The sequence below is a fragment of the Actinoallomurus rhizosphaericola genome (assembly GCF_024055675.1).
Taxonomy (GTDB): Bacteria; Actinomycetota; Actinomycetes; order Streptosporangiales; family Streptosporangiaceae; genus Actinoallomurus; species Actinoallomurus soli.
In genome coordinates this window covers 1-175,801 of the sequence record NZ_JAMXMW010000022.1, presented here as the reverse complement: position 1 = coordinate 175,801, position 175,801 = coordinate 1, and the positions used below count along the sequence as shown (strand labels likewise).

Here is a 175,801-nt window from a genome sequence, read left to right as displayed (position 1 = left end):
CCGGTCCAGCGGCAGCAAGCACCGCCCCGGTGTGGCGGCCGACAGATCAAACTCAAGGCACCATGGCCAGTCGTAACGCGGGTCAGACCACCACCCGAGGCGGCACCCGAACATCCTCACAGTCGTACCTGGTCGCGACGGCGCGGTTGCGCTTGAGCCGGTTGATGCCGCACTCGACCGCGTGACGCTGCCGGTACAAGACCGCGTCGAAGGCGGGCGGCCGGCCACCGTTGGAGCCTTTGCGGCGCCGGGCGGCGTCCTGGTCGGCCTTGCTGGGGATCGTGGCCTTGATCCCGCGGCGGCGCAGGTGAGCGCGGTTGGCGCGGGAGGTGTAGGCCTTGTCGGCCAAGACCCGGTCCGGGCGGGTCCGGGGCCGGCCGCTTCCCAGCCGGGGCACGCAGATGGCGGCCAGGACTCCGATGAACTGCGGGCTGTCCCCGCGTTGCCCGCCGGTCACCACGATCGACATCGGCTTTTGACCTTGCTCGCAGCTCAGGTGCAGCTTGGTGGTCAACCCGCCGCGTGAGCGGCCCAGCGCGTGATCTGCCGGCTCTTCGGCCAGGCCGCCGCCTGGAAGCTCGTTCTGCTGATCAGGGCGGGTGCGGGCCCCGGCGGCGTGCTGGTGGGCCCGGGCGACCGTGCAGTCCACGCTGACATCCCAGGTGATCAGACCGGCCGCGTCGGCTCGTGCTTGGAGCCCGGTGATGATCCGTTGCCAGACACCGGCTCGCTGCCAGCGGCGGAACAATCCATAGACCGCTTGCCAGGAGCCGTAACACTCCGGCACGTCCCGCCAGGGCGCCCCGACACGGACCCGCCAGGGCGCCCCGACACGGACCCGCCAGGGCGCCCCGACACGGACCCGCCAGCGGATCCCGTCGATGAGCTGGCGTTTCGTCCACTTCGACGGCCGGCCTGGCCGGGAGGGCACGGGCAGCAGGGGTTCCAGCCTCGCCCATTGCGCATCAGTCAGGTCGAACCGCCTCGTCACCGCTAGGGTGGCCACGAGGCCTCCGGTTACAGGTTCTGCTTGGTCGCTGAACCAACCACCGGAGGCCTCACTCCTTAACGATCACGACACGCCGCCATCCCGGACACAAGCCGCACTTCGAGACAGGCCCTAGATGTACTGACCACGGACGTTGGTAACGGCGACACGGCTGGATGATCTTGAAATAGGGAGGACCTCCTGGCGAGGTGTGTGTCACCACAACATGCACATCTCGTCCTGGAGGTCCTTGATGGTCCACGCTAACGCCAAACTCACGCCCCGGGGCCGGTTGGAGCTGGCGCGTTGCGTCGTGGAGGACAAGTGGCCGCTGGCACGGGCGGCCGAGCGGTTCCAGGTCTCGGCCACGACGGCCAAGCGGTGGGCGGACCGGTACCGGCAGCAGGGCGCCGCCGGGATGACCGACCGCTCCAGCCGTCCGCACCACAACCCGTCCCGGACCCCGCGCAAAACCGAGCAGCGGATCATCAAACTCCGCCTGACCCACCGGCTGGGACCGGCCCGGATCGCCGGCCGGCTGGGCCTGAACCCCAGCACGGTGCACCGGGTCCTGACCCGCTACCACTGCCCGCGCCTGACCTGCCTGGACCGAGGAACCGGCCGCCGGATCCGCCGCTACGAACACGACCGGCCCGGCGACCTGATCCACATCGACGTCAAGAAACTGGGCAACATCCCCGACGGCGGCGGCTGGCGCGTCACCGGCCGCGGCCCCGGCAAACGCAACCGGGCCACCACCCCCGGCGCCACCCGCGACCGGCACGGCGGAGCACACCTGGGCTATGGCTACCTGCACACCGCCCTCGATGACCACTCCCGCCTGGCCTACACCGAGATCTTGGACGACGAACGCAAAGAGACCGCCGTCGCGTTCTTCCAACGCGCTCACGCCTACTTCACCGGCTGCGGGATCACCGTGCGGCGGATCCTGACCGACAACGGCGGCTGCTACAAATCCTTCGCCTGGCGCGACGCCCTCACCGCCGCCGGCATCACCCACAAGCGCACCCGCCCCTACCGGCCCCAGACCAACGGCAAGGTCGAACGCTTCCACCGCACCCTGGCCGACGAATGGGCCTACGCCCGCCCCTACACCTCAGAAGCCGAACGCCGCGCCGCCCTTGCACCCTGGCTGCACATGTACAACCATCACCGCAGCCACACCGCACTCGGAGGCCTTCCACCCGCCAGCCGCGTCACCAACCTCATGGGTCAGTACACCTAGACGACATCGTCCGGCTCTGCATCGACGTCTTGGTGGCCGGCCTGCGGAGCCTTGAGGGGCACCACCCCGCCATCACTGCAATGCTCGGCGAACTGGGCCGGGCGGACGAGGCCGACGGCCTTGGTGTCCTCAGGCGCAGTCGTTAGGTGCAGCTCGAATGCCGGCTCAGCCGTAGGGTGCCGAGCGGTCTGGAGCGTGACGATGCTCAGCTCCAGCCCGTGAGCAGGGCAAGCGTTGTTCGCTCAGCGCTTCAGCGACGGCCGGCTGCTGCGCTGCCCTCATCGGGCCATCGCACACGGCGAGGACGTCGACATCGCTACGACGTGCGTCGAATCCGCCGAGCACGGCAGAGCCATGCAGGTAGACGCCCACCAGTTGGGAGGCGAACATCGCCTGCATCGCTGATGCGACATTGAACGCGTAGCGCTCCGACATCGTGTCCACGATGGAGACCTAACGGAACCCGCCCATCGGTTCATGGTCCTTCTCCGGCGTGAGGGTGGGCCATGGGCGGCTGAGGGCGTCGCGCAGCGCGGCGGTGAGGTCGGGCCCGAGGTGTCCGGCGAGCTCGCTCTCCAGGTCGGTGAGGATGCGGGAGGCGATCCGGCGGCGGCTGAGGCCGGCCTCGGTGATGCGGATGAGCGTGGTGCGGGGGAAGCCCGCGCCATCGTCGGCCGTGACGAGACCCTCTGTGGTGAGCTGCCGGACCGCGCGGTGCATGGTCTGGCGGGTCACTCCCGCCAGACGGGCCAGTTCGGCGATGCTGAGGGTGGTGTCGCGGTCGCTCAGATGCGCCAGCACCAACGTGTGCGCTGCGGTGATGGGGCCGACACCGGCCTGGTCCAGGCGGGTCACGAGCGCCTCCTGGAACCAGCGGGTGCGCCGCTGGAGGAGGGCGACCAGCGGTGCGCCCATTGTCTGATCGGGTTGGGACATCTCTTCCCCCTTCGCGACCGTACGGTAGTACCGTTGCCAGTGTCAGCATAGGTGACACTGAGGAGAATCCCGATGTCGTCGGACTACGACGTGGACGTGTTGATCGCTGGAGCCGGACCGGTGGGACTGACCGCGGCCCTGCAGTTGGCGCGGTGGGGCGTGGACGTACGAGTGGTGGACATCAAGGAAGGTCCGGCCACCACCAGCAGGGCACTCAACACTCACTCCCGGACCTTGGAGGTGTACGACCAGATGGGGATCCTGGGCGACATCGCGCCGTTCGGGATCCGGGTGAACGCCTTCGTGCGGCACCTGGAGGACGGGCCGTTCCGGCTGGAGTACGACTACGACGGGCTGGCTACCCGCTTCCCGTACATGTTCATGGTGGATCAGGTCATCACCGAGCGGGTGCTGCGCGGTCACGCGGCGGTGGCGGGGGTGACGGTCGAGTGGGACACCGGACTGAGCTCCTTCACTCAGGACGACGAGGGCGTGCGTGCGGTGCTGAACCACGCCGGGGGAGCAGAGGAGATCGTACGAGCGAAGTACCTGTGGGGTTGTGACGGCGGGCACTCGCTCGTGCGCAAAACCCTGAAGCTGCCGCTGCAGGGAGAGTCCACCTATACGTGGCTGATCGCCGACGCGATCGTCGACACCCCGGTGGCGCGAGACGGACTGCACTGGATGTTCCCGCCCGAGGGCCTGGTGATGCTGTTCCCATTCCCCGACCCGCACAAGTGGCGGTTGCTGGACACCACCGGGGAGGGCGATCCGGACCGGCCCGAGGAGGTCGCCGCGCGTTTCAGCGCCAAGTTCTCGCAGGCGCTCGGCCGGGAGACCCGTGTGGAGACGCCCACATGGGTGTCGACGTTCACCATCCAACAGCGGGCCGTGCCCGCCATGCACGTCGGGCGGTGCTTCGTCTCCGGGGACGCCGCCCACGTCCACTCGCCGGCGTCCGGGCAGGGCATGAACACCAGCATCCAGGACGCCTACAACCTGGCCTGGAAGCTCGCCATGGTGCTGCACGGCCAGGCGGACCCCGATCTGCTGGAGACCTACGACGCCGAACGCGTCCCGGTCGGCCAGGCCCTTCTCGCCTCCACCGGTGAGGTGATGGAGGTCGCCATGACCACCGAGGAGGACGGCCGCGACTCCGACTATGCCTTCCTGCGCCAGCTCATTCGCGGCATGTCCGGCCTGGCCCTGAACTATGCCGACAGCCCGCTCACCGTCGGGGGCGACACGGTCCCCGACGCCACCGGCCCGCGACCGGGCGAGCGACTGACCCAGGTCGACGCGGCCGACGCCGACACTCCCGGCTGGACCGCGCTGCGCGGGGCGATCCGCCAACCGTCCTGGCACCTGCTGGTCTTCGCCCCCGCCGAGCCCCCGCACGACGCTCCGGCCTGGCTGCGGACGCACCTGATCAGCCCACACCGGCCCGAGAACGACCGCGCGCCGGGCTCCGCCGCGACGATCCACGATCCCGACCAGCGGCTGCACCAGACCCTGGGAGCCGGCGCCGGCGACTGGATCCTGGTGCGCCCGGACGGCTACCTGGCCGCCCGCGGCGGGGACTTCACCCCCGAGACATTCGGTCGCGTCCTGGCATGTATCCCGCACCTGCGCCTCGACATCGGTGATGGCTCAGGCCGCTGAGCAGGGCGAACAGAGAGGAGGACCGCGATGCGGAGGAAGCTGGTACTCGGCGGCGGCGGCCCGGCCGGCGCTGCCTGGCTCGGTGCGCTGACCGAGGGACTGTTGGAACGGCAGGTCGAGTTGCGGGCCGCCGACGAGCTCCTGGGGACCTCCGCCGGCGCGGTGCTGGGAGCCTGGCTGTCGGCGGGCGAACCGCTCGCGCGGTTCGCCGTGGCCATGCGGGACCGGGCCGCGTGGCACGCCTCCCAGCCCTGGCACATGGACCGGTCGTTGCTGGGCCGGATGGGTCACTCCACCGGGGCGGGACACCCAACGGAGCAGGAGATACGGCACATCGCGGCGCAGGCCGCGCGGAGCGCGGAGCCCAGGTCCGTCGCCGAGGCGGCCGCCGTGTGGTCGCGATGGCTGCCGGACGCCCCATGGCCGGCACCGTTGCGAATGGTCTGCGCCGACGCAGCGACCGGCCGCCCGCACGTGTGGGGGCGGTCGGACGGGCTCGCCCTGACGGAGGGGATCGCCGCCACCACCGCCGCGCCCGGGGCGGCGGCGCCCGTGCTGATGCGCGGCCGGACGTGGGTGGACGGCGGCGTACGGTCGAGCACCAACGCCGACCTCATCACCCCGCCGGCGCCGGGAGCGTACGAGCGGGTGCTCATCCTGGCCCCGCTGCCCAATGCCACGCTCGACATCGAGGTCGCCGGGCTCCGCCGGTCGGGTGCCGACGTGACCGTGGTGACGCCCGACGAGCGCACCAACGCGGTGCTGACGGGCGGCGGGGACCGCATCCTCGACCCCGAGATCACGGAGGAGGCGGCGCGAGCCGCGAAGGCCCAGGCGGAGGCCGCCGCCTGGCTGCGCGACTGGTGGAACGCCGATCGTCGAGGAGACGCCCCGCCGGACACCGAGAGCGGCTCTCCCGAAGGCGCCTGAGGGATCAGGGCGCGACGCACGTTTTGTCGATGACACGGACGAACACGGATGAGGATTTCGGTACGGCCCCGCCACGTGGCGGAGGCTCGGCGGTGCGGCCGGGAAAAGTCGCATCGGCGTGATCGGCGGTGTCGGCGTGACGTAATCTACCGTGCGGAAGTTTCATAACGCTGCCGGAGGTCGGTCATGTCGGCCGCGTCGTCGGAGAGGGAGAACGCCTTGCCGCATGACCACAGAGCGGGAGTGTGTCCAGTGTGCGGCGGTGAACTGCGGTCGGGCGGGCCGGGCCGGCCGTCCCGGTACTGCTCGGCCGCATGCCGGCAGCGCGCCTACCGCGCCCGCCAGGCCGGCGTGACGGAGCCCCAGAACGACGCGACCGCCGCCGATCCGGGGAGCCGCGCCGATCCGGATCGGGAGCGGAGCGTGCCGCATCTGACGGCGCGGGAGCTGCTGGCCTGGCGGGGCATGCTAGAGGTGCAGAGCCGACTGCTGCCGATGCTCGACGAGGACCTGCGGCGTCAGGCCCGGCTGAACGTCAACGAGTTCGACGTGCTCTACCAGTTGTGGATCGCGCCGGGGCGGCGGCGGCGGATGAAGGACCTGGCGAGCGCGGTCCTGGTCACCCCCAGCGGGATCACCCGCATGGTCGACCGGCTCGAGGATCGCGGGCTGGTGCGACGGGTCAACAGCCGAGGGCGGCAGGCGGTCGAGGCCGTGCTCACGGACGGCGGCGACCGCCTGCTGCGGCGCGCGATGGACGTTCATTTCGCCGGGGTGCGGCGGCTGTTCATCGCCCACCTGTCGGAGACGGAGGTCGACCGGCTCGTGTCGCTGTGGAGCCGGCTGGGGCACGCCGGGCATCCGGCGGCGTCGCGTTGACGAAACGAGAAATCCGCCGGATATCGTAACGCATTCATTGATGTAGCAATGAGATGGTCGTAGCGTGCAACACATCGAGATACACCTCTCGGCGTCCCGCATCCTTCGGGCGCACGCAAAGGAGGCCCCATGGGAGTCCGTACGACCGGCTGCCATCACATGGCGTTCGTCACCAACGACATGGAGGAGACCGTCAAGTTCTACAACGGGCTGCTCGGTTTCCCCGTCGTCGTGACGCTCCAGCTCCCCGACCCCGACCCGTTCCCGGGCGCGGTCCCTGGCAATCTGGGCGGTAGCCGCCACTACTTCTTCCGCATCAGCGCACAGGACACCATCGCCTTCTTCGAGTTCAAGGACACCGACGTCCCGGCCGACAACTCTCTGCTGGGCGCGGGCAACCACCTCGCCATCACGGTGCCATCCGAGGCGGAGCTGCAGAAGGCCAAGGAACTGCTGGAGTCCAACGGCATCAAGATCAAGAGCGAGCTGGACCACGGCTTCTGCCACTCGATCTACTTCGACGACCCGGTCAACGGCATCGCGCTGGAGTTCGCCACCTGGACGCACCCCTGCGACGAGGAGGAGCCCTTCCTCCAGGACGCCGACCCGGTGCCCGCGGCGCTGAGCGCGGTCGGCGCGGACCGATACGAGCGATACCAGCTCAAGTACACGCCCGACGGCCACGGCGCCGAGCGCTGACGGTGTCCGTGACGACCGAACAGCGGCAGGCCGTCCGATGATCGAGTCCGTCACCGCGTCGGACGCCACTCCGCTGGTCGTCTCCTGCCGGGGAGCCTTCGAGGAACTCCCCGGCAGGTGCGACGAGATGAACGTGCGCCGGGCGATCGTGGTCGCCGGCGGGGCCGTCGACGCGCTGGCCGACGAGGCGAGAGGGCTGCTGGGACACCGCTGGGCCGGGCGGTTCTCGCATCCGGTGCCGCACGTACCCGCCAAGGAGGCGAACCTGGCGGTCGCCTCCGCACAGGAGATCCACGCCGACGGGGTGATCAGCATCGGCGGCGGGTCCGCCATCGGCTACGGAAAGGTCATCGCCTTCGCGCTGCGGCTTCCGCTGATCGCGGTGCCCACGACGTACGCGGGCGCGGAGATGACCGACCGTTTCCTGGTCACGACCGAAAAGGGCAAGGAGAGCCAGCGTAACGAGCGCGCCCTGCCCCGTCTCGTCCTCCGCGACCCGGCCGTCACCGTCCGGACGCCGGCGGCTCTGACCGCGTCCAGCGGGATGACCGCCGTCGTCCACTGCCTGGAGGCGCTCTGCAAACCCCGAGGCGATCACGCGTCGGTGCGCTCGGCCCTGCGCGCGCTGTGGTCGGCCCTGCCGCCGCTCCTGGACCGGCCCGACGATCTGTCGCTGCGGGAACAGGCGCTGCGTGCCGCCGGGGTGGCGGGGACCGCGCAACGCGAACACGGAGCGGGACCGCTCACGGTGCTGGCCGAACGACTGGGCGGTCGGTACCTGGTGGACCACGGAGCCGTGCTGGGGTACGTGGCGGCCGGGGCGCTGGGGTCGCCCGGCCCGGCGGCGGAGGCGGCGCGGCAAGCCCTGACCGAGGTGTCCGGCGCCGACACGCCGGCGGATCGGGTGCTCACCGGCTTCGCCGATCGACTCGGCCTGCCCACCGACCCGGCCGCCATCGGCGTCGCCGGGGATCCGGCCGCCGTGGCCGCATCGGTGGGTGAACTCTTCGACGACCGGCGCGAATGACGCGGATGGGGGTGCCGAGGTGGAAAACGAGGCGTTCGTCTACGAATCGTGGCAGGCGCGGGTGGTGTTCGGCCCCGGCCGTGTCGATTCGGTGGGTGATGAGACGGCGTTGCTCGGCGCGAAGCGGATCTTCCTCATCGCGGACCGCAACGCACCGGGCGCGGAGACGGCACGGCGCTCGCTGGGCACCCGGCTGGTCGGCCGGTGGGACGAGATCGCGCAGCACGTGCCGGTGGAGTTGGCCGAGCGTGCGGGCAAGGCGGTGGAGAGTGCGGCAGCCGACTGCGTCGTGTGTCTCGGCGGCGGGTCGGCGACCGGCCTCGGCAAGGCGGTCGTCCGGAAGAGACCGGTGCCGCTGGTGGCCGTACCGACGACCTACGCCGGGTCGGAGATGACCACGGTGTACGGCCTGACCGACGGGGACCGGAAGGTGACCGGCCGGGATCCGAACGTACGCCCCAAGGTCGTGGTGTACGACCCGGAGCTGACGACCGGGCTGCCCCTCGCCGTCACCGGGCCGAGTGCCTTCAACTCGCTGGCGCACTGCGTCGCCGCCCTGACCGCACCCGACGCCGACCCGGTGACCTCCGCGCTGGCGCTGGAGGCGGTGCGCCACATCCACGCCGGCCTGCCGCTCGTCATGGCCCACCCGTCCGACGTCGAAGGGCGCGGCCGCCTGCAGTTCGGAGCCTTCCTCGCCGGCACCGCGCTGGCGGGGACCGGAACCGGACTGAACCACCGGATCTGTCACGTGCTCGGAGGCCTACTCGGCCTGCCCCACGCCGACACCCACTCGGTCGTACTGCCGCACGTCGTCGCGCTGAACGCCACGGCGCTACCGCGGGAGACCGCTCGCCTGGCCGAGGCGCTCGGCGCACCGGGCGGCGATCCCGCCGCGCTGCTCTGGGACCTGGCCGACCGCAATGGGATCGCCACCGACCTGGCCTCCCTCGGCGTACGACCAGAACACCTCCCTGTGGTCGCCGGGCGCGTCGAGCCCCGGCCGAACCCCCGCCCCGTCACCGCCGACGACATCGAGCGCCTGCTCGAACACGCACTCGCCGGCCGTCGTCCAGACACGGCGTGAGAGGGACGGGGCGCGAAGCCGGCCATGAGCCCACGGAAGCACGGCAGACCCATGCGAGGAGGTACGGGATGACGCAGGTCCAGCACTCCGGCTCGGAACACCGCGTGCACGTCGCGATCATAGGAGCCGGGATCGGAGGACTTGCGACGGCCGTGGCGCTGTCGAAGGCGGGCCTGCACGTGGAGGTCTTCGAGCAGGTACGCCGCTTCAAGCGGGTCGGGGCCGGGCTGCAGTTGGCCCCGAACGCCACTGCGGCGCTGCACGGCCTCGGCCTGCTCACGGCCGTACGCGCGACGGCGAGCAGGCCGACCGCCTGGCGCAGCTATGACGCCCACACCGGTACCGTCACCAGGGAGGAATCGCTCGGCGACGACATCGCCCGGCGGTATGGCACTCCGTACCTGCACATCCACCGCGGCGACCTACACGATGTCCTCGCCGACGCGGCACGGGCCGTCTGCACGGTGCACCGTGGCCGCCGGTTGACCGGCCTGACCATGGCAGGGGAGCAGGTGCACCTGAGCTTCGAGGACGGTGGCCGGGCGCACGCGGACGCCGTGATCGGGGCCGACGGCATCCACTCCACGGTGCGGGGAGTCATCTTCGGCGGGACACGGCCCCGCTTCTCGGGAATGGTGGCCTACCGTGGCCTGATCCCACGAGAACGGATCGACCGGCTGGGCGTAGGACCCGAGGCCGCCAAATGGTGGGGCGAGGACCGGCATCTGGTGCATTACTGGGTCTCGGGCGGTGCGGAACTCAACTACGTCGCCCCGATCCCCGCCACGGAATGGACCGAGGAGTCCTGGACCGCAGCGGGGTCGATCGCCGACCTGGTCGCGGCCCTCGACGACTTCGTGCCCCAGGTGGGCTGGTTGGTGGCGCAGACCGGTGCCCTCATGCGCTCGGCCCTGTATGACAGGGACCCGCTGCTCCGCTGGACCGCGGACCGCGTGACGCTGCTCGGCGACGCCGCGCATCCCATGCTGCCCTTCATGGCCCAGGGGTCGGCGATGGCCCTTGAGGACGCGGCGGTGCTGTCCCGCTGCCTTCAAGGGGTGGCGGCCGACGAGCTGCCCGCGGCGCTCACCCGGTACGAGCGGGCGCGGATCGCCCGTACCGGAGCGATCCAGGCGGGTTCGCGCGCGAACACGTTCCTGCGCTCGGCACGGGCCGGAACCAAGTCCCTCACGGTTCAGGAGGTCTACGCCTACGACCCCTGGCGTGTGCCGCTATCCGGCGCGACGTCCTGAACCGCATTTCCCAACTCGTCCAAGGAACGGAGCCGCCATGGCAACCCCCCATGTGCTGCCGCTCGCCGAAGCGGTGGCGACCCTGATCCATGACGGGGACACGGTCGCCCTCGAAGGCTTCACCCACCTGATCCCCTACGCCGCCGGACACGAGATCATCAGACAGCGCCGCACCGGGCTGACGCTGGTACGAATGACGCCCGACGTCCTGTACGACCAGATGATCGGCATGGGCGTGGCGAGTCGCCTGATCTTCTCCTGGGGCGGCAACCCCGGCGTCGGATCGCTGCACCGCTTCCGCGACGCCGTCGAACACGCCTGGCCCAACCGACTGTCGATCGAGGAGCACACCCACGCCGGGATGGCGGCGCGCTACGTCGCCGCCGCCTCCGGTCTACCCTTCGGCGTCCTGCGCGGCTACCTCGGCACCGACCTGCCGACGCACACCGACACGGTCACCCCGATCACCTGCCCGTTCACCGGGCAACGCCTCACCGCGGTACGCGCCTTGGCCCTGGACATCGCCGTGGTGCACGCCCAGCAGGTCGACCGGCACGGCAACGTCGGCATCAGGGGCATCCCCGGCGTGCAGAAAGAGGCCGTGCTCGCCGCCAGACGCGCACTGGTCACCGTCGAAGAACGGGTCGAGACGCTCGATCCGCGCTGCACCCTCGTCCTGCCCTCGTTCGCCGTGACCGCCGTGTCGGTCGAACCACGCGGAGCACACCCCTCGTACGCCATGGGCTACTACGACCGCGACAACGACTTCTACACCGCGTGGGATCCCATCAGCCGCGACCGCACCCGCTTCCTCGACTGGATGCGCGCCCACGTACTGGAGACCCGGACCTTCGCCGAGCACCTCGCCCTGCTCGACGCCGACCACGCCGTAAGGACGGCTCAGAGATGAAACCTCTGTCCCTAACCTCCGATCTCCCCGAGACGCCACGCGGCGCGAGTCGTGACGAGATCATGACGGTCACCGCGGCCCGCGAACTCAGCGACGACACAGTGTGCTTCGTCGGGATCGGATTGCCCAGCCTGGCCGCCAACCTCGCCCGTCACACCCACGCCCCCAGCCTGGTCCTGATCTATGAGTCGGGCACGATCGGCGCCAAGCCGACGGCACCGCCCCTGTCGATCGGCGACGGAGAACTCGCCTCCACCGCCGACGCGGTGGTCCCGGTACCCGAGATCTTCGCGTACTGGCTCCAGGGCGGACGCATCGACGTGGGCTTCCTCGGCGCCGCCCAGCTCGACCGCCACGGCAACATCAATACCACCGTCATCGGTCCCTACGACGCCCCCGCGGTCCGCCTGCCCGGCGCAGGCGGAGCGCCCGAGATCGCCTCCGGTGCCCGAGAGGTCGTCGTGGTCATCCGCCACAGCAGACGGGCGTTCGTTGAATCGCTCGACTTCGTCACGAGCATCGGCCTCAGCGAGCCGGACTCCCGCCACCGACTCGGCATCACCGGCAAGGGACCCCGCGCGGTCATCACCGACCTAGGGGTGCTCCGCCCCGACCCCGACGGCCGGGAACTCATCCTCACCCACCTGCATCCGGGCGTCGACGTGGACACCGTACGGGAGCACACCGGCTGGCCCCTGCGCGTGTCCCGTAACCTGCGCACCACCGAACCGCCCACACGGCTTGAACTCACGACCCTCCGCGAGTTGACCGGCACCGCCTCGTCCTCCTGACCCCACAGCCACAGCACACGAGCCCGCTGAACGTTCGTGGTTCGCGCCGCGCGCTATCCGGCGCCGTCGAAGAAGTCGCGCAGGTGGGTGCCGATGAGCGCCGGGGACGTCGCGTGGCAGTAGTGCCCCTGGCCGGGGAGCTCGACGGTGCGTGCACCGGGGAGAACGGCGGCGAGCTCGGGGTCGGCGTCGCGCACCATGCCGCCGAGGCGGCGTCCGGCGTCGATTTACCAAGATCACGGCACGCGAGCACATATGGAGCACACGTGGTCGCCAAACCGCCCCTAAAACAGACACTGGGCGCTCCCGGTGGAACCGAGAACGCCCAGGTCAGGACGGGTGCGCCGCCAGGGACTTGAACCCCGAACCCGCGGATTAAGAGTCCGCTGCTCTGCCAATTGAGCTAGCGGCGCTTGCGACGTCCGTAACTCTAGCAGCCTCCTTGCCCTAGTTGCGAATCGAATGATCCGCTGCCGTCGGCCCAGGTCAGCGGGGTCGGGGGCGGGCCCGCCAGAGGGTGATTGCGGCCGCTCGTGAGCCGACCCTGAGCTTGGCGTAGATGCGGTTCACGTGGTTCTTGACCGTCTTCTCGCTGAGGAACAGTTCCCGGGCGATCTCGCCATTGGAGTGGCCGCCGGCGATCAGGTCCATGACCTCGGCCTCGCGGGCGGACAGGTCGAGGTCGGCGCGATCGGCGTCGCGGAAGACCTGGAGGAGTTCGCGGGCGGTGAACCGATCGGGGGTGAGGTGCGCGCTCGCGCCCTCGCGGAGGGCCGCCGACGCGGCGGTGGGCTCGTTGCAGACCACGAAGACGCGCACTCTGCGACTCAGAGGAGCCGCGTGAGCCGCGAACTCCGGCCCGACGATCACGAGGTCCGGTCTCAGGCGTTCCGCCGCCTCCAGGGCCTCTCCGGGCGCTGTGGGCTCACCGGGCTCGTTCACCACGTCGAGCTCGTCGCTGTCCTGCAGCAGCGAGATCAGGGCCGGGTCGCCGTCGACGACCATGACACGGAGCGGCAGCGGACCGTCGGAACTCATCCTGCCTCCGGGGGACGCGGTCACGGGGGGACGTGAGCCGGGCGGGGTCGGAAGGGAGACGAAGGCCGTGGGGCACCGGAAAAGGCCGACGGCCCCGGCGCGAACGCGCCGGGGCCGTCATCTTGGGGTGAGTGAGGGGACTTGAACCCCCGACACCCAGGACCACAACCTGGTGCTCTGCCAACTGAGCTACACCCACCATGTCCGCACGAGGCGGCGTGATGAAGTGTAGCGGCTTTCGGGACCTCATCGGTCACCGATATTCGCCGCGATGGCGCGGGCCGTCTCGGAGTCCGGTCCCGGCTGGGGAACGAACACGGCCTCGCGGTAGTAGCGGAGCTCGGTGATGCTTTCGGTGATGTCGGCGAGGGCGCGGTGGCCGCCCTTCTTCTCGGGACTGGCGAAGTACGCCCGGGGGTACCAGCGGCGGGCCAGCTCCTTGATCGACGACACGTCGATCATGCGGTAGTGCAGGTGGGCGTCCAGGGCGGGCATGTCGCGAGCGAGGAAGGACCGGTCGGTCGCGATGGAGTTGCCGCACAAGGGGGCCTTCTTGACCCCGGGGACGTGGGAGCGGACGTACTCCAGGACGCGGTTCTCCGCCTCCGCCAGGGTGATGCCGCCGGGCAGCACGTCGAGCAGCCCGGAGGCCGTGTGCATGTCGCGCACGACCTTCGACATCTGCTCCACGGCGTCCTGGGGAGGCTTGATCACCAAGTCGATGCCCACGTCGAGGATGTTGAGCTCACTGTCGGTCACCAGGGCGGCGATCTCGATCAGCGCATCGCGCCGCAGGTCGAGCCCGGTCATTTCACAGTCGATCCAGACCAGCCGGTCGTTCATGACCTTCACCATAAGTCCTGTCAGGACACTTTGAGTGAGGTCAGGAGCAGATCGAGGTCGCCCTGGCGCTTGTGACTGTCCGGAATCGAGACGTAGAACTCCGCCGGCGCCTGGCCGTTCCCGCGGTCGACGAGCACGAGCGCGGCCGTCTCCGTACGGAAGTTCCAGTGCTGTGACCCGGCCTGGGGGAAGGCCAGCCGGACCTTGAGGAGCCAGCCGTCGTGTCCGCCGACGGGGTGGGACTCGGAGGCCAGGTCCTGGCGGGTGTGGGCGGGGTAGGCCGCCGGCTCCAGGGCCGCGAAAACGGTCTTGGCCTTGGTCTGCAGAGGGTCGGTGGAGATGTCGGTGCTGACGCCGCTGTAGACGCTGGCGAGGTACGGCTGGCCGTTCTGGAAGTCGGCCATGACGGTGGCGGTCTCGCCCTGGTCGAAGCCGAGCTTGCCCAGGGTGCCGCTCGGAGTGACGGTCTCGGTCCGCCACGTTCCGCCGAGGCGGGGGTAGGAGATGCCGGCCTGGGCGTCGGTGATGGTCGCGACGACCGGTGACCGGCCGGTCTTGTCGTCGCTCCCGCCGAAGACGTTCGTGGCGAGGAGGACCGCGACGACCGTGATGATGATCATAACGGCGGCGCCGCCGCCGATCAGGAGGGGGAGCCGGCCGCGGCTTCGGCCGGCCTCCGGTCCCGGGTGGGCCCACGGCGGCGGGGCCGCCTGGCCCGGACCCGCTCCCGGCCAGCCCGCCTGCCCCGGACCCGCCTGTCCCGGACCCGCTTCGGGCCAAGCCGCCTGCCCCGGGGCCGCTCCCGGCCAGCCCGCCTGTCCCGGACCTGATCCCGGCCAGGAGGGCTGTCCCGGGCCCGCTCCCGGCCAGGCCGGAGCGCCTCCCGGGCTCACCGGTCCCCAGGCGGGTGGGGCGGCCGCCGTGCCCGGGCCGCCCCACGTCTGCGTCGCCGGCCCACTCCCGCCGGGGCCTTGCCATGCCTGCGCGCCCCCGCCGGGGCCCTCCCAGGCCTGCGTCGCCGGTCCGGCCGCGCCAGGGACTCCCTCTTCGGCCCTCGGAGCGGGACCACTCGCGTCCGAGCTCCCCTCGGCCCGCGCGGCGGATGCGCTCGCGTCCGGACCGTCCTCGGTGCGCGCCGTGGATCCGCTCGGGTCCGGAGCTCCCTCGTCCCCCGCGGCGGGTTCACTCCCGTCCGGGCCTCCGTCGGCCTGCGCCGCGGGATCGCTCGCGTCCGGGCTCTCCTCCGCCCGCGCCGGAGGTCCGGCCGCCTCCGGGTTCCCTTCCGCTCGCGCGGCGGGCTCGCCCGGGCCGGAGGCCGCCCCCTCCTGGGGTGGCGGTCCGCCGCCGGGCGGGGCCCACGCCGGCGCGCCGTCCCAGGGCGCCTGGGGGCCTCCGCCGAACGGTTGCGTCGTCTGGGTCCACTGGTGGCCGTCCCACCAGCGCAGAAGTGCCGGATCACCGTACGGATCGCGGTACCAGCCCGCAGGAGTCATGGGGTCAGGGTATGTGGGTCATATCACTCTTCGGAATACCTGATCCCCGGCCGCAGCCGAGGGTCGGGAACCGGCTCGCCGAGGACCTCCCGGACCGGCAGCACGCCCGCCCAGACGTCCAGCGCGTAGTCCTCCTCCTCGTCCCCGGGCGGGCCCTGGCGGAGCTTCACCGACGCCTCATCGAGCGGCAGGGCGAGGACGGCGGTCGCGGCGAGTTCCTTGCGGGTGGGGAGGCGGGCGACGTCCCAGCGGCCGGGGGTGAGGTTCTCCACCACGGCGCGGAGCCCGGCGAGCTTCTCGTCCGGGTCGGTGACGGGCCGGGGCCGTCCGTAGATCACGGCGCTGCGGTAGTTGAGCGAGTGGTGGAAGAGCGAGCGCGCCAGGACGAGCCCGTCGAGGTGGGTGACCGTGACGCAGATCTCACCCTCCGTCCGCAGGCTGGCGGCGCCCGTCGAACCATGCAGGTAGAGAGTGTCCCCGGCGCGGCCGTACCCCGTCGGCAGGACCCGCGGCGAGCCGTCGACGATCACACCGAGGTGGCAGATGCGCCCGGCGTCGAGGACGTCGTACAGCGCCTGCCGGTCGGTGGCGGCGCGCTCGGAGAGGCGGCGCACCCGGGTGCGCTCGGTGCCGGAGATCGCGGGAGCGGCAGGGGGCGCCTCGGACGGCGGCGGAGTGGTCATGGCCACGACGGTAGGGTCGAAGTGGTCTGACAGGTATGGCCACTTCCGCACCGAAAAAAGGAACCACTTTGTCGCGGGACCACTTCGACCTGCCCCTCGTCGTCGATCGCGAGGCCGGGATGCCGCTCAGCGTCCAGCTCGGCGGGCAGTTGCGCTCGGCGATGGCCGACGGGCGCCTGAAGGCCGGCGAACGGCTCCCCTCGAGCCGGGCTCTGGCGTCCGCCCTGGGCGTCAGCCGCACCGTGGTCACCGAGGCGTACGAGCAACTGTACGCCGAGGGCTGGATCGAGGGCCGGCACGGATCGGGCACGTACGTCGCCGACATCGCGCCGCCGAGCGGCGGGTTCCTCCGCGCGGCCCGGCCGGTGCCCGCCGACCCGTCGCCGGCCGAGGGGGCCGTCATCGACCTGCGACCCGGCATCCCCTGGATCCACGGGCTGGACACGCCCGCGTGGCGGCGCGCCTGGCGGCTGGCGGCGACCGTCACCCCGGCCGGGCGGCCGGACCCGCGCGGCCTGCCCGGGCTGCGCGCCGCGCTCGTCGACTACCTGCGGCGCAGCCGCGGCGTCTCGTGCCCGGTGGACCGGGTCCTGGTCACGCGGGGCGCCACGAACGGCCTGGATCTCCTCGGAGCCGTGGTCCTGCGGCCCGGCGACCGGGTCGGTGTCGAGGAACCGGGCTACACCAAGGCGCGGGCGACGCTGGCGACGCGGGGCGCGGAGGTGGTGCCGTGCCCGGTGGACGAGTCCGGGCTGATCGTCGACGCGCTGCCCGACGGGCTCCGCATCGTCTACACGACGCCGTCGCACCAGTACCCGCTCGGCGGCCGGCTGCCCGTGCCGCGCCGTCAGGCGCTGCTGGCGTGGGCGCGGCGCAACGGCGCGCTGATCGCCGAGGACGACTACGACAGCGAGTTCCGGTACGACGTGGCGCCGCTGCCCGCGCTGTACGGGCTGGATCCGGAGGTGACGGTCTACCTCGGCACCACCTCGAAGACGCTGGCGCCCGACGTCGGCGTCGGCTGGCTGGTGGCGCGCCCGGATCTCGTCGCGGCGATCACGGCCCTGCGGGAGCGCGTCAACGACCGTACGGCGGCGGTCCCCCAGGAGGCCGTGCGCATCCTGATCGAGCGCGGCGACCTGGACCGGCACGTGCGCCGGATGCGGGCGGAGTACGCGCGGCGCCGGGCGGCCGTGGTCGACGCGCTCGGCGACCTTCCGCTCCGGGGGGAGACCGCCGGGCTGCACATCGTCCTCGAACTGCCGCCGGACGCCGCGACCCTGGTCGTCGAGCGCGCGGCGGAGCGCGGTGTCCTGCTCGACACGATGGAACGCCGGTTCGGCGGGCCGCCGGCCGTGCACGGCATCGAGATCGGCTATGGCGCCGCCACGCTCGCGCAGGTCAAGAGCGGCTGTTCGCTGATACGTGCGCTGGTCCGGGAGGCTCTCTCCGGTCCGGCGCGTGCTGCCGCCGGCTGAGCAGCGCGTCGGGGTCGGCCGCGGCGGTCTCCTCACCGGGCGCCACCCGGGGCCGGGGAATCCCCACGGGCGCCTCCGGACCGGTGATCTTCGAGGTGTCGATCCGGCCGGGATCGGAGGAGGACGCCCCGGGCACCTGGGAGGCGCCGAAGTGTCCGCCGCGCGCCCAGGGCCGGCGCCCGCGGACGGCGTCGTACGCCTCCGGCCGGGGCAGCGGCGGGCCGGCGGGCCAGCGGCGCGGCACGTGCCATCCGTCGAGCCACCCGACGATCCTGTCCAGGCCGCTCAGGGGCCCCGCCGTGAACGGCTCGTGGGAGAGCCCGACGACGAGGATCTGGACACAGACGCGGCCCTCGCGGCCCACCTCCCCGGGAAGGAACCTCGCGGCCCGCGTGGCGGGCACCATCTGCACGATCTCGCCGCTGCAGGGGTTCCACACGAGGTGGGCGCTCTGTCCCTGCTGCTCGAGGCGCTGGGCCACCGAGCGGGCGGAGATCCGGCGCGGGTCGTTCTCGCTGGTATGCCAGACCGCACGAGGCGCGCCGCCCTTGAGCGATCCACCGTCATGCGCGGTATGCAGGCGTCCGGCGCCAGGCAGCCATGCGTCGGCCACGGTCTGTTCCCCTCCATCGGGTCGGATCCTTGCCCGGATGGTGTTGCAGCTGATCGGGAAATTCGCCCCACTTAAGGCGCATTTGAGGGTGACGGTCACCTTTCTAGTTCCTGATACCCCAACGGGTCGAATGCCTACCCCTGGTGACTCTTCGTTGCCCCCTCCGGCCGGATCCGGTCGGAGCCGGGCCGGTTGGCGTCCCCGACCCGAGTCGCGTTCTAATAGGCGCTGAGCAGCGCACGACCTGGTGGGCGCTGAGCGGCGCGCGACCGGCCGGCCGTGCGCCGCGGACCGAAGGGGAGGGGCTCATGGACGAAGGAGGTCTCATGGCCGAGCAGGTGGCCGGAGTACCGGGGATCGACGTCCCGCGCCTGTCGTCCTGGCTGGCGGACAACCTGCCCGGCGGCGACGCCCCCGTCACGGGCATCGAGATGCTCGCCGGAGGCCGGTCCAACCTGACCTACCTCCTCCGGCTCGGCGACCGGCGCGTCGTGCTGCGCCGCCCGCCGCTCGGCCACGTGCTGCCCACCGCGCACGACATGCGCCGGGAGCACACCGTGCTGTCCGCGCTGACCGGCAGCGACGTGCCGGTGCCCACCCCGCTGGCGCTGTGCCTGGACGAGGACGTCATCGGCGCGCCCTTCTACGTGATGGAGCACGTCGAGGGCAGGGTGCTGCGCACCGTCGAGGACGCCGCCGACGTCACCCCCGAGCAGGCCCGCGCCCTCAGCGAGCGCCTGGCGGACGCCTTCGCCGCCATCCACCTGCTCGACGTCGACAAGGCCGGGCTCTCCGGCTTCGGCCGCCCGCAGGGGTACATGACCCGTCAGCTCGCGCGCTGGCGCAAGCAGTGGGACGCCTCCTTCCCCGCCGACCCCACCGCCGGCGACGACGTGCGCGCGTCGTACGAGCGGCTCGTCGAGCGGCTCGCCGCCCGCCTGCCGGGCGACGGGATCAGCGGCCTCGTGCACGGCGACTTCCGCCTCGACAACGCGCTCGTGCGCCTGACGCCCGAACCCGAGATCGCCGCGGTCGTCGACTGGGAGATGTCCACGCTGGGCGACCCGCTGTCCGACCTCGGGCTGACGCTGGTCTACTGGACCGATCCCGGCGACGACGAGCGCGGCGCGATCCCCGTCGGCTCCACCGTCACGACCGCGCCCGGCTTCCTGTCGAGCGGGGAGTTCGCCGACCGCTACGCCTCGGCCACCGGGTACGACCTGGCCGACCTGGACTTCTATGTGGCGTTCGGCTGCTTCAAACTGGCCGTGGTGCTGGAGGGCATCCACGTCCGGTACCTCCAGAAGGCGACGGTGGGCGAGGGCTTCGACCAGATCGGCGCGTCCGTGCCGATCCTCCTCGACCGCGCCCACCGCACCCTCGACGAGGGCTGAGTCACCGATCCGCACGGCGGATCGGGGCCGCCGTCACAGGTCAGGGGTCTCGCCGGCGTGGAGCCGCCCGGCGAGGCCGGCCAGCAGGGTGAGCGTCGCGCGCTGCAGGCCGGGCCCGAACGTCACCCGGCGCACCCCCAGCTCGCCGAGCCGGGCGAGGGAGGGCATGCCGGGCCGGTACAGCACGTTGAGCGGCGCGGGGATCCGGTCGGCGAGCTCGGCGATGGCCTTCTCGTCGGAGACCGCGATGACGAAGACGCCGTCGGCTCCGGCGTCGACGTAGGCCCGGGCGCGGCCGGCGGCCTCCTCCAGACGCTCGGCGTCCGACGCGTCGGGCAGCGCCGCCGTGGCGTACACGTCGACCCTGGCGTTGATGAACAGTTCGCCGTCGGCGTCCCGCAGCGCGGCGATCCGCTCGGCCTGCGCGGCCACGTCGGCGAGGACGCGGCCCGCGCCCGGCGCGCCGTGCGCGGTGTCCTCGAGGTTGCAGCCCGCGGCGCCCGCCTCGCGCAGCCGGTCGGCGAGCTCGGCCGGCGGCAGGCCGTACCCCGCCTCGGCGTCGACCGACACCGGCACGTCCACGGCGCGGGTCACGCGGCCCGCCGCGGCGAACATCTCCGCGTACGGCGCCGCCTCCCCGTCGCCGTAGCCCAGGCTCGCGGACACCGCGGCGCTGGCGGTCGCGATCGCGGCGAACCCGGCGTCCACGAGCACGCGGGCGCTGACGGCGTCCCAGGCGTTCGGCAGGATCAGGGGGAGTCCCCGGTCGTCCGGGTGCTTCTCGTGCAGGGCGCGCAGCAGCGCCTTCTTGCCAGGCAGGTCCATGGACCGACCGTACGGTCCCGGCACCGCCACCGGTATGGCCACTCGGCGGCGATGGCCGGGGACCACCCGGCGGCGCCGGCCGGGCACCCGGCGGGTCAGTACCCGCAGCGCCAGCTGATGTAGGCGACGGCGCCCGAGGAGAAGGTGACCGAGCCCTGTCCCCGGCCGCACCGGTCGCCGCGGCTGACGGAGAGAGAGGTGCTCGTGCCCGCGGCGAGGTTCCCGCTGCCGCCGGTGCTGACGCGGTAGGTGTCCACCACCGCCCAGGTCACGGGGCCGCCGTCCGCGTACAGGGTGATCTGGCACGTGTAGCCGTAGCCCATGTTGCACCCCGAGACGACGAGCCTGCCCGGCTGCGATTGCGAGGGGGGTTTCGGGTGCGTCGGCGGGGGACCGGCGGGCGGCCTGGTGTGGTGGGTCGGGGCGGTGGTCCTGGCGTGCTTGGACTTCGTCGGCGTCGGTGTCGGTGTCGCCGAGCTCGGCGTGGCGGAGGGCGTGGGCGTCGGCGTCTCCGACTTGGTGGGCGTGGCGCTCGCCGCGTGCGAGGTCATCGAGCCGTCGTCGGTCGGGGATCCGCCCGGGGTGGAGGCGGCGGCGGCGCTGCCGGCGGGCCGCTCGCCGTTCGAGCCGCCCGACCCGGAGGACACGAGCAGGAACCCGCACAGGAGCAGGACGGCGCAGGCGGCCGCTCCGCCGACGAGCCACACGGGCGTGGCCGTGCGGCGCCGCTTCTCGGGCGCCGGCTCGGCGGGCGGCGGCGGGGGCTCGAAGCGCATCGCGATCGTCGCCCGGGTCGGAGCGTGCTCGGGGGAGAACGCCGTGGCCAGGACGCGCCCGCGCAGGTCCGCGGGGGCGGCGGCGGCCGGCATGGCCCGCAGCAGCCGGTCGGTGGCGACCGCGCCGTTCACGTGCAGGGCGCAGATCGGACAGCCGGCGACGTGTTTGGCCAGCTCACCGCACCGCTCCGCGTCGAGCCGCTCGCCCGGCGGGCCCGCCAGCGCGGGAACGGTCGGGCAGTTGTCGCGGCCGGTCGTCGCGACGACGACCGCGGCGAACGCGGCATCGAGGTCGCCCCGCGCCTGCTCGACGAGCACGGAGGTCTCTTGCGGCGTCGTTCCCAGCACCTCGGACAGCTCGTGCGGGTCCAGCTCATGCCGTATCGCCAGGTCGAGCGCCTCGCGCTGGGCGGGTTCCAGCACCGCGAGCGCGGCGCGGAGGAACTCGAGGGTCGCCGGGTCCAGGCCGTCCGCGCCGCTCTCCGGCGCCCGCCGGCGCTCCGCCGGGAGCTCGCCGTGCGACAGGCGGCGCAGGCAGTCGGCGCGCGTCGTCGCGTACAGCCAGCCCCGGAACAACCGGGGGTCGGGAAGCGCGGCGATACGCTCCCGCACCGCGATCAGCGAGTCGTGTACGGCCTGCGCGGCGCTGTCCTGGTCGCGCAGCAGGACGTGGCAGTAGTCGAACAGCCGTTCCGCGTACGCGGCGTAGAGCTGCGCGATGGCGTTGGTGTCCCCGGCGTCGAGTGCCCGCGCCAGCCGCTGGTCCTCGGCCCTGTCGATACTCGGCCACCCGGCCACGTCACCCTCCCCACTGCTCGATTCATCCCGCAGAGCCCAGATGTCCCAGGCGCACCGTCAGTTCCCGAATACTGCCACTAACACCCGCCTTATGGCTGGCTTCCGCCACGAATGTGTTCACGCCGGCTACGCTTCGCCGCCGGTTGTGGAGCGTGGAGATTCTCGCCGGGTGTGGCCGAAATCCGGTGCGTCGGGGTGCGGAGCCGGCCGGTGTCAGCAGTCCCAGTGCACGTCGGCCGACGAGCCCGGCGAGAAGGACACCGACCCGGTGTTCTCGGTGAAGCACCAGTCCTTGTAGGTGCGCGAGACCGTGACGTACGCGGAGTCTCCGGCGCCCAGGTCGCCGTCGCCGCTGGCCTGGACCGCACCATTGGTGCCGCTCACCGCCCAGTGCACCGGACCGCCCTTGGCGGTCACCCGGACCTTGCAGCGGCCGGAATACCGCATGTCGCATCCGGCCACGGTCAGCGTCCCGGTGGTGGACGACGGCTGTGGGGCGGAGGACGCCGGGGCCGGAGCGGTGGTCCTGGGCCTGCCGAGAGTGTGCATCGGCTTCGGAGTCCTGCTCTTCTTCGGCGTGGGGGTGGGTGTCGGGGTCGGCGTGTGCGGCTTCTCGGACCTGCTCGGTGACGGGCCGGTGGGGGAGGACTCGGACGGATCACCGCTCGGCGAGCCGCTGGACGGTGCGGCGGCGGCCTGGTTGCCTGAGTCGGCCTTACCGCCCGAGCCGGGTAGCACGAGGAAGACCCCGGTGAGGGCCAGCACGGCGCAGGCGGCCGCTCCCAGGGCGACCCACATCCCGGCCCTGCGACGGGTCTCGTCATCGTCGAACTCGTCGGCGTGCGGCGCCGGCCGCGGCGGGTCGAAGCGCCCCGCGACCGCCGCCCGCAGGCCGGCGTGCTCGGGCGTCACGGTGCCGAGCACGCGCGCGCGCAGGCCGGCCGGCACGGCCGCGATCGGCATGGCGTGCAGCAGCCGGGCGGTCGCCACCTTGCGATTCGCGCGCAGGCCGCAGATCGGGCAGTTCCCGATGTGGCGGGCCAGCCGGCCACAGGCCTCGGCGTCCAGCGGCCGATCCGCCGGGCCCGCCAGCGCGGGGACGCTCGGGCAGTCGTCGCGCCCGGTCGCCGCGACGACCACGGCGGCGAAGGCGTCGTCCAGGTCGTTGCGAGCCTGCTCGACGAGCAACGTCACGTCCTGCGGCGTCGTGTTCAGCACCTCGGCGAGCTCGTGCGGGTCGAGCTCGTGACGGAGCGCCAGATCGAGCAACTCGCGCTGGGCGCTGCTCAGCACCATCAGCGCCGCGTGCACCAGCCGGCGGGTCGACTCGTCGATCTCCACGAGACCTTCGGCCTCGCGCGCCTTCCGCCGGTCCTCGGGAATTCCGGTCTCGGCGCGGCGTCGCAGGCACTCGGCGCGCGTCACGGCGTACAGCCAGCCTCGGAACAGCCGGGGATCCGGTAGCACCGAGCCCCGCTCCTGCACGATGATCAGCGAGTCGTGCAGGCCCTGGGCGGCCAGCTCCTGATCGCGGAGCAGTACGTGGCAATAGTCGTACAGCCGTTGCGCGTACGCCTCATAGATCTCGGCCATGGCGGTCGGGTGGCCCGCCCGGAGTGCCTGCGCCAGCCGCTGGTCCTCGGCCCTGTCGATGGTCGGCCACCCGGCCACATGTCCTCCCGTTGCTCACCTGCCACAAGCGACACAGACGCCCCAGGGGCGTCTTCGGTTTACGCATCCTGCCATCGATCAAGGGGTGATAGGTCAGTTTTGGTGGCGAATGCGGCATAGTGGGCAACGCTCTGTGATCACTTTTCGCGTCGTGCAGGAAAACCTGACGCTGAGTGACCGAAACCGTCAGGACCTCAGGTCCGGAAAGTCCTCCTCGCGGTACTCGCCGGCGCGCCGGTCCGCATCCTCCAGCCCGCGCAGCTCGACCCGCCGGATCTTCCCGGAGATCGTCTTCGGCAGCTCGCCGAACTCCAGGCGGCGCACTCGCTTGTACGCGGCCAGCCGCTGCCGGGAGTGGGCCAGGATCGAGCGCGCGGTCTCGGCCGTCGGCTCGTGACCGGCGGCCAGCGAGACGTACGCCTTCGGCACCGCCAGGCGCACCGGGTCGGCGGCGGGCACGACGGCGGCCTCCGCGACCGCCTCGTGCTCCAGCAGCACGCTCTCCAGCTCGAACGGCGAGATCTTGTAGTCCGAGGCCTTGAAGACGTCGTCGGTGCGCCCCACGAACGTGACGTAGCCGTCCGCGTCCACGGAGGCCACGTCACCGGTGTGGTAGTACCCGCCGTCCATCGCCTCGTCCGTCCGCCCGGACGCGTCGCGGTACCCCGCCATCAGCGCGACCGGGCGCTCGGACAGGTCGATGCACACCTCGCCCTCGTCGGCGGGCTCCCCGCTCACCGGGTCGATGAGCGCGATCCGGTACCCCGGCAGCGGACGGCCCATCGACCCGGGCTTCAGCGGCTGCCCCGGGGAGTTGCCGATCTGCGCCGTGGTCTCGGTCTGGCCGTAGCCGTCCCGCACCGTGAGCCCCCACTGCTCGCGGACCTGGTCGATGATCTCCGGGTTGAGCGGCTCGCCCGCCGCGACGGTGATGCGCAGGTTCAGATTCCAGGACCGCAGGTCCTCCTGGATCAGCATCCGCCACACCGTCGGCGGCGCGCAGAACGTCGTCACCTCGCACCGCCGCATGACCTCCAGCAGCGCGGGGGCGCTGAACCGCGCGTAGTTGAGGACCAGCACGCACGCGCCGGCGTTCCACGGCGCGAAGACGTTGCTCCACGCGTGCTTGGCCCAGCCGGGGGAGGAGACGTTCAGGTGGACGTCGCCGGGGCGCAGGCCGATCCAGTACATCGTCGACAGGTGCCCGACCGGGTACGACGCGTACGTGTGCTCGACCAGCTTCGGCCGGGCGGTCGTCCCGGACGTGAAGTACAGCAGGAGCGTGTCGCCGGCGTTCGTCGTCGTCCCGGCCGCGTCGTACGGCTCGTGCCCGTAGGCGTCGCCGTACGCGAGCCAGCCGTCCGCCGTGCCCACGCAGATCCTCGTCCACTCGCCCGTCAGGTCCGCGAACTTCGCCGTGTCGGCCGCCCCGGTCACGACGTGCGAGACGCCGCCGCGGGCGATCCGGTCGCGCAGGTCGTCGGGGGTCAGCAGGGTGGTCGCCGGGACGACGACGGCGCCGAGCTTCATCGCCGCCAGCATCGTCTCCCACAGCTCGACCTGGTTCCCGAGCATCAGCAGGATCCGCTCGCCCCGCCGTACGCCCTGAGCCCGCAGCCAGCCGGCCACCCGGCTCGACCGGTCGGCGAGCTCGGCGAACGTCAGCTTCAGCTCCGAACCGTCCTCCTCGACGATCCACAGCGCGAGACGGTCGGGGGTCTCGGCGGCGAGCACGCCGTCGAACCACTCCAGCGCCCAGTTGAACTCGGCGACCTCGGGCCAGCGGAAGTCACGGTAGGCGGTCTCGTAGTCCTCGGCGTTCGCCAGCAGGAAGTCACGGGCGGATCGGAATGCGGCCACGTCAGGAGTCATGGGCCGCATCCTGACACTCCGGCCGCCCGTTGCGTAAGGACCCGATCACTCCCAGATCGGATTTTCCGTCCGACCTGGGCGTTCAGCAGGTCCAGGACAGCGCGACCGCGCCGCTCGGCGTGAAGCTGACGCTCGCCTGCTCGACCGGCGTCTCCTGCGCGCAGGCGGTGGCCTTGTCGGCCGTGACGCCGAGCGTGACCGACCGTCCCGGCGGGAGCTTGCCGCCGGTGGGACCGTCGATCCTGGCGTACGGTCCGGCGCTCGCCGTCCAGTGGACGACGCCGTTGCGGGCGGTCAGCGTGACGGTCTTCGCGTCGCCTGAGCCCTCGGCGGCCACCACGAGCGTGCCGGGCACGGGCCTCGGCGACCTGCGCCTCCGGGTGTGCGTCGGTGTGGGCGCCGGCCTCCGCGTGGTCGCCGTCGGCGTCGGGGTGGGCGTCCTGCTCGTACGCGTCGGGGTCGGGGTGGGCGTCGTTTCGCTCGGCGTGGGGTCCGGTGAGCCGGAGTCGCCGGTGTCGTCGGCCGGCGGGCTGTCGGAGGGGGAGGCGCCCGTGCCGGCGGCGACCGGACGGCGGGCGCCGCCCGACGGGTGCTGGGCGGACGAGCCGCCCGTGACCAGGAAGACGGCCCCGGCGACGAGGAGGACGCACGCGGCCGCGCACACGGCCGGCCACAGGCGGGGAACGCCGCGCCGGTCGTCGTCGCGGGCCGGCCGTACGTGGTCGAGGCTGGTCGGCCAGCCCCAGGCGTCGAACGGCTCCGCGCGCCGGGCGACGCGCGCACGGGCCTCGGACAGGTCCGGCGCCGCCGACGCCAGGACCACGCCGCGCAGCTCCACGGGGAGCGCGGCCACGGGCATCACCTGCATGAGCCGGTTCGTCGAGACCTTGCGCTTGCGGCGGTCCCGGCAGGTCGGGCACGAGGTGATGTGGCGGACGAGCTTGCGGGACACCTCCGGCGGCAGCGGCCACTCGTGCTCGTCCACCAGCGCGGCGACGCTCGGGCAGTCGCCCCGGCCCGTACGGGCGATGATCGCGGCGGCGAGGGCGTTGTCGAGCTCGTCGCGCGACTCGGCCACCAGCTCCAGGGCCTCCTGGGAGGAGATCCCCAGAACGCCGGCCAGCTCCTCGGCGGCCAGCTCGTGGCGGACGGCGAGGTCCACGGCCTCGCGGTGGCGGCCCGGCAGGCCGGCCAGCGCGCTGTGCACGAGCTTGCGGGTCTCGAGGCGGCGGTTGCGCTCCTCGGCGTCGAGGAACGCGTCGTCGGCCTCCTCGGCGGCGGGGTGCCGCTCCTCGGGCGTCTGCGGGTCGCGCAGCCGCCGCACGCACTCGTTGCGCACGAGGGCGTAGAGCCAGCTGCGGAACCGCTCCGGCTCCCGCAGCCCGTCGATGTGCGCGAGCGCCACGATCAGCGAGTCGCGCAGCGCCTCCGCCGCCAGATTCTCGTCCCGCAGCAGCGCGTGACAGTAGTCGAACAGGCGTGGCGCATAGATGTCGTAGATCTGGGCGAGCGCGGTGGCGTCGCCGGCGCGCAGCTCCTGCGCCAACCGGCGGTCATCGACGCGACCGAGACTGGGCCAACCGGCCACAGCGACCTCCCGGAGGTGTGGTGTCGGACGCGCCCCCGGAGAAAAAAGAAGGAGGCCCGACGCCCCGCTCCCGTCGGGCCTCCGTAAGAGAGACGCAGCGGCGGCCACGGAGGTTCACCGGATTTCAAAGAGATTCCGGATTTTTTTCGGCGGGCTCGGCGCTCCGGGGCGCCGAGCCGGATTCCCGCAGGTCAGTGACACTCGGGCGTGCAGATGCGGCGCGCCACCGTGTCCAGGAAGATGGTCTGGATCTCCTGCGGCTTCATCGCCTGGTACGCCGCGCCGTCGGTCTCCGCGGCGATCTTCTGCATGGCGGCCATGTCGACGTCCGGGCCGTAGCCGATGAAGATGACCTGGACCGGCGCGGCCGGGTCGTTCTCCTTCTTCAGCGTCCGGAGGAGGGCGTTCAGCGAGATGCCGTTCACCTTGTCGTTCTTGCCGTCGGTGAACACGAGGACGGAGTTGTAGTACCCCGGCTTGTAGGTCTTCTTCATCGACCGGAACGCCGCCAGCACCGAGTCGTACAGCCCGGTGTTGCCGTCGGGCTTCGGCCGGAGCCGGCCCAGCGCGCTGAGGATGGCCTGGCGGCGCGTCCCCGACCCGAGCCGGGTGGACAGCGGGCCGATCGGCACCTCGGTCCGGTAGTCCTGGTTCCCCCTGAGGTTCGTGGAGAACGTCCACAGCCCCAGGTCGGTGTCGTCGGGCAGCATCGCGAGACCGCCCTGGGCCACCTGGGCGGTCGCCTCCATCCGCGTGACGCCCTTGCCGACCGGCTGCGCCATCGACCCGGACACGTCGAGCAGCGTCAGCATCCGCGTGCGCAGCGACAGCTTCGTCCAGGCCTGCATGACCCCGGTCACGTCGCTCGACCCCGGCGTCGGAAGCGCGCGGGGGATCCGCGGGCTCACCCCGCTCGCCGCGCCGAACCCGGTGCCGGCCCGTCCGTCCGGAGTGCGGAACCCGAGGGCGCGCACCGCGGCCTGCGCCTGCTCGGTGCTCATCGACTTCTCCAGCAGCTGCGCCGCGCGGACCTTCGTGTCGTCGTCGGTCGTCAGCGTGTACGGGTGGTCGAGGCTGAGCATGCCCTCGCTCGGATAGATGGCGCTGGCCGGCGCGCTCGGCCTCCCCCGGTTGTACTTCCAGACGGCCTGCTCCGGGGCGATGACGACGGGCGCCCGGCCGTGCAGATTGCGGTGGAAGCTGGCGAACAGCGCCTGGGTGTTCGGGGAGAGGCTGTTCTGCACCTTCCGCGCGATCTGAGTGAAGATCGCGTCGGCGTGCGGGTCGCCCTGCAGCAGCATCCGGGTCATGACGACCGCGCCGAGCCCGCCGGCGTTCCGGGTCGGGTCGAGGATCTGCAGGTGGACCGAGTTCGCCGGGAGCATGTCGTTCTTGCTGACCGCGCCGGCGGCGAGGGCGTCGGTGGCCTTGAGCAGCATGTCCCAGGTCGGCCGGATGCCCTGGCCATTGATCTTGTTGGCGAAGGACTTGGTGGTCGCCACGACGAGCGGCGTCTCGGCCACGCTCGTCGGCGTGGTGTCCACGCTCGACGCGCCCTTGGGCGAACTGCGCACGAGGGTGACCCACAGCGAGGAGTCCGGGATCCACACGTCCGGGGTCACGTCACCGGGCACGGTCCCCTGACCGGACAGGATCGTGGTCGTGCCCGCCGGGTCGGCGGCCTTCACCGTCGCCTTCACGCACTTGCCGTCGACGGAGTGCCGCTCGCCGTTGAACGAGTTGGTGATGTCGCTGACCGCCGGCGCGATGTCGGGCGCCGCGACCACCTTCAGGCTGATCGGGGTGCCGCCGCACTTGCTGCCGTCGGCGAGCGCGTAGACCCCCGCGCCGAGCAGGATCGCCAGGCCGATCGCGCCCGCGAGCGGGCCGACCAGCGCGCCGATCGTACGGCGGCGCTGGGCGCGGCGGCGTCCCGTGCCGGGAGCGGAGGACCGTGGGCGGTCGTCGTCGGACCCGCCCGCACCCGCGTCGCCCCGGCCCGATCCTCCGTAGCCCGATCCTCCGTAGCCCGAGCCTCCGGACCCCGTACCCCCGTAGCCCGATCCGCCCGGACCACCGGATCCGGTCCCGCCCGGACCGCGATCCCGGCCGCCCGCGCCCTGGCCCGACCCGTAGCCGGATCCCGCGCCGCCATAGCCGGACCCCGCCCCGCCGTAGCCGGGGCCGGTGCCGTAGCCGGAGCCGCCGCCCGGGCCGGGGAGGCCGCCGCCCTGCCTGCCGAAGAACCCGCCGCCCTGGATGTAGGAGGAGGAGTCGTACGAGCCGGTGCCGTAACGGTCCTCGCCGGCGCCGGATCGGGGACCCGCGCCGGTTCCGCGGCGATCCTGTCCGCCGGGTTCGCCGTAGGAGCCGGTGCCCGTGCCGTAGCGGTCCTGCTCACCGGGGGCGGTGTAAGAGCCGTATCCGCCCGGCCCGCGGGTGCCGTAGCCCGCCGGGCCGCCGCCGTACCCGCTCGGGCCGCCGCCGTCGCCGGGGACGTCCTGCGGGGAACCGCTCGACTCGGGGCGGCGCGGCGCGAAGGGACTCCGGTCGTCGCTCGGCGCCTGGTTCCCCGGGGAGCCGCCGTCTCGGGGCGCTCGATAGGGCTGGCCGTCGCCGGGCATGTCACCCGGGGGCATGTCGTTGCGACGACGTCGGCTCACAGCTGTCCCATCTCGCGGCGTCAGGGATGAGTGTTAGAGCGGAACTGTAGCGGTCTTCGCAATTGGTAACAAAGATGATCATTTACCACGATGCCGCAGGTCACCCGAGTAAAGATCATTTGAATACCCGCCAGTATCGTCCTCCGGTGGCCGGGTCCGGCCCCGCCGACGCCGGTTCTCCGTCCCGCTCACCCAGGTGAACGCGGCCGTCGGCGAACGCCTCCGACCGCCTGGAACGCCGGTCCCCCGGCACCGGAACGCCGACCACTTCACAGCGTGGTCCGCCCGCCGTGGACCCGTGCTGTCAGCACGCCCGTCAATGTTCCGGCCATGCCGCGGGGCACTTTCGGTCCGGCCTTCCACGCGCCTTCGCCTCCCGTCGGTACATGCTCCCCGGCGCCCGCCTCACCGGGCGTCGGCGGCATGCCCGCCGGTGCCCGTGCCGCGCGTCGCCGCCACGCCACCTGGGAGATCGGGCAGAGTGGGGGAGAACGGCATGAGCACGGGGGAGGCGCGCGGATGACGGACTCGCTCACGGCCGCGGTGACCGACCCGCCACGGGCGCGCCGCCGGGGACGGGCGATCGTCGCGCGGTCCCTCGTCGCCTGCTTCGCGCTGTGGGCGCTCGCCCGCCTGTTCGGCGCCGACCGGATCGGCTCTCTCGCGCCGGTCCTCATCCCGGCGATGGCCGCCGTCCCGTACGCCTTCGCGGCGATGGTGGTCCCGCTCACCGTGTCCGCCCTGGTACGGGACCGGCCGGCGTTCGTCGCGGCCGTGATGGTCACCGTGGTGTTCGCGGGGATCGTGCTGCCGCGCGCGGTCGCCGGGGGCACCCCGCGGGCGAGCGGGCCCGAGTTCCGCGTCCTCACCGCGAACCTGCGGTTCGGCCGGGCGGGCGACGCGACCCTCGTCGACCTGGCCCGGCGCACCCGCGCCGACGTCCTCGGCGTCGAGGAGTTCACCCCCGAGGCGGCCGGCCGCCTCGACGCGGCGGGGATCGGGCGTCTCTTCCCGTACCGGATCCTCGACCCGAAGCCCGGCGCGGCGGGCATCGGGCTGTACTCGCGGTACCCGCTCACCCCGTCGCCCGTCCGGCGGCCGACGATCTCCGGCATGCCGAGCGCCACCGTCGCCGTGCCCGGCACCGCACCCGTACGAGTGACGGCCGTACACCCGCCCGCCCCGGTCGGCCCGGACCTCGACGCGTGGCAGCACGACTTCCCCCGGCTGCCCCGCGCCACGCCCGCCGGCCAGGTCGGGATCCTCGCCGGCGACTTCAACGCCACGCTCGACCACGCGCGGCTCCGGCGGCTCATCCACAGCGGGTACGTCGACGCCGCGGACGCGAGAGGGCAGGGCCTGGTGCCGACGTTCCGGCCGTTGCCGCCCATCACCATCGACCACGTGCTGGCCGACCGGCGCTGCGCGGTGCTGCGGGTGAAGATCTACGGGCAGGCGCGCAGCGACCACCGGGCGCTGTTCACCGTCCTGCGCCTGCCCTGACCGGCCCGGGTGCCCGCCCAGCGCCGACGCCGCGGAGGACGCCCGCGATACTGAGGCCATGGCCCGCCTGATCCCCGTCACCGATCCCACCGACCCGAGGCTCGCCGACTACACGCGGCTGCGCGACGTCAACCTGCGCAAGAGCCTGGAGGCCGAGCACGGCCTGTTCGTGGCCGAGGGAGAGAAGGTCATCCGGCGGGCCGTCACCACCGGCTACCCGGTGCGGTCCCTGCTGATGGCGCGGCGGTGGGTGGAGCCGCTGGCCGACGTCCTCGGCGACGCCCCCGTGTACGTGGCCGACGACGACGTGGTCGAGGGGATCACCGGGTTCGCGGTGCACCGCGGGGCCCTGGCCTCGATGGAACGCCTGCCCCTGCCCTCGGTCGCCGCCGTGCTGGCCGGTGCCCGCCCCGCCGGAGACGTCCCGGAAGACGACACCGACCGGGCGCGGCCGCGCCGGATTCTCGTGCTGGAAGACCTGGTCGACCACGGGAACGTCGGGGCCATCTTCCGCTGCGCGGCGGCGCTCGGCGTCGAGGCCGTCATCCTGTCCCCGCGCTGCGCCGATCCGCTGTACCGGCGTTCGGTGAAGGTGTCGATGGGCGCGGTCTTCGCCATCCCGTACGCCCGGATGACCGACTGGCATGACGGCCTCGCCGACCTGCGCGCCGCGGGCTTCACGCTGCTCGCCCTCACGCCGGACCAGTCGGCCGTCCCGCTGCAGAAGGCGCCGATGGGGGAGCGGGTCGCCCTGCTGCTGGGCACGGAGGGCGACGGGCTGTCCTCGCGCTGGCTGCGGGAGGCCGACCACCCCGTCTGCATCCCGATGAGCGCCGGCGCCATGGATCTGGGCGTCGACTCCCTGAACGTGGTGGCCGCCACCGCGATCGCCTGCCACGAGCTGATGCGCCCTCTCTGATCCGGGACGCGGCGCTCGGATCGGCGCGGAGTCGTCAGCCCTGGTCTTCGCGGCGGTCCTCCGGCGTGCGGATCCGGTCGAGCTCCCGCTCGGCCCACGCGGCCCAGTCGCGCTGGACGGCCGCGAAGCGGAGCCCCCACTCGAGGGCCATGAGGCCGTAGACGGACAGCGGGTCGTCGCCCTTCGCGACGACCTCCCGTAGCTCGGCGAGCCCCCGGTGCCGCCGGTCCGCGGCCTCGGCCCGGCCGCGGAGGTAGGCCCGGGCCTCCTCGGCGTCGAGCTCGCCGAGGAAGAAGACGCGCAGGAGCATGTCGCTCCGGTTGAACGGCGTCGGCTCGACCTCGGTCATCCAGTGACGCAGCTCGGCCCGGCCGGCGTCGGTGATCGCGTACTCCTTGCGGCCGCGCGGGCCCTCGGCGGCGACGGTGACGAACCCGGCGTCGGCGAGCCGGCCGAGCTCGGCGTAGAGCTGGCTCTGGGTGGCCGGCCAGACGTTCGCGAGCGAGAGTTCGAAGATCTTCAGCAGGTCATAGCCACTGGCGGGGCCTGAGGACAGCAGTCCGAGTACGGCGTGACGGAGACTCATACTCACGGAGCTTACCTTCCACTATTGACATGTCGCCACTGGAGGTTCTACTTTCGACATGTCACAACAGGAACGTCACTCAAGGAGCCCCCGGTGCTCGGCTACCTCCGCACCTTCCTCCCCTGGATCGCCTTCGCCGTGATCAGCACGCCGCACGACTCGCGGTACGGCGCGCTCGTCGGGGCGGTCCTGGCCGCGCTCCTCATGACGGCCGAACGCCGGCGCGGCAGGCCCTGGGACGCGCTGATCATCGAGGCCACCTCGGTCGTGTTCTTCGGCGCGCTGGCCATCGCGGCGTTCACCGCCGCCAAGGCCCCGCTGGGCGCGTACGGATCGGCCGTGTCCGACGAGTGGCTCGCCCTGATCGCGTGGGGTTCCCTCGCCGTACGCCACCCCTTCACGCTGGGCATCGCCCGTACGATGACGCCCCCGGAGATGCACGACAATCCGCTGTTCTACCGGGTCAACGCCGTGATCACCGCCGTGTGGGCGACGGCGTTCACCGTGACGGGCGCCGTGCTGGCGCTGCTGGCCCACACCGCGCCGCACGCCACGGCCGCGGTCATCATCGTCAAGGTCGCGGCCTTCGCCCTGCCCGCGCTGTTCACCCTCCGCTACCCGAAGGCCGTCGCCGCCCGCCACCAGGCCCTCGCCCGGTGAACGAGCCGACCGCCACCGCCCACCCCTCAGCGAGCGCACCGGCCGGCGAGCCGGCGGACCTGGAGACGACGATGACCCTTCCGGACCACCTCAGCGGGCTCAGGGCCCCGGTCGCCGACGAGACCGACGCCGTCGACCTGCCGGTGACCGGCACGCTGCCCGCCGACCTGACCGGCCGGTACTTCCGCAACGGCCCGAACCCGCTGCCCGGCCGCGACCCGGGGCACTGGTTCACCGGCGACGGCATGCTGCACGGCGTGCGCCTGCGCGACGGCCGCGCCGAGTGGTACCGCAACCGCTGGGTCCGCACCCGCAGACTCGACGGAGCGCCGTTCGCCGGACGGGAGGGGGTCGACCTGACCGCCACGCCGGCCAACACGAGCGTCATCCGGCACGCGGGCCGCATCCTGGCGCTCGTCGAGGTCGGCCTGCCGTACGAGATGACACCCGAGCTGGAGACGGTCGGGCCCTGCGACTTCGGCGGCAGACTGACGACCGCGATGACCGCCCACCCCAAGGAGGACCCGGTCACCGGGGAGCTGCACTTCTTCGGCTACGGATTCACGCCGCCGTACCTCACCTACCACCGGCTCTCCGCGCGCGGCGAACTGGTGGAGAGCCGGGTCGTGGACGTCCCCGGGCCCACGATGATCCACGACTTCGCCGTCACCGAGCGGCACGTGCTCTGGCTCGACCTGCCCGTCGTGTTCGACCTGGAGCTCCTCGGCGCCGGCATGCCGTACCGCTGGGACGAGGCGTACGGCGCGCGGCTCGGCGTGATGCCCCGGGACGGCGGCACCACACGCTGGTACGACATCGACCCGTGTTACGTCTTCCACGTCGGCAACGCCTGCGAGGACGAGCACGGCCGGATCGTCCTGGACGCCGTCCGGTACCCGCGTGCCCGCTTCGCCGCCCTCTGGTCGGGCATCGGCGGCAGCCCCGACCCGGCCGCCTCGGCGGCCGCGAGCGGCGGCGCGCACCTGCACCGCTGGACGCTGGACCCGGCCGTCGGCGCGCTCAAGGAAGAGCCGCTGGACGACCGCGACGTGGAGTTCCCGACCTTCAACGAGAGCCGGCTGGGCCGGTCCAGCCGCTTCCTCTACACGGTGACGAACGACGCCGTCGTCAAGTACGACACCCGCACCGGCGCGTCCCAGGTCCGCGACGTGGGCGGCGCCCCCGGCGAGGCGGTGTACGTTCCCGCGCCCGGCGCGAGCGCCGAGGACGACGGCCGGCTGCTGTCCATCGTCACCGACCACTCCGGCGACGGCTCCGAGCTGCTCGTGCTCGACGCCGCCGACCTCGAGTTCGTCGCCTCCGTACGGCTGCCGCGCCGCGTGCCGATGGGCTTCCACGGCCGCTGGATCGAGGACTGACCCCGCGCGGCGCGGTCGCGCACGGTCACCCGGACGACCGAACGGCTCCGGTCCCGACGTTGGTCGGAACCGGAGCCGTTCGCGTGCTGAGAGCCGTGGGTCAGCCGGCGCGGCGCGTGCCACCGCGAATCTTGCGGTGCGCGCCCTTCGGCTTGGAAACGGCCTTCACGTTGCGGTTGTGCGCCTTGCCGAGCCGCACCTGGGTGAGCAGGAGACCGAACGCCACCAGCAGTGCGGCGAGCCACGCCGCCTGCGTGCTGGCCAGCTTGTCGAACGTCAGCTCGCTCTCCCCGTCGGCGGCGTTCTGCATCGACTGCGAGTTGCCGGCGTTCTCGAGGAGCGGCGCGGTCGTCGGTGCCTGGTTCGTCTGGTTCTGCGCCTGGTTCTGCTGATCGATGTTCGGCAGGCTCGCCCCGGCCTGCGGGGCCGTCTGCGGCGCGGTGTTCGTCCCCGTAGTCCCGGTCCCGGTGTTGGTGCCGGTGCTGTTGTTCACGCTCCCGGACGGAGTCGTCGTCGAACTCGACCCCCCGGTATTCGAACTCGACCCGGACCCGCCGGTGCCACCGGACCCCGACCCGGACCCGTTGGAGTGCGACGACGTCGTCTTCGGCTTCTTCACCGAGAAGGAGAGCTTGGTCTCGGCGGCGTCGGCGTTGTCGGCGTCGGCGTACGCGTGGATGGTGGCCGTACCGTCCTTGGCGTTCGAGAGCACGGTGACGGTGACGGCGACTCGCCGCTTGAGGGTGAGATCGCCGACGTCGTATACGCGCTTGCCGGAGCTGTCGCTCACCACCTTCGAGCGACTGTCTCCGCTGAGGGTGAGGATGACGTTCTTCGCGGTGGCGACAGACGCCGTGACGTAGACATCCATGGAGAAGGTCGAACCAGGACGTCCGGGATTCGGGTACGTTCCCGCGAACCTCACGTCCAGCTTCGCCAGCGGGTCCTTGGTCGTACTAGGCGTCGGGGATGGAGTAGGTGTCGTGCCGGCGGTCTTCGTCGGGGTCGACGATGCCGAGGGCGAGGAGTCCCCGGAGGCCGGGGACGGCGTGCCGTCGGCGGCGAGGGCCGGTGGGGCGTTGCCGACGATCAGGACGATCCCTGCGCCGAGGACCATGACCAGCGGGTTTCGTGCCGATCGTGCGAGCACAGCTCACAACCTCCCAATCGCACCGCAAAGACGCCCACCCCTGCCTACCCAGGGGCGGTGGGTACGAATCATGCGATCACGTCAAAGCCGATCAATCAACCGCGCTAATGAGGTTATATCGCAGCAACCGTTAGATGAGCTCTTGGTGAAGCCCGGTGATCTCGTCCCGAGCGACCCATGCCTGGTAGACGCCGATGTCCACTCGTTCGAGTCCCAGGGCGGATGCAACGGGGGCGCGGCCGCCGCTGTACTCGACGCGGACCCAGCCCTCGTGTTCGCCGATGACGACGAACGGCTCTCCGCGCCAGGTGCAGCGGGTGCGCAGATAGCGCAGGTCATCGACCTCGTCCTCGCGGACGACCCGCAGGAACCGGCCGGGCCCTATCTCGGTGAAGCCCTCCGCCGGGACGGCGGAGTACAGCCGGACCTCACCGTCGACACCGGGCACGGCGTCGTAATCGCCGCCCTGCCAGCGAGCGACGTAGCCGTCTCTGATCACTTCTCGTTCTCCCACACGAGCCGATCCGCGTCGTACCTCGCGACGAAGCGCTCGGACCCGTCACTGCTGATGGCGTACATCTCCGAACCGTGCGGCAGCCTGAAACTTTCAACCTTGAACTCGGGGATGCTGCCCGCGCTGCCGGAGGCGAAGCCGTCTCCGGTGAACGGCGGCGCCTCGACGACCCAGCCGTCCTCGCCCCACTCCTTGAGCGCGTCTTCGGACGTGCCGCCGAACGGCGTGCGGTAGAGACCCGCGCGGTACGCCGGCCACCGGATGATGTGCACCTCGGAGTCCTCGGGGCTGAACGGCGACCCGTCACGGACCAGGCCCAGGCATTCGTACAGCCGGCGGGGCGTGTTGAGGTCGATGACGTCCGGGACGCGGTGCACGAAGCCGGCGACCCGGTCGTACGCCTTCTCCAGATACCAGGCGACCTGGTCGTGGGCCACGACCTTCTGCATGATCGTGAAGCCGCCGTCAGAGGAGGACTGCGCGGTCTCCTGCGCGGCGGGCTGCGCTGGCGGTTGCGGGAGCGGCGCCGGCTCGGCCGATGGCACTTCGGCCGGGGCGGTGGGCGCCTCCACGACCGCCGCGGGCTCCGGCTGCGGCGCGATGGGCGCCTCCGGCCCGACAGGCGCTCCCGGCGTTCCCGGCGCGGCGGGTGCCGGTGGCACGACCGATGCCTGCGGCGCGGCGGGTGCTTCCGGCGCGGCGGGCGCCTGCGGCGCGGCGGGTGTCTGCGGTGCGGCGGGTGCTTCCGGCGTGGTGGGTGTCTGTGGCGTGGTGGGTGTCTGTGGTGACTCGGCCGTCGGGTCCTGGGGAACACCGCCGGGCGCCGCCTCGGGAGGCCGGGTCGCGGGCCGGCCGGCGATCACGCCGATCTCCTCCGCGGACAGCGCGATCTCGATCGGGGTGCCGGGGTTGACCGAGACGTCCCAGCTCGGCTCCGGCCAGGTGGCGATGAGGTCGGCGAACTTCGGCATGACGAAGCCCGTCGTGCCGACCGCCTCCTTCATCCAGTCGAAGGAGGTGAACACGAGCACCGACGTACGGCCACGGACCGGGACCGCCGACCACGGGAACGCCGGGTCGGTCGGCGGGGTCTGCACCGTCGGCGGCGTACGGCTCCACACGGGCAGGAACACGGACGCCTCGAGCAGCACGGTCAGGCGCATGGCCGGGTCGTTCCGGGCCTCGAACAGCCGCCGCTCGGCGTCGTTCTGCGCCGGGAAGTCACCGGTCAGCCGTTGCGCGGCCGCGTCGTCGACCCGCCGCGACAGGGCGGTGATGCGCTCGCCGGGGATCGTCGCGCCGATCGGGGAGCCGTCGTTGAGGACGAGGTCCCACGCCGAGTCGGGCCAGAAGCGCAGGACCTTGGTCAGGTCGGACAGGACGAACGGGTGGCCGCCCATCGCCTCGCGCATCCGGCTCGGCCCGGTGAACAACGGGACGACGGTCCGGCCGTCGGACTCACGGGTGTACCACTCGAAGCCCGGTCGCCCGGGACCCAGCATCAGGTCGCCGCCCTCGACCATGGGCACCCAGATCTGCCGTACGCCCAGCAGCGTCCGGAGGAACTCCTCACGGTCGTCCCGCGCGGCGGCCTCGTACAGCAGGCGCTCTTCCTCGTCGAGCGGAACGAACTCGGCGCCCGCCGTGAAGTGCGGGATCAAGAACACGTCGGAGGACGGCGCGTGAGGGGCCGGCCGGGCGTCCGCGTCCGGGGACGGCGCCGGGCCGAGGTCCGGGGCCGGTGCGGCCTCGGGGGAGGGCGCGGCGGCGGCCTCGCCGGGGCCGGCGGGCATCGGCTCGTCGCCGGAGATGATGGGCTGTGGTGCGGTCTCGGCCAGGTACGGGGTGCCGGGTGCGGGCGGCACCGCGCTCGCCGTGGTGAACGAGGGGTACGCCACCGGCGTACCGCCCCCGGACGGCGGCGCGGTGTCCGGACCGGGCGCCGGCGCGTGACCGGCGGGCGGCGCGGCGGGAGGTCCGGGCTCGGGCGCCTGCGGCGCGGGCGGCGTTCCGCCGTCGGATACCGGCTGCTGATGCACGTCCGGCCAGGAGACCGTCGGAACGTCCCCGGCCGGTACCCGGGCGGGGGGCGGCTCCGTGCCCTGCGGCGCGGCCGGTGGTGCGGGTGCCGGGGCGGGCCCGGCGACGGGAGCGGCCGGCGTCGGGTCGGGCGCCGGCGGGCCGGCGTAGTGGCCGCCCGGCGCGGGCTGCGAGCCGGACACGGGCTGTGAGCCGAGCGCGTCGTACGCGTCGGAGACGGTGTGCACGTCGACGAGCGTCGTCGGCCAGGTCGTCGTCGGCCGGGAACCCGCGTCGTCGCCGCCCGGGGCGCTCTGTGCGCCGGTGGCCGCATCGTTGCCGAACGGAACCGGTTGCGGCCCCGTGCCGCTGTCGTGGCCGCCCGGTGCGGGATGGCCACCGGTGGACGGATCGTTGCCGAACGGAACCGGTTGCGGCCCCGTGCCGCTGTCGTGCCCGCCGGGTGCGGGGTGGCCGCCCGTGAGCGGGTCGTTCCCCGCCGGTGCGGGGAACGGGTGCGGCCCGGTGCCGGTGTCGTGGCCGCCGGGGGTGACGTGGGAAAGCCCGTCGCCGCCCTGCTCGGCCGGAGGCGTGCCCGGCTCAGGGACGGAGGGCGGCTGGGCCGCCGGGGCGGGACCCGCCTCCTGCGCGAGGGGCCGCTGCTCGGCCCTCGCCTGGTCGGCGGTGATCTGGCCGATGAACCAGGCGGGCAGGTAACCCTCGATCGGCAGCCCGGAGTTGACCGCGAGCCACCAGTCGGCGTCCGGCCACGACTGCGCCATCTCCGCCAGCGACATCCGTACGAACTGCTCGTAGGCGGGGCCGAGGTGGCGGTGCGCCGCCTCGACGGACGTGTAGGCGAGCACGTGGGTGCGCCCCTCGTGGACGCTGGTCGGCCACGTGAACGCGGGCTGTCCGGAGGCGACGGGCTCCGTCTGCGTCACCGGGACGAGGAGCTCGGCCACGGCGAGCAGCCTGAAGTAGGCGTTCTGGTCCCCGGCGCGCAGCACCTCGCCAAGCTGCTGCTCGAGTTGGTTAGCGGGCTCCCATGTGTCGGTCATCGGCCACCCCCCGGAAGCTCTTTGCACAAGGTGTCCACCGTACCGGGAGCAAACCGGCGGTGCGCACGAGTACCAGCAGTCCATCGGACCAACCCGGACTAACCGGTCTCATCCGTCACATTTCACCATCGCGAGCATCCGGGCTCGGCGGTCGCCCCCGGGTGTTCGCGGCCCGCCCACCTGCGGCGCGCCGCCGTCGCCGCGCCGCCTCCGGTTCGTCGCGCTTAACGGGACAGATGGCGCAAAGCGGTCAGCAGCCGGTCGATGTGCTCGTCCGTCGTGCCGATGCCGAAGCTCGCCCGCAGCGCGGTGCCGTCGCCGTCGCCGCAGCCGCCCTCTCCCGTGCCGACGAGCCGCCGGACGAACGGGTGCGCGCAGAACTTCCCGTCGCGGACGCCGATCCCGTACTCCTCGGACAGCGCCGTGGCGACGGCGCGGGACCCGCGACCCTCCACGACGAACGACACGATGCCGACGCGCGGGTGCCGGTCGCCCCACAGCGACAGCTCCCGTACGCCGGGGATCGCCGCCAGCCCGGTCCGCAGCCGCCGCAGGAGCCGCTCCTCCTCGGCGACGAGGCCGTCCCAGTCCGTCAGCGCCTCGCAGGCGGCGGCGAGCGCGACGACGCCGAGGACGTTCGGCGTGCCGGCCTCGTGGCGCTGCTGCGGGTCGGCGGACCACGTCACGCGCTCGCCGACGCTCGCGGTGGCGCCGCCGCCCAGCAGGTACGGCTCGGCGGCGCGCAGCCAGTCGGCGCGGCCCACGAGGCACCCGGCCCCGAACGGCGCGTACAGCTTGTGGCCGGAGAAGGCGACGTAGTCCACGTCGAGCGCGCCCATGTCGAACGGCCGGTGCGGGACGAGCTGCGCGGCGTCCACCGCGATGCGGGCGCCGTGCGCGCGGGCGACGGCGGCGAGCTCGGCGACGGGCCACAGCTCCCCGGTGACGTTCGACGCGGCGGTGACGACGAGCAGGCGCGGCCCGGCCGGCGCCGCCGCGAGGGCCTCCCCGGCGGCCGCGACCGCCGCCGTGGGGGAGCCGGGGGCGGGCAGCCGTACGACCCTGCTGCCGCGTCCCCAGGGCAGCAGGCTGGCGTGGTGCTCGGACTCGAAGACGACGACCGTGGTCCCGCGCGGCAGGGCGTGCGCGAGGAGGTTCATCGCGTCAGTGGTGTTCCGCGTGAACACCACCGCGTCCCGGCGCCACGCGCCGACGAACGCGCGCACGACCTCGCGGGCGTGCTCGTACCGGTCCGTCGTCACCTGCGACGCGTAACCCGCCCCGCGGTGCACGCTGCTGTAGTAGGGGAGGGCCGCGTCGAGCGCGTCGCGCACCGCCTCCAGACAGGGCGCGCTCGCCGCGTAGTCGAGGTTCGCGTACGGGACGGTGCCGCCACCGGCGACGGGAACGGGAACGCCCGCGCCGACGACGCGCAGAACAGGACGGGCGACGGCGGGCAGATCGAGCACAGCGGACAACACGCACCTCCAGCGGGGTTGGGACCCCGAGAGGGGTCCGCGCTTGTCCGGCACGGTCGTGCCGGACCTTGTCATCACCCGGGGCACCCCGCCACGGACGGAGGGTTGCCGGCCAGCAAGCCGGGGCTTAGCGCTGGCACTCGTGACCTGATCGCGATTATAAGGCACCGTCCGGCTGCTGCCTATTCGCGATCATGTGACCGGTTCTGTGCGTCTAATACCGGCAGGGAACCATCGAGAGGAGCGGGGCTGATGCGGAGTGGATGGCGGCTGCCGGTCGGGGTCGCGCTGGTGGCGGTGTGCGCGGCCGGCTGCGCCGTCGGGACGAACAAGGGCCGGGTCTGCAAGGACGCCGTCAAGGCGGTCGGGAACTACAACGCGACGCTGAACCGGATCTCACCGGACGACATCACCCAGTGGAAGCAGGCGGCGGCGACCCTCGCCACCCGGTTCGACGCGCTCGGCCGCGAGTCCGACGACCACAAGCTGGGCCGCACGCTGCAGGGCATGGCGACCGAGTGGCGCGGCATCAGCACGAACATGAGCCCGCGCGACATCTCCGCCATGCAGACCGCCGTTCAGCGGCAGCCCGCCGCCCTGGCCAAGGCCTGTCACTGAAGAACCGGTCCGAGCGCCTCAGGAGGCGCTCGGACCGGTTCGGCGAGGACGGTGTCCGGCGAGGACGGGCCGCGGGCGTCCCGTACGGCCGGGCCTACATCGAGTTCGGGTCGCCGCCCTCGTACGCGCGGCCCGTGGGCTGGCCGGTCGGCGGCCCGCCGGTGGGCGGGCCACCCGTCGGCGGGCGCGTCGGGCGGCTCGGCGGCGTCGGGACGGACGGCTGCGACGGCGCGGTCGTCCGGGGCCGCGAGTAGGTGGGCTGCGGCAGCCGCGGCTGGACGGGCGCGTACGTCGGCCACTGCGGCTGGTCGAGGTTCACCGACGGGTCGCCGAACGACTTCACCGGCATGTTCTCGTCGGCCTGGACGAGGTAGTCGTGCCAGATCTTGGCCGGCAGGTCGCCGCCGTACACGGAGTAGCCGGGCAGGCTCAGCGCCTTGTTGTCGGTACGGAAGACGGCGACCGAGGCCGCCAGCTGCGGGATGAACCCGTTGAACCAGACCTGGTGGCCGCTGGAGGTGGTGCCGGTCTTGCCGGCGGCGTTCCGGTCGGGCAGCGCGGCGTTCGTGCCGGTGCCGTTGTCGACGACCTTCTGCATGGCGTACGTCGCGTCGCGGGCGACCTGCTTGGAGAAGACCCGCGTGCCGTCGGTCGGCTCGACGCGCTTCTTGCCGTCCCGGTCGGTCACCCAGCGGATGACGTGCGGGGCGTGGTAGACGCCCTCGGACGCGAACGCGGCGTACGCGGCGGCCTGCTGCTCGACGCTGACGTCGATGACGCCCAGCGGGAACGTGACGGCGGTGTTCGCGCCGTTGGCGGTCAGCTGCGACTCGGGAATGCCGAGCTTCTCCGCCATCTTCGTCACCTTGTCGTTCCCGATCTTCTGGGCGATGTTGATGTAGGCGGTGTTGATGGAGTTCTCGGTCGCGGTGACGAGGTTCACCATGCCGAAGTCCTCGTCGTTGTCGTTATGGATCGTGGTGCCGTCGAAGGTCTGGCCGTTGCTGCCGTCGACGTAGTCGTCCAGCGACATCCCGTCGTTCAGCGCCGCCGCCAGGACGTACGGCTTGAACCCCGACCCCGGCTGCACCTTGGCGTCGAAGGCGGAGTTGAACGCCTGGTCGAGGTAGTTCTTGCCGCCGTAGAACGCGTTGATCTCACCGGTCGACGGGTCGACCGACACCAGGCCCGCCATGACCTTCTTGGAGACGCCCGAGGGCATGGCGTTCTCGACGGCCTTCTTGGCGTCGGCCATCAGGCTCTTGTCGAACGTCGTGCGGACCTTCAGGCCGCCCTTGGCGATCTGGTCGTCGGTGTAGCCCATGCGCTTCAGCTCGGCCTTGACGAGCTCGTACACGTACCCCTTCTGGCCGCCGTAGGTGTCCTTCACCTTCGACTTGACCGGCGTGGGGAAGCGCAACGCGGCCGCCTGCTGCGGCGTGATGCTCTTCATCTGCACCATGCCGTCGACGACGTACTTCCAGCGCGCCTGCATGTACTGCTGGGCGCCGGGCACCGACAGGTCACCGGCGTAGGTCGGCACCTGGATGGCCGCCGCGAGGTACGCGCCCTCGGCCGGCGTGAGGTTCTGGACGTCCTTGCCGAAGTACGCCTGCGCGGCCGACTCGATGCTGTACGCGCCGCGGCCGAAGTAGATGGTGTTGAGGTACTGCTGGAGGATCCAGCTCTTGTCCTTCTCGCGCCCGACCTTGAGCGCGATCATGATCTCTTTCAGCTTCCGCGACGCGGTGCGCTGCTGGCTGAGGCCGCTGTAGTAGTTGCGGACCATCTGCTGGGTGATGGTGGACCCGCCCTGCAGCGACCCGCCGGTCGCGGTGGCCCAGAACGCCCGCGCCGTGCCCTTGAAGGACACGCCGGGGTCGCTGTAGAAGCTGCGGTTCTCCGCCGAGATCACGGCGTCGCGCACCTGCTTCGGCACCTGCGACAGCGGCACCGGCTGCCGGTTGGTGCCCGTACGGAGGAGGACGCTGCCGTCGCTGTAGTAGAAGACGGACGCCTCCTTCACGGCCTGCGGCTGCGCGGAGCTCGGGACGGGCGTCAACAGGTAGGCGACGATGAAGGCGGCGACGGGCAGCAGGATCAGCACGCCGAGGACGTACGTGGCGCGCCGCACCCACTTCGCCCGCCGGCTCCGCTGCTTCTTCGGCTTCTTCTGTTTCTTCGGCGGCTCGGACTTCTCGCCCTCGGGAAGGGCGTGCACGGCGGTCACGGTCGACGGGCTCTCGTCGAACACGACCGGCGGCAGGCTCTCCGTCGTTGGTCGCGCGGGCGGTGGGATGGCGGGTCGAGTGGCGTCATGGCGATCAGCGGCTCCCGACTCGGCGGCTTGCGCCGGTACGGCGGCGCCGTGCGGATCGGCCGCGTCTTCCGGTCCTGCCGTGGCCTCGGGCCCGCCGGCGCCTCCATTGTTGGACGCGCCGGACGGCTCCGAAGTTGGCGCCGACCCTGGCTGCATCGCGAATTCGCCGGCTTCGACACCGGCGTCCTTCTCACTCACTAGTCCCCCGTGACCTGCGTGAACCCTCGAACTTACCGTAGGGTCGCAGCTGCATCGATCGGCATGCCCGGCGTCCGAGGGCTTGACGATCCTAAGCCACGGAGGATAAAGAGCCCGTCAGCCCCTGGTGAGCACCGTGCCGATCAACCGCGCCACCTCACGCGCCACGGCGTCACGCCCTGGCGCCAGATATTTCCGGGTGTCCACAACCGTCGGATGGTCGGCCAGATATGCCCGCATCGCGTCGGTGAAAACCTTGTTGAGGTGTGTGGCGATGTTCACCTTGACGATGCCCGCCCGGACGGCACGTGTCAGGTCGGCGTCGGGCACGCCGGAGGACCCGTGCAGGACGAGCGGCACGGGCACGGCGTCGCGCAGCCGCGCGATGAGGTCGAGGTCCACCGTCGCCGTACGGTCCGTCATCGCGTGGGAGGTGCCGACCGCGACCGCGAGCGCGTCCACGCCGGTCGCCGCGACGAAGCGGGCCGCCTCCTCCGGGTCGGTGCGCGCGCCGGGCGCGTGCACGCCGTCCTTGCCGCCGACCTCGCCGAGCTCGGCCTCGACCCACACGCCGTGGTCGTGGCAGTAGGCGGTCGTCTCGGCGGTCGCGGCGACGTTCGCGTCGTAGTCGAGCGCGGACGCGTCGAACATCACCGAGCCCAGGCCCAGCCCGACCGCCTCCCGTACGAGCTCGGGGGAGGTCGCGTGGTCCAGGTGCACCGCGACGGGGACCTTGGCGGCGCGCGCGGCGGCGAGGCAGGCGACCGCGATCGGCTCGAGCGCCGCGTGGTAGCGCACGGCGTTCTCACTGATCTGCAGGATGACCGGGCGGTTCGCCGCCTCGGCCCCGGCGATCAGCGCCTCGGCGTGTTCGAGCTGGATGACGTTGAACGCGCCGACGCCCTCTCCGGCGACGACGAACTCTCCTGCGGAGACGAGAGGCATCTGCGGAATCCTTCGTAGGCGGCGGGATCGTAGGACCCCGCGACGGGGGAGAGCACGGCCGCGGCCGACAGGGCGGCGGCGTCCTTGAGCAGGTCGGGCCACGGAGCTCCGACGCCGGCGGCGAGCGCGGCGACGACCGAGTCGCCCGCGCCGGTCGGATTGCCGCTGACCACCCGCGGCGGGGGCACGCGGTGGACCTCGTCGCCGGTGACGGCCATGAGACCCTCGGCGCCGAGCGAGACGACGACGGCGCGGGCCCCCAGCGCGCGGGCCCCGGCCACGGGGTCGTCCGTGCCGGTGAGCTCGGCGAGTTCGGCGGCGTTCGGCTTGACGGCCCAGGCGTACGGCGCGGCGTGCCGCAGCGCCTCCCCGGACGTGTCGACGATGACGGGCACGTCGCGGCGGGCGAGCCGGGCGACGGCGTCCGCCGGCACGCCCGGCGGCAGGCTGCCGGAGATGACGACGACGTCAGCGTCGGGGATCCGCGCCTCCAGGGCCGCCCACTCCTCCGGCGCGACGACCGGACCGGGCTCGTTGAGGAGGGTCGCGTCGCCGCCGGCCACGACCGTGACCGTACGGCGGGTCTCCCCGGCGATGGGGACCAGGTCGTGCGCCAGCCCGGCGGCGTCGAGGTCGGCGCGGACGGCGTCGCCCGTCGCCCCGCCGGCCAGGCCGAGGACGAGGACGTCGTGGCCGAGCGACCGCAGCACGCGGGCGACGTTCACGCCCTTGCCGCCCGCGCGGGCGTGCACGGCCTGGACCCGGTGGGCGCCTCCCGGCCGCAGCTCCGGCACCTCGTACGTGACGTCGAGCGCGAGGTTGGGCGTGACCGTGACGATCACGCGGACATCACGTCCTGCACGCGCAGGTCCTCGTCCAGCAGCACCAGGTCGGCGCGGAGCCCGGGGGCGATCGCGCCACGGTCGGTGAGGCCGAGCAGCGCGGCCGGGGTCGTCGCGGAGAGGCGCACGGCCTCCTCCAGCGCGACGCCGGACGCCAGCACCGTCTGGCGGAAGACCGCCGCCGTCGTCGCCGTGCTGCCGGCGATCGAACCGCCCTCGGCCAGGCGGGCCACGCCGTCGCGTACCTCGACGTCGAGCCCGCCGAGGGTGTACTCCCCGTCGGACATGCCCGCCGCCGCGAGGGAGTCGGTGACCAGCGCGGTCCGCGCGCCGCCCGCGACCCGCGCGACGTGCGCCACGATCGCGGGGTGCAGGTGCACGCCGTCGCCGATGACCTCGACGACGATTTCCGGCGCCTCCAGCAGCGCGAGGATCGGCCCCGGCTCGCGGTGGTGCAGCGGGCGCATCCCGTTGAACAGGTGGGTGGCGACCCGCGCGCCCGCCCGCGTCGCCTCGACCGCCACCTCGTACGTCGCGTCGGTGTGCCCCACGGCGGGCAGGGCCCCCGCGTCGCGGACCCGGCGCACCGCGTCCAGACCGCCGTCGAGTTCGGGCGCGAGCGTCATCATGCGGACGTTCGGCACCTTGAGCAGCCGCTCCACGGTCGCGGGGTCGGGGTCGCGCAGCAGCGTCGGATTGTGCGCGCCCTTGCGGGCGGCGGACAGGAACGGCCCCTCGTAGTGGATCCCCGCCACGACGCCGTCGTCGGCGAGCTCCGCCAGTACGGACGCCCGGCGCTCCAGGTCGGCGGGCGACGCGGTCACGAGGCTCGCGACCAGCGTCGTCGTGCCGTGCTCCCGGTGGAACGCCGCCGCCCGTACGCACTCCTCCGGGTCGGCCGAGTCGAACGACGCCCCGCCGCCCCCGTGGCAGTGGATGTCCACGAAGCCGGGGACGATCACGTGGGCGTGCCGGTCGGCGCGCTCCGGGAGACCCTGTTCGACGTGCGTGATCCGGCCGCCCTCGACGCCGACCCATCCGGGTTCGAGGACTCCGCCGGGGGTGACGACCTTGTCCGCGCTCAGCACCGTCATCGTCGCTCCAATAGGTCGCGTGCCCAGAGTCCGGCGCCCACACACCCGGCCTCGTCGCCGAATGACGCGATCGTCAGGCGCGGCTTGCGGTGGAAGGTGAGCCGCCCGGCGAGGTCGTCGGCGAGCGGGCCGAGCAGGAGGTCGCCCGCCCGCGACAGGCCACCGCCGATGACGATCACCTCGGGCGCCAGCAGCGCGGTCGCGGCGGCCAGGGCGGTGCCGAGGAACACGATCGTCTCGTCCCAGATCGCCGCCGCGTCGGCGTCGCCCTCGCTCACCAGCGCCGCGACCTCGCCGGCGGTCGCCTCCCGGCCCGTACGGCGGGCGTAGCGGCGGGCGACCCCCGCGGCGGAGGCGACGGCCTCCAGGCAGCCGGTGCCGCCGCAGACGCACGGCTCGTCCACGCCGACGGACATGTGCCCGATCTCCCCGGCGTAGCCGTTGCCGACGCACAGGTGCCCGTCGATCACCATCGCCGCCGCGATGCCGGTGCCGATCGGGATGATCAGCGAGTTGCGGGTGCCCTGAGCGGCGCCGAGCCGTATCTCGGCGGTGCCCCCGGCGCGTACGTCGTGGCCGACCGCGACCGGCAGGCCGGTGCGCTCGGCGATCAGGTCGCGGAACGGGACGTCGTTCCAGCCGATGTTCTCCGACCAGACGGCGACGCCGCGTTCGTCGTCGACGATGCCCGGCACGGCGAGGCCGACGGCCTGCGCGGTGCCCGCCCGCTCGACCAGCTCGTCGACGGTCTCGAGCACGGCGTCCACCGCGGCCTCGCCCTGCGGCGTGGGCCGGCGGGCGGCGGCGACCCGGTCGAGCCCGGGGGAGAGGACCGCTCCCTTCATCGACGTGCCGCCGACGTCGAGAGCGACGATCACTTCAGCACGACCGAACGGGTCAGCGACCGCGGGCGGTCGGCGTCGAGTCCCTTCGCCTCGGACTGCGCGACCGCCACCCGCTGCGCCACGATCAGGTGCGCGAGCGGATCGAGGTCGCTGGTAACGAACGTCGCGCCGGTCGCGGCGACGTCCTCGGCGAGACCTTCGGGAGCGGTGCCGAACATCCAGGTCAGACGGCCCGGCTGGGCGATGCTGATCGGGCCGTGGCGGTACTCCATCGCCGGGTACGACTCGGTCCACAGCTGCGCGGCCTCGCGGGCCTTCAGCGCCGCCTCGTCCGCCAGGCCGTTCGTCCAGCCGCGGCCGAGGAAGGTGATCTGCTCGGCGGCCAGCCAGGCGGGGTCCAGCGGCTCGGCCAGCGCCCGCTCGGCGTCGTCCGCGGGCACCGCGTCGCCGATGGAGGCGCGCAGCAGCGCCAGCGCGGTCGTGGCGAAGCGCGTCTGCACCACCGACTTCTCGTCGGCGAAGTCGAGCACGATCTGCCGGGTGCCGGCGGCGAACGGAGCGTCATTGATCGCGGTGATCGCCGTGACGTTCGGCAGGCGCTCCACCGCCTCCAGGACCTCGGTGGTCGTGCCGGACCGGCTGATGGCGATATACCGGTCGTAGTCGCGGCCGAAGGGGAGCTCCGAGGCGGGGAAGGCGTCCGTGACGCCCAGGCCCCGGCTCTCGCGCAGCCCCGCGTACGCCCTGGCCATGTACAGGGACGTGCCGCAACCGAACACCGCGACCCGCTCGCCGTCACGGGGTAGGACATCCCGTACGTCGGCCAGCCGGTCGGCCGCCCGCCGCCAGCAGGAAGGCTGACTCTCGATCTCGGCCAGTACGTGTTGCTGCGCCAATCCCGCCTCCGCGTTTGCTCGTTCTTGAGCGTTTCGTGCTTGCATCATGCACTAATGAACACGGAGTCGCCAACAGTCCTGAGCAGATGGAGTTCACGGAAGCGGGGCGCCGGGCCCGGAACCGGCGGCGCGAACGGCCCGACCGCGGGCTCGTGGTGGGCGGCGACGGGGCCGGTCATGGGCTGGCGGATGGGGCGAGCGGATGAGCCGTGGGCCGCAGGGGGCGAGGGGACCGGGCGTCAGCCGCGGGTGGGGGAGCGAAGGGCCGGTCGTGGGCTCGTGGGCGGAGGCGAAGGGGTCAGCCGTGGGCTCGTGGGCGGAGGCGAAGGGGTCAGCCGTGGGCTCGTGGGTGGTGCCGGCTGAGGTTGCGCTCCAGGAGGGCGAGGCAGTCGGCGACGCCGACCGTGCCGTCCGCGACCTGCGGCAACCGGCCGTCCTCCTCCTTCAGGCGGGCCAGCGCCCGGTCCATCGCCGCCTGCGCGGCGAACAGGCACGGCGTGCTGTAGATGGCGACGCCGACGCCCAGGGCCGCCAGGTCGGACAGCGAGAACCGCGGGGACCTGCCCCCGGCGATCTGGTTGAACAGCAGCGGCTTGCCACCGGTCACGGCGTGGACCTTGCGGATCCACGCGGCGCTGCGCACGCCGTCCACGAGGATGACGTCGGCGTCCGTGGCGGCCAGGGCCTCGGCGCGCCGCACGATCTCGCGTTCGTCGGTCGCGTCGGTCCGGGCGACCACGACGAGGTCCCGCCGGGTCCGCAGGACCAGCCGCAGCTTCTCCAGGTACTCCTCGAGCGGCAGGATCCGCTTGCCGTCGACGTGGCCGCAGCGCCGCGGGCGCTCCTGGTCCTCGATGACCACCCCTGAGGCACCGATGGCCTCCAGGTGCTCGACGACGTGGCAGGCCACCTCCGGGTCGACGTAGCCGTCGTCGATGTCGACGAGCAGGTGGTGCCGGGGAAAGGCGAGCCGGAGTCGTTGGACGAAGCCCACCATGTCCGGCCAGGCGATGAAGCCGATGTCGGGAAGACCGTAGTAGGAGGCGGCGAACCCGAATCCGGAGACGAACAACCCGTCGTAGTGCCGGGCCGCCACGGATGCCGAGAACATGTCGAAGACGCCGATGAGCGGGGTGACGGAATCGCCGCCGATGGCGCCGCGAAGACGCTGCCCGGCCTCGTTTCGCGGCGCCGATCGTACGAATCGGTTCTCATGTACGTCCATAGGTCCCCCCGAAGGTCCGTCCGAGCTCAAAGTCCCTGCGTCGTCCGTTCTCGTGCCACGCGCCGCCCACGGTAAAGGCCCGGCAAGGGCGGGGACGCTGGCGGATCGGTAAAGGGTCGCTAACCTCCGGCCGGAGATATCGGGAATCGTCCGGAAAGGCGGCTGAGAAAAGATCGGGAAATCGGCTCCCGGTCGGCCGGACTTCGCGGCGAATGGCGGAATGGTCGATGACGCGGTGGGGACCCCCGCCTTGTCACTTCTGTGAGGAACGAGGCGGCCAAGGTGTGCGATTGTTGCGTAGATCACACAGATACTGGCCAGTAACGTTCCGCTGACCGCGATGTCAGGAGGAGGGTCAGATGACGGAGCAGGCCGTCGTGGCCGACACGAACGCTCCCTGGGGCGAGCGGATGGGCGCCGGCGACCGGGTGATCGTCGGGATCTTCGTGGGGATCCCCTTCGTCGCCGTGATCCTGTCCGTCGCCGTCCTGTGGGGCTGGGGCGTGACATGGCATGACCTGGTGATCGGCGCGGTCATGTACGTCATCGCGGGCCACGGCGTCACGATCGGCTACCACCGGCTGTTCACCCACAAGGCGTTCAAGCCCGCCCGTCCGCTGAAGATCGCGCTCGCCGTCGCCGGCACGATGGCGGTCGAGGGCGACGTGATCACCTGGGCCGCCGACCACCGCCGTCACCACCAGTTCTCGGACCGGCCGGGGGACCCGCACTCGCCCTGGCGGTTCGGGAAGTCCGTGCCGGCCCTCGTCAAGGGGATGATCTGGGCGCACGTCGGATGGACGTTCGCCAACGAGAAGACCAACCAGCGGCGCTACGTCCCCGACCTGCTCGCCGACGCCGACCTGTGCCGGATCGCGCGGTGGCAGCCTCTGATCGTGCTGTTCTCCTTCGCCGGTCCCGCCGTCGCGGGCGGCCTGTGGGGCTCCGGCACGTGGGACGCCGGCGCCGCCTGGTCCGCCTTCTTCTGGGCCGGGCTCGTCCGCATCGGCCTGCTCCACCACGTCACCTGGTCGATCAACTCGATCTGCCACGTCGGCGGCGAGCGGCCCTTCCGGTCCCGCGACCGGTCGGGCAACGTCTGGTGGCTCGCTCCGCTGTCGGGTGGCGAGTCCTGGCACAATCTGCACCACGCCGACCCGACCTGCGCGCGGCACGGCGTCCTGCGCGGCCAGCTCGACTCCAGCGCCCGGCTGATCTGGCTGTTCGAACGCCTCGGCTGGGTCCGCGACGTCCGCTGGCCGGACGAACGCCGGCTCGCCGCCCGGACGAGCGCCGCCCGGACGAGCGCCGCCCGGACGAGCGCCGCCCGGACGAGCGCCGCCCGGACGGGCGGCGCGCGGGCGAGTGGTGACCCGGCGGGCGATGACCGGGCGAGCGGCGACCGGGCGAGCGGCGACCGGGCCGCCACCGGCCGTACCGGCGGTGACCGCTGACCCGAGCCCACCCCCGTTCGTGCACGACTCGGCCGGTGAAGGGTGTGTTGACCGTGGTGAGGAGACAGGACGCCGAATTCCGGCCATGGCCGGCCGTCCCCCGTGGCACGGCCGCCCGGTTGCGCCCTCTCGTCGGGTCGGTGGCGGACGAGGTCATCGCCGAGATCGGAACCCGCGTTCCCGAGTTCGACCGGCCGGAGGACCCCGTCTTCCAGCAGCAGCAACGGCTGGCGGTCGAGGGCGCGCTGCGCCAGTTCGTGGACCTGCTGGAGAACCCGCGCGCCCCCTGGGAGAGCATCGCCTCGGTGTACCGGACGATCGGGGCCTGGGAGGCCGGCCAGGGCCGGAGCCTCGACGGGCTGCAGCGATCCCTGAGAGTGGGCGCCCGGCTGGCCTGGCGCCGCATCGCCGACCACTGCGATTCTCCCGACGTGCTCGGCCCGCTGGCCGAGGCCATCTTCGTCTTCCTCGACGAGATCGCCGCGGCCGCCTCCCAGGGGTACCTCAAGGCGATCGGCCGGGCCGCCGGCGAGGTCGAACGCCGCAGGCGCAGGCTGCTGGGCCTGCTCCTGTCCGACCCGCCGGCCTCGCCGGAGGAGGTCGCGGAGCTCGCCAGGATCGCCGGCTGGGCCCTGCCCCGTACGGTCGCGGGCGTCGCGCTCCACGAGCGCAAACAGGATCAGTTCACCCCGCTGACGCTCCCGCCGGACGTCCTCGTCGACACCGACTGCCCGCAGCCGTACCTGCTGCTGCCCGACCCCGACGGCCCGGGACGCTCCCGGATCCTCGAGGCCATCGACGTCGACTGGATCACCGCCGTGGGCCCGACCGTCCCGCTCCGCGCCGCCGCGAACTCGCTCCGGTGGGCCAGGGAGGCCCTCGCCCTCGCCCGTCGCGGCATCATCCCCCAGGACGGCCTGATCCGCTGCGGCGACCATGAGGCGACACTCGTCATCTTCCGTGACGAGGACTTCATCCGGAACGTCGCCGCCGGCCGGCTCGCGCCTCTGGAGTCCCTCCGTCCCGGGCAGCGGGAACGCCTGGCCGAGACGCTCCTCGCCTGCCTGCAACGCGGGTTCAACGCCAACGAGGCCGCCGAGCGCCTCCACATCCATCCGCAGACCGTGCGGTACCGACTCCGCCAACTCGAGGAGCTGTTCGGGGAGCGCCTGTACGACACCGATCGGCAGCTCGCCCTGGAGATGGCGCTGCACGCCTGGCTGGCGCTCAACCGCGCCGACGACGGCGCCTGACCGCGTACGAGAGCGCCTGACCGCGGACAGAAGCGAGCCGCGTACGAAGGCCGCCGACCGCGTACGAGAGCGCTCGACCGCGCACCTTCGCAAATCCGCACAATCCGGTGGAAGTCACTCTCCGTTTCTGGCCGCCTCCGGACAGGAGGCGTTGTGGCTACTGAAGAGATACGTAGTGTGATAGTCATGTGACGGTGCGCTACAGGTCGGCGTACGCACGTCTCGTCAACGGCAAGCCATGGAGACGGTCATGCTCGTGTTCACCCTCGCTGTAGCCGCGGCCGTCGGAGCCGTGTTCGCGGCCGCCTTCCTGTTCCGGAAGGCGCGCCACGGCGCCGACGACCGGGGTCCGGGCAGCACGACCGCGGGTCACGCGGGCTCGATGCTGTCCTCCCTCTTCCTGCTCGTCTTCGCCATCGCGATCGTCGTCCCATGGACCACGGCCGACTCCGCCCGGCAGAACACCCAGACGGAGAGCCAGGCGATCGTCGACGCCTACTGGGCCGCCGCGGCGCTGCCGTCGCCGGCCGGCGCCCAGATCCAGGCCTCACTGCGCGACTACGTGCGCTTCGTCGTCGACAACGAGTGGCAGGTCATGCAGAAGGGCCGGCTCAGCCAGGAGGGCTGGGCGCGCCTCGACACGCTGCGCGCCCAGGTCACCGGCCTCCAGGTCTCGGGCAACAACGCGGAGACCGCCCGCAGCACGCTCCTCGACCGGATCCGGGACATGTCCGCCGCCCGCGGCCAGCGCGCCGTCGACGCCAAGGCCAGCCCCCCGGCCGGCCTGCTGGCCCTCACGGTCGTCACGGGCGTCCTTGCCGCCGCGTTCCCGTTCCTCGCCGGGGCCCGGCCCCGAGGGACGGCCCTGATCCCGGCGGCCGCGATGGCCGCGATGCTCGCCGTCGGGATCTATCTCGCGTTCGACATCTCGCACGTCTTCAACGGCGCGCTCCGCGTCAAGCCCGACGCCTTCACGTCGGCGCAGCAGGAGTTCCCCCGCATTCCCGAGAGCCGGTGACCCATGCGCGCACGCGGCATCAGCGTCCTGGCCACGGGCTCCCTCATCGGCCTCATGGCGACTCCCGCCCTGGCCGACGACGGGGCCCGGTCCACCAGGACGCGCACCACCGGCCCGATGCGCCGAGTCTCCCCGGCCGAGCCCTCGGACGGCGCTCTCTCCAAGGCTTCGATCGCCGGGGGCCTGCTCGGAGGCCTGCTCTCCGGCGGTTCGGCCTCCCAGGGCTCTTCTCCCGACGGCCCGGCCTCCCAGCGGCCGCCCTCCGGCGGCCCGGCTTCTCGGAGGTCATCCTCCGGCGGCCCGTCCGCCACCGACCCCGCACGCCCGTCGGGCTCGTCGCCGCGAGCCGCCGTCCGGCCTGGCAGTGACGATCCGGCCGACCCGCGTGGACCGCGCCACCACCACCGGCACGATCCGGCAGAGGCTCACGACGCCGATCGCGACCCCGGCCGACCCGGTTACCCTGGACGACCGGCCGATCAGCGGCTCACCGCAACGAGCACCGACCCCGCGGGTCGGCTTCCCGTGACCGGCGGCCCGGGGCGGCTTCCCGCGACCGACGGTTCCGGGCCGTTGTCCGTGACCGGTGCGTCCGGGCGGGTTCCGGCGACCGGTGGATCCGGGTGGGTTCCGGTGACCGGTGGTTCCGGGCTACTCGGGACCGGCGAATCAGGGTCGGTGCCGGTGACCGGCAAGTCGCGGCCGCTTCTCGCCACGGGCGGTTCCGGGCTGCTGCCCGAGAGCGGTGGTTCCGGGCTGCTCCCCGTGACCGTCCGCGACCCCGGCCCCCTCACCGTCGCTGTGGGCGGGCTCCGGCCGATCTCCGTGGCCGCGGGCACTCCCCGGCCGGTCTCTCTCGCGGTGGGCGGGCCGCATCCGCTGCTCGCCGTGACCCTCTCGGTCTGCCTCGACCTCGACCTGCTGCACGCCCTGGACCTCCGCCTCGCCATCGGAGCCTGTGAGCACCCCGCGCCTCCGGCGCCTCCGCCTCCGGCACCACCGGCGCCACCGACTCCGCCGACCTCTCCGCCCGCTCGTCCGCCGTCCAGGGCGCCTCGACCCACGCCGCCGCCGCACACCGCTCCGCCCGCGGCGCCCGTCGCACCGGCCGTTCCGGTGCGACCCGTCGCCGCCCGGCCGGCCGCCCCGCGTCCGGTGGCCCCGCCACCGCGAGCGACTCCGAGCCGCCCGCCAGTGTCGTCGTCCGCCCCGGCGCCGGAGCCCGAGAAGCCCACGGCCGTGCACCTGCCACACCGGAAGAGGCCGCTGGCCACCCTCACGGTCATCGTCGTCCTGGCGGTCATGGTCGCCGTCGGCGCGGGCCTCGCGTTCGTGACCGTGTGACGGCTCTGCGCAGGTCGTTCGTCGCGTCGTTCATGACCGTGTGACGGCTCCGCGCGCGTCGTCGACAGGGTCGCGGAACCGGCCGCGCCGGCGACGAGTCCGCGCTGGGCGCCAGGGGGGCGGCACAACCGTCGGCCCCCTGGCGCGGTCAGTTCACCTTGGCGGCGCGTTCGTCCGGGATGCAGTGCGTCATCTTCAGGCCGTTGACCTCTCGCGGGCCGTTGTGGCCGAGCTTCTCGAGCCGGGCCCGGTCCTCCTCGGTGAGGTCCTGGCTCGCCAGCGGCTCGAGGTGGGCGACGTCGTCAGGGCCGATGCCCAGGCCCTCGCCCACCCGCAGGCCCAGGTCGTCCTCGGCGAGCAGGAAGTGCCAGACCATGCGCTCCTGGATGGGGCGCTCGCACTGCGACAGCATCGTGACCAGGTTGTGCACGAGATCGTCGCGCTCCCAGTCGTGCATGAGCAGGTAGCGCTGGCCCGCCTGCGCATAGTCGTTGGTCCGGGGAATCCGCTTGCGGGTGACCCGGCCGGTGATCGTCGGTCCCTGCTCGTCGTGGGTCGCGTACTGCGCCTCGCGCAGCCCGCCCCTGATCGACGGCTCGTAGTTGACGTGCGGATTCTCGCCGCCTTGGTCGACGTAGTAGGTCATCAGGCCGTCGCGCTGGTTGGTGTGGACCCGGCCGTGCTTCGGCTGGTTGACCGGAAGCTGCAGATAGTTGGGGCCCACCCGATAGCGCTGCGTGTCGCTGTAGGAGAACGTGCGCCCGACCAGCATCTTGTCGTCGCTGAAGTCCAGCCCGTCGACGAGGACTCCGGTGCCGAAGGCGATCTGCTCGTTCTCGGCGAAGTTGTTGCCGACGCACTCGTCGAGCACCATGCGGCCGACCGGACGCGCGGGGAACCGCTCCTCCGGCCAGACCTTGGTGTCGTCGAGCGGGTCGAAATCCAGTTCTGGATGCTCGTCGTCGCTCATCGTCTGCACGAGGAGCTCCCACTCCGGGTACTCGCCGCGCTCGATGGCGTCCCGCAGATCCTTGGTCGCGTGTCCGAGTTCCTGCGCCTGCACGGCGGCGGCGTCGGCGGCGGTCATGCTGCGCACGCCCTGCTTGGGCATCCAGTGGTACTTCACCAGGCAGGTCTCGCCTTGCTCGTTGACCCACTTGTACGTGTTCACGCCGAACCCCTGCATATGCCGGTAGTCGGCGGGGATTCCGCGTGGGCTGAACAGGTTCACCAGCATGTGGACGCTCTCCGGCGTCTGCGACATGAAGTCGAAGATCCGGTTGGGCTCCTGCCGGAACGTCACCGGATCCGGCTTCAGTGAGTGGATCACGTCGGGGAACTTGATGGCATCTCGGATGAAGAACACCGCCAGGTTGTTGCCGACCAGGTCCCAGTTGCCGTCCTCGGTGTAGAACTTCACCGCGAACCCGCGGGGGTCGCGCGCGGACTCGGAGGAGTCCCGTCCGCCGATCACGGTCGAGAACCGCACCGCCACCGGAGTGCGCTTTCCGGCCTCCTGGAAGAGCTTGGCGCGGGTGAAGGCGCTGATCGGCTCATCGCCGAACCGGCCGTACGCCTCGAAATAGCCGAACGCCGTGGTCCCACGCGCGTGTACGACGCGTTCGGGAATGCGCTCGCGGTCGAAGTGGCTGATCTTCTCCAGAAACTGGTAGTTCTCCAACGTCGCCGGGCCGCGGGCGCCGATCGTCCGCTGGTTCTGGTTGTCGTAGACCGGGTGGCCCTGCCGGTTGGTCAGCACCTCGCGGTCGTCCCCCGGCTGGGGGCCCACGCTGGATACGTCCGTCATCGTGACGGCCTCCTCGGTTCATTGTCTCCGTTCCTCGCCCCCTACCCGCTGTCACCGGTTCAAGCGTTCCCGCACCACCGTTTTTGGCCGATTCCACCCCCTCTGATCAGCGAAGATGTCCCGGTTCGCCCTTGAACGGCCTGCCCCCCGTCGATCGCCCTGCTGGTTGACGAAGAGTCACCGGCGAGGTCGCTTCCGGAGGGAAGGGGAGGAGCCCGTGTGCCGCCACCGCGCTCCGACCTCCTCGTCGCTCGGGGGAGGCCCGGGCAGCGGCCTCGTGGGCGTGTCGGCGCGCAGCGCGTCCAGCAGCGGCGTCAGGTAGCGGCGGCGCAGCGCGGCGGTGCGATCGGCGTCGCCGAGCCGGATCGCGGTGATCTGATCGAAGATCATGGGGAGGTCGTTGGCGTCCACGTCCGCCCGTACGGCGCCGGAGGTCTTCGCGCGGTCGAGGATCAGTGCGGCGAGGGTGGACGCCTGCACGGCGAGGCTCCGCAGCTCCGGGGTAGGGGCGAACGTGCCGGCCAGGTGCACGGTCAGGGAGTGCACGTCCGAGTCGATGACCTCGCGTACGAAGGTCTCGAACGCCTCCCACGGATCGTCATGGCGGGCCGGCGCCGACTCCGCGATCGCGATGAACCGGTGCAAGCCGTCCTCGCAGAGCGTCCGCAGGAGCTCCTCCTTGCCGGAATAGCGCCGGTAGAGGGCGCCGACGCCCACGCCCGCCTCCTCGGCGACGGCCGAGATCGGCGCCTCGGGGTCGCGGATGAACACCGTTCGCGCCGCGTCGAGGATCGTCCGGTCGTTGCGCGCGGCCTCGGCCTCGCGTCCTCGCGGGGCGCGCTTCTTGGTCTCCATGCTCCGATTCTATCTTGAACGGAAGGATCCGTTCCGTTAGAGTTTGAACGGAACGATCCGTTCCGAAAACCTACCCTCGGAGGTTCACATGACCGCCACGTCCTGGTCGCTCCTCGAGCAGGCTCACAGCGCGCTCCGCGCGTCCGTCGCCGAGGTCGCCGACGCGGACTGGCCGGCGAAGACGCCCTGCGAGCGGTGGAACGTCGCGCAGGTCCTGCGGCACGCCGCCGGTGACCAGCGCGCGTACGCTGCCGCGCTCACCGGTGAGGGCGGCCCCGAGGAGAACCCGTTCGACCCCGCGGCGGAGGCTCCCGGCGACCCGAAGGACCTCCTCGAGAGCGCCCTGGACGTCTCGGCGCGGGCCTTCGCCGCCGTGACGCCGGACGCGCAGGCCGTCCCGACGCCCCTTCCGCAGGGGGCGCTGCGGGCCGAGCTCGCCGTCGGCGCCGCCGCGCTCGACGCGGCCGTCCACGCCTGGGACATCGCGATGGCCGGCGGCCGTCCCTCACCGCTCCACGCCGACCTGTCCGAGCGCCTGCTGCCGGTGGCCGAGGCGATCGCGGAGCCGCTGCGCGGTTTCGCCTTCGCGCCCGCCCTCGACCCGCGACCGGGCGACGACGCCACCGCCGCACTGCTGCGCCACCTGGGCCGTGACCCGGAGTGGACCCGCTGACCCGACCCGCTGCGGCAGCGCCGCGTGCCCCAGTCCGCGACCCGACACGGATCCGCTGATCCGACCTGCTGCGGCAGTGCTGCGTGCCCCAGTCCGCGACCCGGAGTGGACCCGGGTGATCCGACCCGGCGCGGTCGCCGCCGCGAAGACCCGGCGGCGCGAGGGCCGCCGAGCTCCGGTGGCGGCGCTCGCCCGCGGCACCCGTGCGCCGGGACGGAGCGGATGTGTCAGGCGAGGCCGGCGTCGTGGGCGAGGAGCGCGATCTGGGTGCGGTTGTCCAGGCCGAGCTTGGTGAGGATGCTGGAGACGTGGGCCTTGACCGTCGTGATGCCCATGGCCAGCTCCGCGGCGATGTCCGCGTTCGTCCGGCCCCGTCCGATCGCGACGGCCACCTCGTGCTCGCGCGGGGTGAGGGCGGCCAGTGCGGCGCGGGCCCGCTCGTACGCTCCGGCCTGGACGATGGTGCGCTCCATGAGCCGCCGGGTGATGCGCGGGGACAGGATCGGGTCTCCTGCCGCGACCCGGGTGACCGCCTCCACGATCTGCGGGGGCGAGGTGTCCTTGAGCAGGAACCCGCTGGCGCCCGCGCGCAGCGCGTGCAGGATGTTCTCGTCGGTGTCGAAGGTGGTCAGCACGATCACTTCCGGGGGACGGGCGCGGGACCGCAGCCGTCGGGTGGCGACGATGCCGTCCACACGCGGCATCCGCAGGTCCATGAGGACCACGTCGGGGGCGTGGGCGTCGGTGGCGGTGACGGCCTCCTGGCCGTCGGCGGCCTCGCCGACCACCGTGATCCCGGCGGCTCCGTCGAGCATCATCGCGAGCCCGGCGCGGACCATGGCGTCATCGTCGACCAGCAGCACGCGGATCACGCGGGCCATGGTAGCCAGGCGTGGAGCCGGAACTCCCGGTCGACGATCCGATGATCCAGCCGCCCGCCGGCCAGCCGTACCCGCTCGGTCAACCCGACCAGGCCGAGACCGCTGCCCGGCGCGGCCGGGTCCGAGCCGACCTCCGGCAGCGGGTTGCGGAGCTCGATCAGCAGCCGGGCGCCGGGGCCACCGCCGAACGACACGTCGACCGGCAGGCCGGGCGCGTGCTTGCGGGCGTTCGTCAGCCCCTCCTGCGCGACGCGGTAGGCGGTACGGGCGGCGGCCGCCGGGAGGCCGGTGACGTCGGGAACCTCCTCGCGCAGCCGTACCGGCTGCCCCGCCTCGCGGGCCTCGGCGACCAGGCGGGGCAGGTCGGCCAAGGTGGGCTGGATCTCCAGGTCGTCGTGCGCGTCGTCGTCCTCGCGCAGCAGGGTGATCACCTGGCGTAGCTCCTCCAGCGCCTGGTGTACCCCGGTACGCACCACCCCGGCGGCCCGGGCGAGCTGCTCGGGGGAGGAGTCCGGGCGGTACTCCAGCGCCCCGGCGTAGGTGGCGACCAGCGAAAGCCGGTGAGCCAGCACGTCGTGCATCTCCCGGGCGAGCGTGCGCCGTTCGGTCATGCGGGCCTCGGCGACCAGCCTGCCCTGCTCGGCCTCGGCACGCTCGGCGCGCTCGCACAGCGAGACGAGCAGCGCGCGGCGGGCGCGGGCCAGCGCGCCCCAGCCGAGCAGCGCGCCGTACGCGACGCAGACCAGCAGCAGCCACCAGCCGAGGGAGATCCCGGAGTCGGGCCGCCAGAACCCGCGGAGCACGTGGGCCGCGATGCCCGCCGCCGCCACGGCCACCGCGACGGGGAACCGCCTGCGCTGCGCGACCTGCAGCGCCCCCATCGTCGCCGCCGGCGTGGCGACCGGGCAGGCAACGGCGAGGAGGGTCGCGGCGAGCGCTCCGGGGACCGGCCACCACACCTGGGCGGTCGCGGCGGCCAGGCTCGCCACCGCCGCCGCGACGTCCAGCCACAGCGGGAACCCGCCCGTCCGTCCCCACAGCGACACGGCGGTCAGCACGCCCACCACGAGGACCACGCTCGTCACGGCGACCGCACGGGGAGATCGGCTAAGACTCACCGGCTCACGCTAGCCTCCGGCGCGGCGGGGCCGTCACCTACCAAAGTCGGAGGCGGATCCCACCGGGGCAGGACGAGGCGCGACCGCGCGCCCGATGCGGCCGACCGGCCGGGCGGGCGAGGCTGACCGGCGTGAACACCTCCCTCAGAAGGCTCCTCCTCACCGTGGCCGGCGCACCCGCCGCCGCCCTGGCCGTATGGGCCGTGGCGGTGCCCCTCGCCGGCGCGACGCTGACCGTGCGGACGGGCGGCGGCACGCGTACGGTCGGCCCGGCGTCGGTCGTGGCGGCGAGCCTGCTGGCCGGGCTCGCGGCCTGGGCGCTCCTGGCCGTCCTGGAACGCTCGGCCGCCCGGCCCGGCCGCATCTGGACGATCACCGCCCTGGCCGCGCTCGCGCTGTCCCTCACCGGCCCGCTCGGCAGCGCCACGGGGGTCGCCGCGGCGCTGGTCCTCACCGTGCTGCACCTGGTCACCGGCGCCGTGCTCGTCCTCGGGCTGGTGCGCCGGTGAACGCGCCGTACGGGTACCTGACCACCGTGAGCCTGCTCGCGGTGTGGACCATGGTCTCGCTGGTCGCGCCGCGCCGGCCCCGGCCGGCGGCCATGCTGGCCTTCTACCTCACCGTGGTCCTGGGCGAACTGCCGTTCATGGGGTTCGCCTGGCTCCTGGCCTCCACCGTCCTGGCCCTCGTCCAGGGCGACCTCACCTCGCCCTTCGTCGCGGGAGCGGCGGCGGTGCCCGCGGCGGGCCTGTGCCTGGTGGCCTGGCGCGGCCGCCGGGCGCTGCCCGCCGTACAACAGGCGATGGGAGCGGTGCCCGTCTCCCGCCGTCTGCCGTACGCGCGCATCCTGCTCAGCCCCTTCCTCCGCCGGCGCCACGCCGTCGAACGGATTCCCGGCCTGGCGTACGGCCCGGCCGGCCGGCGCAACCTCCTGGACGTCTACCGCCACCGTTCCCGGCCCACCGGAGCCCCGGTCCTGATCCACTTCCACGGCGGCGCGTATCGGGGAGGCCGGAAGAACAGCCAGTCCCTGCCCCTCCTGTACCGCCTGGCCGACCAGGGCTGGGTGTGCGTCAGCGCGAACTACCGCCTGCGCCCGGACGCGACCTTCCACGACCACCTGGTGGACGCCAAGCGGGTGATCGCCTGGGTACGGGAGCACGGCCCCGCGTACGGCGCCGATCCCGACCGGATCATCCTGGCGGGCAGCTCGGCCGGCGCCCACCTGTCGGCCCTGGCCGCGCTGACCCCGGACGACCCGGCGTTCCAGCCCGGTTTCGAGGGCGTCGACACCTCCGTCACGGCGGTGATCGGCCTCGGCGGCTACTACGGCCGCTACCACGACACGGATCCGCGGACCTCGCCGCTCGCCCACGTACGCCCGGACGCGCCGCCGTTCCTCCTGGCCCACGGGGACCACGACACCCTCGTTCCGGCCGAGGACGCCCGGGAGTTCGCCGACCGCCTGCGCGAAGTGTCGGACCAGCCGGTCGTCTACGCCGAGCTCCCCGGCGGACAGCACGGCTTCGACCTGTTCGACTCCCTGCGCTTCCACGCCGTCATCAACGCCATCGAGGCCTTCACCGCGCGGATCCTGTCCCCGGCCTTCCGTCCGTGAGGCGCCGGCCGACCCGGCCCTGCACCCACGCGCCGCCGCCACCGGCGCCCGACACGGCCTGAACCCTGAACCGCCGGCGGAGGCGGCACGCCCAGGGGCCGCCCACGGGGTGGTGAGACACCGTGATCTACTCCGACCGTAGTGATCCCCCTTGCCCGCTGGAGGTCCCCATGAGCCGAGTTGTCGTCTATGAGACGTTCATGGAGGCCCCGAGGTCCTGGAGGTGCGAGACGTTCCAGAGCCGCACGCCGGGCCGGGCGAGGTGCGCGTCCGCGTGACGGCCGCCAGCCTGAACCCGATGGACTGGAAGGTCTCCTCGAGCCCCGAGACGGCGGCGAGATTCGGCATCACCGTGCCGTCCGGTTTCGGGTGTGACTTCGGCCGAGACCGCGCTCGCGCTCGGCGTACCGCCTGAGCGGATCTCCACGATCGCGTATGCGCAGTCCTGGCAGTGGACTGATACCTCCCGTTCCGTCCCGGAGGCGCTGCGTGTCCTGCGCGCCGGCGGCGCGCTCGCGATTCTGGTGGAACGCCACCGCTTTCGACGTGCCGTGGATCCGTGCCCAGCACGAGCGCATCGCGCACCACCTGCCCGGGATCTACGACCCCACCGATCCGGGGAAGCTGCTGTTCGCGTTCTTCGCGGCGATGGCGGAGACCGAGCCCGGTCCGAACGTCGCCGGCGGCGTGCGCGCGACCGGGGCCTTCTCAGCCCGGCCGGCCGACCTGGAGCGGATCACCGATGAAGGCTCCGGCTGCGGCACCCGACATGCTGTTCCACACGCCGGACGGCATCGGTGACGAGGTGGCGAGCACGCTCCCGGTGGCGGGCCTGACCGCCGCCGCCGCTCTGGAGGCGATCGGCCTGCGGTCCGGCGACACCGTCCTGGTCGGTGGTGCCGCGGGCGGGGTGGGGGGGTCGCCGTGCAGCTCGCGAGGCTCGCCGACGCCAGGGTCATCGGTACCGCCTCGGAGGGCACGTTCGCGTTCCCGCGGCAGCTGGGTGCCGAGCCCGTGGCGTACGGCCCGGGGCTCGGGGACCGCGTACGGGCGCTGGCTCCCGACGGCGTGACCGCCGCGACGGACCTGTTCGGCACCGAGACGCCGGCGTCGTCGACGAGGTAGGAGCCGGCGTCGACGGGTTCGCCGTCGGTGATCGCGTCTACGGAGGCGCGATGGCGAGGGCCGTCGCCGACCACCTGGTGAACGCGATCCGTGCCGGCGAGCTCACCGTGCCGATCGCCGCGACCTTCCCGATCGAGCGGATCCGCGATGCCGTGGCGCTGCAAGCCGGACGCCACGTCCACGGCAAGGTCCTGATCACGCTGTGACCCGTCTCCGCTGAGCGATTGTGCCCCGCCCTGCCCGTCCGCCGGGATCGAGTGCGTGTAACGGGAAGGAGCCTTGACCACGCTCTGCGGTGGTCAAGGCTCCTCGCTGATGAGGAATTACTGGTTTTCGGCGCCCTTGTCGAGCGAAGCCACTTCAACACACGCGCCTTCGCCGCCGTTGCTGTACGTGCTTTTGCGCCAGGTTGCGTGGGAGGAGTCCATGTCGGGCGTGGTTGCTGCCATCCCGCGCCTCCTTTGAGTCGTTCGGTCGGGCTTCAGGCTATCTCGTCCGCGATTCGAGAGATCAGGTGATTTGATTGGGACGTGCCGAGGGCTTCGGCCCGCAGGTGGTCGAAGATCGTGGCGTACTGGCTGATCTCTTCGTCTCGCTCCAGGAACAGGGCACCGGTGAGGTGTTCGACGTAGACGACGGTCGGGTCGCGCGGGTCGGGGAAGTCGAGGATGCGGAAGCCGGTCACCGGGTTGACGTGGGCGGCTGCGGTGAACGGCAGGACCTGCAGCTTGATGTTGGGGCGGTTGGCCTGGTCGGCCAGGTGACGGAGCTGGGCGGCCATGATCGCCGGTGTGCCCACCGCGATCCGTAGCGCGGTCTCGCTGAGGACGAACCAGAGCTGTGGTGGGTTCGGCTGGGTGAGGATCCCTTGGCGCTCGATGCGTAGATCCACCTGCCGGTCGAGGTCTTCGGACCCGTCGCGGTTAGGTGCGGCCTGCAGGACGGCGCGGGCGTAGTCCGGCGTCTGGAGCAGGCCGGGAATGTAGAGCGGCTGGAAGTCGCGGAAGGTGGTGGCTTCGGCTTCGAAGCCCACGTACGCCTCGAACCAGTTCGGCATGGTCAGGCCGTAGGTGTGCCACCAGCCTTTCTTGCGGGCGTCGCGGGCCAGCTTCACCATGGCCGCGGCCTCTTCGCCTTCGATGCCGTAGACGTCCAGGAGCTCGCGGACGTCACCGGGCCCGGCGCTGATGCGGCCGGTCTCGATGCGGCTGATACGAGTGCCGGAGCAGTCGAGCCGTTCGCCGACCTGTTCACAGGTGAGGCCGGCCTGCTCGCGAAGACGGCGTAGCTCAATGCCGAGACGCTTGCGCTTGACAGTCGAATGGGGAATTCCGGCCACGCCTTTCCTCTCTTTCGGGGTCGAGACCTAACCGCAGACATTTCGGCCGAATGGGGACAAGACCACAAGATCATCGGAATGATACGCTGACGTATGTTGCGATCATTAATACTCGTCTGCATTCTGGTCTCGATCGGTTACGCATGATACGCAAACGTATCCTGCAACGACATTCGATGTAGTCACAATGCGTAAGTGAGCCAGGTGACTGGCAGAGACGGGGGTCTCCATGCCGAACCAACCCCGAGCGGGGCGCCCTTATCTCCTTCGAGTACGCGACGGGCTGTCCCGCATCAGGGTGGGGGTCTTGTCGTGACTCCGCACCAGGCGTGCTTCCCCATCCGTCAGCACGAGGCCGTGACCTTGGCGGCCGTCCCCAACGCGGTCTCACTCGCCCGGCGCCTGGTCGCAGAGGTGACCCGCCACTGGTGCCTCCCGGACGAGCTCATCGAGGGTACGGTCCTCATCACGAGCGAACTCGTCACCAACGCCATCAAGGCCACCGATGTCTTCCACCAGGCAACCGGCGTAAGCGAGATCGGCCGCGTCAAGCTACGACTGCGGCTCAACCGGCCCAGCCTGTTCACCGAGGTCTGGGACATCAACCCGGTCCTGCCGACCAAACGCCGAGCCGACGCTCTCGACACCAACGGCCGAGGTCTGGGCATCATCGAGTGCCTGTGCGTCAACTGGTCGGCGGCCCACTGCCGCCAGGGCGGCAAGCTCGTTCGGGCCGAGCAAAGGCTCGCGCTATGAGTGACGGCGTCAAGGCGTTCATCGCCCTCGCCATCGTGTTCGCCCTGTGGGGACTCACCATCTACATCTTCGGCCCGTGTAGCCGGTGCCAGGGCAGCGGCCTCATCGCCAGCCTCGGCCGCCCCTGCCCAAAGTGCCGAGGCACCGGACGCAAGCGCTGCGGCCGGTAGCCCGTCCGACCTCATGGCCGTGCTCGCCGACCACTTCTGTTACCCCGTTCGCAAGCTCCGGGACGGCGGTGACTGCGTTGTCCCGCAGTCGATCCGGCTGCCGTCTCGGCGAGGGGAGGCACTTGTGATCAGGGACACGGAAATGCTTCGCCCAGGAGACGCTCCCCGAAAACGCCGGCGGCCTTAGTCGTAGACGCGTTGATGCAACGGCTGGGACCATCGTCTGGGCGTTGGTCTCTGCCAGATTCAACTGTTGAGAGGCAGCTATACCGCCATTACCACGCTTCCTGATCTGTCGCCGCTCTGGAGCGCCGACCCGCCGTCCGCACGGAGGATCATCATGCACGCTTCACTTCAGCCAGGTCTGACCGCACGGCTGGACTACCTGGTGCCGGCCGAACGCACCGTCCCGCACCTGCTGCCCGAATCCGAGCACTTCGCCGCCCTGCCCCCGGTTCTGGCCACCGGGTACCTGGTTCTGGCCACCGGGTACCTGGTCGGCATCGTGGAGTGGACCTGTATGCGCGCCCTGGACGGGCATCTGGAAGACGGTGAGCAGACCCTGGGCGTGCACGTCGACCTCAGTCATCAGGCACCCACGCCCCCCGGCAGCACCCTGACCGTCCACGCCGAGCTCACCGCCGTCGACGGCGGACGGCTCACCTTCTCCGTCCGGGCCCATGACGAAGCCGCCACCGTCTGCCAGGGGACCCATCACCGCGCCATCATCGATGCCGAACGCTTCCACGCACGAGTCCGGCGCCGTCTGCCGCAGTAGATCCGATGTGCCGCTTCCAGAGGCCGGACCGCAGTTGCGTCTGATTCGATGTGTCCGTGTACGAGACGGTGGAGTGGATCGAAGGGCCTGTAGCTCGCGGCGGTGTCGTCGAGCGATCGTTTCGACTCGGCCGGGCGTTAGACGCGGTTCCGGGCGTACTGTGGCTGCCGTCTTCTCCCGGCTCCACGCCTCCCCTGGTGCTGCTTGGACACGGAGGCGGCGGGCACAAGCGAAGCGAGCGGATCCTCGACCGGGCCCGGTGATTCGCATCCCACGCCGGCATCGCGGCGCTGGCGATCGACGGGCCGTATCACGGAGACCGAGTCCCCGCCCCGATGCCCGCTGTGGAGTATCAGGGCCGGATCGCCGGCAGAGGGGCTCGAGGTCGTCCTCGATCGAATGACGGACGAATGGCGGGCAACCATGGACGCCCTCGGGGCTCTGGGCCTCGTGGACACCTCCCGCCTCGGATATCTGGCAATGTTTCATCTCGCACCACCTGACCGCCCGCGACTGAACGTCGCCCGAAGCGTTCGCGCGTTGTGCTGTTTGACTGCCGCGATCGGCGGTCCCGGGAAACGGTTCGGTGGCTTGCCGCGCAGGAGCACCCCGAGAAGGCCGAAAGGGGTGCTCTCATCGCTGCCGTCTTTCGTGGGGTGGTCAGTTCAGTCGGGGCATGTCGAGGACGATGAGTTCGACGCCGTCGGTGCCGTGGACGGTGTCGGTCTCGCCTCGGGCGCTGTAAAGGCAGGTGATGGCGGGGTGCGGGCGGCCGTCGATGTGCAGGCCGTCGCGGGTGGTCCAGGCGACCTGGGCGCGGTCGGCGGTGAAGGTCCAGGCGGCGTCGCCGGTGAGACGAACGGTTGAGATGCGCAGGTCGGCGTAGGGGCCGGGGTGGTCGTGGAAGCTGCCGAGTGGCTTGACCTCGACGCCCGGTCCTGCCGTGTAGTAGGTGAACGCGGCCGGGTGGATGAGGATCGGGGCTTCATAGCCAGCGGCCGGCACGGTGAAGTCTCCGTCGCTGCGGGCGTCGTAGATGGCCTGGACCGCGTCCCGGCGTCGGGTTTCTCCGGTGGCCGGATCGGTGTCGAGGTATTCCCCGCCGGTGAAGGTGCCGGATTCGCGGAGCTTGCGGAGTTCCTGCTCGGCGTCGTCCTCGCCCGCCCGGCCGTGGCGGTGCAGGAACTCGTCGCCGAACCCGTACTGCAGGAGCAGGGCGATTCCCTGGTCCTTGCGCTGCGGTCCGTAGTAGGCGCCACGCGGGAAGTAGGCGAGGTCGCCCTCCGGTATGTCCTGGCCCGGGGCGTAGTTGACCGAGCCCGACTCGGTCCAGCGCACTTGCTGGAAGGCGTGGTGGTGGCGGGGGCTCTCGAAGGCCAGCTCGCCATCCTGGTACTGACTACGGATGAGCCGAAAGCTCAGGGCGTCGTCCGCGGTCTCGGCCAGCAGGCTCTGGCGCAGGATCGAGCCGGGACGGGCCGCCTTGGCCGGATCCTGGGCGCGGATGGGGACGTCCGCAGCGATGACGGTTTTCATGGTGCCTCCGTGGTCAGGCGTTCGCGCGGGTGCGGAGCGCGGTGAGGATGTCGGCCGTGGTGGCGGTTTCGCCGAGGCGGGGGAAGATCCGCTCGACGCTGTTGCGGTGCGCCTCGGGGTTCAGGTCGGCCACGGCGTCTGTGGCGAGCACGACGTGATAGCCGTGTTCATGGGCGGAGCGGGCGGTGGACTCCACGCCGATGCTGGTGGCGACGCCGGTGATCACGGTCTGGGTGACGCCGCGGTCTTGCAGCTGCTGTTGGAGGCCGGTTCCGATGAAGGCACCCCAGCGTTGCTTGGCGATGCGGATGTCGGTCGGCTGCGCGTCGAGTTCGGGGGCGGGTTCGGCCCAGTCGGCCGGGCGCGGCGGCCGGTTCGCGGCGGTGGTGCCCTGGTGGGCGTCGGTGCGTCCAGGGGCGCTGCCGTCGACGGTGACCAGAACGACCGGCAGACCGCACCGGCGGAACTCGGTCGCGAGGGCGACGGAGTTGTCCAGGGCGTCCTTGATTTCGGGACGTGCGGTCACGCCTTTCTGGAGGTCGACCACGATCAGGGCGCAGGCCGGGTCGAGGGTGCTCAGGGGCATGGGATGGTTCTCCTCGTGTGTCCGATGAGGCAAGGGCGGCAGTGCGATTCGCGGGCCGTCAAGGTGTGTCCGGGGGTGCGGGCGGCTGGTAGCCGGCGAGGCGTTCCAGCAGCTCGCCTGCGGCGCTGAGTTGCTGCTGTTCGTCCTCGTCGAGTAGCGCGTGGATGGCCTGGCCGAGCCAGGAGTCACGCTCGCGCCGACTGCGGGCGACCGTCTCCCGGCCGCCGCTGGTCAAAACGATGCGCACCTTGCGGCCGTCCAGCGGGTCCCGGGCGCGGCTGATCAGGTGCGCCGCTTCCAGCTCGCGTAGAGCCGCGGACACGTTCGGACCCGTCATCGTCAGCCGTTCGGCCAGCTGCCTCGGCTGGGCTTCCTCCGGTGCCCGCGCGACCGCGCCGAGGACACGGGCGGCCGTGAGCGACAGCCCAGTGACGGGCAGCGCCTCTTGGCGTAGTCGGCGCTGGAGCAGCTTGATCCGAGTGCGCAGACGCTCGATCTCATCTTCCCGCATGATTGATATGCTACATAATTATGTCACATAATCAAGTAAGCGGAGGCGTCATGGGCTCCAGGGCGCGAACCGGGCCGGGGAGGCCCCGATGAAGACGACCGACGCGGTGCGCGGAATCGTGCGCACCTACCTCTCCCGGGAGCCGGGCACCACTTACGACTGGCACATCGGCACCGCGGCCGCGATCGTGGTGGGCCTGCCCGCCTGCCTTGGCGTCGTGCTCGACCGGCAGGCCGACGGCATTCTGACCGCGATGGCCGGCTGGCTGGTGATGCGCTCCATCCCGCGGGGTGACACCCGCGACCGCGTCCTCTCCCTTGTGCGGCGCAGTCTTCTGATGGCCGTCGGCGTCGTGCTTGGGATGCTCACCGGCGGCTGGGCCGCACTGCCCGCCGTGGCGCTGGCCGCCTTCGGCGCGCCGTTGCGCGCCCTGGGGCCCTTCCCTGCCCTGTGCGTAGTGGTCGGGGCGCAGTGGTCGGTACGCAGCGTGTGGCTGGACACCGCGCTTTTCCTGGCCGGGGGGCTGTTCGCGACCGCGCTGCTGCTCATCCCGTACTTCGGCGGCAGGCATGACCCGCCGCGCCCGCGCCCGCTGCGGACCCCTGGCGCCGTGGGCGTCCGGACCGCGCTCGTCTCCCTGCGGGCCGCCGCACGCGAGGGCGGCCCCCGCTTCCGGCACGCGGTCCGGCTCGGCCTGAGCGTCACCGCCGCCTACATTCTGGTCACGGCCACGGGACTGCCCGGCGGCCAACTGGTGATCATCGGTATCGTTACCACGCTGCGCCCCAGCTGGGGCCAGACCACCAACCGCATCGTCAAACGCGTCGGCGGCACCGTCCTGGGCTCCCTGCTCGCCGCCGCGCTCCTGGCCTTCGCCGCGGGGCTGTCCCCCTACGTCCTGATGGCCGTGGTCGCCCTCCTCAGCGGACTCGGCCAGCCCCTGCGCCGCATCAACTACGGCTTCTGGCCCGTCTTCTCCGCCCCCGTGGCCCTGCTGCTGACCGACACAGGCGGCACCATCGGATGGCGCGATGCCCTCGAACGCAGCACCTACAACGCCGCCGGCGCACTCCTGGCCGCACTCGCCACCCTGCTCATCTGGCCCGCACACGAACAGCAGCGCATCCCGGACCACCTCGCGGCCGTCCTCCAGGCGCACGCGCGCCTGCTCGACCGCGCCACCCACCTCCTGGCCCTGCCCGCCCCGCCCGAGGAACGCCTGCACACCCGCGCCACCGCGGATGACACGTCCCGCGAGCTCGACCAGGCCCGCAAACGCCTCTCACTCCAGCCCCGCCCACCCCGCGACCTTCTGGAGAAGCTCCAGCAGGTCGCGGAAGACGCCGGCGAACTGCGCTCCGCCGCCCGCACGGCAGTCAAGCGGCCGACGCTTGCCCCGCCGGCGACCCGGGACACCCTCACCCTGCTCGCTGAGCACCTGCGCCACACCGCCGAAAACCTCGAAACCCACCTTCCCGGCGACCTCCCGGCTGCCTCCCGGTCTTACCCCCCGCATGAGCGCATCGCCCAGGCCGCCGCGAAACTCCTCGACGACGCCTCCGCAGTAGCCCGCCTCGCCTTGCGGAAGCGGGCCCCTCAACCTGAAACCACGGGACGCTGACCGGCCCCATACTCCTCAACGTCTCCCCAGCATCTACTGGGCGGGGAAGCTGGTCCCCGGTTCCGGCAGCGAGGTCAAGGAGGACGACTTCGGCCCTGCTCGCGCCTACTTACGACAGGCAGCGGCCGACGCGGTCGAGGCACACGTCCACATCTCGGCCCAGGAGGTTCTCCACTCGGGTACGTGTCACCAGGGGAAAGGGCTCACTGTAGATCGGCGTGTGGTGACGGTCTGGGGCGCCGTCCCGGACAACGGCAACCTTGCATGGACGGGAGCAGGCGGTAGGCACCCGCCGAGGGAAGCCGAGCAGCAGGCTGACGCAGCCGGACGTGCGATCACGGGTGGTCCGCCGAGTACCTGCAGGTCAGCGGCCTGTTCGGGCGGGTCAGAGGGTGGCGCGCCCAGAGGGATTCGAACCCCCGACCGTCGGATTAGAAGTCCGATGCTCTATCCAGCTGAGCTATGGGCGCTCAATCGATCGGCTCTGAGTGTACGGACTTCGCGGCGCTCGTGCGTCACCGGTGAGCACAGGTATGATCAAACGCCTGGTCTCCGGGGTGGCCTGATGCGGCCGACATCTACCGGGCCGTCATTGACACGGACGTTCCACCGCTGTTGACTCCGCGTGTCTTGGAACTCCCTGCCTGCCCCTGAGCGAAAGGTGCCGTCGTGCGCTCACTCTCCCGTGCCCGCCGTCGGCTGCTCCTCTTCGTCGCCGTCGTCCTCGCCGTCGTGGGCGGCGGCGCGGTCACGCTGGCGGCCCGGAACGGGCCGGACACCCCGCAGCCGGCGCACAAGGCGCACACGGTGGCGTACGACCACTACTCGCTGAAGCTCGACGGCGACCGGGTCTACCTGTGGTCGGCGGAGTTCCACTACTGGCGGCTGCCGAGCCCCGACCTGTGGCTGGACGTGCTCCAGAAGTTCAAGGCCGCGGGGTACAACGCGACGTCCATCTACTTCGACTGGGCCTATCACTCCCCGAAGCAGGGTGTCTACGACTTCACCGGCGTACGCGACATCGACCGGCTCCTCGACATCGCGCAGCAGGTGGGCATCTACGTCATCGCGCGCCCGGGGCCGTACATCAACGCCGAGACCGACAGCGGCGGCTTCCCGGGCTGGCTGACGACGCAGAAGGGCCGGGCGCGGTCGAGCGCCCCCGACTACACCGCCGCGTACCAGGAGTGGCTGCGCCACGTCGACCCGATCATCGCCCGGCACCAGGTCACCGACGGTACGGGGCCGGTGATCCTGTACCAGATCGAGAACGAGTACGGCACCCACACCGACAAGGCGTACATGAAGGACCTCAAGAAGCAGGTCCGCGCCGACGGGATCGACGTGCCGTTCACGCACAACCACTGCTGCGGCGCCTCGAAGTGGGCGACCGGCGGCGGGTCGGTCGACCTGCCGGGTCAGGACAGCTACCCGCAGAAGTTCAACTGCTCGACCCCGGACCGGTGGAACGGGCTGAGCACCCTGCCGCGCTTCCGGGACGACGCGCCGATCTTCACTCCGGAGTTCCAGGGCGGGGCGTACGACCCGTGGGGCGGTTCCGGGTACGACAAGTGCCGGAAGCTGACCGGTCCCGACTTCGAGAAGGTCTTCTACGAGAACAACATCGCGACCGGCGTCACGATGCAGAACTTCTACATGACGTACGGCGGGACCTCGTGGGGCTGGCTCGCCGATCCGAGCCACGTCTACACGTCCTACGACTACGGGTCGGCCATCAAGGAGGACCGGGAGCTGACGCCGAAGTACGACGAGGCGAAGCGGCTCGGGTACCTCACGCAGGCGGTGGCGCCGCTGACCAAGACGAAGTCGGTCTCGGCGGACGGGCCGACCAACACCGACGTGCGCCTCACCGCGCGGGCGAACCCGGACGACGGCACGCACTTCTACGTGCTGCGGCATCGGGACGCGACGTCCACCACGACCGAGACCACGCACCTGCCGATCGACCTGAACGCCGGGGGGCAGGGCGGCACGAAGCCCTCCTACCCGTCCGTCCCGCAGGAGCCGGGCACGAGCATCAAGCTCGCGGGCCGGGACTCGAAACTGCTCGTCGCCGGGTACCGGCTCGGCTCACAGGATCTGCGGTACTCCACCTCGGAGATCATGACGCACGGTCGCATCGGTGATCGGGACGTCGCGCTGTTGTACGGGCGCCGGGGCGAGGACGGCGAGACCGTGCTGCACTACGACGCCGAACCCTCGGTCACCGTGCTGTCCGGGAAGGTACGCCACGTCTGGAACGCCGGCCGCGGGGACCTGCGCCTGAACTACACGCACCAGGGACTGGCGCGCGTGCTCGTCACGCCGCGCGGCGGCGTGCCCGTCCTGCTGCTCCTGGCGACGGACCAGGAGGCGGCGCGCTTCTGGCGGCAGGACACCGCCGCCGGGCCCGTCCTCGTCCGGGGGCCCGAGCTCGTACGGTCGGCGGCGGTCCAGGGCTCGGGGCTGGCGCTCACCGGCGACACGTCCGCGCCGACCGACCTGGAGGTCTTCGCCGCGCCGTCCGTACGGACGGTCACGTGGAACGGCGCGCCCGTACGGACGGCCGGGAACGACACCCTCACCGGCCGGCTCGCCGGGCCCCGGCCCGTCACCCTTCCGGCGCTGACCGGCTGGAAGGTGCGCGCGGAGTCGCCCGAGGCGCGGCCGGGCTTCGACGACCACGCCTGGACCGTCGCGGACCACAAGACGACGAACAACCCGACACCGCCCGCCACGTCGCCGGTGCTGTACGCCGACGACTACGGGTTCCATCACGGCGACGTCTGGTACCGCGCGCACTTCACGGCGAAGGGCCGGGAGACCGGGATCACCCTGACCGCCGGGACCGGCAAGGCCGGCGTCTACTCGGCGTGGCTGAACGGCCGGTTCCTCGGCAGCGGCGGGGACGGCCGGCACACGTTCGCCTTCCCCGCGGGCGCGGTCGCGAAGGGCCGGGACAACGTGCTGTCGGTGCTCGTGGAGGACATGGGGCACAACGAGGACTTCGACTCCACCGACACCCACAAGGAGCCCCGCGGCCTGACGAGCGCGAAGCTCCGCGGATCGGCTGCCCCGCTCACCTGGCGCGTTCAGGGCAGTGCGGGCGGGGAGACCCTCCCCGATCCCGCGCGGGGTCCGTTCAACACCGGCGGCCTGTTCGGTGAGCGGAGCGGCTGGTACCTGCCCGGCGGTACGGGCGCCGGCTGGACGGCCACGACCCTGCCGCGCCGCGACAAGAGGCCCGGGATCTCCTGGTACAAGACGACGTTCGACCTGAGCCTGCCGAAGGGCCAGGACGTGCCGCTCGGCGTGACGTTCACCGACGACAAGTCCCGGCACTACCGCGCGCTGCTGTTCGTGAACGGCTGGCAGCTCGGCCGGTACGTCAACGACGTCGGCCCGCAGCGCAGCTTCCCGATTCCGCCGGGGATCCTGCGCACCGACGGCCGGAACACCCTCGCGATCGCGGTCTGGAACGAGGACGGCAGAACCGGCGGCCTCGGCCAGGTCGGCCTGCGGCAGTACGCCGACCTGGCCACGAGCCTGCGGGTCTCGGACGTCACCACCCCACGCTGACCCCGGTCGCCGGACGTCACCGCGCCGGCCCGCCGGGCCGAGCGTCCCGCGCGCCCTGTCCGCCGGGCCCGGCGTCCCGCGTGGGCCCGCTAGCCGGGGGCTGAGCGTCCCGCGCGGGCTCCGCTCGCGGGGCTCAGCGCTCTTCGCGGAACGCGACGTGGCGGCGGGCGATCGGGTCGTACTTGCTGAGCGTGAGCCGGTCGGGGTCGTTGCGGCGGTTCTTGCGGGTCACGTAGGTGTAGCCGGTGCCCGCCGTCGACCGGAGCTTCACGACCGGCCGGAGCTGGTTCCTCGCCACGGTGTCTCCCCTCTGAGACGTGCGGTCCCTCCGCACCGAATACGACAACGAATATCGTTCCCAGATATTCCGCTCCGTCACGCCGTCCCCTTGGGCTGGGACGACAGGTCGTACACCGTCGTGCCGCCGACCGTCTCGGCGGTGAAGTTCCCCTGCACCCAGGACGCGATCTGCTGGGCCACGTCGCTGCCGCCGGAGCCAGTGCCCCGCGACATCCCCATCGCCGACCCGCCGATGAAGTAGTGGATCCGCTTCGCGCGGACGTACTCCTGGAACCGCTGCAGACTCGGCGCCGGGTCGGTGCCGTTGAACCCGCCGACCGCCATCACCGGCTCGCCGGTCGCCAGCTGGTATCCGGCGGCGTTGTTCGACCCGACCGTCGCGGCGACCCAGGCGTAGGAGCCGGCGTCCCGCTCGAGCGCGGAGGTCAGCGCGGCGCTCGGGGTGGTGGCGTTCAGCAGCCCGCCCGGGCCACCGCCCCCACCCGGCCCCCGCATGCCGCCGCCCGGCGACTGCGGCATCCCCCCGTTACCGGTGCGCGGCCCCCCGGGGAACCCACCACCCGGGAACCCGCCACCGGCGAAGCCGCCGCCGGGGAACCCGCCACGGCCGCCGCCCTGCGCGCGGAAGCCGCGCCCCATGCCACCGGCGCGCCGGCCGAACCCCGGCATCCCGCCCCGCCCGGACGACGGCCCCGCCGTCGGGATCGCCCCCGTGTGCGGCGTACCGGCCGTCTCGACCGCGTACGCCGCCGGCCCGGCGACCGACGTCAGCGCGGCCACGACCAGCGCCGTGCCGAGCAGCCGGCGCGGAGCGCGCCCGGCCGAGGCCAGCAGCGCGGCGGCGAGCAGGCCGCCGACCAGCACGACCAGCCGCAGCCAGGGCACGAAGTCCGGCGTGCGGCCGAGCAGGACGTACGACCACCAGGCGGTCAGCGCGACCGTCCCGGCGAGCGTGAAGGACGCGACCGGCCGGCGGCGTTCCCGCCACAGCACCGCCGCGCCCATCCCGGTGAGCGCCGCGACCGCCGGGGCCAGCGCGACCGTGTAGTACCCGTGGAAGATCCCCTGCATGAGGCTGAACACCAGGCCGGTCACCAGCAGCCAGCCGCCCCACAGCGCGAACCCGGCGAACTCGCGGCGGCGCGCCCGGCCGCGCGTCAGCCACAACCCGGCGACGAGCAGGACCAGCGCCGCCGGCAGCAGCCACGCGATCTGTCCGCCGAGTTCGCCGTCGAACATCCGCATCGGCCCGGCGTCCTGATTGAGGTTGCCGAGCCCGCCCGTCTCGTTCCCGTTCAGCCGGCCGAGGCCGTTGTAGCCCAGGGCGAGCTCCAGCACGCTGTCGTGCTGGGAGCCGCCGATGTACGGGCGGGAGCCCGACGGCACCAGGGCGACGATCGCGACCCACCACCCCGCCGCGACGACCAGGGCGACCCCCGCGAGGAGCAGCTGCCCGATCCGCCGCCGTACGGGCGCGGGCGCCAGCAGCAGGTACACCAGCGCGAACGCCGGCACGACGAGGAACGCCTGCAGCATCTTGGCCAGGAACCCCAGCCCCACGCAGGACGCCGCGAACACCAGCCACCGGGTGCTCGCGCCTTCCAGCGCCCGTACGACCCCGTACGCGCCGAGCGCGAGCAGCAGGACGAGCAGCGCGTCCGGGTTGTTGAACCGGAACATCAGCGCGGCCACCGGGGTGGTCGCCAGGACGGCCCCCGCCAGCAGCGCCCCGGCCATCGCGGCACGGTCGCCGCGCCGGCCGAGCGAACGCCGGACCGCCGCGTACACCACCCCGACCGCCGCGACCCCCATGAGGGCCTGCGGCACCAGGATGCTCCAGGCGTTCACCCCGAAGACCCGGGCGGACAGCTCCATCGGCCACAGCGCCATCGGCGTCTTGTCGACGGTGATGAAGTTCGACGCGTCCGAGGATCCGAAGAAGAACGCCTCCCAGCTGCGCGTTCCGGCCTGGACCGCCGCGGAGTAGAAGGCGTTCGCCCAGCCGGAGGCGCCCAGCCCCCACACGTACAGCACCGCGGTGGCGGAGAGGAGGCCGAGCAGCGCGGGACGCGCCCACGCCGGATCGCCGGCGGATCCGCGCAGCACCCGGCGCGCCAGGTGACCGCCGCGGGCGGCCCGTACGCCGCCCTCGGGTTCGGCCTGCCGGGGTGGTCCGGAGGTCATCGATGTCATGGGACCACGGTCGGTGGCGGACGTCAGTGATCCCTGAGCCGACCATTAAAGCCCGGTGAGAATCCTGCCTTCCACTGAGTGGAAGGCAGAAGATCCGCCGATACCGTCCCCGGCGTAGGCTCGCCAACCCCCCGAAACGAAGGGTGTGCCATGGCGCTGCTGGATGAGAAGACCTGGGCCGGCTCGGTGTTCGGCGACGGCTGGTACGAGCCGTCCGGGGGAGACGCCGCCGTCGTCGAGCCCGCCACCGGCGCCGAACTGGGCCGCACCGGCATCGCCGTCGGCGAGGACGTCTCCCGGGCCGCCGCCGAGGCGGCGAAGGCGCAGCGCGGGTGGGCCGCCACGTCGTTCGAGGAACGCGCCGCGGTGCTCCGCCGCGCCGGCCTGCTGTTCGAGCAGCACGCCGCCGAGATCGAGGAGTGGATCGTCCGCGAGACCGGCGCGATCCCGCCCAAGGCGGCCCTGGAGACCCACATCGCCGCCCAGGAGTGCTACGAGGCGGCCGCGCTCGCCTCCCATCCCCTCGGCGACATCCTGCCGACCGCCAAGAAGCGGCTCAGCCTCGCCCGCCGCGTGCCCGCCGGCGTCGTCGGGGTCATCGCCCCGTTCAACTTCCCGCTCATCCTCGGCATCCGGTCGGTCGCCCCGGCCCTCGCCCTCGGGAACGCCGTCGTCTTCAAGCCCGACCCCCGTACGGCGGTGGCCGGCGGCGTCGTCGTGGCCCGCGTGTTCGAGGAGGCCGGGCTGCCCGCCGGGGTCCTGCACATGCTCCCCGGCGACGCCGACGCCGGAGAGGCGCTGGTCGCCGACCCGCACGTTCGCGTCATCTCCTTCACCGGCTCCACCGCCGCGGGCCGCGCGGTGGGCGAGGCCGCCGGACGGCACCTCAAGCGCGCCCACCTGGAACTCGGCGGCAACTCCGCCCTGATCGTCCTCGACGACGCCGACCTCGACCTGGCGGTGTCCGCGGCCGCGTTCGGCTCGTTCATGCACCAGGGGCAGATCTGCATGACGACCGGGCGGCACCTGGTGCACGAGCGGATCGCCGGCGAGTTCGTCGAACGTCTCGCCGCCAAGGCCGACGGCCTGCCCGTCGGAAACCCCGCCACCGAACAGGTCGCCCTCGGCCCGATCATCGACGAGAAGCAGCGCGACCACATCCACGCCCTGGTCACCGCCAGCGTCGACGCGGGCGCCCGCCTGGCCGCCGGCGGCACGTACGACGGGCTGTTCTACCGCCCGACGGTCCTCGCCGGCGTCACCCCGCAGATCCCGGCGTACGCGAACGAGGTCTTCGGCCCGGTCGCACCGGTCAGCGCGTTCGGCTCGGTGGACGAGGCGGTCGCCCTGGCCGCCGGCACCGAGTACGGCCTGTCGCTCGGCATCCTCACGCGGGACGTCATGAAGGCGCTCGACCTGGCCGACCGGATCCCGAGCGGCATCGTGCACATCAACGACCAGACGGTCGACGATGAGGCCGTCGCCCCGTTCGGCGGCGTCGGCGCGTCGGGCACCGGCTCCCGCTTCGGCGGCGCCGCGGCCAACATCGAGGCGTTCACCGAGACCCAGTGGGTGACCATGCAGGGCGACATCGCCCGCTACCCCTTCTGAGCGCCGCCCCGATCACCCAGTGGTCCCCGGACGGGCGTCCGCGCCCGTCCGGAACACCGGCCAGCCGATCTCGGTCCGCCACCGGGACGTGTCCGCGGTGTCCCGCTGCCCGACGAGGTAGTACTCGCGGATCGGGCCGTCGACGGCCAGCGCGTGGCGGGTCACGTAGGCGGCAAGCGTGCCGTAGGCACGGTCGGCCTCCGAGGGCGGCCCCGCATGGGTGATGACCGCGAGTTCGGCCGCGGGCACGACCAGGGAGACGACCCGGCCGAGCGGCCGGAGCGGACCGGCGCACGGAACGAACACCGTCGCACGCCCGCAGTGGTGCGTGAACAGCTCGTCGGCGTAGACGCCGCCGGCCGGTCCGTCGGAGGCCAGGCCCTGCGCGGTGAGGGTCGCGTAGAGCTCGCCGAGCGCTCCCTGCAACCACGACACGGAGTCCTCCGCGCCGACGACCTCGCTGATCGCGGCCGCCGGGGCCGCCGCCACGTCGCGCAGTTCGATGCCGGCCGGCGCGTCGGCCGGGGGAGGGCCCAGGAGGTCCCGCAGTCCGGCGACGGCGCGCTGCGTACGGCCGAGTTCCTCCTCCAGACGGTGCAGGTGAGCGCCGATCCGTTCGTTGCGCGTGCGCAGGTCGGGCGCCGCCAGCACCGCCTGGATCTCCTCCAGCGGCATGCCGAGGTCCCGGAACCGGCGGATGACCTGGGCGGTGGGGATCTGCTCGGCGGTGTAGCGGCGGTAGCCGGTGTACGGGTCCACGGCGGCGGGTTCGAGCAGTCCGATGCGGTGATAGTGACGCAGCGTCTTGACCGTCATATGGGTGGCGCGGGAGAAGTCGCCGATGGACAGGTACCTCGACATGAGGTCATTCTGCGGCCTCCCGCAGGGGGAGAGTTCCGCCGGAATCACGGCTTGACCCTTCCGCCACGGCAGCGGCGAGCGTGGTCGCGACCGGCCACGAGGGCCGGCGGAAGGGGCAGAGAAATGACGGAGATGACCGGATCGACACCGCGCACGTTCGAGCTCGAATCGATCGTCGGCCGCTACGTGGCCGTCTGGAGCGAACCCGACCCCGGGCGGCGGCGCGAGGCCATCGCCGAGTTGTGGGCGTCCGACGGCGTGGAGTTCGTCGAGGGCGCGCGGTTCCAGGGGTACGAGGAACTCCACACAAGGGTCACCGAGGCGTACGAGCAGTTCGTCGTCGGTGCCGGATACGCCGTCACGTCCGCCGGTGACGTGACCGTCCACGACGACATCACCATGTTCACCGTCCGGCTGGTCCCGGACGGTGGCGAGGCCGTCTGGGCCGCGCGCGTCTTCCTCGTCCTCGGCGACGACGGCCGCATCCGGGAGGACTACCACCTGACCGTGAAGCCCCTCCCCTCGCAGTAGCGCGGTCCCACGGGCGGTCCCGTGCGGCGTCACACGCCCCGGGACCGCCCGCCCCCTGGATCAGGGACGTTCCCGGCCGTGTCCCCCATCGCCGTCGCCGCCCTCGTTCAGGCCCTACCCAGGTCGCCGTCCCGGAGCCCCGGCGCGTACGGAAGATCCGGCGCGGGCGGCCCTCCCGCCTACGGCCGGTGGTCCAGGGGGACCGGCGTACACCGACCTCCGGCGGACGGACACCGACCGGCGGATCGGCCCGCTAGCCCAATGGCGCTATCCGTGACGTCCACCGGATCGGCAGGCTCGGCACCATGAAGGACGGAGACGTTCGACAGGTCACGGCCGGGTCCGGTCGACCGCCGCTTCGGCGGCGGGTCGCTCCGGCCATCGCCCTCTTTCTCCTCGCCCCGGCCATCGGCGAACTGCTGCTCGGCAATCTGCGGGTCGAGGAGACGGCGGCCTTCCTGCCCGTCCTCGCCCCGCTGTACGGCGGCGGCGCCCTGCTCATCCGCGAGACGGCGCGGCGGGCCGGGCGTGGACCGGCCACGATGCTGATCCTCGGCGTCGCGTACGGGCTCGTCGAGGAGGGCCTGGCCGACCAGATGCTGTTCAACCGCCACTACGCCGGACACGACGAGATGGGCTCCACCTACATCCCCGCGCTCGGGATGGGCGGCTGGCTGACGATCGGCGTGCTCACCATGCACGCCGTCTGGAGCACCAACGTCGGCATCGCGCTGGTCGAGGCGCTCGTCCCCGAACGATCCGAGACGCCCTGGCTGGGCCGTCGCGGACTGGGTGTCACCGCCGCCGTCTTCGCGTTCGGCACGGTCGTGACCATCTGGGGCACCCATGACGACGAGCACTTCTTCGCCGCACCGCCCCAGTTGCTCGGGACCGCGGCCGCCATCGTCCTGCTCGTCGTGGTCGCCTTCCGACGGCGGCCCGCCGGCCCGCTCCCCGGTGCCGCTCCTCGACCGGTCGTCGTCGGCGGCATCGCCTTCGCCGCCTCGTACGCGTTCCTGTCCACGGCCGACCTGCCCGGCTGGTGGAGCGTCGCCGCGGCGGTCGCGCTGCTCGCCGCCGCGATCATCATCGGCGGCCGGTGGTCCCGGAAACATGGCTGGGGCCGGATGCACCGCCTCGCCCTCACCGCGGGCGCGCTCCTCACCTACGCCTGGACCGGCCTCGGCATGCGCCCCGAGTCAGGCCCGAAGCGCACCGCCGACTACGTCATGAACGCCGTCCTGGCCCTCGGCGCCGTCCTCCTGGTCGCCTGCGCGATCCGTCGCTCCCGCGCCGCCCGGCCCCAGCCCCCGGTCGCGGCTCGCAACTGATCCTTCTCCAACGCCTGCTTGTCGCCGCCCGGATCCCGCTACCATCCGAGCCGAAAAGTGATCGCATAGTCACTTGTAGCGAGTATTGGGAGGTGAAGACGAAATGATCTCGCCGTTTCCGGTCTGTACGCCACAGGGTCGCTACACCGTCGCGGACTGGCTGAACCTTCCGGAGATCACCGGGCAGCGCGTAGAGCTCATCGATGGAAGCTTCGTCGTGAGCCCGCTGCCGTTGTCCGATCACCAGCTCTGCGCGAGTCGGCTGTCCACGACGCTGGCGGCGGCCGCTCCGGAGGCCTTCGAGGTCGTCGGGCCGTGCGGCCTGCGGACGGCGACCGAGGTCCCGGTTCCGGACATCCTGGTCGGCGATGCCGATGCCCTGCTGGCAGAGACGACGGTCCTGTTGCCGCAGCAGACGCTTCTGGTGGCGGAGATCGTCGGTCGGGAAAGTCGGCGCAGGGACTATCACGACAAGCCCCGGATCTATGCGGCTGCGGGCATCCCTACCTTCCTGCGCGTCGAACTCGTCGGCGCGAACCCGCCGTACGTCGAGGTGCTGAGCCTGCGTGACGGCGCCTATGTCAGTGTCGCCCACGTCGATGCCGGGCAACTCGTTAAGCTGGCCGACCCGTTCCCGGTCGAGTTCGACCCCGCGCGGCTGCTCAGCCGGCGTTTCCGCTGAATCGCGTGCTCAGCGGGACGCGGTCGGACTGGACTGGGACGCCAGGTTGCGGAAGGCCGTGTCGAGGGCGTCGATGAGGTGGTCGAAGGTCAGGTCCAGGGACTCCGGGAGGCCGAAGCCGCCGGCCGTTTCGAGCGAGACGAGCCCGTGGCAGACGGTGCGCCACATGCGGATCGCGTGGATCAGGTCCGCGCCCTGGAGCCCGTAGCCGCTGATGGCGGCGGCCGCGACGGCGACGGCCTGGTCGCTCACCATGGTGTACTCCTCGTCGCCGGGGGCCGGGGCCTGCACGCTCGCGGCGTAGCGGCCCGGATGGGCGAGGGCGTAGGCGCGGTAGGCGCGGGACGCCGCCCGCAGGCTGTCCCGGCCCGTCAGCCCGACGGCCGCCCTGGTCACGCTGTCGGTGAGTTCGCGGATGCCCAGCAGCGCCACGTCGCGCTTGACGGCTTCGAGCCCGTCGACGTGCTTGTACAGGCCGGGGAGGGAGACGCGGCACCGCTGGGCGACCGCCGCGAGGGTGAGCCGGTCCAGGCCCACCTCGTCGGCGACGGCCGCGGCTTCCGCGACGATGCGGTCAGGGGTCAGTCCAACGCGGGGCATGGTCACCGACCGTATCGCCCGAGGGTGATGCCGGTGCCGGTGACGAAGGCCAGCAGCAGGATCAGCGCGGGCGCGGCCAGCAGGGCGAGGCTCTGCAGCAGGAACAGGTAGACGACGCCGGAGGCCGCGATGGACACGGCGAGCGCGGCTCCCGCGTAGCGCAGCCGGCGGGGGAGGGCTCCGGAGACGGCCGCCGCCGCGCCGACGACGGCAAGGGCGAGCATCTTCACTCCGTCCAGCCGGTCACCCGCCTGGAACAGCAGGTGCGCGGTGCCGGGCGCGGTCGTCCGGGACAGCGCCGCCCCGAGCACGAACTGGACCAGGGAGATCGTCGCGGCGATCGCACCGGCGATTCCGATGGTCCGGGCGGCGCCGGCCGCTCCGCCGCGGCGTGCGGCCCGGGCCAGCAGAACGGAGACGATCGCGAGGCCGGCCGCCGGAAGACCCTCGGTGAGGGCGAACTGGACCGCCACGACGCCTTCGTGACCCGCGAACGCCGTGACGATCTCGCTTCCGGAGGCGGTGAGTTTCGGGCTGGGTGCTCCGAGGGACAGTCCGGCGACCCAGGAGAGCGCGTACGCCACGCCGGTGACGGCGGGGACGGTGAGCACACGGGGACGGGCGTGCGCGGCGGCCGAGATGGTCATTGCTGCTCCTCGATGCGGCAGAAGTTAATATGACTAACTTGAAGTTAGTCCAATTAACTTTACGCCGCAAGAGGTCTCGGCCGTTCGGGCTGAGGTGTCAGTCCTGTCGGTGCAGGAAGTCGAGAAGAATTCGGTTGTAGGCGTCCGGTCGTTCCAGGCTGGGGTAGTGGGCGGCCCCCTCGACGGTGGCCGTGCCGCCGTGGGCGACGAGTCCGGCCAGTCGTTCGGCCATGCCGATGTGGTCCGGCGAGTCGAGGTCGCCGTTGACGGCCAGGAGGGGTGCGGTGATCCTCGCTGCGCGCGCCCAGGTTTCGGGCACCGGAATGAGCAGGTTCCCCTCGTCGGCGGTGTGCTTGGACATCGTCCGCCGCGCCATCTCCCGAACCCGCCGTAGGACCTCGGGATCGACGTCGTCGAGCGTGCGGTACGGGCCCGCGGCGAAGAGCGCGAACGCGTCGATCGCGCCCTCGAGGTCACCGGCGGCCATCGCGGCGGTCGCGGCCCCGAGTGCCTCGACGGTCCACGGATCGGTGAACTCGGGCTCGCTGGTCCCGGCACCGGTGACGACCAGGGCGCGTACCAGGTCGGGATGCTCCAGGGCGGTGTCGACGGCGGTGCTCGCGCCCATCGACACCCCGGCGAGGACCGCCGGTCCGACGTCGAGGTGGCGCAGCAGCGCGGCGAGGTCGTCGGTGTGCCGGAACGGGCGGCGCGCGTTGGCGGAGGCGCCGTGTCCCCGGGCGTCGGGTGCGATGACGCGGTACCGCGAGGCGAGCACGGGAATCTGGCCGTCCCACATGTGGTGGTCCAGGAAGCCGCCGTGGAGCAGGACCAGCGGGTGCCCGGTGCCGAGCTCGCGGTACGCGAGCCGGCCGTCTTCGGTGTCGAACCAGGAGAGGTCGTCAGTCATGACAACCAAGGTGTCATGTACGGCGAAGTTTGACAACTGTGGTGTCATAATCAGGTGGTGACCGACTCCGATTCGCCGCTCGGACCCGACGAGCTCGCGGGCCGGCTCGCCGAGGTCTTCGACCTGGTCGGGCCGCTGTACCGGCGGGCGCAGCGCAAGGTGGAGCAGTACGCGCCGCGCCAAGGGCTGTCCGTCGGCGTGCGCGCCGTCCTCGCCCTGCTACAGGAACACGGGCCCATGACCGTCCCGCAGATGGGCCGCGCTCAGGCGCTCAGCAGGCAGTTCGTGCAACGAACGGTCAATGAGGCGGCCGCGCGCGGTCTGGTGGAGAGCATCCCCAATCCCGCGCACAAGCGGTCCTCCCTCATCCGGCTGACCGGCGAGGGCGCGGCGGCCATCGCCGCGCTCGTCGCCCGCGAGCGGGAGATGCTGAGTCAGGTCGGCGGTGACCTGACCGACGACGACATCACCGCCTGCCTGCGGGTGCTGACGCGAATGCTCGAATTCCTCGACGACGTCGACGTCGACTGAACCGGCCGTCACGGCCTTCCGGCAGGCTCACGCGATCGCGCCCCAGGTCGTCGATCCGTCAGCCGGGTTCTGGTCTCGGCCCAGCGGGGGAGACCCGCACGCCTGGATTTTTCTTGCAAAGATCTCGAATGAACAGACATGTTCGTTCTTCTGCTGGTGGGGGTGTGCTGATGGAGCCGCTGCAGCCGGGTGATCCGCGCCGGGTTGGGCCGTACCGGCTGACCGGGCGGCTGGGCGCTGGCGGGATGGGGCAGGTGTTCTTGGGGGTTTCCCCCGGCGGCCGGAAGGTCGCGGTGAAGGTGATCCGGGCCGAGCACGTTTCCAGCCCGCAGTTTCGGGCGCGGTTCGCCCGGGAGGTTCAGGCGGCGCAGCGGGTGGGTGGGTTTCATACCGCGCCGGTGGTCGATGCCGACCCCGAGGCCGAGTCGCCGTGGCTGGTGACCGCGTTCATTCCGGGTCCGTCCCTGCACCAGGTCGTCAGCGGGCACGGCTCACTGGAGGCGGGCGCGGTGCGCGGGCTGGGGGCCGGGCTGGCGGAGGGGCTGGCCGCGATCCACGCCTGCGGGGTGGTGCACCGGGATCTGAAGCCGGGCAATGTGATCATGGCTGAGGACGGGCCGCGGATCATCGACTTCGGCATCGCCCGCCCGGCCGACGCCAGCTCCCTGACCTCGGCCGGTGTGGTCATCGGCACGTTCGCCTACATGTCGCCCGAACAGGTGCGCGGAGAGCTGGTCGGACCGGCCGGTGACGTGTTCTCACTCGGATGTGTACTGAGCTTCGCCGCCACCGGGCAGGGGCCGTTCGACGCCCCGACCATTCCCGCGATCGTGTACCGCATCATCAACGAGGAACCCCGCCTGGACGGCGTCCCCGGCGACCTGCGCGAGCTGGTCGGCGCGTGCCTGGCCAAAACCCCCGCCGACCGCCCCGGGGTCAAAGAGATCCTCGACCGGCTCGGCACCCACGCCACCGACCCGACCACGAACGCGCCGACGACGCCACCGACCGCCCCACCGGTCACCGCAGAAAGGCCCGCCACACTCCGGCCCGCCCGGCCACCGCATCGTCAACCGCCGACGGCACCGACGGCCACCCCCACCCGAACGCCGACCGAGGATGGCGGTGCCAGGCCGGTCGACCCCGCGCAGACACCAGCGCCCACACGCAGCACCCTCCCACGACGCGCCCTGGTTCTCGGCGCGCTCGGCACAGCCGGCCTCGCCGCCGTCTCCTATCCGGTGATCCGCTGGCTCGACGCCGATCACCCCATCGCCACCATCGACAGCGACAGCTTCCCCGTGGTGTTCAGTCCCGACGGCCGGACCCTGGCCACCGGCAGCAGCGACGGGCCCCTGCGACTGTGGGACGTGGCCACCCGCCACAACACCACGACCCTCACAGGCCACACTGGCATCGTCGTCTCGGTGGCGTTCAGCCCCGACGGCAAGACCCTGGCCAGCAGCAGCGCCGACCGCACCGTGCGGCTGTGGGACGTGGCCACCAGACGCAACACCGCCACCTTCGGCGACAAACGCGACGCCGAATGGGTGGCGTTCAGCCTCGACGGCAAGACCCTGGCCACCGGCGGCACCGAGGAGACCGTGCGGCTGTGGGACGTGGCGACCGGGAGCACCACCGCCACCCTTACCAGCACCCCCGGCAGCGTCGACTACATCAGCTCGGTGGCGTTCAGTCCCGACGGCCGCACTCTGGCGAGCGGCGACTCGAAGGGGATCGTGCGGCTGTGGGACGTGGCGACCCGCCGCAGCATCGCCACCCTCGACCACGGAAGCGGCGTCAGCTCGGTGGCGTTCAGTCCCGACGGCCGCACTCTGGCGAGCGGCGACTCGAAGGGGATCGTGCGGCTGTGGGACGTGGCGACCCGCCGCAGCATCGCCACCCTCACCAGCCATTCCAGCACCCCCCAGGACGTCGACTCGGTGGCGTTCAGTCCCGACGGCCGCACCCTGGCCACCGGCGTCGGCGGCAACTACAGGACCGTGCGGCTGTGGGATGTGGCGACCCGAAAGAACACCGCCACACTCGGTCACGAAGATGGCGACGTCGTCTCGGTGGCGTTCAGCCCCGACGGCAAGACCTTGGCCAGTAGCTGTCCTGCCGTCAAGAAAGTGCGGCTGTGGAAGGTCCGGTGATTTCGTGGAGACCGGGAGAAACCCTGGGAAGGATGCACCGGCGTCCTCAACGGCGTCGCCATCGGAGAAGGCGGGCGATCTCGGACTGATTCCGGCCAAAAGGGCTGGTCATGTCGAGGACGCGGCCAACGCGGTGGCATTGTTGAGCGAGGTCAGCTCCTACCGGGGCGACCACCGGCGGGCGGCCATGTACGCGCAGCGCGGTCTCGGGCTCCCGGCGAGCGTTACCTTGACGAGGCGGTGCGCTGGAAGGGATCCCGCTCCTTCATGGTCTGTGGCGCGGTGAGAGCGCCCACGCGGCGGTACGCGCGGCCGATCCGAACAGGGGCCCACCAGATACGGGCCATCGCCCGCGTGGGCCTGTTGATCACCTCGTCGCGCCTCGACCAGAAGGTCGATGAGATCCTCGCTCCGTCGTGGGCGCGTACTTGTGCCGAGGATTCGTGTTGTCGCGGCGACGAGAATCCTCGGCGCATCAACTCGGTGCGTACCTGACCCGGTGCGGCCGGAGGCGCTTACCGGTCTTCAGGCCCAGATCCTATCTATCGGCGCGGCCGTGATCCGGTCGCCGAGGTCGTACACCTGTCGTCCTTGCTCAGTCCCGCTCTCATGTAACCGCTGCCACCACTTTGTGCAGGTAGGAGCCGTCCCGCCTGGGGCATCAGAGGCGGGACGGCTCTGAACGCCGCTCAGGTGGGGTGGGGGCGGTGGTCGGTGGCGCCGCAGTCGAGCTGGCCGGCGATGGCCGTCTCGCCGCCGACGGCGGACAGGGCTTCAAAGCGGATGTAGCGGGCGGTCGTGGGGCGGAAGCGGGCGCGCTTCAGGGTGTGGTCGGCGGCCCACGTTCCGGCGGCGACCTCCTTGAAGGTCGTTCCGTCGACGCTGACCGAGATCCGGTACGCCGTGATGTTCCCGGTCGTCACGAACTCGTCGAACGAGTACGGCGTCACCGTGTCCTGCCGTGGCAGGTAGGTGAACGTGTCGAGGCCGGAGTAGCGCCGCCCGAGGTCGAGCGTCACCGCCTGGGGGAGTGGGCCCGTGGACGTCCACAGGGTCTGGTCGGCCTCGCCGTTCCAGCCGTAGTCGCTGTGCCCGTCGATGGCCTTGGCGGCGTCGCCGCTGGTCGCGGTGGCCGCGACGGGGGTGACCGGGTGGCGCAGGACGTCGGGCTGGGCGGGCAGCGGCGGGCGGGACGGGTCCGGCCGCCAGCGCCTTCCGACCTCGCGGAGCGTCGCGACGACGGTGTCGTCGAGCAGGCCGTCGGTGTTGGGCGGGCAGTTGAGGATGAAGGTCGCGTAGCGGGACTCCAGCGGCTTCAGGTGACCGTCCACGAGCTGGTCGGGCGTGAGCAGGTTCGTCGGCGTGGACGGGTGCCAGAACCAGCCGGACGGGGAGATGGTCTGGCCCTGGGACGCGGCGTAGGTGTTGCCGGGCGGGCAGAAGACGCCGCCCTTCGGCTCTTCGAAGAACAGCAGCTCGGAGTGCCAGGGGACGGTGAGCCCGTTGAGGTCCAGGACGAGGCAGTCGGGCTGCAGGGCGGCGACGTGCTCGCGGATCTCGGCGAACGGCAGCGACTGCTGGCCGAACGCCCAGTGCCACGCCCACCCGTCGAAGATCAGCAGCGGGATCCGGCCGTAGTGGGTGAGCAGCTCGGTGAGCTGGTTCTTGACGTACTCGATGTTCGCCCGGGTGATCGGCGGGTCGTCGTCGAACCCCTTCGGGCCGACGCCGTTGGTGCGGTCCCAGATCGAGAAGTACAGGCAGGGCGTGATGCCGCGGGACCGGAAGGCGTCCATGTACTCGCGGACGATGTCCTGCTTGACCGGGCTGCTCGCCACCGAGTACCGCGTGTACTGCGACGGCCAGAGGCAGAAGCCGTCGTGGTGCTTGGCGGTCAGCACGGCGAACCGCATGCCCGCGGCCTTGGCGGCATCGGCCCACTGGCCGCAGTCCAGCTTCGCCGGGTTGAACGAGAGCGGGTCCTGGTCCGGGTCCACCCACTCGGCGTCGTGGAAGGTGCCCATGTTGAAATGCAGGAACATCCCGAAGCGCCAGTCGACGAAGCGGCGCTGCAGGGCGTACCGGTTGCCGCGGTGGGCCGGCGGCGCGGCGGCGGCTCCGCCGGCGGTCAGCGGGAGGGCCGCGGCTCCGGCGGCCGCGGCGGTCGTGGCGAGGAAGGTCCGCCGGCTCGGTGAAGAGGTCATGAGGAAGCCCCTTTCGGCGGGGCCGGGGGGGGGGGGGGGCCGCCCCCCCCCCCCCCGGCCCCGCACGGTTCAGCGGAAGGAGGGGGAGGGGACGTCGGACACGGGCACGCCGCCGCGCTCGTCGTCGAGCGCGACCAGGCTCACCGGCGCGGGCGTCGCGTCGGCGCGGGCGACGATCGCGAGGGCGAGCGTGTTACGGCCGTGCCCGCGCAGCAGGCCGGCGGGCAGCGTGAAGTCGGTCTGCGGGCCGATGTCACCGCCGTACTGGCCGAGGTTCCAGCCGTTGAGGAAGATCTGGACGCGGTAGCCCTGGCCGACGGGCCCGCCGAAGCGGAGCGCGATCGGCACGTCCTGGCCCTGGGGCAGGTCGAGCCGGAACGACGTGCGCTGCCACGTCACGCCGGGCGCGACCGTCGTCGCGACGCCCGCAGTCCAGGAGCCGTCCGGGTACCCGGGCAGGTGCCAGCCCGCCCGCTCGCCGTACAGGCCGCCGTTGTTCAGCGGGCCGCGCGTCGGGTCGGTGAGGTTCTCGCCGCCCCTGGCGCCCTGGATCCGCCAGGAGATCGGGGCGTCGCCCGCCCCGGTGACGGAGACCGCGTACAGGCCGCGCGGCTGCTTGAACCGGTTGTCGTCGGCGGTCCAGTCGTCGTTGTGGCCCTGGTTCTCCACGAGGACGGACAGGACGGCCTGCTGCCCGGCCTTGACCAGGCCCGCCGGGATGGTGAAGTCGCCGCGGCCGGGGTCGGGGTTCACCGGGGCGTCGGCGTCGGCCTCGACGCCGCCCGCCGCCGAGCCGAGGTACCGGCCGTTCAGCCAGACCAGGTAGGAGCCGCGCTTGCCGGTGAAGGCGTTCAGCGACACCGTGGTCTCCGCGCCGGTGGCGGTGAACCGCCCCCGGTACCAGACGTCGCCGTAGTGGTAGCCGTAGTCGTCGGCGTACAGCACCGTCGGCGTCTTCGGCTTCAGCGGGCTCTCGGTCGTGGTCTTGGTCGCGGCCGTCCACGACGAGTCGTCGAAGGCAGGCCGCGCCTCGGGGGACTCGGCCTTCGATCGCCAGCCGGTGAGCGCCGGCAGGTGGACGGCCTTCGGGCCGGGCAGCGTGCCGAGCAGCGATCCGCTCGCGGTCGGCCGCGTCCGTACGGGCGAGCCGTTCACGATGAGGCGGCGGGCGTCGCCGAACACCTCGACGTCCTCGGCCGTGGCCGTGTCGGCGCGGACGTACGCGGTGCCCCCGGCCACGGTGGCGGAGCGGACGAGCGACGTGCCGCGTACGAGCACCGGGCCGGCCTGCCAGAACCTCGCGGCCTCGGCGTCGGTGCCGAGCAGGAGCAGCAGCGGGCGCCGCCCGCCGCCGCTGATCAGCACCCGGGCCAGGCCGGAGTGGGTGTAGTCGAGCCGCAGGTCACCGGAGGGGGAACCGGAAGGTAGGCCGGGGTCGGTCGGTCGGGGAGAATACGACGACTTCACCGACCCGGACAGGACCTGCACGGTCGGCCGTGAGGAGTAGCGCAGGACCGTGGAGCCCTGGGTGCCGTCGGTCCCGTACAGCACGGCGACGTCCCGGCCGTTCGCCTCCACGTGCGTCATCAGTTCGGAGTTCGACCAGACGAGCCGCTGGCCGCCCAGGTCGTAGCCGGCGATGAGGACCTTGGCGTCGCGGCCCTTGACCCGTACGGGCACCTGGTAGCGGCCGTCCGGGGTCGTCCAGTCGAGCGTGGCCGAGTCGTCCGTGGTGGCCGCGTGGTCGCTGTGCCGGACGAGCACGAACTGCGTGCGCGTGTCCGGGTTGGCGCGCGCCACGGTCTCGATCGCCTGGTCCGAGGAGACGGGCGCGGTGACCGGGTCGGTCTTCGCGAGGACGGGGGCGGTCGTGGCGAGGAGGCCGTTCTGCCGCTTGAACTCGTCGTACTTGGCGGTCAGCGTGCGGTTCTCGGTGATGGCCGAGCCGTAGTCATAGGAGGTGTAGACGTCGTTCGGCTGGGCCAGCCAGCCCCAGTTGGTGCCGCCGAAGCCCATGTAGTAGTTGAACGCCGTCGCCCCGGCCTCGATGAGGTTGGACTTGTAGAAGAACTTCATGAACGCCGGGCCGGTGAGCTCACGGCACTTGTCGTACCCGCCGTTGTAGGAGTCGATCGACCCGCCCTGGTACTCCGCCGCGAACACCGGGGAGTCCTCGCGCAGCCGTTCGGTCAGGCCGGCGCCCCACGGACCCCACGTCGTGTCGGCGTTGGGGCAGTCGAAGCTCTGCGGGTAGTCGTCCACGCCGGGGATCTGCACCGCGCCCTGCCCGGACGCCCACGTGGAGGTCCAGGACGCCGCGTCGCAGCAGTCGTTGGTCATCGTCGGCACGTCGATGCCGTCGGCCCGCGCCTTCTTCTGGACGTCCTCCATGTACGCCGCGTCGGTCGCGGCGGCGTACTCGTTCTCGACGTTGTAGAGGATGACCGAGCCGCCACGGGTGATCTGGTGCCGGGCGATGATGGGGTCGATGTGGCCGAGCCAGTCGCGGTACGCGGCCGTGTAGCCGGGGGCGCTGCTGCGGGCCCGGCCCGGCACGTTCTTCAGCCAGGCGGGAAAGCCGCCACCGGTGGTCTCGGCGTTGATGTACGGGCCCGGCCGCGCGATGACGTACAGACCGGCCTGCTGCGCGATCGTGAGCAGGCGGTCCACGTCGCGGACGCCGGTGAAGTCGTACACCCCGGGCTTGGGCGAGTGGTAGGCCCAGTCGAAGTACATCGAGACGGTGTTGAACCCGGCGGCCTTGTACTTCTCCAGCACGTCGCGCCACAGGTCGGGGCTGGGCAGCCGGAAGTAGTGGAACTCCGCCGACCGCAGCAGTACGCGCTGCCCGTCGATCGAGACGGAGTAGTGGTCGTACGTCACCCGGTGCCGGGGAGCGGCGACGGCGGTGGTCGGCGGGGACAGAGGGGACACCGTGAGCGCCAGCGATGCGGTCACGGCGGCGAGAAGGGCGAGAAGCCTGAGTTTCAGGCGGCGGACGGGTCTGACGTTCACGAGCCGGGCCTCCGATGGCGGTCGTGGAGTCGGAACGGTCGATCCCCCGATCGGTGAAATCCCCCGATTGATCGGGGCGCCTCGCCTGTGGCGTCCTGGGGCATGGACGAGGCGCCCCTGCTCGTGGGCGGCCGCCGCCCGGTCGGAGCGGCGGCCGGTCCCGCTACTTCAGCGAGAAGGTGCTGATCCGCACGTCCCCGTGGAACACCAGGTAGACGTCGTGGCGGCCCTTCGCGCCCTGCAGAGCGGCGGTCGTGGTCGCGTACTTGTAGACGTCGCCGGTGCTCGACACCGTCGCCGTGCCCGCGAGCGGGCCGGTCGGGGAGTCGAGACGGACCTCGATCGAGCCGTCGCCCGCGCTCGCCTTGGCGGCCGAGGCGGTGAAGGTCGCCGCGCCGGAGCCGAGCGACGCGTCGGCGAACTCGATCCAGTTCCCGTCGGCCGCGCCGACCGCGTCACCGCGCACCTTGGTCTCGTCGACGAGGCGTACGCCCTGGTAGTCGTCGAAGTCGACCGCGCGGGTCGGGGCGGCGAGGTTCCGCGGTGGAATGGTCTCGCCGTGGACCCGCAGGGCGGCGCGCTGCCGGATGTCGGCCGAGGACGCGCCCACCTGCACATCGTACGTGCCGGTCTCCACGACGTTCTTGTCGCGGGTGACGTCCCAGTGCGCCAGGTCGGACACGTTGAACGTCAGGTGCACGGTCTTGGTCTGACCGGCCGCCAGGTGCACCCGCTGGAACGCGCGCAGCTGCTTGACCGGCTGCTTGTCGCGCGAGGTCCGCTGGTGGGTGTAGAGCTGGACGACCTCGTCACCCGCGCGCTTGCCGGTGTTGGTCACGTGGACGGTCGCGGTGACCTTGTGGCCCGACTGGCCGACGTTCAGGTGGTCATAGCGGAAGCTCGTGTACGACAGGCCGTAGCCGAACGGGTAGAGCGTCTGCCCCTGGTAGTACAGGTACGTGCGGTTCGACTTGATGATGTCGTAGTCGAGGATGTCGGGCAGGTCGCCGTCCGAGCGGTACCAGGTCTGGGTGAGCCGCCCGGCCGGGTCGCTGTCGCCGAACAGCGTGTCGGCGAGGGCGTGCCCGGTCTCCGCGCCGGCGTGCGTCGTCCACAGGATCGCCGGGACGTTCGCCTGCTCCCAGTTGAGCGTGGTCGGGTAGCTGTTCTCCACGACCACGATCGTGTTGGGGTTGGCCGCCTGGACCGCCTTGATCAGGTTCTCCTGGCTCTCGGCGAGGGCCATCGTCGTACGGTCGTGGGCCTCACGGCCGTTGATGAACGGCATGCTGCCGACGACCACGACCGCCGCGTCCGCGCCCTTGGCGGCCTTGACCGCCTCGTCCGCGCCGCTGCTGATGACGTCCTTGCTGAAGTGGGACGCCCCGGACTTGGCGGTGAGCGTCAGCGTGCCGTCGGAGCCGGCCTTGAGGTACTTGGCGTCGCCGTACCAGGACTCGTCGGTCTCGTAGCCGGAGTACCGCAGCAGGTAGCTGCCGTCGCTCTGCTGCTCCAGCGAGAACATCTGCTGCACGAACCAGCCGTTCGGCTGGTCCTGGTCGTTGACGACCGTGCTGCCCCAGTTGTACCGGCCGACGTACTTGCCGTTGGCGACGCTGCGCAGGGTGAGCTTGCCCTGGCCCCAGTCGAACGCGTCGAACTGGGTCGTCGCGTCGGCGCTGGTGGCGCTCTCCTTCAGCGCCGCCCCGGACGCCCCGGTCCCGGCGGTGACGTACTTGCCGGTCGTGACGTCCTTGAGGGCGATCCGGTCGGCGCCCTCGCTGTCGGACACGGTGCCGCCGCTGCCGAGCTTCTCCTTGAGGCCGTCCAGCGGGGTCACCTTGTACGGCAGGGAGCCGGAGTACCAGTCGGTGTAGAGGGTCTTCTCCAGCGGGCCGACGACCGCGAGCTTCTTCGTCTTCGCGGCGTTCAGGGGGAGGGCGTTGCCGGAGTTCTTCAGCAGCACGGTCGCCTGGTCGGCGGTCTGCCGGGCCAGGGCCTGGTGGGCCGGGCTGTTGATGACCGACTTGTCGATCTTGGCGTACGGGCCGCCGTCCGGGTCGAAGTCGCCGAGCCGGACCCGCAGGCTGAGGATGTGCGAGACCGCGGTGTCCAGGTCGGACTGCTTCAGCAGGCCCTGGTCCAGCGCCGACTTGACTGCGGCGGTGGTCGGACCGCCGTTGGTGTCGTCGACCGTGAGGCTGTCCAGGCCGGCCTTGATGAGGGCGGCGTCGGCCTCCGGCTGGGTGGCGTAGTAGTGCTCGCTGCCGGTCAGGTTGTTCGGCGCGCCGGCGTCGGTGACGTTGACCAGGTCACGCTTGGTCCACGAGCGCACGACGTCGTTCAGGTCGGGATTGACCGTGTTCGGCCGCCCGTTGACCAGGTTGTACGACGCCATCACGCCGGTGGCGGCGTCGGCGGAGATGGCCGGCGAGAACGCCTTCTCGTCGTACTCCTTCTTGACGCGCGGCCGCAGGTCCGACGAGGTGGTGTCGCGGTTCACCTCGTTGTTGTTGGCCAAGTAGTGCTTGAGGACGGGCGCGGCCCTGAGGTGGTCCTTGTCGGGTCCCTCGATGCCGGAGCCGTACGCCGTGGAGATGGTGCCGGTGAGGTACGGGTCCTCGGAGTAGCCCTCCTCGTTGCGGCCCCAGCGCGGGTCGCGCAGCAGGTTGACGACGGGCGCCCAGAGCTGCAGGCCCCACACGTCCGGGTTCTCGGAGTTGAAGCCGCGCGCCTCGTCGCCGACGGCGGAGCCGACCTTCTTGATCAGGTCCGGGTTCCAGGTGGAGGCGAGGCCGACCGCCTGCGGGAACACGGTGCCGTTCGCGGTCACGACGGCGCCGCCGTTGTGGATGTCGGTGGACCAGGCGATGCCGTGCAGCGCCTCGGTGCCGGTCTTGAAGGGTTTGATCCCGAGCCGGGGGATGGCCGGCTCGTACTGGTGGAGGAGGGAGATCTTCTCGTCGACGGTCAGCCGGCCGAGCAGATCGTTCACGCGGGTCTGGAGGGAGAGATGAGGGTTCTGGAAGGGGTAGGTCTCTTTGGCGTGGGCCGGACCGCTCAGCCCGAGCGTGGCCAGTACGGCCACGCCGAGCGTCGCGGCGATCCGGGGTCTCATCTTCACTAGCTACGACCTCCTAGTCAGTCGAAGCGCTTCGACGTGTTGCCCCCGAGAACTTGGGTCCCTGCGGGAATCGCGCGACGATGTCCTGGTACCAGTGCGCGCTGTCCTTCCAGGTGCGCTTCTGGGTCGCGTAATCCACGTGGACGATGCCGAACCGCCTCGAGTAGCCGTACGCCCACTCGAAGTTGTCCAGCAGTGACCAGACGAAGTAGCCGCGCACGTCCGCGCCCGCCTCGCGCGCCCGCTCGACCGCCGACAGGTGGTCGCGCAGGTACTCGATGCGGCTCTGGTCGCGCACCCGGCCGTCCGGGTCGATCCGGTCGTCGAACGCCGCGCCGTTCTCCGTGATGACGAGCGGGACGCCCGGGTACTCCCGATGCAGGCGCAGCAGCAGCTCGGTCAGGCCGGTCGCGTCGATCGGCCACCCCATCGCGGTGTACGGGCCCGGCTGTTTGACGAACTCGATGTCGTCGCAGCCCACCCAGGGCGACGCCGTGCTGTTCCCGTGCCCGTCCGCGGTGGCGCGCGGCGACACGCCGTCCCAACGCCGGACGAGCGTCGGGGCGTAGTAGTTCACCCCGAGCACCTCCAGCGGCGCCTTGCAGGTCGCCTCGTCGCCGTCCCGGACGAACGACCAGTCGGTGATGCCCCGCGTGTCGTCGAGCAGGTCGGCGGGGTAGGCGCCCTCCAGCATCGGCCCGAGGAAGATCCGGTTGGCGACCGCGTCGACCTGGCGCACCGCGTCGGCGTCGTCGCCGCGTACGTGGTGAAGGTTGAGCGTGACCGAGACCGGGCCGGGGAGCGCGCGGGCGGCCAGGCCGTGCGCGAGGTTGAGATGGTGCGCGGCGGTCAGCGCGGCGACCGGATCGGTGCGGCCGGGCGCGTGCACGCCCGAGCCGTAGCCGAGGAACGCCGAGCACCACGGCTCGTTCAGCGTCGACCACAGGTGGACGCGGTCGCCGAGCGCCACGCCGATCCGCTCGGCGTACTCGGCGAACCGGTAGGCCGTGTCACGGGCCGTCCACCCGCCCGCGTCCTCCAGTTCCTGCGGCAGGTCCCAGTGGTAGAGCGTCGCGACCGGCTTGATGTCGTGCTCCAGCAGCGCGTCGACGAGCCGGGAGTAGAAGTCGATCCCGCGCTGGTCGTACACGCGCGGCCAGGAGATCGAGAAGCGGTAGGCCCCCAGGCCCAGCTCCCGCATGATCTCGATGTCCTCCGGCCACCGGTGGTAGTGGTCGGCGGCCACGTCGCCCGTGTCGCCGTTCAGCACCAGGCCGGGCGTGTGGCTGTAGGTGTCCCAGATCGACGGCACCCGGCCGTCCTCACGGGCCGCACCTTCGATCTGGTACGCGGCGGTCGCGGCACCCCACACAAAATCGTTCATGCCTGTGAAACCCCTCGGATCGTGACGGTCGGACCGGCGGCCTCGACGAGGAGGCCTTGATCGTTCGGCACGATCGTGCCACCGTCCGCCTCGCCGGACCCCACGCCGACGAGCAGCACGCGCCAGTTCGCGGCGTTCTCCGCGGTCACCGTGACCACGTCGCCGTCGCGCGCCGTCGTGAACGTCGCCGCGACCTCGCCCGAGGTGTCCGGGATCTCGGTGGTGACCCGCGCGCCGTCGGCCGGCGCGTACACGTGCAGGGTGACGCCGTCCGCGTAGTCGTAGTCGGGCCGTTCCTCGACCGCACCCATCGGAATGACCGAGCCGGGCCGGGCCAGCAGCGGGACGCTGAGGAAGTCGTGCCGCTCCCGCACCCAGCGCCCGCCCTCCACCGGCTCGCCGGTCAGCACGTGCGTCCAGGTGCCCTCGGGCACGTAGTACGCGGTGTCGCCGTCGGCCGAGAAGACCGGCGCGACCAGCAGGTCCCCGCCGAGCATGTACTGCCGGTCCAGGTGGCTGACGGCCGGGTCGTCGGGGAACTCCACGACCATCGAGCGCATCATCGGGATGCCCTCGCCATACGTCTCCCGCGCCGCGCCCAGGATGTACGGCATGAGCCGCGCCTTCAGCCGCGTGAAGAGGCGCAGGACGTCGACGGCCTCCTCGTCGAACAGCCACGGCACCCGGTAGGAGTGGCTGCCGTGCAGCCGGCTGTGCGAGGACAGCAGGCCGAACGCGATCCACCGCTTGAACAGCGCCGGGTCCGGCGTGCCCTCGAAGCCGCCGATGTCATGGCTCCAGTACCCGAACCCGGACATGCTCAGCGACAGCCCGCCGCGCAGGTCCTCGGCCATCGCCTCGAACGTCGACTCGCAGTCGCCGCCCCAGTGCACCGGGAACGCCTGCGACCCCGCCGTGGCCGACCGGGCGAACACCACGGCCTCGCCCTCGCCGCGGCGCTTGCGCAGCAGCTCGAAGACGGTCTCGTTGTACAGGTACGTGTAGTAGTTGTGCATCCGCTCGGGGTCGGAGCCGTCGAAGTAGACGACGTCCGTCGGGATGCGCTCGCCGAAGTCGGTCTTGAAGCAGTCCACGCCCATGTCGAGCAGCGCGTCCAGCTTCGCGGCGTACCACTCGCGGGCCTCCGGGTTGGTGAAGTCCACCAGGCCCATGCCGGGCTGCCACTTGTCCCACTGCCAGACGTCGCCGTTCGGCTTCTTGACCAGGAAGCCGCGCTCCTTACCCTCCTCGAACAGCTTCGAGCGCTGCGCGATGTACGGGTTGATCCACAGGCAGATCTTCAGGCCGCGCGCCTTGAGGCGGCGCAGCATGCCCTCCGGGTCGGGGAACGTGCGCGGGTCCCACTCGAAGTCGCACCAGTGGAACTCGCGCATCCAGAAGCAGTCGAAGTGGAACACCGACAGCGGCAGGTCCCGCTCGGCCATCCCGTCGATGAAGCTCGACACCGTCTCCTCGTCGTAGGAGGTGGTGAACGAGGTGGACAGCCACAGACCGTACGACCAGGCGGGCACCCGGGCCGGGCGGCCGGTCAGCGCGGTGTACTTGCGCAGGATGTCCTTCGGCGTCGGGCCGTAGATGACGAAGTAGCGCAGCGACTGGCCCTGGACGCTGAACTGCGTGCGCGTGACGACCTCGGAGGCCACCTCGTACGACACGTGCCCGGGGTGGTCGACGAACACGCCGTAGCCCGCGTCGGTCAGGTAGAACGGGACGTTCTTGTACGCCTGCTCGCTGGCGGTGCCGCCGTCGGCGTTCCAGATGTCGACGGTCTGGCCGTTCTTGACCAGCGGGCCGAACCGCTCGCCGAGCCCGTACACGTGGTGGCCGACGCCGAGGTCGAGCTGCTCGCGGATGTAGTGCTTCCCGTCGCCGGTCTCCATGATGGCGGTGGTCTTCGCGCCGCCGCCGGTGATGACCCGGCCGCCGGCGGAGAAGTCGACGCGCCACGGGCCCTGGCGCGCGACCCGTACGGACAGCGCGCCCGAGGTGAGGACGGCGGCCTCGTCGTCCACGGTGACCTCGACGCCGCCGCGCTCCTCGGCCAGCCGGAACCGCGGGTCGCGGGGGACCTCACCGTCGAAGTGGGTGACCGTCACGCCGATGACGTCCGGCATCGGGGAGGTGTAGGTCAGGGTGAGCTGCGGGCCCTTGAGCAGGTCGCCCCGGTGCCGGATGTGCTGGGTCGGCGCGTAGACGCTGAGCGAGTCGGGGCCGGCCTGCACGTCGAGCACCTCGACGGGGTACGAGGCCCGCACGCCGTCCTGCAGCATCCAGTAGCCGTCGGTGAATCGCAAAGAAGTGAGTCCTTGTCCTACTTGACCGCACCCACGGTGATGCCGCGGGTGAGGGTGCGCTGGAAGATCAGGAAGAAGACGACCGCCGGGATGATGCCGAGCAGGGCCGAGGCGCTGGTCATGGTCGCGTCCATCATCTTCTGGCCCTGCAGGACGCCGAGCGCGACCGGCACCGTCTGGTTCTCGTTGGAGATCAGGAAGATCATCGGGAGGAAGAACTCGTTCCACGTCCAGATGAAGAAGAAGACGAACAGCACCCCGAGGGTCGGCCGGCTGATCGGCACGACGACGCGCCACAGGATGCGGAACCGTCCCGCGCCGTCCATCCGCGCCGCCTCGAGGATCTCCCGGGGGAACGTCGACAGCACCGACGACAGCAGGTACGTGCCGAACGCCGTCTGGATCGCGGTGAAGATGATGATCACGCTGAGCCGCGTGTCGTACAGGTCGACCTTCTTCGACAGGAAGTACAGCGGGTAGACCAGCACCTCCTGCGGCATCGTGTTGGCCAGCAGGAACAGCACGAGGATCCACACCCGGCCCTTGATCCGGCCGATGCCGAGCGCGTAGGAGTTCAGCACCGACAGGATCACCGCGAGGACCGCGACCGAGCCGCTGATGATCAGGCTGTTGACGAGCTTGGCGCCGAAGTCGACGCGCTCCCAGAAGTCCTTGATGCCCTGCAGGTAGAAGCCCTTCGGCACCGCGAGCGGCCCGTGGCTGGAGTACTCCGCCGGGGTCTTGAACGCGTTGAACGTGATGATGACGAACGGCAGCAGCATCACGACCGCGAGCACGGCGAGCGCCAGGAGCACCGCCCACGCTCCCGGAGTGCGCCGGTGCGCGGCGGACGTCCCGCGTTTGACGCTGATGGAGCTCATGAGGCCTCCTTCGTCGGCCTCATGAGCAAGCTGCTGTTCCTCTTGATGCCCTCGCTGCGCTCGGTCATGAGTCCGCCTCCTCGGCCTTGTTCTGGCGGTTGATCAGCACCGCCATGACCACGACGATGATGAGCGTCAGCACGGTCGCGATCGCGGCGCCGTAGCCGACCTGGGTCTTCTCGAAGAAGTTCTGGTACGAGTAGTAGGCGGGCACGTTGGTCGCCCCGCCGGGGCCGCCACGGGTCAGGATGAAGACCTTGTCGAAGCTCCTGATGGCGGCGACCGTGCAGGTCAGCAGCACCACGTAGATCTCCGGGCGGATCTGCGGGATCGTGATGTACCAGAACTTCCGCCACCACGACGCGCCGTCGATGTCGGCGGCCTCGTACAGGGACGGGTCGACCCGCTGCAGGCCCGCCATGAAGACGACGAGCGGGAAGCCGATCTGCACCCAGACCAGCACGCCCATCACGGTGTAGAGCGCGAGCTTCGGGTCGCCCAGCCAGTCCTCCTGGAGCGACTTCAGGCCGATCGCCTTGAGGACCGCGTTGAGCGCGCCGTTGTCCGGGGCGAGGATCCAGGCCCAGACGATGCCGGCCACCGCGAACGGCAGCACCTGCGGCAGGTAGATGCAGGCCCGCAGGACCGCGGTCGTGCGCGGGCCGAACCGCTTGGCGATGACGTCGAACAGCACGGACGCCAGGACGAGCCCGACCATCAACGGGATGATCGCCATGGCGATGACGAGCGCGACGTTGTGCCCGAAGGAGGACCAGAAGGCCCCGTCGGACAGTAGCTTGGTGTAGTTGTCCAGCCCGACCCACTTCGGCGAGCCGATGCCGTCCCACGTGGTCAGGCTGAAGCCGATGTTCATGACGAACGGCACCAGGATGACCCCGATGAACAGGACCGTGCTGGGGATCAGGTAGACGGCGTAGGACAGGCCGTCACGTGGCCGGCCGGCGGGCTTGGAGACGGCCTTCGCGGGCGGCGCGCTCAGGGTTTGAGTCATCGTGTCTCTCCGGTACGGGGAGCGGGGCGGCCGGAGCCGCCCCGCTCCCCGCGGTCGGCGGTGTCTCAGTGGCCGATGTTCGAGAGGTTCTCGTTGTACGCCTTGGCGAAGCCGTCGAGGACCGAGCTCGGGGGCGCCGAGCCGGTGATCAGCTTCTGCGTCCCGGCCACGAGCACGTCGTAGAAGGCCGGCGCCGGCCAGTCCGGGTAGAAGCCCAGCGCGTCGTTGTTCGCCAGGGTCTGGTAGTTCTCGATGAGCTTCTTGTTCTTCGGGTCCTTCACGCCGGCGGGGTCGCCGGCGACCGGCACGCCGCCGTTGTCGGCGAGGAGGTTCTGGATCTCCTTCTTCATCGTGATGTTGATGAAGTCATAGGCGAGGTCCTTGTTCTTGGACCCCTTCGGGACGACCCAGAGGTTGCCGCTCGACCCGAGCGTGAGCTTGGTGTCCGGCCAGAGGAAGGTGTCCCACTGGAAGTTCTTGATCTCCTTCTCGTAGCGGCCGTACCACCAGCTGCCGGAGAAGAACATCGGGAACTTGCCGGCGATGAAGGCCGTGCCGGCGTCCTCGGCCTTGAGGCCCGAGGAGTTCTTGGCGATGTAGCCCTTCTTCACCCAGTCGTTGAAGGTGTTCGCGGCGTACGTCCACGCCGGGTCGTGGAAGTCGACCTTGCCGGTGTAACGCTCGTACCGGTCGACCCAGGGCTTGTCCGCCTTGCTCAGCGCGAGCTGGTAGAGGTACTGCTGCGCCGGGTACTCCGCGCCCGCGTTGGACAGCGGCGTGACGCCCTTCTGCACGAACGTGTCCATCGCCTTGGTGAACTCGTCGAAGGTCGTCGGCACCTTGACGCCGTATTTGTCGAACAGCGACTTGTTGTAATAGACCTGCAGGTACTCGGCGTAGTTCGGGACGCCGTACCACTTGTCGCCGCCCATGACGCCCTTGGCGTCGTACTTCGCCGTCTCGGCGACGCTCGGCGGGAGCAGTTTGTCCCAGCCGCGCTTGGTGACCTCGGCGGTCATGTCGGTGAGCAGGCCCTGTTTGGCCAGCAGGCCGGCGGTCGCGTTGCCCTTGTTGTACTCCATGATGTCCGGCGCATCCTTGGAGTTCAGGATCATCGGCGCCGTCTTCTGCATCTGTTCGAAGCTCTTCTCTTCGAACTTCACCTTGACGCCCGGGTGCGCGGCCTCGAACTCCTTGATCGCCTGGTTCCACGCCACCCCCATGGCGCTGTCCTGGGTCTCGTAGTGCCACAGCTTCAGCTCTTTGGACGAAGAGCCGCCGCCTCCGCCGCCGCACGCGGAAAGAGCCAGCGCCCCCGCGGCCAGGGCCGCGAGCGCCTTTGTCGCCTTCAACATCGGGGGTTCCTCCAGTGGGGGTGAAAAACTGTCGAAGCGCTTCGACGAGTGCCGAAAAGAAGAGTCGGTGGGTTCGTCAGGCCGCCGGTGTGCTGGACCGGACGACGAGGCGGGAGGGGAGCAGGGTGGCGCCGGGCGGCTGGTGGCCGTCCAGCTTCTCCATGAGCAGGGCGACCGCCTGGCGGCCGAGTTCCTCGGCGGGAATGGAGATCGAGGTGAGGTCGAGCCGCTCCGCGAGGTCGTCGGGAGCGATCGCGATGAAGGACAGGTCGTCGGGGATGCGGCGCCCGGTCGCGCGGAACGCCGAGAGCAGCGGTTCGACCGCCGGCTCGTTGTGGACGGCGATGCCGGTCAGGCCGGGGTGGTCGCGCAGGAGGTCGTCGGCGGCCTCCCGCGCGTGGTCCGGGTCGCAGGGCCGGACGACCGCGATCACGCCGCGTTCGGCGGCGGCCCGCTGGAAGCCGGCCTTCGTGCGCTCGGCGAAGCCGGTGCCGCGTTCGTACACCGCGGGCGGCGCGCCGATCAGCGCGATCTCGCGGTGCCCGAGATCGGCCAGGTAGTCGGCGCAGGCCGCGCCGGCCGCCTCGAAGTCCCAGTCGATGCAGGTCAGCCCGCTCGGCTCCGCGGGGAAACCGATCAGCACCGACGGCCGGTCCAGCGAGCGCAGCACCGGCAGCCGTACGTCGTGCATCTCGACGTCCATCACGATGATCGCGTCGACGAGGGACGAGCCGGCGACCCGCTCGAGGCCGCCGATGCCCTCGTCCTGGGTCAGCAGCAGGACGTCGTGGTCGTACGTGCGGGCGCTGGTGACGGCCGCGATGACCATCTGCATCACGATGGGCACGTGGATGCCCGAGCGGAGGGGGACGACGAGCGCGATGACGTTGGAGCGGTTGCTGGCCAGGGCACGGGCACCCGCGTGCGGGCGGTAGCCCAGGGCCCGGATACTGTCCATGACCCGGCGGCGCGTCTGGTCGGAGATCGACCGCTTCCCGCTCAGCACGTACGACACCGTGCTGGGGGAGACGCCTGCGTGGCGGGCCACGTCAGAGATCTTTACCAAGGTCTCGCTCCTGTCGAAGCGCTTCGATTGCCGGAATGTTAAGCCCGTCACTCCGGTGGCGCAATGGGCCGTTACGAGAAAGCAATCGTTCGTTGGGAGCGCTCCCATGGACGTTTCGCTGTCGATCGAATCGAAGCGGCAGGTCAGCGGAGGGCGGCGGTCGGCGGCGTCTCCGCGTGGTTGGCGAGAACCCGTTGAAAGCTGTCACTCACGCCACTGGGAGCCGCGCCGCCGTCCGCGTACCCATGGAGCATGGAGTTTCTGCCCTACATCGCGCCGGTCGGCATCGGCATCGTCTACGCGCTGCTGATGTCCGTCATCCGGGGGCCGCATCGGCGGACCGTCAACGCCCTCATGATCGCCGGAGCCGGTGCCGCCTACCTCAGCGGCGGCGGCATGGGCGGCTTCGAGTTCGCCTTCACCGCGCTGCTCGTCTACGTCGCCTTCCGCGGCCTGAACTCGTGGGGCTGGATCGGCGTCGGCTGGCTGCTGCACACCGCGTGGGACGTGGTCCACCACCTCAAGGGCCACCCCATCGTCCCGTTCGAGCACGGCTCGTCCATGGGCTGCGCGATCTGCGATCCGGTCATCGCCCTGTGGTGCTTCGCCGGTGGCCGGTCGCCGCGTGAGCTGTTCCGCCGGCCGCGGCGCCCGGCGCCGGTCCGGGAGCAGGCCGCCTGACGCGCGGGCGCCCGGGACGCCGTGCGTCCCGGGCGCCCGGTACGGGTCAGCGCCAGCTGTCGTTGATGGTGGCGGCCCCGCCGGATCCGGTGGTGTACGACCGGTTCGGGTCGGACTCCCAGGTGACCGAGCCGTCCGGGTTCTTCTTGAGGTACTTGTACTGGAAGGTGGTGTTCGCCGGCAGGGACACGGTGACGGACCAGGTCGGGTAGCCCGCCGACGACAGCGCGACGGCGCTGCCCGGAGCCCAGGTGCCCAGCGCCGGGATCGAGCCGACCACGAAGACGTTCTGCCCGTAGTACGTCGTCGCGTACTCGTTGAACGTCACCTGCACGACGCCGGTGCCGCCGCCCCCGCCGCCGGTCCCGGTGGCCGCGACGTCGATCGCCACGGCGCTCCCCGGGCCGACGGAGAAGGTCGCGTTGCCGGAGCCGTCCACCGTGACGGCCGTGCCGGTGCACTTCCCGGAGGAGACGCCGCCGCCGATGACGTCGCAGTACGTTCCGGCGGGCAGGCCGGTGGCGAACGTGCGGCTCAGCGTGCTGCCGGAGTTGTTGATGGCGACGTAGCCCTTGGCGCCGCGGCCGAAGGCGATCTGGTTCGAGCCGTCGGACCACCAGTTCGTGACGGACGTGCCCTTCACCGCGTTGTGCCAGCCGACCATGCCGCCGAGCACGCGGTCGAGGCAGCCCTGCCAGCCGCTCGCGCAGGTGGTGGCGGTCACGTACCCGTTGCCGTCCGCGGGCGGGGAGTCGTCGGTGCCGGTGAAGTCGAAGCCGGAGTAGACCTGCGGGGTACCGAAGTTCCAGGCCAGCGAGAAGATCGTGGCCAGCCGGTACTTCGCGCCGTCCTTGTAGGACAGCGTGCTGCCGTTGCGCTCGGTGTCGTGGTTGGCGACGAAGACGACGGACTTGTTGCTCGGCTCCATGCCCCAGGACTGCCCGAAGCTCTGCAGGTTGGCGATGCCGCCGTTGAACTGGTCCTTGAGCTTCTGGCCGTAGACGAACTCCAGCAGGTCACCGGTGCCCTCGAAGGCGCTCGGCGCGAGGCTGCCGCTGCTGCCGGGCATGACCTCCTGGTAGATGTACGCGGACCTGGTCAGCTTCCCCTCGATGGCGGCCAGGTCGGTGGCGCCGATGTGCTTCGCGGCGTCCACGCGGAAGCCGTCAACGCCCAGGGAGAGCAGGTCGTTGAGGTAGCCGGCGATCTTCCCGCGCACGTAGTCGGACTCGGTGCGCAGGTCCGACAGGCTGCTCAGCTCGCACTTGGTGACCTCGGTGTAGTCGTTCCAGTTGTGGATCTGGTCGTCGGACTCCGGGCAGTCCGACGGGTAGTTGTGGAAGTCGGCCGAGGAGTAGATGCCGGGGTAGTTGTACTTGGAGAAGGTCTTGCCGCCGTAGCTCGTGCTGCCCTGGCCGGTCATGTGGTTGATCACCGCGTCGGCGTACACCTTCACGCCCGCGGCGTGACAGGCCGACACCATGGCGGCGAACTGCGACCGGGTGCCCATGCGGCTGTTCACGTCGTAGTCGGCGGGCTGGTAGACCTCCCACCACGGGTGGCCGCTGCGGGTGAGGGAGTCCTCGGGCGGGGCGACCTGGACGGCGCCGTAGCCGTCGGGGCCGAGCACGTTCGTGCACTCGGAGGCGACGGAGTTCCAGTTCCACTCGAAGAGGTTGGCGATGACGTCGTGGTCGCCGGTGGGCGACGCCGTGGCGGGGCCGGCGCCGGCCACCGGCGAGATCGTGGCCGCCAGCGCGACGGCCAGCGCGGGCAGCAGGCGTTTCAGCATGCGGGGCCTCCTGGGGTGAGGAGAGTGGGCGGGGTCCCCCGAGGGTCTGGCGACCGCTGTGTGTTTCCGCTGTGTCGCCGTGACGGTAACCCGCTCGTAGGTTGTTATCAATACTTTTCTGCAAGGTTGCGAAAGATTGCAGCGGTGACGTCAGCGCCGGTCATCGCGTCCGGCGGTACATTCGTGCATGTGAGCATGCGCCTGGCGGACATCGCCGCCCAAGCCGGAGTGAGCGAGGCCACCGTGAGCCGGGTGCTCAACGGCAGGCAGGGCGTGGCGCCGGCGACGCGGCAGGCGGTCATCGACGCGCTCGACGTGCTCGGGTACGAACGGCCCACCCGCCTCCGGCCGCCGCGCAGCGGGCTCATCGGCCTGATCGTCGCCGAGCTGGACAACCCCATCTTCCCGGCGTTCGCCCAGGTCATCGAGAACACCCTGGCCGTGCACGGCTACACCGCGGTGCTCGGCGCGCTCGCGCCCGGCGGCATCAACGAGGACGACTACACCGACCTCCTCCTCGAACGCGGGGTCTCCGGGATCGTCTTCGTCTCCGGCCTGCACGCCGACTCCCAGGCCGATCACGGCCGCTACAAGCGGCTCACGGACCGCGGGCTGCCGATCGTGCTGATCAACGGCTATGCCGAGGGGGTCGACGCCACCTTCGTCTCCAGCGACGAGGTCGGCGCGATGGAGCTGGCGGTGGCCCACCTGGCGCACCTGGGACACCGCCGCATCGGGCTGGCCGTCGGCCAGGAGCGGTTCGTGCCGGTCATCCGGAAGACCGAGGGATACCGCCGGGGGATGGCCGAGCACCTCGGGATCACCGAGGTCGGCGACCAGGTCGTCAACACCATCTTCACCGTCGAGGGCGGCGAGGCCGCGGCGAAGCGGCTGCTCGACCAGGGCTGCACCGCGATCTGCTGCGGCAGCGACATGATGGCGATCGGGGCGATCCGCGCCGCCCGGCAACGCGGCCTGCGGGTGCCCGAGGACGTGTCCGTCATCGGCTTCGACGACTCCCCGCTGATGGCCTACGTCGATCCGCCGCTCACCACGGTCCGCCAGCCTGTACGCGAGATGGCCCTCGTCGCGGTGCGCAGCCTGCTCGACGAGATCCAGGGCGTCGGCGCGCCGCACACCGAGCTGGTCTTCCGGCCCGAGCTGGTCGTCCGCAGCTCCACCGGCCCGCTCGGCTCCGCCGACCAGTAGTTGCGGCGACTTCCTGCAAGACGGTGCCGGGCGGTCAGCCGAGGCCCTGTTCCAGCGCGTAGCGCACGAGCTGCGCCTTGTTGTGCAGCTGCAGCTTGGTCAGGGTGTTCTGCACGTGGTTCTGGACCGTACGGTGCGACAGGACGAGGCGTTCGGCGATCTCGCGGTAGGTCAGGCCCTTGGCGACGAGCCGCAGCACCTCGGTCTCCCGGTTCGTCAGCCGGGGCGTCTCCTTCTCCGGCGCCGCGACCAGCCGGCGGTACTCCCCGAGGACCAGCCCGGCCAGCCCGGGCGTGAACACCGCCTCCCCGGCCGCCGCGGAGCGCACCGCCGCGACGACCTCCTCCAGGGACGCCGACTTGGTCAGGTAGCCGGTGGCGCCCGCCGTCACGGCGTCGAGGACGTCCTGGCGCTCCCCGCTCGCCGACAGGACCAGCACGCGGACGGACGGATCCGCGGCCAGCAGCCGCCGCGTCACCTCGGCGCCGCCGAGGTCCGGCAGGTGCAGGTCGAGGAGGACGACCTGCGGCCGGGTGGCCCGGGCCACCCGCAGGGCCTGTGCCCCGTCGCCGGCCGTGCCCACGACCGGGAGGCCGGCCGCCGCCAGCCGGTCCGCGATGCCGTCGCGCCAGATCGGGTGGTCGTCCACGACCAGCAGGCGGGGCGGACCGCCGTCGTCCACGGTCGCGGGCCTCGTCTCGCCGGAGCTTGCGCCGGCGTTCACGGGGCCGGACCTCGTCTCTCCGGAGCGAGCGTCAACGTCCATGATCTCGGGCCTCGTCTCTCCGGAGCGAGCGTCAACGTCCATGGTGTCCGACCTCGTTCCTCGGAATCCGTAGTTCGACCTCGGTGCCCCTGCCGGGCGCCGACGTGACGGCGGCCTCCCCGCCGAGCTCGGCGATCCGGCCGACGATGGACTGCGCGACGCCGAGACGGCCGGCCTCGGCCGCCTCGGCCAGCCGGCCGGCGGCGAACCCCACTCCGTCGTCCCGGACGCTCACCGCGACGGCCTCGCCCTCGTCGTCGAGCAGCACCCAGGCGCGCGCGTCCGGGCCCGCGTGGCGGCGGGCGTTGTCGAGCGCCTCGCCGGTCGCGGCGGCCAGGGCCCGGGCCGCCGCCTCGGGCAGGAGCACCTCCTGGGCGGGGCAGGAGACGGTGACCCGGTCGGCGGCCAGGGGTTCGAGCAGCGTCCGTACGTCGAGCCGGCCGTCCGGGGCCGGGGCCGGCGGGAGCGCGATCAGCGTTCGCAGCGCCGTCTCCTGCTCCCCGGCGAGCCGGCCCAGCTCGGCCGCCTCGCCACCGAGCTCCCGGCCGCGCGCGCTGACCAGTGCGAGGACCTGCAGGACCGAGTCGTGGATGTCGCGCGCGATGCGCTGCCGCTCGGCCGTCGCCGCCTCCCGCCGGGCCGCGCGGTCGAGGGCGGCCTCCGCGCGGAGCACGAGCCGTACGACGTGACCGCCGACCGTCCCCGCGATCAGCAGCAGCACGATGCCGTTGAACGTGTTGCGCGGCAGCGCCTGGCGTTCCAGCAGGTCGGCGGCCGACAGGACCGTCGCGCCCGCGAACCCCGCCCACGGGCCGCCGGCGACGGCGCAGGCCAGCACCGGCGCGGCCGCCCAGCACAGGGGCAGCGTCCCCGCGCCGTGGTCGATGCGGGCGGCCGTGTCGACCAGCCAGGTGGCGAGGATCAGGGCCGCCGCGACCGCGACGTCCGCCCCGGCCACCCAGGGCCGACGCGCCGACGCCCGCGCGTACGCCGCCGTGACCAGCGCCGACCATGCCGCCATCACGGCGAGCGCCACGAGGCCGCCGCCGGGGTGCGCGTACCGGTGGTGGTCGCGGACGATGACGACCGCCGCGTACACGAGGGCGATCAGCCGGTAGACCCCGACCGCCCGCCACATCTGCTCGACCACGACTGCGACATTACGGGCTGAGGGCACGAATCGCCCCCGACTGGACTCTCCCTCTGCGGGAGACCCCATGCTGATCCCCGTGAACGAGGGATACCTGCCGATCGGGCGGTTCGCCCGGCTGTGCCGGCTGAGCGTCAAGCAGCTCCGGAACTACGACGACCTGGGGCTGCTGGTCCCGGCGCACGTCGACCCGGACACCGGATACCGGTACTACCGGCCCGACCAGTCCCGTGACGCCCTCGTCATCGGCCTGCTGCGCTCTCTCGACGTGCCGCTCCCGGCGATCGGCCGGGTGCTGGCCGACGGGACCGGCGCGCTCGGCGGCGTACGGGACGCGATGGAGGCCGACCTGGCCCGCAGGCGGCGCAACCTCGCGGCGCTGGAGCGCATCCTCGCCGACGGGCTGCCCCGTCCCGAGGTGAGCCTGGTCCGCGAACCGGCCCGCCGCGTCGCCGCCGTGCGCGACATCGCCCCGCCGGACGGGATCGGCGCGGTCACGTCGGCGTGCGTGGCACGCCTCATGGGCGCGCTCGCCGCGACGGGGCTGGTCGTGGCGCCGATCGGGCTGTTCTCGCTGGACCTGGCCGCGGAGGTCCCGGTCACGATCGCCGCCGAGACGGACGCGGCCGTTCCGGGCACGACGCCGGACGTGCTGCGCGGCGGGCTGTTCGCGTCGGCGACCCACGTCGGCCCGTACGACCAGATCGGCCTGACCGCGCACGCGCTGCTGGCCTGGGCGGGCGACCGGGGGCACACGCCCGCCGGGCCGCTGCGGGAGGTCTACGTCTCCGACCCGGCGAACACGCCGCCAGAGCGGCTCGTCACCCACCTCATGATCGAACTCAAGGAGTCCGAATGAACCCCTACTCCGCCGCCGACGAGCCCGAACTCGTCGAGTTCGGCCCCGCCCGCGGCCTGTCCGTCTCCGGACAGGGAGAGCCGGGCGGCGCCACGTACAACACGTGTTTCGCAGCGCTCTACGCCGTCGCGGGCGGCCTGCGCGACGTGGCCGCGCGGAACGGAGGAGCGTTCGACCTGCCGCCGCTCGAGGGGCGGTGGTGGGTCGAGGACGAGCGGTCGCCGTTCGACATGCCGCGGGAGGAGTGGCACTGGCACCTGTTCCTCCGGCTCCCGGACACGGTGGAGGACCGCTGGTACGACGAGGCGCGCGAGGCCGCGCCGCACCCGGCCGCTCCGCGCGTGCAACTGGTCACCTACACCGAGGGGCGCTGCGTCCAGGTGCTGCACCGGGGGCCGTACGCCGACGAGCCGCGCACGCTCGCGCGGATGGACGCCCATCTGAAGGAGACGGGGATGGTCGCGAACGGCCTGCACCACGAGGTGTACCTGTCCGACCTCTACGAGACCGACCCGGAGAAGATGCGCACGATCCTGCGGCTGCCCGTCCGCCCGGCGGTCTAGTCTCGCCCGTGTGACGCACACTCCGGCCGAGCCCCGGCGGTACCGGCTCGACGCGATGCTGTCCCGGCCGCCGGTGCCGGCCGACGAGTCCTTCCGTACGCCGACCCGGGCGGACCTGCCGCTCCTCGGCGCGCTCATGTGGGACGCCTACCGCGGCACCCCCGACGAGCGGGACGCCGGCGACGGCGTCGCGTCGGCCACCGAGGAGATCCGGCTGACCTTCGACGGGGAGCACGGCCCGTTCGTCCCGGAGGCGTCCTTCGTCGCCGAGGAGGACGGCCGCCTCGTCGCGGCCGCCCTGGTGACGGTGTGGCGGGGCACGCCGCTGCTGGCGTTCGTGTTCACCGCCTCATCGCACACCGGCCGCGGCCTGGCCCGCCGGCTCATCCGCGCGGCGATGGGGGCGCTGGCGGAGCTCGGGTACGACCGGCTCTCCCTCGCCGTGACCGAGGACAACGCGCGCGCCCGCACGCTGTACGAGTCGATGGGGTTCGCGCCCGTCTGAGAACGGCGGGTGCGGCCTCCGGTCCGGAGGCCCCACGCCGGTCAGTCGCACGCCGGTCAGTCGCGTGCCTGGTAGACGGCGCCGGCGAAGGGCAGCGCGCCGCCCGTCTCGCGCTCGTCGGGCGGCGTGAGCCCGGCCGCCGCCGCCCACGCGTCGACGAGGCCGGCCGGCCAGGACGACCGTTCCCCGGGGAGGACGACGACCACGCCGCCGGGGGCCAGGGCCCGGCCCAGTTCGCGGACGGTGTGCCGGGGGAACGCGAAGGTCTTCGGGTCGAGGCGGCAGACCATCACGGGAACGCTCGCGGCGGAAAGGGGCAGGTCGATGTCGACCTCGCCGACGTCGACCGGCGGGACGTTCCCGCCCGCCCGCCGTACCGCGCGCCGCAGCGCGCGAACGTCGCGCCGATGCGGCACGGACGCCTCGACCGGCACGCCGTCGGCGATCAGCCGGGCGGCCAGGTCGTGCAGGTCCGGTCCGACCAGCCGTACGGGCGCGGCGCGCCGGGCGGCCGCGCCGGCGAGGAGCGCGCCCAGGGTCGCGTCGTCGAGGAGGGGACAGCCGTGCGCGGCGAAGGCCGGTGTGCTCATCGGCGCGCCGTTCGGCCGGTGCCCGCGACGGGGGTCGCGGTGGGGCGGGGCTGGGTCACCGGAGTCCTCCCACGGTTTATCTGTATTCTGCAATTATCCTAACGTACGGCTCTAACCAGGCATTATTCAGGGCATGAACGACATCGACGTAGCGATCGTGGGGCTCGGACTGGCCGGATCGGCCACCGCGTGGGCGCTGAGCCGGCGGGGCCGGAGCGTGGCCGCCTTCGAGGCGTACGGGCCGGGCCACCGGCGCGGCAGTTCGCACGGCCACGCCCGGATCTTCCGCCGCGCCTACCTGGACCCGCTGTACGTCGAACTGACCGGCCGGGCCGGACGGCTCTGGGACGAGCTGAGCGAGTCGGCGGGGGAGCCGCTGCTGACCCGTACCGGCGGTGTCGACCACGGGCCCGGCCGGGAGCCCGCGCGCATGGCCGCCCTCCTGCGCGACCACGGCGTCGCCGCCGAACTGCTCGACCCCGCCGAGGCGGCCCGCCGCTGGTCCGGCATCCGGTTCACGGGTCCCGTCGTCTTCGACCCGGAGGGCGGCGTCCTCGACCCGGAGGCGTCGATGGCCGCCCTGGTCCGGCTCGCCGCCGCGGCCGGCGCGCACGTCGCGTACGACACGCCGATCCGGGCCCTGGAACCGGACTCCACCGGCGTCCTCCTGCACACCGACCGGGACACCTGGCACGCCCGCACGGTCGTGGTCGCGGCGGGCGGCTGGACCGCTCCGCTGCTCGACGGCCTGGTCCCGCTGCCGCCGCTGACCGTCACCCAGCAGCAGGTCTTCTTCTTCGACACGAAGGACCCCGGCCCGTGGCCGACCATCGTGCACGGCGAGACGACCCTCGACGTGTACGCGCTGCCGGAGGGCCCGTACCTGAAGTTCGGCGCGCACGTGGGCGGCACGGTGACGACCGCGGACGACCGGAACTTCGTCGTCGATCCGGCCGCCCGCGAGAGTGCCGTCGAGTACGCCCGGACCTGGCTGCCGGGCGTGGACCCCGAGCCGCGCTCGGAGGTGACCTGCCTCTACACCACGACGCCCGACGAGGACTTCGTGCTGGACCGCCGGGGGCCGTTCGTGGTCTGCTCCGCCTGCTCCGGGCACGGCGCGAAGTTCACCCCGCTGATCGGCGAACTCGCCGCCGACCTGGTCGACGGCCGCCCTCCGGTCGACCGGTTCGCCCTGCGCTGAGCACGGCCGCCGGCGCCTTCGCCGTGCGAAGATCGGAGGAACCCCATCCCGGACCGGAGTCCCTCCCATGACGACGATCGACACGGCCGAGGCCACCCGGATCTTCGACGAGCACCGGGACCGTCTGCACGCGATCGCCTACCGCCTGCTCGGCCGGACCGGTGACGCCGAGGACGTGGTGCAGGACTCCTGGCTGCGCTGGTCGGACGTCGACGTCGCCGAGGTGACCGATCCGGAGGCGTACCTCGTGCGGGTGGTGACGCGCCTGGCGATCGACCGGCTCCGCAGCGCCCAGGCACGGCACGAGCGGTACACCGGCTCCTGGCTGCCGGAGCCCCTGGTCACCGGCCCCGACGTCGCGGACGAGGTGGCCCTGGCCGCCACCGTCTCGACCGCCATGCTCGTGCTGCTGGAGTCGCTGTCCCCCCTGGAACGGGCGGTCTTCGTGCTGCGCGAGGCGTTCGGCTACTCCTACGCCGAGATCGCCGCGATGGTGGAGCGCAGCGAGGCGTCGGTGCGCCAGACCGCCCGCCGGGCGCGCGAGCACGTGGAGCGACGCCGCGTCCGCTACGACACCGACCGCGCCACCCGGGCCGAGGTGACCGAACGGTTCCTCGCCGCGGCGGCGGGCGGCGCCCTCGCCGAGCTCATGGAGGTGCTCGCGCCGGACGTGACGCTGGTCAGCGACGGCGGCGGCAAGGCGCCCGCGCCGCGCAGGCCCATCCTGGGGGCCGAAGCGGTGGCGCGGGCGCTCGTGACGTTCGCCGGGCGCATGCCTCCCGAGCCGCGCGTCGAGATCGCGGAGGTGAACGGCGGCCCCGGCATCGTCGTCTACTCCGGCGAAACCCCCGCCGTCGTTCTCACGCTGCATCTCAGCGACGGCGCGGTACACCTCATCCATCTGGTCAGCGCCCCGGACAAGCTCACCGGGCTGCGTCCGGCCGGCCGGCACGCCCACCCGCGCGGGCGAGGAATCGGGCGGGGATGACGACCCGCCGCGAGAGGCGGTACATCTTGGGCGGGCTGCCGGTGACCACCGCCTTGTACGCCACCGCGGCCCGGCCCCTCAGGCAGAACCGGCCCGGCGAGTCGTCCGGCCGGGTGAACTGAATGACCGCGTCGCGCCGGCCGAGGCTGACCGGCTGGTGGATGTAGCCGAACCGGAACGGCCCGGGCCGCCTGCCCCGCAGGCGCCGGGCGATGGCGTCGGCGGCGTGCGCGGCGGACGGAATGCCACTCTGGCACGTGCCGTGAATCTCGCCCCACGCCTGCCGCACGGCCGCGGCGTCACCGACCGCGTACACCGACGGGTGGGAGACCGACGCGAGCGTCGCGTCCACCACGACCCGGCCCTTCCCGTCCACCCTCAGCCCGGCCTCCCGGGCGAGCGGCGCGGCGACGACCCCGGCCGTCCACAGGCAGGCGTCCACCGGCAGCACCTCGCCACCGGCCAGTTCGACCGCGTCGGGCAGCACCTTGGTCACCTCGACCCCGGTGCGCACCTCGACGCCCAGCCGGTCCAGCGCGCGGCGCAGGTGGCGGCGGGCCCTGTCACCCATCATCGAACCCGGTTCGCCGTGGCCGAGCAGAATCACCCGCACCGCCGGGTGGCTCTCGGCGATCTCGGCGGCCGCCTCCACACCGGTGAGGCCGGAACCGACCACGGCGACCGTGCCGCCGCCCCGGCGTCCGAGACCGGCCAGCCGTTCCGCGAGGCGGCCCGCCTGCGCCGGACCGTCCAGCGTGTACGCGTGCGCGCCGACCCCCGGCACGCGGGTGTCGGTGACACCGCCGATCGCGTACACCAGGTGGTCGTAGGCCAGCGTCCGCTCACCGTCATCACCGGCCACGCGGATCTCGCGCCGCACCGGGTCGATGCTCGTGGCCAGGCCGCGTACGAACGCGACGCCGGTGCCCTCCAGCATCTCCGGGATGCGGTGGTCGGCGAGGGACTGCCCGGCGGCCGTCTGATGCAGCCGCAGCCGTTCGGTGAACCGGTCGGACGGATTGACCAGGACCAGCCGGACGTCGGCCCGCCGCGTGCGGCGGGCCAGCCGGACCGCGCTCATGACGCCGGTGTAGCCGCCGCCCAGCACGACGATCGTGGTTGTCATGACGTTCTCCTCTGGCGCCGGTGCCCTGGTCGGGCACCTTCGCCCCAAGGACGAGATGACCGGGCACCGCGTGAGCCGGCGCGGATGTGATCCAGGGCACATGGAAGGCGGCGGACTCCCCTCATCCCGGAGCGAGGAGGAGAACTCTCGGTACGCTTTGGCCGATCCGGGGCCGGGAACCGGCCGACGGAGGAATGCCGGAAAGCGACGATCGCAAGGAGAAGTGTTCGTCCGATGAGCACGTCGACGCAACAAGAGAGGTTCGGTTTCCAGGCCGAGGTTGTCCAGCTTCTCGACCTGATGATTCACTCGCTTTACAGCAACAAGGAGATCTTCCTGCGGGAGCTGATCTCCAACGCCTCGGACGCCATCGACCGCCTGCGGTTCGCCAAGCTCACCGACCCCGGCCTCGATGAGCCCGACGAGCCGCTGCAGATCCGGGTCTCCTACGACAAGGACGCTCGCACGATCACCATTTCCGACAACGGCATCGGAATGAGCCGGCAGGAGGCGATGGACAACATCGGCACCATCGCCAAGTCCGGCACCCGCGAATTCCTCCAGGCTCTCACCGGGGACCAGCGGAAGGACGCGACGCTCATCGGGCAGTTCGGCGTCGGTTTCTACTCGGCGTTCATCGTCGCCGACCGGGTGACGCTGACGACGCGCCGGGCCGGCCTGCCCGCGGCGGAAGGCGTCCGGTGGGAGTCCGACGGCCGCGGTGAGTACACCCTGGAGACGATCGAGCACCCCGCACGGGGCACCGAGATCGTGCTGCACCTCCGCGAGGGTGAGGACGAGCTCCTGGGCGGCCACCGGCTGCGTACGATCATCCGCAAGTACTCCGACCACATCAGCCTGCCGATCCTCATGCCGGACGAGGACGCCGGGTCCGGCGACGCTCCGGCCGAGACGGTCGTCAACCGGGCGTCCGCGCTGTGGGCCCGCCCGAAGAGCGAGATCAGCGAGCAGGAGTACAACGAGTTCTACAAGCACGTCGCGCACGACTACGCCGACCCCCTCGCCCATCTGCACGCCAAGATGGAGGGGACCTACGAGTACACGCTGCTGCTGTTCGTTCCGGCGCACGCGCCGTTCGACCTGTGGATGCCCGAGTCCCGCCACGGCGTCAAGCTGCACGTCCAGCGGGTCTTCATCATGGACGACACCGGGCAGCTCATGCCGAACTACCTGCGCTTCGTCCGCGGCGTGATCGACTCCAGCGACCTGCCGCTGAATGTCTCCCGGGAGATCCTGCAGAGCAGCCGCGTCGTCGACTCGATCCGGTCCAGCGCGGTCAAGCGGGTGCTGAAGCTCCTGAAGGACCTGGCCGAGAAGGAACCGGAGAAGTACGCCACCTTCTGGGGCGAGTTCGGCGCCGTCCTCAAGGAGGGGGTCGCCGAGGACTACTCCAACCGGGACGACATCGCCGGTCTGCTGCGCTTCACCACGACCGCGTCGAGCACCGACACGCCGGACACCTCCCTCGCCGACTACGTGGCCCGCATGAAGGAAGGCCAGGAGAAGATCTACTACCTGGTCGCCCCCACGCTCGCCGCCGCCAAGTCCAGCCCGCACCTGGAGATCTTCCGTGAGAAGGGCATCGAGGTGCTGCTGCTGAGCGACCCCGTCGACAACTGGGTGGTGACCAGCCTGCCCGACTTCGACGGCAGGCGCCTGCAGTCCGTCGCGCAGGGCGCGGCCGACCTCGGCGCGCTGGAGGACGCCGCCGAGAAGGAGGCGAACGAGAAGGCCGGCACGCAGTTCGCCGCCCTGGTGGAGCGCCTCAAGAAGGCCCTCGGCGACCGCGTACGGGACGTGCGGACCACCAACCGCCTCACCACGTCGCCGGCCTGCATCGTCGCGGGCGAGGCGGAGATCGAGATGAACCTCATCCGCCGGATGCAGGGCTCGGGGATGCCGAGCGAGCCCATCCTGGAGATCAACCCCGAGCACCCGCTCATCCGGCGGCTCGACGCCGAACCCGACGAGCGCCTGGCCGACTGGGCGCACGTCCTCTACGGCCAGTCCGTCCTCACCCTCGGCGCCCGCGTCGACGAACCGGCCGAATTCGCCGCCCGCCTCAACGACCTGCTCGTCACGCTGACCGGCGAGCGGGAAACCACGGACGGCGACGACTCCTGACGGCGCCCGATCCGCAGCTCTGCGCCGCTCATGGCACCGACGCGCGTTCGGGAATCTCAGCGGCTGGGAAACCGGTTGCGCGGCGACCGGCGCGGTTGGGTAGTGTCCGGGGCCATGTCGAGCCCTGAGGCATCCAAGGTGGGGGCTTTCGGTCACGCCGTCAGCCCCCTGAACCACTGAGCTCCTAGTTCCCCTCCCGGCGGCGTTCGCCGCTCGGGACGGACACCCGCGCTCATGGGGCGCTGGCCGCGGTGACGAGACGTCTCCTCTGTCGTTCTCTCCTCACCTCGGAGTCCTCGGTGCCTCTTCCGCTGTACCTGCTCGCCGTGGCGGTCTTCGCCATGGGAACCTCGGAGTTCATGCTCGCCGGCCTGCTGCCGGACATCGCCGCAAGCCTCGACGTGCCGGTCGGCACCGCCGGGCTGCTGACCTCGGCCTTCGCGGTCGGGATGATCGCCGGCGCCCCGCTGATGGCCGGGCTCGCTCGCCGGTGGCCGGCCCGGAGCAGCCTGCTCGCGTTCGTGCTGGTGTTCGCGGGGGCCCACGCCGTGAGCGCTCTGACGACGGGCTTCGTCGTTCTGCTCGTCGCCCGCATGGCCGCCGCCCTGGCGAACGCGGGCTTCCTGGCCGTGGCCCTGACCACCGCGGCCACTCTCGTCGCGGCCGAGCAGAAGGGACGCGCGCTGTCGGTGCTGCTGGCGGGCACGACGGTGGCCACCATCGTCGGAGTTCCCGGCGGCGCGGTGCTCGGCGCACTGCTCGGCTGGCGGGCGGCCTTCTGGGCGATCGCGCTTCTCTGCCTTCCGGCGGCCGCCGGCGTCGTCAAGGGCATTCCGGCCCGTACCGTCGAGGACGCGCAGGCCGGTCCGGCCGGCCCGGGACTTCGCACCGAGATCGGCCGGCTCGCGAGGCCGCGGTTGCTCCTGGTGATGCTGCTCGGAGCACTCGTCAACGGCGCCACCTTCGGCACCTTCACCTTTCTGGCGCCGATCGTGACCGACACCGCCGGCCTGGCCGCGCCGTGGGTCTCGGTCGTCCTGGTGCTCTTCGGCCTCGGGTCCTTCCTCGGCGTCACCCTCGCGGGGCGCCTGTCGGACCATCGTCCCGGCCTGGTGATCGCCGTCGGCGGTCCGCTGCTGTTGCTCGGCTGGATCGCGCTGGCGACGCTGGCCGCCCATCCGGGCGCGCTGTTCGTCCTCGTGTTCGCGCAGGGCGCGCTCTCGTTCGCGCTGGGCGGCACCCTGATCGCCAGGGTGCTCTACGAGGCGGCGGGCGCCCCGACCATGGGCGGCTCGTACGCGACCGCGGCCCTCAACATCGGCGCCGCCGGTGGCCCCGTCCTCGCGGCGGCCACCCTCGGCCCAGGCCGGGGCGCCCTGGGCCCGGTCTGGGCCAGCGGCTTCCTGATCGCGATCGCATTGATCCTCGCCCTACCGCTCCTGCGGACCACCACGCCCGGCGCCGACGTCTGAACCCGAGCAACAGCGGACAACGTTCGGAAGTCCCCATGGCCCCCGGCAACCGGGGTGGCACCGGGTGGGGGTCACCGGGCGGCTTGCGCCGAGGGGTTTCGTCGTCTAGGCGACACGGATCCTCGGCGCTGAGCGCCGATCGTGGCGACGACAGCGGCAACGTGGACCATCACGGCGGCGGAGTTCCGCCGGGTACGACGCGCGACCTCCACGGATCGATCGCTGGTGTCCGCTGGGCTCTAACGGCAGCGGACACCAGCCGAAGCGCTCGGGAGGCTCAGCGGGCGCCGGTGAACGGCGTCGCCAGGGCGCCGGTGACGCCCGGGTCGACGCGGAAGATCCGGCCGGCGTCCGGCTCGGCCTCCCGCTGCTCCGGAGACAGGCCCTGCTGCGACGTCGTGATGAACAGCGTCGAACGGTCGGTGCCGCCGAAGCAGCAGCTCGAGACGTTCGTCACCGGGAGGCGGACCGTCCCCACGAGTTCCCCGGACGGGGCGTAGCGGTGGACCACGCCGCCGCCCCACACGGCCTGCCACAGGAAGCCCTCGTCGTCGACCGTCATGCCGTCGGGGTGACCACCCTCGACGGTGACGAACGGCCGCCGGTTCGTGACCTCACCGGTGTCCAGGTCGTAGTCGAAGACGTCGATCCGCCGGGTCGGCGTGTCGGCGTAGTACATCGTGCGGTGGTCGGGGCTCCAGGCGGGGCCGTTGGAGATGGTCACGTCGTCCAGCACGGTGCGGATCGAGCCGTCGAAGACGAACAGCGAGCCCGCCCCCTCCGTCTCGTCGAACGCCATCGTGCCGGCCCAGAACCGCCCCGCCGGGTCGCACTTGCCGTCGTTCATCCGGATGATGGAGGCGTCGGCCAGGTCGCCGGTCAGCGCCGTCGCCCTGCCGTCCTCGTCCAGTTCCATGAAGCAGGTGCCGGCGGCGATGATCCATCCGCCCAGCACCCGGGGCACGGCGGCGCCGATCGGCCGGTCCACCTGGAGCGAACGCGGGTCGGTCAGCGTCTTGCCGTCGTAGCCGGCCAGCCACAGCCTCCCGGCCATGATGTCGACCCAGCCGAGCCGGTCTCCGTACCAGAACGGCCCCTCGGCGTGCTCCACCTTGACCGGCGAACAGGGTTCCGCGGTGAGTTCCATGCTTCGGCTCCAACCGTGTCGCGATGATCAGCGTCATCCTTCCACTACCCGCTCACACCGCGACCAGCCGAGACCCGGGGACCGCATCCGCTGGGGCGGTACCGAAGGGGGGCCGCGGGCCCTCGTTCCGGACGAGGGCCCGCACTCGTCATCCCACGGCGAGGTGGCCGCGGTGGTGGCGTGGCGTCTCGGCCTCGTCGAGCAGGGCGAGGGCGAAGTCGGCGTAGGAGATACGGGCCGCGGCGTCGCCGTGTTCGCGGATGTCGTAGCCGCCGGTGCGCCCGCCCTCGTGGTCGAAGTCCCCGGCCGGGCTGACGTACACCCAGTCCAGCGTGCCGCCTTCGGCACGGAGCACCTCCAGACCGGCGGCGTGAGCCAGGCAGAAGGGCCGGGCCTCGGCGGGAAAACCGGGCGCGTCCAGCAGCCGGGTCCCGTCGGGGCCGGGCAGCAGCACCGACAGCCCGACCGCGACGAGCCTGTCCACACCGGCCTGCGGCAGGCCCTTGACCAGGGCGCGTGCGGCGGCGGGGAAGAAGGCGTCCGGGTCGGTGCCCGCGCCGTACACCGCGGCCGCGTTGATCGCGGCGTCGTGCCCGGCCGCGAGGGTGGCGACGTCCGTCACGTCGGTGACGTCGCCGGCGGCGACCCGGACGCCGTCATCGGTCAGGCCGCCGTGGCCGGCGGGGTCGCGCACCACCGCGGTCACCTCGTGCCCACGCCGGCGCGCTTCGGCGACGGCCTGCCGGCCGGCCCTGCCCCCTGCTCCGAAGATCACGATCCTGCCCATTCGGAATACCTCCCGTTGCGTCGATGCTCGGGAAGGTATCCAGGAGGGCGGTTACCTCCCGGATACCGAGACCGGATCCCGACCCCGGCCGAAGGGCAGGAGACCGCCATGGCGCACCGGCAGCCGCTGCCTCCCGACATGTTCGACGAACTGTGCCCCTCCTCGCTGGTGCCGTTCCGCTTCGGCGACAAGTGGGCGGCCCTGATCATTCGTTGCCTGGAAGGCGGCCCGCGCCGGTTCTCCGAACTCCGCGTGCCCCTGAGTCGCGTCACCCCCAAGGTGCTCACCCAGTCGCTACGCCGCCTGGAGCGGGACGGGCTCGTCTCACGCACGGTGCACGCCGACCCGACTGCGGGAGTGGAGTACGCGCTGACGCCGCTGGGCCGCAGCATGGTGGGGCCACTGGACGCCGCCTGCGCGTGGGCGGCGGAGCACTGGGACGAGCTGCTGGACGCACACGAGTGAATGCGCATGGCCGGAGAGGACCTGCGGCGAGTCCCGGGTGATCGGGCGGCCCTATCGTCTTGGTCCGTGACGACGGACAAGGGACTGTTGGCGGGGCTGCTGCTGGACGCGCTGGCCGGGGACCCGCGGCGAGGGCATCCGGTGGCGGCGTTCGGGCGGGCCGCGAGCGCGCTGGAGCGGCGCCTGTACCGGGACTCGGTGGGGCGGGGGGCGCTGTTCACGGCCGCGTGCGTGGCCGGGGCGGCCGGCGCCGGTCTCGTCGTGGACGCCGTCGGCCGTCGTACGGCGGGGCGTACGGCGCTCACCGCCGCCGCCACGTGGGCGGTGCTCGGCGGGACGTCCCTCGGGCGGGAGGGGCTGGCGATGGCGACCGCGCTGGAGGCCGGGGACATCGAGGCGGCGCGGCGGCGGCTGCCGCACCTGTGCGGGCGTGATCCGAGCGCGCTCGACGCCAAGGAACTCGCGCGGGCGACGGTCGAGTCGGTCGCCGAGAACACCTCCGACGCCGCGGTGGCGCCCCTGTTCTGGGGCGCCGTCCTGGGCGTGCCGGGGCTCCTCGCGTACCGGGCGGTCAACACGCTGGACGCGATGGTCGGGCACCGCGGCCCGCGGTACCTCAGGTTCGGGCGGGTCGCGGCGCGCCTGGACGACGCGGCGAACTGGGTACCCGCCCGGCTGACCGGGCTGCTCACGGTGGCCTGCGCGCCGCTCGTCGGCGGCTCGCCGCGCGACGCGTACGCGATCCTGCGCCGCGACGGCGCGGCGCACCCGAGCCCGAACGCCGGGCGGTGCGAGGCGGCCTTCGCCGGGGCGCTCGGGGTCCGGCTCGGCGGCGTCAACGTGTACGGGAACCGCGTCGAGCACCGGCCGGAGCTCGGTGACGGCCGTGCCGCCGAGCCGCGGGACGTCCGGCGGGCCGTCCGCCTGTCCCGTACGGTCACGGTGGCCTCGGCCGCCGTCGTGATCGGCGCCCGCGCCGCCGTCAGGGCCTGGGCGCGGAGCCGGCGCCGCTGAACGGGGCGAGCCGCGCGGGTGTTGCTCCGCGCACATCCCTACGATGCGCCCCCGCGGCGTACGGCCGTCGGCGACCGGACGGCCGGTGCGGTCCTGGACGCGGCGGCGGGCCTTCCCGCGGGCCGGGTCCGCCGCCGTCCTCGCACCGGCGCACCGCGGGCTCGCCGCCTCCTGACCGACCGCAGCCGGCGGCGCGGCTGCTAACTTCGGCGTCCGTGAGCACACGGAGCGGGATGCTGCTGGTCGCCGGTACGACCTCGGATGCGGGCAAGAGCATCCTCACGGCGGGGATCTGCCGGTGGCTCGCCCGCCAGGGCGTCAAGGTCGCGCCGTTCAAGGCGCAGAACATGTCGCTCAACTCGATGGTCACCGCCGACGGCGCGGAGATCGGACGGGCGCAGGCGATGCAGGCCGCCGCCGCGCGGATCGAGCCGACCGCGCACATGAACCCGGTCCTCCTCAAGCCCGGCAGCGACCGGCGCAGCCAGGTCGTCGTCCTCGGCCACCCGGTCGCCGAGGTCGACGCGATGGGGTACGCCGCGCACAAGGAGCGCCTGCGCCAGGTCGTCCTCGGCAGCCTCGCCGAGCTACGAGCCCAGTACGACGTCGTCGTCTGCGAGGGCGCGGGCAGCCCCGCCGAGATCAACCTGCGCGCCGGCGACCTGGCGAACATGGGCCTGGCGCGCGCCGCCGGCGGCCCGGACGGGCCCGGCATGCCGGTGATCGTCGTCGGCGACATCGACCGGGGCGGGGTGTTCGCCGCGCTGTACGGGACGGTGGGCCTGCTGGAGCCCGCGGACCAGCGGCTCATCGCCGGCTTCGTCATCAACAAGTTCCGGGGCGCGCCGGAGCTGCTGGCCCCGGGGCTGGCGCAGATCACCGCGCTGACCGGCCGGCCGGTGTACGGCGTGCTGCCCTGGCTCGGCGGGCTCTGGCTGGACGTCGAGGACTCCCTCGCCCTGGACGCGCGCCCCGCGACGCGCCCGGCGGTCGCGGGGGAGACGCTGCGGGTCGCGGTCGCCCGGCTGCCCCGGATCTCCAACTTCACCGACCTCGACGCCCTGGCCGCCGAGCCCGGCGTGAGCGTGCGGTTCGCGACCACGCCCGGCGAACTGGCCGACGCCGACCTGGTCGTGCTGCCCGGCTCCCGTGCCACCGTCGCCGACCTGGCCTGGCTGCACGAGCACGGACTGGCCGCCGAGGTCGTGCGGCGCGCGCGGGCGGGCCGGCCGGTGCTCGGCATCTGCGGCGGCTACCAGATGCTGGCCCGCGAGATCCTCGACGACATCGAGTCCATGGCCGGGCCCGTGCCGGGCCTCGGGCTGCTGCCGGCACGGGTGGAGTTCGGGCCGGACAAGATCCTCGGCCGGCCGAGCGGCACGGCGTACGGCGAGCCGGTGCGCGCGTACGAGATCCACCACGGCGTGACGGCGGTGGAAGGCGGCGAGCCGTTCCTCGACGGGTGCCGCGAGGGGGCGGTCTGGGGGACGACCTGGCACGGCGCGCTGGAGAACGACGGCTTCCGCCGCGCCTTCCTCGCCGAGGTCGCCCGGGTCGCGGGCCGCGACTTCACCCCCGCGCCGGACACCGACTTCGCCGCGCTGCGGGAGGCCCAGCTCGACGCTCTGGGCGACCTGGTCGAACACCACCTCGACACCGACGCCCTGTGGCGCCTCATCGAGACCGGCCCACCGGCGGACCTGCCCGTGGTCCCCCCGGGCGGGGCCCTCGTATGAGCGCGGCACCTCTGGCCGCTCCTCCGGGGAAGGAGGGCGCATGAGCGGTTTCACACCGGGCGAGGACCGCTGGCGGTCGCGGCTCGGGACGCTGCGGCAGGTCGTCCGCCAGGAGCTCGTCACCAGACAGCTCGCCCACCACCTCCCGGACGCCGAGCCGGGTGACGTCCTGGACCTCGGCTGCGGTCAGGGCACCCAGGTGCTGGCGCTCGCCCGCCGGGGCCACCGGGTGACGGGCCTGGACGCCTCGCCCGCGCTGCTCGGCGACCTGCGGGCCGCGCTGGAGACCGAGCCGCCGGAGGTACGCGAGCACGTCCGCCTCGTCGAAGGCGACGTGCGGGAGGCCGCACGGCTCCTGGCGCCGTCGCGGTTCGGCGTCGTGCTGTGCCACGGCGTCCTCATGTACTTCGCCGATCCCGGCCCGGTCCTCGACGCCGTCGCCGGGGTCACCGCGCCCGGCGGACTCGTGTCCCTCCTCGTACGGAACGGCGACGCCCTCGCCATGCGGCCGGGACTGAAGGGCGACTGGGCGGCCGCCGCCGACGCCTTCGACGGCACCGCCTACCGCAACCGGATCGGCGTCGACGCCCGCGCCGACCGGCTCGCCGATCTGACGGCGTCGCTGGCCGAGCGCGGCCTGGCCCGGATCGCCTGGTACGGCGTCCGCGTCTTCACCGACACCGCCGCCGACGACGCGCCCGTGCCCGGCCCCGAACGGCTCGACGCGCTCCTGGCCTGCGAGGAGCGCGCCGGGCGCACCGACCCGTACCGGGGCGTGGCCGCGCTCCTCCACGTCATCGCCCGGCGGACGGGCTAGCGGGAGCTCCGCTAGGAAGAGCTCCGCTAGGAAGAGCTCCGCGCCGCGGTCTCGATGACCTCCAGGCCGGCGATCGCGTCCTCCAGCGTCACCGGCGGTGGGCCGTCGCCGCGGACCGCCGCCGCGACGGCCGGGTAGAAGTCCCGGTAGCGGCCCGGGTCGGTCGGTTCCGTGCGGGTGTCGCCGGGCGTGCCGACCTCGCCGTACGCCTCGGGCGGGGTCACGCCGAACTCCGTGTCCTCCGGAGTGCGGCCCGCGCGGAGCTGGTCCTCCTGGACGTCGAGCCCGTACGTGACGTACGCGGCGCGGTCGCCCAGCACGCGGAATCGCGGTCCGAGGTCCGCGCTGATCGCGCTCATCCACAGGTGGGACCGGACGCCGTTCGCGTGGGTCAGGGCGACGAACGCGTCGTCGACCGCCTCGGCGTCCGGCCGCCGTACGTCCAGTTCGGCGTGGACGGCGACGGGCGGGCCGAACAACGTGATCGCCTGGTCGATCAGGTGCGCGCCGAGGTCGTACAGGACGCCGCCCGCGGCGTCCGGGTCGGCCGTCTCCTTCCAGCCCGGCTTGATCTGCGGGCGCCAGCGCGTGAACCGCGACTCGAACCGCAGCACCCGCCCGAGTGTTCCGTCGCCGATGAGCCGGGCGGCGGTCCGGAAGTCCCCGTCCCAGCGGCGGTTGTGGAACGGCACGACCAGCGGGCCGCCGGCCAGCGACCGGGCCTCGGCGGCGGTCACCGCGACCGGCTTGTCGACGACGACGGGAAGCCCGGCGTCGAGCGCCGCGCGGGCGAGGGGCGCGTGCGTGCGGTTCGGCGTGGTCACGACGACCAGGTCGTATCCGCCGGACCGGACGTCGCCGGGTGCGTCGAGCAGTTCGGCGCCGGGGTACCGGTCACGGACGGCCGCCCGCCGCGCCGGGTCGCGGGTCACGACGGCGGCGAGTTCCAGGCCGGGGGCGGCCGAGATGAGCGGTGCGTGAAAGACCGCGCCTCCGGTTCCATACCCGATCAAAGCAACGCGCAGGTTGTCCACAGATGGCCTCCTTCAAGGCCATTTGATCACGCTGCGGGTCTGTCCCGGCACGGTGGATCGGCCTAGTCTCCCAGGGGGGTCTTCGATCGGTGAAGGAGCACGCATGCCCGACCCGTCGCCAGACGCGAATCTGGCCGAGTCGCTGAGCCGATGGACGCTCGCGTTCGGCTGGCGTGACCGGGCGGCGTTCCTGTGCGGTGACGACGTCTTCACGCACGGGGAGGTCCATCGGGGGGCCGGGCGCGCGGCGGGGTTCCTGCGGGCGCACGGCGTACGGCCGGGCGACCGGGTGGTGATCGCGCTTCCGGGGGCGATGGAGTTCGTGTGGGCGTTCCTCGGCGCCGTGCGGATCGGGGCGCTCGCGCTGATCGCCGACCCCGAGGCGTCGATGCTCCCGCCGGGAGAGGTCGCGGTCTGCGCGCCCGGCCGGCACCGGAACGTCATCACCCCCGGCGAGCTCGTCACCGGCATGGCGCGGGCCACCGTGCCGCCGGCGCACCCCGTGCACTCCTGGACACCGGCGTTCACGCAGTACGGCGAGCTGTACGCGCACGGCGACCCGGAGGCCTCGTTCCTGGCAATGGAGCCGTTCGGGCTGCGGGAGAACGACGTGCTGTTCTCCGTTCCCAAGACCCACGATCCGGTGGGGCTGCGCAACACCGTCTTCCTGCCGCTGTACTCGGGAGCCAGCGCGGTGCTGGACTCCGGCCGGCGGTCGATCGCCGCGGTCGCCGAGCGGGTGCGCCGGCACCGGGCGAGCGTCCTGCTGTCGACGTCCGCGTTCCTGACGAGGCTGGCGGCGGAGGCACCCCGCGAGCCGTTCTGGCCGCTGCGCATCGCGGTCTCGCAGGGCGCCCCGCCGCCGGTCCACGCCGAGGACCGGCTCGGCTGCCCGGTTCTGGCCCCGGTTCAGGACCCGGCGCCGGCGTAGGTGCCGAAGCTCCAGAACACCCCCTCGGGGTCCCGCACGGTGAATCCCCGTGAGCCGTAGTCCTCGTCGGTGAGTCCCTGGACGACGGTCGCGCCCGCCGCCACGGCCCGCGCGTACACCGCGTCGGGCGCGTCGGTGACGACGTACACCGCTCCGGCGCCCGGCGGCAGACCGGCGATCGCGCTGTCGGCACGGTCGGCGTCGCCCAGCATGACGCCGCCGCCTCCGGGCGCGCGCAGCTCGGCGTGGGCCACCCGGCCGTCGTCCTCGTACACCGCGACCTCCTCGAACCCGAAGGCGTCGGCGAGGAACCGGATCGCGGCGTGGGCGTCCTTGTAACGGAGTGCGGGCCAGACTCTGGTTTCGCTCATGGCCTCATCGTCGGCCGGCGGCGTCCTCGCCGTCTTGGACGAAAGGGAGCTCCTCGCCGGCCAGCCACGCGGACGGGGGACACCCGGCGAGGTCGTTCCACTCGCGGGCGAGGTGCGCCTGGTCGTAGTACCCGCACACCGCCGCCACGCTCGCCAGCGGCGGCCGTCCGGGCTCCTTGAGCAGCCGCTTGGACCGCTCGAACCGCATGACGCGGGCCGCCTCCTTCGGCCGCAGCCCGTACTCGGCCGCGAACCGCTCGCTCAGGTGCCGGCGGCTCCAGCCGACCTCGCGCGCCAGGTCGCCGATCCGCACGGCGCCGTCCGTGTCGGCGAGACGCCGCCAGGCGTACCCGACCTCGGGCGGCGGACCGGGCCGCCGGTCCATGCCGCGGGAGAGCACGTCCTCGACGACGGCGAAGCGCGCCGGCCAGGCCGATGCCCCGGCCAGGCGCTCGACGAGCTCCCCGGTCCGGGCGCCGATCAGGTCGCCGAGGGACAGGACGGCCGAGCCCAGCTCGGCGGCGGGCAGCCCGAACAGCGACCGTGCCCCCTCCGGCGTGAGGTCGAGCTGAATCCCGGCGAGGTCGCCGTCATGGGAGATCCGCACCGGCCGGGTGTGCAGGCCCCCGGCCAGCGCCGTGAGAGCGGCCGATCCGTACGGCCCGCTCGTGCGGGTCGGGGCGCCCAGGCTGAGGACCACGGTCAGGTGCCGGGACGGCAGTCCGAGATGCGTGCCCGCCGGAAAGCCCTCGTACCGGTACCCGACGCAGCGCGCCACCGCCGACGTGAGCCGCCCCGACGGCCGCCAACGAACACTCTGACTGATCCGCCGCGAGCCGCCCACAGGCTTTACGATATCCCGCTCCTCGCGAACCTGTATCAAAGTATTACCAGCTCGGGTCGACCTGGTAATACTTTGATACATGGCCACCACCTCGTCCGTGTCTCTCCTCCGTCTGGAGCGCTTGCCCGCGACCTTCCTGACCCGCACGGCGCGAGAGATCGGTATCGCGCCACACGATCTCTATCGGTTGCGGGACGAAGGAGTGATTCACGAGCTGAGCAGAGGGGTCTTCCGGAAGGCGACCGCCCCTGAGGGGCAGGTCGACCTGCTGGCGGTGGCACTACGGGCACCATTGGCTGTCGTATGTCTGGAATCGGCGTTGGCGCTGCACGGACTAATCGATGAAATCCCCGCGAAGCTGCATATAGCGGTCCCTAGGGGAACTACACCTCCTAAGATGGATTTTCCGCCGCTGGCGGTTCATCGATTCCATGCCGACACATTTGAGATGGGTGTTCAGATGTATGAAGCGGCCCCATCTGAGGGTGTCCGCATATATAGTGCCGCCAGGAGTGTCGTGGACGCGATGCGGCTTCGGCACCTCGTTGGGGATGTTCTCGCATTCCACGCACTTCGAACCTCGCTGGAGAACGGCGCGGCACGCCCCGGCGAATTGGTCGATCTTGCGCGGACGCTCGGGGTGGACGGCCCTGTGCTCCAGGCGATAGAGGTGGTGCTCTCCTGATGGCTCCGAACCCGCGACGGGACACGCCGGCAGGCCGGGCTTACAACGACCTGCGTAACAAGGCCCGGAGGGAAGGCCGCCCGACAGACGAGCTGCTGACCTTATTCGTCCTCGAACGCTTCTTGTATCGACTGAGCCGATCGGATGTGTCCGATCGGTTCGCTCTCAAGGGCGGCATGTTGCTGAGCGCCTATCACGCACGCCGTACGACTCGGGATGCGGATTTGTCCGGCATCGGGATATCGGTGACGGGAGACGACGCCGTAGCGGTGATGGGTCGGGTCGCCGGTATGGCGGTCGACGATGGCGTCGAGTTCCTCGTCGGTCAGATCCGGAGCCGGGCGATTCGTGAGGATGGGCCCTATGGCGGAACGCGAGTGGTCATCCCCGCTCAGGTTGCACGATTTCGAACCAGCGTCCAGATCGACGTCAGCGCCGGCGATCCGATCGTGCCGGGAGCGCAGCGTATCGACTTCCCGCAACAACTCGGGGACTCCTCATTCGAAGTGCTCGCGTATCCCATTGAGACGGTCCTCGCGGAGAAGGTCCTCACGGCGCTCGAGAGAAGTGACGCGAACACGCGGGTGCGCGACTACGCCGACATCTGGCGGCTCATCGCGGCCAACGCCTTCGCCGGTGCGGTCCTGCTCGAGGCGGTGGCCAAGACGGCGGACCATCGAGGGCTGAAACCAGGGCCGCTGTCCGAACGGATCACGTCGCTCGTCGACCTCCGCAGCCGCACCTACCGCGAGTGGCGTACGAGGCTGGGCCCGGACGGTGAGGCGTATCCGGAGGATTTCGCCAAGGTGGTCGCCAAGGTGGTCGCCGCGGTGGTCGCGTTCGCCGATCCGCTGCTCGTCGGTGAGGTCGTGGGTGCGAAGTGGGATCCGGGCGCCCGGTCCTGGCGGCAACGGCCCTCCGCCGAGGGGCCACGGTGGGCGGTCAGGTGGTCGGGGTGAGGTTGGGGAGGGTCTCCAGGGCGCTGACCAATGGGGCGAGTTCGGGAAGGGCGGCGGCGTCGGCGAGGGCCGTTTCCAGGGCCGCGTTGTGGGTCGGGGTCGCCTTGGCGAGAAGTGCCCCGCCCTCCTCGGTGACCTCGGTGTAGATGCCGCGCCGGTCGTCCTCGCACAGGTAGCGGCGGAGCAGGCCGCGCTTCTCCAGGCGGGTGACGAGACGGGTCGTGGCGCTCTGGCTCAGGACCATGGCGTTCGCGAGCTGCTGCATCCGCATGTGCCAGTCGTCCTGTCGGGACAGCAGGTGGAGGGCGCAGTACTCGTTGACGCTCAGGTCGTGCTCGGCCTGCAGGGCCCGCTCGACCTTGTCCTCGATCCGGGCGTGCAGGGCGGCGAGGGTACGCCAGCCCTGGGCGCGGGCCTCGGCCGCGTCATCGGGCAGTGACATGGGTCACCCCTCCTTGCGTTTGGCATCTCACTGATTGCGTGGTGAGATAGTCGGCGTCTGCAAGTAACAGGCGTGTGCAACTAATTCGTGCGCTGGTTATTGCTCACGCCCCTCAGTCTACGCGGAGGAGACCTCATGCCCATCGCGCTGCTCGCCCTGGCGATCGGCGGCTTCGGCATCGGAACGACCGAGTTCGTCATCAGTGGCCTGCTGCCGGACCTGTCCGCCGACCTGCACGTCTCCATCCCCACCGCCGGGCTCCTGGTGTCCGGGTACGCGTTCGGCGTCGTCGTCGGAGCGCCGTTGCTGACCGCGCTCGGGTCCAGGATCTCCCGCAAGACCATGCTGGTGTCCCTGATGGCGCTGTTCACCGTGGGCAACCTCCTGTGCGCGGTCGCGCCCACGTACGGCGTGCTCATGGTGGCCCGGCTCGTGACGGCGTTCGCCCACGGCGCCTACTTCGGCATCGGCTCCGTCGTCGCCGCCGACCTCGTACGGCCCGAGAAGCGTGCCGGGGCCATCGCGATGATGTTCACCGGCCTGACCGTGGCCAACGTGCTCGGCGTTCCGGGCGGCACCGCGCTGGGGCAGGCCCTCGGCTGGCGGTCCACGTTCTGGGTCGTCGCCGCGATCGGCCTGGTCGCCCTCGCGGGCATCGCCACCCTCGTCCCGGCTCGGCCGCGGCCGTCCGCCGACACCGGCCTCCGCGGCGAACTGTCGGTCTTCCGGCACGGCCAGGTCTGGCTCGCCCTCGCCATGACCGCCCTCGGCTGGGCCCCGGTCTTCACCGTCATCACCTACGTCGCGCCGCTCGCCACCCGCGTCACCGGGTTCTCCTCCGGGGCGGTGCCGATCCTCATGGTGCTGTTCGGCGTCGGCATGGTGGCCGGCAACGCGCTGGGCGGCAGGCTCGCCGACCGCGCGCTCATGCCCAGCCTGTACGGGATCCTCGCCGCCGTCATCGCGGTGTCGCTTCTCCTCTTCTTCGTCGTGCACGGCAAGGTCGCGGTGGTCGTCGTGATGCTGCTGCTCGGAGTGGTCGGCAGCGCGACGATCGCGCCGCTGCAGACCCGGGTGCTGGACAAGGCGGCGGGCGCGCCGACGATGGCGTCCGCGGCCAACATCGCGGCGTTCAACCTCGGCAACACGGTCGGGCCGTTCCTCGGCGGGCTGGCCATCGACGCCGGTCTGGGCTACGCCTCGACGACCTGGATCGCCGCGCTCATCGGCGCCGCCGGCCTGGCGGTCGCGCTGGTCTCCGGTGCCCTCGACCGGCGCGCCCCCGAGCGGGCCGTCGGCGCGTACGCCGGCATCACCGCCGAGGGTCTTCGTCCCTCCGAGCTCGAACATCCTCGGCGCTGACGCCTCGCGCGCCGCGGCGGTGCGCCCGCCGGGGCGCGCTCGTAGACTGATCGCTCGACGGCGAGGGAAGGAACCCGGTGCGAGTCCGGGGCTGTCCCGCAACTGTGACCAGGTAGCGAGCCCGCACGTACGGCCACGGCGATGAGCTGGAAGGCCGCGGGGGAGCGGTGACCTGGAAGTCAGGAGACTTCCCGCCGTCGCCGACCTTTCACCCGAGCCGGGGCGAGGACCCCCGAGGGAAGGAACGACACGTGCGTGTCCTGCTGCTCTCCACCGCCGACACCGAACTCCTGTCCGCGCGCTCGGCGGACGCCGGTTACGTGACGGGCAACCCGTCGCGTCTCGACGTCGCCGACCTGGACGCGCTGTGCGCGGGCGTCGACGCCGTCGTGGTCCGGCTGCTCGGCGGCCTGAAGACCTGGCGGGAGGGGATCGAGGACCTGCGCGGCCGGGACGTGCCGCTCATCGCGCTCGGCGGGGAGGCCGCCCCGGACGCGGAGCTGATGGCGCTGTCGACGGTGCCCGCCGGCGTCGCCGCCGAGGCGCTGGCGTACCTCCGCGAGGGCGGCGTGGACAACCTGCGGGAGCTGGCCCGCTTCCTGTCCGACACCCTGCTGCTGACCGGCGAGGGGTTCGAGGCGCCGCGGGAGATGCCCGCGTACGGCCTGCACCGGACCGGGGAGCCGAAGGACGGTCGGCCGACCGTCGGCGTCGTCTTCTACCGGGCGCACGAGCTGTCCGGGAACACCGCGTTCGTCGACACGCTGTGCGAACGGATCGAAGAGCTCGGCGCGAACGCGCTGCCCGTCTTCTGCGGCTCGCTGCGCTCCGCCGACGAAGGGCTGATGGAGCTGCTGGGGCGGGCCGATTCGCTGGTCGTGACCGTCCTCGCCGCCGGGGGAGCGGCGAGCCGACGAGCGAGCGGAGTGGTCGGCGAGGAACGAGCCGGCCGCGGAGCGAGTGAGGAGGGGAGCCCGACCCGGAAGCACCTCGCGGTGGCGGCGGACGCCTCGGCGGGGGGTGACGAGGACGCCTGGGACGCCGGGGCGCTCGCCGCGCTCGACGTGCCGGTCGTCCAGGGGCTGTGCCTGACGACGTCCCGCGCGACCTGGGAGGCGTCGGACGCCGCGCTGTCCCCGATGGACGCCGCGATGCAGGTCGCGATCCCCGAGTTCGACGGCCGGCTGATCTCGGTGCCGTTCTCCTTCAAGGAGGACGGGCCGGACGGCATCCCCGTGTACGCCGCCGACCCGGAGCGGGCCGCGCGGGTCGCCGGGATCGCCGTGCGCCAGGCCCGGCTCCGGCACACGCCGGTCGCCGAGCGCCGGCTCGCGGTCGTGCTGTCGTCGTACCCGACCAAGCACTCCCGTGTCGGCAACGCCGTCGGGCTGGACACGCCCGCCTCGGCGGTCCGCCTGCTCGGGGCGCTGCGCGAGGCGGGCTACGACGTCGGCGAGTACCCCGAGGACGGCGACGAGCTCATCCACGCGCTGATCGCGGCGGGTGGGCACGACGTCGAGTGGCTGACCGAGGATCAGCTCCGCGCCGCGCCCGCGCGGGTGACGCTGAAGGACTACGAGCGGTGGTTCACCGCGCTGCCGGAGCCGCTGCGCGAGCGGATGCGGGAGCACTGGGGCGAGCCGCCCGGCGAGCTGTACACCGATGGCGACGACATCGTTCTCGCGTCGCTGCGGTTCGGGAACGTCGTGCTGATGATCCAGCCGCCGCGCGGGTTCGGGGAGAACCCGGTGGCGATCTACCACGACCCCGACCTGCCGCCCTCCCACCACTATCTGGCGGCGTACCGCTGGCTGGACGAGGTGTTCGGCGCGGACGCCGTGGTCCACCTCGGCAAGCACGGCACGCTCGAGTGGCTGCCCGGCAAGGGCCTCGGCCTCTCCGCCGAGTGCGCCCCGGACGCGGTCCTCGGCGACCTGCCGCTGGTCTACCCGTTCATCGTCAACGACCCGGGCGAGGGCACGCAGGCCAAGCGGCGCGGCCACGCCGTCATCGTCGATCACCTGGTGCCGCCGATGGCGCGCGCGGAGACGTACGGCGACCTGGCCAAGCTCGAACAGCTCCTCGACGAGTACGCCACCGTGCAGGCGCTCGACCCGGCGAAGCTGCCGACCGTGCGCGCCCAGATCTGGACGCTCGTGCAGGCCGCCCAGCTCCACCACGACCTGCACGTCACCGACGAGCCGGGCGAGGCCGACTTCGACGACTTCGTCCTGCACATCGACGGGTACCTCTGCGAGGTCAAGGACGTGCAGATCCGCGACGGCCTGCACATCCTCGGGCAGGCGCCGGAGGCCGGGCAGCGGGTGAACCTCGTGCTCGCCGTGCTGCGCGCCGCGCAGGTGTGGGCGGGCCGGGCCGGGGCGCTGCCCGGGCTGCGCGCCGCGATCGCGGCGGCGTACGGGCTGGACGAGCGGGAGCTGCTCGCCGTCCCCGGCGCGCGGGTCGAGGCCACGGCGCTGACCGAGGTCGTCGACGGCCCCGCCCGTACGGCATCGGACGTCGTGGACCTGCTGGAGGCGGTCGCGCGCCGGCTCGTCGTCGGCATGGAGACGCTCGGCTGGGACGCCTCCCGCGCGGCGGCGGTCTGCGCCGAGGTGCTCGGCCGCGAGGTGCCCGAGGTCGTGACGCTGCTGGAGTTCGGCGCGCGGGAGGTCGTGCCGCGGCTGGACGCGACGTCGGGGGAGCTCGACGCGGTCCTGCACGCGCTCGGCGGCGGGTACGTCCCCGCCGGGCCGTCCGGGTCGCCGACCCGCGGGCTGGTCAACGTGCTGCCGACCGGCCGCAACTTCTACTCCGTCGACCCGAAGGCCATCCCGTCGCGTACGTCGTGGGACGTCGGGGTGTCCCTCGCCGAGTCGCTGATCCGGCGGCACCTGGACGACACCGGCGAGTACCCGCGCAGCGTCGGCCTCACGGTGTGGGGCACCTCCGCGATGCGCACGCAGGGCGACGACATCGCCGAGGTGCTCGCGCTGATTGGCGTCCGCCCGGTCTGGGACGAGGCGTCCCGCCGCGTCACGGGGTTCGAGATCATCCCGCGCGAGGAGCTGGGCCGGCCGCGCGTCGACGTCACGCTGCGGATCTCCGGCTTCTTCCGGGACGCGTTCCCGCACGTCATCGCGCTGGTGGACGACGCGATCGGCGCGGTCGCGGAACTCGACGAGGCCGGCAACCACGTACGCGCGCACGCGCTGGAGGACCTGGCCGGGCACGGCGACTGGCGGCGCGCGACGAGCCGCATCTTCGGGTCCAAGCCCGGGGCGTACGGCGCGGGCCTGCTGCCGCTGATCGACGCCCGCAACTGGCGGGACGACCGGGACCTCGCCGAGGTGTACGCCGTGTGGGGCGGCTACGCGTACGGGCGCGGCCTGGACGGGCGGGAGGCGCGGACCGACATGGAGGCGGCGTTCCGCCGGATCTCGGTCGCGGCCAAGAACCAGGACACCCGTGAGCACGACATCATGGACTCCGACGACTACTTCCAGTACCACGGCGGCATGGTCGCCATGGTCCGGTCGCTGACGGGGCGCAACCCCGCGGCGTACGTCGGCGACTCGGCGCTGCCGGACCAGGTCAGGACGCGGACGCTCGGGGAGGAGACGCACCGGGTGTTCCGCGCCCGCGTCGTGAACCCGCGCTGGATCGCCGCGATGCGCCGACACGGCTACAAGGGCGCGTTCGAGCTCGCCGCCACCGTCGACTACCTGTTCGGGTACGACGCGACGGCCGGGGTCGTGGACGACTGGATGTACGAGAAGCTCGCCCAGGAGTACGTCTTCGACGCGGAGAACCGCGCGTTCATGGAGCAGTCCAACCCCTGGGCGCTGCGCGGCATCACCGAACGCCTCCTGGAGGCCGCCGACCGCCGCCTGTGGGCCGAACCCGACCCGCAGACGCTGGACCGGCTGCGCCGGACCTACCTCGACCTGGAGGGCGACCTGGAGGGCGGCGAGTAGGCGAGGCCGGCGGCCGGCGCGGCCGGCGCGGCCGGCGGCGGCGGCGGCCGATCAGGCCAGGACGGCGGGCTTGAGCACCTCCTCGCACCACTGACGGAAACCGGTCGGGGCGGGTGAGGTCACGGCCCGCTGTTCGGCGTCGTAGATGCCGTCGCTCTGGGCGATGGCCATGTCGACCAGGCCCTGCGCCCAGGCGTCGCTCATCCCGTACCGCGTCATCGTCGCCTTGTACGCCTCGGGGTCGGCCTGCTGGAAGCGGACCGGGCGCTCCAGGACCTCGGTCAGGATCTGGGCCATGGCGTCGGGGGACAGCGAATCGGGGCCGATCACCGGGACGGTGTCCTGCCCGGACCAGGAGTCGTCGGCCAGGAGGCGGGCCGCGGTCGCGGCGATGTCGCGGGTGGCGACGGTCGCCAGCGGGCGGTCCGCCTGGTTCGGCATGGAGAAGATCCCCTGCGTCCTGATCGCTTCGACTTGGTGGAGGAGGTTCTCCATGAAGAACGGCATGGCGAGGGCCCGGTAGCCGACCCCGGTGCTCTCGATCAGGTCGTCCATCGCGAACGCGGGCGACAGCAGCCCGGCGTGCCTGCCGTAGCCGCGGCCCAGGCTGGTGACTCCCACGACGCGCTCGACGCCCTGAGCCTTGATGGCGTCACAGGCCGGGCGGGTGAAACCGAGGTAGTGCTCCCGGATGTCATCGGCGCGCGAGTTCGGGGGGACGAGCCACAGGACGCTGTCGGCGCCCTTGAACGCTTCGGCGAGCACCTCGCGGTCGCTGTGGGAGCCCTGGACGACCTCGGCGCGGTCACGGGTGCGCGGGGCGATCCGGCCGGGATCGCGGGCGATCACCCGGACGGGCCGGCCGCCGTCGAGCAGCGTGTCGAGGACCTGACGGCAGATCTCGCCGGTGGGAGCGGTAATGACGATCACGGGAACCTCCGGGAGCGATGGCGATCCGGCGCGGTGTGCCGACGGGGTCTCCCGTCGTCGGACGCACCGTTTCCGATGTTAATGCGTTCACCATATCAGTGATTCCAGCAGTGCTAACACTGACTCGTTATCGGTGGAAACCGTTCGTCCTGTGCACCGCCGTCGCTCGGGCGCCGGCGTCTCGCCGCGCCGGAGGGGGCCGCGTCCGCAGAGGTCTCGGCGGGCTGTGACCGTCGATGATCGACCACTGTTCGGTTGCGGCAATGTGACGGTGTTATTCGCAGAACGCCTTGAAGACGTGATTGATTCTGATCTAAAGTCCCATGCACTGCTCGCAAACGAGCATCGATTCTGACTGAAGCGCACGCGCGGGCGGCCCAACCAGGGAGTTATCTATGACGCGCGCAAGATCACGTCTGCTCGGCCGTACGGCCGGTACGCGACTCATGGCCATGGCCACCACGCTCGCTCTCGGGGCCGTGGCGGCCTGCTCCGGAGGAGGATCCGGATCCTCACACGGCGCGACGATCTTTTGGCACGGCTACACGGGGCAGGAGGCGAAGGAGATCGCCGCGCTCGGCCAGGAGTGGAACCAGGCCCACCCCGGCCAGAAGGTGAACGTCACCTTCGCCGGCAGCAACGACGACGCACTGAAGAAGACGCTCGGCGCGTTCGTGTCCGGCAAGGCGCCGGGCGTGGCGTACGAGTTCGGCTCGTCGATCACGACACTGGCCAAGCGGCCCCAGACCCAGGACCTCACGTCGCTGGTGAAGAGCGCCCCCGAGTTCAAGTGGGACGACTTCTTCCCGGCCGCCCGGCAGGCGGCCACGACGCCGGACGGCAAGGTCTACGGCGTTCCGGCGCTGGTGGACAACCTGGCGCTGGTCTACAACAAGAAGATGTTCGACGCGGCCGGGCTGTCGTACCCGACGCCGTCCTGGACCTGGACCGACTTCCAGAACGCCGCGCGCCGGCTGACCGACGCCGGTAAGAAGCAGTACGGCTGGGCCTACGTCAACGACGGCACCGAGGACACCGTCTGGCGGTTCCTCGCGCTGCTGTGGCAGGCGGGCGGCGACCTGCTCACCCCGGACGGCAAGAAGGCCGCGTTCGACTCGCCGGCCGGCCTGGCCGCCATGCAGCTCCTGCACGACATGTCCGTGACCGACCACTCGGTCTACCTCGACGGCGGCGACCAGCAGTACCTCAACCTCTTCAACTCCGGGAAGATCGGGATGATGTGGACGGGGCCCTGGGACCTGTCCTCCATCACCAAGGACGTGCCGTACGGCGTCCAGATCCTGCCCGGCAAGGTCACCCACGCGACGATCGCCGGCCCGGACGTCTACATGCTGTTCAACAAGTCCGACCGCGCGACCGCCTGGGCCTTCCTGCAGTGGCTGACCTCCCCGGAGGTCCACCTGCGCTTCGCCACCGCCACCGGCGACCTGCCGCTGCGGCAGTCGGAGACCCAGCTCCCGGGCTACCAGCAGTTCCTGAAGAAGTACCCCGGGGACAAGGTGTTCGTCGACAACCTGGCGAAGAACGCCACGAAGTCGCGGCCGAACATCCCGGAGTACTCCAAGATCTCCCAGGCCCTCGGCCTGGCGGTGCAGGCGGTGCTGCTCGGCAAGGCACAGCCCCAAGCCGCCCTGGACCAGGCGCGTGACGAGGTCAACAGCGTCATGGCGGGCGCGTAATGGCGGTCGTGGCGGCCGACCGGGCCGCGTCCGAACGCCGGCGCGGCCACCGGACCCACCGGCCCGGCCCCCGGATGCGCCGGGCCGACCACGTCGCCGGCTGGGCCTTCGTGTCCCCGGCCGTGCTCCTCATCGGGCTGTTCGGCCTGGTCCCGGTCGTCTGGTCGCTGCTGCTCTCCTTCCAGCAGACCGACCTCACGTCGCCGGGCACGTGGACCGGCGCCTCGAACTACCAGAAGATGGTGCACGATCCGGTCTTCTGGCAGGCGGCCCGGCAGACCCTGGTCTACTGCGTGCTGTTCGTGCCGATCACGATGCTGCTGGCCATCCCCATCGCCGTGCTGCTCAACCAGAAGGTGCGCGGCATGCTGTTCTACCGGATGGCGGTCTACGTCCCGCTGGTGACCTCGACGGTCGCCACCGGCGTGATCTTCAGCTGGCTCCTCAACCCGCAGTTCGGCCTGGTGAACGCCGCGCTGGGCAAGGTCGGCCTGCCGCAGCAGGGGTTCTTCCAGAGCACGGGCGAGGCGCTGCCCGCGGTCGTGATGATGACCGTCTGGGGCTGGCTCGGCTTCGCCGTGATCATCTATCTGTCGGCCCTGCAGAACGTCCCGCGCGAGCTCATGGAGGCCGCGGCCCTGGACGGCTGCGGCCGGGTGAAGGCGTTCTGGAAGGTCGAGTTGCCGCTCCTCGCGCCGGCCTCGTCCTTCCTCCTCGTCTGGCTGACGATCAACGCGCTCCAGCTGTTCGACGAGGTCTACGTGACCACGAAGGGCGGCCCCCTGCACGCCAGCACGGTCCTCGTCTACTACCTGTACCAGCAGGCGTTCGTGAACTTCGACGGCGGCTACGCCGCCGCGATCGGCAGCGCGCTGTTCCTGGTGATCCTGGCCGTGACCATGGTCCAGCTCTGGCTGAGCCGCCGGGCCTCCCACTACGAGGTGAACTGACATGGCCGACACGGCGCTCACGCGGTCGATGGGACGCGCCCGTACGGCGGAGCGGGAGCGCCCGCCGCACCGGCGGTCCCGCCGGCCCAGCCCCCTGCACCTGATCCTCATCCCGCTGTCGGCGGTGATGCTCGCCCCGCTCATCTGGATGGTGCTGCTGTCGATCTCCACCGAGGCGGAGACGCGGCGGTTCCCGCCGGGGCTGCCGCACGGGATCCACTGGCAGAACTACACCGACGCCTGGAGCCAGGGGCCGTTCGGGCACTGGCTGCTGAACAGCGCGATCGTGTCGGTCGCCTGCGTCGTCGGCAATCTGGTGCTGTGCTCACTGGCCGGCTACGCCTTCGCCCGGATCCCGTTCCTCGGCAACCGGGTGCTGTTCGTCGTGGTCCTCGCCACGCTGATGGTGCCGTTCCAGATCGTCATGCTGCCCACCCTCATCGTGATGCAGCACCTGCACCTGACCGACACGCTCGGGGCGCTGATCGCGCCGAACCTCGCCACGCCCTTCGGGGTGTTCCTGATGCGGCAGTTCTTCACCACCGTGCCGAAGGAACTGGAGGAGGCCGCCCGCATCGACGGCGCCGGACGGCTGCGGACGCTCGCGAGCGTCCTGCTCCCGCTCATGGGCCCGACGCTCGCCACGCTCTCGGTGCTGACGTTCCTCAACGTCTGGAACGACTTCCTGTGGCCGCTCATCGCCGTGCAGAGCCCGGGGAACATGACGATCCAGCTCGGCCTGCAGAACTTCCAGGGCCAGCACTTCACGAACTGGCCCGTGCTGATGGCCGGCACCGTCACCAGTCAGATCCCGGTGCTCGTCCTGTTCGTCATCGCGCAGCGCTTCTTCGTCCGCTCCATCGCCTCGTCCGGGCTCAAGTGACCCGGTGCGCCGTGGCCCCGGCCGGAACGCCGGCCGGGGCCACGGCGTCCGGTGTCAGCGGATGGCGACCTCCGGCCGGCTGAAGGCGGTGGCCTTCGTCCGGCGTCAGACGATGGTGACCTCGACGCCCGCCGCGCGGAGCCGGTCCAGCTCGGCCGCGTCGGCGCCGGAGTCGGTGACCAGCATGGTGATCTCGTCGATGCCCGCGATGCGGGAGAAGGCGCGCTTGCCGACCTTCGAGCCGTCGGTCAGCACGACGACCTGATCCGCGGTGCGCAGGAAGCTGCGATCGGTCTGCGCCTCGACGTCGTCGTGGGTGCTGATGCCCCGGCTCGCCTCGATGCCGTCCACGCCGATGAAGGCGATGTCCAGGTTGATCCCGGCCAGGGCCTGCTCGGCGAGCGGGCCGACCAGCTCGTACGACGCCGAGCGCACGCTGCCGCCGGTCACCACGAGGTCGACGGCGGGGCGTACGGACAGCTCCCCGGCGATGTTCAGCGCGTTCGTGATCACCTTGAGCGGACGGGCCGACGCGCCGAGGATCCGCGCCAGCTCCGTCGTCGTCGTGCCGCCGCCCAGGCCGACCGAGTGCACCGCGTCGGTCACCAGCCGCGCCGCGGCCTGCGCGATGCGCAGTTTCTCCTCGTGGTGGCGGCCCGAGCGGTAGCGGATCGGCAGCTCGTACAGGACCTCGGCCGAGACCGCGCCGCCGTGGGTGCGCTTGAGCAGTTGCTGCTCTTCGAGAACGCGCAGGTCCCGGCGGACGGAGGCGGGGGACGCGCCCAGCTCGCCGGTGAGGTCGGCCACGGAGACGGAGCCGTCGCGGGCCAGCCGGTCGAGGATCAGACCGAGACGCTCCTCTTGACGCATTCGATCACTATAAGGCGATCGCGGCCGCGCGGGAACGATTAATTCCGGGGGTTATCGCTCACGGTGTTGCTCGGTTGGCCCCGCCTCCGTGCAGCCGTCACCGAGAGCCGGGGGAGAGCCGTCCTCGCAGGGCCGGGGGCAGGGCGTCGCCGTGCGCGGCCACCATCGCGTCGCACAGCTCCCAGATCTGGTCGACGGTGAGCGCGGCCGCGGTGGCCGGGTCGGACATCGCCGCGTGCCGGATGTGCCGCGGGTCGCCCTCGACGGCGGCGGCGACGACCAGCTCGACGACGTTGAGGAAGCTCCGGTTCAGCGCGGCCAGCTGCGGCGGCAGCGCCCCCACCGCGTGCGGATGGACGCCGAGCCGGTCGACGGTCGCCGGGACCTCCACGCCCGCGCCCGCCGGCAGGTTGGTGATCAGGCCGGTGTTGGCGGTGGTGACCTGGATCGAGCGCAGGGCGCCGGTGACGAGGCTGTGGATCACCTGCGGGGCGTACTCGGTCGCGTCCTCCTCCTCGCGGGGCTCCGGGTCCAGCCCGGCCGCCAGGCTCTCCCGGATCGACTCGTACTCGGCGACGTTGCCCGCGCTGATCCCGAGGTAGTCGCCGACCGGGATGCGCAGCCGCTCGATCTCGGCGGGATGCCGCAGGTAGAAGGGGACGTACTCGGAAGAGTGCTCGCTGGTCTCGGTCGGGTAGTAGCCGAGCCGCCGGTACATGTCCACGCGCACCCGGCGGCGCAGCTCCGGGTCGCGCTCGATCGCCGCGTCCAGCGCCGGGTACAGGTCGCGGCCCTGGTGCTGCCAGCGCAGGATCCACGCCTGGTGGTTGACCCCGGCGGAGAGGAAGTCGACCTCCTCGTGCGGCACGCCGACGATGTCGGACAGCCCGCGGACGGTCCAGTAGACGGAGTGGCAGAGACCGGCGGCCTTGAGCCGCGGCGCCACCGTGGCCAGGTACTGCAGGTTCATGGCCATCGGATTGGTGTAGTTCAGCAGCCACGCGTCGGGGCACACGGCGGCCATGTCGGCGGCCAGCCCCTCCAGCAGCGGGAACGTCCGCAGGGCGCGGAAGATCCCGCCGATGCCCAGCGTGTCGCCGATCGTCTGCCGGAGCCCGAAGCGTTCCGGGACCTCGAAGTCGATCGTCGTGGCGCGGTGACCGCCGACCGCGACCATGTTCACCACGACGTCGCTGCCGTCCAGGGCCGCCCTGCGGTCGAGCTCCGCGACGATCTCCGGCTTGGCGCCGAACCGCTCCGCGGTGCGCCGGGCGAGCGCCTCGGCGACCGACAGCCGCTCGGGGTCGATGTCGTGCAGCGCGAGTCGTACGTCCGCGAGCTCGGGGAAGGACAGGATGTCGCGCAGGAGCTGCTGGGTGAACTCGACGGAACCGGCGCCGATGAAAGCGATACGGATGGACGGGGACATACAGGGTGAACCTTCCACTTACGGGGGTGGCCGGCGGCGGCCCCGCACCTCGTGACCGCCGCCGGCCGGTACAGCCGGATGAACAGGGTGGGTCAGACGCCCCGGCAGGGGACGCGGTAGGCGGTGAGGTCGAGGTCCTTCTTCAGTGAGTTGAAGTTCTGCGCGTTGGCCTTGCTGCAGAACTTCGACGTGGCCAGGGAGTACTCCACGTTGAACACGGCCTTGCCGGCGGCCACGTACTTGTCATAGCCGTAGCCGGTCTGCGCGGTCGTGCACTCGTTGTTCGCCCAGCACTCCTCGTTCAGCGCCCAGTCGAAGTACGGCTGGAGCGTCTTGAGCTGGGGGATGTCGTTCTTCAGGCCGGCGGAGAGCCCGCGCTTGTGCGCCTCGTTCGCCAGCCAGGTGTTGAAGTTCAGCTGGTCGTTGGCGGTCATCGGGAAGCCGGGGTCGTTGTCGTACCCGTCGACGTTGTCGAACTCGATCGCGTCGAAGCCCTTCGCCTTGCACATGTCCATGCGCTTGGTCAGGATCGTGCCGAGCTTCCCGGTGTACTGCCGGACGTCCAGCCAGCGCTCACCGGCCCAGCCGTCGACGTCGTTGCCGAGCACGCTGCTCGGGAAGTCGCCGGCGTCGGGCCGCCAGTTCTCGTACGTGCCGGCGCTGATGTAGCAGACGACCTTCCGGCCGGACTTGGTCGAGTGGAGGTTCGACACGTCGGCGGCGGTGGCCTCGAACCCGTCGATGTCGTACATCGCGACGTCCAGGTACGGCGCGGACGGGACGGTCTTCAGCTGCCACTGCCAGCTGGTGTTCAGGGCGGGCTTCCAGCAGCCGCTGCAGGAGACGGGGTCGGGCAGGGTCGCCGCGCCGGCCGGGACGGCCAGGCCGAGGCAGGCGACGAGTGCCGCGCTGAGGGCGGCGACGACGAGACGTGCTCTTTCGCGCATGGGCGCTCCTCGTGAGTTCGAAGAAACACGGGGCGGCATGCGTGCTGTTCCGCACTCCCCGTACGCGCCGGCCCCGGAGTCTCCGCGGCGGCCGGGGTGGCGTCGCCCATAGGGATCGGCAGGACTGACGCCAGCACGCGAAAGAGCTCTCCTTCCGTCGGCCAGGACCGAGGATTGCTCATTCGTGCTCTCTTTGCAAGGCTTCGGTGCAGAAACGAGCAGATTCCTGGTGGTATGAGCTTTCGTGAGGGGTTCGGCCGTGGCGCGTGCCGGAGCGCGGCCCTACGCTGTCCCGCCATGGGACAGGATGTGCTCGGGGTGGACTATGAGGCGATCCGGCTGACGCTGGACGACGACGCGGAGGGCGAGGTGGTCGCCACGCTCGTCCGGCGGCCCTGTCCCGGCAGCCGGAAGGCCGTGCTCTACATCCACGGGTTCACCGACTACTTCTTCCAGACGCACCTCGCCGACTTCTACGTCGAGCGGGGGTACTCCTTCCACGCCCTGGACCTGCGCAAGTACGGCCGCTCACTGCTGGACCACCAGACGCCGAACTTCGCCCACAGCATGTCCGACTACTTTCCGGAGATCGACGAGGCGGTCCGCCTCATCCGCGAGGACCATGACACGCTGCTGGTGAACGGCCACTCGACGGGCGGGCTGGTCTCCGCCCTGTGGGCCGATCGCGTCCGCGGCCGTGGACTGGTCGACGGCCTGTTCCTCAACAGCCCGTTCCTGGAGCTGAACGTCCCCGCCGGGCTCCGCCGTACGCTCACGCCCGTCGTCCGCGTCCTGGCGAAGGGCCGCCCGAAGATGGCCATCCCGGCGGGCGTCAGCCGGTCCTACGTTCACAGCATCCACCGCGACCACGACGGGGAGTGGGACTTCGACCTGACCTGGAAGCCCGCCGAGGGCTTCGGCGTGCGGGCCGGCTGGCTGTCGGCGATCATCAAGGCGCAGCGGCAGGTCAAGGCGGGGCTCGCCATCGACGTGCCGGTCCTCGTGATGGCCTCCACGACGACCGTACGCGGCAGGAACGGCGACTTCTCCACCGGCGACGGCGTGCTGAACGCCGACGACATCGCCCGCTGGTCGACGCGCCTCGGGCGGCACGTCACGTGCGTGCGCGTCGAGAGCGGGCTGCACGACCTGGTGCTGTCCGCCGCGCCCGTACGGGCGAAGGTCTTCGAGGAGCTCGACCGCTGGCTGACGGCCTACCTTTGACCGGCCACGGTGGACGGGCCGGGATCTTCAGAACCGGTCGCACCCGCCCGCCTGGCTGACGGAGAACACGTGGCGCGTCGCGGCGCAGACGGTCTCCAGCACGTGGATCGGCGTGTCCTCGGTGGAGTAGGAGGCACGGAGGACCTGCACGACCCAGTCGCCCGGATCGAGGCGGAGCAGGTCGGTCTCCGGCCCCGTCGCCGGCCGGGCCATCAGCGTCTCCTCCGCGTGCCCGAACGCGTGACCGTGGGCGGTGATCGCCTCGTGCAGGGTGGGCGCGAGCAGCTCGGGCTCCATGACGGGGGTCTCCGCGAACAGGTCGACGCGGAGGTACGAGACGGCGACCCGGACGGGGACGTCGTCGGCGAGCACCAGGCGGCGGCGCGCGATGACGTCCTCGCCGGGCCGTACGCGCAGGCAGGTCGCGATGTGCTCGCGGGCGGGCTCCCGGCCGACGTCGAGGAGGCGCAGTTCGGAGCGGATGTCCTCCCGCTCGGCCGTGCTGACGAACCTCCACCCGGCCCCGTACGGCGACGGCTCCGTCGGCAGCTCCCGCCGCACCACGAGCGGAGGCATCCGCTCGCCGAACGGGGGAACCCGCTCGGCGGGCGGCTCGGGCACCGGCGCGGTGGTGCCCCTGCGCATCTGCGAGATCCGGCCGGGGGAGACTCCGAGCGTGCTGGCGATCTCCTCGAGGCGATGGCCGCTCTCCCGCGCCTCGGCGATCGCCTGTCGGCGCATCCGGGCCGCCTCCTCGACCAGCGCCTGCTGCTCCGCCATGACCGCGCCGAGGACGCGGGCGCGCTGGATCGGATCGGCCAGCGCGGCGATCTCTCGTAGTCTGCTGCTGATCACGGCGTCGCGGCTCCGCTCTTTCCGAGGAGCTTCCACCTCGCTATTGCGCGATTACGCAAAGTGGCCGTAAGCTCACACTCTATCTCGTTTAGGCCCCCTAAAGGCCGCCGCTGAGAGGGCTCCGATCCATGCGCGTTCGTCTCGATCACCCTGCCCATCTTGCTACAGGGGAGGCCCGCCATGGTGGCGATACCGGCAAGTTCGCCACATTCCGTCACGCTCCGGTGACACCCTGATGGGCCGGTCGGTACTCGGGGCGATCACCGTCCCCGGCCGTCCGGGGGAGGTGGCGACGGCGCGGCGTTTCGTCGCCAAGGCGCTCTCCGGCCGTCCGGACGCGGACACCGCCGTGCTGCTGACCAGCGAGGCCGTCACCAACTCCGTGGTCCACACCGACAGCACCATGGTGACCGTGGTCGTGTTCGAGACGTCCACCGGCGTGCGGATCGAGGTCACCGACGAGGGCGGTGACACCCTCCCGACGATGTACGACGGCTACGAGCTGCGCGAGGGCAGGCGCGGCGTCTTCCTCATCGAGGAGCTGTCCGCGGACTACGGCATCCGCAGGCACGAGGACGGCCTGACCTTCTGGTTCGAGCTCTGACCGTCGCGCGTCAGCGGATCGCCGACAGGCCGAAGTCGTCGAACAGCACCTGGACGTCCCCGGCGCTTCCACCGTTCTCCTGCACGGCGACCAGGCCGGACGTGCCGTTGGCCAGCGGGCCGTCATGGTCGGACGTGTCGGCGGCGAGGGTGCCGTTCAGCCACAGGCGCAGCCGGATCCCGCCGTCCCGCTCCTCGCACGCGGCCTGGACGCGGTTCCGCCTCCCCTTCACCCGGCGGGCGGACTCGACCTCCCGCCGGAACCGGTCCCGGAACATCTCGTCGTCGGCCAGGTCCGGGCTGATGACCTTCACCGCGACGCGCTCTCCGCGCGCGCTCTCGCCGAGGTGGACGATGCCCATGCCGCCCCGGCCGATCCGGCCGACGATCCGGTAGTCGCCGAGCCGGGGCGGGTCCTCGGGCCGCAGCCGGTCGATCGCGCTCGTTCCCGTCACGACGGCCCGCCCCTCCTGTCGCTCGATGAGCGATAAGACTAACGGGCGGACCGTGCGGTTCCGGATCTACGGGACGAGCGGCGCTCGCCGGTCGTGTCCGCGGTGGAAGCGGCTCGCCGGCCGTGTCTACGGGATGAGCAGCAGCTTGCCGGTCGTGCGGCGCGCCTCGAGGTCCTCGTGGGCCCGGCCGGTGTCGGCGAGGGGGTACCGCCCGCCGACGTGGACCGACAGCTCCCCGGAGGCGATCCAGCCGAACAGGTCGTCGGCCCGCCACAGGAGCTCCTCGCGGGTGGCGACGTAGTCCCCCAGCGTCGGCCGCGTCAGGAAGAGCGAACCGCCCGAATTCAGCCGCTGCGGGTCGAGCGGGGGCACCGGCCCGCTGGCGGCGCCGTACAGCGCGAGCAGGCCGCGCCGCCGCAGGGAGGCGAGGCTGCCGTCGAAGGTGGTCTTGCCGACGCCGTCGTACACGACCGGCACGCCGCCGGTGCGCCGGCGGACCTCGTCGGCGAAGCCGTCGTAGCGGAGCACCTCGTCGGCGCCGGCGTCACGGGCGAGCTTCTCCTTCTCGTCGGTGGAGACGGTGCCGATGACCCGGCCGCCGCGCAGCTTGATCATCTGGGTGAGCAGCAGCCCCATGCCGCCGGCGGCGGCGTGCACGAGCGCGGTGTCCCCGGGCTTGATCTCGTACGTCGAGTGCGTCAGGTAGTGGGCGGTCAGGCCCTGCAGCAGCACCGCGGCGGCCAGGTCGGGCGCCACGCCGTCGGGCACCGGGACGACCCGGTCGGCCGGCGCGACCGCGCGTTCGGCGTACGCTCCCCTGAACTCGGCACTGGCCACGACGTCGCCGACCCGCACGTCGGTCACCCCGTCGCCGACCGCCGTGACGCGGCCCGCGCCCTCGGCGCCGGGAACGGCGGGGAGCTCCTTCGGATAGACGCCCTGACGCTCGTAGACGTCGCGGAAGTTGACGCCGGCGGCGGCGAGTTCGACGGCGACCTCGCCCGGGCCCGGCTGCGGGTCCGGCGCGTCGGTGAGCCGCAGGACGTCCGGCCCGCCGTGCTCGGTCATTTGGATCGCGCGCATGGTGACCTCCCTAAGGTTCGATTCTCGTCGAACACTAGCGCGCCCGCCGGGACACGGAAAAACAGGCTGAGGCGAGCGCGCTCACGTACTAAGTTCGGAACTTCGCGCTTCCCGACGACCGAAAGGCCTTTGTCATGCCCACACGAGAGGCGGAGGACACCGAACCCGAGATATCCGCCGAACGCGCGCATCTCGCCCACTCCCGCGAAGCCCTGCGCCGGATGCGGGAGAACGTCCTGTCCCTGGACGCCTCGGCCGCCGGCGACTGGGTCTCGGCCAAAGTGCTCGGCGCCGACCTCGCCAAGCGCGCCGAGGCCCTGCGGGACGACCCGACGACGGCCCTGTTCTTCGGGCGCCTCGACCATCCGGACGAACGGCTGTACGTCGGCCGGCGCCACGTCCACGACGACGGCGGCCGGGCCCTGGTCATCGACTGGCGGGCGCCGATGGCGCGGCCCTTCTACAAGGCGAGCACCGCCGACCCGATGGGCCTCGTCCTGCGCCGCCGCTTCGGGTACTCCGGCGGCGAGCTGACCGCGTTCGAGGACGAGGACTTCTCCGCGCCCGTGGAGTCGCGGCTGCTGATCGAGGAGATCGAGCGGCCCCGCGTCGGCCCGATGCGCGATATCGTCGCCACGATCCAGCCCGAACAGGACGACATCGTCCGCGCCGACGCCGACCACACGCTGTGCGTCCAGGGCGCGCCGGGCACCGGAAAGACCGCCGTCGGCCTGCACCGGGTCGCCTACCTGCTGTACGCCCACCGCGAGCGGATGCGCCGGGGCGGCGTCCTCGTCATCGGCCCGAGCGCGTCCTTCCTCGACTACATCCGCGGCGTGCTGCCGGCCCTCGGCGAGGTGAACGTCGAGCAGCGCACCCTCGACCAGGTGGTGGCCACCGTGCCGGTGACGGCCCGCGACGAGCCCGCGGCCGGGCGGATCAAGGGCGACGCCCGGATGGCGGAGGTGCTGCGCCGCGCGGTCTGGAGTCACCTGCGCGAGCCGTCCGAGGCGCTCGTCGTGCCGCGCGGAACTCGCCGCTGGCGCATCCCGGCGTACGAGATCACCGAGCTGGCCGAGGCCCTCCGCGACCGCGGCGTCCGGTACGGCGCCGGCCGCGACCTCCTCGGGCACCGGATCGCGCACGCCGTCCTGCTGCGGATGGAGACGGCGGGGGAGGCGTGCGACGACCGGACCCACGAGGCGGTCCGCCGGACCCGCCCGGTCAAGGCGGTGGTCGACCACGTCTGGCCGGCCCTGGACCCGGTGCGCGTCGTGATGCGCCTGCTGTCCGACGCCGAGTTCCTCGCCCAGGCCGCCGACGGCCTCCTCGACCCGGCCGAGCAGGCGGCGCTGCTGTGGGACCGGCCGCCGAGGGGCCCGAAGTCGGCCCGCTGGACGCCCTCCGACGCCGTCCTCGTCGACGAGGCCGCCGACCTGATCAGCCGTACCTCGAGCCTCAGTCACGTCGTCCTCGACGAGGCCCAGGACCTGTCGGCCATGCAGTGCCGCGCGGTCGGCCGGCGCTGCGAGACGGGATCGGTCACGGTGCTCGGGGACATCGCCCAGGGGACCACGCCGTGGGCGGTCGGCGACTGGTCGGCGCTCCTGCGGCACCTCGGCAAGCCGGACGCGGACCTGACCGTGCTCGACCGCGGCTACCGCGTACCACGTCAGATCATCGACTTCGCGAGCCGGCTGCTCCCGCACATCGCGCCGGAGCTGACGCCGCCGACGTCCGTACGCTCCGCGCCGGGTTCCCTGCGGGTCACCCCGGTCGCCGACCTGTTCGCCGCGGTGGAGGACGCCTGCCGCGAGGCGCTGACCGGCGAGGGGTCGGTCGGCCTGATCGCCGCCGAGGCCGCCGTGGCGGGGCTGGGCGAGCACCTGACCGCACGCGGGCTGGAGCACGTGCGGCTCGCGGACGGCATGGCGGGGGCGCGGCTCGTCCTCACTCCGGCGACGCAGGCCAAGGGCCTGGAGTTCGACCAGGTCATCGTCGTCGAGCCGGCGGCGATCGTCGGGGCCGAGCCGGACGGCGAGCGCTCACCCGGGCTGCGCCGGCTGTACGTCGTCCTCACCCGCGCGGTCTCCCGGCTGACCGTCCTGCACGCCCGCGACCTGCCCGACCCGCTGCGCTGACCGGCGACCGGCCCGGACCGGTCGCGCCGTGCCGGGCACGGCGGGCCGGCCCGGGACCGGTCCGAACCGTCGCGCCGACCGGTGACCGGCGCGGGCCGTTGCGGTGACCGGCGACCTGTCCGGGCCGTCGCGCTGATCGGAGAGGGCGGTCAGGCGGCGGACCAGGCGCCGGGGAGCGTCTCGGCGGCGACGGCGAAGACCTCCTCGATGCGCGAGGCGACCTCGTCCGGCTGGAACAGCCCCTCGTGCGCGCACCCCTCGAACCCGAGCCGCATCACGGTCAGGAACGTCGCGGCGATCAGGGTCGGGCGCAGGTCGGTCGCGAGGTCGACGTTCATCCGCCGGGCGAGGATCGTGGCCAGCTCGTGCTCCAGCTCGCTGAAGTAACGCAGCTGCGCCACCTCCAGCGCGGGACTGTGCTCGATCACGTCGCGGATCTTGGCGAACCGGCCCGTGTGCTCCTCGTCGGCGGACCGCACGGAGTCCAGGACGTGGTGGATCGCGGCGGCGAGCGCGGTGATCGGAGGCTCGTCGCCGGGCCGGTCGATCAGGGTCGCCAGGAAGACCTGGTCGTACTCCTTCATGATCGCCAGGACCACGTCCTCCTTGCCGGCGAAGTACCTGAAGAATGTGCGTTGCGACACGTCGACCGCCGCCACGATCTCGTCGATGGTCGTCGCCTCGTACCCCTTGGCGAGGAACAGGTCCAGCGCCGCGTCGGTCAACGCCCAGCGTGTCCGCTGCTTCTTACGCTCTCGCAAGCCGGTGGTGCCCACACCCGAAGTCTCCACCATGTCACCTCCAGCTCACTCCTTGGTTCAGAGTGTGCCATAAGGCAGTGGGTGACTCTTAAAATGATTTGTCATCTGTCAGTGGCTGCCATAAGTTTGTGGTGCCATCGGCCACATGTACTAGGGGGAGTGAGATGTCGCGACCGGCCGTCCAGGAACGATTGCCCGCAGGAGCGGGTCCCAAGCGTCGCGGGATGGGGAACCCATGGCTGACGCTCGCCGCCGTGGCGCTCGGCGTCATCATGGTGACCCTCGACGGCACGGTCGTCGCGATCGCCAACCCCGCGATCTCCAAGGACCTCGGCGCGTCGCTGGCGGACCTGCAGTGGGTCACCAACGGCTACCTCCTCGCCCTCGCCGTCTCGCTGATCACCGCCGGCAAACTCGGTGACCGGTTCGGGCACAAGCCGGTGTTCCTGATCGGCGTCGCCGGCTTCGCGCTGTCCTCGGCGGGGATCGGCTTCTCCAAGGCGATCGGCATGGTGATCGCCCTGCGGGTCATCCAGGGCCTGTTCGGCGCGATGCTCCAGCCCACGGCGCTCGGCCTGCTGCGCGCGGCGTTCCCGGCCGAGCGCCTCAACATGGCGATCGGCCTGTGGGGCGCCTGCATCGCGGCCTCCACGGCCTCCGGCCCGATCGTGGGCGGCCTGCTCGTCCAGCACGTCAACTGGGAGTCGGTCTTCTTCATCAACGTGCCGGTCGGCATCGTGACGCTCATCGTGGGCAGCCTGTTCCTGCTCAACGCCCGCGGCGAGGCCAAGGGCGGCGGCTTCGACCTCCTCGGCATCGTCCTGCTGTCCGGGATGCTGTTCACCCTGGTCTGGGGCGTCATCAAGGCCCCGGCCTACGGCTGGGCCGACGTGAAGACCCTGGCGTTCTTCGGCGGCGCGATCGTGCTGCTCGTGCTGTTCGTCGTGCGCGAGCACCTGTCGCGGGATCCGCTGCTCCCGCTCACGCTGTTCCGCTCGGTGTCGCTGTCCGTGGGCGTCGTGCTGATGATGCTCATGGCGTTCGCGATGTTCGGCGCGATGTTCTTCCTGACCTTCTATCTGCAGAGCGTGCACGGCCTCTCGCCGGTGGACACCGGCGTACGGCTCCTGCCCATGATGCTCGCCATGATGGTGGCCTCCCCGGTCGCCGGTGGAGTGATCTCCAAGCTCGGGCCGCGCGCCCCCCTGGTCGTCGGCATGGCCCTCGCCGGAGTGGCCTTCCTCGGCATGTCGCGTCTCGGGGTGGACGCGAGCTTCGCGGGCATGGCGCCCTTGTTCGCGCTCATCGGCATCGGCCTGAGCCCGGTGATGGTCGCGGCCACCGACATCATCGTCGGCAACGCCCCCGTCGCGCTGTCGGGTGTCGCGGGCGGCCTGCAGCAGGTGGCCATGCAGGTCGGCGGCGCGCTCGGCACCTCCGTCCTCGGCGCCGTCCTGACCGCCAAGGTGGCCGGGGTCCTGCCCGGCCACATGAAGGACGCGGGCCTGCCGGCACCGACTCCGGCGCAGGTCGACCTGATGAAGGGCGCCATCTCCCAGGGCGTCGCGCCGGTCCCGAAGGGCACGCAGCCGCAGATCGCCGAGATGATCGTCAAGGCCAGCCACCTGTCGTTCATCGACGGCATGCACCTGGCCTTCGTCGTCAGCGCGGTGATGGCGTTCATCGCCGCCCTGCTGAGCCTCCTCGTCCGGGCGGGCCGCCAGGTCGAGGGCGCCGCGATGCACATCTGACCCTCGACATGCGCTCTTCGGAGCCTCCACGCCGTCGCCGTCGCCGTCTCGAACCCGGTGCTCCGGGCATCGCCCGGCAACGGCGGCGGCGAAGCCGTTCACGGCGGCACGCCGTCGAATCGCAGGCGCCGGCCGCGGTCGTCCTTGCTTTCGGGATTCCGGTAGGCCCCGGATCGCCGGACGATCTTCTCGTCGCCGGCGCCGGGCCGGCCGGACACGAGGTGGCGCTGTGGAGTACGTGCGGTTGGGCTCCTCCGGATTGAAGGTGTCGCGGATCTGCCTCGGGATGATGAGCTTCGGGGACCGTACGCGGCGTCGGTGGCACCTGGACGAGGAGGGCGCCGAGCCCATCGTGCGGCGGGCGGTCGAGGCCGGGGTGACGTTCTTCGACACCGCGGACATGTACGACCGGGGCGCGAGCGAGGTGGTGACGGGGCGGCTGCTCGCCCGGCTCTTCCCGCGCCGTACGGACTACGTGCTCGCCACCAAGGTGTACTTCCCGATGGGGCCCGGCCCGAACGACGGCGGCCTGTCGCGGGCTCACATCATGGCCGCGATCGACGCGTCGCTGACACGGCTGGGCACCGACCACGTCGACCTCTACCAGGTCCACCGCTGGGACGACGCGACGCCGATCGAGGAGACGATGGCGGCGCTGCACGACGTCGTACGTGCGGGGAAGGCGCGATACGTCGGCGCCTCCAGCATGTACGCGTGGCAGTTCGCCACGGCGCAGCACGTGGCGCCCACCCGGTTCGTGTCGATGCAGAACCACTACAACCTCGTCTACCGCGAGGAGGAGCGGGAGATGATCCCGCTCTGCCGCGATCAGGGCGTGGGCGTGCTGCCGTACAGCCCGCTCGCGCGCGGGCTGCTGGCCGGCGGCCGGGACCGGGACGGCGCCCGGCGGACCGTACGCGCCGGGGACGACCCGCTCGCCGAGGCGCACTACGAGGAGAGTGACTTCGACGTCGTGGACGCGGTGCGGAAGGTCGCGGCCGAGCGCGGCCTGCCCCCGGCGACGGTGGCGCTCGCCTGGCTGCTCGGCAGGCCCGGCGTGACCGCTCCGATCGTCGGCGCGACCAGGGCCGGTCACGTCGACGACGCGGTGGCGGCGGTGGACGTGACGCTGAGCGAGGAGGAGAAGGCCCGCCTGGAGGCGCCCTACCGGCCCCACCGGGTGATCGGCCACTCCTGACCGCCACCGCCCGGTCAGCCGTCGCCGGGCGGGGCGGCGTGGTCGAGGGGCAGGGGGCGCCGGGAGACGACGGCGGCGTGGACGAGAGACGTCGTGGTCCGCCCGTACGGGGCGAACCGGTCGAGGATGGGCTCCAGGTGCTCGACGGAGCGCAGGTGCGCGGTGAAGTAGAAGCAGTCGTCGCCGGTGATCCGGTGGCACTCGACGATCTCCGGTATCTCCTCGGCGATCTTGGCGATCCGCGGCAGCTCCCGGACGGCCGGGTTGATCCGGACCATGACCGTGACCGGGAAGCCGAGGGCGCGCGGATCGACCTCGGCGCGGTAGCCGGTGATCACACCGGCCGCCTCCAGCCGCTGCACCCGATCGGCCACCGCGGGCGCCGAGAGACTGACCCTGCGGCCCAGCTCGGCGATGCTCAGGCGCCCGTCGGTCTGCAGTTCGGCGAGGATTCGAAGGTCGATCCGATCGAGCTCTTTGGCTTCATAGGCCCGCTCGGGTCGGGGCCTCCGGTTCGCCATACCGTCAGCGTACGAGCCGGCCGACGATACGACCATGCCCATCGGCTCCGACCCGCCCGGCGGCACGGGCTCGCCCGCGGGCGCCGTCCACGGCGACACGGCCCCGCCCGTCGGCTCCGCGCGTGGCGACGCGGTCCCGCTCCTCGGCTCCGCGTGCGGCGACGCGGTCCCGCTCCTCGGCTCCGCGCGTGGCGGCCGGGTCCCGTTCTCCGGCTCGGTCCGCGGCGGCCGGGTCCCGTCGCCGGGTTCGGCACACGGTGGGCGCCGCGCCGCCGTCCCGCCATGGACCTACTTCATCGGCAGCGCCGTCTTCCACTACCTCGGCCCGTCGCGCTTCCCGAGCGGCATCGACGGCCTGGCGGCGGCGATGCTGGTCGCCGCCGTCTGTGTCCTCCCGCTAGGCGCGTGGCAGGCCGTTCCGGCGCTGGCCGACCCTGTCGCGCTCGCCGCCGGGATCGGGGTCGGGGTCGCCTCCTCGGTGATCCCCTACGTCTGCGACCAGCTCGCCATGGCGCGCATGGCGCGGGCGACGTACGCCCTGCTGGTCGCGCTGCTCCCGGCGACGGCCACGGTCATCGGCGCGCTGGTGCTCCGCCAGATTCCGGCCCCGGCCGAGGCCGCCGGCGTCGCGCTGGTCATCACGGGCGTCGCCCTGCACCGCGAACGCCGCTGACCCGGTGGCCGAGTCGAGCAGGCGGCCATGGTGGCCCGGCGGGCCGTCCGGTCATGGGGCATTTACCTCCTTCTTGACTTATAGTCGTGGCCGCCGCCGATCCGACGCATCGTCAGGAGCCATGCGATGGAAGACCGCTCGTGCCCGTACGCCCTCGACGCCGACGGCACCGACATCCACGCCGAGGCCGCGCGGCTGCGGCAGCGGGGCGCGGTGACACCCGTCGAGCTGCCCGGCGGGGTGGTGGCATGGGCGGTGACCGGCCACGACACCCTCAGGCGGCTGCTGGCCGACCCGCGGGTCTCCAAGGACGCGCGCCGGCACTGGACCCGGTGGCGGAACGGCGAGATCACCCCTGACTGGCCGCTCTACATCTGGGTCGCGGTGGAGAACATGTTCACCGCCTACGGCGACGACCACCGGAGGCTGCGCGGCATCATCTCCCACGCGTTCACGCCGCGCCGTACCGCCGCCCTCAGGCCGCGCGTCGAGGAGATCACCGAGGAGATCCTCGACCGGCTCGCCGCCCGTCCCGGCGGCCGGGCCGACCTGCGCGAGGGGTTCGCCTACCCGCTGCCCATCGAGGTCATCTGCCGGCTCATGGGCGTCCCGGACGGGCCGCGGGCGCGCGTGCGGCGTGCCGTCGACGTCATCTTCACCACGTCCGCGACCCCGGAGCAGGCCCAGGCCGCCCACCAGGAGATCTGGGGCCTGCTCGCCGAGCTCGTCGCCGACAAGCGCCGGACCCCCGGCGACGACCTCACCAGTGCCCTCATCACCACCCGGGACGAGGACGGGTCGCGGCTGACCGAGGACGAGCTCGTCGGCACGCTCATCCTGATGATCTCCGCCGGCCACGAGACGACCGTCAACCTCCTCGACCACGCGGTCACGGCGCTGCTCACCCATCCCGAGCAGCTCGCACTCGCCCGTAAGGGAGACGTCGCCTGGGCGGACGTGATCGAGGAGACGTTGCGCTGGCAGGCGCCGGTCGCGAACCTGCCGCTGCGCTACGCCGTGGAGGACATCCAGGTCGGTGACGTCACGATCGCCCGCGGCGACGCGATCCTCGCCGCGTACGCCGCCGCCGGCCGCGACCCCGGCCCGCATCCGGTGAACCCGGACCGCTTCGACGTCACCCGTCCCGACAAGGAGCACCTGTCCTTCGGCCACGGCGCGCACTACTGCCTCGGCGCCCCGCTCGCCCGGATGGAGGCGGAGATCGCCATCCCGGCCCTCTTCGACCGCTTCCCCGACCTCGCCCTGGCGGTCGGCCCGGGCGAGTTGGAGACCCTCCCGTCGTTCATCTCCAACGGCCATCGCACGCTCCCGGTCGTGCTGGGCCCGGAACGCTCACCGGCCTGAGCCGGCCGTCATCAGGCTCGTGACCCGCGGAGGAGGACACCCCGGGAGGTGAGGGTCTCGATCAGGCCGGGGGCGGTCGGCAGCGCGGCCCACACCTCGGCGTGCGCCCCCTGGGCGTCGCAGGCGTCGTCACCGGCGCGCGGCCGCGTCCGCCTGGGAATTCGTCCCGGTTCGGATGGGCGTTCGTCCCAACGGCCCTCCCTATTTTCGGGCATTTTCCCGCAGCTTTTTGGTGGCCCATAACAAGGAAGTGGATTCCGGCCGCGGATGATGGGGCACGACCGTGCCTCGGCAGAACGAACGCAGGACTCGGGAGGTGAACCGTTGTGATCACGTGTTGCATCGACTACACGATCGATCCGCACCGGCTGGACGCCTTTGAGGAGTACGCGCGCCGCTGGCCGCCCATCATCGAGCGCTGCGGCGGCCGCCTCATCGGCTATTTCCTGCCCAAGGAGGGGGCCAACAACAAGGCGCTGGCGCTCATCGAGTTCGAGAGCCTGGCCGCGTATGAGGAGTATCGCTCCGCGCTGGCCGAGGATCCGGACGCGAAGGCCAACCTCGACCACGCGCGGAGCACCGAGTGCATCCTCGTGGAGGCCCGGTCGTTCCTGCGCCGGGCCTGACGGCCCAGACGGTGCCCCGGCCGGCCGGGTCGCGCAGGCCGATTCGGCCGGCCAGGGCGAACTTCGGGGCGCGGCGGTGACCTGGCCGCACCCGCCCGGCGTTCGCCATCGCGCGTGAATCACGCAGACCCGGAAAGGCGTTGTCCGAAAACACCCCTGGCCATCGTGACTCGATTTATCGGGAGGAGTTCATGTTTAAGTCAATCCTCCATGGTTATCCCGATTCTGTCGATCACGAGGGACAGTTGATCGGCCTGCCCGTACACATCTGACCTGGGATGAACCATGCACGAGAAAGGCAGAACGAAGTACCCGAGCGAGTACGACGACACGATCTACTGGGAGCGCGTCAAGCGCAATCTCGGCTGGCTTGGAGACACCGACGAAGAGGCCCGAAAGCGCCAGCTCATGCTGCGCGACTCCGTCGTCGGCGTCGCGGGCTCAGGCGGCATCGGCGGCTCGATGGTCGAGCGGCTGGCCCGGCTGGGCGTGCTGAACCTGCGCGTCGCCGACATGGACACCTTCGAGTACTCCAACATCAACCGGCAGCTCGGCGCGGGCGTGCGGACCATCGGCCGGAACAAGGCGGAGGTGGTCGCCGAGTACGTCCATGAGATGACGCCGGACGTCGCGATCGAGGTGTTCCCCGAGGGCATCACGGACGAGTCCGCCGCCGAGTTCGTCGAGGGCTGTGACTACATCCTCGACGAGATCGAGCCGTACGAGTTCAAGGCGCGGTACGCGCTGCACCGCGCGTTCCGCGCGTCCTCGTCGGTGCAATTCATGATCACCGGCTACGTCTTCGGGAACCGGACCTTCCTGTGGAAGTGGACACGCGACTCCATGCCGGTGGAGGAGTTCACCGGACTGCCGGAGGACGCGGAGATGAACGCCGAGACCGCCGAGCACCTGATGAGCCGGCTCATCCCCGAGACCCCCGGCTACCCCGGCCCGGAGATGCAGCGCAGGTGGCTGATCGACGAGCAGACCTGCCCGATCGTGCCCGGCGCACCGCCCATGTCACAGGGCCTCCTGCTCGACCGGCTGATGCTGGCGATCACCGGCATCGAGGACCTCGCCGACAGCGTCCGGCTGCCCGTGGCACCCGGCTACGCGATGGTCGACGCCCGCACCTGGACCGCCAAGATCGTCGAGGCGGGATGAGATGAACGCGTTCGCCGGACGGCATGTCCTGTCGCTGAACCAGTTCGACCGCGACGACCTGGAGTTCCTGTTCGACGCGACCGACGAGGTCGGCCGGGAACTGGCCAAGGGCGAGGTCCGCCGCGATCTGGAGGGCAGGATCCTCATGTCGGCGTTCTTCGACAAGAGCACGCGCACCCGGCTCGCGCACGAGACCGCGATGCTGCGGCTCGGCGGAAGCGTCTCCGGGTTCGCCGACGCCGCGGTGACGCGGGCCTCGGGTAGGACACAGGAGTCGTCGGTGGACGTCTTCCGGATGCTGGCCCTGTACGGCGACGTCATCGTCACCCGCCACCCGGTCACCGGCGAGCCGGCCCGGGCGGCGGAGGCGATCGACGGGGCGCTCATCATCAACGCCGGCGACGGCACCGGCGAGCACCCGACGCAGGCGATGGTCGACCTGTACACGATCCGGCAGCGGTTCGGCCGCATCGACGGGCTGACCATCGTCTTCGTCAACGACCTGCGGATGCGCTGCACCCGGTCGCTGCTGCGCGGCCTGCGCAAGTACGACTGCCAGGTGCGGTGCGTCGCGGCCCGCGGCATGGACATCGATCCGCTGCTGCGGGCCGAGGTCGAGGGAGCGGGCCGGACGATCACGTTCCACGACGACCTCATCGGCGTCCTGCCGGAGGCGGACGTGGTCTACTCCTCGCCGACCGTGCTGGCCGAGCTGCCGGAGGACGCGGTGCCCCGCCCCGCGGCGGGTGAGCTGCCGCTCGGGCGCGAGCTGCTGGAGGCGGTCGCCAAGGACACCCTCGCGGTCCTGCATCCGCTGCCACGCAAGGAGGAGCTGCCCGCCGACGTGGACGACACGCCGTACAACGCCTACTTCCAGCAGGCCGCGAACGGCGTGACGCTGCGGATGGCGCTGCTGCGGCTCATGTTGGGCGGGCCGTCCGTTGGGGACTCTCCCACCGGCACCGCTCGAACGTAGGCACGAGACGACGGGGAGGCGAGATGGACTTCGACAGACGCCCGCTGATCGCCATCTGCTTCGGCTGGTTCATGGTCATCGTCGACGCGACGATCGTCAACATCGCGTTGCCGAAGCTCGGCAAGGAGTTCGGCGCTTCGGTGGCCGGCCTGCAGTGGGTCGTGGACGGCTACACGGTCGTCTTCGCCGGCCTGCTGCTGTCGGCCGGCTGGCTGGGCGACCGGATGGGCGGGAAGCGTGTGTTCCAGTCGGGTCTCGCCCTCTTCATCGTCGCCTCGGCGGCCTGCGGGTTCGCCCCCAGCGTGGGCCTGCTGATCGCGGCCCGTGTGGTGCAGGGGCTGGGCGCGGCGCTGCTGGTGCCGTCGTCGCTGGCGCTGCTGCAGGCCGGCTACGACGACCGCGGCGCCCGCGCCCGTGCCATCGGCATCTGGGCCATGGTCGGCGGGTTCGCCTCCGGGTCCGGCCCGCTGTTCGGGGGCATCCTCGCCTACGGCCTGGGCTGGCGGTGGATCTTCTTCGTGAACGTGCCGGTCGGCATCGTCGGGATGCTGCTGGCGGCGCGCTGGGTCCACGTCGGGCGTGAGGGCCGCGGTGGCGAGCGCCTCGACGTGTCAGGGCAGGTCACCGGGATGGTCGCGTTGCTGGCGATCACCGTCGCGATGGTGGAGGCCGGCCGGTCCGGCTGGACCGGCCCGGTCGCGTTGACGGGGTTCGCGGTCTTCGTCGCGGCCGCCGTGGCGTTCCTCCTGGCCGAGTCGCGCGTCGCCGCCCCGATGGTGCCGCTGTCGCTGTTCCGGAGCCGCGAACTGTCGGCGGCGACCGCGATCGGCTGCCTGATGAACCTCGGCTTCTACGGCCAGCTGTTCGTGCTCACCCTGTACTTCCAGCAGACACGCGGCGACTCGGCGCTGCTGACCGGCCTGGCGCTGCTGCCACAGACCGGCGTCATCGCACTCGGGTCGTGGCTGGGTGGCCGGGTCACCGGCCGCAGCGGCTCGCGGACACCGATGATCGTCGGCATGGCGGTCGGAGCGGCCGGGTTCTTCGCCCTCACGATCATCACCAGGTCCGTGCCGTACTGGGCCCTGGTGGTACCGATGGTGGCCACCGGCTTCGGGATCTCCTTCACCATGCCCGCCGCCACGGCCGCCGTCGTCGAGGGCGCACCGTCCGAGCGCACCGGCATCGCCTCCGGCACTCTCAACGCCGCCCGCCAGGTCGGCGGCGCGATCGGCATCGCCCTGCTCGGCTCGTTCGTCGCCGGCGGATCGGGCGGCCACAGCTCCGGCATCCGCATCTCAATGATCATCGCCGGGGTGACGTACGCGCTGGCCACCGCGATCGCACTGACCATCCCACGCCCGGCACGCGAAGCGGCGCAGGAGCGGGAGACCGCCCGCGCCGCCCGCTGACCGCCGGGAGGACTCCGAATCGCGCGGTCTTCCGCGCACCACCCGCCGCGTGCGCCGAGGCGGTGCGCGGGTGACTCCTGCCCGCGTGCGGACCGTACGCGGGCGACGTCCCCGTGCCCGCCGGCGACCGGCCGGTGACGCCTCATGGAACGACATGACACGAGACGAGACGAGAAAGGTGAGAACCGGTGGAGACCCTCCGGTCGGAAAAGATGTCCCAGATCTCTTACGAGATCCGGGGACCGCTTCTGCGGCTCGCCAAAGACCTCGAGCGGGCCGGCGAGACGGTCATCAAGCTGAACATCGGCGACCCGGCGGCCTTCGGGATCGAGGCCCCGGAGGAGGTGGTCGAGGCCGCCCGGGCCGCCGTGACCCGCTCCACCGCCTACAGCGACGCGCAGGGGCTGTGGGCGGCGCGGGAGGCGGTGGTCGCCGACTACGCGGCCAAGGGCCTGCACGGGCTGCGCGCCGACGACGTCTTCCTGGGCAACGGCGTGTCCGAGCTGGTGTCCATGGCACTGCACGCCCTGCTCGATCCGGGCGACGAGGTGCTGATCCCGGCCCCCGACTATCCGCTGTGGACGGCCTCGACCGCCCTCGCGGGCGGCCGGCCGGTGCACTACCTGTGCGACGAGCGGGCGGACTGGCTGCCCGACCTCTCCGACCTCAAGGCGAAGATCACGGATCGTACCCGCGCCATCGTGGTGATCAATCCGAACAACCCGACGGGTGCCGTGTGGCCGCGCGAGGTGCTGGAGCAGATCGCCACGCTCGCCGGTGACAGCGGCCTGGTGCTGATGGCCGACGAGATCTACGACGAGATCCGCTACGACGACGTTCCGTGCGTCCCGGCGGCCTCGCTCGCCCCGGACCTGGTCTGCCTGACGTTCGGTGGCCTGTCCAAGCGGTACCTGGTACCCGGGTTCCGCTGCGGCTGGATGGCGATCTCCGGGCCGCGCGGCGCGGCCGCGGACTACGCGGCGGCCCTGGAGACGCTGGCCACCATGCGGCTGTGCCCGAACGTCGTCGCGCAGCACGTCGTGCCGGTGGCGCTGCGCGGACGGCAGGCGACCAAGGCGCTGACCGCGCCCGGCGGGCGGCTGCACGAGCAACGGGAGCGGTGCTGGAAGCTGCTCACCGAACTCCCCGGCGTGTCCTGCGTGAAGCCGCAGGGCGCCTTCTACGTCTTCCCCCGGCTGGACCCCCGCGTCCACCGGATCACCGACGACGAGCGGTTCGCCTACGAACTGCTGGAACGGGAGAAGGTGCTGGTCGTGCAGGGCACCGGGCTCGGCTGGCCGCGTCACGACCACTTCCGCATGGTCACCCTGCCGCCGGTCGCCGAGATCGAGGAGGCGGTCGGGCGGCTCGCGCAGTTCCTGGACCGGCGGCTCGCGCCCGCCCATTAATGATCATTAGAAGAGGAGGAACCATGGACGGCCTGCTGGTGCTGGCCGACGGCACGGTCTTCCCGGGCGAAGTCCACTCCAGCGACATCGCCACCGGGGAGGTCGTCTTCAACACCGTCCTGAGCGGCTACCAGGAAGTGATCACCGATCCGTCGTACGCCGGACAGATCGTCTGTTTCACCTATCCGCACATCGGCAACTACGGCGTCACCCCCGAGGACGACGAGAGCGACCGGCCGCGCTGCCGCGGCGTGATCGCCCGCTCGCTCACCGAACGGCCGAGCAACCGGCGCGCCACCGAGAGCCTGCCGGGCTGGCTGGCGCGGCACGGCACCCCGGTGCTGACCGGGATCGACACGCGGCGTCTCACCCGGCATCTGCGGGACGCCGGCTCCATCTGCGGCGCGTTCGGCCCGGCATCGGAGGAGGACGCGCTGCTGGCGGCGGCCAAGGCGGAGCCCGGCACGGACGGTGTCGACCTGGTCGCGGAGGTCACCGCGCGCGCCCCGTACACGCGGGGCGACGGCCCGCTGCGGGTCGTCGCCTACGACCTCGGCATCAAGCGGAACATCCTGCGTCAGCTCGGCGAGATCGCGACGGTCGAGGTGGTCCCGGCCACGACGCCCGCCGAGGAGGTGCTGGCGCGCCGGCCGGACGGGGTGTTCCTGTCCAACGGCCCCGGCGACCCGGAGACCGTCGGTCTCGACCTGCGCCCCCTGCTCGGCATGGTGCCGGTCTTCGGCATCTGCCTGGGCCACCAGCTCCTGGCCCGTGCCCTCGGCGGCCGTACGTACAAGCTGCGGTTCGGCCACCACGGCGGCAACCACCCGGTACGGCGCCTGGCCACCGGCACGGTCGAGATCACCAGCCAGAACCACAACTTCGCGGTCGCCGAGGGCAGCGTGCCCGCCGCCGACGTCACGCACGTGAACCTCAACGACGGCGTGATCGAGGGCATCGCCTGCCGCGACGTGCCCGCCTTCTCCGTGCAGTACCACCCCGAGGCCGGGCCCGGCCCGCACGACGCCCGGTACCTGTTCGAGGAGTTCCACCGGCTGATGGAGCGTGTGTGATGCCCCGCAGAGACGACCTTTCCAGCATCCTCGTGATCGGCTCGGGGCCGATCGTGATCGGTCAGGCGTGCGAGTTCGACTACTCCGGCGCGCAGGCGTGCCGTGCGCTGCGCGAGGACGGCTACCGCGTGATCCTGGCCAACTCCAACCCCGCGACCATCATGACCGACCCGGAGTTCGCCGATCGCACGTACCTGGAGCCGCTCACCGCCGAGTTCCTGACCGCCATCATCGAGCGTGAGCGGCCGGACGCGGTGCTGGCCACGCTCGGCGGCCAGACGGCCCTCAACCTCGCCACCGAGCTGCACCGCGACGGTGTGCTCGACCGGTACGGCGTGGAGATGATCGGCGCGAACGCCGACGCGATCCGGACCGCCGAGACCCGGGAGCTGTTCAAGAAGGCGATGACCGAGATCGGCTTGGAAGTGCCCGCCTCCGGCTTCGCGCACGGTGTCGACGAGGCGCTCGCGGTCGGCGAGCGGATCGGCTACCCGGTGATGGTGCGGCCGTCGTACATCCTCGGCGGCGCCGGCACCGGCATCGCCGACGACGCCGACGCGCTCGCGCGGCTGGCCGAGGAGGGCATCGCGGCCAGCCCGGCCGGCGAGATCCTCATCGAGGAGTCGATCGCCGGCTGGAAGGAGTACGAGCTGGAGGTGATGCGCGACCGCGCCGACAACTGCGTGGTCATCTGCTCGATCGAGAACCTCGACCCGGTCGGCGTGCACACGGGCGACTCGATCACGGTGGCGCCCGCGCAGACGCTGTCCGACGTGGAGTACCAGCGGATGCGGGACGCCGCCTTCGCGTGCATCCGCCGGATCGGCGTCGAGACCGGCGGGTCGAACATCCAGTTCGCGATCGATCCGCGGACCGGGCGGATGGTGGTGATCGAGATGAATCCGCGCGTGTCCCGCTCCAGCGCGCTCGCTTCGAAGGCCACCGGCTTCCCGATCGCGAAGATCGCCACACTGCTGGCGGTCGGGTACACGCTGGACGAGATCCGCAACGACATCACGCGGGAGACGCCGGCGGCGTTCGAGCCGACGATCGACTACGTCGTGACCAAGGTGCCGCGCTGGGGCTTTGAGAAGTTCTCCGGCGTCGCCGACACGCTCGGTACGAGGATGCGCTCGGTGGGCGAGGCGATGGCGATCGGGCGCACCTTCCCCGAGTCGCTGCAGAAAGGCCTGCGCTCGCTCGACAACGGCCGCCTCGGCCTGAACGCCGACCCGGCCGAGGCCGACCACGACGGCGGCACCGACGAGGAGCTGCTCGACGGCCTGTCCCGCGCCACGCCCGACCGGATCTTCCGGCTGGAGGCGGCCGTCCGCCGCGGCATCGACCTGGACCGGATCCACGGGGCGAGCGCCGTCGACCCGTGGTTCCTCGACCAGATCGCCATGATCTCCGCCGAGCGCGTACGGATCGCCGACGGCGGTATCGAGGACGTGGACTGGCGGCGGGCCAAGCGCCTCGGTTTCGCCGACGCCCAGATCGCCTACCTGCTGAACCGTCCCGAGGAGGAAGTACGGCGGGCGCGGCTGGCCGCCGGCGTGCGGGCCACGTTCAAGACCGTCGACACGTGCGCCGCCGAGTTCGAGGCGCACACCCCGTACTACTACTCGACCTGGGAGGACACCGACGAGGTACGGCGCGGCGACAAGCCCCGCGTGGTGATCCTGGGCTCGGGACCGAACCGGATCGGGCAGGGTGTGGAGTTCGACTACTGCTGTGTGCAGGCCAGCGGCGCCCTGCGGGAGGCCGGCTTCGAGACCGTCATGGTCAACTGCAACCCCGAGACCGTCTCCACCGACTACGACACCAGCGACCGGCTGTACTTCGAGCCGCTGACCGCCGAGGACATCCAGAACGTCCTGGACGCCGAGGAGCCCGTCGGCGTGATCGTGACGTTCGGCGGGCAGACGCCGTTGAAGCTGGCGGACCGGCTGCCGTCCGATCTCGTCCTCGGCACCGACCCGGACGCCATCGACCTCGCCGAGGACCGCGAGCGCTGGAACGCCCTGTGCGCCCGGCTGGGCATCGACCAGCCCGCCGGCGGCACCGCCGGCGACGAGGAGGAGGCCTTCGCGGTCGCCGACCGGCTCGGGTACCCGGTGCTGTTCCGGCCGAGCTATGTGCTGTCCGGCCGTGCGATGCGCGTCGTGCATGACGCCGGTGAGCTGCGGTGCGCCCTGGCCGATCTGCGCCGGGACCACGACCTGGCCCGCCAGTGGCCCGTCCTCATCGACCGGTTCCTCGCCGGTGCGGTCGAAGTGGACGTCGACGCGGTGCGCGACGCGGACGGCGAGGTACTGATCGGCGCCGTCATGGAGCACATCGAGCCCGCCGGCGTGCACTCGGGCGACAGTGCCTGCGCGATCCCGCCGATGACGCTGTCCGGCGACGTCGTGGCCGTCATCGAACGGCACACCCGGGCCATCGCGGACGCGCTCGGCGTGTGCGGGCCGTTGAACGTCCAGTACGCGGTGGACGGCGACCGTGTGTACGTGATCGAGGCCAATCCCCGTGCCAGCCGCACCGTTCCGTTCGCGTCCAAGGCGACCGGCGTGCCGCTGGCCCGGCTGGCGGCACGGGTGCTGACCGGCGCGACGCTCGCCGGGCTGCGTGACGAGGGGCTGCTGCGGCCACCCGCACGCGGTGCGCACTGCGTGAAGGAGGCCGTGCTGCCCTTCGACCGGCTCCCGGAGGCCGCGGACGTCCTCGGCCCCGAGATGCGCTCCACCGGTGAGGTCATGGGCGTCGACGGCTCGTTCGGGACGGCGTACGCCAAGAGCCAGATCGCGGCAGGCGCCGCCATCCCGGCCGACGGCCGCGTCTACCTGGCGTTCCCGCCGGCCCTGGCGGACGAGGCGCGCGCCGTCGCCCGCCGGTTCGCCGACCTGGGCTTCGCGGTCACCGCGCCGCCGGAGGCGGCACGGGCCCTGGCCCTGCCGGTGGTCGAGGAGGCGGATGGGCCGCCGGCGGCCGGGGAGGACGGGGTCCGCATCGTCGTGGACGTCCCGGAGAACCACGCGGCGACCCTCATGCCGGAGCAGCGACGGCTGCGCGACGCGGCCCGGCGGGCCCGGATCCCGTACCTGACGACGCTCGCGGCGGCCGAGGCGTTCGCCGTGGCGGTCGCCTCGTGGCGCGTGGACGGCGTCGGCATTCGCAGCCTCCAGGAACATCACGGCGCAGCGGCCCGCTGAATCCGCCGGAATCCCCGCCGACGCCCCGGCCGTTCTCCCGCGACGGGCCGGCGGAGGACGCCGGGAGCTCCGGCGGGGTCATCCGGTGGTGGGAAGGACGCCCCAGGAGGTGAGGGTCTCGATCAGGCCGGTCGTGGTCGGCAGGGCGGCCAGTTCGTCGGCGTTCACCCAGCGGGCGTCGCCCGCGTCGTCGCCGGCGCGCAGGACGCCGCCGTCGACGGTGGCCCGGTAGTCGCGGATGTCGTAGACGGCCCCGCCGGGGCCGGCGCGGTCGACGGAGCCGACCAGCGGCCCGGGGAGGACGCGTAGCCCCGTCTCCTCGGCGACCTCGCGGACGACGGCGTCGGCGTCGCTCTCGCCCGCCTCGACCCGGCCGCCCGGGATCGACCACCTGCCCTCGTCGGGTGGATGCCCGCGGCGGATGAGCAGGAGACGCCCCTCGGCGTCATGGACGATCGCGCCGACGCACCGCACACGCATGCCCCCAGGGTGCCACGAGCCGGGCACCGGCGCCGGGCGCCGTCGGCCCGGCGGGCCGTCCGGTCATGGGGCCGGCGAGGAGGGGCTGGGCCGCCGCACCTGGTCACCGAGGTCCGCGGTGGTCCGTCGACCGGTGCGTTCGATGGCGAGGATGGCCGCGTCGTCGGTGAGGCGTCCGCCGACGTAGGCGAGGAGGTCCGCGTGGAGGTGGTCGATGAGCGCGGCGGGACGATCCTCGATCCAGCCGGTGATGCGTTCGTTGAGGGGAAAGAAGCCTCCCGATGAATCGCGGGCCTCGATGACGCCATCGGTATGGAGCAGGAGGACGTCGCCGGTTTCAAAGGCGAATGTCTCGACCCGGTAGCCGGAATCCATGAGTTCACCCAGGCCGAGGGGCGGCGCGGGCTCGCTGACCTCGAGCGCCGAGACCGCTTTCTCGTGCAGGCGCAGCGGTGGAGGGTGCCCGAAGGCGACCAACCGGAGGACGGGATCGTCGTCGGGGATCTCGACGAGCACGGCGGTGATGAAGGTCTCCCCGAGGGTCCTCGGGTCCGCGGGTTCGGCCTGCTGCGAGCGAACGCTTCCTTCCAGGAAGTCCGCGAGCTCGGAGAGACCGTCCCGCTGCGCGGCCGCCCCGCGGAAGGCGCCGATGAGAGCCGCGGCGTCGCCGACGGCGGCCAGTCCCTTGCCCCGGACGTCCCCGATGATGAGGCGCGTCTTCCCGTGGGCCCTCGTGACCGCGTACAGGTCACCGCCGATCTGCGCCTCGTCCTCAGCGGCGAGATACAGCGAGGACAGCCGCAGTGGGCCCACCTGTCGCGGGAGAGGGCGCAGCACGGCCCGTTGCGCGACCTCGGCGATCGTCTTGACCTGGTTCAGCTCCCGGAGACGGCGGTCGCGCACGTAGCACATGGCCGTGGTGAAGACGGCCACCATGATCAGTGCGGTCAGCTCCGTCAGGTGGGTCAGGACGCCCTTCGTCAACGTGATCACAGCGCAGGCCGCCGCGGCGAGGGTCCAGTTGATGCCGGCGGCCCTCGGCCCGGAGAACCAGGTCGCGACGACGGCCTCCACGAAGAGGATGTCGCTCAGCCGGACACGGAACGACGTGGCGAGGTCGACGGTGAGGAGTGTCAGGATGAAGGCGGCCGCGAATGCCACGATCACCCTGTCCCGGCGGCCCGGCTGTGAGGGGCTGAGGTTCAACACGGGAGATCTGCTCCACTCGAAGAAGGACGGTCGAGGAACGCCGGTCACACCGCGTACCACTGCCGGGTTCTCTCGACGGCCGCGGCGGGTGCCCTGGCCATCATGTCGGCGAGTGTCTGTGAGGCCAGCTCACGGCGCCACGCCATCTCGGCCTTGCGTATTCCGGTGGTGATCGCACACTGCCGCGCGAAGTCCTGCGGATCTCTGTCGGCTCCGGCTCCTCGCTGTCGGATCTCGGTACACCGGAACGCCCATTCGCGCCCTTCGATCGCCATGACGACATCGAGGAGAGTGATCTTCTCGGCGGGCCGGCCGAGCCGGAACCCGCCGCGGGCACCCGGGCTGGAGGCCAGGATCCCCGCGCGGGCCAGTGCCTGCAGGTGCTTGTTCAGGTAGGCGGACGGCAGTTCGAAGGTCGCGGCCAGCTTCGCCGTTGACACAGGCCGATCGCCTCCGAGCCACCCCAGGGTCAGGCAGCAGTGGAGCGCCCACTCGACCCCTTCACTCATCCGCACGATCTGGATACTACACCTCCAGATTGCCCCTGCGGGAGGGGGATATCGCCTGTGACCTGCGGAAACGTGATCACGGGGGGTGTGGGATGGGGGCGTGGTCCCGGGGGTGTCGTCGGTGTCGACTCCACCGCGATCGGTGACCGCGTCGATCGCGGTTCGTGGTGGGACTCTTGGAGGATCGGGGTGGTCTGCGCTCGACCGGATGCCATCGGCGACAGCACGTTAAACCGCTTGTCAAAGCGTTGTCAATGTTCTTTCGGTTATCTTCATCGTGAGCAGCAAAACCGGTTTTGCAAGAGGTGGAGATGAAGCGTCCGACGATCGCCGACATCGCGCGCCGGGCGGGGGTCGCCAAGAGCACCGTCTCGTTCGCCCTGAACGACCGGCCCGGCGTCTCCGCGGCGACGCGGGACCGCATCCTCGGCATCGCCCGGGAGATGGGATGGCAGCCGAGCCGCGCGGCCCGCGCGCTGTCCGGCGGCCGCGCGGGAGTGCTCGGCCTGGTGGTGGACCGGCCTGCGCGGACGCTGGGGATCGAGCCGTTCTTCGTGCAGCTCATCGCCGGCATCGAGAGCGAGCTGGCGGCGCGCGACGTCGCGCTCCTGCTGCACATGGCCGAGGACGGCCGGGCGCAGATGGCCACCTACCGCCGGTGGTGGGCCGAGCGCCGCGTGGACGGGGTGTTCGTCGTCGACCTGCGGCTGGAGGACGAGCGGGCCGGGCTGCTGGCCGAGCTGGGAATGCCCGCGATCGTGGTCGGGGGCCCGGAGGGCCTCGGCGGGCTGCCCGGCCTCTGGAACGACGAGACCGCGGCCGTACGGTCCACGCTGGAGTACCTCGCGGCGCTCGGCCACCGGCGGATCGCCCGGGTCGCGGGGCCGCCGGAGCTGCGGCACACGGTCGCGCGCGGCGCCGCGTTCCAGGCCGCGGCCGGCGCGCTGGGGGTGACGACGGCCGAGGTGGCGACGGACTACACGGGGGAGGAGGGGGCGCGCGCCACGCGCCGGCTGCTCGCCGCGCCCTCGCCGCCCACCGCGATCGTCTACGACAACGACGTGATGGCCCTGGCCGGGCTGGCGGTCGCCGCCGAGATGGGGGTGCCGGTGCCCGGCCGGCTGTCCATCGTCGCCTGGGACGACTCGGCGCTCTGCCGGCTGGTCCACCCGCCGCTGACCGCCGTCGGGCTCGACATCTCCTGCTACGGCGCGGAGGTGGCGCGCCGCCTGCTCGACCTGGTCGCCGGGCGGCCGGTCGACGACGGGTGCCACGCGGCGCCGGTCCTGACCCCGCGGGGCAGCACGGGCCCCGTTTCGGATTGGGGCGGTTGACGCTAAACCGGTTCAGTGTTCCTATCGTTACGACGGATTTCCACAGTCGCCGGAGAATCACCGGTGGCCGGGCCGTACCCGGTCGCCGGCCGGTCAGCGCTCGACCGGATGCCTCTCCTGACGGCCGATGGGAGTTCACAGGTGAAGGCACGCCGAATCACGGCGCTCGTCACGGGCGCCCTCATGGTCATGGCCGGCGCCGGCTGCGGTGGCGGCGGCGGTGACAAGTCGTCCCCGAAGACGCTGACCTACTGGGCCAGCAACCAGGGCCGCTCCATCCAGCAGGACCAGCAGGTGCTCGGCCCGGAGCTGAAGAAGTTCGAGCAGCGGACCGGGATCAAGGTCAAGCTCGAGGTGATCGGCTGGCCCGACCTGCTCAACCGCATCCTCGCCGCGACGTCCAGCGGCAAGGGCCCCGACGTCCTCAACATCGGCAACACCTGGTCCGCCTCGCTGCAGGCGACCGGGGCGTTCCAGCCGTTCGACGACGCGACCATCGCCAAGGTCGGCGGCCGGGGCCGCTTCATCCCCTCCACGCTCACGTCGACGGGGGCCGCCGGGAAACCGCCCGGGTTCGTCCCGCTGTACGGATTGGCGTACGGCCTGTTCTACAACAAGAGGCTCTTCGCCGACGCGGGACTCAGGCAGCCGCCGCGGACGTGGGAGGACCTCGTCACCGACGCGAAGAAGCTCACCGACCCGGCGAAGAAGCGGTACGGCGTCGGGATCGAGGGCGCGAGCTACACCGAGGCCGCGCACTTCGCGTTCATGTTCGGCGCGCAGCACGGCGCCCGGCTGTTCCAGGGCGGGCAGCCCGGCTTCGACTCGCCGGCGATGGTGGCCGGCGTCCGGCAGTACGTCGACCTGCTGGGCGCCGACAAGGTGGTCGACCCGGCCGACGCGGAGTACCTCAACAACGACCAGATCCTCGGGGACTTCGCGCGCGGCCGGTTCGCCATGATGATGATCCAGAGCTTCGCCACCGCCGGGCTGCGCGAGAACGGCATGAAGGACTCCGACTACGGCGTCACGCCGATCCCGCTGCCCGATCCGCTCCCGCCGGGCGGGCGCCGGGTCGCCAGCCACGTCGCGGGCATCAACGTCGGAGTGTTCAAGAACTCCGGCAACAAGGACGGCGCGCTGAAGTTCGTCGAGTTCCTGACCAGCCCGGAGGAGCAGAAGATCCTCAACGCGGCGTGGGGGAGCCTGCCGGTGGTCCCGCAGGCGTACGACGACCCGAGGTTCCAGACGCCCGCGACCCGCACGTTCCGCGCGGTGCTGGCCGACGAGGCCGAGACCCTGCCGATGATCCCGCAGGAGGCCCAGTTCGAGACCCTCGTCGGCAACACCGTCAAGGGCCTGCTCGCCGACGCCGCCGCGGGCCGTCCCGTCGACGAGGCGACGATCCGCGCCAAGCTCACCGACGCGAACAAGAAGATGCAGGCGGGCGGCTGACCGGTGGCACGAACCGTCACGGCCCCCGGGAGTGCGCCCGCCCGCACTCCCGGGCGCCCCTCGCCCCGGCCCCGGCGCCGCGTCAAGGCGCTGCCGTACGTCCTGCTGCTGCCCGCCCTCGTCGCCGAGCTGGCCATCCACATCATCCCGATGCTGGTCGGGGCGTGGATGAGCCTGCTGCACCTCACCCAGTTCTTCATCCGCAACTGGACGCAGGCGCCGTACGGGGGGCTGTCCAACTACCGGATCGCGGTCAACGCGCACGGCCCCGTCGGCAAGGACCTGCTGCAGTCCTTCCTCGTCACGCTGGCGATCACGGCGGTGGTCGTCGGCTGCTCGTGGCTGTTCGGGACGGTCGCCGCCGTGCTCCTGCAGCGGCCCTTCCCCGGCCGGGGGGCGCTGCGGACGCTGTTCCTCATCCCGTACGCGCTGCCGGTGTTCACCGCCGTCATCACCTGGCGGTTCATGTTCCAGCGGGACACCGGCATGGTGAACGCCCTGCTGGCGGACGAGCTGAAGGTGACGCACGGCCATCCGTTCTGGCTGCTCGGCGACCGCGGCTTCGCCGCCGTGGTGATCATCGCGGTCTGGCGGATGTGGCCGTTCGCGTTCCTCACCGTCACGGCGGGGCTGCAGGGCATCCCCGGCGACCTGTACGAGGCGGCGGCCATCGACGGCGCCGGTTCGTTCGGCGTCTTCCGGCGGGTGACGCTGCCGCTGCTGCGGCCGGTCAACCGGGTCCTGCTGCTCGTGCTGTTCCTGTGGACGTTCAACGACTTCAACGTCGCGTACATCCTGTTCGACCAGCCGCCCGCGGCCGCCGACATGATCTCGATCCACATCTACAACGCGTCCTTCATCACCTGGAACTTCGGGCTCGGCTCGGCGATGTCCGTCCTGCTCCTGGCGTTCCTGATGGTGGTCACGCTGGGGTACCTCGGCGTCGGACGGCTGAGGAGCCGCCATGCGTGAGTCACGTACGCTGCGCTGGGCGCGGCCGGTCGTCCTCGGCCTGTTCGCGCTGTTCACCGTGCTGCCGCTGTACGTCATGGCGGTCTCGTCGATCAAGCCGCTGAAGGACGTGCAGGGCCGCTTCACCTGGCTGCCGACGCACGTGACGTTCCGGCCGTTCGTCGACATGTGGCGCACGGTGCCGCTCGGCCGCTACTTCGTGAACAGCCTCGTCGTCTCGGTCTCGGCGACCGTCCTGTCGGTGGCGATCGCGATCCTCGCCGGGTACGCCGTCAGCCGGTACCGCTTCGCCGGGCGCGGCACCTTCCTGACCACCGTGCTGTCGACCCAGATGTTCCCCGGCATCCTGTTCCTGCTGCCGCTGTTCCTGATCTTCGTCAACGTCGAAAAGTACACCGGAATCCGGCTGTACGGCAGCCGCACCGGCCTGACCATCACGTACCTGACGTTCGCGCTGCCGTTCTCCATCTGGCTCATCGCGGGGTACTTCGACACGATCCCGCGCGAGCTCGACGAGGCGGCGCGCGTCGACGGCGCCGGCCCGCTGCGGACGCTCCTGCGGGTGGTCCTGCCGGTGGCCGCGCCGGGCGTGGTCGCGGTGGCGATCTACGCGTTCATGACGGCCTGGGGAGAGGTGCTGTTCGCCTCCGTGCTGACCGACGACTCCACCCGGACGCTCGCCGTCGGCCTGCGCGGGTACGCCACCCAGGCGAACGTCTACTGGAACCAGGTGATGGCCGCCTCGCTGGTCATCAGCCTGCCGGTGGTGGTCGGGTTCCTCGCCCTGCAGCGGTTCCTCGTCCACGGGCTCACCGCGGGCGCCGTCAAGTCCTGACCGCCGACTCGAGCTGGAGGCATCCTCGATGCGACGCGACTTCCGCAAGCTGCCCGGCCCGGCGTGGCTCGGCGCGAACTACTGGTCCCGTACCGGCGGGCCGCTCATGTGGCGGTCGTACGACCCCGAGGTCGTCCGCGACGAACTGCGGGTGCTGGCCGACCACGGCCTGAACGTCACCCGGTCGTTCTTCTACTGGCCCGACTTCATGCCCGAGCCGGACCGCCTCGACGCGGCCCTCGTGGAGCGGTACGCCGACTTCCTGGAGGCGCACGCCGAGCGCGGGATGCGCACGATTCCGACCTTCATCGTCGGCCACATGTCGGGCGAGAACTGGGACCCGGCCTGGCGGCAGGGCCGGGACCTGTACACGGACGTGTGGATGGTGGCCCGGCAGGCGTGGTTCGCCGAGCAGCTGACCCGGTGGTTCGCCGGCCACCCCGCGATCGCCGGCTGGCTGATCACCAACGAGATGCCCATCTACGGCGGGACCGCCCCGGCCGACCAGGTGACCAGCTGGGCACAGCTCATGGTGCAGGCCGTCCGCGCCGGCGGCGCGCGGGAGCCGGTCTCCATCGGCGACGGCGCCTGGGGCGTCGAGGTCACGGGCGCCGACAACGGGTTCTCCGTCCGCGCGCTCGCCGCGCTCACCGACTTCGTGGGCCCGCACGTCTACCGGATGGAGAACGACCCGGTCCGCCAGCACTACGGCGCGGCGTTCGTCTGCGAGCTGGCGGGGGCGTTCGGGCGGCCGGTCGTGCTCGAGGAGTTCGGCTGCTCCTCCGACTTCGTCGCCGACGACAACGCCGCGCACTACTACCGGCAGGTCCTCTACAACAGCCTCCTCGCCGGGGCCACCGGCTGGATCGCGTGGAACAACACCGACTTCGACCTGCCCGACCAGCCGCCGTACCGCCACCACCCCTTCGAGCTGCACTTCGGCCTGACCACCGCCGACGGCACGCCGAAGCCGGTCCTGCGGGAGATGCGGGACTTCGCCGCCACGCTCGCCCGGCTCGACCTGACGTCCTGCGCGCGGGCGGACACCGACACCGCCATCGTGGTGCCGGAGGTCCTGGAGGGCGCCTTCCCGTTCACCGAGCCCGGCGACCGGACGTACGTCTTCGACACCCTCCGGCAGGCGTACATCGCCGCCCGCGCCGCCGACCTGGCGCCCGGCCTGACGCGGGAGTACGACGGCATCGCCGGCGACGCGCGCCTCTACCTCGTGCCGTCGGCCAAGCAGCTCACCGCGCCCGGCTGGCGCCGCCTCGAAGAGCTGGCGCGCGGCGGCGCGGTCGTGTACGTCTCGTACTCGGCGGGCCCGCACGGCCGGCAGCGCGGCCCGTGGTACTCCCACATGAACGCCATGTTCGGCGTCGAGCACCGGCTGGCGTACGGCCTGAACGACCCGATCGAGGACGACGTGGTCGAGCTCACCCTCACCGCCGACCTGGCCCCGCTCAAGGGCGGCGCCACCCTGGCGTTCCGCGCCGGCGGGACCGAGCACAGCCGCGCCTACCTGCCGGTCCGGCCGACGACGGCGGAGGTCGTCGCGGTGGACGGCCACGACCGGCCCGCCCTGCTGCGCCGGCGCTGCGGCGACGGATGGATCGTGCTGTGCACGTACCCGCTGGAGCACATGGCCGCCGTCACCCCACGGGTGAACCCCGAGCCGACGTACCGGATCTACGACGCGCTGGCGGACCTGGCCGGCGCGCGGCGGCCCGTACGGGTCGAGGACCCGCGCGTGTCGGCCGACGTCCTGGTCCGGCCGGACGGAACGCGGTTCGCCGTGCTCGTCGGTCAGGCGGACGCCGAGCTCACCGTTCGCCCCCTCATCGCGGGCAACGGCGGTGCCGGAGATGAAGAGATCACGCTCGGGCCGTATGGTGTGCGCGTGCTGGAGCTGCGAACATGACCGGCGTCGTCCCCGCGACGGCCCCCGACACGACAGGGGCGGTCCCGGACGGACCGCCCGGATCCGCCGTCCTCGCCGTCGACATCGGCGGCACCAAGCTCGCCGCCGCGCTCGTCGAGCCGGACGGCCGGTTGCGCGGGCACGTCGTCCGCCCGACCCCGCGCGGTGACACCGAGACGGTGTGGGCCGCCCTGGCCGCCGTCGTCGGCGAGGCCCTGGGGGAGGAGACCGTCACGGCGGCGGGCATCGGCAGTGCCGGGCCGCTGGACGCCGTCGCGGGCACCGTGAGCCCGGTGAACATCCGGTCCTGGCGGGAGTTCCCCGTCCGCGACCGGCTCGCCGCCCTGCTCGGCGGGCCGCCCGTGACGCTGGCGAACGACGCGGTCGCCGGCGCGGTCGCGGAGTACCGCCACGGCGCGGGCCGCGGCAGCCGGGCCATGCTGGGGATGGTCGTCTCGACCGGCGTCGGCGGCGGACTGATCCTCGACGGGCGGGTGTACGCCGGGCCGACCGGCAACGCCGGGCACGTCGGGCACACCGTGGTCGACCTGAACGGCGAGCCGTGCCCCTGCGGATCACGGGGCTGTGTCGAGACCCTGACCTCCGGCCCCGCGATGGTGCGCTGGGCCCTCGGCAACGGCTGGACGCATCCGGCCCCCGACGGCGCCGCCCTCGCGGCCGACGCCCGCACGGGGCACCCGGTGGCGGTCGCGGCGTTCGAGCGCGCCTGCCGGGGCCTGGCCGCCGGGATCGCGTCGGCCGCCGCGCTGTGCGACCTCGACCGCGTCGTCATCGGCGGCGGCGTGTCCCGTTCCTGGGACGTGCTGGAGCCTCCGCTCGTCCGCGCGATGGGCGACTACGCCGGCCTCGCCTTCGTCCGGCGCGTCGCCGTGGTCCCCTCAGAACTCGGCGCGGAGGCCGGACTGCTCGGCGCCGCCGCCCTCGCCCACGACCCGGAGCTCGTCTGACGATGTACCTGCTGGAGAACCCCGTCCAGGAGTACGCCTGGGGCTCGCACACCGTGCTCGCCGACCTCCTCGGCCGGCCGTCGCCCACCGAACGGCCGCAGGCCGAGCTGTGGATCGGCGCGCACCCGGCCGCGCCGTCGCGCCTGCCCGCCGGCCCGTCCCTGGACGAGCACATCGCGGCCGACCCGGAGGGCGCGCTCGGCTCCGCCGCGCTCGCCCGCTTCGGGCCCCGGCTGCCGTTCCTGCTGAAGGTCCTGGCGATCGACGCCCCGCTGTCCCTGCAGGTCCACCCGGACCGGGAGCAGGCCGAGCGCGGGTACGCCGCCGAGCAGACCCCGCCCGGCGACCCGGCGCGCAACTACAAGGACGACTGGCCCAAACCGGAGCTGCTGTGCGCGCTGACCGACGTGCACGCGCTGTGCGGGCTGCGCGACCCCGGCGAGAGCGCCGGCCTGCTCGGCAAGGTCCCGGCGCTGCGTCCCGTCGCCGACCTGCTCGCGGCGGGCGACGTGCGCGCGGCCGTACGCGCGGTGCTCACCTGGCCGGACCCGGACCGGGTCGTCCCCGAGGCCGCCGCCGTCGCCGGCGAGCCGTACGCCACGCTCGCCGAGCGCTACCCCGGCGACATGGGCGTCATCCTCGCGATGCTGCTCAACGAGGTCCGTCTCGCGCCCGGCCAGGCGGTGTACGTCCCGCCGCGCGTGCCGCACGCCTACCTCTCCGGGACGGCCGTGGAGCTCATGGCCGGCTCGGACAACGTGCTGCGCGCCGGCCTGACGCCCAAGCACGTCGACGTCCCGGAGCTCCTGAAGATCGCCTCGTTCGAGCCGGGGCGGCCGGACGTCCTGGACCCGGTCCGTAGGGCCGGCGAGGAGGTCTACCTCACGCCCGCGCCGGAGTTCCGGCTGTCCCGGGTCGACGCCGCCGACGGCGCGGTGCTGCCCGCGGGCGGCCCGCAGCTGCTCCTGTGCACCGAGGGCCGCGTCGAGCTGCGCCGCGACGGCGAGACGGCGGAGCTGACCCGGGGCCGGGCCGCCTTCGCCGAGCACCGCGGCGGCCCCATCGAGGTGAGCGGGCCGGGCACGGTGTTCCGCGCCGGCCTCCCGGAGTCCTGACCCCCGGGGGTCCTTCGGCCGGAGTGTGCGGCAGGCGGCGCGGCGCGT

General features: G+C 71.9%; 155 protein-coding genes, 3 tRNA genes and 2 riboswitches. Of the genes, 81 read left to right on the top strand and 77 right to left on the bottom strand.

The window, feature by feature from the left end; translation table 11 throughout:
* Positions 1-82 precede the first annotated feature (82 nt).
* The gene (locus NE234_RS36950) at positions 83-1,006 is read right to left on the bottom strand and encodes an IS5 family transposase (RefSeq protein ID WP_252785601.1); all 924 of its coding nucleotides are present in this window, start codon (positions 1,004-1,006) and stop codon (positions 83-85) included.
* Positions 1,007-1,241: 235 nt separating this feature from the next.
* On the opposite strand from NE234_RS36950, the gene NE234_RS36945 reads away from it, so the two are divergent.
* Positions 1,242-2,234, top strand: coding sequence for an IS481 family transposase (locus NE234_RS36945; RefSeq protein ID WP_252785600.1), 993 nt, complete (start codon positions 1,242-1,244; stop codon positions 2,232-2,234).
* A gap of 165 nt (positions 2,235-2,399) precedes the next feature.
* Here NE234_RS36945 and NE234_RS36940 read toward each other — a convergent pair whose 3' ends face one another.
* Both NE234_RS36940 and NE234_RS36935 read right to left on the bottom strand, forming a co-directional pair.
* Positions 2,400-2,678, bottom strand: a complete 279-nt coding sequence (locus NE234_RS36940) for a nucleotidyltransferase domain-containing protein (RefSeq protein WP_252785599.1) — start codon at positions 2,676-2,678, stop codon at positions 2,400-2,402.
* A gap of 9 nt (positions 2,679-2,687) precedes the next feature.
* Complete coding sequence (locus NE234_RS36935) at positions 2,688-3,170, bottom strand: MarR family winged helix-turn-helix transcriptional regulator (protein ID WP_252785598.1); 483 nt, start codon at positions 3,168-3,170, stop codon at positions 2,688-2,690.
* 72 nt (positions 3,171-3,242) lie between these two features.
* Here NE234_RS36935 and NE234_RS36930 point away from each other — a divergent pair, with 72 nt between their 5' ends.
* From NE234_RS36930 to NE234_RS36890, 9 genes are all read left to right on the top strand, one after another.
* On the top strand, positions 3,243-4,832 hold the full coding sequence (locus NE234_RS36930; protein ID WP_252785597.1) for an FAD-dependent monooxygenase: 1,590 nt from the start codon (positions 3,243-3,245) through the stop codon (positions 4,830-4,832).
* Between the two features lie 27 nt (positions 4,833-4,859).
* A complete protein-coding gene (locus tag NE234_RS36925) occupies positions 4,860-5,762 on the top strand; it encodes a patatin-like phospholipase family protein (protein WP_252785596.1) in 903 nt (300 codons plus the stop codon).
* 252 nt (positions 5,763-6,014) lie between these two features.
* Positions 6,015-6,641 (top strand): MarR family winged helix-turn-helix transcriptional regulator, encoded by a 627-nt coding sequence (locus tag NE234_RS45635; RefSeq protein ID WP_252785595.1) that lies wholly within the window; start codon positions 6,015-6,017, stop codon positions 6,639-6,641.
* 129 nt (positions 6,642-6,770) lie between these two features.
* Positions 6,771-7,340, top strand: a complete 570-nt coding sequence (locus NE234_RS36915; protein WP_252785594.1) for a VOC family protein — start codon at positions 6,771-6,773, stop codon at positions 7,338-7,340.
* A 37-nt stretch (positions 7,341-7,377) separates the two neighbouring features.
* On the top strand, positions 7,378-8,367 hold the full coding sequence (locus NE234_RS36910; RefSeq protein ID WP_252785593.1) for an iron-containing alcohol dehydrogenase: 990 nt from the start codon (positions 7,378-7,380) through the stop codon (positions 8,365-8,367).
* A 19-nt stretch (positions 8,368-8,386) separates the two neighbouring features.
* Positions 8,387-9,454, top strand: coding sequence for a maleylacetate reductase (locus tag NE234_RS36905; protein WP_252785592.1), 1,068 nt, complete (start codon positions 8,387-8,389; stop codon positions 9,452-9,454).
* Between the two features lie 68 nt (positions 9,455-9,522).
* Positions 9,523-10,707 carry an FAD-dependent monooxygenase gene (locus tag NE234_RS36900; protein WP_252785591.1) on the top strand — a complete coding sequence of 395 codons (1,185 nt, stop codon included), beginning with the start codon at positions 9,523-9,525 and terminating at the stop codon, positions 10,705-10,707.
* Between the two features lie 37 nt (positions 10,708-10,744).
* Positions 10,745-11,617 (top strand): CoA transferase subunit A, encoded by an 873-nt coding sequence (locus tag NE234_RS36895; protein WP_252785590.1) that lies wholly within the window; start codon positions 10,745-10,747, stop codon positions 11,615-11,617.
* A 62-nt stretch (positions 11,618-11,679) separates the two neighbouring features.
* Positions 11,680-12,408, top strand: a complete 729-nt coding sequence (locus tag NE234_RS36890; RefSeq protein WP_308206971.1) for a CoA-transferase subunit beta — start codon at positions 11,680-11,682, stop codon at positions 12,406-12,408.
* A 53-nt stretch (positions 12,409-12,461) separates the two neighbouring features.
* Here the strand turns inward: NE234_RS36890 and NE234_RS36885 are convergent, their stop codons facing one another.
* The 7 genes from NE234_RS36885 to NE234_RS36855 form a co-directional block, all read right to left on the bottom strand.
* Entirely contained in the window at positions 12,462-12,608 is a 147-nt protein-coding gene (locus NE234_RS36885) for an alpha/beta fold hydrolase (RefSeq protein WP_252785588.1), read from the bottom strand.
* A gap of 140 nt (positions 12,609-12,748) precedes the next feature.
* Positions 12,749-12,821, bottom strand: a tRNA-Lys gene (locus tag NE234_RS36880).
* 73 nt (positions 12,822-12,894) lie between these two features.
* Complete coding sequence (locus NE234_RS36875) at positions 12,895-13,446, bottom strand: response regulator transcription factor (protein ID WP_252785587.1); 552 nt, start codon at positions 13,444-13,446, stop codon at positions 12,895-12,897.
* 123 nt (positions 13,447-13,569) lie between these two features.
* A tRNA-His gene (locus tag NE234_RS36870) sits at positions 13,570-13,645 on the bottom strand.
* A gap of 47 nt (positions 13,646-13,692) precedes the next feature.
* Complete coding sequence (gene orn, locus NE234_RS36865) at positions 13,693-14,289, bottom strand: oligoribonuclease (protein ID WP_252785586.1); 597 nt, start codon at positions 14,287-14,289, stop codon at positions 13,693-13,695.
* Between the two features lie 20 nt (positions 14,290-14,309).
* On the bottom strand, positions 14,310-14,909 hold the full coding sequence (locus NE234_RS36860) for a hypothetical protein (protein ID WP_252785585.1): 600 nt from the start codon (positions 14,907-14,909) through the stop codon (positions 14,310-14,312).
* Positions 14,910-15,805: 896 nt separating this feature from the next.
* Complete coding sequence (locus NE234_RS36855; RefSeq protein WP_252785584.1) at positions 15,806-16,465, bottom strand: pyridoxamine 5'-phosphate oxidase family protein; 660 nt, start codon at positions 16,463-16,465, stop codon at positions 15,806-15,808.
* A gap of 68 nt (positions 16,466-16,533) precedes the next feature.
* Here NE234_RS36855 and pdxR point away from each other — a divergent pair, with 68 nt between their 5' ends.
* Entirely contained in the window at positions 16,534-17,943 is a 1,410-nt protein-coding gene (gene pdxR / locus NE234_RS36850; protein ID WP_308206970.1) for a MocR-like pyridoxine biosynthesis transcription factor PdxR, read from the top strand.
* Here pdxR and NE234_RS36845 read toward each other — a convergent pair.
* On the bottom strand, positions 17,867-18,556 hold the full coding sequence (locus tag NE234_RS36845; protein WP_252785583.1) for a hypothetical protein: 690 nt from the start codon (positions 18,554-18,556) through the stop codon (positions 17,867-17,869). The two genes, pdxR and NE234_RS36845, sit on opposite strands and share 77 nt — an antisense overlap.
* 326 nt (positions 18,557-18,882) lie before the next feature.
* On the opposite strand from NE234_RS36845, the gene NE234_RS36840 reads away from it, so the two are divergent.
* Complete coding sequence (locus NE234_RS36840; RefSeq protein WP_252785582.1) at positions 18,883-19,950, top strand: phosphotransferase family protein; 1,068 nt, start codon at positions 18,883-18,885, stop codon at positions 19,948-19,950.
* 33 nt (positions 19,951-19,983) lie between these two features.
* On the opposite strand, the gene NE234_RS36835 is transcribed toward NE234_RS36840, so the two are convergent.
* From NE234_RS36835 to NE234_RS36810, 6 genes are all read right to left on the bottom strand, one after another.
* Positions 19,984-20,775: an isocitrate lyase/PEP mutase family protein gene (locus NE234_RS36835; RefSeq protein ID WP_252785581.1), complete on the bottom strand. Its 792-nt coding sequence runs from the start codon at positions 20,773-20,775 to the stop codon at positions 19,984-19,986.
* A 95-nt stretch (positions 20,776-20,870) separates the two neighbouring features.
* Entirely contained in the window at positions 20,871-22,349 is a 1,479-nt protein-coding gene (locus NE234_RS36830) for an RNA polymerase sigma factor (RefSeq protein WP_252785580.1), read from the bottom strand.
* Between the two features lie 213 nt (positions 22,350-22,562).
* On the bottom strand, positions 22,563-24,020 hold the full coding sequence (locus NE234_RS36825) for a sigma-70 family RNA polymerase sigma factor (RefSeq protein WP_252785579.1): 1,458 nt from the start codon (positions 24,018-24,020) through the stop codon (positions 22,563-22,565).
* Between the two features lie 186 nt (positions 24,021-24,206).
* Positions 24,207-25,892, bottom strand: a complete 1,686-nt coding sequence (locus NE234_RS36820) for an AMP-binding protein (RefSeq protein WP_252785578.1) — start codon at positions 25,890-25,892, stop codon at positions 24,207-24,209.
* Positions 25,893-25,974: 82 nt separating this feature from the next.
* Positions 25,975-27,438 carry a sigma-70 family RNA polymerase sigma factor gene (locus NE234_RS36815; RefSeq protein ID WP_252785577.1) on the bottom strand — a complete coding sequence of 488 codons (1,464 nt, stop codon included), beginning with the start codon at positions 27,436-27,438 and terminating at the stop codon, positions 25,975-25,977.
* A 233-nt stretch (positions 27,439-27,671) separates the two neighbouring features.
* Entirely contained in the window at positions 27,672-30,143 is a 2,472-nt protein-coding gene (locus NE234_RS36810) for a substrate-binding and VWA domain-containing protein (RefSeq protein WP_252785576.1), read from the bottom strand.
* Between the two features lie 519 nt (positions 30,144-30,662).
* Between NE234_RS36810 and NE234_RS36805 the strand changes: the two genes are divergently transcribed.
* Complete coding sequence (locus tag NE234_RS36805; RefSeq protein ID WP_252785575.1) at positions 30,663-31,646, top strand: endonuclease/exonuclease/phosphatase family protein; 984 nt, start codon at positions 30,663-30,665, stop codon at positions 31,644-31,646.
* Between the two features lie 58 nt (positions 31,647-31,704).
* On the top strand, positions 31,705-32,565 hold the full coding sequence (locus NE234_RS36800) for a TrmH family RNA methyltransferase (RefSeq protein WP_252785574.1): 861 nt from the start codon (positions 31,705-31,707) through the stop codon (positions 32,563-32,565).
* Between the two features lie 34 nt (positions 32,566-32,599).
* Here the strand turns inward: NE234_RS36800 and NE234_RS36795 are convergent, their stop codons facing one another.
* Positions 32,600-33,151, bottom strand: coding sequence for a PadR family transcriptional regulator (locus NE234_RS36795; protein WP_252785573.1), 552 nt, complete (start codon positions 33,149-33,151; stop codon positions 32,600-32,602).
* A 93-nt stretch (positions 33,152-33,244) separates the two neighbouring features.
* Here NE234_RS36795 and NE234_RS36790 point away from each other — a divergent pair, with 93 nt between their 5' ends.
* Positions 33,245-33,811: a hypothetical protein gene (locus tag NE234_RS36790; RefSeq protein WP_252785572.1), complete on the top strand. Its 567-nt coding sequence runs from the start codon at positions 33,245-33,247 to the stop codon at positions 33,809-33,811.
* Positions 33,808-35,190, top strand: coding sequence for a carotenoid oxygenase family protein (locus tag NE234_RS36785; RefSeq protein WP_252785571.1), 1,383 nt, complete (start codon positions 33,808-33,810; stop codon positions 35,188-35,190). Before NE234_RS36790 ends, NE234_RS36785 begins: the two co-directional genes overlap by 4 nt.
* Before the next feature lie 100 nt (positions 35,191-35,290).
* Here NE234_RS36785 and NE234_RS36780 read toward each other — a convergent pair whose 3' ends face one another.
* The 4 genes from NE234_RS36780 to NE234_RS36765 form a co-directional block, all read right to left on the bottom strand.
* Positions 35,291-36,340 carry a hypothetical protein gene (locus tag NE234_RS36780; protein ID WP_252785570.1) on the bottom strand — a complete coding sequence of 350 codons (1,050 nt, stop codon included), beginning with the start codon at positions 36,338-36,340 and terminating at the stop codon, positions 35,291-35,293.
* A 130-nt stretch (positions 36,341-36,470) separates the two neighbouring features.
* On the bottom strand, positions 36,471-36,839 hold the full coding sequence (locus NE234_RS36775; protein WP_252785569.1) for a hypothetical protein: 369 nt from the start codon (positions 36,837-36,839) through the stop codon (positions 36,471-36,473).
* A complete protein-coding gene (locus tag NE234_RS36770) occupies positions 36,836-39,934 on the bottom strand; it encodes an SseB family protein (protein ID WP_252785568.1) in 3,099 nt (1,032 codons plus the stop codon). The genes NE234_RS36775 and NE234_RS36770 overlap by 4 nt, the downstream gene beginning before the upstream one ends.
* Before the next feature lie 224 nt (positions 39,935-40,158).
* A complete protein-coding gene (locus NE234_RS36765) occupies positions 40,159-41,412 on the bottom strand; it encodes an aminotransferase class V-fold PLP-dependent enzyme (protein WP_256530021.1) in 1,254 nt (417 codons plus the stop codon).
* Between the two features lie 34 nt (positions 41,413-41,446).
* Positions 41,447-41,560, bottom strand: a riboswitch (SAM riboswitch).
* A 104-nt stretch (positions 41,561-41,664) separates the two neighbouring features.
* On the opposite strand from NE234_RS36765, the gene NE234_RS36760 reads away from it, so the two are divergent.
* Positions 41,665-42,030, top strand: a complete 366-nt coding sequence (locus NE234_RS36760) for a hypothetical protein (protein WP_252785567.1) — start codon at positions 41,665-41,667, stop codon at positions 42,028-42,030.
* 94 nt (positions 42,031-42,124) lie between these two features.
* On the opposite strand, the gene NE234_RS36755 is transcribed toward NE234_RS36760, so the two are convergent.
* The 7 genes from NE234_RS36755 to NE234_RS36725 all read right to left on the bottom strand — a co-directional run bounded on the left by NE234_RS36755 (position 42,125) and on the right by NE234_RS36725 (position 50,395).
* Entirely contained in the window at positions 42,125-44,284 is a 2,160-nt protein-coding gene (locus tag NE234_RS36755; RefSeq protein WP_252785566.1) for a transglycosylase domain-containing protein, read from the bottom strand.
* Positions 44,285-44,665: 381 nt separating this feature from the next.
* A complete protein-coding gene (locus NE234_RS36750) occupies positions 44,666-45,493 on the bottom strand; it encodes a class II fructose-bisphosphate aldolase (RefSeq protein WP_252785565.1) in 828 nt (275 codons plus the stop codon).
* Positions 45,403-46,335 carry a 1-phosphofructokinase family hexose kinase gene (locus NE234_RS36745; protein ID WP_252785564.1) on the bottom strand — a complete coding sequence of 311 codons (933 nt, stop codon included), beginning with the start codon at positions 46,333-46,335 and terminating at the stop codon, positions 45,403-45,405. The genes NE234_RS36750 and NE234_RS36745 overlap by 91 nt, the downstream gene beginning before the upstream one ends.
* Complete coding sequence (gene nagA, locus NE234_RS36740; RefSeq protein ID WP_252785563.1) at positions 46,332-47,429, bottom strand: N-acetylglucosamine-6-phosphate deacetylase; 1,098 nt, start codon at positions 47,427-47,429, stop codon at positions 46,332-46,334. Before nagA ends, NE234_RS36745 begins: the two co-directional genes overlap by 4 nt.
* Complete coding sequence (locus tag NE234_RS36735; RefSeq protein ID WP_252785562.1) at positions 47,426-48,307, bottom strand: ROK family protein; 882 nt, start codon at positions 48,305-48,307, stop codon at positions 47,426-47,428. Before NE234_RS36735 ends, nagA begins: the two co-directional genes overlap by 4 nt.
* Positions 48,304-49,170, bottom strand: a complete 867-nt coding sequence (locus tag NE234_RS36730) for an SIS domain-containing protein (RefSeq protein ID WP_252785561.1) — start codon at positions 49,168-49,170, stop codon at positions 48,304-48,306. Before NE234_RS36730 ends, NE234_RS36735 begins: the two co-directional genes overlap by 4 nt.
* A gap of 331 nt (positions 49,171-49,501) precedes the next feature.
* Complete coding sequence (locus NE234_RS36725; protein ID WP_252785560.1) at positions 49,502-50,395, bottom strand: isocitrate lyase/PEP mutase family protein; 894 nt, start codon at positions 50,393-50,395, stop codon at positions 49,502-49,504.
* 359 nt (positions 50,396-50,754) lie between these two features.
* On the opposite strand from NE234_RS36725, the gene NE234_RS36720 reads away from it, so the two are divergent.
* The 5 genes from NE234_RS36720 to NE234_RS36700 all read left to right on the top strand — a co-directional run bounded on the left by NE234_RS36720 (position 50,755) and on the right by NE234_RS36700 (position 55,464).
* A complete protein-coding gene (locus NE234_RS36720) occupies positions 50,755-51,849 on the top strand; it encodes an acyl-CoA desaturase (RefSeq protein ID WP_308206969.1) in 1,095 nt (364 codons plus the stop codon).
* A gap of 140 nt (positions 51,850-51,989) precedes the next feature.
* Entirely contained in the window at positions 51,990-53,102 is a 1,113-nt protein-coding gene (locus NE234_RS36715) for a PucR family transcriptional regulator (protein ID WP_252785559.1), read from the top strand.
* Between the two features lie 250 nt (positions 53,103-53,352).
* A complete protein-coding gene (locus NE234_RS36710; RefSeq protein ID WP_252785558.1) occupies positions 53,353-54,120 on the top strand; it encodes a bestrophin-like domain in 768 nt (255 codons plus the stop codon).
* Between the two features lie 385 nt (positions 54,121-54,505).
* Positions 54,506-54,649, top strand: coding sequence for a hypothetical protein (locus NE234_RS36705; RefSeq protein ID WP_252785557.1), 144 nt, complete (start codon positions 54,506-54,508; stop codon positions 54,647-54,649).
* Positions 54,650-54,804: 155 nt separating this feature from the next.
* On the top strand, positions 54,805-55,464 hold the full coding sequence (locus tag NE234_RS36700) for a hypothetical protein (RefSeq protein WP_252785556.1): 660 nt from the start codon (positions 54,805-54,807) through the stop codon (positions 55,462-55,464).
* A 148-nt stretch (positions 55,465-55,612) separates the two neighbouring features.
* Here the strand turns inward: NE234_RS36700 and NE234_RS36695 are convergent, their stop codons facing one another.
* Positions 55,613-57,271, bottom strand: coding sequence for a catalase (locus NE234_RS36695; RefSeq protein WP_252785555.1), 1,659 nt, complete (start codon positions 57,269-57,271; stop codon positions 55,613-55,615).
* Between the two features lie 177 nt (positions 57,272-57,448).
* Positions 57,449-58,126 (bottom strand): TetR/AcrR family transcriptional regulator, encoded by a 678-nt coding sequence (locus NE234_RS36690; RefSeq protein WP_252785554.1) that lies wholly within the window; start codon positions 58,124-58,126, stop codon positions 57,449-57,451.
* An 88-nt stretch (positions 58,127-58,214) separates the two neighbouring features.
* Here NE234_RS36690 and NE234_RS36685 point away from each other — a divergent pair, with 88 nt between their 5' ends.
* Complete coding sequence (locus NE234_RS36685) at positions 58,215-58,799, top strand: TIGR03086 family metal-binding protein (protein ID WP_252785553.1); 585 nt, start codon at positions 58,215-58,217, stop codon at positions 58,797-58,799.
* A gap of 227 nt (positions 58,800-59,026) precedes the next feature.
* On the opposite strand, the gene NE234_RS36680 is transcribed toward NE234_RS36685, so the two are convergent.
* Both NE234_RS36680 and NE234_RS45630 read right to left on the bottom strand, forming a co-directional pair.
* Positions 59,027-59,680: a response regulator transcription factor gene (locus NE234_RS36680; RefSeq protein WP_252785552.1), complete on the bottom strand. Its 654-nt coding sequence runs from the start codon at positions 59,678-59,680 to the stop codon at positions 59,027-59,029.
* Positions 59,668-60,798, bottom strand: a complete 1,131-nt coding sequence (locus NE234_RS45630) for a sensor histidine kinase (protein WP_252785551.1) — start codon at positions 60,796-60,798, stop codon at positions 59,668-59,670. The genes NE234_RS36680 and NE234_RS45630 overlap by 13 nt, the downstream gene beginning before the upstream one ends.
* Before the next feature lie 131 nt (positions 60,799-60,929).
* On the opposite strand from NE234_RS45630, the gene NE234_RS36670 reads away from it, so the two are divergent.
* The 5 genes from NE234_RS36670 (at position 60,930) to NE234_RS36645 (ending at position 63,747) form a co-directional block, all read left to right on the top strand.
* Complete coding sequence (locus tag NE234_RS36670; RefSeq protein ID WP_252785550.1) at positions 60,930-61,307, top strand: DUF6069 family protein; 378 nt, start codon at positions 60,930-60,932, stop codon at positions 61,305-61,307.
* The gene (locus tag NE234_RS36665) at positions 61,304-62,416 is read left to right on the top strand and encodes an alpha/beta hydrolase (protein ID WP_252785549.1); all 1,113 of its coding nucleotides are present in this window, start codon (positions 61,304-61,306) and stop codon (positions 62,414-62,416) included. The genes NE234_RS36670 and NE234_RS36665 overlap by 4 nt, the downstream gene beginning before the upstream one ends.
* A gap of 489 nt (positions 62,417-62,905) precedes the next feature.
* Complete coding sequence (locus tag NE234_RS36655; protein WP_252785548.1) at positions 62,906-63,217, top strand: hypothetical protein; 312 nt, start codon at positions 62,906-62,908, stop codon at positions 63,215-63,217.
* Between the two features lie 123 nt (positions 63,218-63,340).
* Positions 63,341-63,541: a hypothetical protein gene (locus NE234_RS36650; RefSeq protein ID WP_252785547.1), complete on the top strand. Its 201-nt coding sequence runs from the start codon at positions 63,341-63,343 to the stop codon at positions 63,539-63,541.
* Positions 63,542-63,591: 50 nt separating this feature from the next.
* Positions 63,592-63,747: a zinc-binding dehydrogenase gene (locus tag NE234_RS36645; RefSeq protein WP_252785546.1), complete on the top strand. Its 156-nt coding sequence runs from the start codon at positions 63,592-63,594 to the stop codon at positions 63,745-63,747.
* 117 nt (positions 63,748-63,864) lie between these two features.
* On the opposite strand, the gene NE234_RS36640 is transcribed toward NE234_RS36645, so the two are convergent.
* Both NE234_RS36640 and NE234_RS36635 read right to left on the bottom strand, forming a co-directional pair.
* Positions 63,865-63,990, bottom strand: a complete 126-nt coding sequence (locus NE234_RS36640; RefSeq protein WP_252785545.1) for a DUF397 domain-containing protein — start codon at positions 63,988-63,990, stop codon at positions 63,865-63,867.
* A 32-nt stretch (positions 63,991-64,022) separates the two neighbouring features.
* Entirely contained in the window at positions 64,023-64,880 is an 858-nt protein-coding gene (locus NE234_RS36635) for a helix-turn-helix domain-containing protein (RefSeq protein ID WP_252785544.1), read from the bottom strand.
* Between the two features lie 312 nt (positions 64,881-65,192).
* Here NE234_RS36635 and NE234_RS36630 point away from each other — a divergent pair, with 312 nt between their 5' ends.
* From NE234_RS36630 to NE234_RS36620, 3 genes are all read left to right on the top strand, one after another.
* Complete coding sequence (locus NE234_RS36630) at positions 65,193-65,636, top strand: ATP-binding protein (protein WP_252785543.1); 444 nt, start codon at positions 65,193-65,195, stop codon at positions 65,634-65,636.
* Positions 65,633-65,806 carry a hypothetical protein gene (locus NE234_RS36625; RefSeq protein WP_252785542.1) on the top strand — a complete coding sequence of 58 codons (174 nt, stop codon included), beginning with the start codon at positions 65,633-65,635 and terminating at the stop codon, positions 65,804-65,806. The genes NE234_RS36630 and NE234_RS36625 overlap by 4 nt, the downstream gene beginning before the upstream one ends.
* A gap of 340 nt (positions 65,807-66,146) precedes the next feature.
* Positions 66,147-66,584, top strand: a complete 438-nt coding sequence (locus NE234_RS36620; RefSeq protein WP_252785541.1) for a thioesterase family protein — start codon at positions 66,147-66,149, stop codon at positions 66,582-66,584.
* Positions 66,585-67,244: 660 nt separating this feature from the next.
* Here the strand turns inward: NE234_RS36620 and NE234_RS36615 are convergent.
* The 3 genes from NE234_RS36615 to NE234_RS36605 are packed head-to-tail and all read right to left on the bottom strand — an operon-like array spanning position 67,245 to position 69,217.
* Positions 67,245-68,120, bottom strand: a complete 876-nt coding sequence (locus NE234_RS36615) for a hypothetical protein (RefSeq protein WP_252785540.1) — start codon at positions 68,118-68,120, stop codon at positions 67,245-67,247.
* A gap of 13 nt (positions 68,121-68,133) precedes the next feature.
* A complete protein-coding gene (locus NE234_RS36610) occupies positions 68,134-68,706 on the bottom strand; it encodes an isochorismatase family protein (protein ID WP_252785539.1) in 573 nt (190 codons plus the stop codon).
* 58 nt (positions 68,707-68,764) lie between these two features.
* The gene (locus NE234_RS36605; protein ID WP_252785538.1) at positions 68,765-69,217 is read right to left on the bottom strand and encodes a MarR family winged helix-turn-helix transcriptional regulator; all 453 of its coding nucleotides are present in this window, start codon (positions 69,215-69,217) and stop codon (positions 68,765-68,767) included.
* Between the two features lie 88 nt (positions 69,218-69,305).
* On the opposite strand from NE234_RS36605, the gene NE234_RS36600 reads away from it, so the two are divergent.
* Positions 69,306-70,838, top strand: coding sequence for an FUSC family protein (locus NE234_RS36600; protein WP_252785537.1), 1,533 nt, complete (start codon positions 69,306-69,308; stop codon positions 70,836-70,838).
* Positions 70,839-71,231: 393 nt separating this feature from the next.
* Here NE234_RS36600 and NE234_RS36595 read toward each other — a convergent pair.
* Positions 71,232-71,308 (bottom strand) — tRNA-Arg (locus NE234_RS36595).
* Between the two features lie 199 nt (positions 71,309-71,507).
* On the opposite strand from NE234_RS36595, the gene NE234_RS36590 reads away from it, so the two are divergent.
* Positions 71,508-74,417: a glycoside hydrolase family 35 protein gene (locus NE234_RS36590; RefSeq protein WP_252785536.1), complete on the top strand. Its 2,910-nt coding sequence runs from the start codon at positions 71,508-71,510 to the stop codon at positions 74,415-74,417.
* A gap of 133 nt (positions 74,418-74,550) precedes the next feature.
* Here NE234_RS36590 and rpmG read toward each other — a convergent pair whose 3' ends face one another.
* Positions 74,551-74,715, bottom strand: a complete 165-nt coding sequence (gene rpmG, locus NE234_RS36585; protein WP_252785535.1) for a 50S ribosomal protein L33 — start codon at positions 74,713-74,715, stop codon at positions 74,551-74,553.
* A gap of 77 nt (positions 74,716-74,792) precedes the next feature.
* Complete coding sequence (locus NE234_RS36580; protein ID WP_252785534.1) at positions 74,793-76,901, bottom strand: ArnT family glycosyltransferase; 2,109 nt, start codon at positions 76,899-76,901, stop codon at positions 74,793-74,795.
* Between the two features lie 159 nt (positions 76,902-77,060).
* Here NE234_RS36580 and NE234_RS36575 point away from each other — a divergent pair, with 159 nt between their 5' ends.
* Positions 77,061-78,521, top strand: a complete 1,461-nt coding sequence (locus tag NE234_RS36575; protein ID WP_252785533.1) for a benzaldehyde dehydrogenase — start codon at positions 77,061-77,063, stop codon at positions 78,519-78,521.
* Between the two features lie 12 nt (positions 78,522-78,533).
* On the opposite strand, the gene NE234_RS36570 is transcribed toward NE234_RS36575, so the two are convergent.
* Positions 78,534-79,382, bottom strand: a complete 849-nt coding sequence (locus tag NE234_RS36570) for a MerR family transcriptional regulator (RefSeq protein ID WP_252785532.1) — start codon at positions 79,380-79,382, stop codon at positions 78,534-78,536.
* A gap of 123 nt (positions 79,383-79,505) precedes the next feature.
* Here NE234_RS36570 and NE234_RS36565 point away from each other — a divergent pair, with 123 nt between their 5' ends.
* The 3 genes from NE234_RS36565 to NE234_RS36555 all read left to right on the top strand — a co-directional run bounded on the left by NE234_RS36565 (position 79,506) and on the right by NE234_RS36555 (position 81,926).
* Complete coding sequence (locus NE234_RS36565; RefSeq protein WP_252785531.1) at positions 79,506-79,913, top strand: hypothetical protein; 408 nt, start codon at positions 79,506-79,508, stop codon at positions 79,911-79,913.
* Positions 79,914-80,218: 305 nt separating this feature from the next.
* Positions 80,219-81,244 (top strand): hypothetical protein, encoded by a 1,026-nt coding sequence (locus tag NE234_RS36560; protein ID WP_252785530.1) that lies wholly within the window; start codon positions 80,219-80,221, stop codon positions 81,242-81,244.
* A 103-nt stretch (positions 81,245-81,347) separates the two neighbouring features.
* Positions 81,348-81,926 carry a Uma2 family endonuclease gene (locus NE234_RS36555; protein ID WP_252785529.1) on the top strand — a complete coding sequence of 193 codons (579 nt, stop codon included), beginning with the start codon at positions 81,348-81,350 and terminating at the stop codon, positions 81,924-81,926.
* A gap of 9 nt (positions 81,927-81,935) precedes the next feature.
* Here NE234_RS36555 and NE234_RS36550 read toward each other — a convergent pair whose 3' ends face one another.
* From NE234_RS36550 to NE234_RS36540, 3 genes are all read right to left on the bottom strand, one after another.
* On the bottom strand, positions 81,936-82,526 hold the full coding sequence (locus NE234_RS36550; protein ID WP_252785528.1) for a TetR/AcrR family transcriptional regulator: 591 nt from the start codon (positions 82,524-82,526) through the stop codon (positions 81,936-81,938).
* Between the two features lie 2 nt (positions 82,527-82,528).
* Positions 82,529-83,173 carry a hypothetical protein gene (locus NE234_RS36545; RefSeq protein ID WP_252785527.1) on the bottom strand — a complete coding sequence of 215 codons (645 nt, stop codon included), beginning with the start codon at positions 83,171-83,173 and terminating at the stop codon, positions 82,529-82,531.
* 97 nt (positions 83,174-83,270) lie between these two features.
* Complete coding sequence (locus NE234_RS36540; protein ID WP_252785526.1) at positions 83,271-84,083, bottom strand: alpha/beta fold hydrolase; 813 nt, start codon at positions 84,081-84,083, stop codon at positions 83,271-83,273.
* Between the two features lie 57 nt (positions 84,084-84,140).
* On the opposite strand from NE234_RS36540, the gene NE234_RS36535 reads away from it, so the two are divergent.
* Both NE234_RS36535 and NE234_RS36530 read left to right on the top strand, forming a co-directional pair.
* On the top strand, positions 84,141-84,614 hold the full coding sequence (locus tag NE234_RS36535; protein ID WP_252785525.1) for a MarR family winged helix-turn-helix transcriptional regulator: 474 nt from the start codon (positions 84,141-84,143) through the stop codon (positions 84,612-84,614).
* Positions 84,615-84,784: 170 nt separating this feature from the next.
* On the top strand, positions 84,785-86,770 hold the full coding sequence (locus tag NE234_RS36530) for a WD40 repeat domain-containing serine/threonine protein kinase (RefSeq protein WP_252785524.1): 1,986 nt from the start codon (positions 84,785-84,787) through the stop codon (positions 86,768-86,770).
* Positions 86,771-87,459: 689 nt separating this feature from the next.
* Here the strand turns inward: NE234_RS36530 and NE234_RS36525 are convergent.
* The 9 genes from NE234_RS36525 to NE234_RS36485 form a co-directional block, all read right to left on the bottom strand.
* Entirely contained in the window at positions 87,460-88,974 is a 1,515-nt protein-coding gene (locus NE234_RS36525; protein ID WP_252785523.1) for an alpha-L-fucosidase, read from the bottom strand.
* A 69-nt stretch (positions 88,975-89,043) separates the two neighbouring features.
* Positions 89,044-91,989 carry a beta-galactosidase gene (locus NE234_RS36520; protein WP_252785522.1) on the bottom strand — a complete coding sequence of 982 codons (2,946 nt, stop codon included), beginning with the start codon at positions 91,987-91,989 and terminating at the stop codon, positions 89,044-89,046.
* Positions 91,990-92,152: 163 nt separating this feature from the next.
* Positions 92,153-95,107: a glycoside hydrolase family 3 protein gene (locus NE234_RS36515; RefSeq protein WP_252785605.1), complete on the bottom strand. Its 2,955-nt coding sequence runs from the start codon at positions 95,105-95,107 to the stop codon at positions 92,153-92,155.
* A 19-nt stretch (positions 95,108-95,126) separates the two neighbouring features.
* Positions 95,127-96,497 carry a GH1 family beta-glucosidase gene (locus tag NE234_RS36510; RefSeq protein ID WP_252785521.1) on the bottom strand — a complete coding sequence of 457 codons (1,371 nt, stop codon included), beginning with the start codon at positions 96,495-96,497 and terminating at the stop codon, positions 95,127-95,129.
* Positions 96,494-98,812, bottom strand: coding sequence for an alpha-xylosidase (gene yicI, locus NE234_RS36505; protein ID WP_252785520.1), 2,319 nt, complete (start codon positions 98,810-98,812; stop codon positions 96,494-96,496). The genes NE234_RS36510 and yicI overlap by 4 nt, the downstream gene beginning before the upstream one ends.
* A 17-nt stretch (positions 98,813-98,829) precedes the next feature.
* The gene (locus NE234_RS36500; protein ID WP_252785519.1) at positions 98,830-99,693 is read right to left on the bottom strand and encodes a carbohydrate ABC transporter permease; all 864 of its coding nucleotides are present in this window, start codon (positions 99,691-99,693) and stop codon (positions 98,830-98,832) included.
* A gap of 64 nt (positions 99,694-99,757) precedes the next feature.
* A complete protein-coding gene (locus NE234_RS36495; RefSeq protein WP_252785518.1) occupies positions 99,758-100,705 on the bottom strand; it encodes a carbohydrate ABC transporter permease in 948 nt (315 codons plus the stop codon).
* A gap of 65 nt (positions 100,706-100,770) precedes the next feature.
* Positions 100,771-102,060 carry an extracellular solute-binding protein gene (locus tag NE234_RS36490; protein WP_252785517.1) on the bottom strand — a complete coding sequence of 430 codons (1,290 nt, stop codon included), beginning with the start codon at positions 102,058-102,060 and terminating at the stop codon, positions 100,771-100,773.
* Between the two features lie 76 nt (positions 102,061-102,136).
* Positions 102,137-103,108, bottom strand: a complete 972-nt coding sequence (locus tag NE234_RS36485; RefSeq protein ID WP_252785516.1) for a LacI family DNA-binding transcriptional regulator — start codon at positions 103,106-103,108, stop codon at positions 102,137-102,139.
* Positions 103,109-103,378: 270 nt separating this feature from the next.
* Here NE234_RS36485 and NE234_RS36480 point away from each other — a divergent pair, with 270 nt between their 5' ends.
* The gene (locus NE234_RS36480; protein ID WP_252785515.1) at positions 103,379-103,807 is read left to right on the top strand and encodes a DUF6010 family protein; all 429 of its coding nucleotides are present in this window, start codon (positions 103,379-103,381) and stop codon (positions 103,805-103,807) included.
* Positions 103,808-103,853: 46 nt separating this feature from the next.
* On the opposite strand, the gene NE234_RS36475 is transcribed toward NE234_RS36480, so the two are convergent.
* Positions 103,854-105,599, bottom strand: coding sequence for a carbohydrate-binding module family 20 domain-containing protein (locus tag NE234_RS36475; protein ID WP_252785514.1), 1,746 nt, complete (start codon positions 105,597-105,599; stop codon positions 103,854-103,856).
* Between the two features lie 189 nt (positions 105,600-105,788).
* Between NE234_RS36475 and NE234_RS36470 the strand changes: the two genes are divergently transcribed.
* The gene (locus NE234_RS36470) at positions 105,789-106,808 is read left to right on the top strand and encodes a LacI family DNA-binding transcriptional regulator (RefSeq protein ID WP_252785513.1); all 1,020 of its coding nucleotides are present in this window, start codon (positions 105,789-105,791) and stop codon (positions 106,806-106,808) included.
* A gap of 34 nt (positions 106,809-106,842) precedes the next feature.
* On the opposite strand, the gene NE234_RS36465 is transcribed toward NE234_RS36470, so the two are convergent.
* Positions 106,843-107,463 carry a response regulator gene (locus NE234_RS36465; RefSeq protein WP_252785604.1) on the bottom strand — a complete coding sequence of 207 codons (621 nt, stop codon included), beginning with the start codon at positions 107,461-107,463 and terminating at the stop codon, positions 106,843-106,845.
* Positions 107,464-107,605: 142 nt separating this feature from the next.
* A complete protein-coding gene (gene macS, locus NE234_RS36460) occupies positions 107,606-108,724 on the bottom strand; it encodes a MacS family sensor histidine kinase (RefSeq protein ID WP_252785512.1) in 1,119 nt (372 codons plus the stop codon).
* A gap of 67 nt (positions 108,725-108,791) precedes the next feature.
* Here macS and NE234_RS36455 point away from each other — a divergent pair, with 67 nt between their 5' ends.
* From NE234_RS36455 to NE234_RS36445, 3 genes are read left to right on the top strand one after another with little or no spacing between them, the layout of a single operon-like run.
* The gene (locus tag NE234_RS36455; protein ID WP_252785511.1) at positions 108,792-109,583 is read left to right on the top strand and encodes a MerR family transcriptional regulator; all 792 of its coding nucleotides are present in this window, start codon (positions 108,792-108,794) and stop codon (positions 109,581-109,583) included.
* Positions 109,580-110,146 carry a GyrI-like domain-containing protein gene (locus NE234_RS36450; RefSeq protein WP_252785510.1) on the top strand — a complete coding sequence of 189 codons (567 nt, stop codon included), beginning with the start codon at positions 109,580-109,582 and terminating at the stop codon, positions 110,144-110,146. The genes NE234_RS36455 and NE234_RS36450 overlap by 4 nt, the downstream gene beginning before the upstream one ends.
* A 10-nt stretch (positions 110,147-110,156) precedes the next feature.
* Entirely contained in the window at positions 110,157-110,651 is a 495-nt protein-coding gene (locus tag NE234_RS36445) for a GNAT family N-acetyltransferase (RefSeq protein ID WP_252785509.1), read from the top strand.
* A gap of 56 nt (positions 110,652-110,707) precedes the next feature.
* On the opposite strand, the gene NE234_RS36440 is transcribed toward NE234_RS36445, so the two are convergent.
* Positions 110,708-111,241, bottom strand: a complete 534-nt coding sequence (locus NE234_RS36440) for a hypothetical protein (protein WP_252785508.1) — start codon at positions 111,239-111,241, stop codon at positions 110,708-110,710.
* Positions 111,242-111,374: 133 nt separating this feature from the next.
* Between NE234_RS36440 and NE234_RS36435 the strand changes: the two genes are divergently transcribed.
* Positions 111,375-112,442, top strand: coding sequence for an FAD-dependent oxidoreductase (locus NE234_RS36435; RefSeq protein WP_252785507.1), 1,068 nt, complete (start codon positions 111,375-111,377; stop codon positions 112,440-112,442).
* A gap of 67 nt (positions 112,443-112,509) precedes the next feature.
* Entirely contained in the window at positions 112,510-113,430 is a 921-nt protein-coding gene (locus NE234_RS36430) for an RNA polymerase sigma-70 factor (RefSeq protein ID WP_252785506.1), read from the top strand.
* Here the strand turns inward: NE234_RS36430 and NE234_RS36425 are convergent.
* Entirely contained in the window at positions 113,366-114,556 is a 1,191-nt protein-coding gene (locus tag NE234_RS36425) for an NAD(P)/FAD-dependent oxidoreductase (RefSeq protein ID WP_252785505.1), read from the bottom strand. The two genes, NE234_RS36430 and NE234_RS36425, sit on opposite strands and share 65 nt — an antisense overlap.
* 234 nt (positions 114,557-114,790) lie before the next feature.
* Between NE234_RS36425 and htpG the strand changes: the two genes are divergently transcribed.
* Positions 114,791-116,701, top strand: coding sequence for a molecular chaperone HtpG (gene htpG / locus NE234_RS36420; RefSeq protein ID WP_252785504.1), 1,911 nt, complete (start codon positions 114,791-114,793; stop codon positions 116,699-116,701).
* A 299-nt stretch (positions 116,702-117,000) separates the two neighbouring features.
* Entirely contained in the window at positions 117,001-118,173 is a 1,173-nt protein-coding gene (locus tag NE234_RS36415) for a Cmx/CmrA family chloramphenicol efflux MFS transporter (RefSeq protein WP_252785503.1), read from the top strand.
* Between the two features lie 277 nt (positions 118,174-118,450).
* Here the strand turns inward: NE234_RS36415 and NE234_RS36410 are convergent, their stop codons facing one another.
* On the bottom strand, positions 118,451-119,320 hold the full coding sequence (locus tag NE234_RS36410; protein WP_252785502.1) for an SMP-30/gluconolactonase/LRE family protein: 870 nt from the start codon (positions 119,318-119,320) through the stop codon (positions 118,451-118,453).
* A gap of 148 nt (positions 119,321-119,468) precedes the next feature.
* Positions 119,469-120,107 (bottom strand): NAD(P)-dependent oxidoreductase, encoded by a 639-nt coding sequence (locus NE234_RS36405; protein ID WP_252785501.1) that lies wholly within the window; start codon positions 120,105-120,107, stop codon positions 119,469-119,471.
* Between the two features lie 108 nt (positions 120,108-120,215).
* On the opposite strand from NE234_RS36405, the gene NE234_RS36400 reads away from it, so the two are divergent.
* The 4 genes from NE234_RS36400 to NE234_RS36385 all read left to right on the top strand — a co-directional run bounded on the left by NE234_RS36400 (position 120,216) and on the right by NE234_RS36385 (position 124,139).
* Positions 120,216-120,572 (top strand): winged helix-turn-helix transcriptional regulator, encoded by a 357-nt coding sequence (locus NE234_RS36400; RefSeq protein ID WP_252785500.1) that lies wholly within the window; start codon positions 120,216-120,218, stop codon positions 120,570-120,572.
* Between the two features lie 66 nt (positions 120,573-120,638).
* Entirely contained in the window at positions 120,639-121,586 is a 948-nt protein-coding gene (locus NE234_RS36395) for a cobalamin biosynthesis protein (protein ID WP_252785499.1), read from the top strand.
* A 233-nt stretch (positions 121,587-121,819) separates the two neighbouring features.
* Complete coding sequence (locus tag NE234_RS36390) at positions 121,820-123,322, top strand: cobyric acid synthase (protein ID WP_252785603.1); 1,503 nt, start codon at positions 121,820-121,822, stop codon at positions 123,320-123,322.
* A 40-nt stretch (positions 123,323-123,362) separates the two neighbouring features.
* Positions 123,363-124,139: a class I SAM-dependent methyltransferase gene (locus NE234_RS36385; RefSeq protein WP_252785498.1), complete on the top strand. Its 777-nt coding sequence runs from the start codon at positions 123,363-123,365 to the stop codon at positions 124,137-124,139.
* A 26-nt stretch (positions 124,140-124,165) separates the two neighbouring features.
* Here the strand turns inward: NE234_RS36385 and NE234_RS36380 are convergent, their stop codons facing one another.
* Positions 124,166-125,173, bottom strand: coding sequence for a Gfo/Idh/MocA family oxidoreductase (locus NE234_RS36380; RefSeq protein WP_252785497.1), 1,008 nt, complete (start codon positions 125,171-125,173; stop codon positions 124,166-124,168).
* A 103-nt stretch (positions 125,174-125,276) separates the two neighbouring features.
* On the opposite strand from NE234_RS36380, the gene NE234_RS36375 reads away from it, so the two are divergent.
* On the top strand, positions 125,277-126,104 hold the full coding sequence (locus NE234_RS36375) for an AMP-binding protein (RefSeq protein ID WP_252785496.1): 828 nt from the start codon (positions 125,277-125,279) through the stop codon (positions 126,102-126,104).
* Here NE234_RS36375 and NE234_RS36370 read toward each other — a convergent pair.
* Together NE234_RS36370 and NE234_RS45625 are read right to left on the bottom strand one after the other, a co-directional pair.
* Complete coding sequence (locus NE234_RS36370) at positions 126,083-126,475, bottom strand: VOC family protein (RefSeq protein ID WP_252785495.1); 393 nt, start codon at positions 126,473-126,475, stop codon at positions 126,083-126,085. The genes NE234_RS36375 and NE234_RS36370 overlap by 22 nt on opposite strands.
* 4 nt (positions 126,476-126,479) lie before the next feature.
* A complete protein-coding gene (locus tag NE234_RS45625; RefSeq protein WP_252785494.1) occupies positions 126,480-127,319 on the bottom strand; it encodes a helix-turn-helix domain-containing protein in 840 nt (279 codons plus the stop codon).
* A gap of 79 nt (positions 127,320-127,398) precedes the next feature.
* Between NE234_RS45625 and NE234_RS36360 the strand changes: the two genes are divergently transcribed.
* Positions 127,399-128,004 carry a type IV toxin-antitoxin system AbiEi family antitoxin domain-containing protein gene (locus tag NE234_RS36360; protein WP_252785493.1) on the top strand — a complete coding sequence of 202 codons (606 nt, stop codon included), beginning with the start codon at positions 127,399-127,401 and terminating at the stop codon, positions 128,002-128,004.
* Positions 128,004-128,963 (top strand): nucleotidyl transferase AbiEii/AbiGii toxin family protein, encoded by a 960-nt coding sequence (locus NE234_RS36355; protein ID WP_252785492.1) that lies wholly within the window; start codon positions 128,004-128,006, stop codon positions 128,961-128,963. The genes NE234_RS36360 and NE234_RS36355 overlap by 1 nt, the downstream gene beginning before the upstream one ends.
* Here the strand turns inward: NE234_RS36355 and NE234_RS36350 are convergent.
* Positions 128,947-129,405, bottom strand: a complete 459-nt coding sequence (locus NE234_RS36350) for a MarR family winged helix-turn-helix transcriptional regulator (protein WP_252785491.1) — start codon at positions 129,403-129,405, stop codon at positions 128,947-128,949. The two genes, NE234_RS36355 and NE234_RS36350, sit on opposite strands and share 17 nt — an antisense overlap.
* Before the next feature lie 135 nt (positions 129,406-129,540).
* Between NE234_RS36350 and NE234_RS36345 the strand changes: the two genes are divergently transcribed.
* Positions 129,541-130,767, top strand: coding sequence for an MFS transporter (locus tag NE234_RS36345; protein WP_252785490.1), 1,227 nt, complete (start codon positions 129,541-129,543; stop codon positions 130,765-130,767).
* Positions 130,768-130,811: 44 nt separating this feature from the next.
* Positions 130,812-130,977, top strand: a riboswitch (cobalamin riboswitch).
* 41 nt (positions 130,978-131,018) lie between these two features.
* Complete coding sequence (gene cobN, locus NE234_RS36340) at positions 131,019-134,744, top strand: cobaltochelatase subunit CobN (protein WP_252785489.1); 3,726 nt, start codon at positions 131,019-131,021, stop codon at positions 134,742-134,744.
* A 51-nt stretch (positions 134,745-134,795) separates the two neighbouring features.
* On the opposite strand, the gene NE234_RS36335 is transcribed toward cobN, so the two are convergent.
* Positions 134,796-135,674: an NAD(P)H-binding protein gene (locus NE234_RS36335; RefSeq protein ID WP_252785488.1), complete on the bottom strand. Its 879-nt coding sequence runs from the start codon at positions 135,672-135,674 to the stop codon at positions 134,796-134,798.
* A 395-nt stretch (positions 135,675-136,069) separates the two neighbouring features.
* Here NE234_RS36335 and NE234_RS36330 point away from each other — a divergent pair, with 395 nt between their 5' ends.
* Genes NE234_RS36330 through NE234_RS36320 form a run of 3 tightly spaced genes read left to right on the top strand, consistent with a single transcriptional unit; the run spans position 136,070 to position 139,207 of the window.
* Positions 136,070-137,374 carry an ABC transporter substrate-binding protein gene (locus tag NE234_RS36330; protein ID WP_252785487.1) on the top strand — a complete coding sequence of 435 codons (1,305 nt, stop codon included), beginning with the start codon at positions 136,070-136,072 and terminating at the stop codon, positions 137,372-137,374.
* A complete protein-coding gene (locus tag NE234_RS36325) occupies positions 137,374-138,324 on the top strand; it encodes a carbohydrate ABC transporter permease (RefSeq protein WP_252785486.1) in 951 nt (316 codons plus the stop codon). Before NE234_RS36330 ends, NE234_RS36325 begins: the two co-directional genes overlap by 1 nt.
* A 1-nt stretch (position 138,325) precedes the next feature.
* Positions 138,326-139,207, top strand: a complete 882-nt coding sequence (locus tag NE234_RS36320; RefSeq protein WP_252785485.1) for a carbohydrate ABC transporter permease — start codon at positions 138,326-138,328, stop codon at positions 139,205-139,207.
* A 105-nt stretch (positions 139,208-139,312) separates the two neighbouring features.
* On the opposite strand, the gene NE234_RS36315 is transcribed toward NE234_RS36320, so the two are convergent.
* From NE234_RS36315 to NE234_RS36305, 3 genes are all read right to left on the bottom strand, one after another.
* On the bottom strand, positions 139,313-140,077 hold the full coding sequence (locus NE234_RS36315) for a DeoR/GlpR family DNA-binding transcription regulator (protein WP_252785484.1): 765 nt from the start codon (positions 140,075-140,077) through the stop codon (positions 139,313-139,315).
* Between the two features lie 97 nt (positions 140,078-140,174).
* Entirely contained in the window at positions 140,175-141,506 is a 1,332-nt protein-coding gene (gene melA / locus NE234_RS36310; protein WP_252785483.1) for an alpha-glucosidase/alpha-galactosidase, read from the bottom strand.
* A 92-nt stretch (positions 141,507-141,598) separates the two neighbouring features.
* A complete protein-coding gene (locus NE234_RS36305) occupies positions 141,599-142,453 on the bottom strand; it encodes an endo alpha-1,4 polygalactosaminidase (RefSeq protein ID WP_252785482.1) in 855 nt (284 codons plus the stop codon).
* Between the two features lie 297 nt (positions 142,454-142,750).
* Here NE234_RS36305 and NE234_RS36300 point away from each other — a divergent pair, with 297 nt between their 5' ends.
* Entirely contained in the window at positions 142,751-143,677 is a 927-nt protein-coding gene (locus tag NE234_RS36300; RefSeq protein ID WP_252785481.1) for an alpha/beta hydrolase, read from the top strand.
* A gap of 27 nt (positions 143,678-143,704) precedes the next feature.
* Here the strand turns inward: NE234_RS36300 and NE234_RS36295 are convergent, their stop codons facing one another.
* Positions 143,705-144,532, bottom strand: a complete 828-nt coding sequence (locus tag NE234_RS36295) for a UTRA domain-containing protein (protein WP_252785480.1) — start codon at positions 144,530-144,532, stop codon at positions 143,705-143,707.
* Positions 144,533-144,767: 235 nt separating this feature from the next.
* On the opposite strand from NE234_RS36295, the gene NE234_RS36290 reads away from it, so the two are divergent.
* Positions 144,768-145,136, top strand: a complete 369-nt coding sequence (locus NE234_RS36290; RefSeq protein WP_252785479.1) for an ATP-binding protein — start codon at positions 144,768-144,770, stop codon at positions 145,134-145,136.
* Positions 145,137-145,146: 10 nt separating this feature from the next.
* Here NE234_RS36290 and NE234_RS45620 read toward each other — a convergent pair whose 3' ends face one another.
* The gene (locus NE234_RS45620) at positions 145,147-145,590 is read right to left on the bottom strand and encodes a hypothetical protein (RefSeq protein WP_308206968.1); all 444 of its coding nucleotides are present in this window, start codon (positions 145,588-145,590) and stop codon (positions 145,147-145,149) included.
* A gap of 126 nt (positions 145,591-145,716) precedes the next feature.
* Positions 145,717-146,673, bottom strand: a complete 957-nt coding sequence (locus NE234_RS36280) for a quinone oxidoreductase family protein (protein WP_252785478.1) — start codon at positions 146,671-146,673, stop codon at positions 145,717-145,719.
* Positions 146,674-146,807: 134 nt separating this feature from the next.
* Between NE234_RS36280 and NE234_RS36275 the strand changes: the two genes are divergently transcribed.
* Positions 146,808-148,814 (top strand): HelD family protein, encoded by a 2,007-nt coding sequence (locus tag NE234_RS36275; protein ID WP_252785477.1) that lies wholly within the window; start codon positions 146,808-146,810, stop codon positions 148,812-148,814.
* A gap of 149 nt (positions 148,815-148,963) precedes the next feature.
* On the opposite strand, the gene NE234_RS36270 is transcribed toward NE234_RS36275, so the two are convergent.
* Positions 148,964-149,608: a TetR/AcrR family transcriptional regulator gene (locus NE234_RS36270; RefSeq protein WP_252785476.1), complete on the bottom strand. Its 645-nt coding sequence runs from the start codon at positions 149,606-149,608 to the stop codon at positions 148,964-148,966.
* A gap of 131 nt (positions 149,609-149,739) precedes the next feature.
* Here NE234_RS36270 and NE234_RS36265 point away from each other — a divergent pair, with 131 nt between their 5' ends.
* Positions 149,740-151,326 (top strand): MFS transporter, encoded by a 1,587-nt coding sequence (locus NE234_RS36265; RefSeq protein WP_406567115.1) that lies wholly within the window; start codon positions 149,740-149,742, stop codon positions 151,324-151,326.
* Positions 151,327-151,555: 229 nt separating this feature from the next.
* Positions 151,556-152,524 carry an aldo/keto reductase gene (locus tag NE234_RS36260; RefSeq protein ID WP_252785474.1) on the top strand — a complete coding sequence of 323 codons (969 nt, stop codon included), beginning with the start codon at positions 151,556-151,558 and terminating at the stop codon, positions 152,522-152,524.
* A 14-nt stretch (positions 152,525-152,538) separates the two neighbouring features.
* On the opposite strand, the gene NE234_RS36255 is transcribed toward NE234_RS36260, so the two are convergent.
* On the bottom strand, positions 152,539-153,045 hold the full coding sequence (locus NE234_RS36255; protein WP_252785473.1) for an Lrp/AsnC family transcriptional regulator: 507 nt from the start codon (positions 153,043-153,045) through the stop codon (positions 152,539-152,541).
* Positions 153,046-153,079: 34 nt separating this feature from the next.
* Here NE234_RS36255 and NE234_RS36250 point away from each other — a divergent pair, with 34 nt between their 5' ends.
* The 9 genes from NE234_RS36250 (at position 153,080) to carB (ending at position 164,955) form a co-directional block, all read left to right on the top strand.
* Positions 153,080-153,718, top strand: a complete 639-nt coding sequence (locus tag NE234_RS36250; RefSeq protein WP_252785472.1) for an EamA family transporter — start codon at positions 153,080-153,082, stop codon at positions 153,716-153,718.
* 126 nt (positions 153,719-153,844) lie between these two features.
* Positions 153,845-155,083 (top strand): cytochrome P450 family protein, encoded by a 1,239-nt coding sequence (locus NE234_RS36245; RefSeq protein WP_252785471.1) that lies wholly within the window; start codon positions 153,845-153,847, stop codon positions 155,081-155,083.
* A gap of 326 nt (positions 155,084-155,409) precedes the next feature.
* A complete protein-coding gene (locus tag NE234_RS36240) occupies positions 155,410-155,709 on the top strand; it encodes an NIPSNAP family protein (RefSeq protein WP_252785470.1) in 300 nt (99 codons plus the stop codon).
* A gap of 285 nt (positions 155,710-155,994) precedes the next feature.
* Entirely contained in the window at positions 155,995-156,873 is an 879-nt protein-coding gene (locus tag NE234_RS36235; RefSeq protein WP_252785469.1) for a ThiF family adenylyltransferase, read from the top strand.
* A gap of 1 nt (position 156,874) precedes the next feature.
* Positions 156,875-157,849 (top strand): aspartate/ornithine carbamoyltransferase family protein, encoded by a 975-nt coding sequence (locus NE234_RS36230; RefSeq protein ID WP_252785468.1) that lies wholly within the window; start codon positions 156,875-156,877, stop codon positions 157,847-157,849.
* Positions 157,850-157,872: 23 nt separating this feature from the next.
* Positions 157,873-159,261: an MFS transporter gene (locus NE234_RS36225; RefSeq protein WP_252785467.1), complete on the top strand. Its 1,389-nt coding sequence runs from the start codon at positions 157,873-157,875 to the stop codon at positions 159,259-159,261.
* A 212-nt stretch (positions 159,262-159,473) separates the two neighbouring features.
* On the top strand, positions 159,474-160,670 hold the full coding sequence (locus tag NE234_RS36220; protein ID WP_252785466.1) for a pyridoxal phosphate-dependent aminotransferase: 1,197 nt from the start codon (positions 159,474-159,476) through the stop codon (positions 160,668-160,670).
* A gap of 23 nt (positions 160,671-160,693) precedes the next feature.
* Positions 160,694-161,743 (top strand): glutamine-hydrolyzing carbamoyl-phosphate synthase small subunit, encoded by a 1,050-nt coding sequence (carA, locus tag NE234_RS36215; protein WP_252785465.1) that lies wholly within the window; start codon positions 160,694-160,696, stop codon positions 161,741-161,743.
* Positions 161,743-164,955 (top strand): carbamoyl-phosphate synthase large subunit, encoded by a 3,213-nt coding sequence (gene carB, locus NE234_RS36210; protein ID WP_252785464.1) that lies wholly within the window; start codon positions 161,743-161,745, stop codon positions 164,953-164,955. Before carA ends, carB begins: the two co-directional genes overlap by 1 nt.
* A 78-nt stretch (positions 164,956-165,033) precedes the next feature.
* Here carB and NE234_RS36205 read toward each other — a convergent pair whose 3' ends face one another.
* The 3 genes from NE234_RS36205 to NE234_RS36195 all read right to left on the bottom strand — a co-directional run bounded on the left by NE234_RS36205 (position 165,034) and on the right by NE234_RS36195 (position 167,153).
* Entirely contained in the window at positions 165,034-165,435 is a 402-nt protein-coding gene (locus tag NE234_RS36205; RefSeq protein ID WP_252785463.1) for an NUDIX hydrolase, read from the bottom strand.
* 63 nt (positions 165,436-165,498) lie between these two features.
* Positions 165,499-166,596, bottom strand: a complete 1,098-nt coding sequence (locus NE234_RS36200) for a PP2C family protein-serine/threonine phosphatase (RefSeq protein ID WP_252785462.1) — start codon at positions 166,594-166,596, stop codon at positions 165,499-165,501.
* A 92-nt stretch (positions 166,597-166,688) separates the two neighbouring features.
* Positions 166,689-167,153 (bottom strand): RrF2 family transcriptional regulator, encoded by a 465-nt coding sequence (locus NE234_RS36195; RefSeq protein ID WP_252785602.1) that lies wholly within the window; start codon positions 167,151-167,153, stop codon positions 166,689-166,691.
* A 311-nt stretch (positions 167,154-167,464) separates the two neighbouring features.
* On the opposite strand from NE234_RS36195, the gene NE234_RS36190 reads away from it, so the two are divergent.
* The 7 genes from NE234_RS36190 (at position 167,465) to manA (ending at position 175,753) form a co-directional block, all read left to right on the top strand.
* Positions 167,465-168,487: a LacI family DNA-binding transcriptional regulator gene (locus NE234_RS36190; RefSeq protein WP_252785461.1), complete on the top strand. Its 1,023-nt coding sequence runs from the start codon at positions 167,465-167,467 to the stop codon at positions 168,485-168,487.
* Between the two features lie 141 nt (positions 168,488-168,628).
* Positions 168,629-169,942, top strand: coding sequence for an ABC transporter substrate-binding protein (locus NE234_RS36185; protein WP_252785460.1), 1,314 nt, complete (start codon positions 168,629-168,631; stop codon positions 169,940-169,942).
* A gap of 3 nt (positions 169,943-169,945) precedes the next feature.
* Positions 169,946-170,914, top strand: a complete 969-nt coding sequence (locus NE234_RS36180; protein ID WP_252785459.1) for a carbohydrate ABC transporter permease — start codon at positions 169,946-169,948, stop codon at positions 170,912-170,914.
* Positions 170,907-171,749: a carbohydrate ABC transporter permease gene (locus NE234_RS36175; protein WP_252785458.1), complete on the top strand. Its 843-nt coding sequence runs from the start codon at positions 170,907-170,909 to the stop codon at positions 171,747-171,749. Before NE234_RS36180 ends, NE234_RS36175 begins: the two co-directional genes overlap by 8 nt.
* Positions 171,750-171,777: 28 nt before the next feature.
* The gene (locus NE234_RS36170) at positions 171,778-173,670 is read left to right on the top strand and encodes a cellulase family glycosylhydrolase (RefSeq protein WP_252785457.1); all 1,893 of its coding nucleotides are present in this window, start codon (positions 171,778-171,780) and stop codon (positions 173,668-173,670) included.
* A complete protein-coding gene (locus NE234_RS36165; protein ID WP_252785456.1) occupies positions 173,667-174,638 on the top strand; it encodes an ROK family protein in 972 nt (323 codons plus the stop codon). Before NE234_RS36170 ends, NE234_RS36165 begins: the two co-directional genes overlap by 4 nt.
* Positions 174,639-174,640: 2 nt before the next feature.
* Entirely contained in the window at positions 174,641-175,753 is a 1,113-nt protein-coding gene (gene manA, locus NE234_RS36160) for a mannose-6-phosphate isomerase, class I (RefSeq protein WP_252785455.1), read from the top strand.
* Positions 175,754-175,801: the final 48 nt, after the last annotated feature.

Coding starts and splice junctions, on each gene's coding strand:
- NE234_RS36945 (WP_252785600.1), top strand. CDS start 1,242: ATGGTCCACGCTAACGCCAAACTCACGCCCCGGGGCCGGTTGGAGCTG.
- NE234_RS36935 (WP_252785598.1), bottom strand. CDS start 3,170: ATGTCCCAACCCGATCAGACAATGGGCGCACCGCTGGTCGCCCTCCTC.
- NE234_RS36930 (WP_252785597.1), top strand. CDS start 3,243: ATGTCGTCGGACTACGACGTGGACGTGTTGATCGCTGGAGCCGGACCG.
- NE234_RS36925 (WP_252785596.1), top strand. CDS start 4,860: ATGCGGAGGAAGCTGGTACTCGGCGGCGGCGGCCCGGCCGGCGCTGCC.
- NE234_RS36915 (WP_252785594.1), top strand. CDS start 6,771: ATGGGAGTCCGTACGACCGGCTGCCATCACATGGCGTTCGTCACCAAC.
- NE234_RS36910 (WP_252785593.1), top strand. CDS start 7,378: ATGATCGAGTCCGTCACCGCGTCGGACGCCACTCCGCTGGTCGTCTCC.
- NE234_RS36900 (WP_252785591.1), top strand. CDS start 9,523: ATGACGCAGGTCCAGCACTCCGGCTCGGAACACCGCGTGCACGTCGCG.
- NE234_RS36895 (WP_252785590.1), top strand. CDS start 10,745: ATGGCAACCCCCCATGTGCTGCCGCTCGCCGAAGCGGTGGCGACCCTG.
- NE234_RS36890 (WP_308206971.1), top strand. CDS start 11,680: ATGACGGTCACCGCGGCCCGCGAACTCAGCGACGACACAGTGTGCTTC.
- NE234_RS36885 (WP_252785588.1), bottom strand. CDS start 12,608: ATGGTGCGCGACGCCGACCCCGAGCTCGCCGCCGTTCTCCCCGGTGCA.
- NE234_RS36875 (WP_252785587.1), bottom strand. CDS start 13,446: ATGAGTTCCGACGGTCCGCTGCCGCTCCGTGTCATGGTCGTCGACGGC.
- orn (WP_252785586.1), bottom strand. CDS start 14,289: ATGAACGACCGGCTGGTCTGGATCGACTGTGAAATGACCGGGCTCGAC.
- NE234_RS36860 (WP_252785585.1), bottom strand. CDS start 14,909: ATGATCATCATCACGGTCGTCGCGGTCCTCCTCGCCACGAACGTCTTC.
- NE234_RS36855 (WP_252785584.1), bottom strand. CDS start 16,465: ATGACCACTCCGCCGCCGTCCGAGGCGCCCCCTGCCGCTCCCGCGATC.
- NE234_RS36840 (WP_252785582.1), top strand. CDS start 18,883: ATGGCCGAGCAGGTGGCCGGAGTACCGGGGATCGACGTCCCGCGCCTG.
- NE234_RS36835 (WP_252785581.1), bottom strand. CDS start 20,775: ATGGACCTGCCTGGCAAGAAGGCGCTGCTGCGCGCCCTGCACGAGAAG.
- NE234_RS36820 (WP_252785578.1), bottom strand. CDS start 25,892: ATGACTCCTGACGTGGCCGCATTCCGATCCGCCCGTGACTTCCTGCTG.
- NE234_RS36805 (WP_252785575.1), top strand. CDS start 30,663: ATGACGGACTCGCTCACGGCCGCGGTGACCGACCCGCCACGGGCGCGC.
- NE234_RS36800 (WP_252785574.1), top strand. CDS start 31,705: ATGGCCCGCCTGATCCCCGTCACCGATCCCACCGACCCGAGGCTCGCC.
- NE234_RS36795 (WP_252785573.1), bottom strand. CDS start 33,151: ATGAGTCTCCGTCACGCCGTACTCGGACTGCTGTCCTCAGGCCCCGCC.
- NE234_RS36770 (WP_252785568.1), bottom strand. CDS start 39,934: ATGACCGACACATGGGAGCCCGCTAACCAACTCGAGCAGCAGCTTGGC.
- NE234_RS36760 (WP_252785567.1), top strand. CDS start 41,665: ATGCGGAGTGGATGGCGGCTGCCGGTCGGGGTCGCGCTGGTGGCGGTG.
- NE234_RS36750 (WP_252785565.1), bottom strand. CDS start 45,493: ATGCCTCTCGTCTCCGCAGGAGAGTTCGTCGTCGCCGGAGAGGGCGTC.
- nagA (WP_252785563.1), bottom strand. CDS start 47,429: ATGACGGTGCTGAGCGCGGACAAGGTCGTCACCCCCGGCGGAGTCCTC.
- NE234_RS36725 (WP_252785560.1), bottom strand. CDS start 50,395: ATGGACGTACATGAGAACCGATTCGTACGATCGGCGCCGCGAAACGAG.
- NE234_RS36720 (WP_308206969.1), top strand. CDS start 50,755: ATGACGGAGCAGGCCGTCGTGGCCGACACGAACGCTCCCTGGGGCGAG.
- NE234_RS36710 (WP_252785558.1), top strand. CDS start 53,353: ATGCTCGTGTTCACCCTCGCTGTAGCCGCGGCCGTCGGAGCCGTGTTC.
- NE234_RS36695 (WP_252785555.1), bottom strand. CDS start 57,271: ATGACGGACGTATCCAGCGTGGGCCCCCAGCCGGGGGACGACCGCGAG.
- NE234_RS36690 (WP_252785554.1), bottom strand. CDS start 58,126: ATGGAGACCAAGAAGCGCGCCCCGCGAGGACGCGAGGCCGAGGCCGCG.
- NE234_RS36685 (WP_252785553.1), top strand. CDS start 58,215: ATGACCGCCACGTCCTGGTCGCTCCTCGAGCAGGCTCACAGCGCGCTC.
- NE234_RS36680 (WP_252785552.1), bottom strand. CDS start 59,680: ATGGCCCGCGTGATCCGCGTGCTGCTGGTCGACGATGACGCCATGGTC.
- NE234_RS36645 (WP_252785546.1), top strand. CDS start 63,592: ATGGCGAGGGCCGTCGCCGACCACCTGGTGAACGCGATCCGTGCCGGC.
- NE234_RS36640 (WP_252785545.1), bottom strand. CDS start 63,990: ATGGCAGCAACCACGCCCGACATGGACTCCTCCCACGCAACCTGGCGC.
- NE234_RS36625 (WP_252785542.1), top strand. CDS start 65,633: ATGAGTGACGGCGTCAAGGCGTTCATCGCCCTCGCCATCGTGTTCGCC.
- NE234_RS36620 (WP_252785541.1), top strand. CDS start 66,147: ATGCACGCTTCACTTCAGCCAGGTCTGACCGCACGGCTGGACTACCTG.
- NE234_RS36615 (WP_252785540.1), bottom strand. CDS start 68,120: ATGAAAACCGTCATCGCTGCGGACGTCCCCATCCGCGCCCAGGATCCG.
- NE234_RS36610 (WP_252785539.1), bottom strand. CDS start 68,706: ATGCCCCTGAGCACCCTCGACCCGGCCTGCGCCCTGATCGTGGTCGAC.
- NE234_RS36605 (WP_252785538.1), bottom strand. CDS start 69,217: ATGCGGGAAGATGAGATCGAGCGTCTGCGCACTCGGATCAAGCTGCTC.
- NE234_RS36600 (WP_252785537.1), top strand. CDS start 69,306: ATGAAGACGACCGACGCGGTGCGCGGAATCGTGCGCACCTACCTCTCC.
- NE234_RS36580 (WP_252785534.1), bottom strand. CDS start 76,901: ATGACCTCCGGACCACCCCGGCAGGCCGAACCCGAGGGCGGCGTACGG.
- NE234_RS36575 (WP_252785533.1), top strand. CDS start 77,061: ATGGCGCTGCTGGATGAGAAGACCTGGGCCGGCTCGGTGTTCGGCGAC.
- NE234_RS36570 (WP_252785532.1), bottom strand. CDS start 79,382: ATGTCGAGGTACCTGTCCATCGGCGACTTCTCCCGCGCCACCCATATG.
- NE234_RS36565 (WP_252785531.1), top strand. CDS start 79,506: ATGACGGAGATGACCGGATCGACACCGCGCACGTTCGAGCTCGAATCG.
- NE234_RS36560 (WP_252785530.1), top strand. CDS start 80,219: ATGAAGGACGGAGACGTTCGACAGGTCACGGCCGGGTCCGGTCGACCG.
- NE234_RS36555 (WP_252785529.1), top strand. CDS start 81,348: ATGATCTCGCCGTTTCCGGTCTGTACGCCACAGGGTCGCTACACCGTC.
- NE234_RS36550 (WP_252785528.1), bottom strand. CDS start 82,526: ATGCCCCGCGTTGGACTGACCCCTGACCGCATCGTCGCGGAAGCCGCG.
- NE234_RS36545 (WP_252785527.1), bottom strand. CDS start 83,173: ATGACCATCTCGGCCGCCGCGCACGCCCGTCCCCGTGTGCTCACCGTC.
- NE234_RS36540 (WP_252785526.1), bottom strand. CDS start 84,083: ATGACTGACGACCTCTCCTGGTTCGACACCGAAGACGGCCGGCTCGCG.
- NE234_RS36530 (WP_252785524.1), top strand. CDS start 84,785: ATGGAGCCGCTGCAGCCGGGTGATCCGCGCCGGGTTGGGCCGTACCGG.
- NE234_RS36525 (WP_252785523.1), bottom strand. CDS start 88,974: ATGACCTCTTCACCGAGCCGGCGGACCTTCCTCGCCACGACCGCCGCG.
- NE234_RS36515 (WP_252785605.1), bottom strand. CDS start 95,107: ATGAGACCCCGGATCGCCGCGACGCTCGGCGTGGCCGTACTGGCCACG.
- NE234_RS36510 (WP_252785521.1), bottom strand. CDS start 96,497: ATGAACGATTTTGTGTGGGGTGCCGCGACCGCCGCGTACCAGATCGAA.
- NE234_RS36500 (WP_252785519.1), bottom strand. CDS start 99,693: ATGAGCTCCATCAGCGTCAAACGCGGGACGTCCGCCGCGCACCGGCGC.
- NE234_RS36495 (WP_252785518.1), bottom strand. CDS start 100,705: ATGACTCAAACCCTGAGCGCGCCGCCCGCGAAGGCCGTCTCCAAGCCC.
- NE234_RS36490 (WP_252785517.1), bottom strand. CDS start 102,060: ATGTTGAAGGCGACAAAGGCGCTCGCGGCCCTGGCCGCGGGGGCGCTG.
- NE234_RS36480 (WP_252785515.1), top strand. CDS start 103,379: ATGGAGTTTCTGCCCTACATCGCGCCGGTCGGCATCGGCATCGTCTAC.
- NE234_RS36475 (WP_252785514.1), bottom strand. CDS start 105,599: ATGCTGAAACGCCTGCTGCCCGCGCTGGCCGTCGCGCTGGCGGCCACG.
- NE234_RS36455 (WP_252785511.1), top strand. CDS start 108,792: ATGCTGATCCCCGTGAACGAGGGATACCTGCCGATCGGGCGGTTCGCC.
- NE234_RS36450 (WP_252785510.1), top strand. CDS start 109,580: ATGAACCCCTACTCCGCCGCCGACGAGCCCGAACTCGTCGAGTTCGGC.
- NE234_RS36440 (WP_252785508.1), bottom strand. CDS start 111,241: ATGAGCACACCGGCCTTCGCCGCGCACGGCTGTCCCCTCCTCGACGAC.
- NE234_RS36435 (WP_252785507.1), top strand. CDS start 111,375: ATGAACGACATCGACGTAGCGATCGTGGGGCTCGGACTGGCCGGATCG.
- NE234_RS36430 (WP_252785506.1), top strand. CDS start 112,510: ATGACGACGATCGACACGGCCGAGGCCACCCGGATCTTCGACGAGCAC.
- NE234_RS36425 (WP_252785505.1), bottom strand. CDS start 114,556: ATGACAACCACGATCGTCGTGCTGGGCGGCGGCTACACCGGCGTCATG.
- htpG (WP_252785504.1), top strand. CDS start 114,791: ATGAGCACGTCGACGCAACAAGAGAGGTTCGGTTTCCAGGCCGAGGTT.
- NE234_RS36410 (WP_252785502.1), bottom strand. CDS start 119,320: ATGGAACTCACCGCGGAACCCTGTTCGCCGGTCAAGGTGGAGCACGCC.
- NE234_RS36405 (WP_252785501.1), bottom strand. CDS start 120,107: ATGGGCAGGATCGTGATCTTCGGAGCAGGGGGCAGGGCCGGCCGGCAG.
- NE234_RS36400 (WP_252785500.1), top strand. CDS start 120,216: ATGGCGCACCGGCAGCCGCTGCCTCCCGACATGTTCGACGAACTGTGC.
- NE234_RS36390 (WP_252785603.1), top strand. CDS start 121,820: ATGCTGCTGGTCGCCGGTACGACCTCGGATGCGGGCAAGAGCATCCTC.
- NE234_RS36385 (WP_252785498.1), top strand. CDS start 123,363: ATGAGCGGTTTCACACCGGGCGAGGACCGCTGGCGGTCGCGGCTCGGG.
- NE234_RS36375 (WP_252785496.1), top strand. CDS start 125,277: ATGCCCGACCCGTCGCCAGACGCGAATCTGGCCGAGTCGCTGAGCCGA.
- NE234_RS36370 (WP_252785495.1), bottom strand. CDS start 126,475: ATGAGCGAAACCAGAGTCTGGCCCGCACTCCGTTACAAGGACGCCCAC.
- NE234_RS36360 (WP_252785493.1), top strand. CDS start 127,399: ATGGCCACCACCTCGTCCGTGTCTCTCCTCCGTCTGGAGCGCTTGCCC.
- NE234_RS36355 (WP_252785492.1), top strand. CDS start 128,004: ATGGCTCCGAACCCGCGACGGGACACGCCGGCAGGCCGGGCTTACAAC.
- NE234_RS36350 (WP_252785491.1), bottom strand. CDS start 129,405: ATGTCACTGCCCGATGACGCGGCCGAGGCCCGCGCCCAGGGCTGGCGT.
- NE234_RS36345 (WP_252785490.1), top strand. CDS start 129,541: ATGCCCATCGCGCTGCTCGCCCTGGCGATCGGCGGCTTCGGCATCGGA.
- NE234_RS36330 (WP_252785487.1), top strand. CDS start 136,070: ATGACGCGCGCAAGATCACGTCTGCTCGGCCGTACGGCCGGTACGCGA.
- NE234_RS36325 (WP_252785486.1), top strand. CDS start 137,374: ATGGCGGTCGTGGCGGCCGACCGGGCCGCGTCCGAACGCCGGCGCGGC.
- NE234_RS36320 (WP_252785485.1), top strand. CDS start 138,326: ATGGCCGACACGGCGCTCACGCGGTCGATGGGACGCGCCCGTACGGCG.
- NE234_RS36315 (WP_252785484.1), bottom strand. CDS start 140,077: ATGCGTCAAGAGGAGCGTCTCGGTCTGATCCTCGACCGGCTGGCCCGC.
- melA (WP_252785483.1), bottom strand. CDS start 141,506: ATGTCCCCGTCCATCCGTATCGCTTTCATCGGCGCCGGTTCCGTCGAG.
- NE234_RS36305 (WP_252785482.1), bottom strand. CDS start 142,453: ATGCGCGAAAGAGCACGTCTCGTCGTCGCCGCCCTCAGCGCGGCACTC.
- NE234_RS36300 (WP_252785481.1), top strand. CDS start 142,751: ATGGGACAGGATGTGCTCGGGGTGGACTATGAGGCGATCCGGCTGACG.
- NE234_RS36290 (WP_252785479.1), top strand. CDS start 144,768: ATGGGCCGGTCGGTACTCGGGGCGATCACCGTCCCCGGCCGTCCGGGG.
- NE234_RS36280 (WP_252785478.1), bottom strand. CDS start 146,673: ATGCGCGCGATCCAAATGACCGAGCACGGCGGGCCGGACGTCCTGCGG.
- NE234_RS36275 (WP_252785477.1), top strand. CDS start 146,808: ATGCCCACACGAGAGGCGGAGGACACCGAACCCGAGATATCCGCCGAA.
- NE234_RS36270 (WP_252785476.1), bottom strand. CDS start 149,608: ATGGTGGAGACTTCGGGTGTGGGCACCACCGGCTTGCGAGAGCGTAAG.
- NE234_RS36265 (WP_406567115.1), top strand. CDS start 149,740: ATGTCGCGACCGGCCGTCCAGGAACGATTGCCCGCAGGAGCGGGTCCC.
- NE234_RS36255 (WP_252785473.1), bottom strand. CDS start 153,045: ATGGCGAACCGGAGGCCCCGACCCGAGCGGGCCTATGAAGCCAAAGAG.
- NE234_RS36250 (WP_252785472.1), top strand. CDS start 153,080: ATGCCCATCGGCTCCGACCCGCCCGGCGGCACGGGCTCGCCCGCGGGC.
- NE234_RS36245 (WP_252785471.1), top strand. CDS start 153,845: ATGGAAGACCGCTCGTGCCCGTACGCCCTCGACGCCGACGGCACCGAC.
- NE234_RS36235 (WP_252785469.1), top strand. CDS start 155,995: ATGCACGAGAAAGGCAGAACGAAGTACCCGAGCGAGTACGACGACACG.
- NE234_RS36230 (WP_252785468.1), top strand. CDS start 156,875: ATGAACGCGTTCGCCGGACGGCATGTCCTGTCGCTGAACCAGTTCGAC.
- NE234_RS36225 (WP_252785467.1), top strand. CDS start 157,873: ATGGACTTCGACAGACGCCCGCTGATCGCCATCTGCTTCGGCTGGTTC.
- NE234_RS36220 (WP_252785466.1), top strand. CDS start 159,474: ATGTCCCAGATCTCTTACGAGATCCGGGGACCGCTTCTGCGGCTCGCC.
- carA (WP_252785465.1), top strand. CDS start 160,694: ATGGACGGCCTGCTGGTGCTGGCCGACGGCACGGTCTTCCCGGGCGAA.
- carB (WP_252785464.1), top strand. CDS start 161,743: ATGCCCCGCAGAGACGACCTTTCCAGCATCCTCGTGATCGGCTCGGGG.
- NE234_RS36205 (WP_252785463.1), bottom strand. CDS start 165,435: ATGCGTGTGCGGTGCGTCGGCGCGATCGTCCATGACGCCGAGGGGCGT.
- NE234_RS36195 (WP_252785602.1), bottom strand. CDS start 167,153: ATGAGTGAAGGGGTCGAGTGGGCGCTCCACTGCTGCCTGACCCTGGGG.
- NE234_RS36190 (WP_252785461.1), top strand. CDS start 167,465: ATGAAGCGTCCGACGATCGCCGACATCGCGCGCCGGGCGGGGGTCGCC.
- NE234_RS36175 (WP_252785458.1), top strand. CDS start 170,907: ATGCGTGAGTCACGTACGCTGCGCTGGGCGCGGCCGGTCGTCCTCGGC.
- NE234_RS36170 (WP_252785457.1), top strand. CDS start 171,778: ATGCGACGCGACTTCCGCAAGCTGCCCGGCCCGGCGTGGCTCGGCGCG.
- NE234_RS36165 (WP_252785456.1), top strand. CDS start 173,667: ATGACCGGCGTCGTCCCCGCGACGGCCCCCGACACGACAGGGGCGGTC.
- manA (WP_252785455.1), top strand. CDS start 174,641: ATGTACCTGCTGGAGAACCCCGTCCAGGAGTACGCCTGGGGCTCGCAC.